This is a genomic window from Roseovarius mucosus (genome assembly GCF_002080415.1).
GTDB classification, from domain to species: domain Bacteria; phylum Pseudomonadota; class Alphaproteobacteria; order Rhodobacterales; family Rhodobacteraceae; genus Roseovarius; species Roseovarius mucosus_A.
This window is the reverse complement of the sequence record NZ_CP020474.1, coordinates 1474474-1682500: the sequence shown is the minus strand read 5'-3', so window position 1 is coordinate 1682500 and position 208027 is coordinate 1474474. Positions and strand designations below refer to the sequence as shown.

The window sequence follows — 208027 nt, the reverse complement described above, 5'->3', positions numbered from 1 at the left end:
CCCCTAAGGCGAGGCCGAAAGGCGTAGTCGATGGGAACCAGGTTAATATTCCTGGGCCAGATGGAAGTGACGGATCTCAAAGGTTGTTCGTTCTTATCGGATTGAACGGGCCGCTCAGAGGTTCCTGGAAATAGCTCCATCGCTAGATCGTACCCGAAACCGACACAGGTGGACTGGTAGAGAATACCAAGGCGCTTGAGAGAACTATGTTGAAGGAACTCGGCAAAATACCTCCGTAAGTTCGCGAGAAGGAGGCCCGGTTTCTAGGCAACTAGAGGCTGGGGGCACAAACCAGGGGGTGGCGACTGTTTACTAAAAACACAGGGCTCTGCGAAGTCGCAAGACGACGTATAGGGTCTGACGCCTGCCCGGTGCCTGAAGGTTAAAAGGAGGGGTGAGAGCTCTGAATTGAAGCCCAGGTAAACGGCGGCCGTAACTATAACGGTCCTAAGGTAGCGAAATTCCTTGTCGGGTAAGTTCCGACCTGCACGAATGGCGTAACGACTTCCCCGCTGTCTCCAACATAGACTCAGCGAAATTGAATTGCCTGTCAAGATGCAGGCTTCCCGCGGTTAGACGGAAAGACCCCGTGCACCTTTACTATAGCTTCGCACTGGCATCAGGATTGTGATGTGCAGGATAGGTGGTAGGCTTTGAAGCAGGGACGCTAGTCCCTGTGGAGCCTCCCTTGAGATACCACCCTTCGCACTCTTGATGTCTAACCGCGGCCCGTTATCCGGGTCCGGGACCCTGCGTGGTGGGTAGTTTGACTGGGGCGGTCGCCTCCTAAAGCGTAACGGAGGCGCGCGAAGGTTGGCTCAGAGCGGTCGGAAATCGCTCGTTGAGTGCAATGGCAGAAGCCAGCCTGACTGCGAGACTGACAAGTCGAGCAGAGTCGAAAGACGGCCATAGTGATCCGGTGGTCCCAAGTGGGAGGGCCATCGCTCAACGGATAAAAGGTACGCCGGGGATAACAGGCTGATACTGCCCAAGAGTCCATATCGACGGCAGTGTTTGGCACCTCGATGTCGGCTCATCTCATCCTGGGGCTGGAGCAGGTCCCAAGGGTACGGCTGTTCGCCGTTTAAAGAGGTACGTGAGCTGGGTTTAGAACGTCGTGAGACAGTTCGGTCCCTATCTGCCGTGGGTGTAGGATACTTGAGAGGAGTTGCCCCTAGTACGAGAGGACCGGGGTGAACGAACCACTGGTGGACCTGTTGTGGCGCCAGCCGCAGTGCAGGGTAGCTATGTTCGGACAGGATAACCGCTGAAGGCATCTAAGCGGGAAGCCCCCCTCAAAACAAGGTATCCCTGAGGGCCGTGGTAGACCACCACGTCGATAGGCCGGAGATGTAAGCGCAGCAATGCGTTCAGTTGACCGGTACTAATGGCCCGATAGGCTTGATTTGATCCAGTAATAGCAAGACTGTTACAGAACAAATCAAAAGCATACACAAAACACAGAGTACTGACTTGGAAACCAATCCCCAACCGGAGCAAGACGGTTGGAGATACCCGTCCTCAACTAGCCGATAGGCGATAGGACAAAAAATGTCCTCAAGTAGCCCTCCGGGCGGTAGGACACACATAACGAGGCTTTTTCCCGGTTTGGTGGCCATAGCACAAGCGAAACACCCGGTCCCATCCCGAACCCGGCCGTTAAGCGCTGTCGCGCCAATGGTACTGCGTCTCAAGACGTGGGAGAGTAGGTCGCTGCCAAACCTGGTAAAAGCCTCGTAAAACTCATGTATCTCTCAAAAACGATCAAACCCTATTCCCATAAAATAGGCGTCAAAAAACAGCGCATAAACATGCGCCTAAAATAGTCCGAAAACCAATACCAATCAGGACTATACACCGTCGCGGGATGGAGCAGCCCGGTAGCTCGTCAGGCTCATAACCTGAAGGTCGTAGGTTCAAATCCTACTCCCGCAACCACCGTTTCCGACCCAGCCCGTGCAAAAAGCGCGGGCTTTGTCGTTTCCACATCCCCCAAAGACAAAATCCCCGCCAATTCTCCCGCAAGTTCAATGCGATGCCCGTTCAGCGCGTCAGAGGCAGGCACCATCCGGATCTCCGATATCAAGCCGCGCAGAGCTTCCGTCGCCTCCATCTTGAGACCGGGGTCTTGCAATGCCGATGACAGATTGCGAATCTTGCTCCGGTAAAGGTCCGACAGACTCGGGTGCAGCCGCAGGGCAGGGGGCTCGGGGCTTTGCTCCAGAGAGCGTTGCAACGTGGCTTTCTCCGCCTCCAGCTCGGCCATCCGGTCCTTCATGCTCGGCTGATACAGCCCGTCCTCGATGGCTGCCAGAATGCCCCTGATCTTCTTGTCGATCTGGCCGAGGTCGCGGCGGGCCTTTTCCCTGGCGGCATCCGCGCCGGCGGCTTCCGCATTGAAGGCGCGCCGGTAGTCCTCGACGAAGGTTGCAATCAACTCAGGCCGCAGCAGGCTGTCGCGCAGGCCGGTGAGCACGCGGTCCTCGACCACTTCGCGCAGGATTGTGGCGCGGTTGGTGCAAATCGCCTCGCCCTTGTTGCGGGCCCCGGCGCAGCCGTAGCGGGTTTTATTGATGAGTGTGTAGCTGGCCCCACAACAGCCGCAGACCAGAAGACCAGAAAACAGGTAGCTCGGGCGACGGGCATTCTCGGGCCGGGTATTCCCGCCCTTGACGCCGGCCGGGTTCATATCCTCGCGGATGGCGGCCTGCCGCGCCTTGACCCGCTGCCACAGCGCATCGTCGACGATCTGCAAATGGGGGACCGCCTCATTGACCAGCCCCTCTACGTCGTTCAGCCGTGATTGCCGCCTTTGTGTCTCGGGGTTCTTAGCATAGTTGAGCCGGTCCCAGATCAGCCGCCCGATATAAAGCTCGTTGTTCAGGATCCCGGTGCCCCGCTTCCAGTTCCCTGAAATCGTCGATGGCCCCCAGGTGCCAGAGCCCCTATTGCTTCTGGGACTGGAAATGCCCTCCTCGTTCAGCCTGGCCGCAATGGCACGGGCCGAATGACCGGCATCATACTCCCGAAAGATCCGTGCGACGATTGCGGCTTCTTCGGGGATGATATCGCGCTCGCCTGTCACCGGCGTGCCGTCTGCTTTAAAGGCGCGTGTTACGCTATAGCCGTAGCTGATCCCGCCCGCCGATTTGCCCTTGCGGGCGCGCCCTTCCAAACCGCGGTGGGTCTTTTGGGCGAGGTCTTTGATAAACAACGCCGACATCGTGCCCTTCAGGCCGATATGGATCTCGCTGATCTCTCCTTCCGCGACCGTCACAACCGGAATGCCAAGATACTTCATCTGCTTGTAGAAGGCGGCAATGTGTTCCTGATCCCGGCTGATCCGGTCGAGGCCTTCTGAGACGACCACATCAACCTTGCCGTTGCGCGCATCCTCGAGCAGGCGCTGATAGCCGGGCCGCATCAGCGAGACGCCGGAAATGCCTGCATCAGAATAGGCCAGCGCCAGCATCCAACCCCGATCGGTGATCAGCCGCTGGCAAACGCGCTGCTGATCCTCGATCGAGGCATTGGACTGCAGGTCGGTGGAATACCGGGCATAGGTGGCCGCGCGGAGTGTCTTTGGGGGCATCAGTTTAGTCCTCCGCTTTGGCGCGTTGATCTGCGATATCCGCTAGTGCTGCCTGCCGTGCCAACAAGCGCACGAGCTGAACAAGGCAAGCATGCGGGGCACTTTGGGGCATGGCAATAGGGTCGTTCGGAGGGGGCGTGGCGGACGATGATCTGGCACCCGGCGGCAATGCCATTGCTGGCAGCCCCGCCTTTTGCGCATATCTCTTCCGGTCCCGTGCCATTGGCCGAGTGCTCCTGCCCGTCCTGAATCTGGCTCAGGCGGGGTATCTTGATGTTGATCCGGCCGGAAATCTGTCCGGCGGTGTTGAGATCAATATAAAGCATGGCGAGCCTCAGGGATCGGAGGAAAGAGTATCAAATTGCGGGTGGGTGTTGAAATACTGTGGATAACCAATGGGTTGGAAAAACTGTGGTGCAAACTTTGCTTTGAAAACGAGGCAAAGAAATAACCGAGAAAAAGAAAAAACTTAAAAAGACCAAAAATCCGTATTTTCTGTCCTGCCCTGAAACAAAGAAACTGAAAACAACTTCATCCTGTCTTTGCAAGAACGGAAAAACCCTCTCCCTTCCGCAAAAACCGAACAACCAAAAAAACCGAAAAACCAAAACCACCTGAACAACCCCAAGAACAAAAAACGCGGTCCATCTTCTAATTCAGAGCACCGTCTTGTTGCGGATCGAAGAACTTGGCCTGACCGTTATGTCGGCTCGTCCCTCAATCGCTCCAGATCGACAATCCCGCACCTCAGCCGCTCCGCCTCATCGCCGGGTGCAACTTGCCCTGGATAGCCCAGCGAGACATTGCGGATCCGGGTTCGGCCTTGGCGTATCTCGGCCGCATGGTGCGTATGTCCGAAGAGCCAGACATCGGGCTGGAACCGATCAATCATCGCGCGCAGGTCAGAGCCGTAGACCCCATCGAGATCACAGGGCGTCTCGCCGATCAGATCGGGGTGGGGGCAATGATGGGTCACAACGACCGTCTGCCCCTCGAAAGGAGTGGACAGCTGGGTCTCGATCCAGGCCCGATGATCTGTTGATTGCCACTGAGAATTGACCCGGCAAAGGCTAAAATTGTCACTGAGAATTGACCCATGTGCAACCTTGCCCCGGCTTGAACCAGCTGGGGGCATTTGGAGTGATCGACATGGGATTTTTGAAGGTTATCAGGACATGGGCGCTGCGAGACAAGATGCCCATTCGCGAGATTGCTCGGCGCACGGGCATATCGCGTAACACAATCAAGAAGTATTTGCGGGAGGGGATTGTTGAGCCTGCGTTTCAGACGCCGGATCGTCCGAGCAAGCTGGATCCCTATGCCAAGCAACTGACAGCATGGCTCACGACCGACCAGCGCAAATCACGCAAAGAACGCCGGACGGCGAAGCTGATGCACGCCGATCTGGTAAAGCTTGGATATGACGGCTCCTACGAGCGCGTTGCAGCCTTCGTTCGCCAATGGAAAGGCGAACGGCAGCGCGCGCATCACACGACGGATCGGGGAACTTTCGTGCCGCTGGTGTTTGCACCTGGCGAGGCGTTCCAATTCGACTGGAGCGAGGACTGGGCCTATGTCGGGGCTGAGCGCATCAAACTACAGGTCGCGCATATCAAGCTATCCCACAGCCGCGCCTTTCTGGTTCGGGCGTATTTGCTGCAAACACATGAGATGCTGTTTGACGCGCATTGGCATGCGTTCCGCGTCTTCGAAGGCGTCCCGGGCCGCGGCATCTATGACAATATGAAGACCGCCGTCGACAAAGTTGGACTTGGTAAGAAGCGCGATGTGAATGCGCGGTTCACGGCGATGACCAGTCATTATGTCTTCGATCCCGAGTTCTGTAACCCGGCCGCAGGATGGGAGAAAGGGCAGGTCGAGAAGAATGTGCGCGACGCGCGCCATCGCATGTGGCAGCTGATGCCGACCTTTCCGGATCTGGGCGCGCTGAATGACTGGCTGGAAGAGCGCTGCAAGCTGCTGTGGGCTGAGACGGCCCATGGCAGGTTGCCTGGAAGCATCGCCGATGTGTGGGAGGCTGAGAAGCCTGCGCTTATGCCGCTCCCCACAATGTTCGATGGTTTTGTCGAGGAAAGAAAGCGCGTCTCGCCGACCTGCCTGATCACCTTTGATCGCACCCGTTATTCTGTGCCCGCCAGTTTTGCGAACCGCCCTGTCAGTCTGCGCATTTACCCTGAGCGGTTGATAGTTGTCGCCGAGGGGCATGTGATTTGCACGCATGAGCGCATCATCGACCGGTCGCACCGCCAGCCTGGGCGCGTCATCTATGACTGGCGCCATTATCTGGCCGTGGTCCAGCGCAAACCCGGGGCGCTGCGCAATGGGGCACCCTTTGCCGAGATGCCAGAGGCCTTCCGCAAGTTGCAGGGACAGATGCTGCGCAGGCCTGGTGGGGACCGTGAGATGGTCGATATTTTGTCGCTTGTTCTGCACCATGACGAGCAGTCTGTGCTTCGCGCAGTGGAAATGGCTCTGGAGGCCGGCGTGCCCACAAAGACCCATGTGCTGAACCTGCTCCACAGGTTGGTAGACGGAAAACCGACCGACCAGCCCGATATAACGCCGCCGTCGGCCCTCTCTCTGAGCAAGGAACCTGAGGCCAATGTTGCACGCTATGACGGACTGCGACAGGCTCAGAATAAGGGAGGCACGCGCCATGCGTCATGATCCCGCCGGAGCAGCCATCGTCATCATGCTGCGTAGCCTCAAAATGCCCGGGATGGCGCAGGCCGTGGGCGATCTCATCGAGCAAGGGTCGCCCGCGTTCGTGTCCGCCATGCCGATCCTGTCGCAACTGCTCAAGGCCGAAATGGCCGAGCGGGAGGTGCGCTCGATCGCCTATCACATGAAGGCTGCCCGCTTCCCGGCATACAAGGACTTGTCCGCCTTCGACTTCGCGGCCAGTGAAATGCGGGAAGCTCTGGTCCGCCAGCTCCATCGATGCGAGTTCATGGATGCCGCTGAAAATGTGGTCCTGATCGGCGGTCCCGGCACGGGGAAATCGCATGTGGCTACGGCCCTCGGCATCCAAGCCATCGAACATCACCGCAAGCGCGTGCGCTTCTTCTCAACGGTCGAGTTGGTTAATGCCCTGGAGCAGGAAAAGGCTCAGGGCAAGGCCGGAAAGATTGCCGAGGCGCTGGTCAAAACCGACCTCGTGATCCTCGATGAGTTGGGATATTTGCCGTTCAGTGCCTCCGGCGGGGCCTTGCTCTTCCATCTTCTGAGCAAACTCTACGAGCGCACCAGCGTCATCATAACCACCAACCTGAGCTTCGCCGAGTGGGCTACGGTCTTTGGTGACGCCAAAATGACCACCGCGCTGCTCGATCGCCTCACCCACCGCTGCCACATTCTGGAGACCGGCAATGACAGCTACCGCTTCAAGGCCAGCTCAGAAACAGCGAAAAAGAAACGGAAGGAAACACCAGCATTGACGCCATCATGATACGCAGAACATAACCACTGGGCGGGTCAGTTCTCGGTGACAATGCCGGGTCAATTCTCAGTGGCAATCAACACGGGGTGAAGGTCTGCGCGAACTCGGCGGGCGTTTGCCAGCCGAGGCGGGAATGGGGGCGTTCGGTGTTCTAGTCCTTGCGCCAGGCGGCCAGCGTGACGCGAGCATGGTTCAGGGACGGAAACAGGATCTCGTTCAGCAGCTCATCGCGTAGTCGACCGTTGAAGCTTTCGATGAAGGCATTCTGGGTCGGCTTGCCTGGCGCGATGTAATGCCAGTCGATCTTGCGGTCATCGGTGAAGGTCAGGATCGCGTTCGAGGTGAACTCGGCCCCATTGTCGCTGACCACTGTTCCGGGCTTTCCACGGGCCTCGAACAGCGTCGCCAGTTCACGCGCCACTCTGGCCCCGGACAGCGAAGTGTCGGCGATGAGCGCGAGGCATTCGCGGGTGCAGTCATCGACCACGGTTAGGAGTCTGAACCGGCGGCCATCCGTCAGTTGATCGGATACGAAGTCCAACGACCAGCGCTGGTTCGGCATCAGCGGCAACACCATCGGGGCCCGTGTTCCCATGGCACGTTTGCGCCCACCGCGACGGCGCACATGCAGCCGCTCTTCGCGGTAGATGCGGAACAGCCGCTTGTGATTGACCTCATGGCCCTCACGCCGCAAAAACACATGCAGACGCCGATAGCCGAACCTGCGGCGAACTCGTGCCAGTTCCTTCAGCCTCTCCCGCAGCGCGGGATCATCCTGCCGGATCGCCTCATAGCGCATTGTCATCCTGCAGCAGCCGATGACGCGACACGCCCGCCGTTCGCTCATCCCGTGGCCTTCCACAAGATGCGCGACCGCTTGCCGCTTCGCAGCGGGCGTCACCATTTTTTTTCGAGCAAGTCTTTCAGAGCCGAGTTGTCCAACATGGCGTCGGCGAGCAGCTTCTTCAGCTTCCCGTTCTCATCCTCAAGCGCCTTCAGACGCTTCGCCTCACTGACATCCATGCCGCCATACTTGGCTTTCCATTTATAGACAATTGCATCGCTGACACCGTGCTTGCGGCACAGATCGGCCACGGAAATACCAGCCTCATGCTCTTTCAGGACGCCAATGATCTGATCTTCGGTAAATCTGCTGCGCTTCATCTCTGGTCCTTTCGGTTGGGCCAGAGTCTATCTCAAACTGGATTAGATGCAGGGGGCAACGTCACCCTGCGCCGCAGCACGGTCGAGCATCCTTTCGGGACGATCAAGGCCTGGATGAGGACAACCCATTTCCTGATGCGCCGCCTGAAAAACGTGCGCACCGAGATGGCGCTGAACGTGCTAGCCTACAACATCAAGTGCATGGTTGCCTTGGTCGGGATCAAGCGTCTGATGGCGGCGATGCCGGCCTGAAAGGGGAAACATTGCTCCCCCAAACCGGCCAAACTGCCCTCATCGGCGCAATATCCGCGCCACCGGCGGATTGCATGAACCCGATCAGGCCAAAAGGCCTGCTACGAAACCAACACATCGCAAGCCGCTCGTAGCGCGAGAGTTTCCACACAGCCTGGGCCCAAAGCCGCCGTCTGTCACCGTGATCGGCGCTGTGGTGCAGCTTACCCGGTGCGGACATTGGCGCGCTGGAGTTAACTGTGTTCAATTCGGGCGCCTCCGGTCCAGTATGCGACAGTTACGGCAACCTATGTTACGTCCTTCCATGTGTCGGGCGTGACGTAGACGACACGATCATCGACGCTGACCATTACATCCCCGTCCTGAATATTGACCTGGAGTTTCATCGCGCGGTTGGCCAGTTTTGCCAATGTGGCCGTATCGGCCTCCGAGAAATTGACGACACGGAGATTGTCGAAACGAGTGGTGCCGTTCTTGACCTTGTCCCACCACATTTCGGCAATTCTGCCGCCATAGGGGTAGACAATCACCTTTGCGGCCTTGTTGCAGGACTGCCGCATGACTTTCTCGCTTGGAAGCCCAAGTGCCACGCACAAATTGATCTCGCCACTCAGACTCTTCTGCCAGATGTCAGGCTCGTCGTCCGTCGAAAGTCCCTTGGTCATTTCCAGATGCTCGTGGGCATTCAGCGCGAAGGCGACGATGCGCACCATCAGTCGCTCGTCCGTCTCCGAGGGGTGTTTTGCAACGGTCAGTTTATGGGTCTCGTAATAGTGGCGATCCATGTCAGAGACCGACAGTTCAATTTTGTAAATGGTGGCATTCTGCGCCATGATCTTTCCCAAACCTTCAAGGATCGGACTGCCTACCCCGTCCGGTGATCCTTGGGAAGCAGATATAGGGCCCGCAATCAGCCAAGCGGCAACGCAGCGTGCCCCAAATGGAGGACGTCACCGTTAACATCGTCGGTCCGAGTCCGCGCCGCTTAACCGCTTCCAGCCCTGAGCGGCCGCTCGAACCCGAGATGTGTTTCTCTCGCCTTCCCCCATACCAGCCGCTCGACGTGAGAGCTGCGCCCCTGAAGGCCTCCCGCACTGATCACTGATCGGGCATGGGCCAAAAGAACCTTCGGCACTTCTTTGTCCACGCTCTTTGGCACCGATAGTGGAAAGGCGACGGATAAACCTACGGGACCGAGGGGTTATGCGCCTGAAACCCGAAGGGCCCCGAAGTACGGTTGTCGATCATCGGCAGAATATGTCCAGGAAGATCAGGATCATCCGGGGCCAAGAGCCCGACCCGGCGCAGGTTGGCAATCAGGCTCGCGCGGGGCGGCGTGCGCTCCAGATACGTGCGCACGGCGCATGGCACGTGATCGCGATTGGCCGAGACGCCGACCTTCACCCCGTGCAGCACCCGCCAGCGAAAGCTGTAGTCGGGGTAGAGCACGGTCTGCGTCACCTCGATCCCGGCGCCGGTTTCATAATCGTTCATGAACACCCTGTCGCCCGTCATAAGGGCAAGGCCCTGATAGCGGAAATGTCGGGTGACGACGGTCTTGGGGTCGCCGATACGCTCAAGACGGCTGTAGAACAGATGCTCTCCCTCGGGTGCAAAACTCACCAGCGAACGAATGACCATCCCCGGCGTAGACATCGACCAGTAATATTCGAAGAAGCTTCCCGAAAGCTGAAAGATGCGGGGGTCATTGCGCGCAAGAATGCGGTCGAAATGCATCCGCAAAACGCGTGAAAAATTGTCCGACGACAGGCCGCGCAACTTCACGATGGCCGCAAAATCGGGCGGTGGCAGCCGGATCTCATATTCCTCTACACCGAAGTAATCGCAAATCCGCCGCAAAAGCGCGGTGCGTGGAGAGGAACTTCCCGCCAGATAGCGATTAAGCTGACTGCGGTTCAACCCGATATCCCGGGCCACCGTCGAGATGGACGGTCGATAGCTGCACAGCAGGCGCAGATTTGTAGACAGGTCGGACATGATGCTAATTGGCCCTGTTTCTGCACCGCAATGCACCAAAATGCAACGATTTGCGAAATTGTCAAGCGGCATGGCCTGACCCCAGTCTGTGCATCAAGGGGCATCAGACCCCAACCCTCGGGGATGTGATTCATGGACAGAACTGCCCGCGTCGCGGCGTGTCGCGCCACAATTGGGATTGTCGCGGGCTCGGGCCCCGAAGCAGGAATTGACCTTTGGGCCAAGATCCTGCGTCGCAACGCTGCCGCTCTGGGGCCTGCTTTCCGGGGCGATCTGGATGCGCCGCGCGTGGTTGTGTTGTCCGAACCACAGCTTGGACTGTCGATGGACCTTGCGGCCAATGAAGGCACGGTTTGGGACGCGATGCAAAGCACAGCCACCCGCATCGCGGGGCAGTCGGACGCATGGGCAATCGCCTGTAACACGTTGAACTGGTTTGCCCCCCGTATTGCCAGCCTTGAGTTGCCGGCGGAATTCGTCAGCTTCCCCGGCGTGGTCGCCGATTGGGTTGCCAGTTCTGGACTTCGTCGCATTGGCCTTTTGGGCGCGGCACCTGTGACCGAAATGGGCGCATGGTCGGCCTATCGAGACCTTGCCGGGCTGGTCGAAATCGAAACCCCCGCCGACCGCGCCGTATTGCAGGATCTGATCCATGACGTGAAGCGGCTTGGCTCGGCCGATCCGGATCTGCGGCCGCGCTTTGCCCGGATTGTTGAGGCGATGCAGGCCGAGACCCTGCTTTTGGCCTGCACCGAACTGCCGCTGATCGCCGATGTTTCAACTTCGAAAACGCTCGTCGATGTGACCGATCTGGTCGCTGACGCGCTTGTTGCGCGCTCCCTTGCGGGAAGGGACTGCGCTGTCATTTAACCCGCTCAACAGGAGAACGACGTATGAAGAAACTGCTTCTGACGGCAAGCGCTCTTGCGCTTGCAGCGGGCGCCGCAAGCGCCCAGGCCGCCTGCCCAATCAAGATCGGTGCCACCGCTCCTTTGTCGGCACCTGGTGCTGTCACTGGCGGCGAGGCGATGCGGGATGCCATGGCTATCGCCGAAGCCGACATCAATGCAGCCGGGGGCGTGCTGGGGTGTGAGGTGCAGGTTGTCGTGGCCGATGACGAAGGGTTGCCCGAACGTGGTCGCGCCGTGATGGAACGCCTGATTGCCCAAGATCAGGTTGTCGCCGTGGGCGGCGGCTATCATTCGTCTGTCGGGCTTGCAAATATGGAAGTGGCCGATGCTGCGGGCATTCCCGTGGTCTATGCCGAGACTTGGAACGACGGGATCACCGGCGCCGGACTGAAACACATCTTCCGCATTGCGCCCTTGTCATCCGAAGTCGCCGCAATCTTCTCGAGCTTTGCCGCCACGGTGCCTGGGGTGAAAAAAGTGGTGATGGTGGCCGAAAACACCGACTACGGCCTGCCCGCGTCGGAACAGACCAAAGCGGGGCTGGACAAGGCGGGCATCGCCTCGTCGGTCTATACCGTCGATATCGGGACGCAGGATTTTTCTGGGATCATCGAGCGAATCAAGGCCGAAGACCCGGATATGATCATCCAGCTCTTGACGGGCGAGGCAAGCTACAACTTTACCCAACAATCCGCCGAGGCCGGGATTGGCCCGCAGGATCTGCCCACCACCTGCGATCAGGCGGCGCTGGAATCCGGGGCCTTCTGGCAGAACGTGCCTGATGGCAACCTGTGCTTTGTCAATGCCGTTGGTCTGCCGCGCGCACTGTACAATGACAAGACCAATGCCTTTGTCGCGGCCTACACCGCCAAGACCGGCAAATCGGCAGCCGAGTCCTACGCGATGGAGGCGTATGACTCGATCATGATCCTTGCAGAGGCCATGAAGATTGCCGGGTCCACAGAGGGCGACGCCATCGTCACCGCGCTAGAGAACATAACCTATCAGGGCGTTCTGGGCGAGATTACCTTCCCCTACAACTCGGCCAACCCGCCCGCCACTGCCGGAGTTCCAGACTATTTCTGGCATCAGTTCCCGAACCCGGCTGTGACCATGGTTCAATACCAAGCACCGGGACAACTGGCCGCCGATGCGCCCAATGTCTTCCCACCAGTCTACAAGACGGGCGAGCCGATCTGGCCTGCCTCTGTGCAGCAGTAAGAGGGGCGAGCAGATGGACCATCCGGGGTTCTTTTCCTTGGCCATTCTCTGGATGGTCCTTTGGGGCGCAATCGGCGGGGCGGTCATCCACCGCGCCTATCTGGCCCGCGATCTGGATGTGACCGCCGCCCGCACGGTCGGCGTGGCGGTCGGGGCGGCGACGGGGCCTTTCGGCCTTGTCCCGCTTTACCTGCGGACCCCGACACTAACCCGCGCGTGGCAGGCTCTGCCATGGATCGCAGTGGTAGCGGTGTTTCTGTTCGCCTTTCGGGCGGCTGACCCCGATAATGTCTGTTTCACCTCGGGGGCCTTTGTCACCTCGCAATTGGTGAACGGGCTGATCATGGGCACGATCTATGGGCTGATGGCGCTGGGTCTGGCGCTGATCTTTTCGATCATCGGCATCGTCAGCTTTTCGCATGGCGAATTCTACATGATCGGCGGCATGGTGGTCTACTACATGACCGAAGTCTGGGCACCCGGCCTTGGACCTATTGCCGCCGTGATTGCGGCCTGTGCGGTCACCTTTGGCATCGGTGCGGCGTTCGAGCGGGCCTTTTTCACGCCGATCTATGCAGGAAAGGTCGAGCGCCCGAATGAATACGCGATCCTAGTCACATTCGGTCTGGCCTTTTTCCTGCAGTATCTGGTGCAGGGGCTTTCGGGTGCAAACCCTGTCAAGGCCTCGCCCTTTTTCGAACTGCCGCGCAGCGAATGGCCCGCAGGCGCGCCGATTATCGAAACCACCCGCTCCAACATCGAGCTGTTCGACACCATCTCGATTTCCACTCCGCGCCTGACGGCGGCGATCCTGTCGGTCGTGATGCTGCTGGCGCTGATCTGGTTCTTGTACAACACTTGGACGGGCCGCGCCTTGCGGGCAACCGCGCAGGACAGGCAAGCGGCGGCGGTCGCGGGCATCAATCCGGGGCGCATGAACATGCTGGCCTTCGGGTTGGGTTGCATGCTGGCGGGGCTGGCGGGTGCGGTGCTGGTGCAGGCCTTTTCCTGGCTGCCCCAAACGGGTGCCATCCCGGCGTTGCGCGCCTTTGTCATCATCGTGCTGGGCGGTCTTGGATCTTTGCCCGGAGCCTTTATCGGCGGGTTGATCCTTGGTCTGGTCGAGGCGGCAGGCGCGGGCTGCGTGCCTGACCCGACCCGGGCCGCGGCCTATCTGCCAGCCTATGGCATGATCATCCTGACCCTTGTCCTTCTTTTGCGCCCGCAGGGTCTTTTCGGGAGGAAAGCATGATTTCCCATGCCCCCAAAATTGCCGGATATGTCGCGGCGGCCCTTCTGGTGCTGTTCCCGCTGGTCTATTCCGCAGGCAATTATGACTTCGTGATGCATCTGTGGATCACGGCCTTTTACTACGCCGTCCTTGCGTCTAGTTGGGCCTTGCTGGCGGGCTATGGCGGCCAGTTTTCCTTTGCCCATCTCGCCTTCATGGCACTGGGGGCTTACGGCGCGGGCATTCTGGACAACTACGTCTTTCTGACGTCTCTGCCGACGGGCACCTGCACGGAATTCGGCTTTCTGGGCACCAACATCGTTTTTCTACCCCCATCGGGCACCGGCGATGCTGCGGCCTGCCTGACCGCCGCCCGCGCGACATGGCCCGAGGGCGCAACCGTCAGCCGCTTTCCCCTGATCCTGCAAATCGCCTTTGGGGCCATCGTCGGTGGTGGGGCGGGTTGGTTGATCGGCACGTTGGTGCTGCGCCTGCGGGCGGCCTATCTGGCGCTGTTCACCGTGGGGCTGTCTGAAATCCTGCGTGCGGTCCTGTCGGCGGAAATCTGGCTGACCCGTGGGCAGGCCGGCATGCCGATGTCGCCGCTGTTCCCCGATGGCATCACTATCCTTGGCACGACCTATGGCCCCGCGGCCAAGCTGCCCGCCTATTACGTCATGCTGGCACTGTTCCTTGGGACGCTTGCGCTGCTTTTATGGGTCGCGCGGTCGTGCATCGGGCTGTTCCTGCGCTCGCTGCGCGAGGATGAAGATGCGGCCGAGGCGCTTGGCGTCGATACGGTCAAATGGAAACGCGCGGTCTTTGTCCTGACCGCCGCCATCGCGGCCACGGCGGGGGCGGTGCAGGGGCATTATGTTGGCCTCATCACCCCAAACACCATCGTCCTTTTGCAAATGTCGCTGGTCATCGCCATGGCGGTTATCGGCGGGCTTGAGAACGTGGTGGCCGCAGCCGTCGGCGCGATCCTGATCTCTTTCGCGCTGGAATTCCTGCGCACCGATTTCACCATTCTGGGCCTTGAGATCGACATGACGACATGGCGGCTGGTGTTCTTTGGCCTGCTTTTGATGCTGACCCTGCGGTTCTTGCGCAATGGCGTGATCCAAGGGGCGTTGATGTGGATCGAAAGGCGCGGTGTGGGCGCGGAAACCGTCGCCAAGCGGCGCGCAGCGGAGGAGGCGAAATGATCACCCTTGACGTCAAAGACATAACCAAGACATTCGGCAGCCATCGCGTGTTGAAAGGCGTCAGCTTTCGCATCGAAGGGCCGGAACTGGTCGGCCTGATCGGCCCCAACGGTGCGGGCAAGACGACGCTGACCAATGTGCTGGACGGCGCGATCAAGCCTGACGGCGGCACGATCCGCCTGAACGGCACAAGGATCGATCCGCTGCACCCCTATGAAATCGCCCGCGCCGGGCTGGGGCGTACCTTTCAGGTGACGCGCGCCTTTCGGCGGATGACCGTGCTGGAAAATCTGTACGTTCCCGCCATGGCCATGGATGCGCGGGTAAACCACAAGGAGATGGAGGAAAAGGCCAACGAAATCCTTGCCTTTCTGACGATCGACCACCTGCGCAACGAATATGGCCGCGCGCTATCGGGCGGGCAGCAGAAGCTGCTGGAACTGGGACGCCTGCTGATGCTGAACCCGGATGTCTACATCCTGGACGAACCCTTTGCAGGCGTGCATCCCAGCCTGATGGCCACGATCTACAAATGGATCGAGCGGGTGAATGGCGAGGGCAAGGCGATCATCCTGATCTCGCACCAGATGGAATCGATCTTTACCCTCTGCCGTCGCTTGCTGGTGCTGAACTTCGGCGACCTGATCGCCGATGGGCCACCCGCCATCGTCAAGAATGATCCTGCCGTGATCGACGCCTATCTGGGGGTCGAGGAAGACATGTCGGGCACCGGCCTGCTGACGCAGGAGGCAACCCATGCTTGAAGTGCGCAATATGGACGTGGGCTATTACCGCGACCTCAACATCCTGTCATCGCTGAACCTTGATGTGAAACCGGGGCAGATCTTTACCATCCTTGGCGCGAATGGTGTGGGCAAATCCACCTCGCTCAAGGCAATCTATGGCTTTCTGCGCCCCAATGGCGGCACAATCCATCTGAATGGTCAGCCGCTGATCGACGTGCCGACGCATGAACGGATCAACCTTGGCCTTGCCTATATCCCGCAGCACCCCGGCATCTTCCGCGAAATGACGGTCGAGGAAAACCTGCTGCTGGGCGCATGGACCTTTCGCCGCGACAAGGCCCGGATTGCGGAAAAGCTGGACGAACAATACAGCCGCTTTCCGGTGCTGAAGGAAAAGCGCCGCCAGCCGTCGGGGCAGCTTTCGGGCGGGCAGCAACGCATGATCGAGATCGGCCGCACCCTGATGGGCAATCCAAAGGTCCTTTTGGTCGACGAACCCACAGCGGGCCTGTCCAAGACCTATGCCGAAGAGGTCTATCAAATGCTGCGCGATCTCCGCGACCGTGACAATCTGGGCATCCTTCTGGTCGATCAGGAAATCCGCCACGCCCTGCGCATCGCCGATTACGTCTATGTCCTCGAACTGGGCCGCAACAAATTCGAAGGCCCGCCATCCGAATTCGGCGACCTGCAAAAAGCATTCTGGGTGGGCTGATGCGTTTGATACACACTGGCGGCACGATCGGCATGGTGCCGTCGCCGCAAGGCCTTGTCCCCGCAATGAAGTTGGTCGAGGCGGCTGTGGGCGAACGGGCGCGGGTCACGGTCCTTGATCCGCTGGTCGACAGCGCAGCCATTGGCGCGGCAGACTGGAACCGCCTGCTTGACCTGATTGAGACCGCTGACGATCCAGTCATCGTGACCCATGGCACCGACACCATGGCCTATACCGGCGCGGCGCTGTCCCAAGCGCTGGCCGGTCGGGATGCGCCGGTCATCCTGTGCGGTGCGATGGCCCCGCTGGGCACCGGCGGCGATGCCGAAGCGAACCTTGATTTGGCATTGTCGGCACAACCCGGCCCCGGCGTCTGGTTGGCCTTTGCCAACCGCTTGATCCCTGCTGCGGGCTTGGTGAAACATGACAGCCACGGGGCCGACAGCTTTCGCGCCGTGCCGCAGGCACCCCTGTCTCTGCCTCCAGCCCGCCGGTTCGGCGCGGCCCGAATTGGCATCCTGACCCTGACGCCGGGCATTCCGGCAGCGATGGTCGCAGCTGCCTTGTCCGAACTTGACGGCTGTGTGCTGCGGGTTTTTGGCGCGGGAACCGCACCGCCCGATCCGGCGCTTTATCGGGCGTTGTCAGAGGCCCATCAACGTGGATGTGCCTTACGGGCCGTTTCTGCCTGTGAGGCCGGGGGCCTTGTCCCCGGTGCCTATGCGGCAGGGGCCGCCCTTTGGGGGGCTGGTGTACAGAACGGCGGTCTGGACACTGCAGAGGCAGCCTTTGTCCGGCTCTGGCTCCACCATTCGACAGGCGCATGATGCGGCAGGACAAGGATTCGCTGGGGAGTATCAATATCCCCGATCACGCGCTCTGGGGCGCACAAACCCAGCGCGCAGTCGAGAACTTTCGCGCCAGCGGCATTCCCATCAGCCATTTCCCGTCGCTGATCCGGGCGCTTGCACAGGTCAAGCGGGCTGCGGCAGCCGTAAACGGGTCTCAGAGGCGGCTGGACCCGGCGCTTGCCCGCGCCATCATGCAGGCCGCCGATGAGGTGATCGGGGGCACGCATGTGGCGCATTTTCCCGTCGATGTCCTGCAGGGAGGTGCCGGGACGTCATCGAACATGAATATGAACGAAGTTCTGGCCAACCGGGCTTTGGAAATCCTGGGGCATCCGCGCGGCGCGTATCATGTCTTGCACCCGAATGACCATGTGAACCTGTGCCAATCCACCAACGACGTTTATCCGACAGCGATCAGGCTGGCGTTGATGGCCGAGACGGTCGGCCTACAAACTGCGCTGACCGGTCTTGCAGAGGCGTTCGCGGCCAAGGGCACCGAATTTGCGGGGATCGAAAAGCTGGGCCGCACCCAGCTGCAGGATGCCGTCCCAATGACCCTTGGGCAAGAATTCAACGCCTTTGCCAACACGCTGCGCGAAGATGTCGAGCGGCTGGACGAAATTCCTCGGCTGTTCGCAGAGGTCAATCTCGGCGGCACGGCCATAGGCACCGGCCTGTTGGCACCGGAGTCCTATCGCGCTGCGGTGGTTCCTGAATTGGCGCGGCTGACGGGCCTGCCGCTGACCCCGGCTCAGGACCTGATCGAAAGCTCGTGGGACACCGGCGCTTTCGTTCTCTTCTCGGGGCTCTTGAAACGCACGGCGACAAAGCTGTCGAAGATCGCCAATGACCTTAGGCTGTTGTCGTCGGGCCCGCGAGGTGGGCTGGGAGAGATCAGCTTGCCCGCGATGCAGCCAGGATCCTCAATCATGCCCGGCAAGGTGAACCCAGTCATCCCCGAGATGGTCAATCAGATCGCCTTTCAGGTGCTTGGGGCTGATCTGACAGTGACAATGGCCGCCGAAGCCGGACAGTTGCAACTCAATGCCTTTGAGCCGGTCATCGCCTATAACCTGCTCACGGCGCTGACACTTCTTCCCCGGGGTGCCACGGCGCTGGCCCAGCTTTGTGTGGATGGACTGACAGCTAACCCCGAAACTTGCCGCGCCCATCTTGACCGGTCGACGGCCCGCGTGACCGCAATGGTTCCAGAGATCGGCTATGCGCGGGCAGCGGAATTGGCGAAGGAATTGCTGCTACGTTAGAAATGCTAACGCTGATTGAGCGCCGTTCAGGCATGAGCGTAGAATTCCGATGGCGCATATCTAGCCTGCACTCCGCCCCGGCAAATCCCAAATGATCGCGGTCGTGGTTCAAGGCTTTTCACTGTTGCTGCGTCAAGGGCCGCTCTTCCCGCCGTCCAATGTTAGATTGCGATTCAAGCGCACGACTGCAATCCACCTTTTGCGCTTCTCTGCCGTTCGTGTCTGACGTAGCGAATGACCAGTTTCCGCCCCTTGTGAAGGCGACCTGTGGTTCGACGGGCCCGGCCCTGAGCGGCCGTTCATCGCGGGTAGCATGTCGCATTGCAGCGCCACTGAACTGGCTACTGGCACCCAGGTTTTCCACAGTATCGCGCGTCAATGGCCGGCGTTATTCTGACTAACTCCGCTCTTCACCTATGCGGCAGCAGGACAGTTGTTTCACTTCAAGTCAAAACGCGCGCCTTCCATGCTGCGAAGCTCTCTACCGGCCTATTTTTGACAAGCGTATATGCGGCTTGATGCGCTTTTACCCCGGCCGGGTCGAGATCGGTCTCCGGGACTGGCCATCCGAGCTTAGTCCCACAGCTGAAAAATGCCTCCACATCAGCTTTTGCCGCTTGGGGTATTGAAAAACGCATGGGGCTGTCGCTTTGCGCTAGAATCCTATCGTGAATTATCTTCATCCAGGCTTGGTTCCGCGCGCAGTTATGTTGTTCATAGCGTTCGCTATCGATCGCATCGAGAACCGCCTTGGCCAGCAGCAAAAGCGCTGACGCGCGGTCAAGGTCGGGTTGTTCCACAAGCCATTCCACAAACGGCACAAGCCCGGCCGCGCCGCTTTCCGTCCACGCGACAGTGATGCAGACCTCATGCCACATGTCAGGGCCTTGCATGCGCAGCCAATCCGTCAAAGCGGCATCTGCCACCGGGCTAACGCGCTCTTGCGACCATCTTTGCTTCTGATCCATCATGCTGTCCCGTTCTGTGGCGGCTTGCTCAATCGTCTTGACCCGCCGAGAAACCTGCCCTCGCCAGTTCGACCGGATTGCATCGGCCGCCTCCCGCTGTTTGCGGATCATGATGCGGCGTGCTTTTTGGAATTCGACGTCCCCGAATTCGGCAGCTGCCACGAAAAACTCCAAGCGACCCAGTTTTTTGATCGTCAGGGACTTCATGTGGTCGCGCAGGAACACATCCAGTGTCAGTCCATCAAGAGCATCGGCACCCAACTCGTTCACGAACAAGAAGAGCGCCACCAGAGGGTCCGCTTCCAGGCTCGTTTCAGATCCGACCCTCGTCTTCAGGCGACCGCCTGTGAATACCGGAATTCTATTTGTTATAACAATCACGCCATCGGCGTAGATCTGACGCGGCGCCAATTCAAGAGATTTCAGCTCGCGCTTAATCACCGCCTCCGCCTTCGACTGGCGCAGTGTGAGGAAAAGAGCCCATGAAAGAAAGATCGAGATGAATAGCACAAGGCCAGATACAAGGATATGGATCATTTTCGGACACTGCATTCCAACATGAACGGGGAACTTATGTGGTGTTTCTGTCAACAATGTGACACCATCGACTTGCGGGTTCTGCCGACTTCGCCTTGGTGCCGCTCTACCCGCGAGCGGCCGCTGTCCGCCCCGATTGCGATTTTTTGGTCAGACCGCACAGGTCAAAACAGGTAGGTTACGGCGGCTGCGCCCTCCCGCAACAAAAATACAATACTTTGCATAATCTCCTGTTCAAGGGAGGTTTTTTGCTGTCCGGACTTCCCCGCACCCCCAAGGCTCAATGCCAGAATGCCAGAATGCCCGCAAGTGCGCCGTGCAGGTCCAGCTGCGGCTCCATGCGCTTGCCGCCCGTGGGCACAGGCGTGACCACGATCTTGTCGATCAGGCCACGGATCGCCTCACCAGCATCACCGTCACTGTTCGGCTCTGGCAGTATTTCCTTACTTTACTCGCTGTATGTAGCAACCCTTGATTGTCTAGGCGAAGGACGTCAGTCTTTTTGAGCGTTGTTTGGGAATTGTTGATGAAAATTGATGTCTTTGCTTAGCCCTTCACAGCACTCGCTCTCCTGACCGCGACGGTCGCTTCAGAAAAAGACACTAGGGTGCAATGTCGATCCACGGGCAGTTGCACGATCAAGTACGCCCATCTGGCCACAGAGAAATCTGATCCTTACAAGGTTTACGGCAACCCACCGATCAAACATGCTGACCGTTTGGCAGCAGCGCGGTTTGGTCATGTTCGGGATTGTCTGGTGCCTGCCGAGAAACGCAACGACGCTCCAGACCTGACGCAGATCGACTGGCGCAAGATGCGATCCGAAGCCGTCATCACGGTCTGCCTTTTCCGAATTTTCTCGAGCCTCGGAAACCCCATAGCTGCAAAACGTTGGTTTGAGGTGCAAGGGTTGCAAAGAATGAAACTCTACACCAGCTCGGGGCGGGCGGCACGTGAAGGCAGACAGGTTGAAGGTACCACAACCAGCGTTAAGGCAGGCAATCTTCTGAGCGAAACAGGAAAATGCTACCTCTCACGTAATTCTTCCAGCAATTTTCTGTGCTCTAAGGTCGTCCACGCAGAAACCTTCTCCGCAAGCTGGAACGAGGACGGGCAACTGTGGGGAACGGCATACGGGCAAACATCAAAGTAGTGGTTTTATTTTAGGGGGACATGGCAACAATTGCACCGGCAGGACACTTCATCGACGCAGCGGCTGGGTAGGGCGCGGAACGGCGCGGCTCATGACATGACGCTTCCCCTCAGGTTCAAGCGCAGCTTCGTCAACGCGCGCAGATCGAGGTTTCGACCGTCCTGCCGGGAAATCGTGAAACGCCAGGTCGCAAAGGGTGTCGGCTTGAAGAAATCCTCGGCAAAGCGCCCGGTTGTTGCGCTGTCGCCAGTGGGCATCGCCGCCACATCCAGCGGGTTGTAAACGAAGGCGCGCATAAAGGGCTGGGTCACAAATCGCGCCGTGCCACCGGAGGGCGTCTTGTCGAGGTAGGTGCCGTCTGTCTGGATGTCGATCCAGAGATCGCCGTCAGAGTGCACCCCGTCTGCATAGACCCGCACAGCGTCGAGCCGAACCCTGTACCAACGGTTGAACCGTGGGTGATCGGTTGGGATCGTTACATTGACGGAGCCATCAGCGCTTCGCATGATCGCCAACGCAGGGGGGCCGTCATCGCCGTCGGCCTGCGTCTCGTCCGTGGCTCTGGCATCGCCTTGCGCGACGACCATGTCTGGATCGTCGGCCGCACCGGCCGCCAAAGTCAAATCGACGTCTAGCCAGACATCCATCGGCCCTGGCGACCGGCCAAGTGCAATGCTGGTGACCCAGGTTCCCGTATGGGTCATCACCGCTTCGGAGAACGCGTCGACGCTGTCGGTGATCCGGGGCAGAACTGACCGGTCGATCGGACGCAGCGTGAAGTAGCTGGCCGCCCGCATGAAGGCTTCCATTGCCAAGTAGACGCTGCGCTTGCTGTCGAGCACGCGCCCGAAGGCAAGTTGCCGCAACGCCGTATCGCGCGCCCGCGACTGCGAAAGATCGCGCAGGTAGCCATCGTAGATCCGCCGCGAGGCCTGCGCCGCCCGCTCGCGCAGGATCGCGTCCGCGAGGTCGTTGTTGGCCTTGGCGAGCGCGAGGCGCGTCTGGCTCATCGTACGGCCATGCAGCACCAGCCGCCTGAGCGCCAGCCGGTAGGCGCGTCCGCCGCCGAGCTTGTCCATCATGTCGCTGATCTTGTCGAACATCTCCTCAAGGCCCAGCTCGGTCTGCGCCCAGCCGTCTTCACCCCCGGTCACAACGTCGAGTCCGATGGGCGCTATCGCCCCGAAGGACGTCTTCACTTGGGCTGCGGCCTTAACCAGAAAGTCCTCGCTTTGCTGCTCGAGCTTCTTCGCCTTCTCCGCAATGTCGACGATGCGCATGATGCCGTCGTAGATGCCCTTTACATCCTTGCCAGCCGAGATTCCGGCCTTCTTGAGATCGGCAGCCCCTTTCTTGATCTTGTCCTGGCGCGATTTCTCCTTCTGCGCCGCTTCCCGATCCGCTTTGCGTGTCTCGAAATACGAAATGACGTCTTCCTTGGCGTTCTCGGCCGTATATTCCGGGGGATCGCCATCGTCGTTGTCTTCGAACAGCCAACTGATATCGATGACGTCCTCGAACTTGTCACTTTTCGCCGCGCGCGTTGACAGGTCTACCGACATACCTGCCAACATCTTGATATTGTCGATGACGGGGATGGCCGCGAGCGTTCCGCCCGAGGCGACAATCGTCCCGACTTGTTGAACCAAATCCACCACACCGGTGAATATCTCGATCGACGCCTTGATCGTCTCGTCGCGCTGCCAGTTCTTGATGCCGCGCTGGAAGTCCACCATCAGATCGCTCAGATCGGTCTGGCATTCCAGAAGGTTCGCCGCCGCGATCTGGCGCGCTTTGCGCATCTGCTCGCAGGTTGCCTCGGTCTGCGCGCGTAGGTTCGCGGCGAGCTCGGCCTCGTTCTGCTTATCTGCGATAGTAATCGCCACCTGGTCGCGCCAGTGCTCGTCGGTCCTCGCCTTCTCGACCAGAGCGTCGTAGCGCTGCACGCGCTGGTGCAGCAGAGCAAGGCAGGCCTTGGATTTTTCGGCGTAGATCTCATGGTCAAGGTGCGGAACAAGAAGCGCGCCAGCACCGATGTCCATTAACTGAATCAACGTCTTGTAAAGCGCGTGACAATCCGATGACAGCATGTGCGAGGTTGGGTGGCGCGCCGTCAGGGCTGCAACCCACATGACTTGGTCCGCCGCAAGGCGCGGCTCTTCGGTCGAGAGCAGGCACGCGATCTGGAACGTCGTCGTCAGCATTACTGCCAGCGGCTCGCCGGGCGCAAGAAAGTCGAGCGCAGCCGCCGAGGCGGCAACCTTTGTCGCGCGTTCTTCACCGCGTTCCATCACATAGGCAGTTGTGCTGCCGTCGGCGACAATATGCGTCTCGGCCTCGACAAGATCGCCGCCAGCGTCGAGACTGACGGTCGCAAGCGTCAGTGTGGCGGGCTCGCCCGTGGCGGCATCGACGATGCGTTGCGCCGCGATGATGAAAGACAGTTTAGCACCGTCGCTCAGGTCGAAGGTCAGGTCGGCCTTCGCCCCGATCTCGATCACACGCGCAAAGATGAAAGTCGGGCAGCGCAACGTCGGTGCCTTATCGAGGACCAGAACGTCGCAGCAGATCACCAGCATCGCCAGCTTGTCGGCGTCTTTAATGCTTGCGTCGATCTCGCTCCAACGCAACAGCGGCGCGCGGAACTCTCCATAGTCTGGGTTGAGGTGCTGGTATTCAGGCAGGTGCCAACGCTGGATGGTCTTGGCGGAATAAAGCTCGGCCCAATTGTGTTTCATCGAAAGACTTTCTCCGCCTTGTGTGCTGGAAGGGGTGTGCGGGCCCGCGAGGGGCCCCACGCTTCAGCCGCCGAGCTTTTTGAACACCTCGGCAACGGTTGCTGTTCCAGGTGCGATGCTGACGTAGTTGTCAGTCATCAACTCGCTCAGGTCGGGCAGCATCGTCTGCCAGTTTTTCTCGACCTTGCGCAGGGCCACACCCAGCAAGCGTTTCGATTTCACCTCGTTCTCGCCATCGGGTGATTGTCTCGTGGTGTTCTCCAGGTATTTCGCCATCTCGGAGATATGCGATGCGATCCCCTTCCATGTCTCTTGAACCACGCCGCATTTAGCCGAGGCCGCCTCGGTATAGCTGATGACGTTCGTCAGGCCGTTTGAGCCTTGGCTAAAGACGCTGCGCGCCGCGAGAGCCTGTTTCAGATGCGCGCCCTCCTTCTGGATCGAATCCTCCAGTTCTTCGATATCCTTCATCCGCTGGATCGCCTTGTCCGTGTAGATGCCCATCACGACGCCTGTTGCGATCAGGCCAAGGGGTGGCAGCACCCAGATGTAAGTGGGCGAGGTCGCTGCAGCTATTGTCGCCTCTGTATGCAGCCGCCGCGCCTCTTCCAGCATCTTGTGTTTGTAGGCAATTGAGCCCTCGGTGTTCGCATCCGCCGCGAGGATACCGAGCGTCTCCTCGTTCGTGCTGCTATCGCTGTCGAGGCTTGTGCGCGCGGTGTCGAGCTTTCCCAATGCCTTGCCAAGCTCCGTCCGGAACGCGTCGAGCGCAACTTTGACATTGCCCGCCCTCGTGCTGGCGGAATTGGCGTCCTTTTGAAGATCTGTCAGCAGTTCAAGTGCTGTTTCTGTATCGCCGTCCTCGATCGAGTCGAGGATGATTTGCAGCATCCCGTCCTCGCCCCCGGCTGTTGTCTCGGCATAGACCTTTAGGTCCATGCCCACCTGAATGACCTCTGAGAAGACGTTCTTGAGGAACGCTTCGCAGGCTTTCGAGATCAGCGAATTGCCGTCTTGCATTGGGGGAAGAAAATCGAACTTCAGAGCATCGGCACCCATGATCGCCTTGAAGTCCGTCTCCGACGTCGGCAAGCGGATACCCCAGTTCGCGTAGACCTGAAGAAAGTGCCAAGCCTGCCAAAGCTCTGACCGGTTTGATCCCTCGCGCCCAATGAGCGACATCAAGGGCTCGAACGGCTTGGTGAAGTCGATTGTTTCAATGCTGTCATCGGTCATGCTGGTTCCTTTCGGTTCAGGCTGGGCTACCTAAGTGATGGCGAGGGTCTGTATCCATCTCGACATCGCGTCCATCTTTGGACGTGCCCGCTCGAGGTGGATGTTCGCGACCTTCAGGTTTGACGTAGCCTCGGATTTCTCGATCTGCTGGTAGGCCGGAAGAAGCAGGGGGCCCAAGGCCACCAAGTCATTCTGGAACTGTGTCATTGTCTGGTCGACGGTCAGCACCCGCTCGACCCCATTGCGCAGCGCGACAAGCTCGGCCTTGTACACCCCAAGGAGTTCTCGATGCTGGCGTTGCGACGCGGCCTCGCCCTTGTGGATTGCAATCGAAGTGTTGAGCTTGTTGAGATTGTCGCGGTTTTTATCGACCTGGCCAAAGGTAAAGATCGCTTCCAGACCGTGCAGGATGTAATCGCCCGCGTTCAGTTTGTCGCTCGCCTCCTTCGCGGCCTTCGCAGCAGCCTCCATCCGCTCTTCAGAGGTTTGGATCGCGGCCGTCATCTCTCTGATCTGCTTGCCGTGTGTCGCGATTTCGCGCTCAATCCTTCCGAAGACCTTGTTTCCGGCGACCTTGACACTCATCGCCTGTTGCGTGGCATGCCGCGATTCCGCGACCGTGTCGCCGAGAAGCACGAGAAGCTGGCCGAGTGAGGCCTTCAGCATGTTGTCCCCGCCCATATCGCGCCATCTCGCGTCGATCCTGACAAGACTTTCCGATAGATTGTTGGCGAGGACGGCGAAAATTGACAGCGAAGCCAGCAGCTCGGACATGAAATTGGCAGGAAGTCCGGCGCGGACAACACCGCCAGAGGCAACCCAGGAGCGTAATTCGGAAACACCCTGAAATGGGCTGGAATCTGTCATATCTATGCCTTGTCTCATAATTCTGGTGAAAAGGCGGGTGTGAAAAGAGGCCTTGGAAATCTATCCTTCAGGTAACCCTAGGTAAAGTGAATTGCCATGTCTACAACTTTGACGAATTCTTTGGCTGGGGGCAGCACGCCCGAGAAAAGCGCCGACAGCGCCTGATACCCGTCAAGCGGCGGCAAACTAACCGTGTGCTGCGCCGGTTGGGCGATCACCGAACTACCCTCGCTTGCTACGCGAGAGGCGCTTGAACTTTGCAACACCTCGGTCGCCCCTCTTGGCCATTGCAAGCAGAAGCCCGCCTGTGCCGCTGTCGACCGGGCGCATGCCCTCGGCGCGGAGCAGGAGATCAAGCGGCGTGGGGCTAAGAGAGGCGGTTCGCGTGCTCTGCATAGGCTCTGGGCGTTTTCCAAGTGGTTCCGCCTTGGGTGCGCCACGGCCGCATCATGAATCGGCGCTGTCCCACGTGATCACCCAAATTTGATTCAATCTTGATTGGTGCAGATGCCAATTCCACGCGACAGTGCGACAACACTTGTGGCACGCACAGCATATTGCCCGACAATTCTGAACTGCGCATCGGGCATGTCGGATGGCAGATGTCAGGCGTCCTGCTGCAGCAGCGATCTGTGTGAAGCCGGTAACCGGAAGGGCCCAGTATGATATCGAAATTGCGCAATCCATCGTTTGTCTGGTTATTTGCCCCCTTGTTGGCGCTGTCGTTGTTATGGTCCAACGACGCGCCAGCCCAGACCACTGGCGCGCTTCCGGACTACGTGATCAAGGAATTCGGCACCCCGCCCAAGGTTCCGCTTGGCCCGCCCTCAAAGGCATTGCGGGCCGCGATGCAGATAGCCTTTGTCGATAGCTTCACGCAATCGTCGTGGAAAGAGGCGCAATCCGACGCTCTGATCGAGATCGTGCGATCGGAGGACCCCCGCCTTGCGTGGCTGATCAGCGACATGATGCGCTTCGTCACCAATAGCAGTTTGAACATCACTCTCGCAGACGCCGCAGCCGACTTGCTAAAGGTCGATCCGCCGGCCGAGAACCACTGGGAGGTCATCACAAACACTCTGATCGCTTGGGATATCCCGGCGCCACCGGATTATCTGGAGATCAAGCGCACGATCTTCACCTCTGCCGTGCCCGGCTGGGAGCGGATCTTTGTCGAGGGTGATATCGACTGGCGGATGGTGTCGTGGGGCGGCGTGTTGATCGACGACCGGGGCTTTGGGCAGACGGACGAGCCGTGCAACTGCATTCCCGCTGCCGATAACCCCAAAGTCAGCAGCGCCAAGGCCGCGACATGGCTCGACGATGATGACATCGTATTCGGGATCGAGGTGAATGGCGAAGCCCGGGCCTATCCCCGGCGCATCATGGAAGTGCGCGAGATGGTCAACGATACGCTGGGCGGTCGCAATCTCGGTATTCCCTATTGCACCTTATGCGGTGCCGCACAGGCCTATTTTACCGATGGGCTGCCCGCCGGGATCGAACGGCCAATCCTGCGCACCTCAGGGCTGCTGATCCGGTCGAACAAGGTGATGTACGATGTCCGGACATTTTCGATCTTCGATACCTTCCTCGGCCATGCCGTGACCGGACCCTTGGCGAAACGCGGCCTGAAATTGCAACAGGCCAGCGTGATCACCACCGATTGGGGGACATGGCGCGCCGCGCATCCCGAAACAACCGTGCTGGTCGAGGAGCTGGCGCTGGGCCGGGATTTCGATTTCCGAAACGGGCGTGATGCAAACGGCCCGATCTTTCCCGTGGGTGATGTCGACCCGCGCCTTCCGGTTCATGAGGATATCATCGGGGTCATCGCGGCCTCTGGAAAGCCGGTGGCGTTCCAGCGCAGCGCGGCCATGATCGCGCTGAAACGGGGCGAAAAGATTGAGTTCGAGAATGTCCGCCTTGTGCTTACGGCGGGCGGCATTCGCGCGGTCGATGCGCGCGGAGCCGATCAAGGCAGTCATCAGGCCTTTTGGTTTGCCTGGTCACAATTCCATCCCGGTACAGCCCTCTGGTCTGGCTAAAGCCTAAGCCGGGATGTCCGAGCAACAGTTTGCACGGCTGCGAATAGCACTGTTGATGCGCCCAAAGGACGCCGCCGCGACAGGGTCGCGGTGGCCATAAACTTTGCCGTCCCGCTACAGAGAATGTGGACAGATGGCACCGCGTGCTGTCCGGGAAAGGGGGCAGGCATGCCATGATCTGATCCGCCCACCATCAAAGCTCAACGGGTTCGATCCTCACCGGACAAGGTCTAAGGAAATCGAGTTTGACCAAAACGCCCAATTGGCGGGGTGGTCATTCGTCCGTGCCAGACGCCGCATTTAAGGGAAAAGGCCACTGATTGATCCCGTCGGGCGTTGCACCGCGATCTTGTTTAGACAGTCGGCGCTGACGGATAGTTTGTCAGACTGCCGTCAGCCTCGCCGCCTAACCACGGCAGTCACATTTCGCTATCACTCTGTTGGAAGTGCTCTATTTTCCATTCACACCCCGTTCGCCTTGGCTCTACTCTGAAAGCTGTCCCCGGATGCGCGTCCTGCTTGTCGAAGACCACCCCCCTTTGGCCGAGGCCGTTTGTGATGCGCTGCGACGGTCAGGTTTTGCCGTGGATCATGCCGCGACAGCTGCGGATGCGCGCGAATTGTCGGGTCTCTTGGATTATGGCTTGGTGCTGCTGGATCTGGGTCTGCCTGATGGTGACGGGCTGCGCCTGCTTCCGACCCTGCGGAAAGGGGGGCGGGTGCCGGTCATCGTGTTGACCGCGCGCGATCAGTTGGCCGACCGGCTGGCAGGGCTGGATGGCGGCGCAGATGATTATGTGGTGAAGCCGGTGGAGATGCCCGAGCTTGTCGCGCGCGCCCGCGCAGTATTGCGCCGCCCGGGCGATAGGTCAGACACCACTCTTCGATTGGGCGCGCTTGCGCTGGATACTGCGGCACGCAGCGTCAGCGTGAATGATGCACCGATCATACTCGGGCGTCGCGAGCTGGGTGTACTGGAACATTTGATGCGCAATGCGGGCCGCGTCGCGTCGCGGAAGGTTCTGGAAGAGGCAATCTACACGATCGACGACGAGGTCACACCCAACGCACTGGAAGCAGCCGTGTCGCGCCTGCGCCGCGCGCTTGAAACGGCGGGCTGCCCGGTGCCAATTGTGAACGTGCGAGGTGTCGGCTGGATGCTGCCGCGCGAGGGCAGTGGATGACACGGCCGAACCGTCCGCTGGCACAGGTGCTGATACGGCGTCTGGTACTGATCACGGTCATCATCGTTGTCCTGAACATGATCGTGGTCGGGGCCTACTATGGCTCCGACCGTGCCGAGTTAGAGGCCGAAGTCGTCGCGGACGTGACTGAACGTTTAGGGGCACGTTTGGAGGATAGCGGCTTGCCCGCCGATGCCCCGGCACGGGCAATGTTCGCGAAACATCCAAAAGCCTATGCATTCGCGCTGGTGGATCGCACCGGAACGGTCGTTGACGCCATGAACCGCGCCCTCATTCCGTCATCCGCTCTCGATCTTTATGCCGACGACTGGGTGACAGCGGTCGATTTGCCTACGGGCCGATTGCTCTATGCAGGGCACGAATTCCGTGACCGGACCGATGGTCTGCGGATGGTCTTCGTCATGACGTCCGACCCAGAGAACCTGTTGCGCCATGCTTTCTTAAGCGAGCTGCGCCAGCATGTTTGGGGGCCGATCCTGCCCATGGCGCTGTTGCTGATCGGCGCCAGCGCGTTCGTGATCCGGCGCGAACTGGCACCGGTAGGCCGTGCTGCCGCTTGGGCACGAACGCTAAGTCCCGGAGCCGTGACATCCCCCCCGTCGGGTCCTGTTCCCTCAGAGGTGGCAGACCTGATTGATGGCACGCAACGCGCACTCGACCGGCTGGCATCAGCGCTTGCGGCAGAGACCCGGCACGCGGCTGAGGCCGCCCATGCTTTGCGCACGCCAGTGGCTGTGTTGATCGCCCGGCTGGACGCGCTGCCGCCGGGCGAAACAACCGACAAGCTGCGCTCTGATCTGGCGGCCCTCGCGCGGACCGTTCAGCAGGTTTTGGCGGCATCCAGAACCGAAGCACTGAGTGCGCCGACCGAGGGCGCACTTGATCTGCGCAGACCGGCAGAGGCGGTGCTGTCGGCCCTTGCGCCCTTCGCCTATAGCAAGGGGGTGGACCTGTCTCTTTCGCTGCCGGATACGCCGGTTCTGGCGAGGGCAAATGACGAAGCGGTGCAGCTGGCGCTAACAAATCTGGTTGAGAACGCCGTACTGCATGGCGGACCGGGCGAGGTCGAGGTTACCCTTGGCCCAGGCCCGCGCCTTTCGGTGCGCGATCACGGGCCTGGGCTTCCGGCTGACGCAGGGGAGCGGATATTCCAACCCTTCTGGCGCGCGCCCGGCGCGGTTGCGGGCGGAACGGGGCTAGGGCTGGCCATCGTGGACCGGTTGCAGCGCGCTCAGGGTGGCACAGTCGCGGTGCAAAAGCCCAAAGGCGCTGGCCTGGAAATCGTTTTGACGTTTGAAGCCTCAATATTCTGACAAGCCGTCAGTCAGCGGTCAGAATCAAGCTTCATTAAGCTCTCATTGGATCGATGTGCGATCCACATGCAGAGGAGCAAACAAATGAACGACGGCAATGACGTGAAGAAGATGGACCTGCGGGAGAGCCGCAAATGGTTGTCAGGCGAGGTGGAAATCCGTCTGCCCAAGGCCTGGCTGGCAATCGGTGCGGCCGCGATCGCGGTGCTGCTGATCGTGGCTCTCGACTGATCTCCGAACTCTTGACCCTTCAACAAGGAAGCTATCCATGAAATTCTTTGCCATTGCCGCACTTAGCGTGACCCTTGCGACCCAAGCGGCCTTCGCCAGTCAGATCACACCCATCGCCGATGTACAGCGCGGCACGATGGTCACCGTACAGGGGATTGTCGAACGGATCACCGACGAGGATGAGTTCCGCCTCACCGATGCCAGCGGCGATATCCGTATCTATGTCGGCCCCAACTGGGTTCCCGCCGAAGTCGGTGAGACGGTCATCGTCAACGGCTCGGTTGATGACGATCTGGTCTTCCCGCGCGAAATCTATGCGCGCAGCCTGACCCGCGCCGACGGCACAGTGATTACGTTCGACCGGCGCTACGACTGACGCCGCTGCGGTGCGCTGCGGGCCCATGAGGGCCCGCAGCTGTTTATGATTTCATCCTCGCGGCAGGCTATGTGCCCGCTTTCTCTTGTCAGCAATGCCGGACGCCATTCCATGCCTCAATACGACTTTGGCACGCCACCCCAGTCCACTACTGAGCTGTTCGCGCAATTGTGCCACCGCTTCGACAAAAGCGCCCCGACATTGGGAGACGTGGCCCGCTTTGCCGGACCCCGCACCTATGCGTTGATCTTGCTCATCTTTGCCCTGCCAGAGGCGCTTCCGCTGCCCGTGGCAGGTCTCAGCACTATTCTCGCCATCCCACTTATCCTTGTCTCTGTGCTGATGCTTTTGTTCGGCCCCGAACCGCGCCTGCCTGTCTGGCTGAGCGAACGCCGCGTCCCGCTACGACTTCTGAAAATGGGATCCACCCGGATCGGCCAGGCCCTGAATAGGCTGGAGCGCGTGTCGCGCCCGCGTTGGCCCGGGCTGATCGGCCAGACACGCGTGATCGGAGCGGTCTGTTTGGTTCTTGCCGTCGTCATTGCGCTGCCAATCCCATTTGGCAACATGCTGCCAGCACTTTGTATCCTTGGCATCGCCGTCGGCATGCTGCAACGCGACGGCGCACTTGTTGCCGGTTCGATGACCGCAGGCGGTCTTGTCGTAACTGGTCTGTCGACAGTTATCGCGCTCGCCGGTGAAGCCGTTCTTGCAGTTGTCAGAGAGGTCTTGGTCTAGACGGTCAACCGCAGTGTAAGGATAGGCGTGGCCAGAGCCCACGCCGACACAGTGTGGGTCAGGCAGGAAAAGTCCAGAATTGTCCGCCTGTGCCGCGCACGAAAGCCGTTGAAGGTGCTGCGAAGACAGCTACTGTTGCCGACATGAGGAAACGGGATCACATGGGCGCATTCTTTTGGCGCGCCAAGGCGCTTGCAGCCTTTGTCTTGCTGCTCTGGGCGGTTCAAGTCGTCAACTGGATCACAGGCTACGGCTTTAACCCGGCCTTCGGCCTGATCCCCCGGCACGTCAGCGGGTTGGATGGCATCATCGCAATGCCACTCCTGCACGGAAGCTTCTCGCATCTGATGGCCAATACACCGCCATTATTGGTGATGGGAGGGTTGCTGGTGGCCACTGCCACGCGGGCCTTGCTGGCTGTGAACGCCGTGGTGATCGGCCTCGGCGGCGGTCTTGTCTGGCTATTTGGAAGCTCCGCCATCCATATCGGTGCGTCGGGGCTTGTCTTCGGCTGGTTCGGCTTCCTCGTGGCGCGTGGTTTGGTGGATCGCTCGCCGATCACGCTGGGTGCAGCACTCCTCGTCGGAGTTCTATACGGCTACATTCTCTGGGGCGTTCTGCCGGGTCAACCCGGCGTCTCTTGGGAGGCTCACCTGTTTGGCGCTGTAGCGGGCGCAGCCGCTGCCTTCCTTATACGAACACAGGTCCATGCTCCGCGCTTGGGCGACGTCAATCTGGAATGAAGCGGCCCTAAGCGGCGTGCGGCAGAATAATTCGCACTGACGAGCAGGTTGCGACAACCGTTCTTGTTATGCCTAATGGCACCAGATCCAAGCAAAGTTTACGTCAATGGGCGAAGCTATAGTTTGCGACCGTGATTTGAGAGGCGTTCGATGATCAGAAAGGTGGCTGCCTTAGCCCTTCTTGGACTGTCATTGGTGTTTGGATATTTCTACTATGCCCAGTATTTCAGATGGCGCGGCTGTTTTAACGACCTAGGCCGGTGTTACGAAGCGGACTCGGGCGTCGTGTATTTGGAGCAATCCGGAGATGCATGGCTCTTGCTGGCTGCATTGGCATTTGGGGCATCCCTGTATCACACTTGGCGTTTGAAAAAGCCAAATCGATAGTCATAGGCGCGTTCCCGTCTTTGGATGCGGCGCGGCATCTTCATGGGGCTAGTTCAGCAGTGCGGCAAGGACGGGCCAGACTGGACCTTCGTATTCATCTGCATTGCACCCTGGCACAGGGATTGAAGGATACTTTAGAGCGGGACGGCATCAGCCCCGAGCGGGCAATGTCAGGGTCACCGCCAGCCCGCCACCTTCGGACTGCCCAATGTCCAGCCGCCCACCATAGGCCGCGACTCGGTCTGTCGCGATGGCAAGGCCGAGGCCGTGGCCCGGCACAGTTTCATCCAGCCGCGCGCCCCGGGCCAGCAGACGGGCGCGGTCGGGCTCGGGAATGCCGGGGCCGTCGTCTGTGATGCTGATCTGAACGCCATCGAGACAAGGCGCTGCCGCAAGCCGCACCGATGACCGCGCCCATTTCACTGCATTCTCGGTCAAGGCGCCGACGATCTCGGCCAGATCCTCGGCATCGCCGCGAAAATCTGGCACGCCTTTGGCCGCGATCTCTAGCTTGACGCCGCGCCGCCGCGCTTCGGGCGTCAGGACCAACGCCACATCCTCTAGCACTGGGGCTACGGCCGCATGCGCCGTGGGGTCCAGCCCCGCTGCTGCTGCGCGGGCGCGTTTCAGGTGCCAGCGGATGATGCGGTCCATCCGGTCGATCAGGGCGGTATCCTCAGGGTCTGCCCGGTTGGCCAGAACGGCCAGTGGCGTCTTGAGCGCATGGGCCAGATCGCCCGCATGGGCACGGGCGCGCGCCACCTGTGCTGCATTGGCAGCGATCAGGCGGGTGAGTTCATCCGACAGCGGGCGCAGTTCGGCGGCCTGAGCAGGGGGCAAGGTCTCGCCTCGCCCGTCGCGGACAGCGGCGACCGCGCGGGCAAAGCGCGTCAGGTCCACCAACCCCGCCCGGACGGCCAGAACCTGCGCAGCCAGAAGCGCCGCCCCCAGAGCCGCCAGCGCCAGCGCGAGCGGGCGGCGGATGGCCGCCAGTTCCGCCACAACCTCTGCCGCAGGCAGGGTCACGGTAACGGTCAGACGCCGCCCGTCGCCCGGCGCAGTGAACCTTGCGACATGCGCCACCAGTGACGCGCCATCGGGGCCGGTCCGCCCCGCGCCATCCGCCCCCAGATTGCCGGTGACAAGCGAGGGCGCGCGTGCCAGCACGGCTGTCCCGTCGCTGACCTGCCAGTACCAGCCCGACAGGGGCCGGTCAAAGCGTGGATCCGCAGGGGGCGGCAGTACGGCAAAGGCCCCCGCTGCATCCCAAGCCGCGGCCGCCATCACGCCCCGCGCCGCCGCCGTCAGATCCGCGTTAAGGCGGCGGTTCACGAAATCCGCCAGCACTGCCGATACTGCAAACCACGCCACCACCAGCGCGCCCAGCGTCAGCCCGGCGGACCAGGCCAGCATCCGCGCGCGGATTGATCCCGGCGTCATTCTGGATCAACGGGCAGCAGGCGATATCCCTCGCCCCGCCGGGTTTCCACGCGCGCCTCGCCGATCTTGCGGCGCAACCGGCCGATCACCACTTCCATCGACCGGAAATCGCGGTCGGCGTCGCGGTCATACATATGTTCCGACAGTTCTGTCCGGCTGACGACTCGTCCTTTGTGCAGCATGAGGTAGCGCAACAACTTGCCCTCAAACGCCGTCAGGCGCAGGGGCATTCCGTCAAGCGTGGCAAGGCCAGTGGCCGTATCCAGCATCAGCGCTCCCGCCGCCAGTTCGGCGGTCGCATGTCCTGCGGCGCGGCGGATCAGGGTGGACAGGCGCAGCGTCACCTCCTCCATCCGGAAGGGCTTCAGAACGTAATCATCCGCCCCCGCGCGAAAGCCGGCCACCTTGTCAGACCAGGCATCCCGCGCGGTCAGGATCAAGACGGGAAAGGTCAGGCCCGCGCCACGCCAGCGTTTGAGCACTTCGATCCCATCAATCCCCGGCAGGCCAAGGTCCAGCACCGCGGCACCCACTGTCTCGGTCGCGCCAAGAAACTCTCCCGTCTCGCCGTCATGCGCGCTTTCGACCGTATAGCCTGCCTGCGTCAGCGCGGCGGCGATCTGGGCGGCAAGGTCGCGATCATCCTCGACCACGAGCACCTTCACCGGGGTTCCTCCGGCAGGATGCGGGCCTCGGACTGTCCCACGCCATCAACCTCTAGAAACCGGCAGCCGGGGCCGGTGATCTCGATCTCCAGCACGTTTCCGGCGGGGGTGAGCCAGCGGATTTCCTGCACGAGGCCATCCTCCTCGTCTTCGATCCGCAGCGCTTCGCCGCGATAGCGGTCGGCGACGCAGGCCAAAGCCGCCCCTGCATCAATGGGTACGGCGTCCCCGGGAGGGTCCGCAAGGGCCGGGGTAGCCGACAGGGCAAGGATCAAAGGGACAAGGGCATAACGCATGGGCCTTTGTATACCGCACCAAAGCTCAACGGAAACCAAACCGCGCCGTTGCGGCGGCATTTGGGGCGAATCGCGCAAGATGGTGTCATGTTGAACCGAAGGAGACACTGATGAAACGCACCCTTGCCGCCCTGATCCTGACAACGGCCCTTGCAACCCCGCTTGTGGCGCAAGAGACGCCGCTGTCGGGCACCGTGGCCGAAATCTTTGGCACCCAGATCGTGCTGACCACCCCGGAGGGCCGCCTGCTTGTGACCCTGCCTGAGGGCGCCACCGTGCCCACCCCCGGCACCCGGCTGGACCTGACCGGCACACGGACGGGCGACACCTTTGCCGCTGCCACCCTGACGGCAGGCCCCGCCGCCGATCCGGCAGAGGCGATGCTGCCCGCCGCGCTGCGTGGCCTAGGCCTGACAGACATTCGCAGCCGCCCCGATGACGATGGCGAAACCTACTTTTACGCCCGCAGTGGCACCGGCTGGCTGCGCGCCGAGGCGCGTGGCGCGCGATTGCTGGAGGTGCAGGCCGATGGCGCAGGCCTGCCCCCGGCGCTCATTGATGCGATGCTGCCTGCTGCTGTCCGGGCCGAGCCGCGCCTGGCCGAAATTGCGCGAATGACCGAGATTGACCTGGACGACGACGGTGAAATCTCGGTCGAGGGCTTCTCTGCCGAGGGGATGCGGATCGAGATCGAGTTTTCCCGCAACGGCACCCTGCGCGAGTACGACCGCGAACTTGACGACCGCCGGTCACTGTCGGACGCGGCGGCACGGGACCGGCTGGCTGCACTTGGCTATACCGATGTCGGTTTCATCGAACGTGGCGGGCGGCATGTCACCGCGCTGGCGATCAACCCGTTCGGAGACACCGTCGAAGTGCGGCTGGACGATCAGGGCCGCGTCGCGCGCGAACGCCTTTGGCAGAACTGACGTGGGGCAAACGAGGACTGATACACCTCGTCCCGCCAACGACGCTACAGCCTTGCGCGGCAGCGTGGTGCGACGCCATGAAATTGTCCGGGTCTCGCCCTTGGCGGCAAGGGGTTCGGGGGGCTTCCCTTCGACAAGACCCGGACAGAGCCTGTCGGGCGTGGCGTGCAGGGTGGTGCTTGGGCCACCGGAAACCCCCAGAGGATCAGGGCGGGCCTCATCCTTCAGTGACCTGAAGTGGCTCTACGCTGCACCTGAACAGGACACTTGTAAGGGCTTCATAAGATCGGAACGCGGGCTGCGTAATCCTTAAAGTCAAAGTCCCGAATCGACATCCGAGGCAATTTGCGAATGATCGGATTTAGAAGAGCGCGACAAGAAAAGCTCGTCTTAAAACATCCTTTCCGACTTGGAGGTCTGACCCAATGCAACTGAAGATTGCCACGGCATTAGCGACCACGCTTGCCTTTTCCACTGCGAGTTTTGCTCAAGACGTCGTCGTGGGCGTGCCGAACTGGCCGTCGGTCACAGTTACGGCCAACGTCATCAAGCAAGTCGTCGAAACCAACATGGGCCTCAAGGTCGAGCTTCAAACCGGCACCAACCCGGTGATCTTTGAGGCGTTGGACAAGGGCTCTATGCATATCCATCCAGAAGTCTGGTTGCCAAACCAGCAAGGGCTGGTTGATCAGTTCGCCGCAAAGATTGAACTCAACAGCAATTCGACATCGGCCGTTCAAGGGATTTGCGTGAATCAAGCGGCGCTGGATGCGGGCATTGTCGACATCAGCGATCTGACCGACCCGACCAAGGCCGCACTTCTCGACAGTGACGGCAATGGCAAGGGTGAGGTCTTCATCGGTGCCACTGGCTGGGCGTCGACCACGGTGGAAAAGGCCAAGGCCCATGGTTATGGGTATGATCTGGTGGTTGATCTTGTCGAGCTGGACGAGGGCGTGGCGTATAGCCAGCTTGATACGGCGATTGCAGGGGCCAAGCCTTGGGCCGGATTCTGCTACAAGCCACACCATTTGTTCACCGTCCATCCCGAGATGACCTTTTTGACCGAACCGGCCTATGACGCGGCCAAGTGGAATGCACTGACACCGGAAGAAGACGCGGACTATCTGGCGAATTCCAATGTTACCATGGCTTGGCCGCCAGCTTTCATTCAGCCGGTCTTTGCCAAAGATATAGAAGCCAATGCGCCGCAGGTGGCCGCCCTTATGCGCAATATAGACATCACGGCGGATGATTTGGGCGCATTTTCCTACTCGGTCGTGATTGATGGCAAAGATGCCGGGGCCGTGGCCGCCGAGTGGATTACCGCGAACCCCGATCGTGTGGCTGCTTGGCTGAAGTGACATCTTGAGGCTGGAAAACACAGGGCATGGCGGCGCGCTGCCATGCCCTTCCTTCTTTGAGGCACGAGATGGACATGCAATGGCAGATCCTGTGATCGAACTTTCGGGTGTCTGGAAAATCTTCGGCACCGCCGAACAGGCCGCCCTTGCCGATGCCAAGGCCGGCGCGACAAAGGCCGAAGTTCTGGCCAAGCACAACTGCGTTGTGGGCATTGCCGAGGCGTCGATTTCTGTCATGCCAGGCGAGATTTTTGTCATCATGGGGCTGTCGGGCAGCGGCAAGTCCACCTTGGTGCGGCATGTCAATCGCCTTATCGAGCCGACATCGGGCGATATCCGCGTGCTGGGGCAGGACGTGCGCGCACTGTCGCCTGCCGCCTTGCGGGCGCTGCGGGCTGAACGCATCGGAATGGTGTTCCAGCACATGGCGTTGATGCCTCACCGGTCGGTGCAGGATAACGTGGCCTATCCCTTGGAATTGCGCGGCTCTCCCAAGGGTACGCGCTGGCAAGTTTCGGCGGAAAAGCTGAGTCTGGTGGGGTTGCAAGGCTATGGCGACCGCCTGCCGCGCCAGCTGTCTGGGGGCATGCAGCAGCGCGTGGGTCTGGCCCGGGCTCTGGCCGCCGACCCCGAGATCCTGCTGATGGACGAGCCGTTTTCGGCACTGGACCCATTGATCCGGCGACAATTGCAGGACCAATTCATGGAATTGTCGCACAAGCTGGGCAAGACCACACTTTTCATTACCCATGATCTGGATGAGGCGATCCGTGTCGGCAGCCGCATTGCCATCATGAAGGATGGCCGGATTGTTCAGACTGGCACGCCCGAGGAAATCGTGACCCGGCCTGCGGATGACTATGTCAGGACCTTCGTGCAGAATATCTCGAAGCTGGGATTGATCACCGCGCGCACCGTCATGGAGCCTTTGATCTCTTTTCCACATTTCGATGTCGCAAACGCCTCCTATGCTCCCACCACTGCCAATCTTGATGCGCTGATTGGGCTGTGTTCGGGATCGACTCTGCCAGTTATCATCCAAGATGGTGGCGTGCCGGTGGGGATCGTCACCAAAGACAGGCTTCTGACGGCCATCAGGGAGGGACGCTGATGGAGGCCAACTTGATCCCCCGATTTACCGGCCCGAGTGCCCCCTATTACACCCGCGCCTTTGCTGCGATCCAGTCGCGATCTGGCTTTGTCCTTAGCTTCAACCCCGCCGCCGCGATTCTTGGCCCGATCTGGGCCGGGATGCGGGGGATGTCGTTCCTGTTCTTGCTGCTTTGTTTTCTTGACCTATTGGCCCTGAACCAGATCGTTTCTGGCCTTGGCGGCAATACCAACAGTGCTGAGGCGGCCCGGATCAGCCAGTTGCAAGACACTATCGCCACGCGCCGCGCCGAGGCGACCGAAGCCATAGCGGCCGGCGACACCGATACCGCGACCCGCGCCGCCAAACTGGCCGACAACCTTCAAAAGGCCGTTGATGCAGCAATGGCAGAAACGGCATCCCTGACAGACGGGGCGAGCACCCGTGTGGTGCAGGGCGTCATCCTGCTGCTTGTCATCCGGCTGGCAACCGGGTTCTTTGCCAATGCAATATACGAACGCCGCTACACCGCATGGCGGGGTGACCAGACCCTGCCACATGGCGCGCCGCCTCTGCGGGGGGCGGTCACCCTTGCCCTTGCCAGCTTGATCTATGGCGTCACGCTTTACGCAAGGATCGGTATGCCACCGGATTGGCTAACGACATTTCCGGCTGACAAGACGCTATTCTCTGACACGGCGGCCTGGTTTGACGCAGGATTTGAAGCCGCATATGCCTCGGGGCAGGGGTTCTTTGACGGGCTCCGAAATAGCATCCGCATTCTGGTCGAGGGGTTGGAGATCGTCCTTGTTGGCACCCCCTGGCCGGTGATCATGCTTGTGATCTGCACGCTGGCCTGGCAACTTGCCGGGCCCCGCATCGCAGTGTTCACGGCTGCCGCACTCGCCTATCTCGCGTTCTACGGCTTCTGGGAGTTGTCAATGCAGACGGTCGCTTTGCTGGGGGCGGCGTCAATTCTGTGCATCGTCATCGGCATCCCGCTGGGCATTTGGTTTGCCCGGTCAAAGACCGCGTTTGCCATCGCCCAGCCGATCCTTGACTTCATGCAGACCATGCCCGCCTTCGTCTATCTGATCCCTGTCATCGCGTTTTTCGGCACGGGAAAGCCGCCCGGCATCATTGCCACGCTGATCTTTGGCATGCCGCCGGTGATCCGGCTGACCACACTTGGCCTGACCGGCGTTGCCGAGGATGTAAAGGAAGCCGCCCGCGCCTATGGCGCGACCGAATGGCAGGTCTTGCGCGGTGTCGAACTGCCGTTGGCCAAGGCATCCATCCTTGCAGGGATCAACCAGACAATCCTGATGTGCCTGTCGATGGTGGTGATTGCCAGTCTGATTGGCGCTCAGGGGTTAGGGTCGGTGGTGCTGACCTCGCTGCAATATGCGGCGAAGGGGCAAGGGCTGCTCGCCGGGTTGGCCATTCTACTCTGCGCCATGGTTATTGACCGCATCGTGCAAGGCAGTTTCCGCAAGCGCGAATGACGGCTAGTTTGTCGGAAAAGGAGCTGCCATGTCCGACGTTACCCGCCTGCCAGCCGAACTGACCTTACGCGGATTGCGCGTTTTCGTAGCGCTGGAGGAAGCAGGTTCCATCGCCGGGGCCGCTCAAAGGCTTGGTGGATCGTCCTCGGGCGTCAGCCAGCATATCACCGCGCTGGAAGCCGCCATCGGTGCGAAACTCTTTGACCGTCGCGCCAAGCCAGTCACCCTGACCCCCGCAGGTCAGGTGCTCCGCGCCCATGCTCACCGTATCCTGTCGGTCGTCTCCGAGGCGCAGGCCGAGTTGGCCGAGATCAGCTTGACCAGCTTACCGCAACTCAATCTGGCGATCATCGACGACCTTGATGCCTCGCTGACGCCCGTTCTTGTGTCTGCCCTGCAAAAGCGGTTTCGCAAGTGCTTTGTCTATGCTTTCTCTGGCCGGTCCGACCAGATCATTGACCGGCTGCAAACACGAGAGGCCGATATTGGCGTAACCGCCCTGCTGCCTGCTGAAAGCACCACGTTTCAATCTGTCCCGATCCTGCGCGAAGCCTTCATCTTGTTGACCGCCAAAGGGGCGATCAAGCCCGGCACCGACCCACGCGAAGCGCTGGCCCGGCTGCCCTTCGTGCAGTATTCAGAGACGATGCCCATCGGCCAGAAGGTCGCCCAGCACCTGAAGCGCGTGAAACTGAACGTCCCCCGTCGCTATGCGTTCGAGGCGACACGGTCGGTTCTTGCAATGGTCGTGCAAACCGGCGGTTGGACACTGACGACCCCTTTAAACCTCCTGGATGCCGAACGTTTCATCCCGATGCTCGATGTCCTGCCGTTGCCCTTTGCAGGCGAAACGCGCCATATCCACCTTGTGGCCCGCGCCGAAGAACTGGGCCAGTTGCCCGAAGCACTGGCACGCGACTGCCGCCGCATCCTGCGAAACGTGCTTGTTCCCCGCTTCGAGGCGATTGTGCCGGGCTTTGAGGGCGCGATCGAGGTGGCAGAGGATGAACCCCAGACCGAAGCCTGAGGCCGCACACAATCCTGATTGGCGCTGACGAGACGTTTGAGACTGTTGGCAAACGGCCCTGTCTTTGCGCCCTCTTTCCAGTTCTGCCGCATCGGCCGGTGCCACGGTTTGCCCGCGCGTGAGGTCGGTCAGGCTATGCGGCCCCACCTAGGCAACGCTTTTGCCAAACCTCTCCTTTCAGGGGTCCAGTTGGATCGGGAACTCGTCGCGCATCCGGGCCTCAGCCTCGGGCGCGAGATAGGAGGGATGATGCGTCTCCAGCACGCGGCGCGCAGCAAGCTTTGCACGGCCCCAAGCATCGGGGCGGCCCTTTTCTTCCCAGGTGACGGGCGCGTCACGGTCGGCGATGGTGGGGTAAAAGTAATCGCGTTGCATCGCCGCAATGGTATGCGTTCCGCCCAAGAAATGGCCCGGTCCCAGCACCGCCTCGCAGATCGCCTCATAACCCAGCGTTTCTTCGCTGACTTCGACCCCACGCAGGGTGCGGTAGATGAGCGAGTGCATCTCGTCATCCAGGATGAAGGCTTCGAAGCTTGCCCCCAGCAAAGACGCCATCATGCCGGATGACTCGTAGATCAGGTTCCCTCCGCCGAGGGCCGCGGCAAGCGAGGATATCCCTTTTTCGGCCCCGTATTGCGCATCCGGCACCTTGGCGTCGGTCATGCTGGAGGCAACGCCCGAAGGTAGGCCAAGCCAGTTGGAAATCTGCGCCGAAGCCGCGTTCATGACGCTGATCTCGCCGCCGCCACCCACAAAGGAACCGGTGCGCAGGTCCACCACCAAAGGCCAGTTGGAAAAAACCATCGGATGACCGGGCTTGATGACGTTGACCATGATCAAGCTGGCCAGCGTCTCGGCAAGCGACTGGGCCAGAAATCCGGCCAGCGTCGCGGGTGCTGTTGCGCCAGACTGCGCTGCGGTGATGCAGGACAGGGGAATCCCATGCTCGATACAGGCCAGCGTCACCATCACCGCATCCTCGCCATAGCGCATCGGCGAGATCATCGGCGAGATATGAGTCTTTAGAAATGGAGTTGCGCGAAACAAGCCAGACGTGCCATCGCCGCCTAGGCCGATGTCGACCATCCGCATGATCGGCGCAACATGCTCGTGGATCGTGAACGACGTGGCGACAGGTTTCGTTGTGCCCTTCATCAGTGCAAAGACCGTGTTGACATCAAGGTCATAGATATCCGGCAGGTCGGTCGCGACACAGCAGCGGGTAAACCAGCTGACATTGGTCAACGTGTCCTGCAACCTTGTGAAATCGTAAAGATCGCGCAGGGTTGAGGGGCGGTAGCCGCCACTGTCAATATCCAACGTCAGAACGGCCGCGCCGCCGGTGCCGAAATGCACGGCATCGCCGCCCACCTCGATTGACCGCGCGGGATCGCGGCCATGAAAGGTGAAGGTTTTCGCAGCCATGCCGATGGCCCGCTTGACCATGTCTTGCGGAAAGAACACCCGCCCGTCGCCAAAGGTGGCCCCGGCGGCCAGGAACGGCTTTACAAGAATTTCCGGCACCTCGCCCACGCCCAGATCAGACAGAAGCCGAAGTGCGGTCTGGTAGATGGCCACTATATCGGCTTCGGACAAGGGTCGGTATTGCCCGCCCCGCTGACCCGGTGGACAAGGATTGACCGCAGGCGGCAACGCCCTTTTGGCAACCCGGTCTGCCCGGCCACCACTGCGTCGCCCAGTTTGTCCTTCGTTCATCTCGCCCTCCGATTTCTGTTCTACTGAGGCCTATGGTGCCGTCGCTGACAACGCTGAAGCTGCGACTTCAATCTTTCTTACGAGACGCTTCGCATTTTATGAACGCACCTGACCTTGATTGACGAAACCTGGCCGCTTTGCCCTTGTCATAGCAATAAGCAGCAGGAGCGAATGATATGAAATCGACAACTCGCGTTGTGGTGATTGGCGGCGGCATTGCTGGCTGCTCCACCCTGTACCACTTGACGCAAGAGGGCTGGACCGATGTCGTCTTGCTGGAACGCAACGAGCTGACATCCGGAACCACTTGGCATTCAGCGGCGCAGGTCACCAATTTTGGAATGACCCAGACGATGGTGGGACTGAAAAGCCATTCGATTAGTCTCTACAAGGAATTGGCTGCAGATCCTGATTATCCGATCAATTACCATCACGGCGATGGCGGTATCCGCCTCGCCAATTCCGAAACCACAATGGATGGTTATCGCCACTTTGCCAGCCAAGCCAAGGTGATGGGGGTGGAGTTTGAAATCCTCGATGCCGCCGAATGCGCCCGCCGCCATCCGCTGATCACCACTGATCGTCTGGTGGGCGGTTTGTGGGACGGCGAGGATGGCGACATCGACCCCGCGCAGCTCTGTCAAGCGCTCGCAAGACGGGCTCGCAAGGCAGGGGCAGAGGTCTATCGCAACACGCCTGTCACAGGCCTCACGCAATTGAAAGACGATAGCTGGATTGTCCATACCGACCAAGGCGATATCGCCTGCGAGATTGTGGTGAACGCCTGCGGCTATCGCGTGAACGAGGTTGGCGCGATGATGGGGGTGCATCACCCGGTCATGTCGATGGAGCATCAGTATTTCCTGACCGAACCGATCCAGGGGATAATCGACTTTGGCAAACGGGTACCTCTTTTGCGCTGCCCGATCGACGATTTCTATTCGCGTCAAGAAAAACAGGGGCTGCTGGTCGGCTTCTACGAACAGGATTGTCGGACATGGGGCATGGACGGGGTGGATCCACATTTCGTCAACGCGCTTTGTCCATCGGACACTGACCGCGTGCTGCCCGTGCTAGAAAACGTCTTCAAACGTATGCCCGCGTTGGAGGAAGTGGGGATCCACACCATCGTCAATGGTCCGATCACCTATACCATTGATGGAGCACCTCTGGTCGGCCCGATTCCGGGCAAACGCAACGCATTCTGCATCATCGGCCTGCGCGCCGGGATTGGAGAGGGAGGCGGCCATGGCTGGCTTCTGGCGCAGCAGATCGTGCATGGCGAAGCGCAGTATGACACCTGGGTCATCGACCCGCGCCGCTTTACGACCCACGCGAATGTGGAACTTTGCGCCCTCAAGGCCATTGAGGATTACCAGAACGAATTTCGCTTTCACCTGCCGCACGAACACCGCCCGGCTGGCCGACCGATGAAAACCACGCCCCTGACACCGATCCTGGCGGCAGAAGGTGCCGAATTCGGCGTCGTGAACGGCTGGGAGCGTATGGCTTACATCAAGCCCTCGCCTGACTTCCACGAAACCCACGGCTTCCGATTCAATGAGGCGTTCGACGTGGTCGCAGCCGAGGTGCGCGCAGTGCAAACCGGCGTCGGGATGACCGAAGTCAACGGCTTCAACCGGTTCGAAATCACCGGGCCGGGCGCGCAGGACTGGCTGGACACGATGTTTTGCGGGCGGATGACGCGGAAGGTCGGCAAGGTTGGGCTTGGCTACCTTTTGAACCATCACGGTATGGTCAAGGGCGAGGCGACGCTTGCGAATATCGATGACGGCACGATCTGGTATGGTTCGGCGGCGGCGTCAGAATATCACGACATGGACTGGCTGACGGCGCATATGCCCAAGGATGGGTCGGTCAGCATCCGGTCGCTGACGAATGATCATACGATCCTTGTGCTGGCCGGTCCAAAATCACGTGATGTGCTGGCGGCCGCGTCGCGCGGGGATTGGTCGGCCACGGCCTTTCCTTGGCTCTCGGTGCGGCGGGCCTTTGTTGGCATCGCACCTGCTGTGGTGATGTCGGTCAGTTTCTCGGGCGAGTTGGCCTATGAAATCCACGTCCCGAACGCGCAGCTTTACGCGGCCTATCTGGCGCTGCGAAAGGCGGGCGAGGCGCACGGATTGCGGCTGTTTGGGTCCTACGCTGTTGAATCTATGCGCATGGAAAAGGGATATCGCCATTGGAAGGCGGACCTCGTGACCGAGTTTACCCCGTTCGAATCCAGCCTCGGGCGCTTTGTAAAGATGGATAAACCCCATTTCATCGGCAAGGCGGCGCTGGAAAAGATGATCGCCGAAGGCCACCGCCGTGCCTTTGTTTCGATGGTCCTCGATGCCACGCATGCCACCGCGCATGGGGGCGATGCGATCCTGTGCGACGGTCGGGTTGTGGGATCGGTCACCTCCGTTGGGTGGGGGCACCGGGTAGGCAAGAATATCGCCATGGGTTTCGTGGAACCCGCTTTTGCCGCAGAAGGCACAGCGCTGATGGTGGAGGTGATAGGGGTCCCTACGCAGGCGACAGTGGTGCCCGAGTGTCTGTATGACCCAGAAAACCTGCGTGTCCGGGCCTAGCCCCAAGGGAAATGGTCCGAAATTGGTCGAAATCCTGCTTGCGCAGGGTTTCGTTGCGACAGAGCTTGCCATTGCCTTCGACAGCTTTCGGATTGCCAACCGTTTGGCGGGCCGCGAGTTGTTCCGGCTGCAGATCGTGTCCGTCGACGCCGCGAACACGCTAACGTCGCTTGGTGGAATGGAAATCACAGTCACACCGATGGACTCGACGACGAACCTGCCGGATCTTCTGATCGTGACCGGTGGGTCGGAAATGGCACGTGCACTGCGCCGGTTCCTGCCGCGCCTTCAGCGCGTGCGAAACGCGGGCGGGCTGGCCGTGGTCCTGTCAGATGCCGCACAAGCGCTTCTTACCGCAGGTGCAGCCGAAACCGCCGCCGTGCACTGGGAAGGGCGCCCGATGCTGGAGGAGGCAGGAATAGCTGAAAGGGGCACCAACACTCTTTTCACCAGATCGGGTAATCTGGTGACAAGCGCGGGCATGGCCGCAACCGCTGATGTGGTTCTGGCGCTGATCGCTGAGATGACCTCATTGGTCTTGATGCGGGACGTGGGCCGTGTCTTGCTTTTGGAACGCCTGCGAATGGCCGAAAGCGAGCAACCGCAGGGCTTAAGCGATTTAGCCAGCTTACCGGACGGCCCCCTGCGCAAAGCTCTGAAGGCAATGGAAACCAACATTGAGTTTCCACAATCAACCGCCGAGATCGCCCAAAGCATTAACCTGTCGGCGCGGCAGCTTGAGCGTCTCTTCGCGCGCCACTTGGGCAAGAGCCCACAGGCCTATTCCCGCGATCTGCGCCTGCATCGCGCCCGCACCCTGATCGAGGGCAGCTCACTTTCGCTAACGGAAATTGCCCTTTCTTGCGGATTTGAAGGCTCGGCGCATTTCTCGCGATTGTTCAAACAACGCTACGGAATGACGCCAATAATGCTCAGATCCTATGGTCTGTGAACCTATCTCAGGCCGCCGTCACTCGCCAACGCCCAGCGAAAGCCCACCTTTCAAACCCACATCAGTGGCCGGATCGCAAAAGCTGAAGTTGCTATAGCCCCCTGCTCGCATGCGGACCTGCGCCGCGTCAGGGATAGCTTCATTGGCGGCCTTCTTGATCAATTCAGTGAGGCTACCAACTGATAGATAGATATTGCGTGTGGGATCGGCACCCTCTATCAAATGTGTAACTGCGGATAGATCGTTGGGTGATAGGAATGTGCTTTGCGGGCAAGGTCGTGGCCATAACAGGCGGCGGCCAGCAGCGCGATGTGCCAGTAGTTCCGCCACCGCCCACGACCTCGGAGGGATGATTTTGCCAAAGGTTATTGTTATCGGTGGTGGTCTTTCGGGCGTGACAGCGGCCCGAGCGCTGCATCGGGCCGGGATCGACGTTCAATTGATCGAGGCGCGCGACCGTCTTGGCGGGCGCATCCTGTCGGTGGATGACTCTGGCAACAGCTCTGGCCCCTTTGACCTCGGCCCGTCCTGGTTCTGGCCCGGTATGCAACCCGACTTTGGGCACTTCGTGAACGGGGCGGGCGTGACGTCTTTTGCCCAGTCGGATACGGGCGATTTGCTGTTCCAGCGTGGTCAGGGCTCTGTACAAAGGTATTCGGGTATGCAGCAGGAGCCAGCCTCTATGCGGATGGGCGGGGGTACGGCTGCGCTGGTCTCGGCATTGGCGCGCGACCTGCCGGCAGATGCGATCCGCCTGAACACCTTCGCCACGCATTTGGCGCTGACCGCCACGGGTGTCGATGTGACGACCGATGGTGGCAGCCTGTCTGCCCCGCACGTGCTGCTGGCCGTGCCACCGCGCTTGCTGGCGGCGCAAATCGCCTTCGATCCGCCAATACCCGCGTCTGTCCTCCGCCTCTGGCAGGGCACGCCGACATGGATGGCACCGCATGCCAAGCTGGTTGTGGTCTATGACCGCGCCTTCTGGCACGACGCGGGGCTGTCGGGCGCGGCGCGCAGCCAAAGCGGGCCTTTGGTTGAAATCCACGACGCCACGACGGCGGCGGGGCAGGCGGCGCTGTTCGGCTTCGTCGGTGTTCCGGCCAAGGCCCGTGTGCAGTCGGGTGCGGCGGCTGTCATCGCCGCCTCTGTCCAGCAACTGGAACAGCTTTTCGGCCCGCATGCGGCCCGGCCCAAAGCCACGCTTTACAAGGACTGGGCCGCCGATCCGCTGACGGCCACGCCTGACGACCTGACAGCAGGTGACCACCCGTCACCCAATCCCGGCCCATGGGTCGAAGGCGCATGGCAACACCGGCTGACCCTGATCGGCTCTGAGACCAGCCGCACAGAACCCGGTTACCTAGCCGGAGCGCAGGAGGCAGCCGAAGCGGGCGCTGCGGCGCTTCTGGCGCGGCTTCTATGACCTGCCCCTGAATGGAAGGGCCATGCACCCGAAGGATGATCTTGGAGGGCCGCAGATAACTGACAGACCGTGTCAGTTGGCCCGTGCTACCCCCTTGCGCCATGCGGCACAGGAGTAAGCAATGAAAAAGATTATCCTCACCTCAATGGCGGCAGCGGTCGCGCTTTCCACGGGCGCGCGGGCTCAGGACTGTGACCCGTCGGCAGCGACGGCAGCCGGCGTTATCGAGATTGTGCAGTTTCGTCTGGCCGAGAATGTCGAGCGCGAGCACTTTGTGGCGGCGGCGGCAAACACGATGCTGGCTTTGTGCGCTATGGACGGGTTCATCGGCCGTGTCTTGTCGGAAGGCGAGGACGGGATGTGGATGGATCACGTCCGGTGGACCAACTCGGAAGCTGCAAAGACCGCGATGGCCGGTTCCATGGAGAACGAGGCTTTGACGCCGTTCATCATGAGCATCGATCCGAACAGTATGGTACTGTCCTATCATATCCCTCTCGTTTTGAAATGAGGCTATGAGGCGCACCGATCGGCTGTTTGACATCATTCAGGTCTTTCGAGACGGGAAACTCCACACAGGCGCGCAAATCGCGGATCGGATAGAGGTCTCCCTCAGGACGATCTGCCGCGATATCGAAACATTGGCCGGTGCCGGTGTTCCGATTGTTGGCGAGCGTGGGGTCGGATACATCATGAGCGATCCGGTGTTCCTGCCGCCATTGAACATCACACAAAGCGAGCTTGAGGTCCTCGAGCTTGGGCTTGCCCTCGTCGCGGCGTCCTTCGAACACAAGATGCGCCCGGTCGGTTCAGGCGCTTAGGCTGTCCCAAGACTGCCTGTGTATTCGCCCCGCGCTGGGTAGTTCTTTTCGATCGCAAAATCGACCGCCCCAAGTAATTCGCGAAAGCTGGGACGCACAAAGGGCATCGACTGCACCGACAGGTAATAGATGGACTGGTCTGCGTTGACAATGAACAGCCCCGGTTCCGAAAACAGCGCAGGCTCTTCGATCCCGATAGAGGTCTTGCCCCGCGAGGTCGAGATATAGAGGCCCCAGTCCCGCGCCACGGGCAAGGGCAGATCATGGCCAAAGCGCAGCGCGGTTGCGCCGATCTTGTCGGCCATCGCGCGGGCACGATCAGCGCCGTCAGCGCTGATGGCAATCGTCTCGATGCCGCGCTCGGCAAAGGCCGGGGTCTGTTTGTCCAGTTCAGTCAGATAGGTGGCGCAGATCGGGCAGTGCAGGCCCCGGTAAAAGCAGATGACCGTGCCGCGCTGCGGTGTAGCGGTTGCCAGATTGAAAGGGCCGCGATCAAGCGTAGGAACGGTCAGTGCGGGAGCGGTCTGGCGGGGAATGAGCATTGTATCTTCCATTGCAGGGGGATGTTGCATGATGCATTATGGGATTCATGACTGTCGATGTGCCCAATTTTGTTTCCGATCGTCCCATTCTGCGGCAGGATCGGCTTTCTTCGCTGATGTCTGCATTGCGGCCCGTCGCCACGCCTTGCGCGGCGGATGATCCACGGGCGGCGCTGGTATTGACCCCGACTTTACTGGTGCTGTTCACCCGCCCCCCCAACACGCCGGAACCCGATGCCTTGGTCGCAACCCGCCTTGAGTGTGCCCTGCCTTTGGCGCAGGTGCTGCATGGCAGCCCCGCCCGTCTGGCAGTTGCCAGAGAAAACTGCCCCGGTCTTGCGGCCTTGGCCGATGTGCTGGTTGCCGAAGCGCAATCTGGGCGTTGCGGATCGCAACTTGCTATGGCCCGCCTGTTCGAGGCGATGCTGGTTCTGGTGCTGCGCCGTGCCATTGACGCAGGTCCGCCGGACCCTGGGTTGCTGGCTGGCCTGTCACACCCGCGCCTGCATCGCGCGCTGATTGCCATCCACGCTGCCCCAGCCCGGCCTTGGACCGTCGAAATGCTATCGGCAGAGGCTGGCATGTCGCGATCCCGGTTCATGGCGGATTTCAGCGATTGTCTTGGGACCAGCCCGCTGGCCTATGTAACGCGGTGGCGGTTGGGTCTTGCCCATATCGCCCTGATCCAAGGCGCTTCGATTCCCGTGGCGGCGCGGAGTGTGGGCTATGGAACCACAGCGGGATTTCGCCGTGCATGGCTCCGCCACTTTGGGGATATTCCCTTGGCGGCAGTGGGTTCCGGGCCCGCAGAACACCCCATCTTGTAACACGGGCCAGGCAGAACACCGACGGTCAAGCTGCCAAGAGGGCTGCGCAAAAAGCGCTCTCGGTCGCAGTCTAGACACGCCTTATGGGTCGGTTTCGCGCAAAAGCGCCTGATTGGCGATGATCCCAAGAGTTCCGATCACTAACGCGTGATCTCTTTCAAGATGAACGGAAAACCCTCTTCCTGCTTAAACTATCTACTGATAGATAGTCATCACGAAAACAAAACCCTTGGAAAGGATGTCCCATGAAGATCTATGATGTTGAAGGTTTCCCGAACCCCGCCCGCGTTCGGATCGCACTTGCCGAGAAAGGCGCTTTTGAAAATGTCTCATTCATCCCGGTCGACGTGATGGGCGGTGAACATCGCACCGAGGCATTCAAGAAGATCAACCCAGATGCGGCCGTACCTTGCCTCGAACTCGATGATGGCACGCGAATCTCACAGTGCAACGCGATTATCGAGTACATTGACGGCGAATTCGAAAATGGCCCCTCTCTGACAGGCGAAAACCACCGGGAACGCGCAGTTATCTCGATGATGAATATCCGCGCCGAAACCGGGCTGTTGAACGCCGTGGGGAACTACTTTCATCACGCTACCCCCGGCCTTGGTCCCAAACTGGAAGTCTACCAGAATAAAGATTGGGGCCTGAAGCAGCGCGACGTCGCGACGAACACCATGGCGTATCTAGACGAAGTCCTGAGCAAAAACGCCTATGTTGCCGGTGACAAATTCTCGATGGCTGACATCACGGTTTTCGCTGGGCTGGCATTTGCCGACTTCGCCAAAATTGAGATCCCTGCTAACCTTACCAATCTCGCTGCGTGGCGCAAGAAGATGAACGCGCGGCCCAGTATCGCGGCGTAACTCCCTCTGCAACTCAAGCACAAAGGAACTCACAGATGGAACTGAATGCAGATTTCTCTAAACGCGTTGTTGTGCACTCCAATGCGCTTGAGTGGCAGGCCTCGCCCATGAAAGGCGTTGACCGGCGTATGCTCGACCGGATCGGTGGTGAAGTGGCACGCGCCACGACCATCGTGCGGTATGCGCCGGGCAGCAAGTTCTCTGCCCACACCCATACTGGTGGTGAAGAGTTCATCGTGCTCGATGGTGTTTTCCAGGATGAGCACGGCGACTTCCCCGCAGGGACCTATGTCCGCAATCCTCCTACAACGCAACATACCCCAGGGTCCGAGCCGGGTTGCACAATCTTCGTCAAGCTCTGGCAATTCGACATGAATGACCGCAACCAGTTCCGGAAAAACATGGCGGATGAACTTGCCGCTCCGGTCGACGGGGTCGCCACCGCGATCCTGCACGAGGACTCGCGCGAAACAGTCACCTATCGTCATCTTGACGCGGGCGCGTCGCTTGCTCTCGATGCAGAGGGCGGGCTGGAATTGCTCGTGATTGGTGGGGAAATCACCGAAAACGGAAACGAGCTGCACACAGGGTCGTGGCTCCGGCTTCCTGACGGCGGGTCACTGCATGCGGTTGCAGGTGCGAACGGCGCAAAGCTTTGGATGAAGACAGGGCATCTTGTTTACGCACAGCCGCCAGCGGTCTGAGTAATGCCAACCGATCGACCCCTTGCCCTTGTGGCAGGTGCAGGGGCTGGCCTTGGTCAGTCCCTTTCTTCCACTTTCGAAGATGCGGGTCATGAAACGGTCGGAATGGGATGCAGCAGGCCTCTGACGACCCCTGTGGCATGTCACGAGGTGGATCTTTCCGGCCCTGATTTGGCACAAGATCTAATTGTGCGCATTACTACAAAGCGGGGTCCGCCTGTGATTGCCCCTGAGACGACGCTGGAGCGGTGTTAGTGCACAAGCCCTTTAATAGTTCATAGCGCAGTGCTTTTGGCCCAGTCAATCCGGTGTCGAGATCTCTGCGATCAGCGGCGGTTCAGCCCCGCAGACATGGTGGGCAAATTGCTTGTCAGGCAATTCGCTGGGCATCACATTTTTCCTAACTACCCTGTCGCTTCACGATGACGCGCATCCCTAAACCAAGGTGAGCCGCTATCTACTGATGGGTTTAATTGTAGTCTTGCACCAGCTTCTATGATCGCTATCTAGTGATAGGTACAAAAGGGACCCAAAGACATGTTAAAGAGTAGAGCCGAGCAAATCCTTGATTATGCAGAGCGCGAAATTCGCAAGAACGGTTTTGATGGGGTCAGCTTTCGCGACATTGCCGAGGCTATCGGGGTAAAAAGCGCTTCAATTCACTACCACTTCCCCACAAAGGCGGAGTTGGGCGCCGAAGTCACAAGCCGCTACGCCAACAGGTTCATAGACTCACTGGGCGCACCCGACGATCCGTCCGAGACCGCAAGCGACCGCTTGTTGCGCCTCGCTGATGGATACATTGAGGCGTATCGCGTAGAAAGCTCGACCTGCCTCTGTGCTGTTCTTGGTTCAATTGCCACGCACCTGCCGGAAGGAACCTCTGATGCGGTGCGAGCATTCTACAACCGGCTACGGGATTGGCTCAGCAAAGCCTTGGCCGGAAACAAGACCACACTTACCCCGAACCTCGTTGTCGCGCTTTTCCAGGGCGCCATGGTCCTGTCTCTGACGACGGGGGACGAGACGCCTTTGCTGGAAGCAAGGCAGCACGTGGTATCATGTGTGGCACAGATTGCTTGATCAGTTTCCCGGTTGGAGACGCAAGAACGCTAGGGTTAGCTCAAGCCGGATAACCGCCACTGAAAGGGGCGGTCACCGTCAAGCACATGCCCTTGACGCAGATCTGAGCCTGCGTCTCTTTGCCAATTGCAACCGGTATCCTGTTGCTCGGGGTGAGTGCACCGCGCCCTTCCGCAGGAAAGAACACCTGCGGGATCAGAAAGGAACGCTCAGTTTAACACCACAACATTGCCTCCTTCCCGCCGTTCGCGTGGGCGGAAGCCGATCATCACGGCACGCGGACCCAGTTCTTGAGGGGGCGCAATCCGCATAGTTTGTCCCGGCTGCAACCCCGTTTCGACCAGACAGATGTGCGCCCATCGAGCAGTAATGCACCCCGTTCAACAGACAGTTGATGTTTGTCATGGCCACAGGCTAGATGCCTGAGAGATGCACGTCATACAGGAGCTGCGGATGCCGGGACGGCTGAATGGATCAAGGCTGGCCGAAATCCTCACACGGGAATCCGCGGCTTTCGCATCGCGTACGGCAGGCTCGGCTGCCCTACTTGAAACCGCTCGTGGCGTGATGCCGGATGGGGTTCCGATGGCATGGATGGCGGGGCTTTATCGACATCGACCGATCTTTGTTGCCGAAGGATTTGGAAGCTGCTTTCGCGATGTCGATGGCAACACCTATCTCGACTTCAATCACGCGGATCTTAGCAACACCATCGGACATGGCGAAAACGCGGTCACCCGCAGGATTGCACGGCAAGCCGCGCGCGGCATGCAGTTTCTTCTGCCGACCGAAGATGCAATTGCCGTCTCGCAGTTGCTGCGCAACCGTGTCGGCCTGCCGATGTGGCAATACACGCTCAGCGCCTCGGCCGCCAATACTGAGGTTATCCGGATCGCGCGGGCCTTTACTGGCCGGCAAAAGATCGTGCTATTCGAAGGCAAGTATCACGGCCATATCGAGCCCACGATGGCCGAAGGCGGCGCGCCGGGCGCGAATGCCGATGCCGCCCCTGATGGCATGGGCATCTCGGCAAGGGCGACGGCAGATACGGTCAACGTGCCGTTCAACGATATTCCGGCGCTGGCGCGGGCACTGCAGGACGGTGATGTCGCGCTTATTCTGACCGAGCCCGCCCTCACTAACTGTTCGCTCGTATTGCCAGAGCCCGGTTTTCTGGAAGAGGCTTACCGGCTGGCAAAAGCGGCGGGCGCGCTCTTTGCGTTGGATGAAACGCACAGTTGGCAATTTGCCTATGGGGGCCTTATCCGGGCGCATGGCCTATCTGCGGATTTTGTGACGCTTGGCAAGGGATTGGGCTCGGGGATGCCGCTTGGGGCCTATGGGATGACGGCAGAACTGGGCGGGTTTGTCGAACGGCACCGGGATGTGGACGTGGCCCAAGTGCGCGGCCTTGCCATTGGAGGTACGACCTATGGCAGTGCCATCACGCTGGCTGCGGCGCACGCGGTGCTTGAGGATATCCTGACCGAAGCCGCCTATACACGTGTGGCAGTGCTCGGTTCACGTTTGGCGGACGGAATCGAACGCATCATTACCACGCATGGCCTGCCATGGCGGGCCTTCCGTTACGGCCCGCGCTCGGGCTTTTGCCTTGCGCCCGAGCTTCCCCGCAATCTGGACGAAGCTCTTCCATCGCTCGATCAGGCTTTCAGCGACGCTCGGCGCGTCTTCATGGCCAATCGAGGGATCTGGGAGGCTATCGCAAGCGCGGGCCCCCAAGTGTCCTTTGTGCATACAGAGGCCGACATCGACCGCTACCTTGAAGTGGCAGAGGACTTCATTGCCGCGGTATCGGCGGACTGAGTATCGCAGATCTGGTGTGCCCACGCCCGGCACCTCAGCTTTCTGCAGGACATGGGCGAGCGCAACGATCCTTGCTCGCAATCTGCGTTCTGAACCGCTGGCCCCAAATCCAGATGCGTTCAGGCGACACGATTGCGGCCTGTTCCAAAAACAATGTCCCAGACATTGCGTAAGCTCAGGGCAAACCGATGCTACGCCCAGACGGGATAGGCGGGCATGGGGCGAGGGAACCGGATGACTGCCCGGCAAGGCGACGCTCGAAGAACTGCGCGGATCTCCCCTCTATCACAGTCGCTTCAAGCCGGGGACCAAGGCACTTTCGAGAGAATTCATGGTTTCGACACGCCGCCGCAGGCTTGTTCCCAGTCTTCCCAAGTGGGCACCCAATCCGCCGCCAATTGCAGGCGCGTTGATGGCCAGCGCAAAGATCAGATCACGCGTGTCGTTGGGGTCAAAACTGGCCGTAAAACACGGCTCTATTTTTCTTGAATTTAAATTCAAGAAAATCTAACGTTCCGAGTCATGGCGTTCTTGATGCGCTGTCTTCAAAGGAAATCGCGCTGTTGAGGAGATCAGGGCGGTTCCTGCAACCGGAAAGAGGGAGGAGCTTCTTTTGAACGCTTACAGGAAAGAAATACGATCTACCGTCGGGTTCGGCATCGTTTATGTCCTGCTCGGGCATACGGGTCTTTGGGCGGTCATGTTGGGCACGGATAACAGTATCCGGATACTCGGGCTGCCAATCCATTACTTCATCGCCATCACACTTGGTTCGCTTGGCGTGCTGCTGTGGTCGATGGTTTGGTGTCGCTATGCAAACCAGCTCGAGGACGAGATTGAAGCCGAAAACGCCGGATCTTTTCATAGCCGAGAAACAGGTCTCGAAGGATCTGGTGTGCAAGGTAAAGGTCCAGAGACGCTTGCCCTGACGGAGGGCACAAAATGACCCCGGCAGACTGGCAACTTCAAAATATATGGCTTGGTTTGGGGATCACGTCTGCCGTGTTCGGCCTGTATTATGCTGTCGCGCTCTTCAGCAAAAAGAAAACAGCCAACGCGACAGACCTTTACTTGGCAGGCCGTTCCATTGGCCCCTTCGTCAACTCACTGGCTGCGTCATCCACATGGATGAGCGTCGCCACATTTCTGGGCGTGGTGGCCCTGATCCAACAGTTACATCTGCCGTTCGTTTACATGTGGGTGCAACTGATCCTGAGCGTTCCTCTACTTGTGATGCTATACGGCGCGTCGCTGTACCGGATGGAAGTGTTCACTTCAGTACACTTTGTCCAGACGCGATACGGGCGCAGCACTGCCTTTCTGGCCGCTGGCTGGATGCTGTTGATCATGCTGATGTATATGGTCGGTCAGTTCATCGGCATCGCCAAGGTGTTCGAGGTTCTGCTTGGGCTGCCATATACTCCGTCTTTGATCCTGTCGGCGCTGGTGATCACGGGCTACATCACAATCGGGGGAATGAAGGGCGCGACATATAACGATGCAATACAGATGGTGATCATGATGATCGCCCTGCTCGTACCTCTTGCCGCGATCCTCAAGGCGATGGGCGTGCCCGGTTTCTGGTTTCCGCCATTGGGATACGGTAGCCTCACCGATACCTTGCTGGAACGCATCCCGACGTTCTTCGACCTCAAATTCGAGGCCCGTTTCTATGTGGCGTTGTTCGTTGCACTAACAATCGGAACGCTTGGACTGCCGCAGTTGGCACAGCGAGTGCTGACCTCGGAGAACATCAAGTCGGCCCGTCGGGTGGTCCCTTGGTTCTGTCTCTGGGTTGGATTGATGTTTCTGGGCACTTATGCCTTGGGCTTTGCAGGTGTGTATCACTTTGCATTGATTGGGCAGGAACTAACGCCTGAGGCGGCGGACAAGACCACGTTGCTGTTGAATCTGGCGTACAATCCCGATTGGGTTTCAGCCTTTGTCATCGCGGGTGTCCTAGCCGCCGGAGTTTCGACCATTGCTGGCCTGATGATTGGCGTGGCGACGGTGGTCGGCCATGACATCGTCGGCGTTCTGCGTCCACACCTCACCGAGGCAAAACAGCTACGTTACGGTTACTTGGCCCTTGCAGGTACTGGAGTGGTGTCGCTTCTGGTGTCGCTCGATCCACCTGCGTTTTTGATTACCTCGATTTTCTGGGCCTTCGGGATGTGCGCCACGGCAATCACCCCAATGGTGGTCTTGGGTGTGTGGTCTACGCGCATCAACTCTTGGGGGGCTTTCACGGGCAGCCTGGTGTCTGGCGTCACCTATATCTTGCTGTCGCCTTACGTCCTGCCCGATTTCTCGGTTGGCACTGGTCTGGTCGCCAAGCTCGGCTTCGCAACCGCGCTGATTTCTGTCCCGGTCGGGTTCATTCTGACGATCTTGGTGTCGTTGGCCGCCGAAAAGTTGAAAGGCGAGGTGGCCGCACAAGAGAGGTATACGGCGCAGGAGCTAGTCGAAAAAATGCATGGCTGGGCACAGGTGACTCGTACCCGCTATGACAGCAGCGAATGGTTGTTGATCCTGGCCGCACTGTGGGCGCCCATTCTGCTGTGGGGCTTGGCGCCGTGGTAAATGCCACGATCTTTACAGAAAGCCGTTGGCAGGCCGTGTTGGGTCTGCCGACGGCGGGGCTCTTGTGGAGCTTTGCCACATTTCTTGCGCATAGCGAACAGGTCGAGGCGCTGGGCGTCGCAAAGATCGAGGCGCTGTTTTACGTCGCGCTGGGTGGCATGGCACAAACTCTGTTGCTCTGGTTGGGGTTCACCGTTGTCATATGGGCAATGACGCGGGCCTTTGGCGGGCGGGTGCCGCTGTTACGCCTGATGACCCTTGTGTCTGCGTCGTCGCTGGCACTCTGGGTCGGGGCGCCTGCCGCCGCCTTCTGGATCAACGGCGCCCCCGGCCACACCGCAATCGCTGCGACGATCTCTCTCATCTCTATGGCTTTATTTCTGCATGCGCTGACACGGGGGCTGTCCGCAGATTTGCACTGGTCATTCCTACGCGCGGCCGGCGCAGTCTCGGCCGCATCGGTATTTCTTGCCAGCTTCGCCTTTCTGGCCCTCTAGAACAGCAATCCCAATATCAGGAGAAACGAACATGACTATCGACGCTTTTGTCTTTGACGCCTACGGAACACTCTTTGACGTTCAATCTGTCTCGCAGATCACCAATCAGGAATTCCCCGAGCACGGCGAGCTGATCACCCAGGTCTGGCGGCTTAAGCAGTTGGAATACACATGGCTTCGCTCGATGATGGGCAGCTATCGCAGCTTTTGGGAGATCACCGAAGAGTCGCTAAACTATACGCTGAACGCCATCGGTGTGACCGCCGAAAAGGCCGTGCGCGACCGGATAATGGACAAATACCTGCATCTTGATCCGCATGTCGATTGCCTGACGGCCCTTGATGCGCTGGAAGGCGTGCCGCTCGCTATCCTGTCGAACGGCAACCAAGAGATACTTGATGCTCTGGTCTCAAACTCTGGGCTTGATGCAAAACTGCAATCCGTCATCAGCATCGACAAGGCCGGTATCTTCAAGCCGCACAAAGATGCCTACGAGTTGGTGGAGGCTGTCCTGAAGGTTAAGCCGGAGAATACGATTTTCGTGTCATCCAACGCTTTTGATGCCTGCGCCGCCAAGAATTTCGGCTTTCGGGTTGCTTGGATTGAACGCGTAACCCCCGAGGCGTTGGCAGAAGAAATTTCTTCTGCCGCGGTGGTTGGCCCGACAACGATGTTCAAACTGCTGCGCATGCAGATGGAAAGCTTTGGGATGGAGCCTGATTACCGACTGAAATCGTTGAATGATCTGGCAGGGCTTATCGACCGGGCGGACAAAGCTGCGGCACCCGCGTCGTTGAGGGCATAGGGGGAAAGTGATCAATGAGGGTGCCGCGCGTGGTTGCTGGGACGTTGCCAGTTGGCCATTCGCGGATAGGCGACCATGGCAAGACCCAAGCCGGGACGGGCTGGAATATGCGCTATGGCCTTGCAGGGACCCGTCCTGTTTTACCGGCCCGCGAACCGCTCAGATCAAACCTTGGTAGGTCCGCCCTCTATACCATCCGCTCGCTTTGCCATAGATAGTGTATACATCTAAGCAAAAGCATTGGGAAATCTGGTATCGGTATGGGCCGTCATAGAGAGTTCGATGAAAAAAAAGTGCTTGATGGCGCGATCGAAGTTTTCTGGCGTCGTGGCTATTCTGGTGCGTCAATTCAGGACGTCTGTGATGCGATGGGGCTAAACCCCGGAAGTGTTTATGCGGCATTCGGCAGCAAGCATGGGCTGTTTCTGGCTGTCATCCGGCGGTATCTGGACAGTATGAACCGTCCGGGCCTTGAATTGCTGGAAACCAACCCATGCGGCCTAGACGGAATTCGCGCCTATTTCGACTTTATCGCGAACGGTATCGTCAACGGAAACCGGCGTTGGGGATGCTTGGGAACAAACGCCTTCGTCGAACTGAAAGAGGTGGATGACGACGTTGCCCAGCTCATGTTGGATCATCTGACCCGCCTGGAAATCGCCTTTCGCGAGGCATTGAAGCGCGATTCCTTTGAACACCCCGAGAGCCAGGCAAAATATCTTCTGTGCATTGCACAGGGTCTGAACGTCTTTGCCAAGACCTCGCCGAACCGTGAGACGCTTCAAACAATCATCGACGCTTCCATATCTTCGTTGGTTTCACCACGCCTCGCCACAAACTAGGGTGGTTCTCTGAAGAGGATGAGAATGTATCCGGGCCTTTGGCGCGCCGGTGTGGTCACCACGTGGTTTTGTGATTGCCGCTCGTATGGACCAAAGTTTCTGACCCTTTCGCCATGTGATCGCATTCGCGCTTTTATCAGGCCTCAAAAGGCGCGTATTGAGATTTAATGTCTAGACTTAATGAGATGTGTCACATCATTGATAAAGAGGGCAGGGCGCGGTTATGCGTGCCGTTGAGAGACAGAGAGGTCTTTTTCCATGCAAACTTTGAAATTTGGCGCTTTGATTGATGTCCTATGGAAGAACGGTGGCGGCGTCACGCGCAACATCGCGAAGGGCCTGTATCTTGACCAGCCCGCATGGACACTCAGCCGCGCTGATGTTTCTCAGGACGGTCCGTTTTCCGATTTCGCGGGTATGGTGCGCATTCTGACCGTGGTCTCTGGCGGGACTATGACGCTGGATACACCGACCTCGTCTATCGAGGCCCACACTTGGGAGCCGATCCGCTTTGACGGGGGGCTGAAAGTTTATGCCCGTTTGGCCAATGGGCCGCTTACCGACCTAAACCTCATGTTTGATCCGCGATCATGTGAAGGAGAGGTTTTGACGCGGCGTGGGCCGCTGATTGGTGATCTCACCCGCCCCGATCACGGGCTCATGGTGCTTCATGTCCTTAGTGGAGCACCCGAGATTGATGGGGTGGCGGTTGCCACAGGCGACACCGTGTTTGTCACAACGCCAAACGTGGCGCTGACACTGACAGAAGACGCCGCGCTGTTAGAAATCCGCCTGACCTATCTGGATCAAAGCAAGGCCATCAGGCTTTGCATCGCAGAGCGATAGGCGGCGGTGATCGCATCGCGGTGGATGTGTTTGCCCTGTTTGACCGCATGCCGCCCCGCTGACCAGACATCTGTTACTATCTCGTCTTTTGCGGCAAAGACCAAGCCATCCAGCAGTTGATGTTCCTTCAAGGCGCATAACGCAGGCGCTTCACTATCAACCGCCACCAAATCCGCCCATGCTCCGACCGAGATATCGCCGGTGCCACGCCCCAAAGCCTGCGCACCGCCTTTCGCAGCCCCGCAGTAGAGGGTTTCCCCAACCGAGCCTTCTCCCACAACCAAGACATTGCGCGCGATGTCGCGCAGGCGCTGGGAATACTCCAAGGTGCGCAACTCTTCGGTGAGCGAAATCAGCACATTTGAATCCGAGCCCACTCCAAGCGCCCCGCCTGCATTCAGATAGGCTGGCCCGTTAAAGGGGCCATCGCCAAGATTTGCTTCTGTGATCGGGCAAAGCCCTGCAACAGCGCCAGACCTTGCCATGTTCACGGTCTCTGCATCCGTCATGTGGGTGGCGTGGATCAGGCACCAGTCCGCGTTGACCTCTGCATTCGCCAACAACCACTCAACAGGCCGTACCCCAAGCACTGCTTGGATATCTGCCACTTCTTGGGGTTGTTCCGCGATGTGAATGTGAACCGGCCCCGCTTCATGGGCCGCAAGAACCGTCTTGAGATCATCAGGTGAGGTGGCCCGCAAGGAATGTGGCGCAATACCCACGCGACAATCCTTTGGCAGATCAGCAATGGCGCCTCTGGCCCGCGCGACAAGGTCGTTAAAGCGATCCACAGAGTTGCCAAAGCGGGCCTGCCCCGCTTTCAGTGCCATCTGACCAGCCCCCCCGTATGTATAGAGCACTGGCAGGTGGGTCAGCCCGATCCCAGTAGCTGCGGCAGCCGCTGCAATGCGGGCCGAAAGTTCGCCGAGATCCTTGTAGGGCATGCCGCCGGGCTGATGATGTAGATAGTGAAACTCGCCGACGCTGGCGTAACCCGCTTCCTGCATTTCCAGAAAGACAAACGCCGCAATCGCCTCGACATGCTCTGGCGTCAGATGCGCAGTGAAACGGTACATCAGATCACGCCATGTCCAAAAGCTGTCTTTGCCCGCCATCCGGAATTCGGTCATCCCCGCCATCGCGCGCTGGAAGCTGTGGCTGTGCAAGTTTGCCAGCGCGGGCAATAGCGTATCAACCGTTGTATCGCCTTGCTTGGCGTTTTGATCGGTTTCGAGTGCGGTAATCCGACCATGCGACACGTCCAAACGGACATTGCTGGCCCACCCCGTTGCAAGCATGGCTCGTCGTGCAAAAATCATTTCACGTCCCTCGGTTTTTATGTATAGACATAAAACATAACTATACATACCATTAAAGTGAAATTTCAGCAGCGGTGGCCCGAAATGACGGAGAATAGCAAAGTTTTTGTGAATTTGAATCTCGCAAGCCTTTGCGACTCAGGCCCTAAGTATGGCTGGATCGAGGATGCAGCAGTTGTCGTTGTCGATGGGTTGATTGACTGGCTCGGCTCACGTGAGGCCTTACCATCGCTCTATAACTCGTTTCCCCAGATTGACCTTGGTGGGCGCGTCGTGACACCGGGTTTGATTGATTGCCACACCCATATTGTCCATGGTGGCAACCGCGCTGTCGAGTTCGAGATGCGCCTCAACGGAGCGAGCTATGAAGAGGTCGCGCGGGCGGGTGGCGGAATTGTATCGACGGTAAAGGCCACGCGTGCGGCCACCGACGAAGAATTGTTGACCACCGCACTTGCCCGTGTCGACGTTTTGATCGCCGAAGGTGTCACCTGCATCGAAATCAAATCCGGCTACGGTCTTGATATCGAAACCGAATTGCGGATGTTGCGCGTGGCCCGCGCGATCGGCCACAAGCGGCCCGTTCGGATCAAAACTACGTTTCTCGGGGCGCATGCCACACCTGCGGACTACGCGGGTCGGGACGATGCTTATATAGATGAGGTCTGCATCCCTGCCTTGCGTGCAGCCCACGCCGAAGCACTGGTCGACGCTGTCGACGGTTTTTGTGAGGGTATCGCGTTCCAGCCTGCTCAGATTGCCCGGGTCTTTCATGTGGCGTGCAGCTTGGGCCTGCCTGTCAAGCTGCATGCAGAGCAACTTTCAAACATTGGCGGCGCGAAACTGGCGGCGGGCTACGGAGCGCTGTCAGCCGATCATATCGAATATCTGGATGAGGCCGGCGTAGAAGCATTGGCGCAAGCTGGGACGGTTGCAGTCATCCTGCCCGGTGCATTCTACACATTGCGAGAGACCCAAGCCCCGCCTATCGCCCTGTTGCGCAAACATGGGGTGCCTATGGCCTTGGCAACAGACATCAACCCCGGTTCCTCCCCATTAAATTCGTTGCTACTGACGCTCAACATGGGCTGCACCTTGTTTCGGATGACCCCCGAAGAAGCTCTGCGCGGCGTCACTCAAAACGCTGCGCGGGCTTTGGGGCTATCCGACGCGGGCACCCTCGCCGTCGGAAAGCGCGCCGACATGGCAGTTTGGAACATCAAACACCCTGCCGAACTCTCGTATCGCATCGGCTTTAATCCCCTTCACTCCCGCATATTCGGAGGGACGTTGTGACCACACTCACCCTCACCCCCGGCGCTGTTACCTTGGATCATCTCGCTGACATCTATTGGAACGAAGCCTCGGTCCGGCTTGATCCGGCCAGCCACCCAGCGATCGAGCGCGCTCATGCGCGGATTGCCAAGGCTGTTGCAGGGACAGATGCGGTATACGGTGTGAACACAGGGTTTGGCAAACTTGCCTCGGTCAAGATTGCGAGCAAAGATACCACAACCCTGCAGCGCAACCTGATCTTGTCCCATTGCTGCGGTGTTGGCCCTGCGATTTCACGACGCGAGACGCGTCTGTTGATGGCTCTCAAATTGCTCAGCTTGGGGCGCGGTGCCTCGGGTGTGCGGTTAGAGGTTGTGGCACAGATTGAGGAGATGCTGGCCAAGGGCGTGACGCCTGTGATCCCGGCGCAAGGCTCTGTTGGTGCCTCGGGGGATCTGGCTCCGCTTGCGCATATGGCGGCTGTCATGATGGGTCATGGCGAGGCCGAGTATCTGGGTAAGATATTGCCCGGTGCCGAAGCTTTGGCCGCAGCTGGTATTGCTCCTCTTGTGCTTGGCCCCAAAGAAGGGCTGGCCTTGATTAATGGCACCCAATTCTCGACGGCCTTTGCGCTTGCGGGCCTTTTCGGCGCATGGCGCGCGGCCCATTCGGCACTGGTCACATCGGCCTTGTCAACTGACGCCATCATGGGGTCTACCGCGCCCTTGCAGCCGGAAATCCACGCCCTGCGAGGCCATCCCGGCCAGATACAGGCCGCAGAGACCATGCGCGCCTTGCTGGCCGGATCCGAAATCCGCGAGAGCCACATCGTGGGGGATGCCCGGGTTCAAGACCCCTATTGCATCCGCTGCCAGCCACAGGTGACGGGGGCGGCGATGGATGTGCTGCGCATGGCGGCCCGCACTCTGGGGATCGAGGCAAATGCCGCCACTGATAATCCGCTGGTTTTGATCGAGGCGGATTTGATCGTATCGGGGGGTAACTTTCACGCCGAACCTGTCGGATTTGCCGCCGATATGATCGCGCTCGCGATTGCCGAGATTGGGGCGATTGCGCAACGCCGCGTTGCTCTGATCGTGGACCCGGTGCTCAGTTTCAATCTACCACCGTTCCTTACGCCAAATCCGGGGCTGAACAGTGGCTATATGATTGCCGAGGTCACAACGGCCGCCCTGATGAGCGAAAACAAACATCTGGCAAATCCCTGCGTCACCGATAGCACACCCACCTCTGCCAATCAGGAAGATCACGTCAGCATGGCCGCCCATGGCGCACGCCGTTTGGGGGCAATGAACGAAAATCTCGCACGTATTCTTGGTGTGGAATTGCTCTGCGCCGCGCAAGGCATCGACTTTCGCGCACCGCTCGCCACAAGCGATACGTTGCAACGGGTGGTGGATCGGGTGCGCCAAGACGTGGCCGCGCTGGGCGAGGACCGCTATCTCGCGCCCGATCTGGAACGCGCCGCCGTGATGATTGCCTCGGGTGACATCGTGAACGCTGCAGGCATCGACATGCCGGAGCTCATCGCGTGACCGCCGTTGAAATCCATCAAGGCAAGACGCCGATGACGTTAGGCCTACCGCATACGGGCACCTTTGTGCCGTGGGAAATGTCTGTCGCTTCGATCGCCCGAAGCTGTGGGTTGGAAGATATGGACTGGCACCGTCACAGGTGCCATGACGGTTTGCTATCTGGCGCAAGCTCGGGGCGTGCGACCTTCCACCGGCCCGCTCTAGATACCATCCGTGATCCTTTGGGGGCCTTGCTCTCTCCCGCTCAGAACACCACCGGACTTGTGCCGCTGACCGATTTCGACGGGCATGACATCCGGACGCCTTAGCCGCGTCCACTCAAGCATTTTGACACAGCTGGCCGCCTTGGCCCCACCTCTAGAACCGACCCAGAAAGGCACATCATGACCGATCCGCGCAAGAACACCCGTGACATATACCCGGCAACTGGCACAAAACTGACGGCCAAAAGCTGGCTGACGGAAGCCCCCTTGCGGATGCTGATGAACAACTTGCACCCTGACGTCGCCGAAAACCCGCACGAATTGGTGGTTTACGGTGGCATGGGCCGTGCTGCGCGGACGTGGAAGGACTACGATATGATCGTCGCCTCCCTGCGCGAACTGGAAGAAGACCAGACCCTGCTGGTGCAATCGGGTAAACCTGTCGGCGTCTTTCAAACCCACAAGGATGCGCCGCGGGTGCTGATCGCCAACTCCAACCTTGTGCCGCATTGGGCCACTTGGGACCACTTCAACGAGTTGGATAAAAAGGGTTTGGCGATGTACGGCCAGATGACCGCGGGATCGTGGATTTACATCGGGTCGCAAGGCATTGTTCAGGGCACCTACGAGACATTTGTCGAGGCTGGCCGCCAGCACTATAACGGCTCTCTCAAAGGCAAATGGATCTTGACTGGTGGTCTTGGCGGAATGGGCGGCGCCCAGCCTTTGGCGGCTGTGATGGCGGGGGCCTGCTGTCTTGCGGTGGAATGTAACCCCGACAGTATCGATTTCCGGCTGCGGACCAGATATGTCGACGAAAAGGCCGAAACCTTGGACGAAGCGCTGGCCATGATCCAGCGCTGGACCGCTGCGGGCGAGGCAAAATCGGTCGGTCTACTGGGCAATGCAGCGGATGTGTTTCCCGAGTTGGTGAAGCGCGGCATTCGACCCGACATCGTCACAGACCAGACATCCGCCCATGACCCGATCAACGGATACTTGCCCCAAGGCTGGACCATGGCGCAGTGGAAAGAGAAGCGTGAAAGCGCCCCGAAAGAAGTTGAAAAGGCCGCGCGCGCCAGCATGAAAGTACAGGTTAAAGCCATGTGCGATTTTCATATATCAGGTGTCCCGACTGTCGATTACGGCAACAACATCCGCCAGATGGCGCAGGAAGAAGGTCTGGACAACGCGTTCGACTTCCCCGGCTTTGTTCCCGCCTATATCCGCCCGCTGTTTTGCCGTGGGGTCGGCCCGTTTCGTTGGGCGGCATTGTCTGGCGATCCCGAAGACATCTATAAAACAGATGCCAAGGTGAAGGAAATTCTGTCCGAGGACAAACATCTGCACAACTGGCTGGACATGGCCCGCGAACGGATCGCCTTTCAGGGCCTGCCTGCCCGCATTTGCTGGGTCGGTCTGGGGGTGCGTCACAAGCTGGGGCTGGCCTTTAACGAGATGGTGCGCAACGGCGAGCTTTCCGCTCCGATCGTCATCGGGCGTGACCATCTGGATTCAGGCTCGGTGGCATCGCCCAACCGCGAAACCGAGGCGATGAAAGACGGCTCGGACGCTGTGTCGGACTGGCCTTTGCTCAACGCTCTTTTGAACACCGCTTCAGGAGCAACGTGGGTATCCTTGCATCACGGTGGTGGCGTAGGCATGGGGTTCTCGCAACATTCCGGCATGGTGATCTGCTGTGATGGCACCGAGGATGCAGACCGCAGGATCGCGCGCGTGCTTTGGAACGATCCGGCGACTGGCGTTATGCGCCACGCCGATGCGGGATACGAAGACGCGCTCGACTGTGCCCGCGAAAATGGGCTGAACCTGCCCGGCATTCTTTGACGATCACCTGCGCTGCCGCGTCACGGCGGCAGCGCAGGCCCAGCCTAGTAGCGAGACGTCAGGCGATGGCCGGGGCGGTATGAGAAACGCACATAGGTCACCGCGTCGCTTTCCCACCATGTCGAGCGTTCGATATTGAACACCGGATCTCCTACCGAGCATGCCAGATAATCCGCCAAACTCTGATCTGCCGATCCGGCTGACAGGTTGATTTCGGCTTCAGAGAACGGGATCGTTGCGACCAACCATTCGCTTGGGCCGCATTCTGAGAAATCGACAAATTCCGCTGCTGGCAGAGCGGTCAGATTGATCCACCTGTCTTCGTGCTCATAAGGGATACAGTCAGCGTAATGCATGCACACAAGATGCAGCACTCTGCCTTCCTCCGGCAATTTGAGCCGCGCGCGTAACCAGTCTGGTGCCACTTCGACAACACGACTGGACAATGAATACCGATAGGACGCGCCCTTATCCTCAATCTCGTCGCGCACAAGCGGTATGTCAAAGCGGGCCTGCCGGATTGGTGACATGCGCACGCGCGTGCCGGCTTTGCGCCGTCGTTCGATGATCCCCTCGTCAGAGAGTTCGCGCATCGCCCTGTTCACTGTCGCGCGCGCACAGCCATAAGTCTCGGCAAGATCGACTTCGTTTGGCACCAAATTTCCAGGTGCCCAATCGCCCTTTATAATCTTTCCGAGAATGTCGGCTTTGACCTCTTTGTAAGTGACTTTCATAACTGAGTACTTCTCATGCCTTGCGACTATTTCATTTGCACCTTCGCAGATTTCTCGCCCGGGTACGGATTGACCCAGCCTGTGAAAACCGGTTGCAAAATAAAGACTAAGTGGTCTCACAGGTGTGCTGCGCTTACCGCCGGACACCTGTTCTCCTCATAGTGATGTTAATCCAGACATCTGACATTGCCAAGTTAACTGATCCAGGGTCCGAGCGCGTGACTGGGCCTAGGTTTTGTGATCATCTGACCGGTGAAATCCGGCCAGCCTGCACTAAGCCACCTTGCTCAGTTCGGTCGATCCCCAAGTCGTTTTGCAGCAGAAAAAGCGGCATGGGCCGACAAACCACGCCAAAACGACAGGTTTTCTAATCGGTTATCAAGAGCTTGCCGACGCATCGCGTCTCAACTCAGGTTTCCATCAATCTACCAGCTTTATAAATTAAAATCATAAAATTAATATGTTTTTATAATGAATTTTGCCATGATACCCCGCTCCTGATATCCAACGGAGCATCCCATGATCACCACAATATCCCCCCGCCAACAGGCCCTCGGGTTTGGGCATTTCATCACGCGCAACGCGTTTGGGGTGGTTATTGCCGTGGGGATTACGGGGCTTGCAGCCCTGCTGCACCATCTTGGGCTGGCCACGACAATCGGGCTTCCGATCTTGTCCATTTTGATCGCCATGGTGATCGGCAATGCGATCCCCGCCCCCAAAGCAAGCCTGCCCGGTTTGCAAATCGCGTCTCGCCCCCTGCTGCGCTTTGGGATTATCCTGCTCGGCTTGCAGGTCACGCTCGGCGATATGTTGGCCTTGGGCTTGTTGCCCTTGGCGGCGTTGGTGGCGCTGGTCATGGGGACAATGGGGTTTACCGTCTGGGTGGGCCGCCTTTTAGGTGTTGAAAAATCCCTAACCGTGCTGATCGCGTCGGGCACTTCAATCTGCGGGGCCTCTGCGGTGCTGGCAACCGCATCCACCATATCCGCCAAAGACGAAGACGTGGCCTACGGCGTTGCAATGGTCACCTTGTTCGGCTCTGTCGCAATGACGCTTTTGCCGATGACCAGCGCCTATTTGAACTTTGGCCCGATGGTCCACGGCTTCTGGACGGGCGGTACGATCCACGAGGTCGCCCAAGCCGTTGCCGCTGCGTTTCAACACGACGAGGATGCCGGAACCGTCGGAACGATGGTCAAGCTGGCACGCGTGCTGATGCTGGTGCCGGTCTTGCTGCTGGTGGGTGCGCTGTTTAACAAGGGCCACCAAGACGCCTCCAGCAAGCGCGCGCCCTTTCCCATGTTCGTGTTGGGTTTCATGGCCATGGTGGGGGTCAATTCTGTTCTGGATATCCCCGCTGATCTGCGGGCCCACTTTGCCACGCTGACCGCCTGTATCCTTGCCACATCGCTGGCGGCGATCGGCTTTCAAACCCGCTTCCCCGCCCTTTTGGCCCGTGGTCCGCGCCCATTGGTGTTGGCGGCTGTGTCCTGCTGTTTTGTTTCAGGCGCTGGCCTCTTGCTGGCCCTTGCCCTCTTCCCGTAAACCGCTGGCATGACACTTGAACAACTTCGCATCTTTGTCGCAGTGGCCACGGAGCTGAACATGACCCGCGCCGCCGAAGTGCTGCGCTTGTCGCAATCTGCTGTCAGCGCTGCGATTTCCGCGCTGGAACGACGCCATGATGTGCAACTTTTCGACCGGGTGGGGCGCGGCATCGCCTTGACCCCCGCCGGAGCTGTGTTTCTGACTGAGGCCAAAGACATCCTGAACCGCAGCCAACAAGCCGAACGGGTTCTCGAAGACCTCAGCACCCTGCGCCGAGGTTCAATCCAACTGGTCGCCAGTCAGACCGTGGGAAATTACTGGCTGCCTCGCCAATTGATGAGCTTCCATTCCAGCAATCCCGACATCGACCTCTCGGTCGAAATCACCAATTCGGATCGGGTGATGGACTGGATCACCTCAGGCAAAGCCGAATTGGGCTTTATCGAATCCCCCGTCACCATGGACGGGCTAGAGGCCACGCAAGTCGGAACTGACCAGATGGTTCTCATCGGCTCCCGCGAGATTGGCCTGCAGATCGACCGCGCCATGCTGATGAGCCTGCCTTGGGTGATCCGCGAAGAAGGCTCTGGCACCCGCGCCATGCTGCTGGAATTCCTGAGCCATTACAGGCTGACCCTGTCGGACATTCGCATCGCATTGGTGCTGCCCAGCAACGAGGCGATCGCGAGCGCTGTCTCTGACGGGCTGGGCGTTGCCTTAATGTCGCGTCTTGCGGCGGGGTTTCTAGGCCAATCCTCCGAGATCGCCATTCGACCATCCCCCCAGCCAGACCGCGCCTTGACGATGGTGCTATCTACGCAGCGCCATCGCAGCAGTGCGGTGCAGGCCTTTGTCCGTCAAATCAAAGCTGGCTCCAATCCCGCTTTGATCTGACGGCACGCATGTAGAAATGTTCTGAATACTTGAAGCACTAAGCCCCCGGCCCCCCAGAAGCCACCCGAAGGTGAACAAGAGAGCCCCAGATGATTGCCTGCTCGCGAATGTATAACCTGAATCCTGCGCTGAGCAGTCACTGGCGCAGTTTGTTTGAACACACAGCCGCTGTCGCCGGGGTGCCATTGGATGTGATCGACTACGCAGCACCCGCCCCGCTTGATCTGCTGTGGGCCCGCACGGATCTGGCCTGCGTGTTCATGTGCGGCTGGCCCTTTCAGCGTACCACCCGCGCATTTCAGATCGTCGCGGCCCCAATCCCCGAGTACCACGCAACGCTGCACCCGCTGACAGGGCCGCAGTATTGTACCAATATGGTGGTGTCGGATGCAGGCCCTTTTAACCGCCTGCAAGACACGTTTGGCGGGCGGATTGCCTGGACAGATCGTGGCTCGCACTCGGGTTTCAATGCCCCACGCAAACTGTTGCTGGATCACCTGAACGGGCAGGAACGCCTTTATTCTGAAAGCATCGGTCCGGTTGTCACCCCCCGCGCTTCGTTGAATAGCATTCTAGAGGGCCGCGCCGATGTTGCCCCGCTCGACAGTTATTTTCACAGCTTGCTGGCCCGCCATGAACCGGACACCGCGCGCCGCATTCGGGTCATTGCCCAGACGCCAGCCTCGCCCATACCGCTGCTGGTGGCCGCCCCAGAAATTGCCCCTGAAATCGTTGCCAAGCTAGGCGAGGCCTTTGCCCAAGCCGCCGATTCACCGCAACTGGCCCCTTACCTGAAAGACCTGTGCCTGAGCGGGTTTGCGATCCCAAGCCGCAAAGACTATGCCGTTACCGACCAGTGGCACGCCGAGGCAATGGCCGCAGGCTATCACGAGCCCTGCTGATCCAGACAGAAAAAGGGCACCAATGGTGCCCTTTCTTTACGCCAAGACGCTCTGCCAAAGTTTAGCGGAACCGAATTTTCTGGCCGATGTTATTGGCCTTAGCCTTGGCCACCAAAGCCGCCCCAAGTGCCACGTCGGTGCTGCTAAGACCACGATGCCAGAACAAGATCGTTTCGTCGTCGTTTTCACGGCCCGGTTTCAGTCCTGCGGCGACCTCGCCCAATTCTGCGTGCAGGGTTTCCTCGGACAGTTTTCCAGCATCCACATGGGCGCGCAATGAACCGTAGGGACGCCCCGGACCACATTGACCCCAGTCATCCACCAACATCTTGTCCATGATATCGGTCAGATCAAATTCAACCGCGCTCATAGTGCCGTAAGGGATCACCAAGGCACCTTTTTTGATCCATTCGGTTTTGAACATGGGTGTAGGCTCTGGTAGCCGTGTCGCCTCGATCAGGATATCCGCGCCTTCAAGACAATCCTGCCAGTTGTCGGTGACGATGATCTTTTTACCCAGATCCTTTTCCAGTCTTTCGCCGAACGCATTGCGGCTTTCTGGCCGACGGGAGTGGATGCGGATTTCGTCGAAATCATACAGATGGTTCAGCAAACGCACATTCCAATAGGATGTGCCACGCGATCCCACATGGCCCAGAATCTTGCTGTCCTTGCGCGCCAGATGTTTGGCCCCAAGCGCTGTCACAGCCCCGGTCCGCATGTCGGTGATCGCCGTGGCGTCAATAATAGCAAGGGGCACACCGGTTTCGGGACTGAACAGATTCAAAATCGCCAGTTCCGACGGCAAACCCACTTTGTAGTTGTCAACAAAGTCGCCGACCACTTTGACGCCCGCCACCCCGAGCGATTTCACATAGCCGCGCAGGACATTGAAATGCCCTTTGTCCGAACTTTCAGGAACCAGATGCACACGCGGTTCGATGACAGTCTGCTTGTTGCCTTGTGCAATCAGCGCGGATTCAACCGCCGCAAGGATTTCATCGTCGGTCAGGGCAAGTTCTGCAATGTCCAGTGCGTTAAGATAGTCGACCCAGATCTCGGTCATGTTGAAGCCTTTCGGAAAGAGAGAAGTTGTAACGGCACTAAGAGGCAAGAGCCACTGGGCCCAGCACCGCAGCACGGTTGATAAAGCCAAGAACAGGGCCCCCATCTTCACGGACAATCAGGCCCTCGACCTTTTGGGCGAGGATTTCTGACAGCGCAAAATGCAAGCTGGCACTTGGGGCGATGGTTGGAAAATCGGTGCTCGTCGCAGGGGTCATCCTGTCACGCACTGAAATCAGGTTCAGCTGTTTCAGCGCACGATCCGTACCAAGGAAATCCGCCACAAAAAGACTGTTGGGACGCGCCAGAATATCAATCGGCGCATCATATTGCAGCAATTTGCCATCCCGCATAATCGCAACGCGGTCGCCCATCTTAAGCGCCTCGTCCAGATCATGGGTGACCATCACCACTGTCTTGTTTGTCTTTTTCAGGATTTCCTTGAATTCTGTCTGAACCTTGCTGCGGGTGATCGGATCAATAGCGCCAAAAGGTTCATCCATAAGCATCACCTCGGGGTCCGCAGCCAGCGCACGGGCAAACCCGACCCGCTGACGTTGACCACCTGACAGCGCGTTTGGCAACCGCGGTCCCATTTCGTCAGGGTCCAGCCCGACAAGTTCCAACATCTCATTCACCCGCTTCCGGATCTTGGCCGGATCATGTTTCAATAGGCGTGGCACCGTCGCCACGTTCTCTGAGATCGTCATATGCGGGAACAGACCGACCTGTTGGATCACGTAACCAATAGAGCGCCGCAAGACCTGCGGATCAACCTTGGTCACGTCTTGCCCATTGACCAATATTTGTCCTGATGTTGGCACTTGAAGACAATTGATCATCCGCATGGTCGTGGTCTTGCCGCAGCCCGACGGCCCGATCAGTGCCACCGTGGTGCCGGTTTCGATTTGCAGACTGACGTCGTCAACAGCGGGACGGCCGCCACTGTTATAGGTCTTGGTGACGTTCCTAAGCTCGATCATCCCGGCTCTCCTGAAAGGTTGACGTTTCTGTACGACACGCGGCGTTCTAAAAAGCTAAACCCAACCTCAGCGGCAATCGCCAGGAGAGCGATAGGAACTGCGCCGACCAGCAACCTTGGCATATCCATGATCGCGATACCGGTGCTGATGAAATCACCCAGACCACCGCCCCCGACAAATGAGGCCAATGCTGCACCGCCAATAACCTGAATAGAGGCGATTTTGACGCCCGAGATGATCGGCCCCAAGGCCAATGGCAACTCGATATGCAGCGCAATCTGCAAACGGCTCATGCCCATGCCGGTTGCGGCATCGGTGACCGTTAGGTCAACCTCGGCCACGCCCACAACCGTGTTCAACAACATCGGAGGCACCGCAAGCACGATGAGTGCAACGACCGAAGGAAGAAAGCCAATCCCCAAAAGCGGCAACGCTGCTGACAGGATCGCAAGACTAGGGATCGACCGAATGGCGCCCACGATATTGATCGCAACGAAAGATGCGCGCCGTGAATGTGCCACCAAGAACCCCAACGGAATGGCTATGGCCGCCCCGATAGACATGGCCACAGCAGACATCCATAAATGCTGGTTCAGCGCGATCATAAAGGTGGATTTATGAGCAAGGAACCAAGTGAATGCGTCAAGCAGGTTCATTACACGGCCCCTCCGGTTGTTTTGCGCAGCTTCCGTTCAATGCTCGAAAGGGAGAAATCTACTGACAAGGCCAATGCCGAGGTGAGCGCCCCACCGACAAGAATCTTCTCGGGATAGCGTTGATCGAGGCCTTCGAAGATAATCGTGCCTAGCCCACCGGCATTAATATATGCCGCGATGGTGGCAATCCCGATCACGGTGACTGACGCAATCCGAAGCCCGGCGATGATGAATGGTAGTGCAAGAGGCAATTCGATCTCATAAATCCGCCGCCAACGCCCGTAGCCCATGCCATGTGCGGCATCGATAACTTCGGGCGGCAAATTCTGGAAGCCTGTCGCGATGTTTCGGATCATGATCATCAGCGAGTAGGCCGCCAGCCCAATGATCGCAGGAATTGTGCCAATGCCGAAAATTGGAATGAAAAGCGCAAATAGGGCCAGACTGGGGATCGCAAAGAGAATGCCCGTCACGATCATGATGAAGCTGTAAAGTCTAGGCTTTTTGGCGCTGTAGATACCAACGGCCAAGGAAATCACAAAGGCGATCGTGATTGGCACAATCAAAAGGTACAAATGCTCTAGTAAAGCGATTCCGATCCGGTCGAGGTTGTAGGGCCACCAATTCACGAAAGCTGTTCCTCTAGTTCAGTGAGGATCGGGCCTAACCTTTGTTGCTGGATCGCCTCGGCCAAAGCGACAATATCAGGACTGGCTGCACGGTCTTGGGTCAATGGCGCAACAAGCGCCCTTACTGCTTGCTGGATCGCTGCCGTGCCTTGCCCCAAAGTTATGCCTGTTCGCAAATCAACCGCTTGCGCCGCAACCATCAATTCGATTCCGACAAGATAGCGCAGGTTCTCCACGATGGCCGAGAATTTCTCAACGCCGGGCATCAACAAAGATGCGTAATCCTCAACCCGATCCGCAACGGGGATCGCGGCAAATGGCATCGGCATCGCCTGTTGCCCAATCGTTGCGACCAGTGCGGAAACGGTTTTCTGCACTGTTGCGAAACCATTGGAACCGCCCACGTCTGGTGCCATAAACCGCGGTAAATCAGACATTTCGGCGGACATCATCTTCATGATCCGCTCGCCCGTCATCGCGGCAAGACGCGCTAGGGCCAGTGCCATTGTATCAAAGGAAAGGGCCACATGGGTCGGATCAAAATTCCCGTTGGGCAATACGAGATCAAGCGCCGTATTGATCGCAGGATTGTCGTCGCTGGTCGCCAGTTCCAAGGCAACGGCGTCGCGGGCGTGGCAAATTGTGGATTGCACCGCACCGAAAACCGAACTGACACAACGCAGCGATAAAGGGTCTTGCAGCCGCCGCTGTGCTTTGGGCTCCATCAGATTGCCGCCTTCGAGTAAAGACAGCAAGCTTTCGGCAATTGTGCCCTGATACGGGGCTGGTCGCAGCGCCGTCGCTGCGGGTGCGAGTGGCGCGATACTGGCGCGAAACCCTTCATAGCTTAATGCCACCGCTGCCACTTGCGCGGCAAAGACACGCTGAACATCCGCGATGGCAAGCGCGGCAAGCCCAAGGGCGGCTGAATTCGATGACACCAGCGCAAGCCCGTCTTTGACACCAAATTTTGGCAGCTCTAGTCCGGCCTCAAGAAAAGCGGTACGCCCGTCTGTCAGGCTGCCATCAGCGCGGATAACAGTGCCTCTACCGGTCAGAACTTCTGCGATATGGGCCATCGGGGCCAAATCTGCCTCTCCGACAGATCCAAGCATCGGAACGCGGGGCACAATGCGGTGATTGAGCATCCCTGCCAATGCAGCGGCCACAGCGTAGGACATTCCAGAATGACCAACGCAGACACGCGACAAACGCGTGGCGATCATGGCGCGGGCTTCGACCTCGGTGGCGATACGACCCACCCCAACGGCCCGCGCCCTTGGAATCAAATGCTGGTCATCGCCCGTGCGCACCTTCATGACCGTATCCACGGCCGCACCAAGACCTGTACTTACACCGTAAATCGCTTGGCCACTGGCCGCATGCTCTTGCAAGCATGAATAGCTTGCTGCGATTGTTTTGGCGGTATCGGGGGAAATACTTACCGGTGTGAAGTCATGAGCGATCTTGAAAATCGTGCGCGCCGACACTCCCCGAGAGTCGATATTGATTATCATGAAAAGGGTCCGATCAGTTAGAAACGCAAGGCAGGATCATACCTGCCTTGCACGTTCCTTAGTCAATAATGCCAACGGATTTCAGGAAATCCTGTGCCACATCGCGCGCTTCTTCACGCCCGACCTCTACCCGCTTGTTCAGGGTCCGCATGATGTCATTGTCCAGCTGATCAGAGACGCGATTCAGCATCTCCTCGGCCCTCGGAAACTCTTCAAGCGCGTCTTTGCGAACGACGGGTGCCACGAAATACGGGGGGAAAAGCCCTTTGTCGTCTTCCATTACGACATAGTCTTCAGCTGCAATCTGCCAATCAGTCGCAAACCCGTTGTTCACGTCAATCTGACCCGCAGCCAAGGCATCGTACCGCAGCCCAAGTTTTGCAAACATGCGGAATTCACGAAACTCGGCCCCGTAGACATTGCGCAGACCGACCAGCCCGTCAGCACGGTCAGGAAATTCCGGCCCTCCGCCAATGGACAGCTCTGGCGCTGCAACGCCTAGGTCGGACAGTGTTTTGAGGTTGTATTTCTCAGCGGTTTCCCGGCGCACCAACATGGCATAGCCGTTGTTGATATGGGCAGGCTCCAGCCACTTTAGATCCAATTCTGTATCATAGTAGCTTTTCACCGTATCATACACGACCTGTGCGTCAGAAGACATCTCGCCTTTGACAACCGCAGACAGGGCCGTGCCGGTGTACTCGGGATACATGTCGATATCCCCACCCGTGAGCGCCGCATGGGCAATCAGCGTACCCCCAAGATTGATCTTGCGCTCAACCGGAATATCAATGCTTTCCAGCGCAGCAGCATAGATTTCACCAAGAATGAATTGTTCGGTGAAGTTCTTGGTGCCAACGACAAAATTATCTGCTTGCGCCCCTTGCCCAATGAACAGCGCCGCGGATGTTGCCAGAGTTGTCACAAGATTTTTCATTGGAGATTTCCCTGTTCGGATCGAAGGCAAGCTCTTTGGCCCCTTCGAAGGTTACCTTTGGATCAAGAGTATGCGCCCACGCCCAGGCTGCTGGAATTTACAGCTAAGTCTTTCATGAAGGATCTGACTCTTGCTTTTATGTATGGACATAAATGTATTTAAGGCAAGCATAAAATGGCGCTGTCGATTTTACCTCATCGCCCAAGTGATGTCGCGAATGGTGCAAGGGGGCAGGCAAGACCGATGGCACCCGTAAGCCATGCAGGTCGCTTGACACAGCGCCGTTTAATTATATATGCATGATGCATACATATAACACAGAGACTCACCATGGACAGACTAGCAAACCTGCTCAACGCAGCAGCCACGGCCATCTCGGATGCTCAGGCGATGTCGATGGCACGGCATGCGGATCTAAAACCATCAAACACAGGTGCGATTCTGACCTTGGGCCAGCATTCCGCACTTACTCTGTCGGAACTTGCGCGGATTATCGGGCTTAGCCATTCGGCGACAGTAAGGCTGATTGATGGCTTGGCGGACAAGGGACTGGCACGGCGCGGCGATGGGCAGGACCGGCGCGAAGTTGCGATTTCGCTGACCATTAAAGGTCTTAGGCTTTATGCGGATCTGCGACAGGCGCAGAGCGAGATACTGATTCCGCTGACCGAGGGACTTACGCCCATGGAACGGGCAACGCTGGAGGTCGCACTTTCCCGTATCCTCGCCGCCTTGACGAAAAGCCGCCAAAGTGCGGATCACATTTGCCGCTTCTGTGACGAAGGGGTCTGCGGGCAGGATGATTGCCCCGTCGAAATTCAGGCCGTCGCGCTGTCACGCGCATGACCGACGCCATAAGCCATCCTGTCCCGTCACGCTCGGTTGCCGTGGCGGCGATGCTCTGCTCAGCGGCGTGCTGGGGGGGCGCGACCGTCATGACCAAAGGGGCGCTTGATGCTTTCGATCCCTTCATCTTGCTGGTCATACAATTGGTGGCCAGTGTTGCCGCGCTTTGGACTGCTGTTCTTCTTTCTTCCACGTCTCTTTTGGCCTTTCGACCGATGGTGCGGGCTGGCTCCACGGGCGTTCTTGAACCCGGATTAGCCTATGCCGTCGGTGTTCCGGGCCTTGCCCTGACCACGGCGGGCAATGCCTCGGTCATCGCAGCCCTCGAGCCCGTGTTCATTTTTCTCGGCGCATGGCTTTTGTTCCGGACCCGGCCAACCCTCAGGGCGATCGTGGCGATCGTCACCGCAGTCATCGGCGTGACACTTGTATCCCTGACCGATCCTGCAGGTCTTGGGGGCGGGTCGGTTTTGGGCGATGGCTTGGTCCTCTTCGGCACAGCGCTTGCGGCTGCCTATGTTCTGGCGTCCAGCAAGCTTGCCGTGACGATGCCTGCGGTCCTTCTGACTGCGTTGCAGCAAACCGCTGGCCTTGGGCTGGTCGTAATCCTGAGCGCATTTGCGTTGTTTGCGGGTTGGCAGTCGCTTCCAGCGTCGGTGACTTTGCCCGCGTTGGGCCTCGCCATCTTGTCGGGCCTGATCCAGTACGCCCTCGCCTTCTGGCTTTACATTGTAGGACTGAAAGGGATTGCACCGGGGCTGGCGGGCATGTTCCTGACGACAACACCCATCTTCGGCGTCTTTGGCGGCATTGTCTTCCTGGGTGAACGCCTTGTGCTGAGCCAGTTGCTGGGCATGACGCTTGTAATTGTGTCGCTTGTTGCCTTGCTCAGATCCCGTGGCGGCTGATGATCACAACAGGTCCGTTCGCAGTTTTCGTCGTTCCGCTACGCCCCAGCGGGTTTCCCCGCCGGACCTAATGGGGCCCAGCCCCTCAGAACGGGATATCGCCGATACGGTCAACCAACTCGGGGTTTTCGGCCCACAAGCAAAGGTATAGAACCTCGGATACATGTGCATCCTGTCTTCGGTTGTGCAAAGTGAAGGGTAGCTTCAGACAACCTGCGCTGCCCCACATCCAACAGCGTCAGCATGATCAGGCACTGCACCTTTTCAGTGGGGCGCTCTAAGTTGCGTCTCAACACGACAGTCTGGCTAGATGCCTCTGGGTGCCAGAGTGCCGGATACAATCCACCTCGGTATGCCGTCGCTTCACGCTCTTAAGCGAAACATCGTTTCCGGGTGATCAGGGCCTCTTTCGGTTCACGACGATCCCTCCTGAACTTTCCAGTTTCAGAATAGTCGCGACACACAAACTGAGGCGGAACAGATTAGGGGCAACGCGACGGATTTAAGCGTCTGAAAGATAACCGTGATTATCTCGTTTTGGCGTCACGCGCCCGGTCCACGGGTACAGCTCGCGTTTGGCGCGAATCATCTCTGAGTGGAGCGTGCTCGCATCGGACACTTCTTTAGCTTGTGCGAATCGAGGCCAAATACTATCCTAGGTTGATACGATTTTTTTGATGACTTCCGGTTTTTTTGGGAAACTGCGCTTTCACAATGAACCTCTTACTTTGACAGTGTGAATTTTGCAGTCCCATGCCGGATGCGGGCACGGGGTCGATGTCACAAAAAATGATGCAGAGACTGACGGCCAGAAGGGCCGTTTGCGCGATGTTGGTGCTTCCCGCGATGATGCTGACCACAATGGGGCCAGAGCGGGTGGCGGCGCAGTCTTTTTGCGGGCCGACGATCACCGCATGTGATCTCCAGCAGGATCAACTCTGCCTCGAACGGGTGCTGGCCTGCGGAGAATACGACACTATCATCGCAACGCTCTTTGCCGAGGATGTGGCCCCGACGCTGGACCAGAAATTCGCGCTTGGTGCCGCGTATTTCGGCAATCACGTACGGGCAAGGGCGACGGGGCTCCAATGTCGGGCCGTCGTGAAAGGGCGTGAATGGCTGCGCGATTACCTCGGTACGGTGGACACAGAGTTCCGGCAAAGCGCAAGTTTCGGGACCTTGGCGCAGATGCGCCAGATCTATCAGGCAACGCAGATGCTTGGCGAGCTAGACCAGGTGGGCGGCTGTCCGGAAAGCGCGCTGACCCGGGCAAGGGTGCAGGCCATCGCAGCGGCAGAGGCGACGCAGTTTGCGAGAGCTATTTTCCTGACGCCGCCCGATGCGGTGGCCGATGTGATGGGCACGCTCAACATCGCGCTGCGGACCTTCGTCTCCCAAGCCTCGGATCTTGAGACAGGGATCGCGCTGCGCCGGATCGAGATCGAGGCGGCGGGCCGGGTGCTGGGCAGTGTGCGCGGCCTTTTCGATGAGGTGTTCGGCGGTGTGTCGGGCGAAGGTGCGGCGCTGCGCGTCGATAGCGTGATACTGGATCAGCTCCTGGCTGATGGCCGCGCAAGGCTGCGCCGCGTGGAAAATCGTGAGGATGCCTTTCGGGTGGCGCTTGGGGGTTTCGGGCCTGCAGATTACGCCGAGGTCAGGACCGAGACGGTCCGCAAGGCGCAGGGGTTCCTAAAGGAATCGGCGTTTCATATCAATATGATCGGCGTGCTGATGCCGACCGATCCGGCACGGCCGTTCCCGCAGCTTGAGGGCGTTTTGGGCGCGGACAGCCCGGCCAATGCGGCGCGCGAGGCGCTGTCGGATATTCGGCTGGATTGGCGGTCGCTGGGGGATGCGAATGGCAACTGCGCGCTGCCTAATGCCGCGGAACGCGTGTGGTACTGCCGATGAGACAGCTCTTGTGGATCACGCTCGTGATATGCCTGTCGGGGCCAGCAGAGGCGCAGAACGCGGTGCTGGACCGTGCCTATGGCATCAGCAAGCTCGACGGATTCTGGCGGGCAACGTTGGGTAGCGAAGCGCCTGACCTTGCCGCGTTCGAGATGTTCGAAAGTGTTGCAGCTGTGCCTGAGCCGGTGCGCGAGCCGGCAGTTGATTTCGGCGTGCCGATCATCGGCGAAGTGGTAGGAGAGACCGCCCCCGGCACGGATGGCCAAGGGGCCAGACTGGCCTTTCCGGTCATCCCCCTAACAGAAGAAGAGGCCGGGCCGCTGATGCGGCGGCTGGCATGGGCAGAGCTTTACCTGACGCGTGTGGGTTACTACGCCGAGGATCAGGAAGACCCGTCAGAGATGGTCGCGGCGCTGGCCGCGAGGCAAAAGGCTGCTGCGCTCGAGGCCTATCTGATCACCGCGCGGCTTTACTTTGCAGCGCCGGACCTGACGGAGAAATGCACAAGGCTTACGCGCATGGCGGCGCTTGAGGACAGCGCGCTTGAGACGAGCGTGGAGATTACACCGGCTGAGGGCTGGGCCGCGCTGCAACCGTTGAAAGCGGCGGCGGCGGAGCGGCTGGGGGGATCGGCACTCTCCGATCTGGTCTGCGCGTTCGAGCCGGTGCGGGGGCGGGCCGAAACCGTGCGGCTGATCGAGGTCCGGGTAAGGGAGCGGATCGCGCTGGAGGCGCGGGCAAAGGTGGAGGACAGCCTGACACTGCTCAACGCGGCAGCGGAAGAATTCCAAAGCCTCGTCACCGCGATGGACGTAGAGATCCTGACAGCGGAGATCCTCGAATTGGAGCGCGTTTTCGGCAATGCGGCAGCGAATATCCGTTTGGTACAGAACGATCAGCTGAAGGCCGAAAAGACCATTGCAGAGCTGGAAGCAGTGGATCTTTCCGCGTTGAACCAGCCGGGTGAGATGTCGGAATACCAAGCGGCACAGGGTCAGATGGTTGCGATGGTGGCACTCATGGACGGGGTGCTGACAGAGCTGGCGGCGCTGGCCGAACTGCTGCCAGATGACGGGCTGGCGGAATGCCGGGGGCTTGGGTCGGTCTATGACGGGCTGGATATGAACCGCGACTCCTTTGTCCTGTCGAGCGAAATCGAAGGACCCTACGTCGCCTGCCTCGCGCGCGCACGGGCGCTGGTGGAGGCGGGCACCTCCCCAAGTCTTGAGACAGAATTGATGGCCGAACTGGCCCGCCATGTCGGCCAGATCAGCGCCAATTTGCTGGAGGAATTGCAGTGATCCGGCACTTTTCCTTGATCCTTGTGCTGGCTCTTGCTGCCGCCCTGCCGGGGCGGGGGGCAGAGGCGCAGCAATGCCTCGACGTGTCGGCGGAGGAGGCGCAGTTGCACGCCGCCGAGCTGGTCACGTTGCTGCAGATCGCCACGTTCCGGGGCGACCTGAAATACATGTCGGACGTAGCGCCAGAGTTGGAATCCTATCTTGATAGCTGCGGGTCCGATCCAGGCGGGCGGCTGGCGCAGGTCTGTGGCTTTGACTGCCATCTGCAACTGGCGCGCTACCGGCTCTTTCTGGCCTCTGACCTGCCATTTCTCTCCACCGCAGGTGTTCTGAGCCGCGACAGCACGCTGCTGTCGCCGCAGAGCGCGCAACAACATGCAGAAGACGGGATTGCGGTGGCCGAACGGGGGCTGAAACTGCTTGCCCGGCAACAAGGAAGCGCCGAGGCAGATGATGCGTTTCGCACCTATACGCGGCAGCTTGTGGGGCTGAGCAGCGTCAAGATCAGGCTGCGCATGACTGTGGGCGACACCTGGTATCAGACGATGAGTGAGGCGCGCGTCAAATCGTTGGGTTTTGCCGTCAGCGAGGCGTTAGAGGTGATCCCGGGTGCCGCGCTGGAAGATCAGCCAAACCTGCACAAAGCGCACACGCAATATGAGTTCGCGCTCTGGACTCTGATCGAGACCAAGACCGACATCCCGGCAGAACAGACCTATGATGATCTGCGCGCCGATCTCACGATCCTCGAAGGTGAGTTGCAGGCAAGAATGGAGAGCCTGAGACGGGGGATGATCTTTCTCAATATCGATCCGGTGGCGTTCACCACGATCCCTTTTGAGGAGCTGCAACAGGCGCTTGACCGGACAAAACGCGATCTGGAGGCGGTCGAGGCGCGGATGGAGGCCATTGTGCGCGAATGGTCGGCGGCGTCCGAGGGGCAGGCGACACGCGCCATTGATGAGCGCCGCGTGGTGCGGGGGCAAAAGATCAATCTTCTCGCGCATCAGATCGGCAAATTGGAAACAGAGGCGCAGATCCTGACCGGCGAAGTGCAGCAAGAGATAAGCGCGCTGGACGCAGAGCTAGACACCTTCAGCCGACGGCAACAGATCAGAAACCTCGAGATTGCGCTGTCCACCAAGATCGCGGAATTCGAGAACCGCCGCCAGCAATTGCAGGAACGCCAGGCGCTCGACCTTATCGCGATTACCAAGGAAGCAGAGATCGAGCGGCGAGCGGAACTGCGTTGGCTGCTGAGTTTCGAGATGACGCGGATGAACCTTGATCTGCAGGTATCGTCGCTGGAAAGCCAGATTGGGGAATATGACCGGCAACTGGCGCGCAATCGGACGCAGTTGGAAACGCTGGTGCGGCAGCGGGCGATTCTGGAAACGCGGATTGTCGATGCACAGAGTTCCATCGAGGGCGCGAAGCAGCGGATCGACCGGATCGACGTAACACAGGTGGACGTGCACGCGCTGCGGCGGAATGTGATCCGAGAGGACATTTGCGGCGTTGAAAACCAGCTTGCTCTCATCGGCGAGACGCTGGACACGCCCTTTGCCCCCGCTCTGCCGGGCGAGGAACCCTGCGACGTGGTCAGCCCGTCTTTCACTCGTGTGCAATACCAAGACACGATGTGCGGCACTGACAGCGAGCCGGGACTGCGCGCCAAGCTGAACGATGCAAGAATCCTTGGCCGAGCCTTCATACTGAAATGTGTGATCGGCGACCCTGTGGAACTGGCCGAGCTTGAGCCGATGGCCGAGGCCTCGACCCTCATCGACAGCGGGCTGAGCCTTGAGGATGAACTGGGCGCCGTCTCTTGCAATGGCTTTTCGCAAACCGAGGTGGATTTTGCCAAGGGCATCTATGACGCGGAGAAGGCGCTGTTGGAGAAGCAGCGGGTCGGGTTGGAACAGCAGCGCGACAAGGTGAATGAGCAGCTTGATTTCGTGACGGGCTGGGCGAGTGATTTTCAGAACACAATTTTGGGTCTGCAGACTGGTTTGGCCGTCGTGCAAGGCGCCTATGCGGCGCTGGCTGCGGTGCCGGAAACCACGGTTGCCGCTGCGGGTATGGCAAGCGGCGTCTACACCACGATCACGGTGGACAAGCCCGCCTATGCGGTGATGGAAGCGGCGCGCGTGGCACTCAATACCGCGCTGGCATTCGGCAAGATCAACATCCAGACCGAAAGTCAGGTCCGTGCCTTTGCCACGCAGCTGGCCAATATCCGCGAGGCCAATGAGCGGATTGATTTCGAGAAAGCGGTCAAGGCGCTGGCGCTTCATCGGGCGCATTTCCAGTTGGCCGGGAAACGGGCCGAGGGGCTGCAGGCGATTAAAGAGCTTGAGCTGCAGGGATCGATGGCCGCGGTGGATTGCGACAACGCGCAGCTTGGCATTGATGAACAGGTCGCAAGGCTCAAGGCGCAGCACACCCGGATGTTGGCGACGATGGAATTGCAGGCAGAGGAAAACGCGCTTCTGGATTTTGATCGGTTGCAGCAAGAAGGGCTCATCGAGCGGTATTTCAACGAGATCGCCATCCTGCAGCTTGAGCTTGAAAAGCTGGCGCTGAACGAGGCGCAGCTGACCGAGGATAACGCGCAGCTGGGCGCGCTGGTGGGCGCTGCTCAGGGACGGATCGAGCGGATCGAGATGACCCGCGCAACGGTCGAAGGGTTGGCCGAGGAAAGCCAGCAAGTGACCACCGTGATTGACGAGCTGCGGCAAAGACAGGCCGATCAGCAGTTGGCGATTTCCAACTCGGAACTGGCCTTTGTCGAGGCGCGCATTCGTGGCGAAGAGGGCAATACCGAGCAATTGGTGAACGCACTTGAAGGTTCCATCGAGCTGGTGGGCCAGCGGGCAGAGCTCAAGACGCAGATCGAGCAGGTGCAGGCGGATATGCTGGTGCAGGTGGCCGCGCAGCGCGAGGAGATGGTCAACCTTGCCAGTGAGATCGACGACCCGGACGAGCGGCGGCAGCTTTTCATCGCGAGTCAAGAAACACTAAGCGAGCTTTTGCGCGGGATCCCGGATTACATTTCGGCCAAGCGCACCAGCCTGACCACGGCGAACCGGCTGCTGCACCTGATGCGGCAACGGTATTCCCTGGTGTTGGGCATCACCGGCCGGCGCGAGGATTATCCGCTGACCTACGTCAAGGATGCGGCGCAATTGACGGCGCTGGTCTCGGAAATCGAGGGGCAGAGGTTCTTTGACGAAACCGAAATTCCAATCGAGGTGGCGCGCGTGGTGGTGCCGTCGCAATCGGGCTTCATCAAGAAACTGGCGCTCGACGAGGAAGTGACCTTTGAAATCTCGCCCTTCGCGGGCAGTGACGACGCGATGCGCGAGGCCGGATTCTTTGTCATCTGGGACGAAAAGTTTCGCGAGCGCAAAACGATGACGCTGATCGATGTGCTGATCGGGGCGCAGTACACCTGCACTGGGGCCCAGTGGAATACCTACACGCTGAGCCATCTTGGGTCCGGCACGGTGTTCCGGCCGCTGGCCGAAGGATCGCCAGTGACGGTGCCGGAACGGATCATCGGGCCGAGCAGGGGTGGGCAGCACACCTTCTACAATATGGCCGCAAACGAGGCCGATCTGAACCGGGTACTGAGCTATTGGCAGTTCAACCGCTTTGCGGCGCGGAAATTCCCCCGCATGCCCGGGCCGCCCAACGATCAGGACGCGATTCTGCCATTCCTCGGCGCGCCGGTTTACGGAACCTACAAGCTGGCCGTGAACCCATCCGATTGCCCGTTTGAAGGCGCGGTTTTCACCCTTCTCTTCCTATTTGCGAGCACGCCATGAGCCGATTTGTCTCTCTGACGGCGCTGGCCGTTTTGATCGCGGCCCCAGGTGCAGAGGCACGCGATACGGCGCGCAATTCTATCGAAGGTTACGTGATCGAACGCGCCGTCATCCGGGCGCCGAATTGCGAGGGCTCTGCGTTTGACGATGTGCGGATCGAGGCGTTTGAAAAAGGCGTCTGCCAGTTCCATCAGCCCGCCCGCTCGGCCGAACAGCTGGACCGTGTCTTGAAACTCCTCAACCGGGCGCAGGTGCAGGGGCTTCCGGTGGTACATCAGCAACTGGCGGGGTTCCTGACCGGGCTGGGGCACTGCGCGACTGCAGAACGCCACCTCGAGACTTTTCGCGGCTCTGGCAATGCTGACCTGACCGCGCGGGACAATTTCTGCGCCGCGAGGATGCAGAGCCAGGCAGAGCTGAACGCCATCCGGTGGGACTTTGCCCTCTTTGACTATGCCGAGGATCTGGGCGTGCCGAATACGCTCGACACGCGGTTGGGCGAAATGGCTTCGTGTTATTCCGGTGTCCTTGCCCCCGGGTTCGACGCGGAATGTGGGCTGATCACCAATATCACCGCAACCGAGCTGAACGTTTTTGTCGACGAAGCCACCGACGCTGTCGTCCAGACCTATTTCACCGGCGTTGAAAGCCCCATCACGGCCATGTTCCAACGCAAGCGCGAGCGTGCAGAGGGCGTGCTCGCTATGGCAGGCGCGTCGATCCAGGGTCTCAAGGACGGCGCAGCCGCGGTGAACGCGGAATACACCGCCTACCACAGCGCCAACGAGACAGAGCGCGATGCCAAGATGACGCCGATTTACGAGAATTACCGCGAAAGCATCCTGCGGGCGACGGCCATCCTCGACGAGTTCAACCGCTGGAAAGAAGGGCTCTTCATGACCAGCGACAACGTCAACCTGTTGCCAAAGATCGTGGAACGGGGCGTGGAACTGACAGAGGAGCTGGCCCGCGTCGAGACCGATGACTATGCGGCCCGGGCGGGCAAACTGGTGGATGATGTGCGCGCGGTGGTGCAGTCCGAGGCAGAGCACCGGGCGCTGATCGGCCAGCTTTGCCGGGTGTATTTCTGCGAACTTGCCAGCCGCCGTCGGATGATCGCGACGCAGCATGTCTGCCGCCAGCCCGCGCTGACCAATAACCCGATCTGCCTGAATGCGCAGGGGCAGATGAAGGGTGGCGATTTGCAGGTGAACTTTGACGGCGAGCAGAGAATCGGAGTTGCCGATTTCTGCCGCGCAGCGGGGATTGATGATGTGTTCCTGACGGTGGGCCTTTCGCCCGCGACGGCGCTGACCTGTATGGGCCAGATGCCATGAGGAGGGGGTACTCATCTCGCTGATCTGCCTTGCGGCAGGTGCCGCGCGGGCAGAGGAACCCGCGCTGGCGCGGTATGTGACGGACGACAATGTGGATGTTTACGTGGCGCTTTTTGGCGGTCAGGCGGTGGAACTTGCAGGTTGCGCAAGCGAGGGCGCAGTGAGGGCGCTGATCGAGATGCCGAATGACCGGCCCATTTCAGACCGAACGCAGGTCGATCTGACGGACAGCGCGGCACTTGGCGCACATCCCGCTATTCCCTGCAACCCGCCACCTTTGGCCGAGGCCGCATGGCCCGGTAGCGTGCCGATTTGGGCCGATCTGACGGCAAACGGGCGGTATCTGCTGGCCGCGCCGAACGGGGCGGGGTTCTACGCGGTGGATGCGAAATGCGAGGCGATCAAGACCGCCTTGAGCATTCGCGAACGCGCGCAAGGTGCGGGGTTTCAGGGCTTTGGCCAGCCTGATCCGCTGGAGCTTCGTTTGACAATCAATTGCGGGCCCGGGGCGGAGGCTCAGGGCCCGGTGGTCCCCGATGCCGACAGCGGTGCAGAGGGCTGGACCTTGCATAGTGCAGAGCTTTTCATGAGCGAGGCGGGGCTGCCCGATACGCTCTTGGTTGCCAGCGCTCCGATGGGCGAGGGGCGGGGATATCTGCCGATCCGGCGGCTCGATGGGGTCGAGATTGCGCCCCTGTTCCTTGAAGGTGGCGCAAGACTGGAGGCCGCAAAGGCCGCATTGCGTATGCTCTTTGCCGTACCCGAGGAGGACGTGGTGTCGCCCTTGGGTTTCGAGGAGCTGGAGGCGGTGCAATCGGCGCTCTTTGCTGACATCTGCACGCGGAATTGTGATGGATATGATCACAGCCATGGTTTCTTTGCCCTGCCGGGGATCGACGTTGCGCTGAGCTTTGAGGGCGTGGAACAGACGCCGGCCGCGCTCGATATTCTGGGGCGGGACCTGTCGGGTCTGCGTTTTGCTGACGGGCGGGCGCTCTGGCTACAGGGCTGTGCGGCGGTGGCCAGTGCCTTGGGCATCGTGCCGGGCGAGGGCGATTGGAAATCCATGGCTCGGGCGGCGCACTTGGGGGCCGGTCAAGCGGCGGCGATGCGTTGTAACGCGGCGCGTGCGGCGACCTGCATAAGGGTGATCGGGCCGGGCCTGCCGCTGGTGCCGGAAGTCTTCCATGCCAGCGGTTCCTGCGCTGGCAAGACGCGACTCATCGTGCATCTGCCTGAGGCCGTAACAGCAACAGTGCCGCTCATGATCGACGCAGAGCGGGGCTTTGCTGAGGTCGAGATCGCCCCGATGCCCGGGCTTGAACGGGCCATCTTGACGGTTCCCGCAGGTGCCTCTGGCGCGGCGTCGCCCTGTCTTTTGTCCTCGCCCCGCGTGATGATCCATAGCCGAGGCGATCTCAGGTTAATGCTGCGCGACGTAACTCTCCGGCGGCGTCTGGAGGAGGTGCCGCAAGAGGCGATCGGGCTGCATTCCGATGGCGGCACTCTGGTCACCGATGGGGTGATTATGGTGGCCGATGGCGATGCCGGGCTGCCGCCGGAACGGGGCATTTCACTCTGTTCTGGCGCATATTATGCGCGGGCGACGCGGGTTCAGGCAGGCACCATCGCGGTGCAAGGGTCCAACAGTCGGCTGGCGATCAGTGGGGCACCGGGGGCACCCACAACGCTCGGATCGGCGCGGTATGCGATTTCAGCCTCTGCCGGGGCGGAAATGATCCTGAGCAATGTAACGCTGACTGGCCGGGTGGGCGCGTCGCTTTTCAACGCGACCCTCGACGCCACGAACCTGCGGCTGGTCAGCACCGATGCGCAAAGCGGGTCATCTACAGCGCTGCAGTTTCGCGGCGCTTCAGAGGCGCAGCTGATGCAATCGACAGCGCAGGGATTTGCCTGTGTCGGCACATTTTGGACTGCGGGCAGCGCCGCCATCTTCACCCTGCCCGGTAACAATCTGACCGCGGATAACACCCGGCCCTCCTGCGGAGCGGGAACCGTCCAGATACTTGAATAAAATGAAGGGATTAGACCCATGACGCTTCGCTTTCTTGCCCCTCTATTCATCGTGTTGGCGCTGGCCCTTCCCGCAAAGGCGCAAGAGGTCAGCGTGGTGCTGGTCACTGACATTTTGGGCGACCGGCTGCATTACCCGGTGGTGATTTCTGAAGGCCGGGGATATCGGGTGCGCTGCGAAAGCCAGTCCGACGAAGAGACGATGATTGCCGCGTTGGGGTTCCTGATCCCGTCCAGTCAGATCATTGATCCGACCGATCAGAGCATCGTTGATGCGGCCCCGGCGGAGAACCCGCTACTTTGCCCAAGCTCAGAGAATTACCCGATCACGGTCTTTGCCGCGAACACGTCGCAGGGGCTGATCCATTACCTGCAATTCAAGGCTGATATCGGCAGCGAGGCGGCCCACGACCGGATCTATATCCCCGGCTGTGCGGCCTTGGTAGAGGCACTGAACCTTGACCTTGCCAATGCCACGCCGGGCGACCCGACCCTGTTTTTCGCAGGCCGGATCCACGAGATTGCGTGCCGCCCGGGGGCCGCCCCCATCGAAACGGCACCCCAGACCTTTGCCGCTTGGTGCACCAAAGGAGACCTGACGCCGGAAGAGGAAGCGACAATGCGCGCGATCCTCAATGGCACCCCGGGCGGGCCGGGCGCGCTGGGCAATACGGTGGCCTGCAGGCAGGCACAGGACTTCCTCACCGCGGTTACAAGCCGGAACCTCGACAATAGCGGAGCGCAGTCGCTGGCACCGCTGGCGACACTGTCGCATCTGAACTCGCTGTCGCTTGCGGGCAACCAGATTTCGGATGTCTCGCCACTGGCAGGGCTGACCGCGTTGCAGTTCCTGGATCTCAGCGACAACCGGATTGCCAATGTGGCCGCACTGGCCACCTTGGTGAACCTAACCTCGCTTGATCTGGGTGGAAACACTATCAGCGACTTGCGGCCGATTTCGTCGCTGCCGCTGCTGCAACAACTGTCCTTGCCCGGCAATGTGCCGGACACCATCGCCCCTCTGCAATTTCTGACCCAGCTGACAGAGCTGGATTTGGCGCGAAACGAGCTGACCTCGGATGACATCGGCGTGCTGGTTGGTCTGTCGCAGCTCACGTTACTCGACCTTTCCAACAACGAAATCGACGATTTCAGCGAACTGGCCAATTTTGGAAGCGAGGTGGAATTCAAGCTCGCGGGCAATCCAGCCTCCACCGGTGGCCCCACGGATTTCATCACCTTTTGCGTGCAGTTGCGCGATGAGCCCACCCAGACCGGCGCCACGATCCGCGCGATGATCGAAGTCACCGGGCAAAGCACCTGTTCGGGGGCGGCAACCGTACTTAATTCCTCGAATGCGCTGACGATCACCGGCAAGACCCTGTCAGAGCTTGGACCACTCGCGACCCTCAGCCATCTGACATCGTTGAACCTTGCCGACAACACGATCACCGATGTCTCGGCACTGGCCGCGCTGACGCAGATCATCACGCTTGATTTATCGAATAACGCGATCATCGATGTGCGGCCCCTGGCCGCGCTGGAGCGGCTGACCACTCTGCGCATGGCGGGCAATCCGGTGACCTTCGGCGACTACCTGTCGGCCTGCATCCTGCGCAACGAACCAGAAACGCTGAGTGAGGCGCATCGCACAGAGGTTGGCGCGCTATTGAGCATATCACAGACGCAAACCTGCAGGTCATCGGAAAGCCGGCTAAAGACCATGTCGACAATCAACCTGCGCGATCGCGGGCTGACCACGCTGGATTACATCCGGGTGGCTGAAAGCGCGACGAACGTTTTGCTGGACAACAACCCCGTTGGCGAAGTGAGCAACCTGCGGTTCCTGCAACGGCTGCAATTTGTCGATGCCTCGAATACCGGGCTCGAGGATGACGACAGCCTGATCAACTTGCGCGCGCTGCGGAACCTCGACATCTCTTCGAACCCGATTGCCGAACTTTGGGCTCTGCGCAACATGCCAGAGTTGCAATCGGTCAATTTCCGCGACACCCAGATCCGCGACATCCGCGTTCTGGACGAATTGCCAAGCCTGCAAACCGCGACGATGTGGAACGCGCCGGTCGTGATGAATTCGATGCTGACCTATTGCCTCGTGCACAGGTTTCAGATCGGGATGCTGGGCGATGCAAGGCGTACGGTGGACGCGATCATGGCGGTGGCCGCGGGCGCGGGCCAGAGCAGCCAGAATTGCCGGGGCGTCAACGAATGGGCGCGCAGCGTCACATCGTTGAACCTCAATGCCAAGCAGATCAGCAACGTGGCTCCTATCGCCGGGATGCCGGAACTGACCAGTCTGCTTCTTTATGACAACAACATCAGGGATGTGCAGCCGATGCGGCAGTTGCGCAAGCTCAAAACCCTGAACCTGAGCAAGAACCAGCTTGGCACCATTCCAATTGTCTTTTCACAGGATCTCGAACACCTCTATGTGACGGAAAACCAGATCGCGAACCCAAGCGCGGTCAGCCGGTATTCCAAACTCAAAAGCCTCAACCTGCGCAAGAACCGCCTGACCGTGACCAGCGGGATTTCCGGGCTGCCGCAGCTGTCCTTTCTCGATCTGCGGGACAACAAGATCGCGCAACTCAATCAGATCACCCCGTTGCTCAGCAAAAACCCCTACATCAAGGGTAACCCGGTTTGCGGGTTGCAGAACACTGTTCCGATCTTGGTGATCTGCCAGCGAGAGCCACAATTCATTCTCAATTCGAATCTGGTCGATCCCAACGTGGTGATCCGACGCGACTTCTTACAGCCGGTGCCGATCATCATCACACCGTCAAACCCCTGATTGTCGATCCTACGTCCCAACCGAAAGGACCTTGTCATGACACGATTTTACACAGCGTTTCCTGTCGCCGCCATGCTCGCGGTCCTACCTGTGGGCGGGTTCGCCGCTGATGACAAATCCGCCTCTTCGGTGATCCAGCTGCCATCTGCGGGCGGCACGGTCAGCCAAGAGGAGGGGGCGTTCCAGCTCAACGCCAACACCGGGTCGGCCAACTTTTCGCTGCCGCTGCCAGAGCTGCCGCAGCGAGGCAAGTTCGGTCCGGGCCTCTTCCTGAGCTACAACCAGTTCGCGGGGGACAGCGGGTCGGGGCTGGGCGTGGGATGGTCCTTTACCGGGTCTTCGGTGATCGTGAACCAGGATTTCGGCACCGCCATTCCGGGCAGGAAGCTGGATGGCGATTTCTTTCACCGGCTGAGCTTTCAGGGCGCGCGGCTGGTCTATCTGGGCGAGATAGACGGTTTGCCGAGCTATCGCCCGGAAGTGGCCGAAGAACAGATGGTGTTCGTGCGCCGCGATATGCCGTTCGAGGTGGTCGTGCTGGACCGTACCGGTGAGCAAGAGGTAATAACGATCCCAGCCGGGTTTGAGCTGCGCATGGCGGATGGCAGCCGGATGTATTTCTCTGGCGCCGAGGGTGTGGCCGAGGGCAATTTCGCGACGGCCGAACCCACGATCACCCGCTGGCCGCTGGTGATGAGCGTCAACACCAACCGTGACGCAGTGCGCTATGAATATGAAAAGCACGGAGAACGGTCCTACCTGACCGGGGTGGCCTTTGCCGGGGGGCAAAGTCGTTATGATTTCGATCTGATCGACACGCGCGCCAGCCTTGTCAGCCATATCGCCGGAGTGCGTCAGCAGAACCCCAAGCTCTACGGCAAAGTGACGGCAAGTTTCGCAGGTGATGTCTATGACCAGTGGTGCATGGCCTTTATCGGCCGGTCGCTGAATGACAATACCGAATTCACCGTGCGCACCCATCCCGATTGTCAGGCCATGGCCGAATCCGACCTTGCGGGCGAGATCGACCCCAATTCGGTCAATGTTCTAGACCAGCTGCGCGCGGTCTATCGCTTTGGCAACACCGGCGGCTCTGCGCTTGGCGATGATACGCTGCGCTACCCCGATCTGCGGTTTGACTATTCAAGCTGGACGGCGGCAGAGCTGGCCGAGCGGGAGCTTGTCTTTCCCGCGCCAAACCTGGCTTTTGCGGGGGATATTTCGCCGCAAAACTTGGAACTTGCCGATCTGAACATGGATGCGCTGCTTGACGTGGTGCAGACCAGCGACACCGAAGTGACCCGGGTGCACTTGGGTGAAGGGGCTCTGGAATCGGCCTTTGAGACGTCTATCCCACTGAAGCTGACGCGCACGACAGCCTCTGGCCTGACGCGCGAGATCACGCCGAGGCTGGTTGAGAACCGGTTCCATTTCGCTGACATCACCGGTGACACCTATGCCGATATTCTAGAGGTCGAGGACGGTCTGCTGCATGTCTTTAACGGCAACGCGGTCGGGGATTTCCCCTATATCGGGCGGGCGATTCCGCTGGACGGGATTTCACCGTCGCTGTTCTCGGACGGAAATGGCCGCTTTGTGGATGTGAACCTTGATGGTCTAAGCGACATTGTCGCGACGCGGCTTGATGCCAATGGCCGGACCGAGGCGCTGATTTACCTCAACCTTACCCGACGCCAGCCAGACGGGGGCCATGCGATCAATTTCGCTCGGGTGTCCAAGGTGCTGCCGATGGACAGCCAAGATGGGGGCCTCTTGAGCCGCCAGTCGACCCGGCTGACGGATGTGAATGGTGATCGATTGCCCGATCTGGTGACGATCAACGTCGCTGATCAGGGGTTTTGCATCTACGAGAACCAGGGCAACATTTTCAGCCGCGAGGCGGGTGCGCTGCTCTGGGGGGATATGCGCTTGAATGACCCAAAATGCGGGGCAGGGCGGTTCACCGCGATAAGGGGCATGAGCCCGTCCGACAACGTGCAGTCGATGTGGTACGTGGATGCCAATGGCGATGGGGTGCGCGACTTTGCCTCGATGGGCAGCCGTACCGACGAGATTCAGATTTGGCTGGGCTTTGGCGATGGCTCTTTTGCGGATGAAAGCCTGCGGCTGTCGTTGAATGCTCGGGTGCAGGTGGGCAATGCGCCCAATTCCTTCCGCTCGCGCGTGGCTGATCTGGATGCCGACGGGCAGGCGGAAATCATCGTGTTCCAACAGGCGAGTGGACCAGAGATTGCGCCGGTCGTGGTGATTGATTTCAATCGCACCACAGAGATTCAACTGGTCAAGGCCAACCTGCTGACAGTGGTGAGTTTCGAGAGCGGGCGGCGGCACGACATCCGCTATGCAACCTCCACCGACGAGATGCTGCGCGATCGCGCGGCGGGGCGCGAAACCGCGACGCTGCATTTTCCGGTGGTGGTGGCAAAACAGATGGTCACCTCTGAAGGCGTGGCAAACGCGGCGCGGCGCGATGTGCAGGTCGAGGAATACTTCTACCACAAGCCCTTCTATGACGTGATCAACCGCCGCTTCATCGGCTTTTCCGAGGTCGAGCGTGTCACCTATGGCGACGAATTCGTGGGCGGGGCGGATACCCAGAAATCTTCGATCGCGTTCGAGCAATATTACGCCTTTGCCGATGTGACAGCCGACCTTCACCTTGCTGGCAAGTTGCGTATCCGGCAGACCTACGCGGTCGATGCCGATCCGGTGCTGCTTGCTGCAGCTGCCGGGTCCGCGTCGCTCGATCCGAATGCGGCGGGGCTACATTCGCTGTCTACTGCGACACGGGCCCAGAAATTGCCGACGCCCGGCGCGATGCTGTCCTGTGAAAGCAATACATGGCAGACAGCGCCTACTGGGATTGCCAATGTCAGCTGGCTGCGCAAGACCGAGGAAAGGCTGACCGCTGCGGCGGGGCCACAGCACGTGCAAGAGCCAAGCGACACAGAATGCGTGAACCCGGTCAAGACGCGCATCTTCGCGGAATTCGACGAATTCAACTATGCGGGCCGCGAAACCGAAACCGTGGTCGAACTGACCGGCCCAGAGGGCCAGGTCATGCCCGGCTATGCGCGGGTGACGGAAACCGATTACTCAGAGGCGCGCGCCACTTTGGCACCGCTTGGCATTGTCAACGCCGCATCGGCGCGGCGAACCGTGGCAGGCACGCGCCTTCTGTCGCGGGAACGCTTTGCCTACCTGCCGGAAAATGGGGGGCGTCTGGGAATGCGGGCGATCGACGTATTCTCCAGTCTGGCAGATGTTCCGCCAGAGATTGCCGACTGGCACAGCGCCACCCATACGCTGCTCAAGAATATGGCCTATGACAGGTTCGGCAACGTCGTGGAAATGTCCGACAATCTGTCGAAAATCGAAAGCGTGACCTTTGACGAAACCGGCACCTTGCCAACGGCGCATACCAAGTTTCACGGCTCAGACGACAGCCGCAATCAGGTTACCACGATGGCCTATGATGATGGGATTGCCGGGCGGTTGTCTGGGCAAACCACGCCACTGGGCATGGAAATCAACTACGACTACGACGCGCTTGGCCGCAAGCTGCGCGAACTAAGCGCGGATGGGTCGGAAAAACGTTATGCCTACCGCTTTGGCCTGAACGGCGCGCCGTCCATGATCCTGACCTCGCTGCGCCGTTACCCCTCCGCCGCCGACACGCCGGAGGGCGAAAGCGAATTCGTGCGCTCGTTGGCTGCGTTCAACGCACGGGGCAATCAGCTGGCCGAGATGGAGGATGTGGCTGAGGGCGGTGTTCGGATGTTCAAATACTCGGAGTTCAACCGCAATGAGCTGCTGAGCTTCCGCTGGACACCTTACATGACAGAAACCGTGCCGGATGTTGAGGCAGCCTTTGCCTCGGGTCAGGTGCCAGAACCCGAACGCCGCCACGGCAATGCCTATCGCTATGACGGGCTGGGCCGGATGATCGAGGAAACGCATCCGTCAGGCAAATTTTCCACCCAGAGCTATGCGCCTTGGGGCATGACCACAATCACCACCTACGAAGACCAGCACGGCGGCTCCATGTCGGTTGAAGAGCACCGGCTGGTCAATGATGTTGGCGTCCACGCAGTGATGATCGGCGATGCAAGTGGCACCTCGCTTGTCACCCGGTTCGACCGCGACGGCTTTGGCTATCTGACTGCAATCCGGCTCGCGGGCGAAGAGGCGCCGCGGCAGTTTCGTTTCAACTCTGTCGGGGATATGGAATTCCAGCAAATCCCGGGGCTGGGCACGCATTACTACTTCTACGATGAGCGCGGCAGACAATGGTCCAAGGCGCGGATAGCCGAAGATGGCACCACCGATGTGATCGCCTTTGAGTACGACCTTCTGAACCGCAAGCTGCTCGAGACGGTGAATGGCGAGGACCGCATCCGATACGCCTATGACGTGACCGAGACGTTGCAGGTTGCGGCGGCCTTCGAAACGCCGATCCCGCTGCCTCTGGGCAAACACACCCGGATTGAGGTCATCGATCCTAACGGGCGGCATGACAGCATCCAGCGCTTTGGCTGGGATGCCAATGGCCGCATGGTCCAGAACGAGATCGAGATCGCGGGCGAGGTGTTTGCTGAAAGCTTTCACCAGACGCTCGACGGGCGGATCAATCGGGCGACGGGGCCGGGCGGTCTCGGCTATGACTTTGCCCTTGGGCCAGACCGGAACCTGCGGCGGGTTGCGATCACCCATCCCGATTTCAGCGGGCCGGAAACGGTGATCGAGGACATCACCTACAACCCCGAAAGCCGGATTGATCAGATTGCCTACCGCGCTGGGGCCGTGACCGAGCTGACCTATAACCGCGAAACGCTCTTTCTCGAAGAAATCGTGACGCGGACAGGTGACGGCACGGCGTTGCAGGACATCTCGATGACCTTCAACGGGAATGGTTCGATCACCGAGATCGTGGACCGTCTGGCGGCTGGGCCTGCGCCCGCACATGGCCATGTCGACCGGTCGGGCACTTTCCACTACGACTTTCGCAACCAACTGGTGCGGTACCTGCGCTACGGCGAACACGCGGCGTTTGAATACACCGATGCCGGTGCCTTTTCGCGGAATGACGAAATGGCTGCGGGGGAAACATTGGTGCCGCCCTCGGATGCCGATACGGACCTGATCCCGGTTGGTGCCTCTGCTGCGCCCTACAGCTTTGACGGCTTTGGTCAGCTGGCCGCGAGCCCCAAGGTAACGGCAACGGTTTTCGATGCCTATGGGCGGCTGATCCGGGCGCAGACCTTGGAGCATGACGTGTTCTTTGGCTACGACCAAACCGGGCGGAGAACGTACAAGGACGTAGTGCCGCTCGACGATGCGGGTGCCGCAGAGCTTTACCTCTTTCCCACCGAAACTTTCCATCGCGGGCCGAAAGGGGACGAGAGCTTTGTCAATATCGGCTCTACCCGCTTGGTGCGGATGGAACACGGGACAGGGCGCTGGTTCTACTATCTCAAGGACCATCTGGATTCCTCGGATTACGTGATGACGAGCGCTGGTGTGCCGGTCGAACAGATGCTCTACCGCGCCTATGGCACAGAGCATCAGCCCCAAATTCTGTCATCCGATTGGGCCAGCCATGAGGAGGCCGTCGCCGACGAGAAGCCGCGTGAAAAGACGCATCACCGCTTTACCGGCAAATATCTCGATGATGCGACGGGGCTCTATTACTACGGGGCGCGCTACTACGATCCGGCGCTGGGGCGCTTCATCTCGCCTGACCCGCTCTATCTCAGCGACCCCGAGCGCTGCGTAGGCAACACCATCGCCTGCACTCTCTTTGCCTATGCCAACAACAACCCGATGTCGTTCATTGATCCCACAGGGCTAGAAGGCATCGTGCAGGGCGATGAGGCCTATAGGCGGCAGGTCGAGGAAAGTCTGCAACGCGTTGATCCCACTGCGCGGGTGGATATGGAGACTGGCGAAATCAGCCAAAGCTGGCTGCACGGGCTTTGGCTCGATATCAAAAGCTTCTTTACCGGTGAGACCAATTTTGACACCGGGCGAGAGCTTGTCAGCCGGATCGTGGAGGACCCGCAGACCACCACAATCAGCTTTCAGGCCAATGCGGCTGGGGGGGCGCGGGCGGATGGTCAGCCCTTCACGTCGAGCACGCCGGGTGATATCAACCTTGTCTATGACCCATCCTACCTGCCGGCGTTGCCAGAATATGACGCGTCAACCGGCACATTGTCCTACGAGACGCCCGATCCGGGCGTGGTTTTGGGCCATGAGCTGATCCACGCCACTCATGGGATGCGCGGCGATGTCGGATCGGCAATCGTGAACTACACTGGTCTGGACGGGTCGCCGCAAAGTGCATGGCACGAGGAGATCCGCACCACAGGTGTAGGTGGCGTGAACAGCCCTGACGACATCACCGAAAACGACCTGCGCGAGATGCTTGGGATCAACCCGCGCAACCACTACTAGCAGGCAAAGCGCCGAATGAGAGGAGCGGCGGCTGTGCCGCTCCCGGGAAAGGAGTTAGACAATGTCGAGAACCTCAACCAAAGGCCGAAATTGGGCTGCGGCGGCGCTGATCGGCGCGGCGGCGCTTGGACCTAGCACAGGAGAAATGGCCATGGCGACCCCGCTTGCCGAACCATTGGACATCCCTGCGGAATTCCTGTCGGAAATCGACGGCGCTCCGGATTGGCTGCGCGGTGCGATGGCGGGCCTCGGGGCACCTGAGGGCTGGTCGATGACCCGCGAAGCCATCGTCGTGAGCGAGGTTGAGGCGCTGCGCGCCCTCAACCGCATCCGCGCCTTTCGCCAAGCAGTCAGGGGCGGCACCGGGGCGATCTGGCTGTCACTGCCGGTGGCCAACGAGATGGGCGAAATACGCGACTGCGTGACGCCTTGGGCAACGCAACTGATCCCCGACCTTGATGCCAATGATTTCGGCCAGAGCTTTGCCTTGTCGATGCTGCGCACCGATGAACCCGAGGCCTGCCTGATCGACGTGGGCACGGATGATCCTTGGGCCGGGTCAGACCGCACCGCTTTGCGCGGCTATTTCGATGATGCAGGTGACCTAATGGTCGAGCATATAAGCCTTAACGAGGACGCAGTGTTCGTCCGCGCCCTGATCGAGGCAGGTTATCTTGTCACCAAAGGTAGCGTGTCCGGACGGCTGCGCGTGGAATAGCGCGCGGGCGAGCGGGCAAAACCTATTGTCCATGATGGTAGGGTAAGGGTGTCGATACCGAAACGGCCTTGCGGCGTCACGGTCCCGGCCAGAAGGCTGGTTATAGGCCGCTCGCCCAGACGAACAGATCCGCGGTTGGGGCGCTCCGGTCGCCTATGGGCCAATGCCGGTGACGACCGCCTTGGCCAACAGGGCAGATGCTGAAACGCCGTCGATCAGGCGTAAACTTGTCCGTGCCGCCAACGCCCCTTGCAGCGGGGCCATTCCGGCGCAACCCAGCACGGCGCAGGTGGCAGCATCTTCAAGGCGGGCGCTCTCGATTTCGGCGGCGATGCGGTCGATGGTCTCTGGTGCGCCCTCGTCGATGGTCAGCACCGGCAGGCCGCTTGCCCGCACAGAGGCGCAAATCCCGGCAAAGCCCTGCTCGCGGATATTCTCTTCGATCACGGGGACAGAAATGGCCATAGACGTGATGACCGAGAACCGCAGACCTAGCAACTGCGCCATCACATAGCTGGCCTGTCCGATACCCAAAACCGGGCAACCGGCGCGCGCGCGCGCCTCATTGAGGCCTGTATCGTCGAAACAGGCGATTACAATTGCCTGCGCGCCTTGCGCCCGTGCGACGGGTAAAAGGGACAAAAGACCGGGCACCGCCGCGTCCCCATCCGCCTTGCCCTGAATGGCCACAGGACCGCTTGTATTGGTCAGGCCAAAGATGTCCGCCTCTGGCAAGGCCTTGCGCGCGGCGGTGACGACCCCTGTTGTCATGCCGACCGTTGCATTGGGGTTGATATAGGCAAGCTTCACAATCCGAGCCCCGCATCCGAACCAAGACGTGCGCGCCGCTTGCCCATGATCCACGCGCCCATCAAAAAGGCTGCGATGATTGCAAAGGAAAAAACCGTGGTGAGTGTGCCAAGCGCGTAGATCACCGGCGTGGTGACATTCGTCGTCATCCCAAAGATCTCCAGAGGCAGGGTGTTGTAGCTGCCAGCCGTCAGCAGGGTGCGGGCGAACTCATCATAGCTCAGGGTAAAGCCAAAGAGTGCCACCCCGATCAGCGAAGGCCCAATGATCGGCAGAACCACATAGCGCAGGGTCTGCCACGCGGTGGCCCCTTGATCGCGGGCGGCTTCTTCATAGCTTTTGTCAAAGCGGTTAAAAACGGCGAACATGATCAGCAACCCAAAGGGAAGCGTCCACGTCAGTTGTGCGCCAAAGCCCGAGGTTGCCCAATGTATCTTTAGGCCCAACTGGGTAAAGATGAGGCCCACCCCTAGGGAAATCAGGATCGACGGGATCACCAGCGCGGTGACTGTGGCGTAAAACAAAAGGCCAGATCCGGCAAACCGCTTGCGAAAGGCCAGTCCAGCCATGACCGAAACCACCACGGTCGTGACCATCACGACCAGCCCAAGCACCAAGCTGCGGCGGAATGCGCCCCAGATGTCGCCCACCGCCTGCTGCTCGAACAGGTCGCGGAACCAGTGCAGTGACGCGCCGTTCATGGGAAAGGTCAGCCCCCCTTGCGGCCCCTGAAAACTCAGGATGCTGATGGTCAGGATCGGACCATAGAGAAACAGTACGAATAGGCCAAAAAAGGCGGCCAAGACGTAAAACGAGCGCGGCCTGCGTTCCATCTCAGAGTTCCTTGCGAATGTTCACAAACCGCAGCAGGATCGCAATCACGATCAGGACGGTGCAGAGCAGCACAACGGCGGTCGCGGCTGCGGATGGGTATTGCAAAAGGGCAATATCGTTGGAAATCAAACGCCCCACATTGGCGCTCTGACTTCCGGACATGAACCGAACGGTGACAAAATCGCCCATCACCAATGTCACGACAAAAATGGTTCCGATCATTATGCCGGGTTTGGTGAGCGGCAGGATGACGTGTAGCAAAGTCTGCAAGCCGTTCGCGCCATTGTCGCGCGCCGCCTCAAGCAGGGATTTGTCGATCCGCATCATGGTGTTGAAAATCGGAACCACCATGAAAAGCGTGTAGAGATGCACAAAGGCAAGGATCACCGCGAAATCGGAATAGAGCAGCCATTCCAGCGGTTCGTCGATCACACCCCAAGACATCAACGTCTGATTGGCAAGACCATTGCGGCCCAAAAACGGAATCCAGGAAATCATACGGATGATATTAGATGTCCAGAACGGGATCGTGCAGACCAGAAAGAGTGCCACCTGCATCGTCAGGCTGCGAATGTGAAAGGCCAGAAAATAGGCAACTGTGAACCCTATGGTGAGCGTCAGCGCCCACGTGATCAGCGCATATTTCAGTGTTGCGCCAAACACCTGATAGGTCACGGGCGAGCCAAACAGAAACTCGTAATTGTCGAACTGGAATGCGGGATAAATCGAAAACTCGGTCGCGCCCCAAAAGCTGACGACAACGATCATCACAATGGGTGCGATCAGAAACGCGAGCAGCACCACAGCCAGAGGTGCCGCTTGTAACCAGCCCAGAATATGACGGTTGGTCGTCATGTTACCCGCTCTTCATGCTTGGGAACTTTGGTCAGGATCCTTGGTATGGGGGGCGCCTGCCCCCCATACCTAAATGGCGTTCAGTCTGCGTTCTATCGGGTCATGCAGCGATGAACTCGTTCCACTTGCGCACCATATACTGGTTTTCGTCCATAACCGCGTTCCAGCAGGCCACAGCGCCCATACGCTCGTTGAACGACCCGCCATCACGCACCTCTCCGGCCTGCGCAAGGGTATCGCCGGTGGGCGAGGTGATAACATCCGTTGCGGGCTTGCCCTCGAACCAGTAGCCCCATTCGTTCTCGGACATGAAGTTTTTGGAGGTCTCGGGCACCGCAGAGTAATAGCCCTGCCGCATCAAATAGCCGCCAACCCAGCCCGACAGATACCAGTTGATATAGTCATAGGCCGCATCCAGCTCCATTCCGGATAGGGATGCGGACAGGCCGATACCGCCCCCCCAACTGCGATAGCCTTCTTTTAGCGGCTGATACACGCAAGGGATGCCGCGTGATTTGACTGCGGTGATGGCGGGTGACCACATCGACTGGATCACCACCTCTCCACTCGCCATCAGGTTCACGCTCTCATCAAAACTTTTCCAAAAGGCGCGGAACTGTCCGTTTTTCTTGGCCTCAGTAAAGATCGCCATGGTCTTGTCTATCTCGTCGCGGGTCATGTTGCCCTTGTCGCCATATTCGACTGCGCCCATAGCCTCACAGACCATGGCCATATCCATGATGCCGATGGACGAAATATCAAGGATCGACGCTTTGCCCTTGAATTCGGGGTTCAAAAGCTCGGTCCAGCTTTCGATCGGCCGGCCGATCAAGTCTGGGCGGATCCCTAGCGTATCGGCATTGTAAATCGTCGGAATAAGGGTCATCCAGCCGGTTTCTTCACTCGCAAAGCTGGTGCTGCCGGGGCCGTCGACAAATCCCACCGAATGCGGCGCGGTGCCTTGGGCAATGGTCGACGTGGGCGTCAGCTTGCCCGAGCGAAAGATGCCGACGATCTTGTCGTAATTGGCGATACGCGCGGTATCCATGGCCTGAAGGTTGCCGGTCGGCCAAACCTTTTTGCAGATCCAGTATTCGATATCGGCAATGTCAAAGCTATCGGGCTGGGTGGCTGCGCGCTGGGTGACGCTATCGCTGTCGAGCGCCGTCATTTCCAAGGTAAAGCCGAGGTCCTCTTTGACCTTGTTGGCCACGTCGTTGAGGTTCGACACGCCGGTGCCAAACTGGCGCAGCACGATGTCCTTGGTATCCTGCGCCCAGAGCATGGGGGCGGGCAGTGCGGAGGCGGCAAATGCTGCGCCCCCGGCCTTGAGTAGGGCGCGACGACTATAGCCGACCTTGGGTTTTGCCATTGTTCTGTTCCTCTCTGTCCTGTGGATTGGTGGGAATTGGGGTGGGCTCTCAGGCCTCAAGCCGGTGGAGTCGCCCTTCGTCCCAGCTCAGCCTGACGGCTTCACCGGGAGATTTCGGAGATTGAAAAAATTGCGCTTCGGGCAGCAGGGCAAGCATCTCTTCGCCGCTTTCGGTTGCGGCCGTGACACTGACAGAGGCCCCCTGATATTCGACCGCGATCACCGTAGCGGGCAGGCCGTCTTTTCCCAGCGATACCGCATCGGCGCGCACGGTAACCTTGCCGCCGGATCGTGCGAGCACGTTATGCCCGCCAATGAAGCGCGCCACGAACTCGGTGCGCGGGCGTGCCCAGACCTCGCGCGCAGGCCCAGCCTGTTCGATCACCGCGTCATTCATCACGACGATCTCGTCGGCTAACGCGAGCGCCTCATCCTGGCCGTGGGTGACGTGCAGAAAGGTGATGCCCAACGCGCGCTGTAGTTTCTTCAACTCGCTGCGCATCCGAACGCGCAGGAACGGATCAAGCGCTGACAGCGGCTCATCCAGCAAGAGCACCTTGGGGTCAGTGATCAGCGCGCGTGCCAAAGCAACGCGCTGTTGTTGGCCCCCAGAAAGCTGTGCAGGTAGACGGTCAGCCAGATTTAGCATGTCTACAAGTTCCAGAAGCTCATTGGCGCGGGCGTGGCGCGTCGCCTTGTTCACCCCTTTCATGCGCAGCGAAAATGCCACGTTTTCGCGCACCGACAGATGCGGAAAGAGCGCATAGTTCTGAAACATCATGGCCGTACCGCGCTGCGCGGGAGGAAGCGGCGATACGTCGTGCCCATCCAGTAGAATGGCCCCTTCGCTGACGTCCTCATGCCCTGCGATCATGCGCAGTGTTGATGATTTCCCACAGCCGGACGGACCCAAAAGGCAGACATAGCTGCCTTTTACAAAGACATGATTCAAATCACGCACTGCAACCGTATCGCCATAGCGCTTGGTCAGGTGCACCAATTCAAGATCATACCCCGTTCGCATAAAGGCCCCCATACCGTCATCTGCAATGACCCTGCGCTTTGAATTGCGAGTGCGGCAGAGTTTTCGCGGGCGGGAGGGCGCAAAAACCGGCGCCGCCCGTTTTATGGGCCTCTGGCAGCGGGTGGCGCTTAAAAATCAGAACATTTTTGTATACAATATTGTCTCAAATCGCGAAACCCACTGTTCTACTTGTCCCTTTCCATGCGAATCGGAAAAAGACATACTCAGGGGCAAACAATCGGCGCAGGACCCATGACCAAGATCGAGATCACAACTTGGACCAGCGACGCGGTCATCCTAGACCTTGAACGTGCGATCCACGAACATCGCCTGCCCCCCGGCACCAAACTTGGCGAAGATGAATTGGGCGATGCCTATGGCATCAGCCGCACCACAGTGCGCGCGGCGCTTTTGGCCCTTTCGCACCGCCATCTGGTTGAGTTGAAGCGCAATCGTGGTGCTTTCGTCGCGCAACCTTCGATCCGCGAAGCGCGTGAGGTGTTCGAGGCCCGTGCCCTTCTGGAACCCCGCACCGCGCATTCCGCAGCGACCCGCATGACGGAAATGGACCTTGCCCTTTTGAAGACCAATATCTGCGACGAACACGCCGCTCTCGACGCCGGAGAGAACGGTCGCGCGCTGTTCCTGTCGGGCCAGTTTCATATCGAAATCGCCCGCATTGCAGATCAGAGCACGATAGAGACCTTCATTTCCGAACTCATCTCGCGGTCGTCGCTGATCATCGCCCTCTATTGGCGTCGTCGTGCCGCACTATGCGAAACGCAGGCGCATCATGCACTGCTGGATGCCTTTGCCAACCGCGATGCCGCTCTTGCCGAACAACTGATGAAAAGCCACCTGCTGGATCTTGTGGCGTCGCTTGATCTGCGCAATGTCACCCAGCCGCCCACCTCCCTGCGCGAGGCGCTTCAGCGATGAGTGACCTGTCGTGCCGCACCGCAACCCTGCCAGAGGTCGTGCAAATGCTCGACTGGGCAGCGGAGGAGGGGTGGAATCCGGGGATTGACGACGCGGCGGCCTTTTATGCCGCTGATCCTGAGGGGTTTTTCGTGGCCGAAGTGGACGGGCAGCCGGTCGCGGCTATTTCCGTCGTCAACCATTCTGATGCCCACGCCTTTCTCGGGCTCTACCTCTGCCGTCCTGCGTTTCGCGATCAAGGGATAGGCTTTGCCCTCTGGCAAAATGCCATCGCCCATGCCGGCACGCGCCCCCTGGGCCTTGACGGTGTGCCCGCGCAAGAGGCGAATTACGCCAAATCTGGCTTTGCGCTGGTCGACCGGACCCGCCGCCTGACGGCAACTTTGCCACTGCAGGCTCTGACATTGCCACTGTCGAGGCCAGAGGATTTCCCGGCACTTGCCCGTCTCGATCGGGCTGCGACGGGCGTTTGTCGGCAACGGTTTCTACGGGGATGGGTGGACAATATCGCCACACGCAAAACCGTGCTGCTGCGCGAAGCGGCAGAAATAACGGGCTTTGCCACGGCGCGGCGCTGCCGCGAGGGGGTCAAGATCGGCCCCATAGTGGCACCCGACGCCATGGCGGCGCTGCATCTCGCGGGGCAGGCGGCGGCGGCATTGGCAGAGCCGCTGACCATCATTGACGTGCCCGATGGAAGTGCAGCCTTTGGCGCGGTGTTGCGGCGAAACGGCTTTGTCGAAGGGTTCGGGACCGCCCGAATGTATCGTGGCGCTGCACCCCAAAATGGTGATACGCTGCATGCCGTCGCCACACTGGAACTGGGTTAGGGCGCGCCAAACCCGGTGGACTTGAGCGAGACCACCAATGCGGCAGTGTCGACGGCTAACCCCACCAAGGCCTGCATTTGCACTGACAGGGTGTTTTTCGTATAAATATGTGAATAAAGGATTTTTTTGGGGGACGCGAGGATCATGGCAAGAGCGATCTACGGTACATGGATCGACTTGGTGTGTGCGTTTTTCAAACGTCCCCGTCGGCTTCAGGTGGCGGCGGTCTGCTACAGAGAAACGCATGGCCGCAAGGAAGTATTGCTCATCACCTCGCGCGGCACGGGGCGCTGGGTCATCCCGAAAGGCTGGCCAGTTGACGGTAAGGATGCCCCCGGCGCGGCATTGCAGGAAGCTTGGGAAGAGGCCGGCGTGCGGTCTGGATGTGTGAGCAAAGAGGCGGTTGGTCTTTATTGCTACGAAAAAGAGCTGTCCACAGGATTGCCCGTCTCGGTGGAAACTCTGGTCTTTACGATTGAGGTGGATCAGATGGATGAAGACTATCCCGAAGCTGCGGAACGCCGCCTCACATGGGTCAGCCCCGGTGCTGCCGCGAGCATGGTTCAAGAGCCAGAGTTGCAAGACATCCTGCGCAGGATGTAACAAATTTATTTCGATTTTGTGACAAAGTCGGTTGATGCCAATCGCGCGCTTGAATATGCCCCATCCAGCCAGTTACCGGGGGGCAAGCTGTGAGCGACACGCAAAACGACGCCAAACACCTTGAGACCCTCGACAGGGATCTTCAGCGGTTTTCCCATCTAGAGACAGCAACGCAATATGTTGCGCGCCCAATGGTGGCGCCTGGCATCGCCCTGGCCTTTATCGTCGTGACAGCGCTTGCCGCGGCGGTCTTTTTTGGTGAATTCCCGATCAACTTTGTGGTGATCGCGGCGACGGTGTTTGGGGCCTATATGGCACTCAACATCGGGGCCAATGATGTGGCCAATAATATGGGACCAGCGGTAGGTGCCAATGCGCTGACCCTTGGTGGTGCCATCACGATTGCGGCGATTTTCGAAACGCTAGGGGCGTTGCTTGCGGGCGGAGATGTGGTTTCGACCATTTCCAGTGGCATCATAGACCCCGTGACCGTCGCGGATACGCAGGTTTTTATCTGGGCGATGATGGCGGCGCTGATTTCAGCGGCGCTCTGGATCAACCTTGCAACATGGATCGGGGCCCCTGTGTCGACCACGCATTCCGTGGTCGGTGGGGTGATGGGGGCCGGGATTGCCGCCGCCGGGTTGGCCGCAGTCAATTGGAGCACGATGAGCGCAATTGCCGCGTCTTGGGTCATCTCGCCGGTGCTGGGCGGGGTGATTGCAGCGCTCTTCCTCGCGCTGATCAAATCGCGGATCATTTACCGCGAGGACAAGATTGCCGCCGCGCGTCGCTGGGTGCCGATCCTTATCGGGATCATGGTTGGGGCGTTTGCAACCTATCTGGCGATGAAAGGGCTAAAGCGCGTTGTCAAAATCGACCTCGGTACCGCCGTCACCATCGGTCTGATGATGGGAGTGATATCATGGCTTGTGACGATCCCACTGATCAAGCGGCAGTCACAAGGGCTGGAAAATCGCAACAAGTCTCTCAAGGTGCTGTTTGGCGCGCCCCTCGTGATTTCGGCGGCGCTGTTGAGCTTTGCCCATGGGGCGAATGACGTAGCCAATGCAGTAGGTCCGTTGGCGGCCATCGTCCATGCGGCAGAGTTCGGCAGCGTCACGGAACAGGTGTCGATCCCACTCTGGGTCATGATCGTCGGCGCGTTCGGCATTTCCTTTGGCCTGTTCTTGTTTGGCCCCAAACTTATTCGCATGGTCGGCTCTCAGATCACCAAACTGAACCCGATGCGCGCCTATTGCGTGGCGCTGTCGGCGGCGTTCACGGTTATCGTGGCAAGTTGGTTGGGCTTGCCCGTCTCTTCAACGCATATCGCCGTGGGCGGGGTGTTTGGCGTTGGTTTCTTTCGCGAGTGGGATGCGGAACGCCGTCTGCGGAACAACAAAGTGGCAAAGCCCCTCGAATTGCGGATCGCCCCCGAGGAACGCCGTCGGCGCAAACTGGTGCGTCGGTCGCATTTCATGACCATTATTGCGGCTTGGGTGATCACGGTTCCTGCTGCGGCGCTTGTCTCGGCATTGGTGTTTCTGGCGCTGAACAGCCTACCGGCCTAGCGGTCGCGACAATGACCTGAGTATGCTGTTCACAAACCGTGGGTTTCGGAACGTCGAAAAGGACCGTGCGCTCTTCTTGGCTGCCATGATCAAAGATGCCTTGGCCGACGAGCCGGGCCATTAGGCCGCCAATACCACCTAGGGGCTCGTCATGGCATCTGGCATCATGGTGGCGGACGTATCAGTGGCGAGCCTTGGCAAGCAGACCTTGCGGCCTGAGAGCGTGCTTTCGACCGTTATTGGAAGCCCGTAGACGGTGGTAAGGTTGGCCTCTGTCAGAACCTCTGTGGCGGGGCCCTCTGCCAGCACTCCGCCGCGATGCATTAGCAGAACGCGTGCGTTCAGCGCAAAGGCCTGATCGGGGTCATGGGTCGACAGGATGACGCCATGGCTTGCAGTGCCTTTGATCTGCGCCAATGCGCCGATCCGCGCAAGCACCTGCGCTTGGTTGCCGAAATCGAGGCTGGCGGTCGGCTCATCCATCACGATCAGCGTGGCCTCCTGGGCCAATGCGCGGGCGATCAGAACCAGTTGCCTCTGCCCGCCGGACAGCTGGGAATAGTCTCGATGCGCAAGGTCATGGATGCCGAGGTGTCGCATCGCATCCTCGGCGACGGCACGGTCGGTTTTGCCCGGCTGAGCAAAGGCCCCGAGCCGCGCCGTGCGCCCCATCAGCACCACTTCCAGCGCCTCGAACGGAAAGGGCGGCGCATGGGCCTGCGGGACGTAGGCGATGGCCCGTGCGATTTCGGCGCGCGTCTGTGCCGTGATCGGGCGGCCCCCCAGCAGGACGGAGCCGGAAAGCGCGGGCAGCAACCCCAAAAGCGTGCGGAACAGTGTTGTCTTGCCGCAGCCGTTCGGACCCAGCAGGCACAGAATCTCACCCTCCCGCACCTGCAAGTTCAGCCCGGTGCCGATCGGACTTTTGCCATAGCCGATGGACAGGTCCTGCGCCTCAAGCATTACAACCAGCCCCTTCGGCCACGCGCCAGCAGCCACACGAAAAACGGCGCACCGATGACGGCTGTCAGCACGCCCAACTGAACTTCGACCGCCGCTATAGTCCGCGCCAGCGTGTCAACCACCAGCAGATAGCCCGCGCCAATCATCGCCGAAGCGGGCAACAAGCGGCCAAAACCCGGACCAACCAGCATCCTCGCGATATGCGGGATGACAAGGCCGACCCAGCCCACAACCCCGGCCAAGGCCGTGACGCTTGCCGTAATCAGCGTCGCCGACGCGATCACAATCAACCGTGTGCGCCCGGCCTCGATTCCCAATGCGCGGGCCTCTTCGTCGCCAAGGCTTAGAACGTTGATCCGCCACCGCAACAAGGCCAGTGGGATCAGTCCGATCAGCACCACGGGCAGGGCCGGAACAATATCCCGCGTCGTGATGGACGCCAGCGATCCCAGCAACCAAAAGGTGATCGCGGGCAACTGATCATAGGTATCGGCCATCACCTTGAGCAAAGAGGTGGCGGCCCCCGCCAATGCGCCGACCACCACGCCCAGCAACACCAGCGTCAAGGTCCGGTCAGTGCCACGCACCAACGAACCGACCAGAGTGACCAAGCCCACCGCCACCATACCGCCAACAAAAGCAGAGGCCTGGATCATCACCACCGGGAGTGACAGAAAGATGCCAGCCACTGCACCCAGCCCCGCCCCTGCCGAGACCCCGAGAATATCGGGCGACACCAAGGGATTACGAAACAAAGCCTGATAGCTCGCCCCGGCGGCGGCAAGGGCCGCGCCGACCAGCAGCGCCGCCCCCACGCGCGGCAGGCGGATGTTCCACACCACGATCTGTGCCTGCTGGTCCCCCTGTCCGAGAAGCGCTGACAGAACTTGGCCTGTCGTCAGGCCATAGGGGCCGATCATCACCGCGCCAAACGCCAGCAGAACCAGCACCATAGCCAGCCCGCCGGTCAAGCTCAGGCCTTTGAGCAAACCGGCGTTTGGCGGGCTTACATCGGCGGTCGTCCTTCGGCCCATTCGAGCAGCCTTTCCAAGTCCTCGTCGCTAAGATCGACATTGTAATAAAGCGCGTAGAAGGCTCGGGTATCCTCGCGCAGGTTCCCTTGCCAGAGATCAGGATACAGCAGCCCCGCCATCCAAAGCAGCCCCATCATCCGGTTGAGCGACGGAGGCCGGTCGATCCAGCCAAAAGGTGCCGTGGGCGACAGGTAGACCCGCCCCCTTTGAACTGCGTCGATTCCCTGCCACAGCGGATCGTCAAACACCGATGCGTAGAAATTCGGGTCCCATGTCACGATTGTGTCGGGATTGGCGACGATGAGCTGTTCCATGGATGCATTCACCAGACCCCGCGTCGCCCCACCGTCATCTGCTACGTTGCGCCCCCCGGCGCGCTCGATGATCTCGGTATTGATCGAGCCTTTCATCCCGGTCTCCAGCCCCTCGGGGCCGCGGGCAAGATAGACGCGCGGGCGGTTTTCCTCCGGCACGTTGGCCAACATTGCGTCAATTCGGGCAAATGTCGCCTCGACATCCAGTGCCAGCACCTCCCCACGCTCAGGCACTCCAAGAGCGTGGCCCAAGATGCGCAGCGCCTCTGGGGTGTTATCAAACCGTCCGTCGATAAGAAGGTAGGGAATGCCGGTCTGCTCCTGCACCCTATCGGCAAGGTCGATATAGGTGTCGCGCACCGAGCCGAAATCGACGATCAGGTCCGGCTGGATCTGCAAGACGCGCTCTAAGTTTGCTTCGCCGCCGCGCCCGGTGAGACGACCGGTTTCGGGGATGTCGCGGTAGGGCGCTGCGATATAGGCGCGTTCCTCGGGGCGCAGCGCACGGGGCCAGCCGGTCAGCGCCTCGGGCTTGAGCACATAGACCAGCACCGAGGCTGGAGGCCCGGACGCGAAAACAGAGGTTACCGTCTCCGGCACCTCGACCACGCGGCCCGCGCTGTCAGTGACGCTGCGGGCATGGGCGGGCAGCGCCAGCACCGCGAGGATAACGAGCAGATACCGCATGTCAGCCTCCGTTCGCCGTGGCGAACCCGCTGTCGGCAAGCATCGCCTGCCCTTGGGGCGACAGAAGGTCTTCTGCCGGTCTCCGTGCCCCCCTCAGCGCATCATTCATCGCGATCAAGCGATGGTCGGCGCCAGCCGATTGGTCCAACCCATACAGGGTCTCGATGTTGGCATAGGCCTCTCGCCCCTCGCGGGCCACGTGCCACTCGGGTTCAAGGTTGTGCCGCCGATACCGAGGGCCATTTTTACGCGCGAACCGCAGTGTTGGAATACGGCCAATAAACCGCAAGGCGGCGTCTGATGCCGGTGCGCTCTGGATACATGTCTTAGTCTGGCAAAGTTCCATGCATAGTTCCGTTCGATCATTGCACATTACGCGGTGATGTTCCGGGCAACGCCCGCATAGCGTCACGCTTATCGCACAGAATGGCGCTGAAAATCGTCGTTTCATAGCCTTGAAGTTCACGTGGCTTAAAGAAGGGGACAAGAAGCGCAGGAAAAATGCGCGTATCCGCAGATATCGCACTGCGGTTTGGACAGGGTCGCCAGCGGTACGCGCCGCTTCGCAACGCTGGATTTACTTCACCTGCTGCACGAAAGGCCGATTTGGCCCCAGCCCAATCCAGCCGTGTTGACCGATGCCATCATCAAGATTTTCCGATGCTGGGCGCACAAAGGCAAGTAGGTGACTGAAAAACTCTGATATTGCAGTTTCTGATAAAATCAGTCAGGATAGCGACCAAGGCTCAAGGTGTTCCTCTGACGGCCGCATGAGGGATTGCGCTTTACCTGAACACGCCTGACGGCCTGACGGGGTCATCGGTCGGGGTTTCGACATGAAAGGCTCGCTGGATGCGAAAGGGGCGCAACATTCTCGCCCTCCGCGTCCGGTGAATACAAACGAAAAGAAGGGACAATGAACGATGATCCGAAACCTCCTTACTACGACGGCTGTGATTGCCGCGCTGGGCGGCACAGCTCTGGCACAGACACCCGGTGACGTGCTTGACACCTACGCTGATATTGCGGCAGCCAACTACACTGACAGTCTGACTGCCGCGCAGGCGCTGCAGACGGCGGTGGCCGCGCTGATCCAATCCCCGTCAGGCGCGACCCTTCAGGCCGCCCGCGCAGCCTGGCTTGCAGCGCGCGTGCCCTACCAGCAGTCAGAGGTGTTCCGCTTTGGGAATGCGATTGTGGACGACTGGGAGGGTCGCGTGAACGCTTGGCCGCTGGATGAGGGGCTGATCGACTATGTCGACGGGGCCTATGGCGGCGCGACAGACCAAAACCAGTTGGCCGCGCTCAACGTGATCGCCAATCCGGTCTTCACGCTTTCGGGTCAAGAGATCGACGCGACAGAGATTACCCCGACTCTCCTGCAGGAGACCCTTCACGAGGCCGACGGGGTCGAGGCGAATGTCGCCACCGGCTATCACGCGATCGAATTCCTGCTTTGGGGGCAGGACCTGAACGGGCATGGCGACGGCGCGGGGGATCGGCCCTGGACTGATTATGCGCAAGGCGCGGACTGCACCGGCGGCAATTGCGCCCGTCGAGCCGAGTATCTGGCGGCGGCGACCAAGCTTTTGGTCGGCGATCTGGATTGGATGACAACGCAATGGGCCGACGGTGGCGCGGCGCGCGCGGCCCTGATGGCGGATGAGCGGGCTGGCCTTGCCGCAATCCTGACCGGGATGGGAAGCCTCTCTTACGGTGAGACGGCGGGCGAACGCATGCGGCTTGGTCTGATGCTCAACGATCCCGAAGAAGAACATTCCTGCTTCGCCGACAATACCCACAACGATCATTTCTATAACGGGGTGGGGATCCGGAACGTCTATCTCGGGAGTTATACCCGCACTGATGGCACGAGTGTGTCTGGCCCCTCCCTCTCCGGGCTCGTTGCTGAGATTGCCCCAACGCTTGATGTCGAGATGCGCGCGCGGCTCGCTGATGCGGTTCTTGCACTGGGACGGATCAAGACATCGGCTGAAGCGGGATTTGCATATGACGAGATGCTTGAACGCGGGAATGCGGGCGGCGAGGCCTTGATCATGGGGGGGGTCGAGGGGTTGATCGCCCAAACCCGTTCGATCGAGCGGGTGATCGCCGCGCTTGACCTTGGTGGGATTGAAATAGAGGGCTCTGACAGCCTCGACGATCCCTCGGCCGTGTTTCAGTAACACATCTTGTTCACCGCTTCAGGCGGTGGACACAAACCCCAGCTTGTAGACTGGTATGTTATCACATATCAAACGCAATGACGTGTGTTGACGTCATTCACAAAAACCAAGGAACAGTGATGAAAACCCTATCTGTAACGCTTGCCGCCTGTGCTGCGCTTGGTGCGACCGCAGCCCAGTCTCAGGATGCGAACTCGCCGTTCTCCGCCGAATTCTCGGTCGAGTTGCAAACCGATTTTACCGTCGATTCCTCTGCGCCCGGCGGCGAGATAAACAATACGTTCGCCACCATTGAGGGCGCGCTTTCGTTCGCCTTCACGTCGCGGACCTCGATCAACAGCACGCTGGTTCTCGAACAAATCACCGCCCCCACCTCGGACAGCTTCCTCGAAGACCATGGCCTTTATGCCGAAGAGCTTTACTTCGCGCATGATTTTGGCGCGGCGCAGGTGGTGCTGGGCAAGTTCAACCCCGCTTTTGGCCTGGCGTGGGATGCAGCGCCGGGTATCTATGGCGTTGATTTCGCAGAAGACTACCAACTTACCGAGAAGCTCGGTGCAGGCCTTGTGATCCCTTTTGCGGCAGGACAGGGCGAACATGCGCTGAGCCTGTCGTTCTTTAACGCGGATCGGAGCATCCTCAGCGAGTCGCTGGGCGAAAATCGCGGGCGGACAAACCGGAGCGACGGTGGCGTGTCGAATACGAGCGCACCGGAGTCTGTTGCGATCTCGCTCACGGGTGCCTTTGGCGCGACCGGGTACAACCTCGGCCTGCAATCTCAGGCGCGCGGCGTCGGCGACGCAGAAGATCAGACCGGGATCGTGGGCGGCCTCAGCCATGAATTCGCAACCGGCTCTTTGCCTGTGAAACTGCTTGCCGAACTGGCCTATTTTGATCACTTCGACGGCACCGCCGACAGCGCGACCTTCGCCACATTTGGGGCTGAGGCGCTTGTTGGCCCCGTCACGCTTTCGGCGGTCTATGCGATGCGTGATGTCGAGACGCTGCCAAAGGATCACCTTGCCACGCTCTCTGGCGAAATTGAGATCCTTGAGGGGCTAAGTGGCGCACTGGCCTATCGCTATGGCGATGAGGGTGGCGACGAGACCCATACCATCGGCGCGCTGCTCGCCTACGAATTCTGAGAACCACTTGAAAGCGTCATGCCCGTGTCTACGCCAAAAACATACCGCACATTCCTGCCTATAATCGTCATAGCGAGTATCTGCGCGGGCATGACCGCTGCCCAATCTCTTGAAGATATCCATCTGAATGTGGTGCCGCGCACCGAAACCGAGCGTGCGCGGGTCGACGCCGCGACAGCCCTGCCCACGGATTTCTCAAAGGCATGGCCCTTCGAGCAGAACGGTGGGGGCGCGCAGACCGTGCGGTCGCGCGATACCGCCGATGCCTTCTCGCAGCCCGCCGCAAACCTGACCTTCGAGCAGGAGCTGGAATTTCGTATCGGCAACGGCATGTTCCGCCGCGTCTGGGTGTCGCCTCCGGCCTCGACGCTGGCCTCGGATGGTCTTGGCCCGCTCTACAATGCGCGCTCATGCCAGCGCTGCCACCTTAAGGATGGGCGTGGGCATCCGCCCGAAGGCCCCGGTGACAGCGCCGTCTCGATGTTCCTGCGCATCTCGATCCCGGCGCCCGAGGCATCCGAGATCGCCGCTTACATTGACGGCATCCATCCGACCGCACCTGATCCCACCTATGGCACGCAGTTGCAGGATTTCAGCCTGCCGGGGCACAAGCCTGAATACCGTCTCGATGTGAGCTACGAAGAGATCGAGGTGCCACTCGCGGGTGGCGAGGTGGCGCATCTACGCGCGCCCACCTATCGCGCCGCCGACCTCGGCTATGGCCCGTTGCACGCGAATGCTATGCTCAGCCCCCGCGTCGCGCCGCAGATGATCGGCATGGGGCTACTAGAGGCGATCCCGTCAGAGGATATTCTGGCGCTCGCCGATCCCGAGGACGTTGATGGTGACGGCATATCAGGGTGGCCGCAGATCGTGTGGTCGGACGTATACGATCAGCCGATGCTCGGCCGTTTCGGGCACAAGGCGGGCAACCCCACGCTGTTAGAGCAGACGGCAAGCGCCTTTGCCGGCGATATCGGCATTTCCAACCCGATCCATCCGGCGGGGTCGGGCGATTGCACCGACGCGCAGACCGATTGCCGTGCGGCGATGCATGGCGGCGACGCCGAACAATCTGGGTTCGAGATCGACCAAGTTGGTCTCGATATTGTCACCTTCTACAGTCAGACTTTGGCGGTGCCAGCCCGCCGCAATGTCAGCGACCCCGAGGTGCTGCGCGGGCGCGAGGTGTTCTACACCACCGGCTGCCCCTCTTGCCATCGGCCGAACTATGTCACCCATCGACTTGAAGGCGACAACCCCGCAAGTTTCCAGTTGATCTGGCCCTATACCGACCTTTTGCTGCACGACATGGGGCCGGGTCTTGCTGATAACCGCCCAGAAGGTCGTGCCAACGGACAGGAGTGGCGCACCGCCCCACTCTGGGGAATAGGGATGACCAAACTGGTCTCGGGCCACACGTATTTCCTGCATGATGGCCGCGCGCGTTCTTTGTTAGAGGCTGTTCTCTGGCACGGCGGCGAGGCGCAACACGCCCGTGACACTGTCGTCGACATGCCCCCCGAAGAGCGTGCCGCCCTCATAAAATATCTGGAGAGCCTGTGAGACTGATCACCACCCCCGTTTTGAGCCTTAGCCTTGTGCTCTGCCTTGCCGCGCCGTCGCTGGCCGATGTCAAAAGCGCGCTCGACGCGCATATCCTCCCGGCCTTTGCCCGTTTCGCCGAATCCGCCGACGCGCTCGCTGAAACTGCGGGTGCTGATTGCCGCCCTGAGGCGATGGCCGAGGCCTATCACACTGCCTTCGATGCTTGGATCGCGGTCTCGGACTTGCGGATTGGACCGTCAGAAACCGGCGCACTTTCGGTTGCCTTCTGGCCCGATGGGCGCGGTTCTACGCCGCGAGCGCTGGCGCAGTTGATCGCAGAGGAAGATCCCGTTGCCTTTGATCTCAAAGCCTATGCCGAGGTGTCGATTGCCGCGCGCGGGCTCTTCGCGCTCGACATGCTGATGTTCGACCCGGAGTTCTTTGACTACGCACCGCAAAGCTATGGCTGTACGCTGGCCGCCACCATCGCCGCCGATCTCGCCCTTCAGGCTCATGCCCTAGAGGCTGCTTGGTCCGGGCCCTTTGCTGACACGTTGCAGAGTGCCGGGGCCGATGGCAACACGGCCTTTCTGACGCCGGACGAGGCGTTGCGGGCCATCTATACGCAGATCCTGACATCGCTCGAATTCACGGCCGATACCCGGCTGGGCCTGCCGATGGGCACTTTTGACCAGCCCCGACCTCTTCGTGCCGAGGCGCGCCGGTCAGGGCGGTCCTTGCGAAACGTAGTTCTGGCAGCCGAGGCCGCACATGGGCTGGCAAGTGCACTGGCCGACTGGCCCTTGCCCGAAACCCAAGCCGCGCTGGCCCGGTTGCAGGTTGCCGCCGCTCGGATCACCGACCCTGCCTTTCAGGATGTGACGGACCCTCAGGCACGCTTGCGCGCCGAGGTGCTGCAACAGGCGGTGCGCGGCTTGCAGGCGGCGATAGAGGAAGAGATCGGCGCCCAGCTTGGCATTGCGCCAGGGTTCAACGCGCAGGACGGGGATTAGGACAATGGCCACACGACGAGGATTTCTGATTGGGTTGGCCGCCGCAGGTGTCGCGCCGCGCATTGGTTGGGCCGCCGTTGGGAGCCCTGCCTATCTGGCCGCAGCGCGCGAGGCGGATGGCACCTTTACGCTTTATGGCCTTTCAACGAACGGCATCGCCAAGTTCCGTGTGCCCCTTCCCGCGCGCGGCCATGCTGGCGCAGCCCATCCAATCCGGGCCGAGGCCGTGGCCTTTGCCCGCAGACCGGGGCAGTTCGCCCTTGTCATCGACTGCGCAACTGGCGCGGTCCTGCATAGCCTGACCCCGCCCGAACGCCGTCAGTTCAACGGCCATGGTGTTTTCGCTGCCGGGGGTGACCTGTTGTTCACCAGCGAACAGGCCCGCGACACAAGCGAAGGCATTATTGGCATTTGGGACGCGGCCGCTGGCTATGCCCGGATCGGAGAGTTCCCCAGCGGTGGGATTGGTCCACATGATCTGCGCCTGATGCCCGACGGGCAAACGCTGGTGGTGGCCAACGGGGGCATTGCCACCGACCCGAGTGATCGGACCAAGCTAAACATCTCCACAATGCGCCCGAACCTTGGGTATCTGACCCTGTCCGGGACGCTTGTCGATAGGGTCGAGCCAAGCCCCGATCTGCAACAGAACTCGATCCGCCATCTTGCGGTGCGCGGCGACGGTCTGGTCGCCTTTGCCATGCAATGGGAAGGTCAACCGGGCATGGCCCCGCCGCTTGTGGCGCTGCACCGCAGGGGACAGGCCCCGATGCTGGCCGAGGCCCCGCTGGCCGACGAAATCGCCATGCAGGGCTATGCCGGCAGCATCGCCTTCTGCGGCGATGGGTCAGAGGTGGCGATAACCTCGCCGCGCGGAGGGCGCGTGCATCGCTTCGGAATTGACGGCGTATTCCTTGGCGCCGTCGGGCGTGCGGATGTCTGCGGACTGGCACCGCGGGCAGGGGGGTATCTTGCCAGCGATGGGTTGGGTGGCCTTGTGGCGGTGGCCCCTAGCGGCTTGATCGCTCTGGCCCGGCATGATTGTGCTTGGGATAATCATATTATCCCCTTGTAGGTTGGATTGCGCCGCAGCGCATCTTCAGCAAGTCGGCCACCCTCATATTGTGCTGTATTTTGGGTGGTTGAAGGGCACCGATGCAGGAAAACACCCTGCGGGGCGCAGGCCCTTTGATGTCGGCGCTACAATCCCTTTCATTTCGCAATCGCCTGATCTTGTCGGGTTCGGTCGATGCATGCTGTCAATCTATGCGCCCTGCGCCTACGACATATTATAGATTCTTGGGCTTGAACCCGAATGCGGACTGACTTTCGCGTTCTAATCAAGCGGCGTTGGACAGGCGTAGAAGCGGTGCACGGTCATGTCCAATCCGCCTCGACGATATTCAAGCTACCGATGCGGGAATAGAGCGTTGTGGGTTTGACGCCAAGCAATGCGGCCGCACCAGAGGGGCCGGCTATACGGCCGCGTGTTTCGCGTAGGGCGGCAATCAGGTTAACCCGAACAAGGTCCTGCATCTGCGCTTCGGTTCGAAAGGATCGGCCTGTCTCTGCCAGCGGCCCTACGCCCCCCAGTTCGACAACCAGCTTGCGATCCTGAGACACAATCGCGGCCCGTTCCATCACGTTATGAAGCTCGCGCACATTGCCGGGCCAGTCATAGGATTGTAGCTGTTGCACCACGCCTTCGGTCAACACGGGCTCGGGCCGGTTCAGCCTGCGGCAGGCAATCTTGAGCAGATGGGCGGCGAGAAGCGGGATATCTTCCTGCCGGTCGCGGAGCGGCTGGCAGGTGATGGGAAAGACATTGAGAAACAGATACAGGTCTTCGCGGATGCGGTGAGAGCGGCGGGCCTGTTTGTCCGACAGGGTGGTCGAGGCGATCACACGGATATCGAGCGGCTTTTCTCGGGTGTCGCCCAGACGGGTCACGGCACTGTTTTGCAGGGCAGCCAAAAGTTTGCCCTGTATCTCAAAGGGCAGCTCCTCGACATCGTCGAGAAACAGCGTGCCGCTATGTGCCAGTTCCAGCTTGCCGGGTTTGTCGCGGGTGGCCCCGTTGGGGGCACCGCGAACCTGCCCCCATAACTCGGCCTCGACCTCTTCGGGGGCGACGGAGCCGCATTTGAAATGGATGAGGGGGCGGCGTGCGCGCGGGCTTGCCTTGTGAATGGCGGTCGCCACAAGGGATTTGCCGGTGCCGGTCTCGCCACTGATGAACACGGTGGCATCGGTGCGCGCCACAAGGTCAATCCGTTGCACGGTCTGCCGCACCGCAGAGGACGCGCCGATGATATTGTGATGCGCGCGTTCCGTGGTGATCGCCTCTTGGAGATAGGCGTTTTCCTGTTCCAGCCGGTCGCGGAGCGCGGCCACCTCTGCCATCGCCTCGCGCAATTTACGTTCGCTTTCCTTGCGTTCGGTGATGTCGCGAAAGATCACCACAGCCCCCGCCAGAACATTCTGATCGTAAATCGGGGTCGAGACATATTCGACGCGGATCGGTTTGCCATCCTTGCGCCAGAACACCTCGTCTTCGATCCGATTGACCTCTTCAAAGCGGAAGGATTGATAGATCGGGCAATCATGCGCGTGATAGATATCACCGTTCAGATGGTGGTGATGGATCACGGAATGAATGTCGTGACCCAAGAGGTCCTCGGCGGTCCAGCCCAGCATTTCCTGCGCGGCGCGGTTAAGAAAGGTGGTCTTGCCATCCGCATTGACGCCGTAGATGCCTTCGCCCGCGGCATTCAGGATCAATTGGTTCTGACGCTCTAGCTCGGAAAAAAACTCCTGCGCGCGCCGCCATTCAAGCAGACCTGAACGATGCAACTCAGCCGCTTGCGCGATGCGGTCGTGGCGTTCCATTTCTGCAAGATCGAGCAGGGTCAGCGCAAGGAGCGAGGGGGCATTGGCAACCAGCCTGCCGCGTAGCTCAACGCGCAACGGCCTTCCGGTGATGCTGGCAAGGGTAATGTCGCGGCTCCATGCCTCGCCCCGGTGTGCGATTTCATCCACCAACACGATAAAACCCGGCAAGCTCGCGCCGACCAGCGGTGAAAAGGGTGCGCCGGTGGAATCCTCAAGATCGAGGAGCGCTCGGGCGCGGGGATTGGCCGCGACGATCCGGTCGGCAACAAGGTCGATCACCAGCGCCGCCTCGGCTAGGGCGTCAAGCAGGGAATCGGGGGTTGTGGGTATCTCGTACATGACTTCACCAAACACCGCCGCAGCGCAGCGCGGCAATACGAAATCTCGTAAATTACGAAATTTCATAAGGATATACGTGAGAGATACTGTGATAATATTCTGTAAATAAAAGATAAAATACTGAGCTTAAAAAATAGGCACACCCCTTTCGCGCGTGGCGGCTTCATTGGATCATGGGTCAAACGGCATTTGAGCGAAAGGACGTGAAATGACCATGAAGAGCCTTGGCGACCCATTTTCAGAAAAGAATGACCTGCGCCACGGCGCGTCCTGCGGGTGCGACACCTGCAATGGCGCGCAGCATGACGTGACCGCGCGGGCGATGTCCTCTGAAGCGATGCTAGAGCGCGCGGTCGAAAGCGCCGTGGTGCGGTCGGTGTTCGGTCACAGCGATATCGGGCGGCGGTCGTTCATGGGGATGATGGGCGGCGGTACGGTTGCGGCGGCGCTTGCGTCGGTGTTTCCGCTTGATGCAGCCAAGGCAGCAATCCTCGACAATCTTGGCGCGCCGGAAAAGACAGACCTCAACATCGGGTTCGTGCCGATTACCTGCGCCACGCCGATCATCATGGCGCAGCCCTTGGGCTTTTACGAGCGCTACGGATTGAACGCGAGTGTCATCAAAACCGCCGGTTGGGCTGTGGCGCGCGACAAGTCGCTGTCAGGGGAATATGACGCGAGCCATATGCTGACGCCGATGCCTCTGGCGATGACACTTGGCGCAGGCTCGACCGCTGTGCCATACATCATGCCCGCCGTTGAAAACATCAACGGGCAGGCCATTGTCCTGTCGAACGAGCATCTGGACAAGCGCGACCCCAAGCAATGGAAGGGATTCACCTTTGGGGTGCCGTTCGAATACTCTATGCACAATTTCCTTTTGCGCTATTACGTGGCTGAACACGGGCTTGATCCCGATGTGGATATTCAGATCCGTGTGGTGCCGCCGCCCGAAATGGTCGCCAACCTGCGCGCCGGGAACCTTGATGGCTATCTCTCGCCAGATCCGTTCAATCAGCGCGCGGTTTGGGAAGGGATCGGCTTTATCCATCTGCTGACCAAAGAGATCTGGGAGGGGCACCCCTGCTGCGCCTTTGCCGCGCCGCTGAGTTTCGCCACGGAGTTGCCCAACACCTATGGGGCGTTGCTCAAGTCGATCATTGACGCCACGCAATATGCGTCCAACCCAGAGAACCGCATTGAAATTTCCGAGGCCATCGCGCCGACGAATTATCTCAACCAGCCGGTCGAGGTGATCCAGCAGGTTTTGACCGGCACATTTGCCGATGGCTTGGGTGCGGTGCAGCAAGTGCCAGATCGGATTGACTTTGATCCTTTCCCTTGGCATTCGATGGGCGTTTGGATTCTGACCCAGATGAAGCGGTGGGGCTATATCGAGAACGATATTGACTACAAGGCTGTGGCCGAACAGGTCTATTTGGCTGCCGATGCCAAGAAGGTGATGAACGATCTGGGCTATGACGCGCCCGACATCACCTACAAATCGCACATCATCATGGGCAAGACATTCGATCCGGCAGAGCCGGAGGCCTATGTCAAAAGTTTCGCCATCGGGAAGGGTTAAGCGATGTCGACACTGTCGCTAAATCAACGCGCCCTGCTTTTGTCGGTGGTGATACTCTTTGTCGGGCTGTTCCTCTGGGAGATGTCAATTCCGGCGCAAAAAGCCGTGGGCGAGTTGACGGAATACGAGCGGCTGACTGGCGGGGGGGCGCAAAAGGCAGGTGTGCCACCTCCGTCACAGGTATTGGCCAAGGCGTGGGAAGAACTGAGCAATCCGTTCTACGATGCTGGACCCAATGACAAGGGGATCGGGATTCAGATCGGATATTCGATCTACCGGGTGCTGTCGGGCTATCTGATGGCGGCGGTGGTGGCGATACCGCTGGGGTTCCTGATCGGCATGTCGCCGGTCGCCTACAAAGCGCTCAACCCGTTCATTCAGGTGCTGCGCCCGATATCGCCGCTCGCGTGGATGCCGCTGGCTTTGTTCGTCATCCAAGACAGCGAGGCGAGCGCGATCTTCGTAATCTTCATCTGCTCGATCTGGCCCATGTTGATCAACACCGCCTTTGGCGTGGCAGGTGTGCGACTGGATTGGGTTAATGTCGCACGGACGCATGAACTGGGGCATTTCAAGACCGCCTTTACGGTGATCCTGCCTGCGGCCGCACCGACCATCGTGACCGGCATGCGTATCTCTATCGGCATCGCGTGGCTTGTCATCGTCGCCGCCGAGATGCTCGTGGGGGGGACGGGTATCGGGTATTACGTCTGGAACGAGTGGAACAATCTTGATCTGACCTCGGTCATCTTTTCGATCCTGATGATCGGCATTGTCGGCATGATGCTGGATGCGGCCTTTGCCACGCTCCAGCGCGCCGTGGCCTATGCGGAATAAGGAGCCGTGAGATGAACAAACCGTTTCTGTCGATTGAGAACCTGACCCAGTGTTATCCGGATGGCCAAGGCGGCACGATGACCGTTTTTGAAAACGCGACCTTCGGGGTTGAGAAGGGTGAATTCGTTTGTATCCTTGGGCATTCGGGCTGTGGCAAGTCCACCATCATGAACATTCTTGCGGGCCTTGCAGAGCCGACAAGCGGTGTGGTCAAGATGGATGGGTTCGAGGTGTCGGGCCCCAGCCTTGATCGGGGCGTGGTGTTTCAGAACTATTCCCTGCTGCCTTGGCTGAGCACACTCAAAAACGTGAGCTTTGGGGTCGCCGCGCGGCATCCGGATTGGTCCAAGGCCAAGGTGCTGGACCATTCCCGCGAGTATCTGGCGATGGTCGGGCTTGAGGGCGACGTGATCCACCGCAAGCCCAGCCAATTGTCGGGGGGCATGCGGCAGCGGGTGTCGATTGCCCGCGCCTTTGCCAATCATCCCAAGCTCTTGTTGCTGGATGAACCGTTTGGCGCGCTCGATGCGCTGACGCGGGGGACCATTCAGGATGAGTTGCTCAAGATATGGGGCGGCACCGGGCAGACCGTGTTTATGATCACCCATGACATCGACGAGGCGATCCTTCTGGCAGATCGTATCCTGCTCATGACCAACGGTCCCTTTGCCCGTGTGGCGGAATCGGTCGAGATCACGATCCCGCGCCCACGCAACCGGACCGAGATCGTGGAACATCCCAACTACTACCCGATCCGCAACCATCTGGTGCAGTTCCTTGGCAAGCGGTCCAAGGAATTGGCGGGGCAGGTATCCGACGGCGCGGCACAGACGCCCGAGACTGTGCGGATTGACCACGCACGACCCGAAGACGAGACCGGCGAGGCCCTGCGGCTACGCGCCGTGAACCTGTGACACCAATTTTCACCTGAGATCAAACGAATGGAGGACACTATGAAAGACACTGTGACTATGCCCGCGCTGATGACCAAGGAGGATGTAACCACCCTGATCCTGATCGCGAAGAAAAAGACCGGGATGAAATGGGAAGAGATTGCTGAGGGCATCGGCATGTCGCCCGTCTGGACCCATTCGGCCTGCATGGGCATGAACACCATGCCCAAGGCCAAGGCCGAGGCGCTCGTTGCGTTGCTGGATCTGCCGGAGGAGGCGGTTTCGGTGCTGGAGGAGTATCCGACCAAGATCTGGGAACAAGCGGTGCCAACAGACCCGTGTATCTACCGCCTCTACGAGATTGTGGGCGTTTACGGCCCCACGATGAAGGCGTTGATCCAAGAAGAGTTTGGCGACGGTATCATGTCGGCGATTGATTTCGACATGAAGATCACCCGTGTCGCAAACCCCAAGGGGGACCGCGTCAAGGTTGAGATGTCGGGCAAGTTTCTGGGGTATAATTCCTGGTAATACGGGTCATCCTTTTATCTGGCCCGGCGATTGAAGCCGGGCCAGACGTGCAGACAAGCAACGCCTCCACGCCTCAGAGGGTGGGGGATGCGCTGAGGATATAGAGCTTGCGCATATGCTCGTGGATCACCCATTCGCCGGTCCATCCCTGCGGCAAGACAAGTAGATCACCCGGACCGATATCGCGCGTTCCCTGCCCATCGGCATTCGTGACCGAGGCGCGGCCAGAGATGATATGGCAATATTCGCCCATTGCGGTGCGGTCGGCGGTGAAATGCCCCGGCGTGCATTCCCAAACGCCAATCTTCGTATGGCCATCGGCAGAGGCCCAGAGTTGCGCCGAGGCTTCCTCTTGTCCCGGTGTGAGGCTGGTCGGTTTCGGGGCAAAGGCGCCAACCGGCTGAGTGGCGAGGCTTTGATACGTCTTGAGGTCGATCATTTGGGTCTCCAAAGGTTCTTGTCGGTATCGCTATGTGACGCTGCGCGCGTGTCAGTGTTTCTTGTCTTGGCCGAATACTTGCACCAGCACCATCATCACGGTGGTCACAAGGATCATGATCGTCGAAATGGCCGCAATGGTCGGGTCAATCTGATCGCGCAGCGCGTTGAACATGTTGCGTGTCAAGGTTGGGTTGTCGCCGCCAGAAATGAACATTGCCACCACAACCTCGTCAAACGAGGTGAGGAAGGCCAAAAGCGCGCTCGTGACCACCGCAAACCGAATCTGCGGCAGGGTCACGGTAAGAAATGCCTTCCAGCGCGGGGCACCTAGGCTGCGGGCGGCCTGTTCTTGGCTCATGTCGTAACCTTTGAGGGCGGAGCCGGTGACGATCGCCACCAGCGGCAGCGCTAGCACGGTATGGGCCAGAACCAATCCGGTTATGGTGTAAAGAAGATTGAGCTTCACATAGGCGTAGAACGCCCCAATCGCCACCAGCACCAGCGGCACCATCATCGGTGTGATCATCAGGACAAAGGCAACCCTGACAAAGGCAAACCGAGAGCTATGCAGCCCATAGGCCGCCAGAACCCCAATCGGCGTCGCCACGATCATGGTCAGAAAGGCCGTCTGAAAAGAGGTCCGCGCCGCCTGCATCCATTCGCTTGAGCCAAAGAAATTATCATACCAGCGGGTTGACCAGACCTCGGGTGGAAACTCCAGATATTGACTGTCCGAAAAGGACATCGGGATCACGATCAATGTGGGCGTGACTAGCAAGATCATCACGATCACCGCAAAGACATAGAGCCACAGGCGTTGGCCATGGGTGACTTGCGTGTCGGTCGCCGGGGAATTGAGCCAGTTGCGCATCAGTGCCCGCCTCCGGTCATCCGGTCGAGGTTCAGAAACCGGGATGCGACCCAGAGGATCGCCACAGTCAGGATCAGCAGCACCACGCCCAAGGCACTGGCCGCGCCCCAATTCACGAATAACTCGATGTTCGAGACGATCTGCATCGACACCATAATCACCTTGCCCCCGCCCAGCACCGCCGGGGTGACAAAGAAGCCAAGGCAGAGGATGAACACCATCAGCGCCCCGGCAAAAAGCCCCGGCGCGGTGAGTGGAAAAAAGACCGTCCAAAACGCCACCCGTGGGCTTGCCCCAAGGTTGGCCGCCGCCTTGAGGTAATCGCGGTCAATCGCCTTCATCGCGCCGTAAACTGGCAGGATGAGAAATGGCAGCATGATATGCACCATGCCGATCAACGTGCCGGTCATGTTGTGAACGATCTTGAGTGGTTCATCCCAGAGGCCAAGCGAGATGGCCCAATTGTTGATCAATCCCTGTTTCTGCAACAGCACCAGCCACGCATAGGTCCGCACCAAAAGTGAGGTCCAGAACGGCAAGAGCACGGTAATCAGGCACAGATTTGCAAGGCGGCTTGGCAGCTGCGACATGAAATAGGCAAAGGGATAGCCGATCAGGATGCACAGCCCGGTGGTCAACAGGCTGACCTGAAAGGTGGTGATGAAAATGCGCAGATAAGAGCGGCGGCTGATCATGCGCTCGTAATTCTCAAGCGAGAATTGCCCGTTTGCCCCGATGAACGAGACATAGAACAACCAGCCCACGGGAATGACCAGCACCACGAGAATAAGCAGGATTGCCGGTGAACTCAGACCAAAAAGCGTCAGCCGCTCTAACCGCTCGTCACGGCGCAGCCCAGCGGCATTGAGGGGCGCTGTCTGCATGCTCATGTTTGGCTTCCGTCGATCAACACTGTGTCTTCGGGTGCCAAGGTCAGGGTCACGCGGTCACCAAGCTGGGGCAGGGACGTTGCATTGCTGCCGCGCACCGCTCCGCGCAAAGCCACCATTTCGCCCGTGTCCAACCGCGCGTGCAGCAAGAAGCTGTCGCCCTGATAGACCACATCGGTCGCGGTGGCGGCAAAATTATTGGCCCCCTCACGCGGTCCACCCGAAGAGAGCACGATGCGTTCGGGGCGGATCATCAGTTGAAGTTCGGGCGTGTCGGGCAAGGGGCCTGCATGGATCAGCGGCACCCCGCCAAAGGTCACGTCAGCGCCCAAACGGTTCACCCTCAGAAACGTGGAATCGCCGATGAAATCCGCCACAAACCGATTTGCGGGGTGTTCATAGAGATCGCGGGGGGTTGAGAGCTGCATGATGCGCCCATGGTTCACCACGGCGATCCGATCGGACATGGTCAGCGCCTCGCGCTGGTCATGGGTGACATAGACCGTGGTCATGCCAAGCTGTTCGTGCAGATGCCGCAACTCGATCTGCATCTGGTCGCGCAGTTTCTTGTCGAGCGCGGATAGCGGTTCATCCATCAACAGGATGCGGGGTTCAAACACAATGGCGCGCGCCACCGCGACTCGTTGCTTTTGCCCACCAGAGAGCTGGTCGACGCGACGATTGCCATAGCCGCCAAGCTGCACCGTTTCCAGCGCCCGCTCGACCCGTTCCGCGATCTCTGCCTTGGGGCGTTTGCGCAGACGCAAGGGATAGCCCACATTGCCCGCTACGGTCATATGCGGGAAAAGCGCATAGCTCTGAAAGGTCATGCCGACCTCGCGCAGATGTGGCGGGGTGCGGATAACTTCGCGGTCGCCAAACTTGAGACTGCCGCAATCGGGCCGGGTAAATCCCGCAAGCACCATCAAAAGCGTTGTCTTGCCAGACCCAGACGGCCCCAGAAGTGTCAGAAACTCACCGCTTTTGACCTCTAGCGACACATCGTCGAGGGCATGCACCGCTCCGTAGGTCTTGGTGACGTTCTGCACCGATATCGGCAGCGCTTCTGTGGCGGTATTGGTCAATTGCTGCCCTCCGAGTGGTCTATTGGCGCAGACGGGCGCCGTAGCGCCCGTCTGGTCTTGTGTTGGGGCTTTGGTTACTCAGTCAGCATTTCCTGATACATCTCGGCGGCGACGGTTTCCCATTTTGCATACCATTCCAGAGAGATTGGCAATTGCATGGCCGCATTCTCGGGCGAGGAGGGCAGGCCGGCCGCAACCTCTGCGCTGATCTCACCTGTGTCATAGGCAGATTTGTTGGTCGGGCCGTAGGTGATGTATTTCGGCAGATCGTCCTGATACTCGGGTTTCGAGATTTCAGCGAGGAACTGCATCGCTGCATCCTTGTTCGGCGCACCTTTGGGGATTGCGAAACAGTCGTAATCCAGCAGCGCCTGATTGAAGCTGTAATCTACCTTGGCCCCATCCGCCGCAGCGGTATCAAAGCGGCCATTCCAGCCAGTGGTCATGTCGACCTCGCCATCCTTCATCAACTGGGCGTGCTGCGCACCAGAGGACCAGAAAACCGAGATATTGGGCCGCAGCTCGCGGATCTTGTTGAGCGCGCGCTCGATCCCCTCTTCCGAACTCAACACCTCATAAACCTGATCCATCGGCACGCCATCGGCCATCAGCGCCGGTTCAAGTGCGCCCGCAACTGAACCGCGATAGGCGCGCGAGCCGGGGAATTTCTCGGCGTCAAAGAAATCCGCCCAGCTTTGCGGCCCGTTCTCGCCATAGGTGTCGGTGTTCCAAGCATAGACCGTCGAGAACACATCGCCCCCGACGCAATACTCGGAATAGAGGTTGGGATAAAAGTTGGACACGTCGATCACGTTGTAATCCAGAGGTTCCAAAAGCCCTTCTGCCCCGGCCCGCGCCGCAGAACCGGACCCACTGGCCACGATGTCGAACGTCACCTGCCCGGTTGAAACTTGCAGGCGGACATCGGCCATCCCGCCATATGTTTCCTGCTTGACCGTAACCCCAGTTGCCGCAGAAGCCGGTTCGAACAAGGCTTTGCTCTGTGCGTCCTGATAGGACCCGCCCCAAGAAGCGATGGTGATTTCCGTGCCCTGAGCGACAGCACCGCTCGCAAGCAGCGTGGCAGCGACGGTAAGTGAAAATGTCTTTCTCATCTTGTTTTTCTCCTGTTGGAATGCCGCGAAATGGCAGTACGTGCCGATTTTTATCATGTTTCGCTGGCTCGGCATGTGCAGCGAAAGTTCAAAGTCAGGATGGATCCGCGACCATCGCCCGCCGGGTCTGTCTCTTGTCCATCCAGCGATACCAAGCGACCGTTGCGGGAAGAAACCACGGCTTGCCTGTATAAAGCGGGCGGGTTGGGTGTGGCACGTCGTCAAAGGCGGTCTTGCCCTCGGCGAGTCCCAGCACCTTTTGGCCGGTGCGCATGCCCAAATACCCCGCCATCGAGACACCAGACCCGCAATAGCCCATGGCGTAATGCACCCCGTCGTGAACGCCGGTATGCGCCAATTCATCGAAGCTGTAGGCCACCGTGCCATGCCAGGAATGCGAAATTGCGCAGTCCTTCAATTGCGGAAAAATGCGGGTCATGCTTTCAAACAAGAGCGGCGCGCTGACCGACGTATCGGTTTCCGCCGCAGAGACGCGGCCGCCGAACAGGACACGCCGCCGATCCGGTGAAGCGCGGTAATAATAGAGCACTTTGCAGGTATCGCTGGCGATCCGGTCGGTCGGGAACAACTCGTCGATCAGGCTCTCTGGTAATTCTTCTGTGGCGATGATGTAGCTGCCGATTGGGATCACCCGCCGTTGCATCCACGGGGTCAACGCGCCGGTATAGCCATTGGTGGCAACGATCACATCCCGCGCGCGCACCTCGCCATTGGCGGTCTGCACACGGAAACCGGACCCCGTATTCTCAATCTTGCCAACGGGGCAATGCGCAACCACCTCGACGCCAGCGTTGAGTGCCGCCATCAACAGGCCACGATGATATTTGGCGGGATGCAGCGCGCAGTGTTTCGTAAACACCACCCCGCCGTGATAGAAATCTGTGCCCATCTCGCGATGTTGTTCGGCGCGGGGCACGGCAAAGCTCTCGATGCCTTCGCCTTTTTGCATTTGCTCCGCGTCGCGCACCAACATTTCGTAATGCGCGGGGGTGTGAGCGGCGTGAAACCGGCCAACGCGCTTGAAGTCACAGGCTATCCCCTCTTGGTCGATGAACTCACCGATCCATTTCAGCGCCCGCTCTCCCTCGCCACGCAGCGCGCGGGCCTTTTGTGCCCCAAATTTGGCGGTCAGCTTTTCCAGTGATGGCTTTACGCTGGTGCTGATCTGTCCGCCATTACGGGTGCTGCATCCAAAGCCTGCGGCCTCGGCGTCGATCACCACCGTTTTGCGACCGCCACACGCCGTAGCGATAGCCGCGCTCAGCCCGGTATAGCCCGACCCCACGATCAGCACATCCGCATCACGCGGCGGATCCACAGGTAACACAGGCATCGGGCCAACCTGATCATGCCAATAGGGATGGTGCCGAGTCGATCCGGGTGAAGTGCGGTCCATCGCGTTACTCCGTTTGCAGGGCAAGCCAATGTGGCACCCTACAGATGCAAGGTCTAACGCTAGGGCAGAATTGGACGTTCTTTCATATCCAATTTGACAAAAAAATCAGACCAATTTCACCTCAGGACAGGTAGGGTCCGTAGGGTTTCCATCCCGCGCCGAATGTCCTCGGGGGCTGCGCTGCCAAATCCGAAGACTAGGCCGGATCGGTCAATCGGGCTGAGGCAGTATTTCGAAAGCGGGGCCAGAACAACGCCGCGTTCCGCCGCCTGTGCCACGACCGCTTGCGCGTCAATTCCTGGCGCAAGATAGGCTGGCGTGTGGAATCCGCTGGCGGTTTCCTGAAGTGTGATACAGTCGGGCAGGATGCGGCTTTCCTCCATCAGCGCCTCATAGCGCGCCTTGTAGAGCCGCCGCATCAGCCGGATATGGGTGGCAAAATGGCCCTCGTCCATGAAATCAGCAACGGTTGCCTGCGTTGCCGTGGGCGGACCGCTGGCCCAGAACCGGAACATGCGATCAAAGGCTTCGGTCATCCGCTCTGGCACAAGAACAAAGCCCAGCCGAAGCGATGGAAAGAGCGACTTTGAAAAGGTGCCGACATAGATCACGCGGCCAGAGGTATCCGTACTGCGCAGCGCCGGTTGGGGCGCGTTGCCATAGTAGAATTCCCCGTCATAGTCATCCTCTACGATCACCGCCTGCGCTGCGTCCGCCGCCTGCAACAGCTCGAACCGGCGTGCCAAAGACATGACATGGCCCAAAGGCTGTTGGTGCGATGGTGTGACAAACGCCATGCGGAAATGCGGGGCCTTGGCCAAGCCGTCGGCCACGATCAATCCGTCCTGATCCACGTCGACAGGCACCAGTTCGGCCCCTTCCGACAAGAGCGCATTGCGCGCGCCCGAGGCACCGGGGTTTTCCATCCAGACCCGATCACCGGGATTGAGCAACAGCCGCCCGATCAAGGCAAAGGCATGCTGTGCGCCAGACGTGATGAAAATCTGCTCGTGGTGACACTGAATCCCCTTGAGCACGCTCAGATGGGTGGTGATCGCCCGGCGCAAAGGCTCATACCCCTTTGGCTGACCATAGCCCATCACCGCCCCGCGTGCGCCCCGCAGGTGCCGCGCCGAAAGCCGCGACCAATGCGCCAGCGGAAAAGCGTCGAGTGCCGGCAGCGCCGTAACAAAGGCGCGGGCCTCATGGGGCAACCAAGTGCGTTGGGCATAGCTCTTTTCGGCATGGTTGATGGCATAGGACACGCGGGGCTGTTGGGCCGTGGTATCCAAGGCGGTGGTCAGCACGGGGACTGAGGGCTGATGTTCCAGTGTGTCGCTGACAAAAGTGCCAGAGCCCACTTGCGACACCAGCATGCCCTCGGCAACCAGCCGGTCAACGGCGTCGATTACCGTGGTGCGCGATACGCCGGTTTCGCGCGCCAGCGTGCGCGTCGCAGGCAGGCGGTCGCCCGCTCGCAAACCGCCCGACAAGATGATATCGCGCAACGCCATGTAAAGTTGCACGCTCATGCCCTTGCGCGACGAGCGGTCGAGATGAATCGCGGACAAAAGCGCCCCTGCGGCCTGTTTCATGCGCAACTCCGACGCAATTGGTCTGCAGAGCGTACATGAATCGTGAGGGCGAGCAAGCCAATTGGCGCTCTCGGGGCGTCTCTACCTCTCGGAGACTTGATAGGTCGCAGAGTCGAGCCATGTCGGGCAAATCTCGACACCCCAGCCGGGGGCGTCTGTGACAATGGCATGACCCCCCTCAATTCGGTAGGGATCACCCAGAAATAGCCCCTCTTGCCAAGGGTAATACTCGGGCCCCTCAATCGAGAATTCGAGGTATTTTCCCGCGTTGGGAATGGCGCGCAACAGATGCATGGTGCACATCGTCACCAGTGACAGATTTGCGGCATGCGGAGTAACGGGCAGGCCAGCGCGCGCAGCCATCTGGCAGACCTGCAAGGTGCGGTGCATACCACCCATATACATCACATCGGGTTGCACGATATCGACTGCGCCCCGATCCAGCATCAACTGCCAACTGGAATATTCGCAATCCTGCTCGCCGCCCGCAACATCTAGCAAAAGCGCGGCCCGCACAGCGGCGGTCTGGTCATATTCCCAATAGGGGCAGGGTTCCTCGAAATGCCCGATGCCGTTATCCTGCAGCAGTTTGCCCACCTCGATGGCGCGGGCGGGAGAATAGCAGGAATTGCCATCGACCAGCTTTTCGATGCCGTCCCCCAAAGCCCGCGACACGGTCGGCACCACGGCTTCGGTCCTGCCCGGCCATTCATCGTGGTCGCGCCCAGCCTCAGCCCCGACGCGCCATTTGAAGGCGGTAAACCCCTTGTCATCCCGCAGGCGGCAAAAACGCTCGGCCTCATCCTCGGGGGTGATGTCGCGGCGCATGGAACTGGCATAGGCGCGCACCGGCCCCGGAGAGCCACCAAGCAGGGTTGCAACCGGCTTGCCCTCTAACTTGCCGCGCATGTCCCACAGCGCGGTATCAAGCCCGGTCATGGCGCGGCGCAGGTAACTGCCGGGATATTTCAACTCGCGCTCATAAATCAGATCAAGAGTATCGGCAAAGTCGAGTGCATCGGTCCCAAGCGCATGCGGCGCGATCTGGCGGTGAAAGATGGTGCAGGTGATATCGGCATTGTAGGTCGACACCTGCCCCCAGCCCTGTGCGCCGCTGTCCGTGGTCACGCGCACAAAACCCACGAATTCGTTGCAAAACGTCTCTAACCGCGCAATCCGCATGTCACTCTCCCGATGGTCTTGGGGTTCACGTTGCCGATAAAGCGGTTTGGAACAAGCGCCACTCTGGGATCAAATGCCAGTCCATTTCAATCTGCGATGTGCCCCGCGTTCAGGCCAGCTCGGACAGTGCGGCGATAAAGCTGGAAAACAACTCTCCTTGCGAGCTTACCCGCAGTTTCGCGTAGATGTTGCGGCGGTGAATGCGCACGGTGCCCGGTGAAATGCCCAAGGCGCGACCGGTGGCATCGGCGGAATGACCCTTGAGCACATATTCCACCACCTCTGCCTCGCGCGGGGTCAAAAGGTTGCGCCCAAGGCTCTGAAACGCGTCTTCAATCAGTTGCGGCAGGCGGGGGCCGTCTGTCTCGGGTCGTGCCGAGAATTGGGTGATCAGGCCACCCCACTGTTTCTGGGCGATGGCCGCGACAAAGGGAAAGGCGGCCTCAAGATCGCGGAACTCGCGGGCAGAGAAGACCTTGTGTTCGCGCATGGCGGAAATCACTACGCCAACCTCATCCCCAATATTGAGGATAAAGCCTATTTCTTCGGCAAGCCCGGTCTGGATGTAATAATTGCGGAAATATTCTGCTTGATAGAACCGATCCGGTGCCAGATCGCGCAACCGTGCGAGACGGGGCAACGTCGGGGCGGCGGCATTGAGATAGAAGGGATCCAGCAGATAGGGCCCCTCTTGATAGTCATCTACCATGACCTTGCGCTTGGCCGCGGGAAAATCATCATAAAGATCAAGAGGTTTGTGATCATGGTAATAGGCAAAGATTACGGTGAACTCATAGGGCACGATGCTGCGCAACGCTGTGGTGAGAGCCGAGGCAAACCCGGGCGTTCCAAGCGCCGAGACCGCGCGCGCGCTGGTTTCGAACCAATCTGACATTTGCGTTCTTGTCGTCATCTATGCTCTTTATGATATATACAACCGTCCGCGATTTTCTTACCGTTTTGTGATTGTATGGCATAGGCGCAGGGGCGCGGCAACACGAGAGGACCGGCATGCTGGATGCGAATGCCGAAGCGGGGATCAGGATGGGCGCGAGCCGGGAACAGGGGACGCACAGCACACAGGGCCATCCCTCGGACGAGGATTGCGTCGCAGAATTCGTCGGGGCCACCAAGCGGTTTGGCGCGGTGCTGGCAGCGGACCGGATCAACCTGCGTATCCGGCGTGGAGAGTTCCTGTCGTTCCTTGGCCCCTCGGGCTGTGGCAAGACGACGGCGTTGCGCATGCTGGCTGGGTTCGAGAGCCCGAGTGACGGCACGGTGCGGATCGACGGTCAGGATGTCAGCCGTGTGCCCGCCTATGCGCGCCCGGTGAACATGGTGTTTCAGCACTACGCGCTCTTCCCGCATATGACCGTGGCGCAAAATATCGGCTACGGATTGCGGCAGGTGCGGCCCAAACTGGCGAAATCCGAGATTGCCGCGAGGGTCGATGCCGCCTTGGCCAAGGTGCGGCTGGATGCGTTTGGCGCGCGGCGCACGTGGGAATTGTCGGGCGGGCAACAGCAGCGCGTGGCGCTGGCGCGGGCGATCATCAACGAACCCAAGCTCTTGTTGCTGGATGAGCCGATGGCGGCGCTCGATGCCAAGCTGCGCGGCGAGATGCAGCGCGAATTGCTTGATCTGCAACGCAGCCTTGGCATCACCTTTGTGCTGGTCACCCATGATCAGGAAGAGGCGCTGTCGATGTCGGACCGGATTTGCATCATGGGCGCGGGGCGGATTGCGCAGGTGGGCACGCCGCAGGATCTCTATGATCGGCCGCGCAATCGCTATGTGGCGGATTTCGTGGGCAAGGCGAATATCCTGAATGGCGAGGTTCTCTCGCGGGATGCAGGTCTGGCGCGCATCGCCCTTGCCGGTGGTGCGCAGGTGCTCGTGCCCGATACCGCGGGCGATACGCGTCGCCATGTCGAAATTGCGGTGCGTCCCGAGGCATTGCGCCTTGCCGTGCCGGGCGAGGCCCTGGGCGGGGATGCGATGCTGCGGGCACGGATCACCCACCGCACCTTTTTGGGGGATCATACCGAATATCTGATGCAGGCCGACGACATCGGCCCGCTTCAGGTCAATGTTCCGCGACAGGCCGAAAGAGCCTTGGGCGGGCAGGGGGTGGGCGATCAGGTCCATATCCTCTGGACGGCGGGCACCGGATTGGTTCTGGCCGCTGACGAGTGACGGATAACAACTGCACCACGTTCAACAAGGGAAACGAGACGATGACACAGGATAACACACCGATTTCGCGCAAGAAGTTCATTGAAGAACTGCGCCGCTACGAAAAGGGTTCGATCAGCCGACGGCAGTTTCTGGGCACAACGGGCCTTGGCACCGCGATGGCGGTTCTGGGGGGCGCGTTGCCGGGCCTGCTGCCGGGGCGCGCCATGGCGCAGGATCTGGGCGACCGCGTGGTTCTGGCAACCTGGCCCAATTATCACGACGCGGCAAACTTTGACCTCTTCGCCACCGAGACCGGCGTTTTCTCTCAGGTCAATGTGTTTGGATCGAATGAGGAAATGTTGGCCAAGATTCAGGCGGGTGGTTCGGGCTGGGACGTGTTCGTTCCAACCAACTATGCGATTTCCACCTATGTCGAGGCCGGTTTGATCGAGCCTCTGGATCTGTCGAAATTGCCCAATTACGACCCCGCCGCGTTTGATGCGCGCTTTGCCGATGCGGGCACGATTGATGGCAAGGTCTATGCCGTGCCGAAAAACTGGGGCACCACCGGCATTGCCTCGAACACCGCCAAGACCGGCGGCGTGGTCGATAGCTGGAAGACATTTTTTGACGGGGCCAAGGATCAGTTCGACGGGCGCGTCATGGTGCATGACTATCAACTGACCACCATCGGAAATGCGTTGGCCTATTTCGGCTATAGCTTTAATTCGGTTGATCCGGCGGAACTGGCCGAGGCTGAAAAGTTGCTGATCGAGGTCAAGCCGCATCTCTTTGCGATCTCCTCGGATTATCAGCCTGCAATGCGCAACGGCGATGCTTGGCTTACGATGTGTTGGACGGGGGATGGCAAGCAGCTCAATACTGACCTTCCCGAAATCGCCTTTGCCTTGGGCAAGGAGGGGGGCGAAATCTGGTCGGATTACTATGCCATTCCGGTTGGCGCGCCGCACCGCGAGGCGGCCTATGCGCTGATCGATTATCTGCTCGCGCCCGAGGTCAATGCGCGTGAGGCCTTGGCGCATGGCTATCCGGTGGCGGATGCGCGCACCAATGCGCTTTTGCCCGAAGAGTTGCTGAATGATCCCATCCTGTACCCGGCGGCAGAGGCGCTTAATGCGCTGGAGTTCGGCGCGGCGGTCACGCTGACCGATCCCAACCGCGCCGAATTGATGGCCCGGTTCAAGTCAGCCTGATCAGAGGACCAAGGGCGATGGCCATGACACGGACACGGGCGCGCGCGCTGCTGCTGATGCCTGCGGGCATCTGGTATGGTGTGCTGCTCTTGTTCCCTTTGGCCGTCGTCCTCGTTTTTTCCTTTGGCGAGCGAAATCCGATTGGCGGCTATGCGCCGGGCTTTACGTTGGAGCAATATGCCAACCTGCCCGCCCGGTTTGCCGCGTTTCGCAACACCCTGACATTGGCGCCGCTGGGCACGCTGGCGGCGTTATTCATTGCCTATCCGCTGGCCTATTATCTGGCGTTGAAAGTGTCGGCGCGATGGAAGACGACGCTGCTAATTCTGGTGATCGTGCCGTTCTGGACCTCGATCCTGATCCGGTCTTATGCGTGGATTTATCTGCTTGGGGGCAATGGTATCCCGGCGCTGTTGGAGGCGGTGGGGCTGGGCGATATCCGGCTGATCAACACACCCTTTGCGGTGCTGGTTGGGATTGTTTATGGCTATCTGCCGCTAATGGTCTTTCCCATCTACGTGGCCCTGGAAAAGCTGGATCGCAGCCTGCTCGAGGCGGCGGCGGATCTGGGCACGCCACCGTGGCGCAGTTTTCTACAGATCACTTTGCCGCTGTCGATGCCGGGCGTTTTGACAGGCTCTATGCTGGTGTTCATCCTGCTGACCGGCGAATTTCTGATCCCGGCCATTCTGGGTGGCGGAAAGGTGTTCTTTGTTGGCAATGCGCTGGTCGATCTCTTTTTGCAGTCGCGCAACTGGGCCTTCGGATCGGCAGTGGCGGTGGCGCTGATTGTGATCATGCTGATCGTGGTCGCTCTCTACAGTCGGGCGGTCCGGCGGTTTGGCGCGGGCCGCGACGATATCGGGCTGATGTGAGGATGTTATGAGAGCCTATGCCATTGCCGTCTTTGCATTTCTCTACCTGCCCATCGGGATCATTGCGCTGTTCTCTTTTTCTGCCGGGCGGTCGGCGAGTTCGATGCAGGGGTTCTCAACCGAATGGTATGGCCGCGCGCTGAGCAATCCCTTTGTGATGGAGGCGCTTTGGACCTCGATTAAGGTGGCGTTTCTGTCAGCGGTGTTGGCGACGGTCATGGGCACCATGGCGGCGCTGGCGCTTACCGGCATGCGGGGGCAGTTGCGGGTGTTTTTCGACACGCTGGTTCAGGTTGCGGTGATGATCCCCGGCATCGTGATCGGCATTGCCACGCTGATCGCATTGGTGACGGTGTTCGATCTGATCAATCCGTGGCTTGAGGCGATGAGTGGCCGCAGGCTGTCTTTGGGCATGGGGTCGCTTATCGGGCTGCATGGCATGTTCACCATGTCCTTGGTGATCCTGCTGGTGCGCGGGCGGCTTGAGAGTTTTGATCGCGCGCAGATCGAGGCCTCTGGCGATCTGGGGGCCGGTCCGGTGGCGACCTTTGTGCAAGTGACGCTGCCGCAGATCGCCCCTGCTATTCTGGCGGGGTTTCTGTTGGCCTTCACCTTCAGCTTTGACGATTTCATCATGGCCTTCTTTGTCGCAGGGTCCGAAACGACCCTGCCGATCTATATTTTTTCGTCGATCCGCCGGGGCGTGACGCCTGAAATCAATGCGATTGGCACGATGGTGATGGTGGCCTCGTTGACACTGTTGATCATCGCGCAAGTGCTGTTGCGGCCCGGTGCGCCGCGCGCAGGGCGCTGACCGAATGCAGGAGGCAGGGATGCTCAAGGATCGTATCGCACTGGTCACGGCGGCGGGGTCAGGGATTGGCCGGGCGGGGGCTGTTGCGATGGCCCGCGAGGGGGCGGTGGTCATTGTCACCGATCTGGATGGCGGACTGGCGCAAGAGACCTTGGCGCAGATCGAAGCGGCAGGCGGACGGGGGGCAGCCTTTGCGCTTGATGTGACAGAGGATGCGGCATGCGCTGCGATGGTCGCGCAGGTGGTCGCGGATTGGGGACGGATCGACGTCTTGCACAGCCACGCGGGTATTCAGATACCGGGGCGGGCCGAGGATGTGACACCTGCGCAGATGGATGCTGCTTGGGCGCTCAATGTGCGGGCGCATTTCGTTCTGTCGCGCGCGGTCATTGCCCCGATGCGCGCGCAGGGTGGCGGATCGGTGATCGTCACGGCCTCGAATTCCGGCTGTCAGTATGATCGGGGTATGGTGTCTTATGCCACGACCAAACATGCCGCCGTGGCGATGGTCAAACAGATGGCAGTGGATTATGCGGCCGAGAACATTCGCTTCAACGCGCTATGCCCCGGCTTTGTTGATACGCCGTTCAATGCCGGGTTCGAGACGCAGATGGGCGGGCGCAAGGCGCTCGAATCCTACGTTGCCGGGTCTATCCCGATGGGGCGATGGGCCAGTGTCGAAGAAATCGCGCATGGGATTGTTTATCTGGCCTCCGACCGCTCCAGCTTTGTGACCGGTCTGGCGCTTGTGATCGACGGCGGAGAGATGCTCTAGGTCGAAGAACCGGCGCGGTTGCACTGGCTATTTCGTTTCCGGGTGTCAGAGGGTAGAACTGAACGCATCAATTAACGGGAGAGTGCGATGCGCAGGGCTCTTATCATCGTTCTGGTCGGCCTTCTGTCTGGGGCACTCCTCGGAGCGGCCCCGGCGACTGCCGCCTCGCTTGGCCGGTTTGAGGTGCACGGCGTCGAGGGCGACGACATGCTCAAGATGCGGGCAGGGCCCGGTATTGGCTATGACGTGATCGTAGGCCTACCGAATGGCACGGTGCTGCGGGTGCATAGCTGTCAACAGACGGGCGGCACTCGCTGGTGTGAAGTATCACTGGAGCGGGCGCGTGGGCTGCGGGGGCATGTGTCTTGGGCCTATCTACGCAAGCTATGAGAAGCGCTTTGCCCATCGTCTTGGCGTTGCTGCTGTGCCTCGGGTTTGCGGTGTCGGGGGCCCGCGCGGGTGATGTGGCACCGCCGCCCGCTGGGCTGTTGTGGAACAAGACCGGCTTGCCTGCCGTTTTCCCCCTTCAGGTCAAAACCTTGCCAGGGCGTGATCATGTCGTCACTTTAATTGACGCCGAGACCGGAAAAGAGGCCTTGGCCGCCTATATCCGCGGCGGCGCGTTTTTTAGAGTGTTGGTCCCGCCGGGCGTATACCGGCTGCGATTTGCAAGTGGCAAGCACTGGCAGGGAGAGGCGTTGTTTTTTGGTGAGGGGCCTGACACTGAGGTCTTTGAACTGCGCCGGGTGTTGCGGTTCGAGACGCGCGGGCTGGGCACCAAAGCAGGGCATATCGTTGACCTGCGGGGCCGTGGTACAGAAGCGCAGATAACGGAGCAGCGTATCTGCCAATCCTTCCGGCCGGATTTCCCGCGGCCAATAATCCGTCCGCGCGAGGACAGGCGTGCAGTTGGCCCTGACTACGAAGTGCCGCAACGCCGCGACGTGCGATCCCGCTACTGCGGCTAGTGCCTACATCGCGAAAGCTTCCAACGAAAAGGTGAGAGGCTGGGCAGCGATCGTCACTTAACACGATCATCAAGCGAAGTTTGGGTTCTTAAAGCCACCCCACCGTATTCGATGTGGAATATTTACGTATTATCAAGGCCTTGCGCAAAGCCGGGGCCGCGCTGTTCTTGTCTTACCACATACTTGCGACTCGTCAGATCAGCATCAGGCCCAGGCATGATGTGTCAGGACCGCGCAGCGCGTCGGGCAAGTGCGGCGATAAGGTCTGTTCTTGTGACAATGCCAACGATTTTTCCGTACTCTATGACGGGAACAGCATCAGTATCACCATCTGCCATAATGGGGAGGAGTGCTCCGATCGGGGTATTGGTCGTCACGCGCGGGACTGCGACGCTCATGATGTCACTTGCCGTCATCGGTCCTGCTCGATCACGGTCCAAAAGGCGCTTAAAGGATGGCAAAAAGCCACGATGCAGGCGCAGCGCATCTTCTCTGGCTTGACTGATGAGATGCATCTGAAAGATGACGCCCAGGAATTTTGTGTCAGGCCCCACGACGGGAAGCGACGTGAATCGATGCTTTCTGAAGATATCCGCGATCTCACCAAGCGTGGTGTCTGGATTGGCCGTGACAAGATTGCGCGACATGATGTCCTGTGCCGTCAAGGGGCCTGCGGAATGCGCAGCGGCCTGAAGTTCCGCCGCACCGATGAGCCGAGCCAGATCCTCGACACCGAGGTTGAATGATTGACTGAAGCGTTCAAGGATGCTGGTCAACTCGCCTTCTGAAAGGCCAAGCCGCTCTGTAGGATTGCGATCTTCTGTGCGATGGTTGCTTGGATCATCGAATTGCCGGAACGGATAATGCCGCCCGGTAAGTCTCGCGTATCCAGTCGCGAGCACGACAAGCGCGGTTGTTCCGATTGCGATAGGGGCCAGGGCAAACCAGAAACCCAGATGTTCAATTGCCTCTGGCGACATGGCGGCAGTCATCGCCACGGCACCTGCCGGAGGATGCAGCGCGCGGCATAAGATTGTCGCCGTGATCGCAAGACCAACAGCCAATGCGATCCTGAGGGCGATGTCCCCCACGACAAGGCATACGGCCACCCCGACAAGAGCACCAACAGTGTTGCCGACTATGGCGGACCAAGGCTGTGCAAGGGGGCTATTTGGCACGGCGAACAAAAGGACAGCCGATGCACCAAAGGGGGCCACAAGAAACAGGCCCAGATCGAGATCAATCTGTGGCGACAGAAGGAAAAGCCCGGTCAGTCCGAGGCCAATGAGCGCTCCAACGCCTGCGCGCACAGCCTCCGCGCCGGAAACCCGGGCAACGGCTGGGCCGAGTGATCTCAGAATATGCAACTGCGCGACTCCCCTAAAAGATGTGCGCAGAGTTTCACCAGATTGTTACAGGTTCAATCAATCACACTGCGACACACCGGCTGTCTCTACATCAAGGCTAAGCCATGCGTCGCAAAAAGGATAGACGCGCGCGGGGCAGCACCCTATGCGATGGCCATGACCAATACCTCCTCCGCCTCCCCGTCGACCGACCGCATTCTAGCGGGTGTCGCCCTGATGCTTGGGTTTTGCGTGACAGCACCCCTCCTCGATGTGGCGGCCAAGCTGGCATCGACCAGCGTACCAGTAGGACAGATCACCGCCGCGCGATTTATCGTGCAATGCGCGCTGATGACGCCGTTTGTTTTGATCATGGGCCTGTCCCTGCGGGTGCCGCGCGCGCACTGGCTGGCACTGCTCTTTCGTGCGGTGCTGCTCTTTGTCTCCACCTTCTGCTTCATCGCTGCGATCCGCGTGATGCCACTGGCCGATGCGCTGGCGATTGTGTTCGTTGCCCCGTTCATCGTGCTTTTGGTGGGCAAGTTCTACTTGGGCGAAGATGTTGGCCCGCGCCGCGTGGGCGCCGCGATGGTGGGCTTTGTGGGCGTCCTCTTGGTGATCCAGCCCAGCTTCGCGGCCTTTGGCGCGGTGGCGCTGTTTCCGCTGGGCACGGCGGTTGGGTTTGCGTTCTACATTCTGGTGACACGCGGGCTGTCACGGCGGATGCATCCCGTCACGTTGCAGTTCCACACCGGCCTGATCGCCAGCCTGCTCTGCCTCCCGGTGGTGATACTGGCCGAGGGCACGGGGATTGAGATGCTCGATCCGGTCTGGCCAGAGGGCATTGCATGGCTGTGGTTGCTGGGGGTCGGTTTTTTCGCCACGCTGAGCCATATGATGATGACGTATGCGCTGTCCCTTGCTCCTTCGGCCACGCTGGCACCTCTGCAATATCTAGAGCTGCCGGTGGCGACATTGCTGGGCTATCTGGTGTTTCGCGATTTCCCCAATGCGCTTACCCTTACGGGGATTGCCATCATCATCGGTTCGGGCCTTTACATGATCCACCGCGAACGGGTCACGGCCCGCCAATTGATGACCGAACGCGCCGCGCCACCGATTTGACGCGGATAAGATTGCTTGTTGAGCTTAATGAGAGCCGCTCGCTCTTGTGTTCACAGTACTTCCCCCTGAGATTTTTCAAGGTAATCGAGACTCTCTGTCTCATTATTTGCGTGAAATCTCTTTAAATTCTACTCAAATTCTGTCTTTATGGAAGGGCCTCAACCGGGCCCAGAGCGACCAAGCCTTCCTAGGTCGGCAGGGGTTTGTGAGTGCCCCCGCATCCCCGGGCGCGACCTCCAGAACGCCCGGGGATCTCTGGCAAGATTACCCAAAACGAGCCGGATGCGATATCCCACCCTATCCTGCGGTGACGACCTAACTGTCGATGTTTCGCCTCAAATCGGAACGGACAAGTATTCTGAAACTTGCCGTGTTTCTGATCAATCTGCACCTCTGAAATCAAGATTTCGGGCGGGTGCAGTTTTTAGAAACTCAAGTGACCTTTGCGAAAACTCTGTGTGTAAACGAATGATATTAAACAAATAAATAATCTTGCAAAAATAAGCGTTCTGCTTGACGATTATTACAGGCTCAATTGCGAGTCTAAAAAGCCAATATGAGCAAAGAGGCTCTTCAACTGCGGTTCACACCGCGTTGAAGGGCCTTTTTTCGTTGCCGAATCAAACGGCTGCTCGGTTCCAACAGAGGAGAAGTCTGAATGAAACGTCGTGATTTTCTAGGAGGGGTCAGTGCGGTTGGGATGGGCAGTGCGCTTTCCGCCCCGGCACTTCTTTCGACGCTGAGCCGCGCCGCAGCGCAGGGCAGCGACATTCCCGTGGGTCTGCTTTTTTCCCTCACCGGAGCGGTGGCTGTTGTCGAAAGCACGCTGCATGATGCGGCCTTGATGGCGATTGAGGAAATCAATGCCGCCGGTGGTGTGCATGGCATGCAACTGCGTCCGATCATCGAAGATCCCGCCTCTGATCCCGCAACCTATGCCGACCGGGCGCGTCGTCTGATGATCCGCGACAAATGCGTCAGCGTGTTCGGCTCCTACACTTCGGCCAGTCGGCAGGCGGTTCTGCCGGTGACTGAGCAACGCAATAACCTTTACTGGTATCCGACGCTCTACGAGGGGCGCGAGTGCTCGCGCAACGTCATGTATGGCGGCGCTGTACCGAACCAGCAGCAGGACGATCTGATCCCCTGGGCGATCGAGAATTTCGGGCCGCGTTTCTACATGATCGGCAACAATTACGTCTATCCCAAGGAAGAGAACAATTACTGCAAGACCCTGTTGGCAAAGCATGGCGGCGAGGTGGTGCACGAAGAATATGTGCCGTTGGGTCATTCCGATTTCAGCTCGGTCATCAATCGCATCCGCGCCGAGGAACCAGACGTGATTTTTGCCACCGTGGTCGGTGATTCCGATGTGGCCTTTGCCCGGCAATATCATGCCGCAGAACTGGACCCGGCCAAGATGCCGGTCATCAGCCTTACACGCTCTGAGGTCGAGGTTAAGGCCATTGGCGGAGAGGCGGCTGCCGGTCACTTCTCGTCCGCGCCCTATTTCATGGGCACTCAGACGCCGGAAAACGAGCGCTTTGTCGAGGCATACAAATCCCGATATGGCGGGGATCAGGTGACGCATTTCGTCAGCGAAGCGGCCTACTTTCAAGTGTACCAATTCAAGGCCGCTCTAGAGAAGCTCGACCCGTCAAACATCACCCCAGAGGCGATCCGCGACGCCGCGGTTGGTCTGGCACTGACCGCCCCCCAAGGTGAGGTGCTGATTGATGAGAACCTGCACACCCATCTCTGGCCCAAGATCGGTCAGTGGCAAGCCAACGGTCAGGCCGAGGTTGTGGTTCAGTCCCAGAGCCGCGTCGCACCCCTGCCTTATGCCGCCTATGAGGGGCAGCGCTGCACGGGTCAGGGCCTCGTAGAAGGCTGAGCCGCAAGGCCGAACGTCGTCAACAACAAGAATACGGATCGCCCGGCCCCTCTATTTGGGCCGGGCCAGCGAGAGGCGTGTCTCGATGGACGTGATACTAAATCAGTTATTCGCAGGGCTGAGCATGGCTTCGATCCTGCTCATGATCGCTCTGGGGTTGGCGATCATCTATGGTGCGATGGGTGTCATCAATCTTGCGCATGGCGAGTTCGTGATGCTGGGTGCTTATGCGGCATGGGCCCTGCAGAGCTATGCCGGCTTTAGCATCATCGTGGCGCTGCCCTTTGTTTTTATCGCCGTCGCCGCTGTGGGTTGGATCATCGAAAAGGTGATCGTGCAACGCCTTTACCACCGCCCTCTGGACACGATCCTAGCGACCTGGGGGATCGGCATTATCCTGCAACAACTGGTGCGTCTGTCGGTCGGCGCCGAGTCGCGCTTTGTCAAAGGCCCCGAGATCCTGAGTGGAAACACTCAGATTGGCGGCCTGATCATGTCAAACTACCGCTTGTTTGTGATCGTTTTCTCGCTTTCCGTTCTCGCCGCGTCTTGGGCACTCATGACCAAGACAGAGTTTGGCATGAAGCTGCGCGCCGTCATTCAGAACCGCAAGATTTCTGAATGCTACGGGATAGAGGCAAAGAATATATACTCATTCACCTTTGCCTATGGTGCGGGGCTTGCGGGCATCGCCGGCGCACTCATCACCCCGCTTTTCAGCACAATCCCTACCATGGGCACTGGCCTGGTGGTGGATGCCTTTCTTGTCGTCATCGTCGGGGGCCTTGGCAGTCTTTTGGGGGCGGCCACCGCATCCGTTCTTATCGGAGAGGCAACGGCGCTGTTCTCAATGCTGTTCAATGACACGTTGGGGCGCATCGCGGTCCTTGCGGGGATTATCGTCCTGATCCGGTTCCGCCCGCGTGGCCTCTTCCCATCCAATACCCGCCGTTGAGGAGCGCACTATGACAACCAGATTATACTATGACCTCGCGGCACTGGTCCTCTTTGCCCTTGTGATCGTGCTTGGTGTTCCCGCGCTGATGGGCTTTGACGGGTTTGAGCTGAATACCTTTGCCCGTTATCTCGCATTGGCGATTGTTTCACTGGCCCTTGCCCTGTCTTGGGGAAGCGCGGGGTTGCTCAACCTTGGTCAGGCTGCAACCTTTGGCATGGGATCTTATGCCATGGCCATGCATCTCAAGCTGAAGGCCAGCGGCGAGGCATTGCCGGATTTCATGGGCTGGAACAATGTTCCGGAACTGCCGTTGCTTTGGGTTCCGTTCCACTCTCTCGGCTTTACCCTGTTGGCCGGGCTCCTGGTGCCGGCATTCGTGGGGGGGCTGATTGCGATCTTCATGTTCCGCGCGCGAATTGCCGGCGTCTTTGTCGCGATCATCACCTTGGCCTTTTTGGTGGCGTTTCAACTGGTCGTGATCGAGCAGCAAGGGATCACGGGCGGGCAAAACGGCCTGACGGGATTGGCCCCACTCAGCCTGATGGGATGGACGGTCGATACCTACGGAGTGGGCTTTTACTACCTTGTTGCCGGTTGCTTGATGGCGGCGGTTACGTTTGGCCTCTATCTCACGCACAGCAAGTTCGGCTTGATCCTGCGCGCCATCCGTGAGGATGCAGATCGTACGCGGTTCTTTGGCTATAACGTGGCCAATTACCAGACGGTGATCTTCTGTATTTCGGCCGCGCTCGCTGGTTGGTCTGGCATGCTCTACACGCTGGTGCTGGAATTTGCCTCGCCCACTTACATGAGCGTCTCGTTCAGCTTGGCCATCGTTATCTGGTGCGCAGTGGGCGGGCGGGACTCGGTCATCGCAGCGGCGATTGGCGCGATTATCGTCAACCTGCTCGAAGGGCGCCTTTCCGACGTGTTCGTCGAAGGCTGGAACCTGATGCTTGGCGTGATCTTTGTTCTGGTCGTCATGTTTATGCCGCGTGGGCTTCACGGGGTGATCAGCGACCTTTGGCAAGGGCTGTGCCAGGGCATGCGCAAAGATCGCACGCCCTCTTCCACCCCAAATCGCGGCGCACAGCCGGTCAAATCTGGACAGGAGCGATAGCGATGAGCCAACTGCAAGTAACGAACCTGCAAGTGGATTTTGGCGGATTGCGCGCCGTTGATGGGCTGAGCTTTGATGTGGCCCAAGGCGAGATCCTTTGCCTTCTTGGTCCAAACGGCGCTGGCAAATCGACAACGCTTGACCTGATTTGCGGCAAGACACAACCCACAGGCGGCTCGATCCGTTTTGAAGGTACGGAAATCTCACAGATGCTGGAGTTCCGGCGCGCGCGTCTGGGGATCGGGCGCAAGTTTCAGGTGCCGTCCGTCTACAAGGAACTGACCGTTGCCGAAAATCTGTCAGTCGCGCGGTCGCGTCGACCGGGAATCTGGCACGCTCTCACGCGTTTTGCATTGTCAGACGGGCATGCAGCGGCCCCCATCCTCGAACGTGTCGGGCTGGAGGCAAAGGCAAACGATCTTGCGGGAAACCTGTCTCACGGCGAGACCCAATGGCTCGAAATTGCCATGCTGATTGCGCAGGACAGTCGGTTGATCCTGATGGATGAACCCACCGCAGGGATGACCATTCAGGAAACCGAGCGCACAGCCGAAATCTTTCGTGTGCTCTCTGACAGTCACACACTGATCGTCGTCGAGCATGACATGTCCTTTGTGCGCACCGTCGCTGACAGGATTGTGGTCATGAACCGTGGGGCCATGCTGGCGCAGGGTACGATCCAAGAGATCGAGACCAACGAAGACGTCAAAACCGCATATCTGGGGCATTGATCATGGAAACCATGCAGGCAAAGGACCTCTATTCCTTCTACGGCAAGAGCCCGGTGATACAGGGCGTCTCGTTTGACTTGGAGCCCGGCGAGTTCTTGGCAATCCTCGGGCGGAACGGCGTTGGCAAGACGACACTTCTCAAGTCGATCATGGGGCTAACAGACCGTTGCGATGGCGGGCTCATTTTTGGCGAACAGGACCTTTTGAGCCGAAGCACATCGCAAAGGGCAAAGCTGGGCATCGCGTATATCCCGCAAGGTCGCGAGATCATTCCGAACTTTACGGTTCGGGAAAACATCGTGATGGGCACTTTTGCCCGTCCTGACGGCAAGCGGGAAATTCCCGACTACCTCTTTGAGATGTTCCCAATTCTCGACGAGTTTATCGGGCGCAAGGGCGGCGATCTGTCGGGCGGACAACAGCAGCAACTGGCCATTGCGCGGGCCTTGGCGATGGATCCCAAAATCCTCATCCTCGACGAGCCGACCGAAGGCATCCAGCCCAACATCGTCAAACAGATCGAGGACGCCATTATCCGCCTGAATAGAGAACGCGGACTTGGGATCATTCTGGTCGAACAGAACGTCCCCTTTGCCCGCCGAGCATCTGACCGGTTCATGGTGCTCGACAAGGGCCGCGTTGTTCTAAGCGGGCTCAGCAAGGATCTCACCGACTCTGTCGTGGAGAAGCACCTGACCTTCTGAAGGTCAGGCAATCAGCAATGAAGCGCATCAAGGAAAGGAAAAGACATGAGACATGGTGACATCTCCAGCAGCGATACCACGGTTGGCGTGGCGGTCGTGAATTACAAGATGCCCCGGCTCCATACCAAGGCCGAGGTTCTTGAAAATGCCCACAAGATTGCGGACATGATCGTCGGCATGAAGCGGGGGCTTCCCGGTATGGATCTCGTGATTTTTCCGGAATACAGCACCCAAGGCATTATGTATGACCCCGACGAGATGATGGAGACCGCAGCCACCATCCCCGGCGAGGAGACCGAGATCTTTGCGGCGGCTTGCCGCAAGGCGAACACCTGGGGCGTGTTCTCGATCACTGGCGAACGCCATGAAGATCACCCCAAGAAAACCCCGTACAACACGCTGATCTTGATGAACAACAAGGGTGAAATCGTGCAGAAGTACCGCAAGGTGCTGCCTTGGAACCCGATCGAGGGCTGGTATCCCGGTGACAAGACCTATGTCTGCGATGGTCCCAAGGGACTCAAGGTCAGCCTTATCATCTGCGACGATGGCAACTATCCCGAAATCTGGCGGGACTGCGCCATGAAAGGTGCGGAACTCATCGTGCGGTGCCAGGGCTATATGTATCCGGCCAAGGACCAGCAGGTGATCATGGCCAAGGCCATGGCTTGGGCCAACAACACCTATGTCGCTGTCGCTAATGCGGCGGGGTTTGACGGGGTCTATTGCTACTTTGGCCATTCGGCGATCATCGGCTTTGATGGGCGCACCTTGGGCGAATGTGGCGAAGAGGAAATGGGCATCCAGTATGCACAGCTCTCTATTCCTGAGATCCGTGATGCCCGCGCCAATGACCAGTCGCAAAACCATCTCTTCAAGCTTTTGCATCGTGGCTACACAGGCATCCATGCCTCGGGCGATGGTGACAAGGGCGTGGCCGAATGCCCGTTTGAATTCTACCGAAACTGGGTCAACGACGCAGAGAAAACCCGAGAGCAGGTGGAATCCTTTACCCGCACAACTGTGGGTGTGGCATGCTGTCCGGTCGGCGGCTTGCCAACGGGGGCCAAGGAAAAAGAGGCGAATTGACCGGCCTCTTGCCCTCATTGGGAACGGCGCCTCAATGCGCCGTTCCATTTCCTCTCTAAGCTTCTGGAAATGCCATGCCTTTTTTGACGGACCGCTTGCACGACACTGCCCGCCAGCAAAAACTTGCGTCAGCACTGGCCGACGAGAATGCCCGTATGACTGGCGCATCGTCTACCAAGGGCCCGACACCAAACGCAGGCTTGCAAACTCGGTTTACTTTTGACCTCGACCAGGTCGAAGCCGAGTTGCGGGCGGCCATAATCGGGCAGGACGAAAGTCTCGAACAGCTTTTGGAAATTCTCAAGGTGGTCCGCGCCGATATCGGAGACCCCCGCAAACCCTTGGCGACAATTCTGTTCTGTGGGCCAACTGGCGTTGGTAAAACCGAGACCGTTCGCACCTTGGCGCGTGCGCTCTACGGGGATGCCGATGCGTTTTGCAGGATCGACATGAATACGCTTTCGCAAGAGCATTACGCCGCTGCCCTTACCGGTGCTCCGCCGGGTTATGTGGGGTCTAAAGAAGGGACGACCATTCTCGATCAGGAAAAAATCGAGGGCACACGCAACTTGCCGGGGCTTGTCCTATTTGACGAACTTGAAAAGGCAAGCAATGAGGTCGTGCTCGCCCTCATGAATGTCTTTGATAACGGGCTTTTGACTGTGGCCTCTGGCGAACGCACCTACTCGTTCCGAAATGCGCTTGTGTTCATGTCCTCGAACCTCGGGGCTCGGGAACTGATGGCCTTGGATGAGCACAGCGGTAATCTTTGGCAGCGTATCAGGAACTCTGGCAAGTCACGGCGTGAACGTGCCCACGATATCGTGATGAACAGCCTCTTGGATCGGTTCCCACCAGAACTTGTCAACCGGATAGATCATGTTGATACATTCAACTGGATATCACGCGACAAGATGCCAGCTCTGGTTGATGTCGAGATGGCCAGGTTGAACCGTAGGCTCAGGAAACATGAACTGTCGTTGAGTATCAGCACAACCCTGAGGGATTTTCTTTCGGTAGAGGGATATGATAAGCGGTTCGGCGCGCGAGGGCTACGCCGGGCCATCCGGCGCAACCTAGAATTTCCATTGGCAGGTTTTCTGCTTGACGGGCCCGCCCCGGATGCACCCGCCTCTGGTCAGGCTATGACCTTGGTGTTCGCAGATCATAAAGATGGCCAGGTCCAGTTCCAATACTCCTGAATGAAGGCATCAATACGTGACACAAAAGGAAAGCTGGAAGATCGGATTGCTCTTTTCAACGACGGGCGTCACCTCGATCATTGAACAGTCGCAGCTGAATGGCGCGTTGCTCGCCTTGGATCAGATCAACGCGCGCGGCGGTGTGCGCGGACGCCCACTTGAGGCGGTCAGCTATGACCCCGGCTCGATTGTGACCCAATACGGAGAGTTGGCCGAACGCCTGATCGTGGACGACAAGGTAAGCGTCATTTTCGGCTGCTACATGTCGTCGTCGCGCAAAGAGGTTTTGCCAGTCGTCGAGCGCCGGAATGCCCTGTTCTTTTATCCCACGCTTTATGAGGGTTTTGAATATTCGCCAAATGTCATCTATGGCGGGGCCTGCCCGAACCAGAACAGTGTGCCGCTAGCGAACTACCTGATGAGCGCTTACGGCAAGCGGATTTTCTTTGTCGGCTCCAACTACATCTACCCCTACGAATCCAATCGTGTGATGCGCAATGTCCTAAGGCAAGGTGGTGGCGAAGTCGTTGGCGAGCGGTATTTTGATCTTGAGACGCGCGCCGAGGGGTTCCGCGCTGTGCTCGATGAAATCCGGGATGCGCAGCCAGATGCGATCTTCTCAACAATCGTGGGTCAGTCCTGCATCGAGTTCTACCGTGCCTATCATGCTGTGGGTGGCGATGGACGGGTTTGTCCGATTGCCAGTCTTACCACGAACGAAGGGGAAATCAGCGCTATCGGCGCTGAGGCCGCCGTTGGCCACATCACAGCCGCCCCCTATTTCCGGTCGATCAGTTCCTTGGCAAACCGTCGCTTTCTGAAGGCCTATGAACAGAAATTCGGTTCCACTATTGATGTCACCAGTTGCTGCGAAGCGGCTTATAGTCAGGTGCATCTGTTCGCGGCAGCGTTAGAGGAGACCGGGGAAATGGATACTGATTGCCTGCGAGAGGCCTTGTTGGGCGAAGCCTTCGATGCGCCCCAAGGCCAGATCAAGGTCGATCCGGACAATAACCACACCTATCTGCAATCCCGGATAGCTGTGGTCAACTCTGAGGGAGAGTTTGAAATCGACCTCAAGGTGCGTCGCGCGATCAAGCCGGACCCCTATCTCGTTTACCCGGCGATCCATGATTGGAGCTTTCGCACGCATAAGGTAACGACAAGCGGCGGGCGTCATGCATGACCTGATCCAGGACTTACGGGATCAAAACGTTCTCTTGGTGCATCCGCGTGACCGTAGCGCAGATGAGCTTTTGCAGCAGGTAAACAGGATCGGCTGTAGTTTCGAACATATGTGGCCGCTACCCCGGACCCTACCGGACAAGTTCGATATGGTTTTCGTAGACGTCACGGACCAATCACCTCAGGAATTGAAAGCATTTCTTGACCGGCGCGAGCGCCCGATCACGACGATTGCCATTGTCGGCTATGAAAACCCATCCACGTTGGATGTCATCCTAGAGATTGGCGCACATTCGGTATTGATGAAACCCGTGCGCGCAGCAGGCGTGCTGAGCAGCATGTTGATGGCTCGGCGATTTCAATCTGAACAAATGCGCTATGAAAAGGATCTGTCGAAGCTGCGCGAAAAACTTGAGAATGTGCAGAAGGTGAATGATGCCAAGTTTATCCTGATGCGGCACCGGGGTATCACCGAGCGCGAAGCCTATGATCTCATCCGCAAACAAGCGATGGCAAAGCGTACAACGACCACCGAGATTGCACAGTCCATCATCAATGCAGAGAGCATCCTGAGTAACATGGGCGACACCTAGAGCTGTCGTTCTCCCTTTCTCTCCAATCGACATCATTCCCCTAGGTCGAAGGTGGCTAGTGTTTCAGTCTGCAAAAGACTGGGCCCGCAGAGCCGCGTTCTTGGCCGCGTCATGATACTCTTTTGGCATGTGAAGGCTCAGTTTTCCCCGTCCGTTCAAAGCCATGTGTCAGGTCGCTTTTGATGCGCTTTTGGAAGCTGCGGCAGCCTGCCGCATTGGACTGCGGCGCTTTGCTCTAATTTCAAGTGGTGCATTCATCAAAGTGGGAGACACCAAATGTTCAAGGGCCTAGGAATTTCAATCGGCATCATTTGCACAGGTATGCTGGGCCTGCCCGCCTTGATATTGGCGGCTCTATAACGCTGCTGACCGTGGAACGGCGGGCTGTTCAAATGCCTGTCTGAAAAGACAGGACTCGCGGCGGCCAAGAACCGAATGAGCGAGCGTGAGATTGATTGCCCCGCATCTTGGGGGTAAAGGTCGCATTTGCGTGCGGCATCTTGCTCACTTTGTCCACCACTCTGAGCATATTTCATTGCTAAAGATAGTGACGAAAGAGAAACTACAGCCCCGTTTTTCAACGGGGCTTTTTCTTTGGTGACCTAAGGGGGATAGGGTGAGAGGCTGGACAACGACCCAAGCGGGGCTCGTTACGGCTGCTTCCTTCCGGACCTGACCGGGTTGGCGAGGTGCCTGCCCGCGCCAACCTCTCAAGGGGTGATATAGGCCGCTGCTGCGGGATGCGCAAGGGTAGGCTGGGCAAACGGCAAGGGCATGCCGAGACGTAAGAACCCCGCGTCCGTAACGCCGAGGTCGACGGCGTCCAAGGCGGCGATGTCGGCGGGATGGGCGCGCAGGCCGGGGCCAGTCTCTATCGTGACGCGGGTTCCGGGCTGGGGCGCAAAGCGCCATGTGGGGCGCGGTGCCGGTACGACCTGGCCCACCGCCGCAACATGATCGGCCAGCAGATCACGCACCGTGCGGGTGCCAGAGTAGATCAACCCTCGTTCCGCCAGAGGCGCAAACGGCCCGCCGCCATGCGCGCGATAGCTATTGGTGGCAATGATGAAAGGCGTGTCTGGGCGGACAGGCTTGCGCGCAAAGCATAAATCTTGGATGCGCGCCGCCTTGGGATGAATAAGCGCACCAGAAAGATCGTAACGCGCTGGCTGACTTAGGTCGATGGTATAACTAAGCCCGTCGATCACATCGAAATCATACCCCGGCACGCTTGGATCAAGCAGTGGCTGATCGGGCAGGCCGGGGTTGATTTGGTTAAAGCAGATGGCGGCGCGCTCCAGCCAGTCGCGCAGGTCTGCCCCCGTAACCAATAGACCGCAGAGCGTGTTGGGAAAGCTATAGAGATCGGCGATGTGCCGCAGAAGAAGCGGGCCTTTGGGAATATCTGTGAAATGCGCAGGGCCCCCGCGCCCACCACTCTTGAAGGGGGCGGAGGCAGAGAGCAGCGGCAGCCCGGCGTGCGGGCTATTGGCCAAGGCCAAAGTCAAGGCGCGGCGCTGTGCGTCATTGACGAGATGCAGGATCGGATCGTCGCGCAAGAGGGTGAGATAACTGTGGAGTGGAGCCGCGGTCTGGCCGATCTCACGCGCTGTGAGGGCGAGGGTGTGGCGATGCGCGGCGTCGGCCGCGATGCAGATTGCTGGGCAAGGTTGCGCGCTGGACACAGCCAAAAGACGGGAGTCATGCCCAGTCACCTGCCATGCGTTGCCATCGTGGGTCAGGGTCAGGTCAAGCTGACCGAGGTGGTTGCCGCGAAATCCCGCCATCAGGCAGGGTGTATCGTGGAGGGTGCCGTTGCTCTCGTTCGCTCCGGCTATGCCATTGTGATCGGTGCTGGGAAAGCTTTTGTGGCTGTGGCCTGCCAGAAGCGCGTCGATGCCGGGCAGGCGGGCAAGCGCGCGGGCGGCGTTTTCCATAAAGGGGCGGTCGGGGCCGGGGTCGATGCCGGTATGGGCCAAGAGCAGAACCAGATCCGCCCCCAAAGCGCGCAGGGTGGGCACCCAAGCCCGCGCGCTCTCGACCATATCGCGCACGTCAATCCGGCCCGACAGACGGGCGTGATCCCATGTCAGGATTTGTGGAGGCACAAGGCCTAACAGACCAATCCGCAAACTATGCGATCCACCATCGCGATCCTGCATCTGCTTGTTGAGCAGCAGATAGGGTGGCAAAAGGGTTGTATCGTCGACCGGCGTCCCGCCACGGCGCGTCAGCACATTACAGCAGGTCAAGGGAAAGCGTGCCTGAGCAAGCGTTTCCATCAGCCACTCAAGGCCAAAATTGAACTCGTGATTGCCAATTGTACCCGCATCATAGCCGATATCGTTCATCGCCGCGAGGATTGGATGTGGTCCGGTCCAACCGTTATCGGGTTGTGCAGTAAGATCGGTGAGCGGCGTGCCTTGCAGAAAATCGCCGTTGTCCAGAACCAGGCAATTTTCGGCTCCGACTTCGGATCGTGCGCGCTTTATCTGTGTTGCAAGCCGGGCCAGACCCCACGGGCGGTCGGGCTGGTTGGTGTAATAATCAAAAGGCAGAAGGTTTCCGTGGACATCGGTGGTCTGCAATATCCGCAGGCGCAGGGTGGCGCCACAGGCGGATAAAGGGTGCGTCTGAGTAATGGTGGATTCGGTCAAATCGTCAACGCTCTGAGGCCGGGTTCACGCCCGGAGGTGCCGTGGAATTCAAACCGCCTTTGCTGGCTGCAATCATAATAGTTGCCAGAGGCTTAGGCAGGTTTGCACGTCTGCGTGTCCTGGGCAATACACTATAAGTTGCAAACTGTCATGTGCCCATGCTTTGTGCCGCTTGGGGCTTGTCTTGCGGTCATGGGCGTTGTGTAGAGGGGCAGGCAAAGGAGACGCGTGATGCGAACGTCGGAACAGGTTACATTCGGGGGATCAGGGCTGGACCGGGCGGATGAGCTACGCTCTGACGAAGGCTTGCTTCAGGCGGCGATGACAGAGGGACGTGCGCGGTCGATCGTACTCTGGCGGGGTAAGCCGCTCTTGCGCGCAGAGACGCTGGATGAGTTGGTCATTTTGGCGCCGGATCATCCTGTTTTGACACGGTACAAGGTGCCGCCGATCCTATTGGGGCGAGATGAGAGTGGCGACCTGATCTTGGCGCATGACATTTCCGCTTGGGTGCCACCGGGGCTGGAACCGGATCAGCTTGATAGCTTTCTCGATGCCTCCGAGCAGGTGCATCCGGACCTGCCAGAAGAAAGCGCCTTTGCCGAGTTGCGTCGGGTGATGACCCGGCTCAGCCCACGCGATGCAGAGCTGGCAGCGACGGCCAAGGCGGTGTTTGGCTGGCACCTCACGCACAGGTTCTGCGCGCGCTGCGGCAAAGAAAGCCGGATGATCCGCGCGGGATGGCAACGGGCTTGCGATCACTGTGGCGGTCAGCATTTTCCGCGCACCGACCCTGTGGTGATCATGTTGATAACGCGTGGAAATTCGGTTCTGATGGGGCGATCTCCGGGGTGGCCCGAGGGGATGTATTCTCTTTTGGCGGGGTTCATAGAACCGGGCGAGACCATCGAGGCGGCGGTGCGTCGCGAGGTCTGGGAAGAGGCAGGGATCAAGGTGGGACGGGTCAGTTATCTGGCAAGCCAGCCTTGGCCATTTCCCGCATCGCTCATGTTTGGCTGTCGTGGCGAAGCGCTGAGCGAGGATATCACGATTGATCCGCATGAGATTGAAGACGCGCTGTGGATGAGCCGTGAAGAGATCCTCTCGGCTTTTGCTGGCGAGCATCCGTTCCTGATGCCTGCGCGCAAGGGAGCGATTGCGCATTTCCTGCTTGAGAACTGGCTTGCCGACTGTCTGGATTGAGGCAACAATGCGCGTGGGCAAAAGCGATAACAAACCGAAAAGGGCGGTCTGGGGATGCAGTTCACCGGCAAGGAAGACATTGAAGCCCCCATTGAGCGGGTTTTTGAGGAAATAACGGACTTTCAAGGGTTTGAGCGCTCGGCTTTGCGGCGTGGCGCGGATGTGCGGCGCACTGACAAGCTAAAGGTGCCAGGGGTCGGCATGAGTTGGCATGCCGTGTTCAAACTGCGTGGCAAGCAGCGCAAGGTTGATGTGACCGTTGCTGAATATGATCCGCCCAATGGAATCAAGCTGGGTGTGATCTCGCCCGCGATTGAGGGGCAGATGGTTGTGGAACTGGTGGCGCTGTCGCGGGGGCGGACGCGGATGACGGTCACGCTGGTGTTGCAGCCGCGCACCTTGGCGGCGCGGTTGATGATGCAATCGCTGCGGCTGGCACGCAATAACCTGACCAAACGGTTCAAGGTGCGTCTGGCGGAATACGCGGCAGAGGTTGAGGACCGGTATACGCGATCCCTCTAAAAACAGCGTCGGTATTCAGTCGGTATCGTGTCGGCGCGGATCAGCAGGGTAAACGCCCAAGATTGTGACGTTCGAGGTGAAGTAATCGAGCTCGTCAAGCGCGCGGGCGACAGCCGGATCATCGGGATGCCCCTCGATATCGGCATAGAACTGCGTCGCGGTGAAGGAGCCGCCGACCATATAGCTTTCGAGCTTGGTCATATTGACGCCGTTTGTGGCAAAGCCTCCCATCGCCTTGTACAGGGCTGCCGGGATGTTGCGGACCTGAAAGACAAAGGTCGTCATCATGCCATTCTCGCCGCGTGCCGCGAAATCCGGTTCGCGCGCCATGACGAGAAAGCGGGTGGTGTTGTTGCCCTGATCCTCGATATGCCGGGCAATCACGTCGAGGCCATAGATTTCGCCCGCAAGTTCGCTGGCAAGGGCCGCCATTTCCGGCTGTCCTGCTTCGGCGACGTGGCGGGCGGAGCCAGCGGTATCGGCGCCGGTCACGCGGTGGATACCGTGGCGTTCAAGAAAGGCGCGGCATTGGCCCAAAAGCATGGTGTGGCTCATCGCGCTTTCGATTTCGTCGAGGCGTATGCCGGGCAGGGCCAAGAGGTTGATATGCACCCGCACGAACGCCTCGCCGACAATGTGCAGACCCGATTCGGGCAAGAGGTGATGGATGTCGGCGACCCGGCCAAAGGTGGAGTTCTCGACCGGCAGCATGGCAAGCTCCGCTTGTCCCTCGCGCACGGCAGAAATTGCATCCTCGAAGGTACGACAAGGAAGCGCCTCCATCTCGGGATAGGTCTCGCGACAGGCTTGATGCGAGTAGGCGCCAAGCTCTCCCTGAAAGGCGATGCGGTCGGTCATAGGTGATTTTCCGTATTTTTGGGCCGGTCGGGCGTTTGGTCGCGGAAACTACACCTTGCGCGCCGGTAGGGGAAGCGGATAGATACGCGGCCAACGACGGATCAAATGGAAACGGGCCTATGTTTGACACAATGACGATGACAAAGACCGCGGGTGCGCTGTGCGGCGCGCTCTTGGTGTTCCTTTTGGGCAATTGGGCCGCTGAGTCTATCTATTCGGTGGGCGGGGGCCATGGCGAGGATCATGCGCAGGGCTATGTGATCGACACCGGCGCAGATGAAGCGGAAGAAGTTGTGGACGAGGGCCCGAGCATCGCCGAGTTGATGGCGTCCGCTGATCCGGCCAATGGCGAAGGCCTGTTCCGCAACTGTGCCGCCTGTCACGCGGTGGTTGATGGCGAAAACAAAGTGGGCCCGCATCTTTATGGTGTTGTGGGACGTGAGGTTGGCGGCGTCGCCGATTACGGTTCGTATTCCGGCGCTCTGACTGCCGTCGCGCAGGTCTGGACCCCGGTTGAGCTGGATGCGTTTCTGGAGAACCCCAAGGCTTACGCGCCCGGAACCTCGATGGGCTATGCCGGGATGCGCAAGGCTGAGGATCGTGCCGATCTGATCGCCTATCTCGACCAGACCGATGGCACGACTTTTGAAATGCCGGTGGAAGAATCCGCGGCAGAGCCTGCGGCAGAAGAAGCGGCAGCGGAGCCTGCGGCAGAAGAAGCGGCAGCAGAGCCTGCAGCCGAGGAAGCAGCAGCGGAGCCTGCAGCGGAAGAAGCAGCGGCTGAACCTGCGGCTGAGGAAGCGGCGGCAGAGCCTGCAGCGGAAGAAGCGGCAGCGGAGCCTGCAGCGGAAGAAGCTGCGGCTGAACCTGCAGCGGACGCCGGCGCATCCGATTTTGCGGCACTCGTGGCTGCGGCGGATATTGCTGAGGGTGAAAAGCTCTATCGTCGCTGTGGTGCCTGCCACAAGCTGGAGGATGGTAAAAACGGGGCTGGTCCGCACCTCTTTGGGATCGTGGGCCGTGACATCGCCAACGTCGAGGGCTTTGCCTATTCCGACGCGCTCAAGGGCCTTGAGGGCACATGGACGCCTGAAAAGTTGAGCGACTGGATCGAAAACCCGCGTGCGTTCGCGCCCGGCAATCGCATGGGCTTTCCGGGCCTCAAGGATGAGGCGGATCGCGCAAATTTGATCGGCTACCTGCAAAGCGCCGCGAACTGAGCCGCGCCACATTGAAAAAAAGGCCGCTGCCCGGTTTGGGTGGCGGCCTTTTTCGTAGGCAGAGGACAGGATCGGCGCTTGAACAAGACGCGCCCCCTCCTTAGCTTGCCAGCACGCGATGAAGCACCAGATAATGGGTGCGGCAGGAGGAGGATGGCATGACCGTACGGAACACCCTGACCAAAACCCGAACCTTTGCGAGTCTGGTGCCATGGCGGCTTCGGGTGACGATGATCGGGTTCTCGATTGCGACGCTGATGGCGCAGGCGGTCTTGGCGCAAGATGAGGTGATCTCGTCTCATGGCTATTCGTTTTACGGCGATCTGAAATACCCCGCCGATTACGCGCATTTCGACTATGTGAACCCCGAAGCGCCCAAGGGCGGGGAAATTTCGCTTTTTGCGCCTGGTACATTCGATTCGATGAACCCCTACGCGCGGCAGGGGCGGGCCGGGCGGCTGTCTTGGATGGTTTACGAGAGCCTGCTGGGCGCGTCCGAGGCGAGCGGCGAGCCACTGCCGGGAGACAGCTATAACGAGGGCTACGGTCTCTTGGCGGAACGCCTGGAATATGACGCTGGCAAAACATGGGTAATCTTCCACATGCGCCCCGAGGCAAAGTTTGCCGACGGCACGCCGGTGACGGCGCATGACGTGGTGTTTTCACACAACCTGTTTCTGGAGCAGGGGCTGAAATCCTATGCCGATGCGGTCAAGCGGCGGGTGCTGAGCGCCGAGGCGCTGGATGATCACACCGTCAAGTTCACCTTTGCGGAGGGGATTTCACGCCGGTCGCTGATTGATCAGGTGGGCGGCACGCCAGTGTTTCCACGCAAATGGTATGAGGACACCGGCGCGCGGCTGGATGAGCCACGGCTGGAGGCGGCACCGGGATCAGGCCCCTATCAGGTCAAAAGCTATGATGTGAACCGCAACATCGTCTATGAGCGCAACCCGGAGTATTGGGGCTGGCACCTGCCAATCAACAAGGGGCGGCATAATTTCGACCGCATCCGGATCGAGTATTTTGCCGATGACAATGCCGCGTTCGAGGCGTTCAAGGCGGGGATTTACACATTCCGGCCTGAGGGAAATTCCAAGACATGGGCCACCGGATATGATTTTCCGGCGGCCAATGCGGGCTATGTGGTCAAAGCGGAATTGCCCGATGGATTGCCGCCGACACCCTCGGGGTTCGTCTTCAATCTGGGCCGCGAAAAGTTGCAGGACAAGCGGGTGCGGCAAGCGATTGCGCTGGGGTTCAATTTCGAATGGACCAATTCGTCGTTGCAATATGACCTCTTCAAGCAGCGACACTCCTTTGTGCAGGACACCCCGCTCGAGGCCAAGGGCGCGCCCGAGGGGGCGGAATTGGCGCTGTTGCAATCCTTGGGCGATATCGTGCCCGAAGAGATGCTGACCGCGACTGCGGTGATGGCGCATACCTCTGATGGTGAGCGCCTGAATGACCGGCGCAATCTGCGCGCGGCCATGAAGCTTTTGGACGAGGCCGGTTGGGCCGTGGGCGGTGATGGCAAGCGGCGAAATGCGGCGGGCGAGGTGCTTAAGATCGAAATCCCGATTTCGGCCTCTGGCTCTGCCACCATGTCGGCGGTGGTCGAGAGTTTTGTGAGCAATCTGCAACTGATGGGGATTGAGGCCAAGTTCGACAAGATCGACGCCGCGCAATACACCGCCCGCGAACGGGATCGCGATTATGACCTGATCTTTGACAGCTATGTGGCGTTTCTAGAGGCGGGCACCGGCCTGCATCAGCGTTATGGCAGCAAGGAAGCGGCGTTCAGCCTGTTCAACCCGGCAGGGCTGGCAAGCCCGATGATCGACGCGATCATTGACCGCGCGCTCGAGTCAGCCAGCAAGGAAGAACAGGACGTGGCCTTGACCGCACTTGACCGTGCCTTGCGCTATGAGTTTTTCATGATCCCGACATGGTATCTGGACAAAAGCTGGGTGGCCTATTGGGATATGTATGCCTACCCAGACCCGCTGCCGCCCTATGCGACGGGCGTGCTGGATTTCTGGTGGTATGACGCCGACAAGGCGCAGGCGTTGAAAGACGCGGGCGCGCTGTGATCCCGAGGAGCCACTGAGATGGGGGCCTATATCCTGCGGCGGCTGTTGCTGATCGTGCCCACGCTCTTTGGCATCATGGTGATCAACTTTGCTCTGGTGCAATTCGTGCCGGGTGGTCCGGTCGAGCAGATGATTGCCAATATGCAGGGGCAGGGCAATGTGTTCGAGAGCTTTTCTGGCTCTGGCTCTGACACCGGGCAAGAGATGGTGGGGGCTGCCGGCGGCAATGACCAATACCTTGGGGCGCGGGGCCTGCCGCCGGAACTGATCAAGGAGCTGGAAGAGCAATTCGGGCTTGATAAGCCGCCCTTGGAGCGGTTTTTCAACATGATGTGGAATTACATGCGCTTTGACTTTGGCGAGAGTTATTTCCGCAAGATCGAAGTGCTGGATCTGGTTCTGGAAAAGATGCCGGTTTCCATTACGCTGGGCCTGTGGTCGACGCTTATTGCCTATATCGTGTCGATCCCTCTTGGTGTGGCCAAGGCGGTGCGTGACGGCACCAAGTTTGACACATGGACCAGCGGTGTCATCATCGTGGCCTATGCTATTCCGGCGTTTCTGTTTGCGATCATGCTGTTGGTGCTGTTCGCCGGGGGCAGCTATTTCCAGATCTTCCCTTTGCGTGGCCTGACATCGGATAATTTCGAGCAACTGAGCCTGTTGGGAAAGATCGGCGATTACCTCTGGCATATCGCCTTGCCGGTTCTTGCCTCGACCATTTCGGCCTTTGCGACGCTGACGCTGTTGACCAAGAACAGTTTTCTCGACGAGATCAAGAAACACTATGTGATGACCGCGCGCGCCAAGGGGCTGAGCGAACGCAAGGTGCTTTATGGGCATGTGTTCCGCAATGCGATGCTGATCGTGATTGCGGGCTTTCCGGCGGTGTTCATCGGAGTGTTTTTTGGCGGTTCTGTCCTGATCGAGACGATTTTCAGCCTTGATGGTCTGGGGCGGCTGGGGTTTGAGGCCGCCGTGGGGCGCGATTATCCGGTGATGTTCGGAACGCTCTTTCTCTTTGGCCTCATTGGTCTTGTGGTGGGGATCCTGTCTGACCTGATGTATGTGCTGGTTGATCCACGGATCGACTTTGAAAAACGGGAGGGCTGATCGGGTGATCCGTCTCTCGCCGCTCAACCAACGCCGGTGGCGCAACTTTCGGCGCAACAATCGGGCCTATTGGTCGCTGATCCTGTTTTCGGTGATTTTCACCATCACGCTCTTTGCCGAGTTTGTGGCCAATGACAAACCGATCCTCGTGCAATATCGCGGCGAACTCTACATGCCGATTTTCAGGTTTTATCCGGAAACAGAGTTTGGTGGCGATTTCGAGACCGAGGCGATTTACCGTGACCCCGAGGTGCGTTGTCTGATTGCGTCGGGTGGATTGGATATCTGTTTTGACGATCCCGAGGGCGTGATTGTGGATGCCGAGGATGGGGTGGTCGAGGGCGAAGAGATTGCCAAGGGTTGGGCGATTTGGCCGCCCATTCCCTATAGCTACAATACCACTGTGGACCGGCCCGGTGCGGCCCCGCTGCCGCCCAATGGGCAAAATCTGCTGGGTACGGATGACACCAAGCGCGATGTGCTGGCGCGGGTGATCTATGGATTCCGGTTGTCGGTGCTGTTCACGCTGATCGTGACGGCGCTCTCGTCGGTGATCGGCATCGCGGCGGGGGCGGTGCAGGGCTATTTTGGCGGGCGCACAGATCTTATTTTCCAGCGGATCATCGAAATCTGGGCCTCGACCCCGCAGCTTTATGTGATCATCATCCTTTTCGCGATCCTACCGCGCAGTTTCTGGCTGCTTGTCGTGATTACGGTGCTGTTTGGCTGGATGGCTTTGGTAGGTGTGGTGCGAGCCGAATTCCTGCGGGCGCGCAATCTGGAATATGTGCGTGCGGCCAAGGCGTTGGGCGTATCCAACCTCACGATCATGTTTCGTCACATGCTGCCAAATGCCATGGTGGCGACGCTGACGATGCTGCCGTTTGTCATCACCGGGACGATTTCGCTTTTGGCGGGATTGGATTTTCTGGGCTTTGGCCTGCCGTCCTCGGCCCCGTCGCTGGGGGAGTTGACGCTACAGGCCAAGCAGAACCTGCAAGCGCCCTGGCTCGCCTTTACCGCCTTCTTTGCCTTTGCCATCATGCTGTCGCTCTTGGTCTTCATTTTTGAGGGCGTGCGCGATGCCTTTGACCCCAGAAAGACCTTTGAATGAGTATGCTGGAGGTCAAAGACCTGCGGATCAGTTTTCGGCAGGACGGGCAGGTCATCCCGGCGGTCAAGGGCGTGTCGTTCAGCGTGGACCGAGGGGAAACCGTGGCGCTGGTGGGCGAGTCTGGCTCGGGCAAATCGGTGACGGCGCTGTCGACCGTGTCGCTTTTGGGGTCGTCGGCGCAGGTCACAGGCTCTGTCACCTATGCCGGGCAAGAGATGGTCGGCGCGGATGAACGGCGCCTGCGGCAGGTGCGCGGCAATGACATCAGTTTCATCTTTCAAGAGCCGATGACATCGCTCAACCCGCTGCACACATTGGAAAAGCAGTTGCGAGAAAGCCTAGAGTTGCATCAGGGGCTGACCGGCGATGCGGCGCGCGGGCGGATTGTGGAATTGCTCGAGCGCGTGGGTATTCGTGACGCAGCAAGCCGTCTGGGGGCCTATCCGCATCAGCTATCTGGCGGGCAAAGGCAGCGGGTGATGATCGCCATGGCCTTGGCCAACAAGCCCGACATCCTGATTGCCGACGAACCGACCACCGCGCTGGATGTGACCATTCAGGCGCAGATTCTGGAATTGCTGGCGGAATTAAAGCGCGAAGAGGGGATGGGCCTGCTCTTTATCACGCATGATCTGGGGATCGTGCAGCGCATTGCTGACCGGGTCTGCGTGATGAAAGACGGCGAGATTGTCGAGGCTGGGCCAGTGGCGGATGTCTTTGCAGCCCCTCAGCATGCGTATACCCGCAAACTGCTGAGCGCGCGGGCTGTTGGGCTGCCGTCGCCGGTGACAGAGGGAGCGCCGGTGGTGGCCGAAACCCATGACTTGCGGGTGTGGTTCCCGATCCAGAAGGGGTTTTTGAAACGCACTGTGGGGCATGTGAAGGCGGTGAATGCCGCCACGCTCAGCGTGCGGGCGGGCGAAACCCTAGGCATCGTGGGCGAGAGCGGGTCGGGCAAGACCACGCTGGCCTTGGCGATCATGCGGCTGATTGCGTCTGAGGGCGGCATCCGCTTTGCGGGTGAAGATGTGAATGGCTGGTCCACGCGCGAGTTGCGGCGGCGGCGGGCCGAAATGCAGATCGTCTTTCAAGACCCATTCGGAAGCCTGAGCCCCCGCATGACCGCCGCGCAGATCATTGCCGAGGGGCTGGGCGTGCATGGCAACCCCGATGGGCGGCCCGAGCGGGACTTGGTGGCAGAGGTGATGGACGAGGTGGGGCTGAACCCAGCCATGATGGATCGCTATCCCCATGAATTTTCAGGTGGGCAGCGGCAGCGCATCGCGATTGCCCGCGCCATGATCCTGCGGCCCAAGCTGGTGGTATTGGACGAGCCGACCAGCGCGCTGGACATGACCGTGCAGGTGCAGATCGTCGATCTCTTGCGGGAATTGCAGCGGAAATATGCGCTGGCCTATCTCTTTATCAGCCACGATCTGCATGTGGTGCGCGCCATGAGTCACCGGGTGATGGTGATGAAAGATGGCGATGTGGTCGAGGCGGGCGATGCCGAAACATTGTTTACCGCGCCACAAACCGACTATGCGCGCAAGCTGCTGGCAGCGGCGCTTGAGGGGCGCACAGAGGTGTGATCCCCTCAGATCGCCGAAGAATGGCCGTCGGCGTTCATCTCATAGGTGTCGAACTGGCGCGCGATCATGCGGGTCAGCGGGCGCGCCTCGAGCGGGATGGAAAGGCCGGTGGCGTCGAGTTTCAGATGCCCGTCAAAGCGGCGTTCCACGGCAGAGAGCATCGCCTGCAACTCTGCGGCGGGGATGGCAAATTCGCGGAAAATCTCGGTGCTATCAATGCGGAAATCGCACATCAGCATTTCGATCATACGCGAGCGCAGCTTGTCCTCGGGGGAAAAGATATGGCCGCGCGTGGTTGAAAAGCGTCCGTCGCGGATGGCACCGGTATGGGCCCCTGTCGCGGGCGCGTTCTGCGCATAGCCTTGCGGAAAGCGCGAGATGGAAGAGGCCCCCAAGCCGATCAACACCTCGGCGGTGTCGTCGGTGTAGCCTTGGAAATTGCGACGCAGCAGCCCGGATTTTTGCGCCACGCTCAGCCCGTCAGAGGCGGTGGCGAAATGGTCGATACCGATTTCGTCGTAATTGTCCCACAGAAACAGACGGCGCGCGGTTTCAAACAGGGCCAGACGTTCTTGCGGTGTGGGCAGGGCATCCGAGGGGATCATCTGTTGGCGCTTGGCCATCCACGGCACATGCGCATAGCCATAGAGCGCAACGCGGTCGGGATTGAGCGACAAGAGTTTCTGCACGCTCTCGGTGATGCGGGCGCGGTTCTGATGTGGCAGACCATAAAGGATATCGGCATTCAGGCTTTTGACGCCGCGGGCGCGGATTTCATCGACCGCGTGGCGGGTGATGTCATAGCCCTGCATCCGACCGATGCTCTTTTGGATTTGCTCGTCAAAATCCTGCACCCCGATTGAGGCGCGGTTCATACCGGCCCCCGCGAGCGCGTCGAGACGCGCGGCGTCTATTTCATTCGGGTCAATCTCGACCGAGAATTCGGTGGTGTCGGTAAAGGGGGCGATATCACGGATGGCCCCCGCCAATTCGCTCATCATGCCGGGCGAGAGAAGCGTGGGCGTGCCGCCACCCCAATGCAGGCGCGACAGGCGCACACCGCGTGGAAGCTGCCGACCCAGCATCGCGATCTCGGTCTTGAGCGTTTCAAGATAGGCCGCGACGGGGGCATCTGTCTGGGTGCCTTGGGTTCTGCAGGCGCAGAACCAGCAAAGCCGCCGACAGAACGGCACATGTACATAGAGAGAAATCTCTGCGCCTTCTGGTATCGCGTTGATCCAGCTTGTAAATTGATCCTGTCCCACATCGCGGTTGAAGTGGGGCGCGGTCGGGTAGCTGGTGTAGCGCGGCACTTTGGCATCAAAGAGACCCAGTTTGCCTAGTTGAGTTTTTGTGTCCATACCCCTAGAGTTAACAGGAACTTGCCATCCCGCATTGATTTAAATCAACCGACCCTGACAGCACCCCGAATAGTGGAAACTCCATGCTGAAAGAGAAAGCCTCGATCATCCCCCATGAATGCGGGGATTGTCCGATCCGGCATCGGGCCGTTTGTGCGCGATGCGAATCCGATGAATTGGCGCTGCTGGATCAGATCAAATACTACCGAAGCTACGAATCGGGGCAGACCTTGATATGGTCTGGCGATCCGATGGATTTCGTGGGTTCGGTCGTATCGGGGATTGCGACGCTGACCCAGACAATGGAGGACGGGCGCACGCAGATGGTGGGCTTGCTCTTGCCCAGCGATTTCGTGGGCCGGCCGGGGCGCAGCAGCGCTGCCTATGACGTTGTGGCGGTAACCGATATGGTGATGTGCTGTTTCCGCAAGAAACCGTTTGAAGAGATGATGGTGCGCACGCCGCATATCGCGCAGCGCCTGCTCGAAATGACGCTGGACGAGCTGGATGCGGCGCGGGAGTGGATGCTGGTTTTGGGCCGCAAAACGGCGCGTGAAAAAATTGCCTCATTAATGGCGATCATTGCGCGGCGCGATGCCACGCTGAACATGAACGGCACGCGCGGGCCGCTGGTGTTTGATCTGCCGCTGACGCGCGAAGCGATGGCGGATTACCTCGGCCTGACGCTCGAAACGGTAAGCCGTCAGGTGTCTGCTCTGAAGAAGGACGGGGTGATCGAGCTTGAGGGCAAGCGCCGTGTCACCGTGCCGGATTTCAACCGCCTGCTGGAAGAGGCGGGTGATGACAGCGACGGCGGCATGCTGATCTGAGGCCTTGCGCCTTTTGCAGGGCTTCATCTGGCTCTAAATACCTCGGGGGTTTGGGGGCTGGCCCCCAATCCGCCCAAGCTGCGATATTTCCCTAATGCGCCATGAAAACCGGCATGGTCGCCTGTTCCAGCATATAGCGGGTGGCACCGCCAAAGATTGCCTCGCGAAAGCGCGAGTGGCCATAGGCCCCCATCACCACCATATCGGCATCCATATCGCGGGCATGGCGCAAGAGCACGTCCGAGACACGGGGTAGGGTTTTGGAGAGCACGTCAATCTCGACCTTGACGCCGTGACGCGCGAGGTATTGCGACAAAAGCCCACCGGGATCCGAGCGGTTGGGCCCATGCGTCGGCGGGTCGATCACCACCACATGCACCACATCCGCCTCTTTCAGCAGGGGCAGGGCGGCGCGCACGGCACCAAGCGCCTCGTTGCTTTCGTTCCAGCCGATCATGATCCGGCCCGGATTGGGCACCGGCTCGCCACCGGCGGGGGCGATAATGACCGGGGTCCGCGCCTCGAACAGGGCCGATTCGGTCGCAGGTTCCAGTTCGGCTCCGCGGCCCTTGCCATAGGGCTGCGCCAGAATGACCAGATCCGAGAATCGCGCCCGGGCCGCAACATGCCGCCCCAGATCGGCCAATTGGCTGACGCCCGCCTCAACCGCCCAACGTAGGGATGAATTCTTGAGCAGGGCGCGGGCTTTGGTCTCGATGGCGGTGGCCTCTTGCTGGGCGCGGGCAATCGTTTCTTGCAGCACGATGGCGCTGGCGCCCGAATAATAATAGCCCGATTGGCTTCGATCCACGCCCAAGCAGAGCACATCAAGATGGGCATCATAGCGGGCAGCCATGCTGGTGGCATGGGCCAAGGTTTCCTCAACAAGGGACTCATCGGTCAAAACGGAAAACAGGCTGTTGTAGGTCATGTCGCATTCCTTTGACTGTGTCACACGTTATGTCACCTTAGGAGTGTATTGCCGGGGCTGCTTTGACGCGGATCAATTGATCAAAGTCAGTGTTTTGACACAGATCAAGGATAGTTGAGTCTGACCCTAGCATTACGGTCACAGTCTAACGCGCCTGCGCGGGTCACGGCGACTCGGGCAGAAAGAGACGAAGGGACGCAACATGACGAATTATATCAAGCTGATCGTGCTTGGTCTGGTCACGCTTCTGGCGTTGATCGCGGCCAATTATGCGCGCGATCTGGCCTATCTGGTCAACGCGCTGACGGTGGCGTTGGTGGCTGGTGGGCTTTTTCTGTGGACCCTGCGCCACACAGACGAACCGAAATCCCAAGTGGATCTGTCGGGGGAATACATGGATGGCGTGGTGCGCGCCGGGGTGATTGCAACGGCCATCTGGGGCGTTGTCGGTTTCCTTGCGGGCACGTTCATTGCCTTTCAGCTTGCCTTTCCTGGGCTCAATTTCGATTGGGCGCAGGGTTATGCGAATTTTGGTCGGTTGCGTCCGCTGCACACCTCGGCGGTGATTTTCGCCTTTGGGGGCAATGCGCTGATCGCCACGTCGTTTTACGTTGTGCAACGCACCTCTGCGGCGCGTCTCTGGGGCGGCAATCTCGCGTGGTTCGTGTTCTGGGGCTACCAACTCGTGATTGTTCTGGCTGCGACCGGCTATTTGCTGGGTGCCACGCAATCCAAGGAATATGCAGAGCCTGAATGGTATGTCGATCTGTGGCTGACGGTGGTCTGGCTGGCCTATCTGGCTGTGTTCCTGGGCACGATCGTCAAGCGCAAAGAGCCGCATATCTATGTCGCCAACTGGTTTTACCTGTCGTTCATCATCACGGTGGCAATGCTGCATGTGGTCAACAACCTGAGCATTCCGGTCTCGATCTTTGGCTCCAAGTCGGTGCAGGTCTTCTCCGGCGTGCAGGACGCGATGACACAGTGGTGGTATGGCCATAACGCCGTGGGCTTTTTCCTGACGGCAGGTTTCTTGGGCATGATGTATTACTTTGTGCCCAAGCAGGCCGAACGCCCGGTTTACAGCTATAAGCTGTCGATCATCCACTTTTGGGCGCTGATCTTTATCTACATCTGGGCTGGTCCGCACCACCTGCATTACACGGCGCTGCCGGACTGGGCCTCGACGCTGGGCATGGTGTTCTCGATCGTGCTGTGGATGCCGTCCTGGGGTGGGATGATCAACGGTCTGATGACGCTCTCGGGGGCATGGGACAAGCTGCGCACCGATCCGGTGATCCGGATGATGGTGATTTCCATCGGGTTCTACGGCATGTCCACCTTTGAAGGGCCGATGATGTCGATCCGCGCGGTCAACTCGCTGTCGCATTACACGGACTGGACCATTGGGCACGTGCATTCTGGGGCGCTTGGCTGGAACGGTATGATCACCTTTGGGGCGCTCTACTTCCTTGTACCGAAGTTGTGGAACCGCGAGCGGCTCTATTCGCTGAGCCTTGTGAGCTGGCATTTCTGGTTGGCCACCATCGGCATCATTCTCTACGCCGCTGCCATGTGGGTGACGGGGATCATGGAGGGCCTGATGTGGCGCGAAGTTGATGCCAACGGTTTCCTCGTGAACTCGTTCGCCGATACCGTGGCCGCAAAGTTCCCGATGTATGTGGTGCGCGGTCTGGGTGGGGTGTTGTTCCTCTCTGGTGCGTTGATCATGTGCTACAACCTCTGGATGACTGTAACACGTTCGCCGGCCGTCGCGCCTGTGAACAGTGCAGTCCCGGCTGAATAAGGAGGGCCGGAGAGATGGCAATTCTGGACAAACACGCAATCCTGGAAAAGAACGTCACGCTCTTGGCGATCTTTGCCTTCCTTGTCGTCACGGTTGGGGGGATCGTGCAGATCGCCCCGCTGTTCTGGCTTGAAAACACCATCGAGGATGTAGAGGGCATGCGCCCCTACTCTCCGCTGGAGTTGACGGGCCGCGATATCTACATCCGCGAGGGCTGTTACGTCTGCCATAGTCAGATGATCCGCCCGATGCGCGATGAGGTCGAGCGCTATGGGCACTATTCGCTGGCGGCGGAGTCGAAATATGACCACCCGTTCCAGTGGGGGTCCAAGCGGACGGGGCCGGATCTGGCCCGTGTCGGCGGGCGCTATTCGGATGACTGGCATGTCGATCACCTGCGCGACCCGCAGTCGGTTGTGCCAGAGTCGGTGATGCCGAAATATGGCTTTCTCGAAAACCGGATGATCGAGCCTGCGCATATCGAGGATCTGCTCAAGACACATCGTTTGGTGGGCGTGCCCTATAGTGACGAGATGATCGAGAACGCCAAGGCTGACTTTATGGTGCAGATTGATCCCGATGGCGATACCGAGGGTCTCTTGGCGCGCTATCCCAAGGCACAAGTGCGCAATTTCGACGGGCAGCCCGGGATTTCCGAGGCGGATGCGCTGATCGCCTATCTGCAAATGCTGGGGACGCTGGTTGATTTCTCGACCTTCACCCCGGACGCGAGCCGGTAAGGGAGCGAACCGATGGAAACCTATTCGCTGTTGCGTGAATTTGCCGATAGCTGGATGTTGCTGGCACTCTTTACGTTCTTTGTTGGCGTCGTGTTCTGGGTGTTCCGCCCCGGCGCCACCAAGAGCTATGAGAACCCGTCAACCATCCCGTTCCGGCACGAAGACAAACCGGCCCCGACCAACGGCGCCCGGCACGAGGAGGCATGAGACATGGCCAAACAACCCAATAAGAAGAACCAAGAGGTCGAAACCACCGGCCATCAATGGGACGGGATTGAAGAGTATAACAATCCCCTGCCGCGCTGGTGGCTGTGGACGTTTTACGCCTGTATCGTCTGGGCGCTGTGGTATGTGGTGGCCTATCCGGCATGGCCGCTGGTTCAGGGGGCCACGGCTGGCTACAAAGGCTGGTCGACGCGCGCCAATGTGGCGGTCGAATTGGCCGAGGCCGAAGCCGCCAATGCCGAGATCAACGCCAGGCTGGCCTCGGTCGAACTGACCGAGATTGCCGGTGATCCTGAATTGCAGGGCTATGCCACATCGGCGGGTAATGCCGTGTTCAAAACATGGTGCGCGCAGTGCCATGGCTCGGGGGCGGCAGGTGTTCAGGCGGGTGGCTATCCCAACCTTCTGGATAACGACTGGCTCTGGGGCGGCACGATCGAGGACATTCATGCCACGATCGCCCATGGTATCCGCAACGAGGAAGATCCGGATGCGCGCTATTCGCAGATGCCTGCCTTTGGTGACATTCTCGAATCGGCGCAGATTGATCAGGTGGTCAACTATGTGATGTCGCTGTCTGGTGAGCCGCAGGATGCCACGTTGGTTTCCGATGGTCAGGCCGTGTTCATGGACAATTGCGCGGCATGCCATGGCGAGGCCGCAGAGGGCGATATCTATCAGGGCGCGCCGAACCTTGCCGATGCGATCTGGCTCTATGGTGGATCATTCGACACGATCAAGGAAACGGTGATCTATTCGCGCTTTGGCGTGATGCCGGCGATGGGCGGGGCCGACCTGAGCGAAGCCGAAATTCGCGCCGTGGCGATCTATGTCCACCAGCTTGGCGGCGGCGAGTAAGCGCCAGCCCTAAAAGAATACCCCGAGCCGCAAAGCTCGGGGTTAGGCACCGGTCCTTCCGTTCTGTTCGCGCGTTTCCTGGAAGGGCCGGTGCTGATTACCCATAGGTTCAGTGCAACTGTCAACTGGTTGGCCCCCTTGTGGGCCTTTTTTGTTTTGCGCCTCAGTAGCGGCGGCGTCCGATAAGATGCGCTTCGATCTCGGCCCCTGTCCGCGTGCCAAAGCGGTCTGCCGGGGGCCAGTGAAGAGGGGTCTGACGCGGCGGGGCTTGATCCATACGGGTGGCGTTCATGAAAGTATTGGCAAGAATTCCGAGCATTGTTTCGTCCTTTCGATCTGGCATTTCTGTGTTCATTATGCAGAAAACGGACGTAAATAACGAATCTGGAAAAATTTCGATTTGTAAGATATGGTTACATGATGGATTGGCTGTCTCTTCCTCCTTTGACCGCATTGCGGGCCTTTGCGGCCTTGGCCGAAACCGGCGGCACGGTGGCTGCGGGTGACCGGCTCAATGTTAGTCATGCGGCGGTAAGCCAACAGATCAAGCAGCTTGAGGCGCATATAGGCCTGGCGCTTGTGGACCGTAGCGGGCGGCAATTGCGCCTGACCGCAGAAGGCCAATATCTGGCGGATGCCCTGTCGCTTGGCTTTGGCGCGATTGCGCGCGCGGTCGAATCGCTTTCGCAGCGCAATTCCGAGCGTCCTTTGCAGATCTCGACCACACCGAGTTTTGCGGCGCACTGGCTGATGCCTTGCTTGGGTGATTTTCGCCATCGCCATCCTGACATTGACCTTATGATCGACCCGACCCCGCGGTTGGTTGCGCTAGAGCCGGGCGGTATAGACATCGCAATCCGCTATGGGCCCGGTAAATGGCCGGGGCTAGAGGCAGAGCTGCTATTCTCTTCGCCCATTGTCGCGGTGGCTGCCCCCCGCCTTATTGAGGGGCGGCGGATCGAAGAGCCATCAGATCTGGCCGATTTGCCTTGGCTGCAGGAATTCGGCACCAATGAGGCAAGCGACTGGCTGCGCCGTCGGGGTGTCACACGCGAGCGGGCAGCCGGGCTGATGCAGGTGCCGGGCAACCTGTTGCTGGACGGATTGCGCGACGGGCAGGGGGTTGCTGTGACGGTTCTGGACTGGGTGCGTCAGGATATCGCGGCGGGTCGCCTACGGCTCTTGTTTCAAGACCATGAAGACAGCGGTTATCATGTGGTGGCGCGTCCTGGCGTGCTGCGCCCTGCGGCGCGGACCTTTGTGGTCTGGCTGCGGCGCATGGCTCGACAACATAGCGTGGCGCAATAGATCGATTCAGGATTCAGAATTTGATGCAGGTCAAAGCTGTTGCGCCCGCATCCTGACAGAACACGATCAAGAGAATGATCATACCGGAGTATGTCCGTGGCCGATTCCCATCCAACCGAACCGCAATCCCTCTATGCTGCGCGCGAACCGGTGTTTCCCAAGAAGGTGTATGGCAAGTTCCGCAACCTGAAGTGGGTCATTATGATCGTCACCTTGGGCATCTATTATGTGACGCCTTGGATTCGCTGGGATCGGGGGGCTGCGCTGCCGGATCAGGCGGTTTTGCTGGATCTCGCCAATCGGCGGTTTTTCTTTTTCTGGATCGAGATTTGGCCACACGAGTTCTATTTCGTGGCCGGTCTTTTGGTGATGGCGGGCTTGGGGCTATTCTTGTTCACCTCGGCGCTGGGCCGGGTGTGGTGTGGCTATGCCTGTCCTCAAACGGTCTGGACTGACCTTTTCATTCTGGTCGAGCGTTGGATCGAGGGGGATCGCAATGCGCGGCTGCGCCTGCATCGGCAGAAGAAATGGGATGTTCGCAAGGCACGTCTGCGGCTGACCAAGTGGATCACATGGCTATTGATTGCGGTGGCCACGGGGGGCGCTTGGGTGTTTTACTTCACCGATGCGCCGACGCTGTTGGTCGATCTCTTTACCCTCGACGCCCATCCTATCGCCTATACCACGATTGCGGTGCTGACCGGCACGACGTTCTTTTTCGGCGGGTTCGCGCGCGAGCAGATTTGCATCTATGCCTGCCCCTGGCCGCGCATTCAGGCCGCGATGATGGACGAGGACACGCTGACCGTCGGCTATCGCGAATGGCGGGGCGAGCCGCGCAAGAATTCAGAGGCGGTCAAAGAGGGCGCGCCGCAAGGTGATTGCATCGACTGTATGGCTTGCGTCAATGTTTGCCCGGTGGGGATCGACATTCGCGACGGGCAGCAGTTGGAGTGCATCACCTGTGCGCTTTGTATCGACGCCTGCGATGACATCATGGCCAAGATCGGCAAGCCGCGTGGTCTGATCGACTATATGGCCTTTACCGATGAAGAGGCAGAGCGGGCGGGCGGCAAGCCCAAACCGATCTTCAAACATATCCTGCGCCCACGCACGATCCTCTACACCGCGCTCTGGTCGCTGGTGGGGATCGGGCTTGTGTTTGCGCTGTTCATCCGGTCGGATATCGACCTGACTGTCGCACCGGTGCGTAATCCGACCTATGTCACCCTGTCCGATGGCTCGATCCGCAATACCTATGAGGTGCGCATCCGCAACATGCAGCACGAGACGCGCGAATTCGAGGTTACGGTCAAGGGCAGCCCGGCCATTGCTGTCGAACTGGAGGGGGCGGAAGCGGGCCGGATCAGCGTTGCCGCCGATGAAATGTACCTGCAGCGGGTTTATCTGGTGGCACCGCCGGGCTCTGAGCCCGCCACGGCCGAGCGCAGCGATGTGCGGATCTGGATCGAGGATCTGACCAATGGCGAGCGCGCCTATAAGGACACAGTCTTTAACGGAAAGGGAGAATGATGGCCGAGCGTCAAATCACCGGCAGGCATGTGTTGATCGGCTTTGTCGGGGCTTTTTCCGTGATCATCGGCGTCAATCTGGTGCTGGCGTATTCAGCGGTGCGAACCTTTCCGGGGCTTGAGGTCAAGAATTCCTATGTGGCCAGTCAGGAATTCAACGAACGCAAAGCCGCGCAAGAGGGGCTGGGCTGGACCGTGGTGGCGGATCACGCGGGCGGGCTCTTGATGCTGCATATCACCGATGTGGCTGGCAATCCCGTCGAGGTGGCGCAGCTTGAGGCGACCGTGGGGCGGGCCACCCATGTGCAGGACGACCAGACGCCCGACTTCAGCTATGATGGGCAGGCCTATGTTGCCCCGATGGATTTGGGCGATGGCAACTGGAACATCCGCATGAAGGCTTGGGATCGTGACGGCACTCTTTTTCAACAGCGTGTCGTTCTGCATAAGGAATAGACCATGACCGCCACGATGCGCCCCTCGCCTTCGGCTTGTCCGGCCTGCGCTGCCGCCCCGGCGGCCGAGGCTTTGGCGGCAAGCGCCTTGCCACGGGCGCAAATTGCGTTGTCTTTGCCCACAATTCACTGTTCGGCCTGCATTTCCAAGATCGAGCGGGCGCTCGCTGCGGATAGCCGGGTGAATTCGGCGCGTGTCAACCTGACCCTAAAAAGGGCCAGCATTGACGCGGCTCCAGGCGTGACCGCCGAAGAGATGCGCACGCTGGTTGAGGGGCTGGGATACGAGGCCTATGAACTGGATCAAGGCACGCTGAACGCCACGGCGAATGACCGCGCCGGGCGCGACCTCTTGATGCGGTTGGCTGTTGCCGGATTCGCCAGCATGAATGTCATGCTGTTGTCGGTCTCGGTGTGGTCCGGGGCCGAGGACGCAACGCGCGATATGTTCCATTGGATTTCCGCCGCGATCACCCTGCCGGCGATTGCCTTTTCCGGTGTGCCGTTCTTTCGCAATGCCTGGGCCGCGCTGCGCAACGGGCGGCTCAATATGGATGTGCCGATTGTGCTGGCGATTGTGCTGGCTATCATCACCTCGCTTTGGGAAACCATGCTGTCGGGCCATCATGCCTATTTCGATGCAGCGATGGCGCTCACGTTCTTTCTGCTTGCGGGGCGGTATCTGGATCACCGGACGCGGGCGATAGCGCGCTCTGCGGCAGAGGAGCTGACCGCGCTCGAGGTGCCACGCGCGACGCGGCTGGTCGATGGCGTAGAAGACGTTGTCAACGTCGCACAGCTGGCCGTTGGTGATCTGATCCTCGTACGGCCCGGTGGGCGGATGCCGGTGGATGGCGAGATTGTCAGCGGCACGTCCGAGATCGACCGCTCGCTTTTGACGGGCGAGACCCTGCCGGTTTTTGCGGGATTGGGGCAGGTGGTGAGTGCAGGTGAAGTGAACCTGACCGGGCCACTCACGATTCGCGCCACGGCGGTGGGGCGTGAAACCTCGCTGCACCGCATGGCCGATCTGGTGGCCATCGCGGAGTCGGGGCGCTCGCGCTATACCTCTCTGGCCGATAGCGCCGCCAAGCTCTATGCGCCGGGGGTGCATATCCTTGCGGGGCTCAGCTTTCTGGGCTGGTATCTCTACACATGGGATGTGCGCACCGCGCTCAATATCGCCGCTGCGGTTTTGATCATCACCTGCCCTTGCGCGCTGGGGCTGGCGGTGCCTGCGGTCACGACGGCGGCCTCTGGGCGGCTGTTCCGGCGGGGGATGTTGATTAAGCATGAAACGGCGCTGGAGCGGTTGGCACAGGTGGACACGGTCGTGTTTGACAAGACCGGCACGTTGACCACCGGCGCGCCGCAAGTCACCAATCTGGATGACCTGCCGCGTGAGGCGGTGGAATTGGCGTTGGGGTTGGCGCAGGGGTCTTCGCATCCGCTTGCGCAGTCGATTACCCGCGCTGCGCGCGCGGCGGGGATTGTGGCGGCTGACCTTACAGACCTCACAGAAGTGCCCGGATATGGAACCAAGGCCAGCTATATGGGCCAAGAGATCCGCTTGGGGCGCGCCAGCTGGACCGGGGCGCAGGGCCGCGCCGAGACGGCGACCTTTCTCAAGGTTGCTGATCAGGCACCGCTCGCCTTTACCTTTGCTGATGCGCTGCGGCCCGGTGCCGCCGAGGCAGTGCAGGGGTTGATGGATCAGGGCAAGCGGGTGATCCTGATTTCCGGCGATACCACTCCTGCGGTCGAGGCGCTTGCCACGCGCCTTGGCATTCCGCAGTGGATGGCCGAGGCGCTGCCCGCCGACAAGGCGGCGCGCGTGGCGGCATTGACCGCCGACGGGGCGCATGTGCTGATGGTGGGCGACGGGCTCAACGATACGGCCGCCTTGGCCGGGGCGCATGTGTCAATATCGCCGGCTACGGCGCTTGATGCCGCGCGGGTGGCGTCGGATATCGTGCTTTTGGGCAATGACCTTGCGCCAATTGCCGCAGCTTGCGTGACGGCGAAATCCGCCACGCGCCGCATTCGCGAAAACTTTCAGATCGCTACGGTCTATAACGTCATTGCCGTGCCATTGGCCGTGGTGGGGCTGTGTTCACCGCTCATTGCGGCCTTGGCCATGTCGCTGAGTTCGATCACCGTATCCCTCAACGCGCTGAGATTGAGATAAGCGATGAATATCCTCACCTATCTGATCCCGATTTCCCTGATCCTTGGGGGCGTCGGGCTTGTGGCGTTTGTGTATACGGTGCGCTCAAACCAATATGACGATCCTGAGGGCGACTCGCGGCGCATTCTGTCCGACGATTGGGATGATCGCCCCAAACCCTGACACTGATTTCATCTGGCCGGAAATACCTCGGGGGTTTGGGGGCTGGCCCCCAATCCGCCGTGTGCTCAGCTTGGGCCGATCATGAAGCAGGTGACTTTCTTGGCTTGAAGGCGGCGACAGGCAAGATCGGCGCTTTCGCGGGTCATGCCCATGAAATTGGCGTCGAATCCGGCGGGGCGTTGCACCACTTTGCGCAGGCTGCCATCCAGTGTCGCCATCTCGTTCAACGCCGTTTGCAAAAGCATCTGGCGCGCCTTGTATTCGCTGGAATAGCGGCCCACGTTGATCCCCCAATGCCGCCCGCCAGAGGTAGAGACGCGGGTCACGACCTCGGGTTCTGGTTCCGGTGCGGGGGCGCTGGCCAGCACAATCTCGGTCGGGCGCTGTTCCGGGCGGATTTCGGGGGTGACAGCGGCGCTGCCTTGGGGCAGGGGGGCGGGTTCTGTTGTGGCTGTTGCGACCTGTTGGGCGGCCAGTAGCGCGCGTTCGATGTCATCCCGCGCGGCGATGGCTGGTATCGGGGCGGCGGGCAAGGGGCGCGATTGCGGGCGCAGGCTCTTGACTACAGCGGCAGCGGTGGTGAGGCGCACGGTCTTGGCGGCGACGCTTGGGCGGTCCTCGCCTGCGGCGATCATCACCGGGGCGGTGCCAAGTTTGCCCAGATAAGGCGGGCGCGCCGGGCGATGCACGGCAACCTGCGTCGGTGCCTTGTTAAAGCCCAAGTCCAAAAGCTCGGCCACCTTGGCATTGCGCGAGGCGGTGGATTGGCCGCCAAAGACGGTGGCAATGATCCGTTCGCCATTGCGCTCGGCGCTGGCGGTCAGGTTGAACCCTGCGGCGCGTGTATAGCCCGTCTTGATCCCGTCAGCCCCGCGGTAAGCCTCGAGCAGGCGGCGATTGGTGTGGCTGACCGACGTCACGCCAGCATCGGTGGTGATGCGGGAGAAGAGGTTGTAATATTGCGGAAAATCATAAAACAGGTGCCGCCCCAGAATAGTCATATCGCGGGCGGTGGACAGATGGCCATTCTCGGTCAGCCCATGGGCATTCTTGAAAGTGGTGCGCGTCATGCCAAGCGCCTCGGCGGTGCGATTCATACGGCGGGCGAATTGCGCCTCGGACCCTTCGATCGCCTCGCCAAGGGCGGTGGCGGCATCATTGGCGGATTTCACCGCTGCGGCGCGGATGAGATAGCGCAGCGCAATCGAGCTGCCCGCGCGCACGCCAAGTTTGCTGGGCGGTTCAGACGCGGCGTGTTTGGAAATCACGACTTTGTCGTCAAGGCCGATTTCGCCATTCTCGATCGCCTCGAAGACCACGTAGAGCGTCATCATCTTGGTTAATGAGGCCGGGTGCAGCCGCGTGTCTGCGTTGTTGGAATAAAGCACCTCGCCATTGCGGGCGTCCATCACCAATGCTGCATAGGGTGCGGCGACCGCGCTCAGCGGCACAATCACCAGCATCCAGAAAGTTGCGAACGCCACCAAGCCCCAACGGACCGGCTGTCTGCCCCGTGTTTTCATAGAACCGCTCTTTTACTGCCTCGCGCCGCCGGTTTTCCGGCTGGCATTGATTTATAGCTTTAGCGTATCACAACCATGTTTTCGTTTAAAGTGTTCATTTGAATAGATTTTTGAGATGCGCTGACAAGATGTGGTGGGGGGAGTAGTTCAAACCCCTAGATCAATGACGGGTCAAAAAAATGGCCCGGACAAGCGCCGGGCCATTGTGTGTCTTTGGATCAGGGATCAGTTCAGCGCCGCATCGCTGATCACATGGGTCCACGCGCCATCACCGGGATGCGCGCTGATCACCGGGTCAGAGCCGCCCGAGAGCAGCGATTGCACCGTGCGCTCGTAATCCTCGGGGTCGAGCGCGCCGTTGGAGCCTGCGGTCAGCTTGGCCACCTCGGTCATCATGCGGATCTGGTGCTCTTCGGTCTGCGCGCCGGTTGCGTCATTGTCGAGCACGATCATCGCGGCCTCTTCGGGGTTTTCCTCGGCCCATTTCCAGCCCTTCATCGAGGCGCGCACAAAGCGCGTCAGTTTGTCCACCTCTGCTGGATCGCTCAGCTTTTCTTCTAGAACGTAAAGCCCGTCTTCCAGCGTGGCGACGCCTTGATCCTCGTATTTGAAGGTGATGAGCTGATCCTCGGTGATGCCTGCGTCGATCACCTGCCAGTATTCGTTATAGGTCATGGTCGAAATGCAATCGGCCTGTTTCTGCAACAGGGGATCGACGTTGAAGCCCTGTTTGAGCACGGTCACGCCGTCGGCCCCGCCTTCGGTTGGAATGCCCAGCTGGCTCATCCAGGACAGGAACGGAAACTCATTGCCAAAGAACCAGACCCCGAGCGTGCGCCCCGGAAAATCCGCAGGCCCCGTGACGCCGGTTTCCTTGAGGCAGGTCAGCATCATGCCCGAGGATTTGAAGGGCTGTGCGATATTCACCAGTGGCAGCCCCTTTTCCCGGGCCGAAAGGGCGGCGGGCATCCATTCCACGGTGACATCCGCGCCACCCCCTGCGATCACCTGCGTGGGGGCGATATCCGGCCCGCCCGGCTTGATCGTGACGTCGAGGTCTTCTTCCTCGTAAAAGCCCTTGTCGAGGGCCACGTAATAGCCCGCGAATTGTGCTTGCGTCACCCATTTGAGTTGCAGCGTCAGATCATCCGCCGCCTGCGCCATGCCTGCGACGCTTGCCAGTGCGGCGAGGCTGAATAGTCCTGTCAGTTTCTTCATGGTTCTCTCCCGTGTTGGTGGTTTCTTGATCTTATGCCCGGCTCCGTTGGGACGGATGCCAGAATGTCACTGCCTTTTCCACAAGCGCCACAGCGCCGTAAAATCCAGAGCCCGCGATGGCCGCGACCACGATTTCGGCCCAGACCAGATCGAGCGCCAGTTGCCCGACCGAGGTCGAGATGCGGAATCCCATGCCCTTGATGGGCGAGCCAAAGAACTCTGCCACAATCGCCCCGATCAGCGCCAGAGTTGTCGCGATCTTGAGCCCGTTGAAGATAAAGGGCATCGCAGCGGGCAGGCGCAGCTTGAACAGGGTTTGCCAATAGCCAGCGGCATAGGTGCGCATCAGGTCGCGCTGCATGGCGTCGGTATCCGTCAGGCCCTGAACGGTGTTCACCAGCATGGGAAAGAACACCATGACAACGACGACCGCCGCCTTGGACTGCCAGTCAAAGCCGAACCACATCACCAGAATGGGGGCCATGCCAATGATCGGCAGAGCGGCCACGAAATTGCCCACGGGCAGCAGGCCGCGTTGCAGGAAGGGAAAACGGTCGATGGCGATGGCGGTCAGGAAGGCCGCACCGCAGCCCATGATATAGCCGGTCAGCGCGCCCTTGAGCGCCGTCTGCACGAAATCGGCCCAAAGGATATGGGTGGATTTGGCGAAGGTTGCGGCAATGGCGGTGGGCGCAGGCAAAAGGACCGGTGAGATGGCAAGGCCCCGCACCAGACATTCCCAGATCACCACGATGGTAAGGCCAAAGATCACAGGCACCAATAGCCGCGTGGCCCGTGTTTTAGGCCCGTGCGACAGGCGGGAATTGATCCCCCAGCCAAGCGCCCATGTCAGCACTCCAAGCGCGAGCCACCCCATCACGCCATCCCCATGCGTTTCAGCGTGATCCGCTGGATCAGGCCAATCAGCCCTACCAGAACCGCCGCCAGTGTCGCCGCCATGATGAGCGCCGACCAAATCTGGATGGTCTGGCCATAATAGCTGCCAGCCAGCAGGCGCGCGCCAAGGCCCGCGACAGCACCTGTGGGCAATTCGCCAACGATGGCCCCCACAAGGCTTGCCGCCATGCCGACCTTGAGCGAGGTAAAGAGATAGGGCATCGACGAGGGCAGGCGCAGCCGCCAGAATGTTTGGCTGGCGCTCGCGTTCCAGGTGCGCATCTGGTCAAGCTGCATGGGTGTAGGGCTGCGCAGCCCCTTGACCATGCCGACGACGACCGGAAAGAACGACAGATACATCGAGATCATCGCCTTGGGCAGCAGCCCTGAAATGCCCACGGCATTCAGCACAACGATAATCATCGGGGCAATCGCCAGAATGGGAATGGTCTGGCTCGCGATGACCCAAGGCATCACGCTCATGTCCATGGTGCGGTTATAGACGATGCCGATGGCCAGCGCGACGCCAAGGGCGGTGCCAAGAACGAACCCGAGCGCTGTGGCGCTGAAGGTGATCCAACTGTGATAAAAGAGCGAGCGTTTGGAAAATCCGCGCCCCTCCAGCACCATGGCACCGGTGGTGTTCCATATCTCGGTGACAACCTGATGCGGCGCGGGTAGCTTGGGTTTGTCCTGAGACCAAGTGTCCGCCACCAGTGCGCTCATGGTCAACGTCTCGCCTGCCCGCGCCGCCTGATCCCGCGCCCATTGCGCGTTGAGCGCCACAGCGGCGGCATACCAGAGCGCCAGAAGCGTGGCGACGATGGTAAGAACAGGCAGGAGATTGCGCATCATAGCCCCGCTGCTGTCAGAGGGGAGGGGGCGCACTGCGAAAAGCGGGCGTCAGAGGTCATCGCTATGCCCTGCACGCAGCCCCTCGCGGACGCGATGGGCGATGTCGAGGAATTCCGGCGTTTCGCGGATGTCGAGCGGGCGAACGCGCGGCAGCGTGCTCTCGATCACATCGGTGATACGACCGGGGCGGGGCGACATCACCACGATCTTGGTGCTCAGATACACCGCCTCGAGGATGGAATGGGTGACGAAACAGATCGTCTTGTTGGTGCGATCCCAGAGATGCAAGAGTTGTTCGTTGAGATGATCGCGCACGATCTCATCAAGCGCGCCAAAGGGTTCATCCATCAAAAGCAGATCGGCATCAAAGGCAAGCGCGCGGGCGATGCTGGCGCGCTGCTGCATGCCCCCGGAAAGCTGCCAAGGGTATTTCCGCTCGAACCCCGCGAGATCGACCAGTTCCAGCACGCGCTTGACGCGGGCCTCCTGATCGTCGCGCGCATAGCCCATAATCTCGAGCGGCAGGCGGATATTGCCGCCGATGGTGCGCCACGGATAAAGCCCCGCCGCCTGAAACACATAGCCATAGGCGCGCGATTTGCGTGCCTCTTCGGCGCTGGCCCCATTGACGGTCAGGCTGCCGCCGGTGGGATGCTCCAGATCGGCCATGCAGCGTAGAAAGGTGGTCTTGCCACAGCCAGACGGGCCGATGAAGCTGACGAAATCGCCCTTCTCGACCTCAAGGCTCACGTCCTTGAGCGCGTGGACCGGCCCGTCGCCGGTCTGAAATGTCAGCGACAGATCGCGCGCGCTGATGACTGTATTGCTGCTCAAACCCTATCCCCTGCTGGCCCGGTCGCTACTGCGCCCGGCTGGCTGATGCTTGTCAAGAGGCGCGCCCGGCCATGAGGGCCGCGCGCGCCATATTCTCAGATCCCCGCCGGGATATTCAGCGGGTCGCGCTGGATCATCTTGGGGGCGGTCAGCGCCTTCCATTTTGACAGCGCCTGATGGGCCGAAGGAAAGGCCGGGCGAGGCACAAAGCGGCCGCGCCCCGGTTGCGGCTGCGAGTTTTGTCCCCAGGCCCAGATCACCTCGCCACGGCTGATTGTATAGCGCGGCTGCGCCTTGACCTCGAACCCCTCAAAGACATTGTAATCAAGGATGGAATGGTGGTTGGAGGCGCTGATCGTCTTGGTGATCTTGGGGTCCCAGACCACGAGATCGGCATCGGCACCTTCGACAATCGCGCCCTTCTTGGGGTAGATGTTCAGGATCTTGGCCACGTTGGACGAGGTGACGGCGACGAATTCGTTGAGCGTCAGTCGCCCGGTTTCCACACCATGCGTCCAGAGCACGGCAAGCCGTTCCTCGAGCCCGTTGGAGCCATTGGGGATGATGCGGAAATCGTTGCGCCCGGCGCGTTTCTGCGCGGTGGAAAAGGCGGCGTGATCGGTGGCGACCACTTGTAGTGACCCCGCCTGCAACCCGGCCCAGAGGCTATCCTGATGATCCTTGGAGCGGAACGGGGGCGACATGACGCGGCGCGCGGCATGGTCCCAATCCTTGTTGAAATACTCGGATTCGTCCAGTGTCAGGAATTGAACCAGCGGTTCGCCGTAAACGCGCATGCCCTTTTGCCGCGCGCGCCGGATCGCCTCATGCGCCTGTTCGCAAGACACATGCACGATATAAAGCGGCACGCCCGCCGCGTCGGCGATGCAGATGGCACGATTGGCGGCCTCGCCTTCGAATTCGGGGGGGCGGGAATAGGCGTGGCCCTCTGGCCCGGTGATCCCCTGATCAAAGTATTTCTGCTGCATCTCGGCCACCAGATCGCCGTTTTCGGCATGAACCATCGGCAGCGCGCCCAGTTCGGCACAGCGTTTGAACGAGGCGAACATCTCATCATCCTCGATCATCAAGGCCCCCTTGTAGGCCATGAAATGCTTGAAGGAATTGACGCCCATATCGACGGCGTCCTTCATTTCGTTGAACACGGTTTCATTCCAGCCGGTGATGGCCATGTGATAGCCGATGTCAGAGCAAATCTGCGGCGCGCTCTTGCGGTGCCAGTCGTTGATGGCGTTCTTGATGCTGCCATCGGCACCGGGCAGGCAGAAATCAACGATCATGGTCGTGCCGCCACAGGCCGCCGCCCATGTGCCGGTTTCAAAGGTTTCTGCGGCGGTGGTGCCCATGAAGGGCATTTCCAGATGGGTATGCGGGTCAATGCCGCCGGGGATGACATAGGCATCTGTGGCGTCGATCGTGCTGTCGCCCTTCAGGTCTGTGCCGATCTGTTTGATGGTTTCGCCTTCAATCAGCACATCGGCCTTCCATGTGCGGTCGGCGGTGACGACGGTGCCGTTCTTGATGACTTTGGTGGTCATTGGGGGTCTCCCTGTCTTTGTGCCGCGTGGGCGTTCATCTGGCTCTAAATACCTCGGGGGTTTGGGGGCTGGCCCCCAATCACTCCACCACCTCCGCCGTTTCCAGCACGGCATGCAGGAGCACATCTGTGCCGGCGCGCGCCCAGTCCGGTGTGATTTCCTCGGCCTCGTTATGGCTCAGCCCGTCCTTGCAGGGGCACATGACCATGGTGGTGGGATACACTTTGTTGATCCAGCAGGCATCGTGACCCGCGCCCGAGACGATGTCCATATGGCTATAGCCCAGCCGGTCGGCGGCGTCGCGCACGCGGGCGGTGAGGGTTTCGTCAAAGGCGGGTGGGTCGAAGGCCCCGACGACTTCGGCGCTGAATTTCACGCCCACGTCTGCGCATAGGCCGGGGGCGGTGGACATGAGTTCCTCTGCCATGGCCTCGAGTGTTTCCAGAACGTGAGAGCGGAAATCGACGGTGAACACCACCTTTTCTGGGATCACGTTGCGGCTGTTGGGGTAGACGTCGATATGGCCAATCGCGCCCACGGCATTAGGTTGATATTGCAGGGCAATTTCATGCACCAGTTCGGTGACCCGCGCCAGCCCGCGCCCGGCGTTGCGGCGCATATACATGGGCGTCGATCCGGTGTGCTGGCCTTTGCCTGTGACCGTGCATTCGATCCAGCGCAGGCCCTGCCCGTGGGTGACGACGCCGATCTGTTTGCCTTCGGCCTCCAAGATCGGGCCTTGTTCGATGTGCAGCTCGAAAAACGCGTGCATCTGGCGCGCGCCAACCTTTTCCGGGCCTTTCCAGCCGATACGCTCCAATTCATCGCCAAAGCGTTTGCCCTTTGCATCCACCCGGTCATAGGCCCAATCGCGATCCATAACGCCTGCAAAGACGCCCGAGGCCAGCATCGCGGGGGCAAAGCGGGTGCCTTCTTCGTTGGTCCAGTTTGTAAGGACGATCGGGTGCTTGGTTTTGATATCCAGATCATTCAGGGTGCGGATGAGTTCGAGCCCGGCCAGCACGCCCAAGACGCCATCATATTTGCCGCCCGTGGGCTGCGTGTCGAGATGGGAGCCGACATAGACCGGCAAAGCCTGCGGGTCGGTCCCCTCTCGGCGGGCGAACATATTGCCCATTTCATCCACGCCCATGGTCAGGCCCGCCGCAGTGCACCAGGTTTGAAAGAGAGCGCGCCCCTCGGCATCTTCATCCGTCAGGGTCTGGCGGTTGTTGCCGCCCGCGATACCGGGGCCGATCTTGGCCATCTCCATCAGGCTGTCCCAGAGCCGGGTGCTGTTGATCTTGAGGTTTTCGCCGGGTGCTGCCATGGGATTGCTCGCTTTTTTACCATTTGGTAAACTTACGATTGCTTGGGGCATGGGCAGTGTCAAGATTCGTCTTGGGGCCAGCCCCTGATCTGGCTAAGCTGGGCAACGGGGCGCTGAAAAATGTGCCTTGCAAGGAAAGGAAGAGGATGCCGCAATCCCCCGCTGCGCAGGCCGGTCGTAAATCCAGCCGGATCCAAGTGCGCAACCGCAAGCGGATTCTGGAGGCGGCGCTTGAGGTGTTTTCCACCCATGGCTATCGCGGCGCGACGCTGGATCAGATCGCGGCAGAGGCGGGGCTGAGCAAGCCAAACATCCTCTATTATTTCGAGGGCAAGGAAGAGATTCACGTCACCTTGCTCAATCAGTTGCTGGATGCCTGGTTGGCCCCGTTGCGCGCGATTGATCCGCAAGGGGAACCGCTGGACGAGTTGATGGGCTATGTGCACCGCAAGCTGGAGATGTCGCGCGATCTGCCGCGCGAAAGCCGGCTGTTTGCGAATGAGATCCTGCAAGGTGCGCCGCGCATGGTGCCACATCTCGACAGTGTGCTGAAGCCGCTGGTCGATCAGACCGCAGCGGTGATCGAGGGTTGGTGCGTGCAGGGCAAATTGGCGCCGGTCGATCCGCGCCATCTGCTGTTTTCGATCTGGGCCACAACGCAGCATTATGCCGATTTCGAGGCGCAGGTGGGGGTGCTGATGGGCGAAGTGGATGTTCATACCGGGGCGGCGGCGCATCTGGAGGCGCTGTTTCGGCGGCTTCTGACGCCGGGTTTAATCGTGGAGAATAGCTAGAAACCAGCCGCTCGGACTTTGTGTCTGGCCAAAAACGCGTCGATTTGCCAGAAGGTAAGGAATAGAGGCGCAGTGGGGCAATTGCCTTGCGCCACATGAGGGACGACGAGCACGGCATGCAGATTGAACAGACTAACCTACCCGGCGTGGTGATCCTCACGCCCGCCCGTCATGGCGATACGCGTGGCTTTTTCAGCGAGAGTTGGAACCGGCGGCGCATGCAAGAGGCTGGGATCACGATTGATTTCGTGCAGGACAACCATTCGCTGTCAGAGCAGGTGGGTACGGTGCGGGGGCTGCATTTTCAATCGCCGCCGCATGCACAGGCCAAGCTGGTGCGCTGTGGGCGTGGGGCGCTTTATGATGTTGCGGTGGATATTCGGCGCGGCAGCCCGACCTATGGGCAATGGGTGGGCGTGGACCTGAGTTTTGAGAACGGGCGTCAATTGCTGATCCCCGAGGGGTTCTTGCACGGTTTCGTGACGCGCGCGCCGATGACCGAGATCATCTATAAATGTTCGGATTACTACGCGCCTGAGTGCGATGGTGCGGTGCGGTTCGATGATCCAGAGATTAACATTGATTGGGGGATTGATCCCGCGGCGGCGGTGCTGAGCGGTAAGGATGCCAAAGCGCCCTTGCTACGCGAGTTTGTGAGCCCTTTTGTTTATGAGGCCAAGGCATGAGGCTTTTGATCACGGGCGGGGCCGGGTTCATCGGGTCGGCGGTGGTGCGGCTGGCGGTGGCGCGGGGGCATGAGGTGATCAACCTCGATGCGCTGACCTATGCCGCCTGCCTCGAGAATGTGGCGAGCGTGGCGGACAGCCCGCTCTATACATTTGTGCATGCCGATATCCGCGACCGCGCGGCCCTTGACCGGGTGTTTGCCACCCATGCGCCCGACGCGGTGCTGCATCTGGCCGCCGAGAGCCATGTGGACCGTTCGATTGATGGCCCCGGCACCTTTGTCGAGACCAATATTACCGGCACCTACAACCTCTTGGAGGCGGCGCGCGGGTATTGGCAGGCGCGAAACAAGCCCGAGGGGTTTCGGTTTCAGCATATTTCGACCGATGAGGTGTACGGCTCTTTGCCAAGTGACCCAAGGATCAAGTTTACCGAAGACACGCCCTATGATCCGCGCAGCCCCTATTCAGCGTCCAAGGCGGCGTCGGATCATTTGGTGCGCGCGTGGCACGAGACCTATGGCTTGCCCATTCTGATCACCAATTGCTCGAACAATTACGGCCCGTTCCATTTCCCGGAAAAGCTTATTCCGGTGATCATTCTCAACGCTTTGGCGGGCAAGCCGTTGCCGATTTACGGCGATGGGTCGAACGTGCGCGACTGGCTCTATGTCGAGGATCACGCCGAGGCGCTCTTGACGGTGCTGGAACGGGGCGTGCCGGGGCGGTCCTATAACATCGGCGGCGAGAATGAGCTGAGCAACCTGGACTTGGTGCGTAAGCTTTGCGCGGTGCTGGATGAATTGGCCCCGCGCGACGATGGTCTGTCTTATGCCGCGCAGATCAGCTTTGTCACAGACCGTCCGGGGCATGATGCGCGCTATGCGATTGATCCCACACGCATCCGGGCCGAATTGGGCTGGCGGCCCTCGGTGACGGTGGACGAAGGGGTGCGGCGCACAGTGCGGTGGTATCTGGAGAATGAGGCGTGGTGGCGCGCGCTCTTGGCGCGCGACGGTGTTGGCAAGCGGTTGGGCGCAGGCTGAGCAGACAGAAGCAAGGGACGCGGAATGAGAATACTGGTTTTCGGTCGCACCGGGCAGGTGGCCACCGAGATACAGAGGCAGGCAGAGGTCACGGCGCTGGGCCGAGAGCTGGCGGACCTGTCCGACCCCATGGCCTGCGCCGAGGCGATCCGCGACCACGCGCCCGATCTGGTGATCAATGCCGCCGCTTACACGGCTGTGGACCGCGCCGAGAGCGAAGAGGATTTGGCGACGGTCATCAACGGGGTGGCACCGGGCGCGATGGCGCGGGCCTGTGTCAATCTGGGCATCCCGTTTTGTCATGTCTCGACCGATTACGTGTTTGACGGCAGTGGCGCGGCCCCGCGCGCGCCGTCTGATCCGGTGGCGCCCTGCAATGCCTATGGCCGCTCCAAGCTGGCAGGCGAAGAGGCGGTGCGCGCCGCAGGTGGCCAAGCCGCGATCTTGCGCACCTCTTGGGTATTTTCGGCGCATGGCGGCAACTTCGTGAAAACCATGCTGCGCCTGTCAGAGACGCGTGATGCGCTGAGCGTCGTCGATGATCAGATCGGCGGTCCGACCCCGGCGGCGGATATCGCGGCGGCGCTCTTGATCATGGGGCGGGCGATGGTCGCGGGCCATGCGGGCGGGTTATACCATTTCAGCGGTGCGCCCGATGCGAGCTGGGCCGATTTCGCGCGTGAGATTTTTGCCCAAGCCGGGCGGGCGACGGTTGTGACAGGTATTCCCACCCGCGACTATCCGACCCCCGCCGTACGCCCGCAGAATTCCCGGCTTGATTGTGGATCGCTGGCGGCAGAGTTTGGCATCGGGCGGCCCGACTGGCGTGCGGGTCTGGCCCGCGTCCTGAAAGAACTGGAGCAAGCATGACCACGGCACGCAAGGGCATCGTTTTGGCGGGCGGATCGGGCACGCGGCTTTATCCGATCACCATGGGGCTGAGCAAGCAGCTGTTGCCGGTCTATGACAAGCCGATGATCTACTATCCGTTGACGGCGCTGATGCTGGCGGGTATCCGCGAGATTGCGATCATCACCACCCCGCAGGATCAGGCGCAGTTCCAACGCCTGCTGGGCGATGGCAGCCAATGGGGGCTGACATTCGAGTATATCGTGCAGCCCTCGCCGGATGGGCTGGCGCAGGCCTATCTGCTGGCAGAGGGGTTTTTGGGCGGGCAGGCCTCGGCGCTCGTGCTGGGCGACAATATTTTCTACGGTCACGGATTGCCGCAGCAATTGGAGCGTGCCGCGCAGCAGGAAAAGGGCGGCACCGTTTTTGGCTACCGCGTGGCGGACCCCGAGCGCTATGGTGTGGTCGAGTTTGACGGTGCCGGGCGCGCGGTCTCGATCGTGGAAAAGCCGCAAGAGCCGAAATCCGATTTTGCCGTAACGGGGCTTTATTTTCTGGATGGTGAGGCGTCAGAGCGCGCCAAGGCTGTGCAACCCTCTGAGCGGGGCGAGTTGGAGATTACCGCGCTGCTGGAGATGTATTTGCGCGATGGTTTGCTTTCGGTCGAGATGATGGGGCGGGGCTATGCCTGGCTTGATACAGGGACACATGCCAGCCTGCTTGATGCAGGAAACTTTGTGCGCACGCTGGAACAGCGGCAGGGCCAGCAAGTTGGCTGCCCGGAAGAGATCGCTTATGACAAGGGTTGGATCGACGCGGCGGCGCTAGAGGCGCGTGTCGCGCTGTTCAAGAAAACTGATTACGGTGCCTATCTGGGGCGGCTGCTGCATGGTGGCCGGGTCAAGGGCTGAGGTATGGATGGGCCGCAGGCACCGCATGTCGTGATCCTGCTCGCCGTTTATAACGGTGGCGATTTCCTGTCCGATCAGTTGCAAAGCATCGCCCGGCAGACGCATGACGACTGGCAGGTTCTTGCCAGCGATGACGGGTCCAAGGACAGCAGCCGGAAGATTCTTGAGGGGTTTGCGGCGACGCATCCCGTCACATGCTTGAGCGGGCCGGGTGCCGGGGCCGCGACGAATTTCCTGTCACTTATCCGCCAGACACCGGATCATGCGCCCGCCGGGCATTGGATGGCGTTTTGTGATCAAGACGATGTCTGGCTGCCAGACAAGCTCTCGCGCGGGATTACAGCGCTGGGCGCCACCGATGATCCGCGCCCGGCGCTTTATTGCAGCCGCACCTGGATCACGGATACCGCGCTTGGTGAGCGGCGGCTGTCGGCGGCGCGCCCGCGCCCGCCGTCCTTTCGCAATGCGTTGGTGCAGAATGTGGCCTCGGGCAATACCATCCTGCTTAATCCAGCGGCGGCACGGCTGGTCGAGGAGGCGGCGCAGAAAATCGAGCGTGTCGTGGTGCATGACTGGTGGGTGTATCAGCTTATCACCGGGGCGGGCGGGCGCGTGGTGCATGACGATACGCCCACGCTCTATTACCGGCAGCATGATGTGAACCAGATCGGGTCCAACGACACGCGGCTTGCGCGGTTGCGGCGTATCCGGCAATTGTTGCAGGGGCATTTCCGGGCGTGGAACGAGGTGAACATCGCGGCCTTGTCGCGGCTGGACGGGTATCTCACGCCGGAAAACCGGGCGATTCTGGCGGAATTTGCAGCGATGCGGCGGGGGCCGATGCCCGCGCGGCTGGCGCGGTTGTGGCGTCTGGGGCTGTATCGGCAGAGCCGGATCAGCACCTTTGCGCTTTGGGTGTCGCTGGTGTTGAACCGGATCTGAAGGCGGCGCAGAAAGGCCTTGCACGTCTGGGCCGGTCTGCGACACTCTGCCGGTCCCGAGACCCCGCCAAGGAGCCTGACATGACCGACGATCCCGACCGCCACGCGATGAAAATGGCCAAGAAAAAGGCCGCGCGCGATAAGATCATGGCGACCAAGACCGATCAAAAGGGGCTGATCATCGTTCATACCGGCAAGGGCAAGGGTAAATCCTCGGCGGCGTTTGGTATGATTTTTCGCTGCATTGCCCATGGCATGCCCTGCGCCGTGGTGCAGTTCATCAAAGGCGGCATGAGCACCGGCGAGCGCGATTTGATCCTGTCGAAATTCTCGGACGCCTGCGCCTTTCATACAATGGGCGAGGGGTTTACCTGGGAGACACAGGACCGCACCCGCGACACCGAAATGGCGCAGGCCGCATGGGCCAAGGCCAAGGAGTTGATCCGCGACGAGACCAACAAGATGGTCCTGCTCGATGAGATCAACATCGCGCTGCGCTACGATTATCTGGACATCAACGAGGTGGTGCAATTTCTCGCCGAGGAAAAGCCGCATATGACCCATGTCGTGTTGACCGGGCGCAACGCCAAGGACGAGTTGATCGAGATTGCCGATCTTGTGACGGAAATGGAGCTGATCAAGCATCCGTTCCGCTCCGGCATCAAGGCGCAGATCGGGGTGGAGTTCTGAGCCATGGCGCGGACAAGATTATTGACCGAATTCGGCATGGGCACGTCGCTGCGGCGGCAGGATTACACCGAGGCGGCGGCGCGGGCAGTGCGCGATGCGCTGTGGCACAATTCGATCAATCTGGCCGAGTTGTTTGGGTTCGAGAAGGCCGACATGCTGATTGATCTCGATATTGCCGTGCAGGCGCCCGAAGAGGTGGATGTCGAGGTGTTGCGCGCGATATTTCCCTATGGGCAGGTGCGCGTGCAGGTGGCGCGGGGCGGATTGGACATTCCGCGCGCGGTGGGCAAGCCCACGGTGATCGCCAATGCCTGCATCTCGGTTTCATTCGACATGGAGGCCAAGGCATGAGCGCGCAGCGGTTCATTATCGAGATGGGCATGGGCAACGATCTGCATGGGATGGATTATCAAAAGGCCGCCGTGCGGGCGATCGAGGATGCGATCCGGCATTCGACGATCCCGATGTTCCTGAACACGCCGCTTGATCATCAGGATATGGCGGTCAAGGTCACGGTGGGGGTGCAAGAGCCGGAGCGCGTTGATCCCGAGGCGCTGAAGGCTGGTTTGCCGCGTGGGTGCGCGACCGTTCAGGTGGTGTTTGGCGGGCAGAATGTGACCGATCCGGGCAGCGGTGAGACGCTGGTGATCGCGACGGCGGCGGTTGAGGCGTTCTTTCCGTCGCAGGTGGGGAAATGGGTGTTGGGGGCGTGATGGCACCCTCGCCCTTTTTCCTTAGACCCTGAGACCAAAGCACAGGCTTGCCGCCCTTTCGATGTGGTCATATGATCTGACCAATTCAGCAAGGGCGCGCGCATGCCATTTCAGAAAGTTACCCCCGAAAAACTCTCGACTGCCGTAACGCGGCAAATCGAAAAGCTCGTGTTGCAAGGCATTTTGCGTCCCGGTGAACGGCTGCCTGCAGAGCGCGATCTGGCAGAGAAGTTGGGGGTGTCGCGCCCGTCCCTGCGCGAGGCGGTGGCGGAGTTGCAGGACAAGGGATTGCTGAGCGCGCGGGCAGGCGCGGGCATCTATGTGGCTGATGTGTTGGGCAGCGCCTTTTCTGATGCGCTGATCCGGCTTTTTGCCGAGCATGACGAGGCGGTATTTGACTATATCGGGTTTCGCCGCGACCTAGAGGGTCTGGCCGCCTGTCGCGCGGCGCGCCTTGCGTCGGATACCGATTTGCAGGTGATCCAGACGCTGATGGATAAGATGGAGGCGGCCCATAAAAAGACCAATCCGGCGGATGAGGCCCGGTTGGATGCCGAGTTTCACATGGCGATCATCGAGGCCAGCCATAATGTCATCATGCTGCACATGATGCGTTCGATGTTCCAATTGCTGCGTGAGGGGGTGTTTTACAACCGTCAGGTGATGTTCAAACAGCGCACGACGCGCGGCGCGCTCTTGGATCAGCACCGTGCAATCAACGCCGCCATTCAGGCGCGCGATCCCGAGGCGGCGCGCGCGGCGGTCAATGACCATCTCAACTATGTTGAAAAGGCACTGGCCGACCAGCAAAAGGCGGATCGCAACGAGGCGATTGCCAAGCAGCGCTATGAGCACGAGCAATCGCGGTAGACACGGTGTCTAAAGCGGCGTTTTCTCCATCACCCGCCATGTGAGGTCTGCGTCAGACTGGCCCGAGAAATCCTCGGCCAGGGCGCGCATTTGCGCGTGGTGGGGGGATTTGATGCAGACCGGATCGGTCGCCGCCGGATCGCCCGCAATCGCCATGGCCTGACAGCGGCAGCCACCGAAATCAATCGTCTTGCGCTCGCAGGAACGGCAGGGCTCCTGCATCCAGTCGGTGCCACGAAAGGCGTTGAAGGCTGCGCCGTTGTGCCAGATATCGGCCAAGGGCCGGTCGCGCACATTGTCGAAGGTGAGCGTCTTGATCGTCTGCGCCGCGTGGCAGGGCAAGACCAGCCCATCAGGGGCTACGTTGAGGCCGGTTGTGGCCCAGCCACCCATGCAGGTCTTGGGATAATCGGCGTGATAATCGGCGGGCACATAATCGATCACCAGACGCCCCTTGAGGGCGGCGCGCGCCTCGGCGACGATGCGACTGGCCTCGCGGGCCTGCGCGCGGTCAGGCATGAGCGCGCCACGGTTCAGCATGGCCCAGCCGTGGAATTGCACGGTCGCCACCTCGATCCGGCGCGCACCCATGTCTTGCGCCATTTCAATCGCGCGGGGCAGTTGGTGCATGTTGCCGCGATGCATGACGAAATTGAGCGTGAGCGGAAAGCCGATGGCGGCGATCCATTTGGCCACCTGCATCTTGCGGTCAAAGCCGCCCATATAGCCGCCGATGCGGTCGGCCATTTCGGCATCGGTTCCTTGCAGCGACAGTTGGATATGGTCGAGGCCCGCGTCATCGAGCGCAGCCAGACGTTTCTCGGTCAGGCCAATGCCGGAGGTGATGAGGTTGGTATAGAGGCCCGCGTCACGCGCAGCCTTGATCAGATCTTCTAGATCGCGGCGCGAGGCGGGTTCGCCGCCCGAGATGTGAAGTTGCAGCACACCCAAGTCAGCGGCCTGTTGAAAGACCGATACCCAGTCGGCGGTGCCGAGTTCCGTTTCCCGTGCGGTCAGTTCCACCGGGTTGGAGCAATAGGGGCACGAGAGCGGGCAACGGTGCGTGAGTTCCGCCAACATGGCGATTGGGGGATTGGCCATTTCAGCGCATCTCCAGAAAGCGCCGCTCGGCCAAACCTTGCAGGAATTCGGCACTGTCGCGGGTGACATCGTCAAGCGGCGCGTTGTACGTGGCGGCGAGATCGGCGGTGAGCGCACCAAAGCTTTGCACCCCGTCCACCCGGCTAAGAATGGCGTGACCGATGGGATCGAGCCGCACGGCGCGTTCGGGGGCCAAAAGCACCCAATCCTCGCGCACCCGATCATAATGCAGGCGCACGCCGCGCGGCAGATTGGGGATGCTGTCGGGGGTCATGCCGCGCCTTTGGCGAGCAGTCCCTCACCGGGGTGCCATGCGCCCGGCGGGATACGCGCGGGGTCGACATAGGCAGAAGAGAGCGCGTCAAGCTGCGACCAGAGCACATCGGTCTTGAAGGTCAGTGCGGCAGCGGCGGCATCCTGTTTTTCGGTGGTATCGGCGCGGTCGAGCACCCATTTGAGGCCAAAGGCCACATCCTTGGGCGCCTCTTTCAGGCGGTTGCGGAAATAGGCGAGGCTGCTGTCATCGGCAAAGGCGTAGTTGGCCAAAAGCCCCTCGATGCGCTGGGCATGGATCTTGGGCGCAAAAAGCTCTGTCAGAGAGGCGGCAACCGCCTCGAGCAGCGGTTTTTCGCGGACAAAGGCGACATAGGCATCAACCGCAAAGCGGGTCGCGGGCAGCACGCCTTGGGCAGAGGCCACGTAATCGGGATCAAGCCCGACCGCTTGGGCAAGGCGCAGCCAGCGGCGAATCCCGCCCTCATTCTCGGCGGTGCCATCATGATCCTCGATCCGCGAGCGCCAGATGCGGCGCAGGTCGGGGTCGTCGACCCGGCTGAGAAAGGCGGCATCCTTCATCGGGATGCGGGATTGATAATAGTAGCGGTTGATGACCCACGCGCGCACCTGATCGGGGGTGCAGTGGCCGCCGTGAAGCATGTGATGAAACGGGTGGCGGTCGTGATAGCGCTCTGCCCCGATCTGGCGCAAGCGGGCCTCAAAAGCGTCGCGGGTTGGGGTCATGCGGTGATCTCCATGCCGTCCTGTCCAATCGTCCAGCCGGCCGATTCGGCCTCGGCACGCTCGGATGCGTCGGGGCGCAGAACAGGGTTCGAGTTGTTCATATGGACGTAGATTTTGCGCCCGATCCCCAGATCGCGCAAGGCGGCAATCGAGCCGTCGGAGCCGCTCATCGAGATATGGCCCATGCGACGCCCGGTTTTCTGGCTGAGGCCCATGGTGATCATCTCGTCATCGCGCCAGAGCGTGCCGTCAAAAAACACCATGTCAGCACCCCGCAGGCGTTCGGCAAGCCGGTCGGTGACAGCAGCGCAGCCGGGAATATAAAAGATGTTGCGGCCCTCGGCCTGAAGATGCACGCCGGTGGTCTGTTCGCCCTCAAGATCGGTTTGCACGGTCTCGCCCTCAAGATAGAGCGGCACCTTGCCGGGCACGGCAAAGAGTGTCGCGGTGAGGCCGGGTAGCAGGGGAACTGGTTGATTAAGGGCAATGGCCACGCGCGGCACCCGAGCGGGATCAACCGCCTGCATCAATGGGTTGTCGGCCAGAACGCCATGAATTTCACCGGTGGCATAGAGGGCGAAGGGCTGTTGCTCTCGCAGGCTGAGCAGCCCCGCCACGTGATCTATATCGCCGTTCGTAAGCAGCACGCCCGCGATCGGCGTATCGCGCAGGCTGCGCGGATGAAGTGCCGGATTAGCCGCGAGTTGCGCGCGAATGTCTGGGGAAGCGTTTAAAATAACCCAACTTACCCCATCTGTTGTCACGGCAAGGGATGACTGGGTTGAGGCAGGAATCTTACCGTCTCGGGCAAGATTGCAATTCTCGCAGCCACAATTCCACTGTGGCAAGCCACCGCCGGCCGCAGCGCCTAGTATCAGAGCCTTAAACACCTGTTACCTCGCTGCGACCAGTCGGGATTTTTCAGAACAGGACGCCGTCGCCTTCTTGGGCGGGGCCGTACATGTTGATTTCCATTCCACAGTTCAGTTCACGCAGAACCGGCTTGCTCCATGCCATCGTCTATCCTCCTCTTAGATGTGGTCGATAGGTTTAATAGATATTCCGATCCCAGACATGTCAACTTTGCCGTAGTCTTAGAGACCTACGACTTTAGTGCAATCAGGGGATGAGGGGCTTGTGTCGCAGGCTGGACCTGAGTGACACTTAGCCCATATCTGGGCATGTGGCGGCGAGGCCGACAAAGTGCAGGAGTAGGATCATGATCGAGCGGTTGTTTGTGGCCTGTCTGGCGCGTCAGCCAGAGATTTGTGAAGAGCGGGCGTTTCAATATACCGACCGGACAGCGCGGGGATGTATGGCCGAGGCGATACCAGAATTGAGCAAATGGGCGGCGACGCATCCGCGCTGGCGCATTGCGCGCTGGTCGTGTCAGCCCCTAGGCGGGGCGAGGACGCGGGCGTGAGACGCAAAGTATCCGGGATTTTTCTAGGCCTGATGTTGGCGGTTGGTCCGGTTTTGGCGGGGACGGCCCATGAGGGCTATGATCTGATTTTTCGCACCGGCACCCTTGAAGACTTCGCGCCAGGGGATGCGCTGCATTACCAAAGCGAGACCGAGAACGCAGCCGCACCGCCCGAGGCGCAAGGCGCGCAGGGCTACGATCTGCGGATCGAAGAGGGCGGCACAGCGCGGTTGATGCGGGTTTTGGACACCGGACAGCAGCCTGTTGCCGGGTTCGATGCCACGGTGGGCAATCCGATGGCGATGTTCTTTCTAGAACGGCTGGTGCGCGATCTGGCGCAGGCCACGGGCGGCAGCACTTTCTATATCCGCAACCGGATCAAGGAATCGCTTTTGGCGCCGGTGGGGATTTCGCCGGTGCAAGTGACTTGGCAGGGAAAGGACCACGCCGGGCAAGAGGTGCTGCTGGCGCCGTTTGTCGGCGATGCCAATGCCGCGCGATTGGGCCCTTTTGCCGAATTGCAGGTGGTGTTCGAGGTGTCAGAGACGGTGCCCGGCTGGTATCACTCGATGCGCGCCGAGACGCCTGAGCGCGACAGTGGCGGACGCTATTTTAGCTCAACGCTGGCGCTGTCGGAGACCGAAGAATGAGGTGTCTGGCGATCTTGCTTTGTCTGTTTCCCACGATGGGGCTGGCGCAGAGCGTGGCGGACCAGCTTAACGATTATCCAACCGAGGCGCGCGCGGATTACGTCTTTGGCTGCATGGCGGCAAATGGAAACACGCGCGAAATGCTGCGGCGCTGCTCTTGTTCCATCGACGAGATTGCCGCGATCTTGCCCTACAAGGATTATGTCTCGGCAGAGACGGTGCTGGCGCTGCGTCAGGGCAACGGCGAGCGCATGTCGATGTTCAAGGCAGGGCCGGTGAGCGAGGGGATTGTTGCCGACCTACGCCGTGCGCAGGCGGAAGCCGAGATCATTTGCTTCAAGTAAGCGGCATCAGGAGGCGCTGGCCTTGGGCAGCACCTCTTCAAACACATTGCCCTCTGTATCTTCGGCGCGGATGCGCAGATCGGGCGTGCCGTTGTCTGTATAGCTAAAGCGGAACACCGGGTCCTCGGAGATGGAAATGCCACCTGTCAGGGAAAAGAGCATCTCGTCACCCTGCCAGACGGTCAGATCCTGAATGAAATGCGCCGGCACGAAAAGCTGGGTGATCTGGTCGCGTTGCAGGCCCGAGTAATTGGGGTGGCGGATCATCAATTGCGCATCGCGACGGCTGCCGATCTGCACCGGCGCGCTATCGAAATGGCGCAGGCGCATTTCGCCCATATGGGCAAGCGCCACCTCGGGATCGCGGGTGGCGGGGGCGGCACAGCCACCGGCGGCCTTGACGAACCGCCCGTCGAGATAGCTGGCGCTGGCGGTTTCGGCAATGACGCGCAGATTGGAATAGGCGTTGACGCGCACCCGTGCCTCAAATCTGAGCGGGGCCATGGCAGGGCCAAATTTGATTTCAGCAGCAAGCGGGGCCGGGTTTTCATCGACCACGATCTTGAGCGTGGTGATCGGCCCCACGCTCTGATCGGTTTGTGTGACGACCACGGGCACGGTGGCCGCGTCATGGGCGCGGTAGGGCGCATCGACGGCAAAGACCGCACCGGGGCTGAGTGCCTTGTTTGCGTCGAGAATGTCGGCGCGCAGATAGTCCCAAGTCTCGCCATCTTGCAGCGGGTTGCGCGGCTCTTCGGCAAGGGCTGCGGTGCCGAGCGTCAGGCTCAGGCAAAGGGCGGTCATGGGAAATCGGGTCATCTGGGCCTCCGGATCGGGCATACTCGCACTATTGGACAGTATCACGGATCGGATGCGGGTTGTATCAACCTTTGGTAGCAGTTTTGCGCGGAGTCCGAGATGTTCGAGATCGTTCTGAGCCTCTGTCTGTTGGCCAATCCCGAGACTTGCGAGACCCGGCTTTTGCCGGTGGGGGCTGCGGATTGCGCGCAGGCGCTGGCGCGGGCCGAAGAGATCGCGCCGGATTGGGGTGATGCGCTGATCGCGGGGCCGTTTGACTGTGTGGAGAGGCCCAATAGCGGGATGGCGTTCGCGCAGATAGCGCCGGGCGTCTTTGTGCATCTCGGGCAGGTGGCGGATGTGACGCCGGACAATCTGGGCGATGTGGCCAATATCGGATTCATCATCGGGGAAGACAGCGTTGCGGTGATTGATGCGGGCGGTAGCCGTGCCGTGGGCGAGGCGGTTTATCTGGCAGTCCGGCAGATCACCGAGAAGCCGATTTCGCATCTGATCCTGACCCATATGCACCCCGATCATGTGATGGGGGCTGAGGTGCTGATCGAGGCGGGGGCGCAGGTTGTCGGGCATCGCAAGCTGGGGCAAGCGCTGGCGGCGCGGGCCGAAACCTATGAGACCAGCTTTGCCCGGCTGATGGGGGCAGGGTTCATCGGCAGCCGGGTTCCAACGGTGGGCGAGGGAATCGCAGACCGGGCCGAAATTGATCTTGGGGGCCGTATGCTGGATCTGGTGGCTTGGGAGACCGCACATAGCGAGAGCGATGTGACCGTGTTCGATCGGCAAACAGCGACGCTCTTTACCGGCGATTTGGTGTTCGACGCGCACAGCCCCGCGCTTGATGGATCAGTTATGGGATGGTTGCGGGTGCTTGAGGCGATGGGCGCGCCCGCGCCTGCGCGCATCGTGCCGGGGCATGGCGGGCCGGTGCTGGAGTGGCCGGAGGGGCTCGTGGATTTGCGGCGTTATCTGTTGGTCTTGCGCGATGAGACGCGCGCGGCGGTGTCGCAAGGTCTGCGCCTTGGCGAGGCGATTGAGACGGTTGGACAAAGCGAGGCGGCGCACTGGGCGCTCTTTGATCTTTTCCACCCGCGCAATGTGACGGCGGCCTTTACCGAGCTGGAATGGGAGTGACGCGCCTTAGTCGGGGACGTGCGCCGCCAGAATCTGCGCCAGTGCATAAAGCCGCTTTTCCAACAGGACCGGCGTTTCACAGGCATAGGTCAGCGAGCGGCGGCGATCATCAAACACACGCGCGCGCCAATCAAGATCCTCTTCCAATTGGTCGATGCGGTCGAAGTCGGGGCTCTCGGCCTTGGTGAGCGTGGCGATTTCACCGCGCAGCGCTTCGATTTCCTCGGCCATGCGCGCCTGATTGCGGGCGTAGCGGGTGATACCGCCCATGATCTCGCCCCGGCGCTGATTGAGGCGGTCAAACACGTCAGAGAAGATTGCGGTGTAGTCGTCCTTGGTCAGATTCGGCGTGGCGTCGACCGCTGATTCGGCCTCTTCGAGGGTGAGTCGGCGCAGCGCGAGCTGTTCTGCCAGCCGCGCGGCTTCGGGCGAGAGAACCGGCGCGGCGGCCTGATTCTCAGGCGGATGGGGCCACATCACCGCCGCAGAAAGTGTATCCACGCGCCGCTGAATGCAGGGCCACTCGGGGTCATTCAATCCTGCGGCGAAAACTGGAGATAATCCATTAATAACAATGGCTAAGGCGGCAATAACTGGTCTCATCCCGTCCTCTACGACTAAGGTCTTACTGAGTTATGGCGTAATCTTGGCACATATTGTCACAGGATGAAACAGGCTGGTTTGAAAAGTATTTTTGACGTCAAATCGCCTAAAGGTTGTATCCTCCGGGATGCAAGGGAGGACAGACTGAATGCGCACACGTGCTGCGGTTGCGGTTGAGGCAGGCCGCCCGATGGAGATCATGGAGGTGAACCTTGAGGGTCCAAAGGCGGGCGAGGTTCTGGTGGAGATCAAGGCGACGGGCCTGTGCCACACTGATGATTTCACCCTGTCGGGGGCCGATCCAGAGGGGGCGTTTCCGGCCATTCTGGGGCATGAGGGCGCGGGCGTCGTGCTCGAGGTGGGCCCCGGCGTCACCAGCCTGCAACCGGGCGATCACGTCATTCCGCTTTACACGCCCGAATGCCGCGAATGCGAATACTGCCTCAACCCGAAAACCAACCTGTGCCAGAAAATCCGCTCGACCCAAGGCCAGGGCGTGATGCCCGACGGCACCAGCCGGTTCTCGATGCTGGATGGCACGCCGATCCTGCATTACATGGGTTGCTCGACCTTTGCCAATCACACGGTCCTGCCCGAGATTGCGCTCGCGAAGGTGCGCAAGGATGCGCCCTTTGACAAGATTTGCTACATCGGCTGCGGTGTCACCACGGGTGTGGGGGCGGTGATCAACACCGCCAAGGTCGAGATCGGCAGCCGGGCGATTGTGTTCGGTCTGGGCGGCATCGGCCTCAACGTGCTGCAGGGGCTGCGGCTGGCGGGGGCGGATCAGATCGTCGGCGTCGATATCAATCCGGGCCGGATCGAGATGGCGACGCGCTTTGGCATGACCGATTTCGTCAACCCCAAAGAGGTCACGGGCGATCTGGTGGCGCATCTTGTGGCGCTGACCGGCGGGGGTGCCGATTACACATTCGATGCCACCGGCAATGTGGGCGTGATGCGCACGGCGCTCGAGGCGGCGCATAAGGGCTGGGGCGAGAGCATCATCATCGGCGTGGCGCCTGCGGGTGCGGAAATCAGCACGCGGCCGTTCCAACTGGTCACGGGGCGCAGCTGGCGCGGCACGGCCTTTGGCGGCGCGCGCGGGCGCACGGATGTGCCCAAGATTGTCGATTGGTACATGCAGGGCAAGATCGAGATCGACCCGATGATCACCCACACCATGTCGCTCGAGGATATCAACAAAGGGTTTGAGCTCATGCACGCCGGCGAAAGCATCCGCAGCGTGGTGATTTACTAAGTGCGATCCCAAAGAGGGACCGCGACCAAAAGAATGTGACCCGGTTCCATCGCAGAGGAGGGCGGTGCGGGCCGGGATGACAGAAACGACTGAAGTTTTATCCAGGGAGGACAAAATGAAGAAATCACTCTTGATGTCGGCGGCGTTCTTTGTCGGCGCATCCGGCATGGCCACGGCCAACAGCGATCTTCAAGCGCTGATTGACGATCCAACGCAATGGGCGATCCAGACCGGCGACTACGCCAACACCCGCTATTCCGAGTTGGAACAGATCAACAAGGACAACGTTGGCAAATTGCAGGTCGCCTGGACATTTTCCACCGGCGTGCTGCGCGGGCATGAGGGCTCGCCGCTGGTGATCGGGGACATCATGTATGTCCACACGCCCTTTCCCAACATCGTTTATGCGCTGGATCTGAGCAACAACGGCAAGATCATCTGGAAATACGAGCCCAAGCAAGATCCCAACGTGATCCCGGTGATGTGCTGTGACACGGTCAACCGGGGCGTGGCCTATGCGGATGGCAAGATTTTCCTGCACCAGGCTGATACCACGGTTGTGGCGCTGGACGCCAAGAGCGGCGAGGTCAAGTGGACAGCAGTGAATGGCGATCCGTCCATTGGCGAGACCAACACCGCGACCGTGCTGCCGGTCAAGGACAAGGTGATCGTGGGCATTTCCGGTGGGGAATTCGGCGTGCGCGGTCATACCACTGCCTATGACATGAACACCGGCGAACTGGTCTGGCGCGCCTATTCCATGGGGCCAGACAGCGACACGCTGATTGATCCGGAAAACACCACCCATCTGGGCAAGCCGGTGGGACCGGATTCGGGCACGAACACCTGGGAAGGCGATCAGTGGAAGATCGGCGGCGGCTCGACCTGGGGCTGGTATTCCTATGATGCGGAGTTGGACCTGTTCTATTACGGCACCGGCAACCCCTCGACCTGGAACCCGGCGCAGCGGCCCGGCGACAACCGCTGGTCGATGACCATCATGGCACGTGATCCCGATGACGGAAAGGCCAAGTGGCTCTACCAGATGACCCCGCATGACGAGTGGGACTATGACGGTGTCAACGAGATGATCCTGACAGATCAAGAGGTTGACGGGCAAATGCGCAAGCTCTTGACCCATCCGGATCGCAACGGTCTGGCCTATACGCTGGATCGCGAAACCGGCGAATTGCTGGTGGCCGAAAAGTTTGACCCGGTCGTCAATTGGACCACGGGTGTGGATATGGACCCGGCCTCGCCAACCTATGGCCGTCCGGCTGTGGTGGCGGAATACTCCACCGAGCAGAATGGCGAGGATGTGAACTCGACCGGCATCTGTCCGGCGGCCTTGGGCACCAAGGACCAGCAGCCGTCTGCCTATAGCCCCAAGACCGGTCTTTTCTATATCCCCACCAACCACGTCTGCATGGATTACGAACCGTTCCGTGTGAGCTATACCGCCGGTCAGCCCTATGTGGGCGCGACGTTGGCGATGTATCCCGCACCGGGCAGCCATGGCGGCATGGGCAATTTCATCGCTTGGGACAATATCGAGGGCAAGATCAAGTGGTCGATCCCCGAGCAATTCTCGGTCTGGTCGGGCGCTCTGGCGACCGCTGGCGATGTGGTGTTCTACGGCACGCTCGAGGGCTATCTCAAGGCGATTGATGCCTCGAGCGGCGATGAGCTTTACAGCTTCAAGACGCCGTCGGGGATTATCGGCAACGTGATGACCTATGAGCATGGCGGCAAGCAATATGTCGGCATCCTGTCGGGTATCGGCGGCTGGGCCGGAATTGGCCTTGCGGCGGGTCTGACCGATCCGAATGCCGGTCTGGGTGCTGTGGGCGGCTATGCGGCGCTTAGCGACTATACGGCGCTTGGTGGTCAGTTGACCGTGTTCAAACTGCCGGATTGATCGCGGATCTGACCCAATTACAGGCGGCGCGGCATCTGAATGTGTCGCGCCGCCGCACCTGAGAACCCAGAAGGAGTTACGAATGTTGACGCCCCGCCGCCTCTTGTCCGCTGGTCTGACCGCATGTCTGGCGCTTGTCGCGCTGCCGGTCCTTGGCGAAGAGGCCCCGTCGCCCGATGATCCCAAATTTGCCGCCTCTTACGAACAGGATGGGCTGTATTTCACCGCTGATGATATTCCCACCTTTAACGTGGCCGAGGATGGCACGGTGGACTGGCAGACGTTTTCAGGGTTTCGCCGCTATCATGCGGAATGCCATGTCTGCCACGGGCCGGATGGTGAGGGCTCGACCTATGCCCCCGCGCTAAAGGAGTCGGCGGTGGCGATGGATTACTACGACTTTTACGGCGTCGTGGCTGAGGGACGCCAAAAGGTGAACGCCTCGGAGAATTCGGTGATGCCGTCCTTTGGCACCAACCCCAATGTGATGTGCTATCTGGATGACATTTACGTCTACCTCAAGGCCCGCGGTCTGGGGGTGGTCGAGCGTGGTCGTCCGGCCAAGAAAGAGGCGAAATCAGAGGGTATACAGGCGGCAGAAGATGCGTGCATGGGCTAAGGCGCTTGGTTTGGCTGTCGCGCTTTTGCCCGGAGTGGCTGGGGCGCAGATGGCAGAGCTGGTTTCGCAATCGGCATTTCGGGTCTGTGCCGATCCGGCCAATGATCCGATGTCGACCGAAGCCGGGACCGGGTTTGAGAACCGCATTGCAGATCTGCTTGCTGCGGAATTGGAGCGGCCGGTTGAATATAGCTGGTTTCCGATGGCGACGGGTTTCGTGCGCCGGACCTTGGGCGAAAAGCGCTGTGATGTGATCATCGGGTTCGCGCAGGGGCATGAGTTGGTGCAGAACACCAATCACTACATGACTTCGGTCTATACGCTCATCCTGCCAAAAACGGGGGAGTTGTCGGATGTGGTGACGCTGGCCGATCCACGCCTCAAGGGTAAGGTGCTGGGCATCGTTGCGGGCAGCCCGCCGGGCACGCATATGGCGCGCAACGGGCTGATGGCCAAGGCGCGGGCCTATCCGCTGTTTGTGGATCGGCGGGTGCAGTCGCCTGCGAGTGATATGTTGCGCGATCTAGAGGCCGGAGAGATTGCCGCAGCCGTGCTCTGGGGCCCCATCGGCGGGCCGTTGGTCAAGCGCGAGCATCCCGATTTGCAGGTCGTGCCGCTGTTGCACGAGGTGGGTGCGCCCAAGATGTTCTACAGGATCACAATGGGTGTACGGCTGGGCGAGGATCAGTGGAAGCGGGAATTGAATTCGCTGATCCGGCGCAATCAGGCGGAAATTGATGCGATTTTGAATGACGCAGGCGTGCCGCTGCTCAATGACATGGGCACAGAGGCCAAGGTGCTCTCGCAATGATCCGGGCAGGTCTGGCCGTGCTGCTGCTGCTGGCCGGACCGCTCGCGGCGCAGGGGGTGGCAGAGCCGGAGTATTATCGCGGAGAGCCCTATCGCGCGCCGGTTCCCGAGACCTTGACGGGCGCGGTGGTGGTCGATGCCACGGCTGCGCATGTGCTGTGGCAGAGGGGCGAGGTGGCGTTTGTGGATGTGCTGCCGCGCGCGCCCAAGCCTGTAAACCTGCCTGCCGGCACGATCTGGCGCGACAAGCCTCGGCTATCGATCCCGGGGTCGGTGTGGTTGCCCAACACCGGCTATGAGCGGATTGCCCCCGAGACAGAGGCGTATTTGCAGGACGGTCTGGCAGAGGTGACGGCCGGGGATAGCGGCCATCCTGTGCTGTTTTTTTGCCTCGAGGACTGCTGGATGTCCTGGAACGTGGCCAAGCGGGCGCTGGAGATGGGATATACCGAGGTTTACTGGTTTCCAGAGGGCACGGATGGCTGGGCGTTTGAAGACTATCCGCTAGAAAAGATCGACGCGAGACCGGGGGAGCCGGGGACGTAGGGCGAAGCCGACGTTGATGGCTGTTGCCCCGCGCGGCTCAGCCCCTAGCTCTGCCTACACCTTTCCCCCTCAATACGCCGCAAGGCTGGTGCGGGCGCTGGTCGTCGTGCCGTCGGTATCCCGCAGGGTGACATTTGCTGTCGTGGTGCCTGTCGGAATCGAAACACGCAGGCGCGGATTTTCCGAAAGGGAAATGCTACCAGTCATTGTCAGATAGGGGGCGTTGTCGAGGTTGATTTCCAGCTCATCCACCACGCGCAGGGGCGTGAAAAGCAGGGAGATTTGATCCATCGCCAGACCCGAATGGCTGGGGTGGCTGATATCGACATCAAGCGCGTGGACCTTGCCTGAGAGCGCGGCAAGGCGAGTGTTCACGCTCTTGCTGGGGGCTGTGAGGTCAGGCAAGAACGCCAATTCCATCTCTCCCAAGTTGGCCAGAGCCGCGACCGGATCGGTGCCCGGCGGTGCAGCACAGGCACCTTGACCAGAGGTTTTAAGGAATGCCTCGGCCATGTGCCGCTCGCCCGCATCGGTGAGCGCCACAAGGTGCAATGGGGTTTGACCATTGAGGCGGGTGGTGAGGCTGAAGGCGAATTCGGCCTGTGGCGCGGCAAGATGGAATTCGGCGGCCACGGGGGCGGGGTTCTCGTCGATCACCAGCGTCACAGTCGTGATCTTCTGTCCCGGCGGGGCGACGATGTGCCCACCCAACACAGTGCGCGCATCGTCTGTGGCGCGATACGGCGCGTCGAGCGAGACATGCGCGCTCTGCACCACGAGGGGCGCATCGCCATAGAGGGCGGATTGAATGTCAGGCCAAGTGGACTGCGCCAGAGCCGGGCCAGAGAGCATCGCAGCCGCAAGGGCCAAGGCCAAACGTGTCATGTCATCCCTCCACAAACATATGGGTCTTGAAGATATAGCGCATGCCGCGCAGCCAGGAATCGTCAGTATTGGAGCGGATGTCGACCGCGCGGGCGCGCACCACCTCGCCGCTGGGCACAGCGCGCAGCACAAGGTTCATCGACAGGATCAGGTTCGAAACCTTCTGCACCTCGCCCACCAGCACGTAATCGGCATCCAGCCGTGCCGCGAGGCGGGTTTCGCAGCCGTAGCAATCGGCGGGGTTGGTGACGGTGGCAAGATCGGTGGTGATCGGGTCCAAATCTAGCATTGCAAAGCCGGTTTCGGCAAAACGGGTCTGAACATAGTCCTGAACCAGCGCGAGGCGCGCGGTTTCATCGGCGCGCACCGGGTTGTATGCGCCCTCGGTCGAGGTGTCGATGAAGGTGATCCCGAGAAAGGCCACAGAGGCGCCATCGCGCAACGGCACGAGCCCCTGCGCCGTCGCGGCGGAAGCCGACAGAAATCCGGCCAAAAGCCAGAGGAAAAGCGCCCGTGTCATGCGGGCATGTTATGCCGGGTCCGGGCGGTGCGCTATGCGACTTTGGGCGGAGGTCACAACACGGGAGATCCCCGGGTCTGGCCCGGGGATGACGCCCATGGGAGGGGCGCTTTAGACGCCCACCTCGATCATCGCCTTGGCCAAAATGGGCACGGTGCGGGCGTTAAGCCCGGCGATGTTGATGCGGCTGTCGCCAATCATGTAGATCGCGTGCTCTGCGCGCAGGCGTTCGACCTGTTCGGGGGTCGCACCAAGGCGCGAGAACATACCGCGATGCTGCGCGACAAAGCCAAACCGGTCCGAGCCAGAGAGGCGCTGCAACTCTGCCGCCAGCGTTTCGCGCAGCTTGAGCATACCAAGGCGCACGTCTTCAAGCTCTGACTGCCAATCGGCGCGCAGGGCGGGATCGGTCAGCACCATCGTCACCAGCCGTGCGCCGTGATCGGGCGGGAAGGAATAGTTTTGACGATTGAGATAGGCGAGGTTGCCTTGGGTGACTTTTTGCAGGCTCTTGTCCTGTGCGACGGCCATCAGAATGCCCGTGCGCTCGCGGTAGATGCCAAAATTCTTGGAGCAGCTGGCGGCGATCAGCATCTCGGGGCAGTTTTCCGCCACGAATCGCACAGCGGCGGCGTCCGCCTCAAGCCCGTCGCCAAAGCCCTGATAGGCGATGTCGATCATCGGCAGCGCGCCGCGCGCGTTGAGCAGATCCACCACCGCCCGCCATTCGGTCATGTTGAGATTGGCACCCGTGGGATTGTGGCAGCAGCCGTGCAAAAGCACCACATCCCCTGCGCGCAACCCGTCCAGATCCGCCATCATGCCGGTGAAATCGACGCCGACGGTTTCGGGGTCGAAGTAGCGATACATCACCACCTCGATTCCCATATGGGCAAGGATGCTCAGATGGTTGGGCCATGTCGGATCAGAGACAAAGACGCGCCCCCCGGGGTTGGCCATCTTGACCAGATCAAACGCCTGCCGCACGGCACCGGTGCCGCCCGGCGTCGCAATCGCCGACACCTGATCGCGCGCAACCGCATCGCCCAGAACGAGCGCGATCATCGCATCGGCAAAGGCTGGCTCACCGGCAAGGGCGGTATAGGCCTTGGTGGTCTCTGCCTCCCAGAGCTGTTTTTCCGCAGCCTTGACCGCGCGCATGACCGGGGTCACGCCCTCGGGGGTTTTGTAGACACCGACGCCAAGGTCGATCTTGGTCTCGCGCGGGTCTTCGCGGAACGCCTGACCAAGGGCCAGAATCTTGTCAGCGGGTTTTTCTTTCAAGGCGTCAAACATCAAACTTCTCCAGTGGCGACGGGCAGGGTGGGGAAGGCGCCCCATTCGGTCCAGGACCCGTCATAAAGCGCATGGTCGGTCTTGCCGATCCGTTCCAGCGCCAGATTGATAATCGCGGCGGTTACACCAGAGCCGCAGGAGGTGATGACCGGCTTGGTCATATCCATCCCGGTGGCGGCAAAGACGGCGCGCAGGGCATCTGCGTCTTTCATGGTCATGTCGGCGTTCAAGAGGTCCGTATAGGGAACATTCTTGGAGCCGGGGATGTGGCCTGCGCGCAGACCGGCGCGGGGCTCTGGCGCTTCGCCACGAAAGCGGGCGGCAGAGCGGGCATCAAGGATTTCGTAATCCCCGAGTTTGGCGGCTGCCGCGACTTGGGTCACGTCCTTGACCATCTGGTTCTGGCGGCGCACGGTCATGTGGCGATCGCGGATGATGGGGGGCATGTCCTCGATGGCGCGGCCCTCGGCCTGCCATTTCGGGAAACCGCCATCCAGAACGGCGATATTGTCCTGTCCCATCAGCCGGAAAAGCCACCAGACGCGGGCCGCAGAAAATAGCCCCTTGGCGTCATAGACCACCACCTGATGCCCGTCACCCACGCCCATGGCGCGCAGTTTGGACATGAATTTTTCAACCGGCGGGGCCATATGCGGGAGTTCCGAGCGCGCATCGCTGATGTCGTCGATGTCAAAGAACCGCGCGCCGGGAATATGCGCCGCCTCATATTCCGCGCGTCCACTGCGCCCTTCGGCGGCCATGAACATGGTGCCGTCAAGAATGCGCAGGTCGGGGTCCTTGAGATGGGCCGCCAGCCAATCGGTGGAAACAAGCGTTTTCGGATCGTCCATGGCGATTTGCCCCCCGGTTCAAACGCTTTCTGCCTACAGTCTGAAGGGAAAAAGGGCAAGACTATGCAGCGCCGGTGTGGTTATCGGCGCAAGAGGCGGGCGATAGCGCGAAGTGCCCATAGGGTGACGATGCCACCGGTGGCGGTGACGGCAACAAGCCGGATCAGATAGGCCGTGTCACTGCCTGTGGCCGGGGCATGGCTCAGGAGATATGCGCCAGCCGCCCCGCCAATCGCGCCCATGCCCGCCTGCAAAAGCCAGCCCAGACGCGGCGAGAGCCCAAGGCCTGCGGCGATCATTGCCGCCGTTGCCCCAGCCAGAAGCGCGATCAGCAATTCCATCCAGCGCTCCCTCGGCCTAGCCGTGATCCTTGAGCAGGCGCTGTTTTTGCCGGGCCCAGTCGCGCTTGGCCTCGGTTTCGCGCTTGTCGTGGTTCTTTTTGCCCTTTGCGATGCCGATCTTGAGCTTGGCCATGCCGCGATGGTTGAAATAGAGCACGAGCGGCACAAGGGTCATGCCTTTGCGTTGGGTCTCGCTCCAGAGGCGGGACAGTTCCTTTTTGGACACAAGCAATTTGCGCCGCCGCTTTTCGTCATGGCCAAAGGTCTTGGCCTGCTCGTAGGGGGCGATATAGGAGTTGACCAGCCAAAGCTCGCCGTTTTCCACCATGGCGTAGCTCTCGGCGATATTGGCGCTGTTGACGCGCAGGGATTTCACCTCGGAGCCGCCAAGGATTATGCCGCATTCGAGATCGTCCTCGATGGCATAGTCGTAGCGCGCACGCCGGTTCTCGGCGATTACCTTGTAGTTGGGATTTTCCTTTGCCTTGGCCATTCCGCCTACCTAATGGCGCGCGCGGGCACTGTCCAGCGGGGGCGAAATCATTCCGCTGCGCGGCGCAGGCTGGCCATGAGAAGATG

Annotated in this window: 194 protein-coding genes, 1 tRNA gene, 2 rRNA genes, 1 other RNA gene and 2 pseudogenes (2 of these 200 running past the window's edge); 127 read left to right on the top strand and 73 right to left on the bottom strand. The window is 59.9% G+C overall.

The features are described from left to right. The 3 genes from ROSMUCSMR3_RS08165 to ROSMUCSMR3_RS08155 all read left to right on the top strand — a co-directional run. A 23S ribosomal RNA gene (locus ROSMUCSMR3_RS08165) occupies positions 1-1409 on the top strand; it begins 1421 nt to the left of the window's first position. Between the two features lie 198 nt (positions 1410-1607). Beyond that, positions 1608-1722 (top strand): 5S ribosomal RNA (gene rrf, locus ROSMUCSMR3_RS08160). A gap of 139 nt (positions 1723-1861) precedes the next feature. Further along, positions 1862-1938 (top strand) — tRNA-Met (locus tag ROSMUCSMR3_RS08155). Here ROSMUCSMR3_RS08155 and ROSMUCSMR3_RS08150 read toward each other — a convergent pair. Together ROSMUCSMR3_RS08150 and ROSMUCSMR3_RS21120 are read right to left on the bottom strand one after the other, a co-directional pair. Further along, positions 1895-3592, bottom strand: a complete 1698-nt coding sequence (locus tag ROSMUCSMR3_RS08150) for a recombinase family protein (RefSeq protein WP_081508568.1) — start codon at positions 3590-3592, stop codon at positions 1895-1897. The genes ROSMUCSMR3_RS08155 and ROSMUCSMR3_RS08150 overlap by 44 nt on opposite strands. Before the next feature lie 700 nt (positions 3593-4292). Next, positions 4293-4568 (bottom strand): hypothetical protein, encoded by a 276-nt coding sequence (locus tag ROSMUCSMR3_RS21120; protein ID WP_157667279.1) that lies wholly within the window; start codon positions 4566-4568, stop codon positions 4293-4295. A gap of 173 nt (positions 4569-4741) precedes the next feature. Between ROSMUCSMR3_RS21120 and istA the strand changes: the two genes are divergently transcribed. Both istA and istB read left to right on the top strand, forming a co-directional pair. Then, the gene (istA, locus tag ROSMUCSMR3_RS08140) at positions 4742-6280 is read left to right on the top strand and encodes an IS21 family transposase (RefSeq protein ID WP_081508579.1); all 1539 of its coding nucleotides are present in this window, start codon (positions 4742-4744) and stop codon (positions 6278-6280) included. Continuing rightward, the gene (gene istB, locus ROSMUCSMR3_RS08135) at positions 6270-7061 is read left to right on the top strand and encodes an IS21-like element helper ATPase IstB (protein WP_081507008.1); all 792 of its coding nucleotides are present in this window, start codon (positions 6270-6272) and stop codon (positions 7059-7061) included. Before istA ends, istB begins: the two co-directional genes overlap by 11 nt. Positions 7062-7203: 142 nt before the next feature. Here the strand turns inward: istB and ROSMUCSMR3_RS08130 are convergent. After that, positions 7204-7965, bottom strand: a pseudogene (locus tag ROSMUCSMR3_RS08130) (IS3 family transposase); the annotation flags it as partial. Continuing rightward, on the bottom strand, positions 7950-8216 hold the full coding sequence (locus tag ROSMUCSMR3_RS21850) for a transposase (protein WP_335743534.1): 267 nt from the start codon (positions 8214-8216) through the stop codon (positions 7950-7952). The gene ROSMUCSMR3_RS21850 and the pseudogene ROSMUCSMR3_RS08130, both read right to left, overlap by 16 nt. A gap of 60 nt (positions 8217-8276) precedes the next feature. Here ROSMUCSMR3_RS21850 and ROSMUCSMR3_RS08125 point away from each other — a divergent pair. After that, positions 8277-8468, top strand: a pseudogene (locus ROSMUCSMR3_RS08125) (transposase); the annotation flags it as partial. Between the two features lie 287 nt (positions 8469-8755). Here the strand turns inward: ROSMUCSMR3_RS08125 and ROSMUCSMR3_RS08120 are convergent. Together ROSMUCSMR3_RS08120 and ROSMUCSMR3_RS08115 are read right to left on the bottom strand one after the other, a co-directional pair. Beyond that, positions 8756-9301: a YaeQ family protein gene (locus ROSMUCSMR3_RS08120; protein WP_081507007.1), complete on the bottom strand. Its 546-nt coding sequence runs from the start codon at positions 9299-9301 to the stop codon at positions 8756-8758. A gap of 352 nt (positions 9302-9653) precedes the next feature. Next, complete coding sequence (locus ROSMUCSMR3_RS08115; protein WP_037298396.1) at positions 9654-10466, bottom strand: helix-turn-helix domain-containing protein; 813 nt, start codon at positions 10464-10466, stop codon at positions 9654-9656. Between the two features lie 132 nt (positions 10467-10598). Between ROSMUCSMR3_RS08115 and ROSMUCSMR3_RS08110 the strand changes: the two genes are divergently transcribed. From ROSMUCSMR3_RS08110 to ROSMUCSMR3_RS08075, 8 genes are read left to right on the top strand one after another with little or no spacing between them, the layout of a single operon-like run. Further along, positions 10599-11336, top strand: a complete 738-nt coding sequence (locus tag ROSMUCSMR3_RS08110) for an aspartate/glutamate racemase family protein (protein ID WP_081507006.1) — start codon at positions 10599-10601, stop codon at positions 11334-11336. Positions 11337-11359: 23 nt separating this feature from the next. Further along, positions 11360-12598 (top strand): ABC transporter substrate-binding protein, encoded by a 1239-nt coding sequence (locus ROSMUCSMR3_RS08105; protein WP_081507005.1) that lies wholly within the window; start codon positions 11360-11362, stop codon positions 12596-12598. 13 nt (positions 12599-12611) lie between these two features. Further along, entirely contained in the window at positions 12612-13850 is a 1239-nt protein-coding gene (locus tag ROSMUCSMR3_RS08100; protein WP_008282155.1) for a branched-chain amino acid ABC transporter permease, read from the top strand. Beyond that, entirely contained in the window at positions 13847-15037 is a 1191-nt protein-coding gene (locus tag ROSMUCSMR3_RS08095; protein WP_081507004.1) for a branched-chain amino acid ABC transporter permease, read from the top strand. Before ROSMUCSMR3_RS08100 ends, ROSMUCSMR3_RS08095 begins: the two co-directional genes overlap by 4 nt. Beyond that, on the top strand, positions 15034-15801 hold the full coding sequence (locus ROSMUCSMR3_RS08090; protein ID WP_081507003.1) for an ABC transporter ATP-binding protein: 768 nt from the start codon (positions 15034-15036) through the stop codon (positions 15799-15801). The genes ROSMUCSMR3_RS08095 and ROSMUCSMR3_RS08090 overlap by 4 nt, the downstream gene beginning before the upstream one ends. After that, complete coding sequence (locus ROSMUCSMR3_RS08085; RefSeq protein ID WP_081507002.1) at positions 15794-16498, top strand: ABC transporter ATP-binding protein; 705 nt, start codon at positions 15794-15796, stop codon at positions 16496-16498. Before ROSMUCSMR3_RS08090 ends, ROSMUCSMR3_RS08085 begins: the two co-directional genes overlap by 8 nt. Beyond that, the gene (locus tag ROSMUCSMR3_RS08080) at positions 16498-17325 is read left to right on the top strand and encodes an asparaginase (RefSeq protein WP_081507001.1); all 828 of its coding nucleotides are present in this window, start codon (positions 16498-16500) and stop codon (positions 17323-17325) included. Before ROSMUCSMR3_RS08085 ends, ROSMUCSMR3_RS08080 begins: the two co-directional genes overlap by 1 nt. Then, entirely contained in the window at positions 17322-18614 is a 1293-nt protein-coding gene (locus ROSMUCSMR3_RS08075; protein WP_081507000.1) for an aspartate ammonia-lyase, read from the top strand. The genes ROSMUCSMR3_RS08080 and ROSMUCSMR3_RS08075 overlap by 4 nt, the downstream gene beginning before the upstream one ends. Before the next feature lie 443 nt (positions 18615-19057). On the opposite strand, the gene ROSMUCSMR3_RS08070 is transcribed toward ROSMUCSMR3_RS08075, so the two are convergent. Continuing rightward, positions 19058-20119 carry a hypothetical protein gene (locus ROSMUCSMR3_RS08070; protein WP_081506999.1) on the bottom strand — a complete coding sequence of 354 codons (1062 nt, stop codon included), beginning with the start codon at positions 20117-20119 and terminating at the stop codon, positions 19058-19060. A gap of 607 nt (positions 20120-20726) precedes the next feature. On the opposite strand from ROSMUCSMR3_RS08070, the gene ROSMUCSMR3_RS21115 reads away from it, so the two are divergent. After that, on the top strand, positions 20727-21272 hold the full coding sequence (locus tag ROSMUCSMR3_RS21115; protein ID WP_157667278.1) for a hypothetical protein: 546 nt from the start codon (positions 20727-20729) through the stop codon (positions 21270-21272). Between the two features lie 89 nt (positions 21273-21361). On the opposite strand, the gene ROSMUCSMR3_RS08065 is transcribed toward ROSMUCSMR3_RS21115, so the two are convergent. The 5 genes from ROSMUCSMR3_RS08065 to ROSMUCSMR3_RS21565 all read right to left on the bottom strand — a co-directional run bounded on the left by ROSMUCSMR3_RS08065 (position 21362) and on the right by ROSMUCSMR3_RS21565 (position 26509). Further along, the gene (locus tag ROSMUCSMR3_RS08065; protein WP_081506998.1) at positions 21362-24010 is read right to left on the bottom strand and encodes a hypothetical protein; all 2649 of its coding nucleotides are present in this window, start codon (positions 24008-24010) and stop codon (positions 21362-21364) included. A 63-nt stretch (positions 24011-24073) separates the two neighbouring features. Beyond that, positions 24074-25246, bottom strand: a complete 1173-nt coding sequence (locus ROSMUCSMR3_RS08060; protein WP_081506997.1) for a hypothetical protein — start codon at positions 25244-25246, stop codon at positions 24074-24076. A gap of 30 nt (positions 25247-25276) precedes the next feature. Beyond that, a complete protein-coding gene (locus tag ROSMUCSMR3_RS08055) occupies positions 25277-26113 on the bottom strand; it encodes a hypothetical protein (RefSeq protein WP_081506996.1) in 837 nt (278 codons plus the stop codon). A gap of 77 nt (positions 26114-26190) precedes the next feature. Next, positions 26191-26331 carry a hypothetical protein gene (locus tag ROSMUCSMR3_RS21110; protein ID WP_157667277.1) on the bottom strand — a complete coding sequence of 47 codons (141 nt, stop codon included), beginning with the start codon at positions 26329-26331 and terminating at the stop codon, positions 26191-26193. A gap of 4 nt (positions 26332-26335) precedes the next feature. Then, positions 26336-26509 carry a hypothetical protein gene (locus tag ROSMUCSMR3_RS21565; protein WP_217521290.1) on the bottom strand — a complete coding sequence of 58 codons (174 nt, stop codon included), beginning with the start codon at positions 26507-26509 and terminating at the stop codon, positions 26336-26338. Between the two features lie 314 nt (positions 26510-26823). Here ROSMUCSMR3_RS21565 and ROSMUCSMR3_RS08050 point away from each other — a divergent pair, with 314 nt between their 5' ends. The 7 genes from ROSMUCSMR3_RS08050 (at position 26824) to ROSMUCSMR3_RS08025 (ending at position 32767) form a co-directional block, all read left to right on the top strand. Continuing rightward, entirely contained in the window at positions 26824-28161 is a 1338-nt protein-coding gene (locus tag ROSMUCSMR3_RS08050) for a DUF3179 domain-containing (seleno)protein (RefSeq protein WP_237183558.1), read from the top strand. 506 nt (positions 28162-28667) lie between these two features. Continuing rightward, positions 28668-29345 (top strand): response regulator transcription factor, encoded by a 678-nt coding sequence (locus ROSMUCSMR3_RS08045; RefSeq protein ID WP_081506994.1) that lies wholly within the window; start codon positions 28668-28670, stop codon positions 29343-29345. Further along, on the top strand, positions 29342-30679 hold the full coding sequence (locus ROSMUCSMR3_RS08040; protein WP_081506993.1) for a sensor histidine kinase: 1338 nt from the start codon (positions 29342-29344) through the stop codon (positions 30677-30679). The genes ROSMUCSMR3_RS08045 and ROSMUCSMR3_RS08040 overlap by 4 nt, the downstream gene beginning before the upstream one ends. An 84-nt stretch (positions 30680-30763) precedes the next feature. Beyond that, positions 30764-30910, top strand: coding sequence for a hypothetical protein (locus tag ROSMUCSMR3_RS21105; RefSeq protein WP_008283073.1), 147 nt, complete (start codon positions 30764-30766; stop codon positions 30908-30910). 37 nt (positions 30911-30947) lie between these two features. After that, complete coding sequence (locus ROSMUCSMR3_RS08035; protein WP_008283075.1) at positions 30948-31286, top strand: hypothetical protein; 339 nt, start codon at positions 30948-30950, stop codon at positions 31284-31286. Positions 31287-31397: 111 nt separating this feature from the next. Next, entirely contained in the window at positions 31398-32024 is a 627-nt protein-coding gene (locus tag ROSMUCSMR3_RS08030) for an exopolysaccharide biosynthesis protein (RefSeq protein ID WP_157667276.1), read from the top strand. Between the two features lie 161 nt (positions 32025-32185). Then, positions 32186-32767 (top strand): rhomboid family intramembrane serine protease, encoded by a 582-nt coding sequence (locus tag ROSMUCSMR3_RS08025; protein WP_081506991.1) that lies wholly within the window; start codon positions 32186-32188, stop codon positions 32765-32767. Positions 32768-33304: 537 nt separating this feature from the next. Here the strand turns inward: ROSMUCSMR3_RS08025 and ROSMUCSMR3_RS08020 are convergent. The 3 genes from ROSMUCSMR3_RS08020 to ROSMUCSMR3_RS08010 are packed head-to-tail and all read right to left on the bottom strand — an operon-like array spanning position 33305 to position 35555. Further along, complete coding sequence (locus ROSMUCSMR3_RS08020) at positions 33305-34594, bottom strand: sensor histidine kinase (protein ID WP_081506990.1); 1290 nt, start codon at positions 34592-34594, stop codon at positions 33305-33307. Continuing rightward, complete coding sequence (locus tag ROSMUCSMR3_RS08015) at positions 34591-35259, bottom strand: response regulator transcription factor (RefSeq protein WP_008283079.1); 669 nt, start codon at positions 35257-35259, stop codon at positions 34591-34593. Before ROSMUCSMR3_RS08015 ends, ROSMUCSMR3_RS08020 begins: the two co-directional genes overlap by 4 nt. Further along, entirely contained in the window at positions 35256-35555 is a 300-nt protein-coding gene (locus ROSMUCSMR3_RS08010; protein ID WP_008283080.1) for a hypothetical protein, read from the bottom strand. The genes ROSMUCSMR3_RS08015 and ROSMUCSMR3_RS08010 overlap by 4 nt, the downstream gene beginning before the upstream one ends. Positions 35556-35665: 110 nt before the next feature. Between ROSMUCSMR3_RS08010 and ROSMUCSMR3_RS08005 the strand changes: the two genes are divergently transcribed. The 5 genes from ROSMUCSMR3_RS08005 (at position 35666) to ROSMUCSMR3_RS07985 (ending at position 41470) form a co-directional block, all read left to right on the top strand. Then, positions 35666-36484 (top strand): prevent-host-death protein, encoded by an 819-nt coding sequence (locus ROSMUCSMR3_RS08005; protein WP_081506989.1) that lies wholly within the window; start codon positions 35666-35668, stop codon positions 36482-36484. A 425-nt stretch (positions 36485-36909) separates the two neighbouring features. Continuing rightward, on the top strand, positions 36910-37848 hold the full coding sequence (locus ROSMUCSMR3_RS08000) for a glycine betaine ABC transporter substrate-binding protein (protein ID WP_081506988.1): 939 nt from the start codon (positions 36910-36912) through the stop codon (positions 37846-37848). A 79-nt stretch (positions 37849-37927) separates the two neighbouring features. Then, positions 37928-38959: a quaternary amine ABC transporter ATP-binding protein gene (locus tag ROSMUCSMR3_RS07995; RefSeq protein ID WP_081506987.1), complete on the top strand. Its 1032-nt coding sequence runs from the start codon at positions 37928-37930 to the stop codon at positions 38957-38959. Beyond that, on the top strand, positions 38959-40443 hold the full coding sequence (locus tag ROSMUCSMR3_RS07990) for an ABC transporter permease (RefSeq protein ID WP_081506986.1): 1485 nt from the start codon (positions 38959-38961) through the stop codon (positions 40441-40443). Before ROSMUCSMR3_RS07995 ends, ROSMUCSMR3_RS07990 begins: the two co-directional genes overlap by 1 nt. A 28-nt stretch (positions 40444-40471) precedes the next feature. Beyond that, entirely contained in the window at positions 40472-41470 is a 999-nt protein-coding gene (locus ROSMUCSMR3_RS07985; RefSeq protein ID WP_081506985.1) for a LysR family transcriptional regulator, read from the top strand. Positions 41471-41647: 177 nt separating this feature from the next. Here the strand turns inward: ROSMUCSMR3_RS07985 and ROSMUCSMR3_RS07980 are convergent, their stop codons facing one another. Next, positions 41648-43186 (bottom strand): trimethylamine methyltransferase family protein, encoded by a 1539-nt coding sequence (locus ROSMUCSMR3_RS07980; protein WP_081506984.1) that lies wholly within the window; start codon positions 43184-43186, stop codon positions 41648-41650. Between the two features lie 176 nt (positions 43187-43362). Between ROSMUCSMR3_RS07980 and ROSMUCSMR3_RS07975 the strand changes: the two genes are divergently transcribed. Both ROSMUCSMR3_RS07975 and ROSMUCSMR3_RS07970 read left to right on the top strand, forming a co-directional pair. Then, positions 43363-45783, top strand: coding sequence for a GcvT family protein (locus tag ROSMUCSMR3_RS07975; RefSeq protein WP_008283087.1), 2421 nt, complete (start codon positions 43363-43365; stop codon positions 45781-45783). Next, on the top strand, positions 45752-46735 hold the full coding sequence (locus tag ROSMUCSMR3_RS07970) for a GlxA family transcriptional regulator (RefSeq protein ID WP_081506983.1): 984 nt from the start codon (positions 45752-45754) through the stop codon (positions 46733-46735). Before ROSMUCSMR3_RS07975 ends, ROSMUCSMR3_RS07970 begins: the two co-directional genes overlap by 32 nt. Positions 46736-46753: 18 nt before the next feature. Here the strand turns inward: ROSMUCSMR3_RS07970 and ROSMUCSMR3_RS21560 are convergent, their stop codons facing one another. Continuing rightward, positions 46754-47065 (bottom strand): hypothetical protein, encoded by a 312-nt coding sequence (locus tag ROSMUCSMR3_RS21560; RefSeq protein ID WP_217521287.1) that lies wholly within the window; start codon positions 47063-47065, stop codon positions 46754-46756. Between the two features lie 25 nt (positions 47066-47090). Between ROSMUCSMR3_RS21560 and ROSMUCSMR3_RS07960 the strand changes: the two genes are divergently transcribed. The 3 genes from ROSMUCSMR3_RS07960 (at position 47091) to ROSMUCSMR3_RS07950 (ending at position 48982) form a co-directional block, all read left to right on the top strand. After that, on the top strand, positions 47091-48161 hold the full coding sequence (locus ROSMUCSMR3_RS07960) for a flavin monoamine oxidase family protein (RefSeq protein ID WP_198385595.1): 1071 nt from the start codon (positions 47091-47093) through the stop codon (positions 48159-48161). Positions 48162-48282: 121 nt separating this feature from the next. Continuing rightward, positions 48283-48672, top strand: a complete 390-nt coding sequence (locus ROSMUCSMR3_RS07955) for a hypothetical protein (RefSeq protein ID WP_081506980.1) — start codon at positions 48283-48285, stop codon at positions 48670-48672. Positions 48673-48676: 4 nt separating this feature from the next. Beyond that, positions 48677-48982, top strand: a complete 306-nt coding sequence (locus tag ROSMUCSMR3_RS07950) for a helix-turn-helix transcriptional regulator (protein ID WP_081506979.1) — start codon at positions 48677-48679, stop codon at positions 48980-48982. On the opposite strand, the gene ROSMUCSMR3_RS07945 is transcribed toward ROSMUCSMR3_RS07950, so the two are convergent. Next, positions 48979-49524 carry a peroxiredoxin-like family protein gene (locus tag ROSMUCSMR3_RS07945; protein WP_081508578.1) on the bottom strand — a complete coding sequence of 182 codons (546 nt, stop codon included), beginning with the start codon at positions 49522-49524 and terminating at the stop codon, positions 48979-48981. The genes ROSMUCSMR3_RS07950 and ROSMUCSMR3_RS07945 overlap by 4 nt on opposite strands. A gap of 47 nt (positions 49525-49571) precedes the next feature. Between ROSMUCSMR3_RS07945 and ROSMUCSMR3_RS07940 the strand changes: the two genes are divergently transcribed. The 12 genes from ROSMUCSMR3_RS07940 to ROSMUCSMR3_RS07890 all read left to right on the top strand — a co-directional run bounded on the left by ROSMUCSMR3_RS07940 (position 49572) and on the right by ROSMUCSMR3_RS07890 (position 60404). Next, the gene (locus ROSMUCSMR3_RS07940; protein WP_198385594.1) at positions 49572-50351 is read left to right on the top strand and encodes a helix-turn-helix domain-containing protein; all 780 of its coding nucleotides are present in this window, start codon (positions 49572-49574) and stop codon (positions 50349-50351) included. 245 nt (positions 50352-50596) lie between these two features. Continuing rightward, positions 50597-51220 carry a glutathione S-transferase family protein gene (locus ROSMUCSMR3_RS07935; protein WP_008283096.1) on the top strand — a complete coding sequence of 208 codons (624 nt, stop codon included), beginning with the start codon at positions 50597-50599 and terminating at the stop codon, positions 51218-51220. Between the two features lie 35 nt (positions 51221-51255). Next, complete coding sequence (locus ROSMUCSMR3_RS07930; RefSeq protein WP_081506977.1) at positions 51256-51924, top strand: cupin domain-containing protein; 669 nt, start codon at positions 51256-51258, stop codon at positions 51922-51924. A 537-nt stretch (positions 51925-52461) separates the two neighbouring features. Next, on the top strand, positions 52462-53007 hold the full coding sequence (locus ROSMUCSMR3_RS07925) for a TetR/AcrR family transcriptional regulator (protein ID WP_081506976.1): 546 nt from the start codon (positions 52462-52464) through the stop codon (positions 53005-53007). 453 nt (positions 53008-53460) lie between these two features. Beyond that, complete coding sequence (locus ROSMUCSMR3_RS07920) at positions 53461-54831, top strand: aminotransferase class III-fold pyridoxal phosphate-dependent enzyme (RefSeq protein ID WP_217521286.1); 1371 nt, start codon at positions 53461-53463, stop codon at positions 54829-54831. 331 nt (positions 54832-55162) lie between these two features. Beyond that, on the top strand, positions 55163-55342 hold the full coding sequence (locus ROSMUCSMR3_RS21555; protein WP_217521285.1) for a hypothetical protein: 180 nt from the start codon (positions 55163-55165) through the stop codon (positions 55340-55342). Positions 55343-55444: 102 nt separating this feature from the next. Then, positions 55445-55777 carry a hypothetical protein gene (locus ROSMUCSMR3_RS07915; protein WP_081506974.1) on the top strand — a complete coding sequence of 111 codons (333 nt, stop codon included), beginning with the start codon at positions 55445-55447 and terminating at the stop codon, positions 55775-55777. Next, complete coding sequence (locus ROSMUCSMR3_RS07910) at positions 55774-57414, top strand: sodium:solute symporter family protein (RefSeq protein ID WP_081506973.1); 1641 nt, start codon at positions 55774-55776, stop codon at positions 57412-57414. Before ROSMUCSMR3_RS07915 ends, ROSMUCSMR3_RS07910 begins: the two co-directional genes overlap by 4 nt. Continuing rightward, on the top strand, positions 57375-57911 hold the full coding sequence (locus ROSMUCSMR3_RS07905; protein WP_217521289.1) for a hypothetical protein: 537 nt from the start codon (positions 57375-57377) through the stop codon (positions 57909-57911). The genes ROSMUCSMR3_RS07910 and ROSMUCSMR3_RS07905 overlap by 40 nt, the downstream gene beginning before the upstream one ends. A 31-nt stretch (positions 57912-57942) precedes the next feature. Next, positions 57943-58716, top strand: a complete 774-nt coding sequence (locus tag ROSMUCSMR3_RS07900; RefSeq protein ID WP_008283104.1) for a haloacid dehalogenase type II — start codon at positions 57943-57945, stop codon at positions 58714-58716. A 260-nt stretch (positions 58717-58976) separates the two neighbouring features. Beyond that, positions 58977-59558 (top strand): TetR/AcrR family transcriptional regulator, encoded by a 582-nt coding sequence (locus ROSMUCSMR3_RS07895; RefSeq protein ID WP_081506971.1) that lies wholly within the window; start codon positions 58977-58979, stop codon positions 59556-59558. 258 nt (positions 59559-59816) lie between these two features. Continuing rightward, positions 59817-60404 (top strand): HutD family protein, encoded by a 588-nt coding sequence (locus tag ROSMUCSMR3_RS07890; protein ID WP_081506970.1) that lies wholly within the window; start codon positions 59817-59819, stop codon positions 60402-60404. On the opposite strand, the gene ROSMUCSMR3_RS07885 is transcribed toward ROSMUCSMR3_RS07890, so the two are convergent. After that, the gene (locus ROSMUCSMR3_RS07885; protein WP_081506969.1) at positions 60365-61723 is read right to left on the bottom strand and encodes a formimidoylglutamate deiminase; all 1359 of its coding nucleotides are present in this window, start codon (positions 61721-61723) and stop codon (positions 60365-60367) included. The two genes, ROSMUCSMR3_RS07890 and ROSMUCSMR3_RS07885, sit on opposite strands and share 40 nt — an antisense overlap. 84 nt (positions 61724-61807) lie before the next feature. On the opposite strand from ROSMUCSMR3_RS07885, the gene hutI reads away from it, so the two are divergent. From hutI to hutU, 4 genes are all read left to right on the top strand, one after another. Continuing rightward, positions 61808-63019 carry an imidazolonepropionase gene (gene hutI, locus ROSMUCSMR3_RS07880; RefSeq protein WP_081506968.1) on the top strand — a complete coding sequence of 404 codons (1212 nt, stop codon included), beginning with the start codon at positions 61808-61810 and terminating at the stop codon, positions 63017-63019. After that, on the top strand, positions 63016-64554 hold the full coding sequence (hutH, locus tag ROSMUCSMR3_RS07875) for a histidine ammonia-lyase (RefSeq protein WP_081506967.1): 1539 nt from the start codon (positions 63016-63018) through the stop codon (positions 64552-64554). The genes hutI and hutH overlap by 4 nt, the downstream gene beginning before the upstream one ends. Next, complete coding sequence (locus ROSMUCSMR3_RS21100) at positions 64551-64862, top strand: N-formylglutamate amidohydrolase (protein ID WP_157667274.1); 312 nt, start codon at positions 64551-64553, stop codon at positions 64860-64862. Before hutH ends, ROSMUCSMR3_RS21100 begins: the two co-directional genes overlap by 4 nt. Positions 64863-64937: 75 nt before the next feature. Next, positions 64938-66605: a urocanate hydratase gene (hutU, locus tag ROSMUCSMR3_RS07870; protein ID WP_081506966.1), complete on the top strand. Its 1668-nt coding sequence runs from the start codon at positions 64938-64940 to the stop codon at positions 66603-66605. A 44-nt stretch (positions 66606-66649) separates the two neighbouring features. On the opposite strand, the gene ROSMUCSMR3_RS07865 is transcribed toward hutU, so the two are convergent. Further along, positions 66650-67339, bottom strand: a complete 690-nt coding sequence (locus ROSMUCSMR3_RS07865; protein ID WP_008283111.1) for a UTRA domain-containing protein — start codon at positions 67337-67339, stop codon at positions 66650-66652. A 519-nt stretch (positions 67340-67858) separates the two neighbouring features. Here ROSMUCSMR3_RS07865 and ROSMUCSMR3_RS07860 point away from each other — a divergent pair. The 3 genes from ROSMUCSMR3_RS07860 to ROSMUCSMR3_RS07850 all read left to right on the top strand — a co-directional run bounded on the left by ROSMUCSMR3_RS07860 (position 67859) and on the right by ROSMUCSMR3_RS07850 (position 70686). Further along, positions 67859-68887 carry a YeiH family protein gene (locus tag ROSMUCSMR3_RS07860; protein WP_008283112.1) on the top strand — a complete coding sequence of 343 codons (1029 nt, stop codon included), beginning with the start codon at positions 67859-67861 and terminating at the stop codon, positions 68885-68887. A gap of 9 nt (positions 68888-68896) precedes the next feature. Then, positions 68897-69784, top strand: coding sequence for a LysR family transcriptional regulator (locus ROSMUCSMR3_RS07855; RefSeq protein WP_081506965.1), 888 nt, complete (start codon positions 68897-68899; stop codon positions 69782-69784). 107 nt (positions 69785-69891) lie between these two features. Beyond that, positions 69892-70686, top strand: a complete 795-nt coding sequence (locus ROSMUCSMR3_RS07850; RefSeq protein ID WP_157667273.1) for a phosphate/phosphite/phosphonate ABC transporter substrate-binding protein — start codon at positions 69892-69894, stop codon at positions 70684-70686. Positions 70687-70747: 61 nt separating this feature from the next. Here ROSMUCSMR3_RS07850 and ROSMUCSMR3_RS07845 read toward each other — a convergent pair whose 3' ends face one another. Genes ROSMUCSMR3_RS07845 through ROSMUCSMR3_RS07820 form a run of 6 tightly spaced genes read right to left on the bottom strand, consistent with a single transcriptional unit; the run spans position 70748 to position 76473 of the window. Further along, positions 70748-71752, bottom strand: coding sequence for an ornithine cyclodeaminase family protein (locus tag ROSMUCSMR3_RS07845; protein WP_008283115.1), 1005 nt, complete (start codon positions 71750-71752; stop codon positions 70748-70750). A 37-nt stretch (positions 71753-71789) separates the two neighbouring features. Continuing rightward, complete coding sequence (locus tag ROSMUCSMR3_RS07840) at positions 71790-72734, bottom strand: ABC transporter ATP-binding protein (RefSeq protein ID WP_037298920.1); 945 nt, start codon at positions 72732-72734, stop codon at positions 71790-71792. After that, positions 72731-73390 carry an ABC transporter permease gene (locus ROSMUCSMR3_RS07835; protein WP_081506963.1) on the bottom strand — a complete coding sequence of 220 codons (660 nt, stop codon included), beginning with the start codon at positions 73388-73390 and terminating at the stop codon, positions 72731-72733. The genes ROSMUCSMR3_RS07840 and ROSMUCSMR3_RS07835 overlap by 4 nt, the downstream gene beginning before the upstream one ends. After that, positions 73390-74019, bottom strand: a complete 630-nt coding sequence (locus ROSMUCSMR3_RS07830) for an ABC transporter permease (RefSeq protein WP_081506962.1) — start codon at positions 74017-74019, stop codon at positions 73390-73392. The genes ROSMUCSMR3_RS07835 and ROSMUCSMR3_RS07830 overlap by 1 nt, the downstream gene beginning before the upstream one ends. Next, positions 74016-75536 (bottom strand): HAL/PAL/TAL family ammonia-lyase, encoded by a 1521-nt coding sequence (locus ROSMUCSMR3_RS07825; protein WP_237183556.1) that lies wholly within the window; start codon positions 75534-75536, stop codon positions 74016-74018. Before ROSMUCSMR3_RS07825 ends, ROSMUCSMR3_RS07830 begins: the two co-directional genes overlap by 4 nt. Before the next feature lie 58 nt (positions 75537-75594). Beyond that, positions 75595-76473, bottom strand: coding sequence for a glycine betaine ABC transporter substrate-binding protein (locus tag ROSMUCSMR3_RS07820; protein ID WP_081506961.1), 879 nt, complete (start codon positions 76471-76473; stop codon positions 75595-75597). 330 nt (positions 76474-76803) lie between these two features. Here ROSMUCSMR3_RS07820 and ROSMUCSMR3_RS07815 point away from each other — a divergent pair, with 330 nt between their 5' ends. From ROSMUCSMR3_RS07815 to ROSMUCSMR3_RS07770, 10 genes are all read left to right on the top strand, one after another. Beyond that, the gene (locus ROSMUCSMR3_RS07815) at positions 76804-77319 is read left to right on the top strand and encodes a MarR family winged helix-turn-helix transcriptional regulator (RefSeq protein WP_081506960.1); all 516 of its coding nucleotides are present in this window, start codon (positions 76804-76806) and stop codon (positions 77317-77319) included. Continuing rightward, complete coding sequence (locus ROSMUCSMR3_RS07810) at positions 77316-78227, top strand: DMT family transporter (RefSeq protein WP_008283122.1); 912 nt, start codon at positions 77316-77318, stop codon at positions 78225-78227. The genes ROSMUCSMR3_RS07815 and ROSMUCSMR3_RS07810 overlap by 4 nt, the downstream gene beginning before the upstream one ends. 828 nt (positions 78228-79055) lie before the next feature. Continuing rightward, entirely contained in the window at positions 79056-80138 is a 1083-nt protein-coding gene (locus ROSMUCSMR3_RS07805) for a hypothetical protein (protein ID WP_237183555.1), read from the top strand. Continuing rightward, complete coding sequence (locus ROSMUCSMR3_RS07800; RefSeq protein WP_157667272.1) at positions 80135-81439, top strand: hypothetical protein; 1305 nt, start codon at positions 80135-80137, stop codon at positions 81437-81439. Before ROSMUCSMR3_RS07805 ends, ROSMUCSMR3_RS07800 begins: the two co-directional genes overlap by 4 nt. Beyond that, positions 81436-85269 carry a hypothetical protein gene (locus tag ROSMUCSMR3_RS07795; RefSeq protein WP_081506957.1) on the top strand — a complete coding sequence of 1278 codons (3834 nt, stop codon included), beginning with the start codon at positions 81436-81438 and terminating at the stop codon, positions 85267-85269. Before ROSMUCSMR3_RS07800 ends, ROSMUCSMR3_RS07795 begins: the two co-directional genes overlap by 4 nt. Then, positions 85266-86606: a hypothetical protein gene (locus tag ROSMUCSMR3_RS07790; protein WP_081506956.1), complete on the top strand. Its 1341-nt coding sequence runs from the start codon at positions 85266-85268 to the stop codon at positions 86604-86606. Before ROSMUCSMR3_RS07795 ends, ROSMUCSMR3_RS07790 begins: the two co-directional genes overlap by 4 nt. Positions 86607-86682: 76 nt before the next feature. After that, the gene (locus ROSMUCSMR3_RS07785) at positions 86683-88641 is read left to right on the top strand and encodes a hypothetical protein (protein WP_081506955.1); all 1959 of its coding nucleotides are present in this window, start codon (positions 86683-86685) and stop codon (positions 88639-88641) included. An 18-nt stretch (positions 88642-88659) separates the two neighbouring features. Further along, positions 88660-91455 carry a leucine-rich repeat domain-containing protein gene (locus ROSMUCSMR3_RS07780; RefSeq protein ID WP_081506954.1) on the top strand — a complete coding sequence of 932 codons (2796 nt, stop codon included), beginning with the start codon at positions 88660-88662 and terminating at the stop codon, positions 91453-91455. 36 nt (positions 91456-91491) lie between these two features. After that, positions 91492-97932, top strand: coding sequence for an RHS repeat-associated core domain-containing protein (locus ROSMUCSMR3_RS21840; RefSeq protein WP_237183554.1), 6441 nt, complete (start codon positions 91492-91494; stop codon positions 97930-97932). Positions 97933-97993: 61 nt separating this feature from the next. Then, positions 97994-98650, top strand: coding sequence for a hypothetical protein (locus ROSMUCSMR3_RS07770; protein WP_081506953.1), 657 nt, complete (start codon positions 97994-97996; stop codon positions 98648-98650). A 153-nt stretch (positions 98651-98803) separates the two neighbouring features. Here ROSMUCSMR3_RS07770 and ROSMUCSMR3_RS07765 read toward each other — a convergent pair whose 3' ends face one another. From ROSMUCSMR3_RS07765 to ROSMUCSMR3_RS07745, 5 genes are all read right to left on the bottom strand, one after another. Next, entirely contained in the window at positions 98804-99460 is a 657-nt protein-coding gene (locus ROSMUCSMR3_RS07765; protein ID WP_081506952.1) for an aspartate/glutamate racemase family protein, read from the bottom strand. Then, entirely contained in the window at positions 99457-100293 is an 837-nt protein-coding gene (locus ROSMUCSMR3_RS07760) for an ABC transporter permease (RefSeq protein ID WP_081506951.1), read from the bottom strand. The genes ROSMUCSMR3_RS07765 and ROSMUCSMR3_RS07760 overlap by 4 nt, the downstream gene beginning before the upstream one ends. A gap of 1 nt (position 100294) precedes the next feature. Further along, entirely contained in the window at positions 100295-101149 is an 855-nt protein-coding gene (locus tag ROSMUCSMR3_RS07755; RefSeq protein ID WP_037297982.1) for an ABC transporter permease, read from the bottom strand. Between the two features lie 100 nt (positions 101150-101249). Next, a complete protein-coding gene (locus tag ROSMUCSMR3_RS07750) occupies positions 101250-102521 on the bottom strand; it encodes an ABC transporter substrate-binding protein (protein ID WP_008281527.1) in 1272 nt (423 codons plus the stop codon). Between the two features lie 49 nt (positions 102522-102570). Continuing rightward, a complete protein-coding gene (locus ROSMUCSMR3_RS07745) occupies positions 102571-103545 on the bottom strand; it encodes an ABC transporter ATP-binding protein (RefSeq protein WP_081508575.1) in 975 nt (324 codons plus the stop codon). 252 nt (positions 103546-103797) lie between these two features. On the opposite strand from ROSMUCSMR3_RS07745, the gene ROSMUCSMR3_RS07740 reads away from it, so the two are divergent. The 4 genes from ROSMUCSMR3_RS07740 to ROSMUCSMR3_RS07725 all read left to right on the top strand — a co-directional run bounded on the left by ROSMUCSMR3_RS07740 (position 103798) and on the right by ROSMUCSMR3_RS07725 (position 107491). Then, positions 103798-104484, top strand: coding sequence for a GntR family transcriptional regulator (locus ROSMUCSMR3_RS07740; protein ID WP_081506950.1), 687 nt, complete (start codon positions 103798-103800; stop codon positions 104482-104484). After that, positions 104481-105314, top strand: coding sequence for a GNAT family N-acetyltransferase (locus ROSMUCSMR3_RS07735; RefSeq protein WP_081506949.1), 834 nt, complete (start codon positions 104481-104483; stop codon positions 105312-105314). Before ROSMUCSMR3_RS07740 ends, ROSMUCSMR3_RS07735 begins: the two co-directional genes overlap by 4 nt. A 144-nt stretch (positions 105315-105458) precedes the next feature. Then, complete coding sequence (locus ROSMUCSMR3_RS07730; RefSeq protein ID WP_081506948.1) at positions 105459-105917, top strand: NUDIX hydrolase; 459 nt, start codon at positions 105459-105461, stop codon at positions 105915-105917. 191 nt (positions 105918-106108) lie between these two features. Further along, entirely contained in the window at positions 106109-107491 is a 1383-nt protein-coding gene (locus ROSMUCSMR3_RS07725) for an inorganic phosphate transporter (RefSeq protein ID WP_237183584.1), read from the top strand. A 138-nt stretch (positions 107492-107629) separates the two neighbouring features. Here ROSMUCSMR3_RS07725 and ROSMUCSMR3_RS07720 read toward each other — a convergent pair whose 3' ends face one another. The 4 genes from ROSMUCSMR3_RS07720 to ROSMUCSMR3_RS21095 are packed head-to-tail and all read right to left on the bottom strand — an operon-like array spanning position 107630 to position 110688. Then, on the bottom strand, positions 107630-108454 hold the full coding sequence (locus ROSMUCSMR3_RS07720) for an ABC transporter ATP-binding protein (protein WP_081506946.1): 825 nt from the start codon (positions 108452-108454) through the stop codon (positions 107630-107632). Then, positions 108454-109488: a FecCD family ABC transporter permease gene (locus ROSMUCSMR3_RS07715; protein ID WP_081506945.1), complete on the bottom strand. Its 1035-nt coding sequence runs from the start codon at positions 109486-109488 to the stop codon at positions 108454-108456. Before ROSMUCSMR3_RS07715 ends, ROSMUCSMR3_RS07720 begins: the two co-directional genes overlap by 1 nt. Continuing rightward, entirely contained in the window at positions 109461-110489 is a 1029-nt protein-coding gene (locus ROSMUCSMR3_RS07710; RefSeq protein WP_081506944.1) for an iron ABC transporter substrate-binding protein, read from the bottom strand. Before ROSMUCSMR3_RS07710 ends, ROSMUCSMR3_RS07715 begins: the two co-directional genes overlap by 28 nt. 1 nt (position 110490) lies before the next feature. Beyond that, positions 110491-110688 (bottom strand): hypothetical protein, encoded by a 198-nt coding sequence (locus ROSMUCSMR3_RS21095; RefSeq protein WP_157667271.1) that lies wholly within the window; start codon positions 110686-110688, stop codon positions 110491-110493. A 724-nt stretch (positions 110689-111412) separates the two neighbouring features. Between ROSMUCSMR3_RS21095 and ROSMUCSMR3_RS07700 the strand changes: the two genes are divergently transcribed. From ROSMUCSMR3_RS07700 to ROSMUCSMR3_RS07680, 5 genes are all read left to right on the top strand, one after another. Then, positions 111413-112675 (top strand): imelysin family protein, encoded by a 1263-nt coding sequence (locus ROSMUCSMR3_RS07700; RefSeq protein WP_081506942.1) that lies wholly within the window; start codon positions 111413-111415, stop codon positions 112673-112675. Positions 112676-112794: 119 nt separating this feature from the next. Further along, positions 112795-113820 carry a hypothetical protein gene (locus ROSMUCSMR3_RS07695; protein ID WP_081506941.1) on the top strand — a complete coding sequence of 342 codons (1026 nt, stop codon included), beginning with the start codon at positions 112795-112797 and terminating at the stop codon, positions 113818-113820. 90 nt (positions 113821-113910) lie between these two features. After that, positions 113911-115386 (top strand): di-heme oxidoredictase family protein, encoded by a 1476-nt coding sequence (locus ROSMUCSMR3_RS07690; protein ID WP_087148867.1) that lies wholly within the window; start codon positions 113911-113913, stop codon positions 115384-115386. After that, positions 115383-116381, top strand: coding sequence for an imelysin family protein (locus ROSMUCSMR3_RS07685; RefSeq protein WP_081506939.1), 999 nt, complete (start codon positions 115383-115385; stop codon positions 116379-116381). Before ROSMUCSMR3_RS07690 ends, ROSMUCSMR3_RS07685 begins: the two co-directional genes overlap by 4 nt. Before the next feature lie 4 nt (positions 116382-116385). Further along, positions 116386-117456 carry a DUF1513 domain-containing protein gene (locus tag ROSMUCSMR3_RS07680; RefSeq protein WP_081506938.1) on the top strand — a complete coding sequence of 357 codons (1071 nt, stop codon included), beginning with the start codon at positions 116386-116388 and terminating at the stop codon, positions 117454-117456. A 302-nt stretch (positions 117457-117758) separates the two neighbouring features. Here ROSMUCSMR3_RS07680 and ROSMUCSMR3_RS07675 read toward each other — a convergent pair whose 3' ends face one another. Next, positions 117759-119612, bottom strand: a complete 1854-nt coding sequence (locus ROSMUCSMR3_RS07675; protein ID WP_008281545.1) for a sigma-54 interaction domain-containing protein — start codon at positions 119610-119612, stop codon at positions 117759-117761. A 208-nt stretch (positions 119613-119820) separates the two neighbouring features. On the opposite strand from ROSMUCSMR3_RS07675, the gene ROSMUCSMR3_RS07670 reads away from it, so the two are divergent. From ROSMUCSMR3_RS07670 to cynS, 4 genes are read left to right on the top strand one after another with little or no spacing between them, the layout of a single operon-like run. Next, positions 119821-121197 (top strand): CmpA/NrtA family ABC transporter substrate-binding protein, encoded by a 1377-nt coding sequence (locus ROSMUCSMR3_RS07670; RefSeq protein ID WP_081506937.1) that lies wholly within the window; start codon positions 119821-119823, stop codon positions 121195-121197. 3 nt (positions 121198-121200) lie between these two features. Further along, positions 121201-122034: a nitrate ABC transporter permease gene (gene ntrB, locus ROSMUCSMR3_RS07665; RefSeq protein WP_081506936.1), complete on the top strand. Its 834-nt coding sequence runs from the start codon at positions 121201-121203 to the stop codon at positions 122032-122034. 11 nt (positions 122035-122045) lie between these two features. Beyond that, positions 122046-122948, top strand: coding sequence for an ABC transporter ATP-binding protein (locus ROSMUCSMR3_RS07660; protein ID WP_081506935.1), 903 nt, complete (start codon positions 122046-122048; stop codon positions 122946-122948). Between the two features lie 27 nt (positions 122949-122975). After that, the gene (gene cynS / locus ROSMUCSMR3_RS07655; RefSeq protein WP_008281549.1) at positions 122976-123458 is read left to right on the top strand and encodes a cyanase; all 483 of its coding nucleotides are present in this window, start codon (positions 122976-122978) and stop codon (positions 123456-123458) included. Between the two features lie 73 nt (positions 123459-123531). Here cynS and ROSMUCSMR3_RS07650 read toward each other — a convergent pair whose 3' ends face one another. The 9 genes from ROSMUCSMR3_RS07650 to ROSMUCSMR3_RS07610 all read right to left on the bottom strand — a co-directional run bounded on the left by ROSMUCSMR3_RS07650 (position 123532) and on the right by ROSMUCSMR3_RS07610 (position 132967). Further along, the gene (locus ROSMUCSMR3_RS07650; protein WP_081506934.1) at positions 123532-123897 is read right to left on the bottom strand and encodes a cupin domain-containing protein; all 366 of its coding nucleotides are present in this window, start codon (positions 123895-123897) and stop codon (positions 123532-123534) included. 51 nt (positions 123898-123948) lie between these two features. Next, positions 123949-124770 (bottom strand): ABC transporter permease, encoded by an 822-nt coding sequence (locus ROSMUCSMR3_RS07645; RefSeq protein ID WP_081506933.1) that lies wholly within the window; start codon positions 124768-124770, stop codon positions 123949-123951. Next, positions 124770-125660 (bottom strand): ABC transporter permease, encoded by an 891-nt coding sequence (locus ROSMUCSMR3_RS07640; RefSeq protein ID WP_008281553.1) that lies wholly within the window; start codon positions 125658-125660, stop codon positions 124770-124772. Before ROSMUCSMR3_RS07640 ends, ROSMUCSMR3_RS07645 begins: the two co-directional genes overlap by 1 nt. Next, positions 125657-126745, bottom strand: coding sequence for an ABC transporter ATP-binding protein (locus tag ROSMUCSMR3_RS07635; protein WP_081506932.1), 1089 nt, complete (start codon positions 126743-126745; stop codon positions 125657-125659). Before ROSMUCSMR3_RS07635 ends, ROSMUCSMR3_RS07640 begins: the two co-directional genes overlap by 4 nt. A 74-nt stretch (positions 126746-126819) precedes the next feature. Further along, a complete protein-coding gene (locus tag ROSMUCSMR3_RS07630; RefSeq protein WP_081506931.1) occupies positions 126820-127860 on the bottom strand; it encodes a polyamine ABC transporter substrate-binding protein in 1041 nt (346 codons plus the stop codon). Between the two features lie 94 nt (positions 127861-127954). Beyond that, positions 127955-129214 carry an NAD(P)/FAD-dependent oxidoreductase gene (locus ROSMUCSMR3_RS07625; protein ID WP_081508574.1) on the bottom strand — a complete coding sequence of 420 codons (1260 nt, stop codon included), beginning with the start codon at positions 129212-129214 and terminating at the stop codon, positions 127955-127957. A 179-nt stretch (positions 129215-129393) separates the two neighbouring features. After that, positions 129394-130872 (bottom strand): PLP-dependent aminotransferase family protein, encoded by a 1479-nt coding sequence (locus ROSMUCSMR3_RS07620; protein ID WP_081506930.1) that lies wholly within the window; start codon positions 130870-130872, stop codon positions 129394-129396. An 81-nt stretch (positions 130873-130953) separates the two neighbouring features. Next, complete coding sequence (locus ROSMUCSMR3_RS07615) at positions 130954-132054, bottom strand: mandelate racemase/muconate lactonizing enzyme family protein (RefSeq protein WP_081506929.1); 1101 nt, start codon at positions 132052-132054, stop codon at positions 130954-130956. A 109-nt stretch (positions 132055-132163) separates the two neighbouring features. Then, complete coding sequence (locus ROSMUCSMR3_RS07610) at positions 132164-132967, bottom strand: helix-turn-helix transcriptional regulator (RefSeq protein WP_237183553.1); 804 nt, start codon at positions 132965-132967, stop codon at positions 132164-132166. Between the two features lie 98 nt (positions 132968-133065). Between ROSMUCSMR3_RS07610 and ROSMUCSMR3_RS07605 the strand changes: the two genes are divergently transcribed. The 7 genes from ROSMUCSMR3_RS07605 to ROSMUCSMR3_RS07575 all read left to right on the top strand — a co-directional run bounded on the left by ROSMUCSMR3_RS07605 (position 133066) and on the right by ROSMUCSMR3_RS07575 (position 138878). Continuing rightward, entirely contained in the window at positions 133066-134250 is a 1185-nt protein-coding gene (locus ROSMUCSMR3_RS07605; protein ID WP_081506927.1) for an ABC transporter ATP-binding protein, read from the top strand. Between the two features lie 41 nt (positions 134251-134291). Continuing rightward, a complete protein-coding gene (locus ROSMUCSMR3_RS07600) occupies positions 134292-135446 on the top strand; it encodes an ABC transporter substrate-binding protein (RefSeq protein WP_050775777.1) in 1155 nt (384 codons plus the stop codon). A 17-nt stretch (positions 135447-135463) separates the two neighbouring features. Continuing rightward, positions 135464-136321, top strand: a complete 858-nt coding sequence (locus tag ROSMUCSMR3_RS07595; protein ID WP_008281562.1) for an ABC transporter permease — start codon at positions 135464-135466, stop codon at positions 136319-136321. 7 nt (positions 136322-136328) lie between these two features. Next, positions 136329-137135: an ABC transporter permease gene (locus tag ROSMUCSMR3_RS07590; RefSeq protein ID WP_081506926.1), complete on the top strand. Its 807-nt coding sequence runs from the start codon at positions 136329-136331 to the stop codon at positions 137133-137135. A gap of 4 nt (positions 137136-137139) precedes the next feature. Beyond that, the gene (locus ROSMUCSMR3_RS07585) at positions 137140-137910 is read left to right on the top strand and encodes an SDR family NAD(P)-dependent oxidoreductase (RefSeq protein WP_081506925.1); all 771 of its coding nucleotides are present in this window, start codon (positions 137140-137142) and stop codon (positions 137908-137910) included. 87 nt (positions 137911-137997) lie between these two features. After that, on the top strand, positions 137998-138300 hold the full coding sequence (locus ROSMUCSMR3_RS07580; protein ID WP_081506924.1) for an SH3 domain-containing protein: 303 nt from the start codon (positions 137998-138000) through the stop codon (positions 138298-138300). 20 nt (positions 138301-138320) lie between these two features. After that, complete coding sequence (locus ROSMUCSMR3_RS07575; RefSeq protein WP_237183552.1) at positions 138321-138878, top strand: hypothetical protein; 558 nt, start codon at positions 138321-138323, stop codon at positions 138876-138878. A gap of 224 nt (positions 138879-139102) precedes the next feature. Here ROSMUCSMR3_RS07575 and ROSMUCSMR3_RS07570 read toward each other — a convergent pair whose 3' ends face one another. Then, positions 139103-140245 (bottom strand): HPP family protein, encoded by a 1143-nt coding sequence (locus ROSMUCSMR3_RS07570; protein ID WP_081506922.1) that lies wholly within the window; start codon positions 140243-140245, stop codon positions 139103-139105. Positions 140246-140401: 156 nt separating this feature from the next. Here ROSMUCSMR3_RS07570 and ROSMUCSMR3_RS07565 point away from each other — a divergent pair, with 156 nt between their 5' ends. The 10 genes from ROSMUCSMR3_RS07565 to ROSMUCSMR3_RS07520 all read left to right on the top strand — a co-directional run bounded on the left by ROSMUCSMR3_RS07565 (position 140402) and on the right by ROSMUCSMR3_RS07520 (position 150825). Next, complete coding sequence (locus ROSMUCSMR3_RS07565; RefSeq protein WP_037298130.1) at positions 140402-141349, top strand: DMT family transporter; 948 nt, start codon at positions 140402-140404, stop codon at positions 141347-141349. A gap of 658 nt (positions 141350-142007) precedes the next feature. Next, positions 142008-143243, top strand: a complete 1236-nt coding sequence (locus tag ROSMUCSMR3_RS07560; protein WP_037297995.1) for a transporter substrate-binding domain-containing protein — start codon at positions 142008-142010, stop codon at positions 143241-143243. An 85-nt stretch (positions 143244-143328) separates the two neighbouring features. Continuing rightward, positions 143329-144198, top strand: a complete 870-nt coding sequence (urtB, locus tag ROSMUCSMR3_RS07555; RefSeq protein ID WP_008281571.1) for an urea ABC transporter permease subunit UrtB — start codon at positions 143329-143331, stop codon at positions 144196-144198. A 10-nt stretch (positions 144199-144208) separates the two neighbouring features. Beyond that, positions 144209-145321, top strand: coding sequence for an urea ABC transporter permease subunit UrtC (urtC, locus tag ROSMUCSMR3_RS07550; protein WP_081506921.1), 1113 nt, complete (start codon positions 144209-144211; stop codon positions 145319-145321). A 2-nt stretch (positions 145322-145323) separates the two neighbouring features. Further along, a complete protein-coding gene (locus ROSMUCSMR3_RS07545; RefSeq protein WP_037297998.1) occupies positions 145324-146052 on the top strand; it encodes an ABC transporter ATP-binding protein in 729 nt (242 codons plus the stop codon). A gap of 2 nt (positions 146053-146054) precedes the next feature. Beyond that, entirely contained in the window at positions 146055-146756 is a 702-nt protein-coding gene (urtE, locus tag ROSMUCSMR3_RS07540; protein WP_008281574.1) for an urea ABC transporter ATP-binding subunit UrtE, read from the top strand. A 45-nt stretch (positions 146757-146801) separates the two neighbouring features. Beyond that, positions 146802-147845: an aliphatic amidase gene (locus ROSMUCSMR3_RS07535; protein ID WP_008281575.1), complete on the top strand. Its 1044-nt coding sequence runs from the start codon at positions 146802-146804 to the stop codon at positions 147843-147845. 74 nt (positions 147846-147919) lie between these two features. Further along, positions 147920-149047, top strand: coding sequence for an AAA family ATPase (locus ROSMUCSMR3_RS07530; RefSeq protein ID WP_081506920.1), 1128 nt, complete (start codon positions 147920-147922; stop codon positions 149045-149047). A 16-nt stretch (positions 149048-149063) separates the two neighbouring features. Then, positions 149064-150233 carry a transporter substrate-binding domain-containing protein gene (locus ROSMUCSMR3_RS07525; protein WP_008281577.1) on the top strand — a complete coding sequence of 390 codons (1170 nt, stop codon included), beginning with the start codon at positions 149064-149066 and terminating at the stop codon, positions 150231-150233. After that, a complete protein-coding gene (locus tag ROSMUCSMR3_RS07520; protein ID WP_237183551.1) occupies positions 150226-150825 on the top strand; it encodes an ANTAR domain-containing response regulator in 600 nt (199 codons plus the stop codon). The genes ROSMUCSMR3_RS07525 and ROSMUCSMR3_RS07520 overlap by 8 nt, the downstream gene beginning before the upstream one ends. 614 nt (positions 150826-151439) lie before the next feature. On the opposite strand, the gene ffs is transcribed toward ROSMUCSMR3_RS07520, so the two are convergent. Next, positions 151440-151538, bottom strand: an RNA gene (gene ffs, locus ROSMUCSMR3_RS07515) — signal recognition particle sRNA small type. Beyond that, complete coding sequence (locus ROSMUCSMR3_RS07510) at positions 151536-153482, bottom strand: bifunctional 2',3'-cyclic-nucleotide 2'-phosphodiesterase/3'-nucleotidase (RefSeq protein WP_081506919.1); 1947 nt, start codon at positions 153480-153482, stop codon at positions 151536-151538. Before ROSMUCSMR3_RS07510 ends, ffs begins: the two co-directional genes overlap by 3 nt. A 231-nt stretch (positions 153483-153713) precedes the next feature. Here ROSMUCSMR3_RS07510 and nudC point away from each other — a divergent pair, with 231 nt between their 5' ends. Together nudC and ROSMUCSMR3_RS07500 are read left to right on the top strand one after the other, a co-directional pair. Further along, on the top strand, positions 153714-154685 hold the full coding sequence (nudC, locus tag ROSMUCSMR3_RS07505) for an NAD(+) diphosphatase (protein ID WP_081506918.1): 972 nt from the start codon (positions 153714-153716) through the stop codon (positions 154683-154685). Between the two features lie 201 nt (positions 154686-154886). Then, complete coding sequence (locus ROSMUCSMR3_RS07500) at positions 154887-155207, top strand: hypothetical protein (RefSeq protein WP_232279215.1); 321 nt, start codon at positions 154887-154889, stop codon at positions 155205-155207. Positions 155208-155222: 15 nt separating this feature from the next. Here ROSMUCSMR3_RS07500 and ROSMUCSMR3_RS07495 read toward each other — a convergent pair whose 3' ends face one another. Further along, positions 155223-156065 carry a prephenate dehydratase gene (locus ROSMUCSMR3_RS07495; RefSeq protein WP_008281583.1) on the bottom strand — a complete coding sequence of 281 codons (843 nt, stop codon included), beginning with the start codon at positions 156063-156065 and terminating at the stop codon, positions 155223-155225. 137 nt (positions 156066-156202) lie between these two features. On the opposite strand from ROSMUCSMR3_RS07495, the gene ROSMUCSMR3_RS07490 reads away from it, so the two are divergent. The 5 genes from ROSMUCSMR3_RS07490 (at position 156203) to ROSMUCSMR3_RS07470 (ending at position 163197) form a co-directional block, all read left to right on the top strand. After that, on the top strand, positions 156203-157285 hold the full coding sequence (locus tag ROSMUCSMR3_RS07490; RefSeq protein ID WP_237183550.1) for a c-type cytochrome: 1083 nt from the start codon (positions 156203-156205) through the stop codon (positions 157283-157285). 158 nt (positions 157286-157443) lie between these two features. After that, entirely contained in the window at positions 157444-159378 is a 1935-nt protein-coding gene (locus ROSMUCSMR3_RS07485; RefSeq protein WP_420541229.1) for an extracellular solute-binding protein, read from the top strand. Between the two features lie 18 nt (positions 159379-159396). Then, positions 159397-160491 (top strand): microcin C ABC transporter permease YejB, encoded by a 1095-nt coding sequence (locus ROSMUCSMR3_RS07480; protein ID WP_008281586.1) that lies wholly within the window; start codon positions 159397-159399, stop codon positions 160489-160491. Between the two features lie 7 nt (positions 160492-160498). Beyond that, on the top strand, positions 160499-161605 hold the full coding sequence (locus ROSMUCSMR3_RS07475; protein WP_081508572.1) for an ABC transporter permease: 1107 nt from the start codon (positions 160499-160501) through the stop codon (positions 161603-161605). After that, complete coding sequence (locus ROSMUCSMR3_RS07470) at positions 161602-163197, top strand: ABC transporter ATP-binding protein (protein WP_037298003.1); 1596 nt, start codon at positions 161602-161604, stop codon at positions 163195-163197. Before ROSMUCSMR3_RS07475 ends, ROSMUCSMR3_RS07470 begins: the two co-directional genes overlap by 4 nt. 5 nt (positions 163198-163202) lie before the next feature. Here the strand turns inward: ROSMUCSMR3_RS07470 and hemN are convergent, their stop codons facing one another. Then, positions 163203-164558 (bottom strand): oxygen-independent coproporphyrinogen III oxidase, encoded by a 1356-nt coding sequence (gene hemN / locus ROSMUCSMR3_RS07465; protein WP_081506916.1) that lies wholly within the window; start codon positions 164556-164558, stop codon positions 163203-163205. A gap of 83 nt (positions 164559-164641) precedes the next feature. Between hemN and fnrL the strand changes: the two genes are divergently transcribed. Continuing rightward, positions 164642-165388 carry a transcriptional regulator FnrL gene (gene fnrL, locus ROSMUCSMR3_RS07460; RefSeq protein WP_008281590.1) on the top strand — a complete coding sequence of 249 codons (747 nt, stop codon included), beginning with the start codon at positions 164642-164644 and terminating at the stop codon, positions 165386-165388. A 91-nt stretch (positions 165389-165479) separates the two neighbouring features. Here fnrL and ROSMUCSMR3_RS07455 read toward each other — a convergent pair whose 3' ends face one another. After that, a complete protein-coding gene (locus tag ROSMUCSMR3_RS07455; protein ID WP_081506915.1) occupies positions 165480-166319 on the bottom strand; it encodes a universal stress protein in 840 nt (279 codons plus the stop codon). Between the two features lie 202 nt (positions 166320-166521). Between ROSMUCSMR3_RS07455 and ccoN the strand changes: the two genes are divergently transcribed. From ccoN to ccoP, 4 genes are read left to right on the top strand one after another with little or no spacing between them, the layout of a single operon-like run. Then, the gene (ccoN, locus tag ROSMUCSMR3_RS07450; RefSeq protein WP_008281593.1) at positions 166522-168126 is read left to right on the top strand and encodes a cytochrome-c oxidase, cbb3-type subunit I; all 1605 of its coding nucleotides are present in this window, start codon (positions 166522-166524) and stop codon (positions 168124-168126) included. Between the two features lie 14 nt (positions 168127-168140). Further along, positions 168141-168866 (top strand): cytochrome-c oxidase, cbb3-type subunit II, encoded by a 726-nt coding sequence (ccoO, locus tag ROSMUCSMR3_RS07445; RefSeq protein ID WP_008281594.1) that lies wholly within the window; start codon positions 168141-168143, stop codon positions 168864-168866. A 12-nt stretch (positions 168867-168878) separates the two neighbouring features. Continuing rightward, positions 168879-169073, top strand: coding sequence for a CcoQ/FixQ family Cbb3-type cytochrome c oxidase assembly chaperone (locus ROSMUCSMR3_RS07440; RefSeq protein ID WP_008281595.1), 195 nt, complete (start codon positions 168879-168881; stop codon positions 169071-169073). A gap of 3 nt (positions 169074-169076) precedes the next feature. Continuing rightward, a complete protein-coding gene (gene ccoP, locus ROSMUCSMR3_RS07435; protein WP_008281596.1) occupies positions 169077-169949 on the top strand; it encodes a cytochrome-c oxidase, cbb3-type subunit III in 873 nt (290 codons plus the stop codon). 163 nt (positions 169950-170112) lie between these two features. Here the strand turns inward: ccoP and ROSMUCSMR3_RS21090 are convergent, their stop codons facing one another. After that, the gene (locus ROSMUCSMR3_RS21090) at positions 170113-170268 is read right to left on the bottom strand and encodes a hypothetical protein (protein ID WP_157132409.1); all 156 of its coding nucleotides are present in this window, start codon (positions 170266-170268) and stop codon (positions 170113-170115) included. 101 nt (positions 170269-170369) lie between these two features. Here ROSMUCSMR3_RS21090 and ROSMUCSMR3_RS07430 point away from each other — a divergent pair, with 101 nt between their 5' ends. The 5 genes from ROSMUCSMR3_RS07430 to ccoS all read left to right on the top strand — a co-directional run bounded on the left by ROSMUCSMR3_RS07430 (position 170370) and on the right by ccoS (position 175594). Then, the gene (locus ROSMUCSMR3_RS07430) at positions 170370-171257 is read left to right on the top strand and encodes a LysR family transcriptional regulator (protein ID WP_037298142.1); all 888 of its coding nucleotides are present in this window, start codon (positions 170370-170372) and stop codon (positions 171255-171257) included. Between the two features lie 90 nt (positions 171258-171347). Beyond that, the gene (gene ccoG / locus ROSMUCSMR3_RS07425) at positions 171348-172790 is read left to right on the top strand and encodes a cytochrome c oxidase accessory protein CcoG (RefSeq protein ID WP_375554253.1); all 1443 of its coding nucleotides are present in this window, start codon (positions 171348-171350) and stop codon (positions 172788-172790) included. Then, positions 172787-173245, top strand: a complete 459-nt coding sequence (locus ROSMUCSMR3_RS07420; protein WP_008281601.1) for a FixH family protein — start codon at positions 172787-172789, stop codon at positions 173243-173245. The genes ccoG and ROSMUCSMR3_RS07420 overlap by 4 nt, the downstream gene beginning before the upstream one ends. Positions 173246-173248: 3 nt before the next feature. Continuing rightward, complete coding sequence (locus tag ROSMUCSMR3_RS07415) at positions 173249-175432, top strand: heavy metal translocating P-type ATPase (RefSeq protein WP_081506914.1); 2184 nt, start codon at positions 173249-173251, stop codon at positions 175430-175432. A gap of 3 nt (positions 175433-175435) precedes the next feature. Beyond that, on the top strand, positions 175436-175594 hold the full coding sequence (ccoS, locus tag ROSMUCSMR3_RS07410) for a cbb3-type cytochrome oxidase assembly protein CcoS (RefSeq protein WP_008281603.1): 159 nt from the start codon (positions 175436-175438) through the stop codon (positions 175592-175594). A gap of 65 nt (positions 175595-175659) precedes the next feature. Here ccoS and ROSMUCSMR3_RS07405 read toward each other — a convergent pair whose 3' ends face one another. The 7 genes from ROSMUCSMR3_RS07405 to ROSMUCSMR3_RS07375 all read right to left on the bottom strand — a co-directional run bounded on the left by ROSMUCSMR3_RS07405 (position 175660) and on the right by ROSMUCSMR3_RS07375 (position 183810). Beyond that, entirely contained in the window at positions 175660-177117 is a 1458-nt protein-coding gene (locus tag ROSMUCSMR3_RS07405; RefSeq protein ID WP_037298006.1) for a D-alanyl-D-alanine carboxypeptidase family protein, read from the bottom strand. 225 nt (positions 177118-177342) lie between these two features. After that, positions 177343-178335: an ABC transporter substrate-binding protein gene (locus ROSMUCSMR3_RS07400; protein WP_037298008.1), complete on the bottom strand. Its 993-nt coding sequence runs from the start codon at positions 178333-178335 to the stop codon at positions 177343-177345. A 31-nt stretch (positions 178336-178366) separates the two neighbouring features. Beyond that, positions 178367-179212 carry an ABC transporter permease gene (locus ROSMUCSMR3_RS07395; RefSeq protein ID WP_081506913.1) on the bottom strand — a complete coding sequence of 282 codons (846 nt, stop codon included), beginning with the start codon at positions 179210-179212 and terminating at the stop codon, positions 178367-178369. After that, entirely contained in the window at positions 179212-180087 is an 876-nt protein-coding gene (locus tag ROSMUCSMR3_RS07390) for an ABC transporter permease (protein WP_081506912.1), read from the bottom strand. The genes ROSMUCSMR3_RS07395 and ROSMUCSMR3_RS07390 overlap by 1 nt, the downstream gene beginning before the upstream one ends. Before the next feature lie 48 nt (positions 180088-180135). Next, complete coding sequence (locus ROSMUCSMR3_RS07385; protein WP_081506911.1) at positions 180136-180921, bottom strand: ABC transporter ATP-binding protein; 786 nt, start codon at positions 180919-180921, stop codon at positions 180136-180138. Positions 180922-181016: 95 nt separating this feature from the next. After that, positions 181017-182480, bottom strand: a complete 1464-nt coding sequence (hydA, locus tag ROSMUCSMR3_RS07380) for a dihydropyrimidinase (protein ID WP_081506910.1) — start codon at positions 182478-182480, stop codon at positions 181017-181019. Between the two features lie 79 nt (positions 182481-182559). After that, positions 182560-183810: a Zn-dependent hydrolase gene (locus ROSMUCSMR3_RS07375; protein WP_081506909.1), complete on the bottom strand. Its 1251-nt coding sequence runs from the start codon at positions 183808-183810 to the stop codon at positions 182560-182562. A gap of 146 nt (positions 183811-183956) precedes the next feature. Between ROSMUCSMR3_RS07375 and ROSMUCSMR3_RS07370 the strand changes: the two genes are divergently transcribed. From ROSMUCSMR3_RS07370 to ROSMUCSMR3_RS07325, 10 genes are all read left to right on the top strand, one after another. Then, positions 183957-184604 carry a TetR family transcriptional regulator C-terminal domain-containing protein gene (locus tag ROSMUCSMR3_RS07370; RefSeq protein WP_081506908.1) on the top strand — a complete coding sequence of 216 codons (648 nt, stop codon included), beginning with the start codon at positions 183957-183959 and terminating at the stop codon, positions 184602-184604. A 116-nt stretch (positions 184605-184720) separates the two neighbouring features. Next, entirely contained in the window at positions 184721-185290 is a 570-nt protein-coding gene (rfbC, locus tag ROSMUCSMR3_RS07365; RefSeq protein ID WP_081506907.1) for a dTDP-4-dehydrorhamnose 3,5-epimerase, read from the top strand. Beyond that, positions 185287-186336 carry a dTDP-glucose 4,6-dehydratase gene (gene rfbB, locus ROSMUCSMR3_RS07360; protein ID WP_081506906.1) on the top strand — a complete coding sequence of 350 codons (1050 nt, stop codon included), beginning with the start codon at positions 185287-185289 and terminating at the stop codon, positions 186334-186336. The genes rfbC and rfbB overlap by 4 nt, the downstream gene beginning before the upstream one ends. A gap of 24 nt (positions 186337-186360) precedes the next feature. After that, a complete protein-coding gene (gene rfbD, locus ROSMUCSMR3_RS07355; RefSeq protein WP_081506905.1) occupies positions 186361-187206 on the top strand; it encodes a dTDP-4-dehydrorhamnose reductase in 846 nt (281 codons plus the stop codon). Then, positions 187203-188096, top strand: coding sequence for a glucose-1-phosphate thymidylyltransferase RfbA (rfbA, locus tag ROSMUCSMR3_RS07350; protein WP_081506904.1), 894 nt, complete (start codon positions 187203-187205; stop codon positions 188094-188096). Before rfbD ends, rfbA begins: the two co-directional genes overlap by 4 nt. Positions 188097-188099: 3 nt before the next feature. After that, the gene (locus ROSMUCSMR3_RS07345) at positions 188100-189038 is read left to right on the top strand and encodes a glycosyltransferase family 2 protein (protein ID WP_081506903.1); all 939 of its coding nucleotides are present in this window, start codon (positions 188100-188102) and stop codon (positions 189036-189038) included. An 80-nt stretch (positions 189039-189118) separates the two neighbouring features. Next, positions 189119-189727 carry a cob(I)yrinic acid a,c-diamide adenosyltransferase gene (gene cobO / locus ROSMUCSMR3_RS07340; protein WP_008281618.1) on the top strand — a complete coding sequence of 203 codons (609 nt, stop codon included), beginning with the start codon at positions 189119-189121 and terminating at the stop codon, positions 189725-189727. 3 nt (positions 189728-189730) lie between these two features. Next, on the top strand, positions 189731-190078 hold the full coding sequence (locus ROSMUCSMR3_RS07335) for a Lin0512 family protein (RefSeq protein ID WP_008281619.1): 348 nt from the start codon (positions 189731-189733) through the stop codon (positions 190076-190078). Further along, the gene (locus tag ROSMUCSMR3_RS07330) at positions 190075-190440 is read left to right on the top strand and encodes a Lin0512 family protein (protein ID WP_081506902.1); all 366 of its coding nucleotides are present in this window, start codon (positions 190075-190077) and stop codon (positions 190438-190440) included. The genes ROSMUCSMR3_RS07335 and ROSMUCSMR3_RS07330 overlap by 4 nt, the downstream gene beginning before the upstream one ends. Before the next feature lie 102 nt (positions 190441-190542). Then, the gene (locus ROSMUCSMR3_RS07325; RefSeq protein WP_081506901.1) at positions 190543-191310 is read left to right on the top strand and encodes an FCD domain-containing protein; all 768 of its coding nucleotides are present in this window, start codon (positions 190543-190545) and stop codon (positions 191308-191310) included. A gap of 9 nt (positions 191311-191319) precedes the next feature. Here the strand turns inward: ROSMUCSMR3_RS07325 and pqqE are convergent, their stop codons facing one another. Genes pqqE through pqqA form a run of 5 tightly spaced genes read right to left on the bottom strand, consistent with a single transcriptional unit; the run spans position 191320 to position 194448 of the window. Further along, positions 191320-192411, bottom strand: a complete 1092-nt coding sequence (pqqE, locus tag ROSMUCSMR3_RS07320) for a pyrroloquinoline quinone biosynthesis protein PqqE (protein ID WP_081506900.1) — start codon at positions 192409-192411, stop codon at positions 191320-191322. A gap of 1 nt (position 192412) precedes the next feature. Then, entirely contained in the window at positions 192413-192685 is a 273-nt protein-coding gene (gene pqqD / locus ROSMUCSMR3_RS07315; protein WP_081506899.1) for a pyrroloquinoline quinone biosynthesis peptide chaperone PqqD, read from the bottom strand. Beyond that, positions 192682-193431, bottom strand: coding sequence for a pyrroloquinoline-quinone synthase PqqC (gene pqqC, locus ROSMUCSMR3_RS07310; protein ID WP_008281624.1), 750 nt, complete (start codon positions 193429-193431; stop codon positions 192682-192684). Before pqqC ends, pqqD begins: the two co-directional genes overlap by 4 nt. Next, entirely contained in the window at positions 193428-194321 is an 894-nt protein-coding gene (gene pqqB, locus ROSMUCSMR3_RS07305; protein WP_081506898.1) for a pyrroloquinoline quinone biosynthesis protein PqqB, read from the bottom strand. Before pqqB ends, pqqC begins: the two co-directional genes overlap by 4 nt. A 31-nt stretch (positions 194322-194352) precedes the next feature. After that, the gene (pqqA, locus tag ROSMUCSMR3_RS07300) at positions 194353-194448 is read right to left on the bottom strand and encodes a pyrroloquinoline quinone precursor peptide PqqA (protein WP_037298014.1); all 96 of its coding nucleotides are present in this window, start codon (positions 194446-194448) and stop codon (positions 194353-194355) included. A gap of 202 nt (positions 194449-194650) precedes the next feature. Here pqqA and ROSMUCSMR3_RS07295 point away from each other — a divergent pair, with 202 nt between their 5' ends. From ROSMUCSMR3_RS07295 to ROSMUCSMR3_RS07285, 3 genes are read left to right on the top strand one after another with little or no spacing between them, the layout of a single operon-like run. Continuing rightward, entirely contained in the window at positions 194651-194854 is a 204-nt protein-coding gene (locus ROSMUCSMR3_RS07295) for a hypothetical protein (RefSeq protein ID WP_081506897.1), read from the top strand. Further along, positions 194851-195504: a hypothetical protein gene (locus ROSMUCSMR3_RS07290; RefSeq protein ID WP_232279217.1), complete on the top strand. Its 654-nt coding sequence runs from the start codon at positions 194851-194853 to the stop codon at positions 195502-195504. Before ROSMUCSMR3_RS07295 ends, ROSMUCSMR3_RS07290 begins: the two co-directional genes overlap by 4 nt. Then, entirely contained in the window at positions 195501-195848 is a 348-nt protein-coding gene (locus tag ROSMUCSMR3_RS07285) for a hypothetical protein (protein ID WP_008281628.1), read from the top strand. Before ROSMUCSMR3_RS07290 ends, ROSMUCSMR3_RS07285 begins: the two co-directional genes overlap by 4 nt. Before the next feature lie 6 nt (positions 195849-195854). On the opposite strand, the gene ROSMUCSMR3_RS07280 is transcribed toward ROSMUCSMR3_RS07285, so the two are convergent. Further along, positions 195855-196667 carry a quinoprotein dehydrogenase-associated SoxYZ-like carrier gene (locus tag ROSMUCSMR3_RS07280; protein WP_237183549.1) on the bottom strand — a complete coding sequence of 271 codons (813 nt, stop codon included), beginning with the start codon at positions 196665-196667 and terminating at the stop codon, positions 195855-195857. Between the two features lie 99 nt (positions 196668-196766). Here ROSMUCSMR3_RS07280 and ROSMUCSMR3_RS07275 point away from each other — a divergent pair, with 99 nt between their 5' ends. After that, positions 196767-197798, top strand: a complete 1032-nt coding sequence (locus tag ROSMUCSMR3_RS07275; protein WP_081506895.1) for a quinoprotein relay system zinc metallohydrolase 2 — start codon at positions 196767-196769, stop codon at positions 197796-197798. A gap of 6 nt (positions 197799-197804) precedes the next feature. Here the strand turns inward: ROSMUCSMR3_RS07275 and ROSMUCSMR3_RS07270 are convergent, their stop codons facing one another. Then, complete coding sequence (locus ROSMUCSMR3_RS07270) at positions 197805-198299, bottom strand: hypothetical protein (RefSeq protein WP_081506894.1); 495 nt, start codon at positions 198297-198299, stop codon at positions 197805-197807. Positions 198300-198549: 250 nt separating this feature from the next. Here ROSMUCSMR3_RS07270 and ROSMUCSMR3_RS07265 point away from each other — a divergent pair, with 250 nt between their 5' ends. The 5 genes from ROSMUCSMR3_RS07265 (at position 198550) to ROSMUCSMR3_RS07245 (ending at position 203555) form a co-directional block, all read left to right on the top strand. After that, on the top strand, positions 198550-199662 hold the full coding sequence (locus ROSMUCSMR3_RS07265; protein ID WP_081506893.1) for an S-(hydroxymethyl)glutathione dehydrogenase/class III alcohol dehydrogenase: 1113 nt from the start codon (positions 198550-198552) through the stop codon (positions 199660-199662). Positions 199663-199777: 115 nt separating this feature from the next. Further along, positions 199778-201580 carry a lanthanide-dependent methanol dehydrogenase XoxF5 gene (gene xoxF5 / locus ROSMUCSMR3_RS07260; protein ID WP_008281632.1) on the top strand — a complete coding sequence of 601 codons (1803 nt, stop codon included), beginning with the start codon at positions 199778-199780 and terminating at the stop codon, positions 201578-201580. A gap of 82 nt (positions 201581-201662) precedes the next feature. Next, positions 201663-202199: a c-type cytochrome, methanol metabolism-related gene (locus ROSMUCSMR3_RS07255; RefSeq protein WP_008281633.1), complete on the top strand. Its 537-nt coding sequence runs from the start codon at positions 201663-201665 to the stop codon at positions 202197-202199. Continuing rightward, the gene (locus tag ROSMUCSMR3_RS07250) at positions 202183-203010 is read left to right on the top strand and encodes a substrate-binding domain-containing protein (protein WP_037298020.1); all 828 of its coding nucleotides are present in this window, start codon (positions 202183-202185) and stop codon (positions 203008-203010) included. The genes ROSMUCSMR3_RS07255 and ROSMUCSMR3_RS07250 overlap by 17 nt, the downstream gene beginning before the upstream one ends. Further along, positions 203007-203555, top strand: coding sequence for a PQQ-dependent catabolism-associated CXXCW motif protein (locus ROSMUCSMR3_RS07245; RefSeq protein ID WP_081506892.1), 549 nt, complete (start codon positions 203007-203009; stop codon positions 203553-203555). Before ROSMUCSMR3_RS07250 ends, ROSMUCSMR3_RS07245 begins: the two co-directional genes overlap by 4 nt. A gap of 69 nt (positions 203556-203624) precedes the next feature. On the opposite strand, the gene ROSMUCSMR3_RS07240 is transcribed toward ROSMUCSMR3_RS07245, so the two are convergent. The 7 genes from ROSMUCSMR3_RS07240 to ROSMUCSMR3_RS07210 all read right to left on the bottom strand — a co-directional run. Then, positions 203625-204440: a quinoprotein dehydrogenase-associated SoxYZ-like carrier gene (locus ROSMUCSMR3_RS07240; RefSeq protein WP_081506891.1), complete on the bottom strand. Its 816-nt coding sequence runs from the start codon at positions 204438-204440 to the stop codon at positions 203625-203627. Position 204441: 1 nt separating this feature from the next. After that, positions 204442-204960 (bottom strand): DUF3280 domain-containing protein, encoded by a 519-nt coding sequence (locus ROSMUCSMR3_RS07235; RefSeq protein ID WP_081506890.1) that lies wholly within the window; start codon positions 204958-204960, stop codon positions 204442-204444. Between the two features lie 111 nt (positions 204961-205071). Then, positions 205072-206256, bottom strand: a complete 1185-nt coding sequence (locus tag ROSMUCSMR3_RS07230; protein WP_081506889.1) for an aromatic amino acid transaminase — start codon at positions 206254-206256, stop codon at positions 205072-205074. After that, a complete protein-coding gene (gene sseA / locus ROSMUCSMR3_RS07225; RefSeq protein WP_008281639.1) occupies positions 206256-207107 on the bottom strand; it encodes a 3-mercaptopyruvate sulfurtransferase in 852 nt (283 codons plus the stop codon). Before sseA ends, ROSMUCSMR3_RS07230 begins: the two co-directional genes overlap by 1 nt. A gap of 80 nt (positions 207108-207187) precedes the next feature. Continuing rightward, positions 207188-207448 (bottom strand): SsrA-binding protein, encoded by a 261-nt coding sequence (locus tag ROSMUCSMR3_RS07220; protein ID WP_081506888.1) that lies wholly within the window; start codon positions 207446-207448, stop codon positions 207188-207190. A 16-nt stretch (positions 207449-207464) separates the two neighbouring features. Further along, on the bottom strand, positions 207465-207941 hold the full coding sequence (gene smpB / locus ROSMUCSMR3_RS07215) for an SsrA-binding protein SmpB (RefSeq protein WP_008281641.1): 477 nt from the start codon (positions 207939-207941) through the stop codon (positions 207465-207467). 47 nt (positions 207942-207988) lie between these two features. Further along, positions 207989-208027, bottom strand: partial view of a GntR family transcriptional regulator gene (locus ROSMUCSMR3_RS07210; RefSeq protein ID WP_008281642.1) — the final stretch only. Its footprint extends 618 nt past the window's final position; 39 of the gene's 657 nt are visible here — the last part of the coding sequence; its start codon lies beyond the right edge, outside the window; it ends in the stop codon at positions 207989-207991.

Coding starts and splice junctions, on each gene's coding strand:
- ROSMUCSMR3_RS07820 (WP_081506961.1), bottom strand. CDS start 76,473: ATGAAAAATCTTGTGACAACTCTGGCAACATCCGCGGCGCTGTTCATT.
- ROSMUCSMR3_RS07325 (WP_081506901.1), top strand. CDS start 190,543: ATGCCATTTCAGAAAGTTACCCCCGAAAAACTCTCGACTGCCGTAACG.
- ROSMUCSMR3_RS07890 (WP_081506970.1), top strand. CDS start 59,817: ATGCAAACTTTGAAATTTGGCGCTTTGATTGATGTCCTATGGAAGAAC.
- ROSMUCSMR3_RS08010 (WP_008283080.1), bottom strand. CDS start 35,555: ATGCGTTATGCCCTTGTCCCTTTGATCCTTGCCCTGTCGGCTACCCCG.
- ROSMUCSMR3_RS07330 (WP_081506902.1), top strand. CDS start 190,075: ATGAGCGCGCAGCGGTTCATTATCGAGATGGGCATGGGCAACGATCTG.
- istB (WP_081507008.1), top strand. CDS start 6,270: ATGCGTCATGATCCCGCCGGAGCAGCCATCGTCATCATGCTGCGTAGC.
- pqqD (WP_081506899.1), bottom strand. CDS start 192,685: ATGACCCCCGACAGCATCCCCAATCTGCCGCGCGGCGTGCGCCTGCAT.
- ROSMUCSMR3_RS07700 (WP_081506942.1), top strand. CDS start 111,413: ATGATCCGAAACCTCCTTACTACGACGGCTGTGATTGCCGCGCTGGGC.
- ROSMUCSMR3_RS21105 (WP_008283073.1), top strand. CDS start 30,764: ATGAACGACGGCAATGACGTGAAGAAGATGGACCTGCGGGAGAGCCGC.
- cobO (WP_008281618.1), top strand. CDS start 189,119: ATGACCGACGATCCCGACCGCCACGCGATGAAAATGGCCAAGAAAAAG.
- xoxF5 (WP_008281632.1), top strand. CDS start 199,778: ATGAAGAAATCACTCTTGATGTCGGCGGCGTTCTTTGTCGGCGCATCC.
- ROSMUCSMR3_RS07660 (WP_081506935.1), top strand. CDS start 122,046: ATGAACAAACCGTTTCTGTCGATTGAGAACCTGACCCAGTGTTATCCG.
- ROSMUCSMR3_RS07810 (WP_008283122.1), top strand. CDS start 77,316: ATGACCGACGCCATAAGCCATCCTGTCCCGTCACGCTCGGTTGCCGTG.
- ROSMUCSMR3_RS08055 (WP_081506996.1), bottom strand. CDS start 26,113: ATGACAGATTCCAGCCCATTTCAGGGTGTTTCCGAATTACGCTCCTGG.
- ROSMUCSMR3_RS08060 (WP_081506997.1), bottom strand. CDS start 25,246: ATGACCGATGACAGCATTGAAACAATCGACTTCACCAAGCCGTTCGAG.
- ROSMUCSMR3_RS07595 (WP_008281562.1), top strand. CDS start 135,464: ATGGCCATGACACGGACACGGGCGCGCGCGCTGCTGCTGATGCCTGCG.
- ROSMUCSMR3_RS07585 (WP_081506925.1), top strand. CDS start 137,140: ATGCAGGAGGCAGGGATGCTCAAGGATCGTATCGCACTGGTCACGGCG.
- ROSMUCSMR3_RS07440 (WP_008281595.1), top strand. CDS start 168,879: ATGGAAACCTATTCGCTGTTGCGTGAATTTGCCGATAGCTGGATGTTG.
- ROSMUCSMR3_RS07255 (WP_008281633.1), top strand. CDS start 201,663: ATGTTGACGCCCCGCCGCCTCTTGTCCGCTGGTCTGACCGCATGTCTG.
- rfbC (WP_081506907.1), top strand. CDS start 184,721: ATGCAGATTGAACAGACTAACCTACCCGGCGTGGTGATCCTCACGCCC.
- ROSMUCSMR3_RS07630 (WP_081506931.1), bottom strand. CDS start 127,860: ATGAGAAAGACATTTTCACTTACCGTCGCTGCCACGCTGCTTGCGAGC.
- hemN (WP_081506916.1), bottom strand. CDS start 164,558: ATGGACACAAAAACTCAACTAGGCAAACTGGGTCTCTTTGATGCCAAA.
- ccoN (WP_008281593.1), top strand. CDS start 166,522: ATGACGAATTATATCAAGCTGATCGTGCTTGGTCTGGTCACGCTTCTG.
- ROSMUCSMR3_RS07605 (WP_081506927.1), top strand. CDS start 133,066: ATGCTGGATGCGAATGCCGAAGCGGGGATCAGGATGGGCGCGAGCCGG.
- ntrB (WP_081506936.1), top strand. CDS start 121,201: ATGTCGACACTGTCGCTAAATCAACGCGCCCTGCTTTTGTCGGTGGTG.
- ROSMUCSMR3_RS08065 (WP_081506998.1), bottom strand. CDS start 24,010: ATGAAACACAATTGGGCCGAGCTTTATTCCGCCAAGACCATCCAGCGT.
- ccoO (WP_008281594.1), top strand. CDS start 168,141: ATGGCAATTCTGGACAAACACGCAATCCTGGAAAAGAACGTCACGCTC.
- ROSMUCSMR3_RS07395 (WP_081506913.1), bottom strand. CDS start 179,212: ATGGGGTGGCTCGCGCTTGGAGTGCTGACATGGGCGCTTGGCTGGGGG.
- ROSMUCSMR3_RS07935 (WP_008283096.1), top strand. CDS start 50,597: ATGAAGATCTATGATGTTGAAGGTTTCCCGAACCCCGCCCGCGTTCGG.
- ROSMUCSMR3_RS07815 (WP_081506960.1), top strand. CDS start 76,804: ATGGACAGACTAGCAAACCTGCTCAACGCAGCAGCCACGGCCATCTCG.
- ROSMUCSMR3_RS07690 (WP_087148867.1), top strand. CDS start 113,911: ATGACCGCTGCCCAATCTCTTGAAGATATCCATCTGAATGTGGTGCCG.
- ROSMUCSMR3_RS07745 (WP_081508575.1), bottom strand. CDS start 103,545: ATGCGAACGGGGTATGATCTTGAATTGGTGCACCTGACCAAGCGCTAT.
- ROSMUCSMR3_RS07955 (WP_081506980.1), top strand. CDS start 48,283: ATGAAAAAGATTATCCTCACCTCAATGGCGGCAGCGGTCGCGCTTTCC.
- ROSMUCSMR3_RS07480 (WP_008281586.1), top strand. CDS start 159,397: ATGGGGGCCTATATCCTGCGGCGGCTGTTGCTGATCGTGCCCACGCTC.
- ROSMUCSMR3_RS07640 (WP_008281553.1), bottom strand. CDS start 125,660: ATGAGCATGCAGACAGCGCCCCTCAATGCCGCTGGGCTGCGCCGTGAC.
- ROSMUCSMR3_RS07925 (WP_081506976.1), top strand. CDS start 52,462: ATGTTAAAGAGTAGAGCCGAGCAAATCCTTGATTATGCAGAGCGCGAA.
- ROSMUCSMR3_RS07720 (WP_081506946.1), bottom strand. CDS start 108,454: ATGCTTGAGGCGCAGGACCTGTCCATCGGCTATGGCAAAAGTCCGATC.
- ROSMUCSMR3_RS07895 (WP_081506971.1), top strand. CDS start 58,977: ATGGGCCGTCATAGAGAGTTCGATGAAAAAAAAGTGCTTGATGGCGCG.
- pqqA (WP_037298014.1), bottom strand. CDS start 194,448: ATGGCATGGAGCAAGCCGGTTCTGCGTGAACTGAACTGTGGAATGGAA.
- ROSMUCSMR3_RS07740 (WP_081506950.1), top strand. CDS start 103,798: ATGACCAAGATCGAGATCACAACTTGGACCAGCGACGCGGTCATCCTA.
- ROSMUCSMR3_RS07415 (WP_081506914.1), top strand. CDS start 173,249: ATGACCGCCACGATGCGCCCCTCGCCTTCGGCTTGTCCGGCCTGCGCT.
- ROSMUCSMR3_RS07490 (WP_237183550.1), top strand. CDS start 156,203: ATGACAAAGACCGCGGGTGCGCTGTGCGGCGCGCTCTTGGTGTTCCTT.
- cynS (WP_008281549.1), top strand. CDS start 122,976: ATGGAGGACACTATGAAAGACACTGTGACTATGCCCGCGCTGATGACC.
- ROSMUCSMR3_RS07805 (WP_237183555.1), top strand. CDS start 79,056: ATGTTGGTGCTTCCCGCGATGATGCTGACCACAATGGGGCCAGAGCGG.
- ROSMUCSMR3_RS07400 (WP_037298008.1), bottom strand. CDS start 178,335: ATGAAGAAACTGACAGGACTATTCAGCCTCGCCGCACTGGCAAGCGTC.
- ROSMUCSMR3_RS07545 (WP_037297998.1), top strand. CDS start 145,324: ATGAGCCAACTGCAAGTAACGAACCTGCAAGTGGATTTTGGCGGATTG.
- ROSMUCSMR3_RS07900 (WP_008283104.1), top strand. CDS start 57,943: ATGACTATCGACGCTTTTGTCTTTGACGCCTACGGAACACTCTTTGAC.
- ROSMUCSMR3_RS07615 (WP_081506929.1), bottom strand. CDS start 132,054: ATGCGGATTGCGCGGTTAGAGACGTTTTGCAACGAATTCGTGGGTTTT.
- ROSMUCSMR3_RS07835 (WP_081506963.1), bottom strand. CDS start 73,390: ATGAACCTGCTTGACGCATTCACTTGGTTCCTTGCTCATAAATCCACC.
- ROSMUCSMR3_RS07345 (WP_081506903.1), top strand. CDS start 188,100: ATGGATGGGCCGCAGGCACCGCATGTCGTGATCCTGCTCGCCGTTTAT.
- ROSMUCSMR3_RS07950 (WP_081506979.1), top strand. CDS start 48,677: ATGAGGCGCACCGATCGGCTGTTTGACATCATTCAGGTCTTTCGAGAC.
- ROSMUCSMR3_RS07565 (WP_037298130.1), top strand. CDS start 140,402: ATGACCAATACCTCCTCCGCCTCCCCGTCGACCGACCGCATTCTAGCG.
- ROSMUCSMR3_RS07715 (WP_081506945.1), bottom strand. CDS start 109,488: ATGGGCCGAAGGACGACCGCCGATGTAAGCCCGCCAAACGCCGGTTTG.
- ROSMUCSMR3_RS07760 (WP_081506951.1), bottom strand. CDS start 100,293: ATGGAACGCAGGCCGCGCTCGTTTTACGTCTTGGCCGCCTTTTTTGGC.
- ROSMUCSMR3_RS08110 (WP_081507006.1), top strand. CDS start 10,599: ATGGACAGAACTGCCCGCGTCGCGGCGTGTCGCGCCACAATTGGGATT.
- ROSMUCSMR3_RS08115 (WP_037298396.1), bottom strand. CDS start 10,466: ATGTCCGACCTGTCTACAAATCTGCGCCTGCTGTGCAGCTATCGACCG.
- hydA (WP_081506910.1), bottom strand. CDS start 182,480: ATGACCACCAAAGTCATCAAGAACGGCACCGTCGTCACCGCCGACCGC.
- ROSMUCSMR3_RS07750 (WP_008281527.1), bottom strand. CDS start 102,521: ATGGCAAAACCCAAGGTCGGCTATAGTCGTCGCGCCCTACTCAAGGCC.
- ROSMUCSMR3_RS07470 (WP_037298003.1), top strand. CDS start 161,602: ATGAGTATGCTGGAGGTCAAAGACCTGCGGATCAGTTTTCGGCAGGAC.
- pqqC (WP_008281624.1), bottom strand. CDS start 193,431: ATGACCCCAACCCGCGACGCTTTTGAGGCCCGCTTGCGCCAGATCGGG.
- ROSMUCSMR3_RS21090 (WP_157132409.1), bottom strand. CDS start 170,268: ATGCTCGGAATTCTTGCCAATACTTTCATGAACGCCACCCGTATGGAT.
- urtC (WP_081506921.1), top strand. CDS start 144,209: ATGACAACCAGATTATACTATGACCTCGCGGCACTGGTCCTCTTTGCC.
- ROSMUCSMR3_RS07755 (WP_037297982.1), bottom strand. CDS start 101,149: ATGACGACCAACCGTCATATTCTGGGCTGGTTACAAGCGGCACCTCTG.
- ROSMUCSMR3_RS07725 (WP_237183584.1), top strand. CDS start 106,109: ATGGTGGCGCCTGGCATCGCCCTGGCCTTTATCGTCGTGACAGCGCTT.
- ROSMUCSMR3_RS07920 (WP_217521286.1), top strand. CDS start 53,461: ATGCCGGGACGGCTGAATGGATCAAGGCTGGCCGAAATCCTCACACGG.
- ROSMUCSMR3_RS07275 (WP_081506895.1), top strand. CDS start 196,767: ATGTTCGAGATCGTTCTGAGCCTCTGTCTGTTGGCCAATCCCGAGACT.
- ROSMUCSMR3_RS07975 (WP_008283087.1), top strand. CDS start 43,363: ATGAAATCGACAACTCGCGTTGTGGTGATTGGCGGCGGCATTGCTGGC.
- ROSMUCSMR3_RS07940 (WP_198385594.1), top strand. CDS start 49,572: ATGACTGTCGATGTGCCCAATTTTGTTTCCGATCGTCCCATTCTGCGG.
- ROSMUCSMR3_RS07600 (WP_050775777.1), top strand. CDS start 134,292: ATGACACAGGATAACACACCGATTTCGCGCAAGAAGTTCATTGAAGAA.
- hutI (WP_081506968.1), top strand. CDS start 61,808: ATGACGGAGAATAGCAAAGTTTTTGTGAATTTGAATCTCGCAAGCCTT.
- ROSMUCSMR3_RS07285 (WP_008281628.1), top strand. CDS start 195,501: ATGAGGTGTCTGGCGATCTTGCTTTGTCTGTTTCCCACGATGGGGCTG.
- ROSMUCSMR3_RS07980 (WP_081506984.1), bottom strand. CDS start 43,186: ATGAACGAAGGACAAACTGGGCGACGCAGTGGTGGCCGGGCAGACCGG.
- ROSMUCSMR3_RS07650 (WP_081506934.1), bottom strand. CDS start 123,897: ATGATCGACCTCAAGACGTATCAAAGCCTCGCCACTCAGCCGGTTGGC.
- ROSMUCSMR3_RS07625 (WP_081508574.1), bottom strand. CDS start 129,214: ATGCCTGTGTTACCTGTGGATCCGCCGCGTGATGCGGATGTGCTGATC.
- ROSMUCSMR3_RS07645 (WP_081506933.1), bottom strand. CDS start 124,770: ATGCGCAACTGGCTCAATTCCCCGGCGACCGACACGCAAGTCACCCAT.
- ROSMUCSMR3_RS21555 (WP_217521285.1), top strand. CDS start 55,163: ATGGTTTCGACACGCCGCCGCAGGCTTGTTCCCAGTCTTCCCAAGTGG.
- ROSMUCSMR3_RS08070 (WP_081506999.1), bottom strand. CDS start 20,119: ATGATCCATATCCTTGTATCTGGCCTTGTGCTATTCATCTCGATCTTT.
- ROSMUCSMR3_RS07825 (WP_237183556.1), bottom strand. CDS start 75,536: ATGATAATCAATATCGACTCTCGGGGAGTGTCGGCGCGCACGATTTTC.
- ROSMUCSMR3_RS07375 (WP_081506909.1), bottom strand. CDS start 183,810: ATGGCAGCACCCGGCGAAAACCTCAAGATCAACAGCACCCGGCTCTGG.
- ROSMUCSMR3_RS08000 (WP_081506988.1), top strand. CDS start 36,910: ATGCAACTGAAGATTGCCACGGCATTAGCGACCACGCTTGCCTTTTCC.
- ROSMUCSMR3_RS07855 (WP_081506965.1), top strand. CDS start 68,897: ATGACACTTGAACAACTTCGCATCTTTGTCGCAGTGGCCACGGAGCTG.
- ROSMUCSMR3_RS07430 (WP_037298142.1), top strand. CDS start 170,370: ATGGATTGGCTGTCTCTTCCTCCTTTGACCGCATTGCGGGCCTTTGCG.
- ROSMUCSMR3_RS08150 (WP_081508568.1), bottom strand. CDS start 3,592: ATGCCCCCAAAGACACTCCGCGCGGCCACCTATGCCCGGTATTCCACC.
- ROSMUCSMR3_RS07495 (WP_008281583.1), bottom strand. CDS start 156,065: ATGACCGACCGCATCGCCTTTCAGGGAGAGCTTGGCGCCTACTCGCAT.
- ROSMUCSMR3_RS07970 (WP_081506983.1), top strand. CDS start 45,752: ATGACCCAGAAAACCTGCGTGTCCGGGCCTAGCCCCAAGGGAAATGGT.
- istA (WP_081508579.1), top strand. CDS start 4,742: ATGGGATTTTTGAAGGTTATCAGGACATGGGCGCTGCGAGACAAGATG.
- sseA (WP_008281639.1), bottom strand. CDS start 207,107: ATGGACGATCCGAAAACGCTTGTTTCCACCGATTGGCTGGCGGCCCAT.
- ROSMUCSMR3_RS08105 (WP_081507005.1), top strand. CDS start 11,360: ATGAAGAAACTGCTTCTGACGGCAAGCGCTCTTGCGCTTGCAGCGGGC.
- ROSMUCSMR3_RS07455 (WP_081506915.1), bottom strand. CDS start 166,319: ATGACCTACAACAGCCTGTTTTCCGTTTTGACCGATGAGTCCCTTGTT.
- ROSMUCSMR3_RS08045 (WP_081506994.1), top strand. CDS start 28,668: ATGCGCGTCCTGCTTGTCGAAGACCACCCCCCTTTGGCCGAGGCCGTT.
- ROSMUCSMR3_RS07670 (WP_081506937.1), top strand. CDS start 119,821: ATGACCATGAAGAGCCTTGGCGACCCATTTTCAGAAAAGAATGACCTG.
- ROSMUCSMR3_RS08075 (WP_081507000.1), top strand. CDS start 17,322: ATGATGCGGCAGGACAAGGATTCGCTGGGGAGTATCAATATCCCCGAT.
- ROSMUCSMR3_RS08035 (WP_008283075.1), top strand. CDS start 30,948: ATGAAATTCTTTGCCATTGCCGCACTTAGCGTGACCCTTGCGACCCAA.
- ROSMUCSMR3_RS08095 (WP_081507004.1), top strand. CDS start 13,847: ATGATTTCCCATGCCCCCAAAATTGCCGGATATGTCGCGGCGGCCCTT.
- ROSMUCSMR3_RS07580 (WP_081506924.1), top strand. CDS start 137,998: ATGCGCAGGGCTCTTATCATCGTTCTGGTCGGCCTTCTGTCTGGGGCA.
- rfbD (WP_081506905.1), top strand. CDS start 186,361: ATGAGAATACTGGTTTTCGGTCGCACCGGGCAGGTGGCCACCGAGATA.
- fnrL (WP_008281590.1), top strand. CDS start 164,642: ATGCTGAAAGAGAAAGCCTCGATCATCCCCCATGAATGCGGGGATTGT.
- ROSMUCSMR3_RS08085 (WP_081507002.1), top strand. CDS start 15,794: ATGCTTGAAGTGCGCAATATGGACGTGGGCTATTACCGCGACCTCAAC.
- rfbA (WP_081506904.1), top strand. CDS start 187,203: ATGACCACGGCACGCAAGGGCATCGTTTTGGCGGGCGGATCGGGCACG.
- pqqE (WP_081506900.1), bottom strand. CDS start 192,411: ATGGCCAATCCCCCAATCGCCATGTTGGCGGAACTCACGCACCGTTGC.
- ROSMUCSMR3_RS07985 (WP_081506985.1), top strand. CDS start 40,472: ATGTCCGACGTTACCCGCCTGCCAGCCGAACTGACCTTACGCGGATTG.
- ROSMUCSMR3_RS07240 (WP_081506891.1), bottom strand. CDS start 204,440: ATGACACGTTTGGCCTTGGCCCTTGCGGCTGCGATGCTCTCTGGCCCG.
- ROSMUCSMR3_RS07230 (WP_081506889.1), bottom strand. CDS start 206,256: ATGTTTGACGCCTTGAAAGAAAAACCCGCTGACAAGATTCTGGCCCTT.
- ROSMUCSMR3_RS07990 (WP_081506986.1), top strand. CDS start 38,959: ATGGAGGCCAACTTGATCCCCCGATTTACCGGCCCGAGTGCCCCCTAT.
- ROSMUCSMR3_RS07220 (WP_081506888.1), bottom strand. CDS start 207,448: ATGGAATTGCTGATCGCGCTTCTGGCTGGGGCAACGGCGGCAATGATC.
- ROSMUCSMR3_RS07500 (WP_232279215.1), top strand. CDS start 154,887: ATGAGTTGGCATGCCGTGTTCAAACTGCGTGGCAAGCAGCGCAAGGTT.
- ROSMUCSMR3_RS08020 (WP_081506990.1), bottom strand. CDS start 34,594: ATGACGCCGGGATCAATCCGCGCGCGGATGCTGGCCTGGTCCGCCGGG.
- ROSMUCSMR3_RS07735 (WP_081506949.1), top strand. CDS start 104,481: ATGAGTGACCTGTCGTGCCGCACCGCAACCCTGCCAGAGGTCGTGCAA.
- ROSMUCSMR3_RS07730 (WP_081506948.1), top strand. CDS start 105,459: ATGGCAAGAGCGATCTACGGTACATGGATCGACTTGGTGTGTGCGTTT.
- ROSMUCSMR3_RS07860 (WP_008283112.1), top strand. CDS start 67,859: ATGATCACCACAATATCCCCCCGCCAACAGGCCCTCGGGTTTGGGCAT.
- ROSMUCSMR3_RS07535 (WP_008281575.1), top strand. CDS start 146,802: ATGAGACATGGTGACATCTCCAGCAGCGATACCACGGTTGGCGTGGCG.
- hutU (WP_081506966.1), top strand. CDS start 64,938: ATGACCGATCCGCGCAAGAACACCCGTGACATATACCCGGCAACTGGC.
- ROSMUCSMR3_RS07530 (WP_081506920.1), top strand. CDS start 147,920: ATGCCTTTTTTGACGGACCGCTTGCACGACACTGCCCGCCAGCAAAAA.
- ROSMUCSMR3_RS07680 (WP_081506938.1), top strand. CDS start 116,386: ATGGCCACACGACGAGGATTTCTGATTGGGTTGGCCGCCGCAGGTGTC.
- ROSMUCSMR3_RS07250 (WP_037298020.1), top strand. CDS start 202,183: ATGCGTGCATGGGCTAAGGCGCTTGGTTTGGCTGTCGCGCTTTTGCCC.
- ROSMUCSMR3_RS07995 (WP_081506987.1), top strand. CDS start 37,928: ATGGCAGATCCTGTGATCGAACTTTCGGGTGTCTGGAAAATCTTCGGC.
- ccoP (WP_008281596.1), top strand. CDS start 169,077: ATGGCCAAACAACCCAATAAGAAGAACCAAGAGGTCGAAACCACCGGC.
- ROSMUCSMR3_RS08080 (WP_081507001.1), top strand. CDS start 16,498: ATGCGTTTGATACACACTGGCGGCACGATCGGCATGGTGCCGTCGCCG.
- ROSMUCSMR3_RS07335 (WP_008281619.1), top strand. CDS start 189,731: ATGGCGCGGACAAGATTATTGACCGAATTCGGCATGGGCACGTCGCTG.
- ROSMUCSMR3_RS08025 (WP_081506991.1), top strand. CDS start 32,186: ATGGGCGCATTCTTTTGGCGCGCCAAGGCGCTTGCAGCCTTTGTCTTG.
- ROSMUCSMR3_RS07280 (WP_237183549.1), bottom strand. CDS start 196,667: ATGACCCGATTTCCCATGACCGCCCTTTGCCTGAGCCTGACGCTCGGC.
- ROSMUCSMR3_RS07790 (WP_081506956.1), top strand. CDS start 85,266: ATGAGCCGATTTGTCTCTCTGACGGCGCTGGCCGTTTTGATCGCGGCC.
- ROSMUCSMR3_RS07485 (WP_420541229.1), top strand. CDS start 157,444: ATGACCGTACGGAACACCCTGACCAAAACCCGAACCTTTGCGAGTCTG.
- ROSMUCSMR3_RS08100 (WP_008282155.1), top strand. CDS start 12,612: ATGGACCATCCGGGGTTCTTTTCCTTGGCCATTCTCTGGATGGTCCTT.
- ROSMUCSMR3_RS07265 (WP_081506893.1), top strand. CDS start 198,550: ATGCGCACACGTGCTGCGGTTGCGGTTGAGGCAGGCCGCCCGATGGAG.
- ROSMUCSMR3_RS07780 (WP_081506954.1), top strand. CDS start 88,660: ATGACGCTTCGCTTTCTTGCCCCTCTATTCATCGTGTTGGCGCTGGCC.
- ROSMUCSMR3_RS07800 (WP_157667272.1), top strand. CDS start 80,135: ATGAGACAGCTCTTGTGGATCACGCTCGTGATATGCCTGTCGGGGCCA.
- ROSMUCSMR3_RS07390 (WP_081506912.1), bottom strand. CDS start 180,087: ATGATGCGCAATCTCCTGCCTGTTCTTACCATCGTCGCCACGCTTCTG.
- ROSMUCSMR3_RS07245 (WP_081506892.1), top strand. CDS start 203,007: ATGATCCGGGCAGGTCTGGCCGTGCTGCTGCTGCTGGCCGGACCGCTC.
- ROSMUCSMR3_RS07695 (WP_081506941.1), top strand. CDS start 112,795: ATGAAAACCCTATCTGTAACGCTTGCCGCCTGTGCTGCGCTTGGTGCG.
- ROSMUCSMR3_RS08005 (WP_081506989.1), top strand. CDS start 35,666: ATGAAACGCACCCTTGCCGCCCTGATCCTGACAACGGCCCTTGCAACC.
- nudC (WP_081506918.1), top strand. CDS start 153,714: ATGCGAACGTCGGAACAGGTTACATTCGGGGGATCAGGGCTGGACCGG.
- ROSMUCSMR3_RS08040 (WP_081506993.1), top strand. CDS start 29,342: ATGACACGGCCGAACCGTCCGCTGGCACAGGTGCTGATACGGCGTCTG.
- ROSMUCSMR3_RS07610 (WP_237183553.1), bottom strand. CDS start 132,967: ATGACGACAAGAACGCAAATGTCAGATTGGTTCGAAACCAGCGCGCGC.
- ROSMUCSMR3_RS07235 (WP_081506890.1), bottom strand. CDS start 204,960: ATGACACGGGCGCTTTTCCTCTGGCTTTTGGCCGGATTTCTGTCGGCT.
- ROSMUCSMR3_RS07945 (WP_081508578.1), bottom strand. CDS start 49,524: ATGCTCATTCCCCGCCAGACCGCTCCCGCACTGACCGTTCCTACGCTT.
- ROSMUCSMR3_RS07885 (WP_081506969.1), bottom strand. CDS start 61,723: ATGATTTTTGCACGACGAGCCATGCTTGCAACGGGGTGGGCCAGCAAT.
- ROSMUCSMR3_RS07520 (WP_237183551.1), top strand. CDS start 150,226: ATGCATGACCTGATCCAGGACTTACGGGATCAAAACGTTCTCTTGGTG.
- ROSMUCSMR3_RS07930 (WP_081506977.1), top strand. CDS start 51,256: ATGGAACTGAATGCAGATTTCTCTAAACGCGTTGTTGTGCACTCCAAT.
- ROSMUCSMR3_RS07405 (WP_037298006.1), bottom strand. CDS start 177,117: ATGAAAACACGGGGCAGACAGCCGGTCCGTTGGGGCTTGGTGGCGTTC.
- ROSMUCSMR3_RS07560 (WP_037297995.1), top strand. CDS start 142,008: ATGAAACGTCGTGATTTTCTAGGAGGGGTCAGTGCGGTTGGGATGGGC.
- ROSMUCSMR3_RS08120 (WP_081507007.1), bottom strand. CDS start 9,301: ATGGCGCAGAATGCCACCATTTACAAAATTGAACTGTCGGTCTCTGAC.
- ROSMUCSMR3_RS21565 (WP_217521290.1), bottom strand. CDS start 26,509: ATGCAGAGCACGCGAACCGCCTCTCTTAGCCCCACGCCGCTTGATCTC.
- ROSMUCSMR3_RS07845 (WP_008283115.1), bottom strand. CDS start 71,752: ATGACCGAGATCTGGGTCGACTATCTTAACGCACTGGACATTGCAGAA.
- ROSMUCSMR3_RS07770 (WP_081506953.1), top strand. CDS start 97,994: ATGTCGAGAACCTCAACCAAAGGCCGAAATTGGGCTGCGGCGGCGCTG.
- urtE (WP_008281574.1), top strand. CDS start 146,055: ATGGAAACCATGCAGGCAAAGGACCTCTATTCCTTCTACGGCAAGAGC.
- ROSMUCSMR3_RS07295 (WP_081506897.1), top strand. CDS start 194,651: ATGATCGAGCGGTTGTTTGTGGCCTGTCTGGCGCGTCAGCCAGAGATT.
- ROSMUCSMR3_RS07910 (WP_081506973.1), top strand. CDS start 55,774: ATGACCCCGGCAGACTGGCAACTTCAAAATATATGGCTTGGTTTGGGG.
- smpB (WP_008281641.1), bottom strand. CDS start 207,941: ATGGCCAAGGCAAAGGAAAATCCCAACTACAAGGTAATCGCCGAGAAC.
- ROSMUCSMR3_RS07850 (WP_157667273.1), top strand. CDS start 69,892: ATGTATAACCTGAATCCTGCGCTGAGCAGTCACTGGCGCAGTTTGTTT.
- ROSMUCSMR3_RS21840 (WP_237183554.1), top strand. CDS start 91,492: ATGACACGATTTTACACAGCGTTTCCTGTCGCCGCCATGCTCGCGGTC.
- rfbB (WP_081506906.1), top strand. CDS start 185,287: ATGAGGCTTTTGATCACGGGCGGGGCCGGGTTCATCGGGTCGGCGGTG.
- ROSMUCSMR3_RS21850 (WP_335743534.1), bottom strand. CDS start 8,216: ATGAAGCGCAGCAGATTTACCGAAGATCAGATCATTGGCGTCCTGAAA.
- ROSMUCSMR3_RS07590 (WP_081506926.1), top strand. CDS start 136,329: ATGAGAGCCTATGCCATTGCCGTCTTTGCATTTCTCTACCTGCCCATC.
- ROSMUCSMR3_RS07710 (WP_081506944.1), bottom strand. CDS start 110,489: ATGCGGTATCTGCTCGTTATCCTCGCGGTGCTGGCGCTGCCCGCCCAT.
- ROSMUCSMR3_RS07620 (WP_081506930.1), bottom strand. CDS start 130,872: ATGAAACAGGCCGCAGGGGCGCTTTTGTCCGCGATTCATCTCGACCGC.
- ROSMUCSMR3_RS07420 (WP_008281601.1), top strand. CDS start 172,787: ATGATGGCCGAGCGTCAAATCACCGGCAGGCATGTGTTGATCGGCTTT.
- ROSMUCSMR3_RS08090 (WP_081507003.1), top strand. CDS start 15,034: ATGATCACCCTTGACGTCAAAGACATAACCAAGACATTCGGCAGCCAT.
- urtB (WP_008281571.1), top strand. CDS start 143,329: ATGGACGTGATACTAAATCAGTTATTCGCAGGGCTGAGCATGGCTTCG.
- ccoS (WP_008281603.1), top strand. CDS start 175,436: ATGAATATCCTCACCTATCTGATCCCGATTTCCCTGATCCTTGGGGGC.
- ROSMUCSMR3_RS07865 (WP_008283111.1), bottom strand. CDS start 67,339: ATGAAAGTCACTTACAAAGAGGTCAAAGCCGACATTCTCGGAAAGATT.
- ROSMUCSMR3_RS08030 (WP_157667276.1), top strand. CDS start 31,398: ATGCCTCAATACGACTTTGGCACGCCACCCCAGTCCACTACTGAGCTG.
- ROSMUCSMR3_RS07370 (WP_081506908.1), top strand. CDS start 183,957: ATGCCGCAATCCCCCGCTGCGCAGGCCGGTCGTAAATCCAGCCGGATC.
- ROSMUCSMR3_RS07840 (WP_037298920.1), bottom strand. CDS start 72,734: ATGATCGAGCTTAGGAACGTCACCAAGACCTATAACAGTGGCGGCCGT.
- ccoG (WP_375554253.1), top strand. CDS start 171,348: ATGTCCGTGGCCGATTCCCATCCAACCGAACCGCAATCCCTCTATGCT.
- ROSMUCSMR3_RS07675 (WP_008281545.1), bottom strand. CDS start 119,612: ATGTACGAGATACCCACAACCCCCGATTCCCTGCTTGACGCCCTAGCC.